Origin of the sequence: Mesorhizobium sp. KACC 23794 (assembly GCF_052180275.1) — a bacterium.
Taxonomy (GTDB): domain Bacteria; phylum Pseudomonadota; class Alphaproteobacteria; order Rhizobiales; family Rhizobiaceae; genus Kumtagia.
Genome location: NZ_CP197465.1, coordinates 1,515,117 through 1,742,847, shown reverse-complemented (window position 1 = coordinate 1,742,847; position 227,731 = coordinate 1,515,117). Strand labels below are relative to the sequence as shown.

Here is a 227,731-nt window from a genome sequence, read left to right as displayed (position 1 = left end):
CGCCGGCGTAATAGATGTAGCGGCCCCATTTGGTGAAGCGCAGGAACAGGAAGATCAGCACCGCCAGCGCTGCGAAAATGAACACCTCGATCGGGATATCGAGGAAGCGCAAGCCGCCGAAACGCGCCAGCCAGTGGTCCGGCGGCACCGGCACGGCGTCCTGCGAAATCAGTTGCGAGCGCACATAGCCGAATACGAAGGAGCCGCTGGCCAGCGTCACGAAGATCGCCGGCACGTCGGCATAGGCGACGAGGAAACCGTTGAGCAGGCCGATGACCAGCACGCCGCCGAGCACAATCGCCAGCGCCGTGCCGTCGGCCGTGCCGTCGTTGAGGAGTTGCAGATACCAGGCGACCGACATCGCCATGATGGCGACGGCGGCGAGGTCGATGCCGCGGCCGATAATGACGATCGCCATGCCGAGCGCCAGGATGCCGAGCACCGAGACCGAGCGCACGATAGAGACCAGATTGTCGGGGTTGAGGAAGCCGGGCAAGAAGATGCCCGCCGCAAGAAAGATCAGCGCCGCCGTGGCCAGGACGATGCCTTCCTGGCTAAGTTGTCTGGACTGGCGCACGCCCCACTCTCCTTCGCCGCCCCCTCTCCCAAGGACACGGCTCAAGACCAACCTCCGGAGGCGAGGTTATTAGCCGAGCGGGCGTCTCGTCAATCGCAACAGCCTGCTGGCCCTAGGGAAGTTTTTGCGCGCCACCACAATCGGGGCGCGGCCGTTCCTGCACCAGACATGTAGCGCGGCAACGACGCCGATCGCCTCGGAAAATACCTGTTGCGGTCCCGGCCGAGTTTCGAGGCCGTGGCGGGATGACCAGGGATCGTTTCAGCCCGCAAACCAGCGGAAGCCAGGCCGTTATCGCCCTGGCAATGGCGTCTGCTCGCCGCGCAGCACGACCAGGTAACCACGTTCGCCCAGATGGCTGTAGGCGACGCGTCGGCTGTTGTCGGGAAAACGCTCGACCTTGGTGATGAGATAGCCCGCCGGATGGGCCTGCAGCCATTGATCCGCGGTGTTTTCCGCAACGATGTCGAACGGCTTTTCGATCCCGGCCAGAAACGTGATCTCGCCTTCGTAGCGGCCGGCATAGGCCCAGTCGGCCGCCTTTCTCCCGGCAACGAAATCCGCCAGGCCCGAAAGGTCGTAGCGGGGAAACAGCGTCGCCGACGCCACGATCTGGCCCGCCGCGAACACCACAAGCATGAAAGCGGCGCTCCAGGGAAACGCGCTGAACCGTATCCCCGCCATGAAAAATCCGAACAGCAGGACCACCGCCGGCAACAGCGGCACCAGATAATGGGGCTGCTTGCCCGCGATCAGGCTGAAGGCGACCAGGACCGACAGCAGCCAAAGCCCGAGAAACCCGAGCACGCGCCGGTCTTGAGGCGCGATGTCGCCATCGTGGCTGAGCCGCCGCCAGGGGCGGGAGCGCCAGAGGTCGAAGGACAATCCCCACGGCAGAAGCGCCACCGGCAAAAGCAACAGGTAGAAATGCAGGGGCCGGGCATGCGCGCGCTGGAGCGAGCCGGAGACACGACCCGCGGCCTGGCGCCAGACGAGGTTGTAGGCGAAATCCAGGCCTGTTTGATGCAATGCCGGACCAAGCCAGGCAACGACGGGAATAAAGGCGGCGAGAACCACCACCGGCACGCCGGCGAAAAACTTGCGGACGGGCAGGCTGGATCGCGGATCGCGCCACAGCGGGTAGAGCAGGATCGGCGCGGCCATGTGGATCAGTACCACCGGTCCCTTGGCAAGCACGCCCAGGCCCACGCACAGCCCTGCCAGCACCGCATACCGCCAGCCCCTGCCCCTCGAAAAGGCGGCGAGCGCCAGGAACGCGGCGAGCACGCAAGCCGTCAGCAGCAGATCGAACAAGACCAGGGTGGAATAGATGAGGAAGATGACGCTTCCTAGCGTCAGCCAGGGCATCCTCTCCGCCATCCCCTCTACATCCGGGAAAAGCGCCACGGCGAGGCGCTGGGTCAGCCAGATGACCGACGATGAGATGACGAAAATGGCGGCCAGCGCCGCCGCCCGGCTCGCGCCGAAGACGCCCCAGGCGAGGTCGATCAGCCAGAACAGCAGCGGCGGCTTCTGGAAATAGGGTTCGAAATTCAGCGTCGGGACAAAAAAACTGTCCCGAAGGCGCATCTCCCAGGCGACGGTCAGGTAGCGCGTCTCGTCGACCGGGAGCAACGGCCGCACTGCCAGGGATACGAGGAAGAACAGCGCGAGCAGGAGATAAGGCAGGACGGAAGCGGCCGGTCTTGAAAGCCGCATCAAGCCGGCTCTGGCAGCTTCGCCTGTGGCCGGCTGAGATAGATGTTACGGGTGTAGATGAGGATGCCGGTCGCCTGGCCGATGATGAAGACGATATCGCGCTGCCGGATCGCATAGGCGAGCAACGTCAGGCCGCCGAGGATGCTGAAATACCAGAACGCCCGCGGCACGACGCTGCGCCGGCTTCGCTCCGATGCGATCCATTGCACGAGGAAACGCATGAAGAACAGGCATTGCCCAAGCAGGCCGATGCCGAGCCAGATCGTCGAGGATGTCATCGATGCTCCGTGGGAATGAGCACTTCTTTCGGCGCGTAGTCGGCCGGCAATGCACGGTGTCGCAGCCATGCGGCGCCGGCAAGGTCCACCGCGCCGACCAGCGCCCGGTTCCAGAAGCCGTATTTGGAGCGGCCTTTGATGCGCGCCCGGTGGGCCACCTGCACATGCCGGAGCGCAACCCCGTTGCGCAGCAACATGGCCGGGAGGAAACGGTGCATGTGATTGAAATAGGGCAACGCCAGGAAATCTTCGCGGCGAATCAGCTTCAGGCTGCATCCGGTATCGTGCGTCCCATCCTTCAGCACGGCGGCTCGCAGGCGATTGGCCAGCCGTGACGAAACCCGGCGCAGCGGGTTGTCCTTGCGCACCGCCCGCTGACCCAGCACCGCGACGCCGGCCTCGCCGTCGCCGGCCTCCTTGTAGCGCTCGAAAAGCAGGGCGACGTCGGCCGGATCGTTCTGAAGGTCGCCGTCCATGAACACCAGTACCTCCTGGCTCGCCGCGCGCGCGCCGGACAGGAAGGCGGCCGACTGGCCGAGCGGTCGCTCGTGACGAACGACGCGCAGCATCGGCACGTCGTGCATCAGTGCGGCCAGCCGAGCCAGCGTTTCGTCGGTGCTGCCATCGTCCACATACACGATTTCGCGGATCGGGCTGCGATTGGCGGCCAGCACGATTTCGCCGATCAACACCTGGAGATTGTCGGCCTCGTTGAGGACCGGCACGACCACGCTGATCGCCTCGTCAAGCCCATGGGTTCCTTCGACACGGCTCAGCATGGTCAGCGACATTCGTTCGACTGGATCGACGCAGGCTGCCCGAATGGCTGAAGCTGCAGGCATACATCGCTTCTCGTCCGGCTCAGACCGAAGACCAGCGGTAGAATTATGATGGCAAGCACGATCGGGCCGAGCAGCAGCGCGGCGTGCAGAAGATTGACGCGACGGTTCATGAAGAGGCTTTCGTTGTGGCTCCGTGGCATGTTTTCCACCCCCTCTGCGGCACCCATCACCCCGCTCCGTCCCGCTTGGCCGTGTCGACGCGCTTCAAAGTCCTCGGATCGAACAGCGCATGCACCTCAACCCCATTCCTGTCCCGGCCATAGGCTTCGTAGCAGCCGTCCTGCGCGCGGATCGAGCGGACCTCCCACCCGTCGGCTTGGAGCCTCGCCCGCAAGATCTCCCGCGGCCGCCACTCGGAAACCGGCACGTCGCAGGCAATACCGGCCAATGCCACCGCTCCGAGCGGAAACGCGTTGAGCGCGAGCGCAGCAACGACGACCTTCAACACGCAACCCCCTGACCATTCGACGGGGCATTCGTGGCATCCGAACCTGACAGCAAGCTGAAAGCGCTGCATCCGCCGTCAGCCTCGTGTAAAAGGCGGAGTAGGGCGACACGGAAAGGTCGTGCATGCGTATCCTGCTGATAGAGGACGACAAGGCGATCGGCGGCGCGGTTCGCGACCATGCATCCGCCGATGCGCATGCAGTGGACTGGGCGACCACCCTTGCCGACGCGCGCGGCTTCGCGGATGTCGCCAGCTATGGCCTCGTTCTGCTCGATCTCCAATTGCCCGACGGCAGCGGCATTTCCTACCTGCGCGACATGCGAGGCCGCGCGGACACGACCCCGGTGATCGTGCTGACCGCACGCGACCAGATCTCGGACCGGATCGAAGGGCTGAATTCCGGCGCCGACGACTATCTGGTGAAACCGTTCGATCTCGGCGAATTGTCGGCCCGAATCCATGCGGTGGCCAGGCGCTATGGGCAGCGCAGCGAGCCGCAGATGACGATCGGCCCGCTCACAATCGTCCCGGCCGAGCGCAGGATAAGCCGCGACGGCGAGCCGATCGAACTCACGGCGCGCGAATGGGCGGTGCTCGACAGCCTGCTCGGCCGGCCCGGATCGATCGTCTCCAAGGCCCGGATCGAGGATGCTCTCTACGCCTTCGGCGCCGAAATCGAGAGCAATGCCGTCGAGGTCTACGTCAGCCGGCTGCGCAAGAAGCTCGGGGCGGACATGATCTCGACGGTCCGCGGCATCGGCTACAGATTGGCGGCTTCATGACCCGCCGGCTCATGCTCTGGCTCACCGGGTCGACGATCCTGTTCTGGATCCTGGCGGCCGGTCTCGGCGCCTTCGTGATGCGCGAGGAATTCGACGAAGCATTCGACAGCAGCCTGCAGGAAACCGCCGAACGCCTCATTCCGCTCGTCGTCGACGATCTCTTTCAACGCGACGATCTGGAAGAGCCGAGGCGCGTCGCCGGCGGTGCTGACGGCGACGAATATCTCACCTACCAGGTCCGCGACGCGAGCGGCGCCGTGCTGCTTCATTCGCACGACGCCCAGCCGGAGCCGTTCGACGCACCCTTGCGGCGTGGTTTCTCCGAAACCGCGACCCAGCGCATCTACACCGCGGACGCGGTCAGCGGCACGATCTTCCTGCAGGTCGCCGACAATCTGGCCGAGCGGCGCGAGGCGATGAACGAGGGACTGCTGTCGCTGTTGCTGCCGATCGTCCTGCTTGCGCCGCTCAGCATGCTCAGCATCTGGTACTTTGTCCGGCGATCGCTAGCCCCTCTGGGCGCCTTGAGGCGGGAGATCGGAGCGCGGGACGGCGCCAATCTCGCGCCCATGGCGGTCGACGGCCTTCCGGTCGAACTGCAGCCGATCAACATCTCCGTGAACCGGCTGCTCGAGCGGCTGCGTACCGCGCTGGAGGGCGAACGGGAATTCGCTTCCAACAGCGCCCACGAACTGCGCACACCGATCGCCGGCGCGCTCGCCCAGACGCAGCGGCTGATCGCCGAACTGCAACCCGGTCCCGAGCAGACCCGGGCCCGCGCCATCGAGACCTCGTTGTCCGAACTTGGCCACCTGACGGAGAAACTCCTTCAACTGGCCCGGGCGGACTCCGGCATCGGCGCATCGAAGATGCCGGTCGATGTCTCCGCCGTCGTCGAACTGGTCGCCGAAGATTTCCGCCGGAGGCCGGACCATGCCGGACGGCTTCGGCTGAACCGCGACGGGATTTCCGGCGACGCACCGCTTGTCCGGCAGGTGGACGCCGACGCGCTCGGCATCATCCTCAGGAACCTCATCGAGAACGCGCTGCTGCACGGCGATCCCGACCGGCCGGTGCATGTGACGATTTCCGCAGACGCAACACTAAGCGTAACGAACGAAGGCCCCGTGGTTCCTGCCGCGCAGCTTGCGCAACTGACCAGGCGCTTCAAGCGCAACACGTCCTCCGTTCAAGGATCCGGACTCGGCCTCGCGATCGTCGACCGGCTGGCGCGCCAGATGGGGGCGACGCTCACCCTGACATCTCCCGCCCGCGGTCGGGAAGATGGTTTCGAAGCCCAACTCCGCCTTCCGTCATAGCGCCACAGCCAAACCAGTGAACTGCTTGCCGACGTTTTCGCACAATCGCCGGGCCGCGCTCCCCACTCATTCGTACTCCAGTTATTTTATGCCTAATTCTCTGGAGAAATATTACGGGTGGGCTGCAAATTTCATGATAATCCTGTTTCCTTGGCTTTGGGCGCTCCGCAATCATGCGCATGCGGGACATGCCTGCCGATCGCAGGCAGCGAGGGCAAGCGGGAGAGAGGCATGACGAAGAGCGACGCCACCGACGATGTCGGCAGCGAAAAACGCCGCGGCCGGCCGACGATGACCGACGTGGCGCGGATCGCGGGGGTTTCGCAGTCGAGCGTTTCGCTGGTGCTGAACCAGATGTCGGGGGCGCGGATATCGCCGGATACGCAGCAGCGGGTGTTCGACGCGGCGCGGCAGGTGGGATACAAGCTGCCGGGCACGAGGCATCAGGCCGCGGCGGGGACGGACCGGCGCACCATCGCCTATCTGGTCGACGAGATCTCGACCAGCCCGCATCCGGTGGTCAGTCTCGACGGCGCCCGCGACTTCGCGTTCGAGCAGGATTTTCTCGTCGCCACCTACGTGACCCGCTCCAATCCCGAACTGGAAGAAGCGACGATCGAGGCGGTGAAGCGCGACAAGTCGGTGGTCGGCGTCATCTATTCGTCGATCTTCACCCGCCGCGTGACCTTGCCCAAGTCGCTGGAAGACATCCCGACAGTGCTGCTGAACTGCTACGCGGAGCCGCGAAAACACATCGCGATCCTGCCTGGCGAGGTTGCCGGCGGCTTCACGGCGACCGCGCATCTGACGGAACTAGGGCATCGCCGGATCGGTTTCATCAATGGCGAGCCATGGATGGATGCCTCGCTCGACCGGCTGAAAGGCTACCGCCAGGCGCTTGCCACCGCCGATATCGGCTTCGATGAACGCCTAGTACGCAGCGGTGACTGGCTGCCTCTGAGCGGATACCAGCACGCGCTCGACCTGCTTTCTACCGACAACCCGCCGACCGCCCTCTTCTGCGGCAATGATTTGATGGCCGTCGGCGCGCTGGAGGCCGCGCAGGAGATGGGTTTCAAGGTTCCCGACGACCTGACCATCATGGGCTACGACGACCAGGAACTTGCCCGCTACACCCACCCTCCCCTGACAACGCTGGTGCTTCCCAACTACGAGATGGGGCAGCGCGCCGCCGAGGCACTGCTCGACATGACCGTCCACGGCAAGAAGATGAAGCCGATGACGATCAAGATCGACGGCCCGCTGGTGTTGCGGGCGACGACCGCGAAGCCTTCGCCGGTGCGTTCGGTGAAAACCGGCCTGCGCCTGCCGCAGTGAACGGGCGCCCGGCATGGCGCCAGCGACGTGAGGGACGTCAAACAATTGTTTTCGCTATATTTTTGTGTCCGCTCTGGCGCAGGGCATGGAGGACGGCGCGCCACCGGAAGATCGCGTGAAGTCCGAAAGATGCCGGGATTTCAGATGGTTATCGTAAAGCTCGGTTGAAACGAGCGTGTTTGGCTTCACGCCAAGCCTGAAAATGCGAGAAGCACGGCATCTACCAGGCGTATCGGGTTGCTGGCCCGGCGTTTCCTGGCCGACAAGCTTGCCGCAATCCGGATGCCCTCGCAAGCGGTGCACGACCCCGCCGGACCTGGAAAAGCAGTTTGAGAAACGCCTGTGTCGGCTCACTCGAGGCGGTTCCTGATTCCGATTGACCGCTCATAAAATTAAAAGATATGATCAACTTATGATGCCGAGTGGCGCCCCCGCCTGGGATGAGGCGCCAGGCTGTTGGGCGAACGGAGGAGGACCAACGGAAGCGATTACCGCCGAGACCTGTCGCGCCACGTGAAGGGCACGAAGATCGAGGCTTGAGCGAAGAACGTCGACACATTCCACGACCCGCCCAACACGGCCGCCGAATTGGCGGACGCATACCGAGCTCTCCCGGGCGGAGCCGGTCGGTGCAGTCTTGCTGGCCGGTTCCGTTTGTTCATGAGGGGCAACTCGCGGCAGCATTGGCCTTTTGAGCCGCTCCTCATCCTCCTGCCGGCGTCCTTCCGACCTCTTCGTGAAAGATGAGGAGAAGGACGCTGGCCTCAGCCTCCCTTCTCCCCATTCCTCACTGCTGTCTGGATTGACGCATCCCAACACCACGATCCGGTCCGGAGGACAGGCGGCGCGACCGGTCGAACTTCAGGGGGCCACTCCTTCAAGCTCGAAAATCTCGATCCCTTCGCTGCGGCCCTTCGCCTTGGCGACGCCGAGGCCGCGGAACGCGAAGGGCGCGGTGCAGCGTTCGCGCACCGTGCCGCTGACCAGGATCGTGGTGCCATACTCCTTGTTCATGCCTTCCAGCCTGGACGCGACGTTCACCGTATCGCCCATTCCCGTATATTGCCGGCGGGCTTGCGCACCGACGCTGCCGACCACCGCCTCGCCCGTATGCACGCCAAAGCGCGTCACCAGTTCCGGACGGCCGGCCTGCCGGTTGGCCGCGTTGAAGGCGTCGATCGCGGCCTTCAGCTCCAGCGCACAGCGGCAGGCGTCGTCGACATGCGTCGGGTCTGCCACCGGCGCGTTCCACATGGCATAGATGGAATCGCCGAGATACTGGACGATCACGCCGTTGTGGCGCTCGACGATGGGGTTCATCAGGTCGAAATAGGTGGAAAGCATGCCGACCACCTCCTCGGGCGAATGCTGTTCAGAGATGGTGGTGAAGTCGCGAATGTCGGTGAACAGCACCGAGACCTCCTGCCGGACCGCCTTTCCGGCGCTCGCCTGGCCCGACGCTACGATGTTGCGCACGAGCTCGCGCGGCACGTAGAGCGCGAAGGTGCGGATCGCCTCGCGGGCGGAGGCCAGCGCCCGGGCCAGCGTGTTGATCTCGGCGATCCACGAGCGCTTCGCCGGCGGCGCCTCGAAGTCCAGGTTGCCGATGTGGCGCGCGTCCTCCGACAGTCCGAGCAGCGCCCGGCTGATCAGCCGGGCCACGAGCAAGGCGGCCATGATGCCGGCGAGGAGCACGATTCCCGTAATCGCCAGGTTCTTGGTCAGCAGGCGCTGGCTCGGCGCGGTGAAATCCGAGAGCGGCGCGGCGATGACGATGGTGTTGCCGCGCAAAAGGTCGGAGAAGCCGACCGAGGAGATGCGGGCGATGTAGGGCTCGCCATCCACCTCGAAACGCGCCGTGCGGTCTGGGTTCTCGCTGATGACGCGGAGTTGCTCGCGGATCGGTTCCAGCGCCGGATCGGCGACAGGCGACCGACCGCCATCCTTCGGCGTCGGCAGGTAGCTGTCGAGGATCTGCTGCATCATCGCCTCGTCCGAGTGGACGATGAGCTTCTTCTCGTAGTCGAAGACGTAGCCGCGCGCATGCTCGGACACCGCTGCGCGGGCGAGGAGCCGGCTGATGGTTTCGAGCAGGAGGTCGACGCCGGCGACCACCTGGCGGTTCTCCGCCATCGGCGCCGCCAGCGTCAGTGCCAGCGATCCGGTCGTCGCGGTCACGTAGGGGCCGACGGAAACCGGCGCGCCGGCTCTCGATGCCGCCCTGTACCACGGACGACGGCGCGGATCGTAGGACACCTTGTCGGTCTGGCGCTCGCCGATCACCGCGCCGCCCCGGTCCAGGAACCGCCAGGTCTGCAGCGGGCCGGACGGAGGCCGGTCGATGGTGCGGACGGCGAAGACCGTGCCGACCGGCGCGTCGAGGGCTTTCGCCCATCCAGGATTGCGCTCCACCGCCACCGCGTGCAGGAAGCCGCCATCGGGATAGCCGACATAGAAGCCGTCCGTGTAGGGCGAGCCTTCGAGGGTCTTGACCAGGAAATCGGTCTTGGCCTTGAGGTCGTCCGACGGCGGCGACAGCAGCGGCTGCAGCACCGACGCAACGGTCACGGTCGAATAACCATCGCCGAAGATGCTGCGGTAGCGGTCGATGGTACGCTGGCTGAGCTGACTCATCTGCTCTTCGGCGGTGGCCAGCGCCATCCGCCGTCCCTGCGCATAGGTGAGCCACATCAGCGGCACGGATATGCCGATCAGAAGCAGGATGATGACGATGCTGAGATGCAGGCGGAGCGGCCTCACCCAACGGGTCTGGGCGGCGTCTTGCCCCGGCGCAGCGGCTGCCGAAGCGTCTCCGGCCACGGCGGAAGGGGTCCCGGCCACGCCTTCCGTCGCGACGGCCGAAGGTTTGGCCGCTATCGACGGCGCCGTTGGACCCTCGCGTTCCATCCTACCACGTCCCGCCGGGTCCGGAGAGCGACCGCGCGAACGGCAATGCGGACGCCCGACCCTTGCGGCCGGGCTGGCACGCCGCCGAAAACGACCCGGCGCACTCTCGCGAGATAAAAAGCTCGATCGGCATGTCGACTTCCCCCAGTCGTAAGCTGGCAGCATATTTCGCGGATTGCCAGACCATTTCTGCCGCAGGGTTTGCGAACCGCGCTCCCTGAAAACCTTTTGCTTTCCGGCTTTGAACCGCGCAGGTCGCGCTCAACGCGCCTGCGTCCGAGTATAACAGCTACGCACCATTTCGTCCCGTCGAGCGAGCTACCTGAAGATCGCGGCTCAACTGGACCGCGCGATACCGGCTACGGTCGACTTCGACCGTTGGTGCGACCCCAACGGGGTCTTGCAGCCGATCGGTATCTGGAGATCCTTGCCGGCGTCGCCGTGGAATAGACGTTCGCGCCTTGCCAATAGACCCCGGGGATCGGCGGCAGAATGCGGATACCGGGAAGGGCGAAGGCGCGATGATTGTATCGCCCCATCGCCGCTTCGGTCACGCCAGCCTCCTCCGGCAGGCTTGCTGCGGCAGTGGCGATGGCGAACAGCGCGGCGCGGGACACCGCATATCGCATCGGCATCGTCGTCCCCGTGTTTTGTCCCTCGCGGCAGACCTTGTCCCGTCATCCTGCCCGGCGAAGGACCTAACACATACCCGCCTGTGTCAGCGATGCATGCGCCTGCCTCCGCCGCCCCCGCCGCCATGGAAGCCGCCGCTGCGGCCGCCGCCGCGCTCGAATCCGCCACGGTCGAAATTGCCGCGGTTGACCTGCGGGTTGAATTCCGAACGGCGGGCGAGCGCGCTCTGGTTGCCGGCCATGCGGCCGGCGCGATCGAGGCCCAGGTGATCCGGCGCCGCCTGCTGGATCTTGCGCTGCTGGGCCGGCCGGTTGACCGCCGGCGCTGCCTGCTGGACGCGTCCGCCCAGGTTCGAGCCGTCGCCGTCCAGCTGCCGCGCGGGCTTCCTCCCATTGTCGGTGTTCGGCTTCTCCACCGGCGACCAGCCGCCGTCGGAGCGCTTCTGCCATTGGCCGTCGTCGCGCCGATAGACGTTGCCGTCGCGGCCGGCATAGATGTCGCCGCCCTGGCCCTGGCCGACAAAGCCATGGTTGCCATTCGATGTGCGCCAGCGGGCACCCTGCCCGCCGGCTGCCGTCGAGCCGCCGCTGGCGCGCGCCCAGTCGGTGCCGTGGCGCACGCTGGCCGAACCCCACGAGCCGTAGACATTGCTGCCGCCGCGCACGATCGCGCCGGTATCGGTGCGCGGATTGTAGGCGGCGATGAAGCCGCGTTCGCCCGCCGGACCAGCCACCGCCCCGCCGCGGATATAGGTGCCGGTGCGGGGGTTGTAGCTCGCGCCCGCCACGATGCCGCGATACGGGCCGTAGGCGTAGCCATAGCGCCCGAACGTGCCGCGCGCCGGATTGTAGAAGGCTGCCACGCCATAGGTGACGGGTCTCGGGTAATATGGCCAGTAGCCGCCGTGCCAGTTGGTGTCCCAATAAACGGGATAGTGCCAGCCGGTGCCGTAGACCAAGGCGTCCCAGGCGAGGTAGGCGCCGAGATAGCCCATCGTGTAGCCGTACCAGACCGCATCCGGCTCCGTCGAATAGATGCGGACATAGGTCGCGTTGTAGACCGGCGACGAGGCGGGGATCGTGTAGATCTGTTCCGGCACGGCGGTCGCCACCGCGAACGGTCCGCTCGGGCTGTCGCCGACGAACCAGATACCCTCCTTCAGCACGTAATATTTCGCGCCGACCTGGATGACCGTCTCGTTGGTGTTGACCGCATATTTGAGCTGCGTGCCTTCGATCGGCTCGAACTTCGGGTCGCCGCTATAGGCCACCTCAACCTTGACCGATCCGTCGGTCGACACCCGCGCCATCTGCGGGATGCTGGCCTTGAGCCGTGCTTCGGCGTTCTCCGAGGTCTTGGGCACCGAAGAGCGGACACTGGCATAGGGCGCGTCGTCGGGGATGTTCTGGAAATCCTCCGGCAGATCGGGTGTCGCGAAGGTCCACGGGCCGTCAAGCGATCTTGACGAGAACCAGCGGCCGGACAGCAGCACATACCAGGTCCGGCTTGCCTTCAGGAAGAACACGTCGCCGTCGCTGTTGGAAGCCCATTCCAGGCCGGTGCCCGCAACCGGTTGGAGCTTGGGCTCGCCGTCGAAATTGATCAGTTCGGCAGGGGTGGCGGAATAGACGACCTTCGGAACCGCGCCCTCGGCGAACGCCTCGGGCGGCATGGCGGCGCGGGCGTCCTTCCAGTTGTCCTCGTCGGGGAGTTTTGACAGCGCATCCGGCAGCGCCATCGCCGGCTGCCAATCGCCGTCCAACGCCTTGGAGGTCAGCCACGATTTCTCGTCGCGCAGGAAATAGGTTTGATCCGCGTCGATCCTGAACAGGTCCCAGTTGGTGTTGACGACGAAGGAAACGCCCGGCGCGCCCTTGACCGGCGCGACGACTTCCTTGCCGTCGGTCTGCAGCAGCACCGCCGGCGACTTCGATATGAAGATGGGCGGCGGATCGGATTTCAGCCCCTTGGCATCGTCCATCCGCTGGTAGTCGGCGAGGCTGGCCGTCAGCCTTTCCTCGGTGATCGTCACGGGGCCGGTGGGCAGGATCTTGCCCATCTCCAGAGCGAAATCGGCAAGCTGCGCGCGGTCGAGGGCGGAGAAATCCAGCTCGGTTATCTTGATATCGGTGATCACCACCTCGCCGGCATCCGGGTCGGCCTGGGTCTTGCCGGTCAGCCCGATGACACCGAAGACCGGCTTTGCGTCCTTGCTGGCCTTGTACTCCGTCGCCACCAGCGCGCTGAGATCGGTGAACTTGTCCCAGCTCGAGACCTGCGGCTGGTAGAGCACGATCTCGGCGCCCTTGTCGGTCGTGTAGGAACGCGGCCAGCCGGGGCGGCCGGTATCCTCCTCGTTCACATACTTCCCGCTGACGAAACCGGTCTTGCCGTCATAGGTCACCGCGCACCAGCCGCCGGCCGCGTCGCATTCCGCGAGGTCCACATTGGCGTCCTCGGGAATCATGCCGAGGCTCTGGTAGCTCGTTCCGGGGCCGGAACGGAGATTGACCTTCGAGGTCACGGTGGCCGGTCCTGCGAAGGCCACCGCGAGCGCGAGGCCTTGCAGCAGGACGGCGAGCAGGAAGGTGCGCATCTGGTCTGAAACCTCCGGGAGCAGGCGCGAACTTGCGGGACAGGACACCCTCGCCGGCCGGCCCAGTGTGAGAGACATCGGACGAGAGCGGTGCCCACAAGCTGGCATGCCTATTTGAAACGCAGCCGGCACGTTTTTCAAGCCGCTTTCCCGTTACGTCACCAGCTTCGTTTGAATTCGCTTACCCTTTATCCTGCGCCAGGGCGGCCAGATGGGCCGGCATGAGGGCTGGAGGCAGCGATGCCATAAAGCCGCTCCCCGCCGTTAACCTTAAGAAAGACTGACGCGGCAATGCCGCGTTAGTCTTGACTGACACCCTCAATCTGCTTGCCAACGAAAATCACTGGCCGTAATTGTTATGTACTTCGCGCGGCCATGGTCATCGCGAACGTCGGAGCGAGCAGGAAATACCGGCAGAGGAGCGACGCGTCATGGGCAACCTGGCACGGCCGATTCGCGATGGGCGCGGGAGATGAACGCCGCCGGCGCTTCCGGGTCGGAGATTGCCGAGGCAGCCTGTCCGCCGGGGATGGCTTTCATTCCGGGCGGCACGTTCCGCATGGGATCGGACAGCCACTATCCCGAGGAGGCGCCGTCGCACAAGGTGCGCGTCGACGGCTTTTTCATCGACACGTCACCGGTCACCAACCGCCAGTTCAAGGAATTCGTGAAGGCGACCGGCCATGTCACCGTGGCCGAGCAGGTGCCTGACCCGAAGGACTATCCGGGCGCCCTGCCGCATATGCTGTTTGCCGGCTCGCTGGTCTTCCGCAAGTCCGCCGGTCCCGTCGACCTGCGGAACTGGAGCAACTGGTGGGAGTTCGCGGCCGGCGCGAACTGGCGCCATCCGCTCGGACCCGGCAGCGGCATCTTCAAGAAGGAGAACCATCCCGTCGTGCATGTCGCCTATGCCGACGTACTGGCTTATGCGCGGTGGGCGGGCAAGGATCTGCCCACCGAGGCGGAGTGGGAATTTGCGGCGCGCGGCGGTCTCGACGAGGCCGAATACGCTTGGGGCAGCGAATTCACCCCCGGCGGCAAGCAGATGGCCAATACCTGGCAAGGCGAGTTTCCGCACCAGAACCTGCTCGCCGACGGTTTTGAACGGACGTCGCCGGTGCGCAGCTATCCGCCGAACGGCTACGGCCTCTACGACATGATCGGCAATACCTGGGAATGGACGTCCGACTGGTGGTCGACCCGCCACCCGGCGGACGAGGCGAAAGCCTGCTGCGTCCCGCTCAATCCGCGCGGCGCACCGGAAGACGGCAGCTACGATCCGCGCCAGCCGGAGATCAGGATACCGCGAAAAGTGCTGAAGGGTGGCTCCCATCTCTGCGCGCCGAACTACTGCCGCCGCTACCGCCCGGCTGCCCGCCACGCCGAGGCGGTTGACACATCGACAAGCCATGTCGGCTTCCGCTGCGTGACCAGGAACTGACGCAGACCCGTTTGGGACTATCGGCTCGAGCATGAGAAGGAGGAGCAGGACATGGACGACACCTCGAAAGGCGACGACGGCCGCGCGCGTGGAAGCGCGCTTGGCCAAACTATCAACGTAAGCCGGCGCAACATCCTTTTTGCCGGAACCGCCCTTGCCGCGACGTCGTCCCTGACATCGTTCGTGACCACCGCACAGACCCAGGAACAGCCTGCCGCGCCCGCTTCCGCAGGCGGCAAGCCCAACATCCTGGTCATCTGGGGCGACGACATCGGCATCGCCAACATCAGCGCATATTCCAACGGCCTGATGGGCTACGAGACGCCGAACATCGACCGGATCGCCCGGGAAGGCCTGAAGTTCCAGCACTATTACGGCGAGCAGTCCTGCACGGCCGGGCGCTCGGCTTTCCTCACCGGCCAGCACATCATCCGCAGCGGACTGAGCAAGGTCGGCTTTCCCGGCGCGCCGATGGGCATGAGCCAGCTCGACCCGTCTGTCGGCGGCCTGTTGAAGAACCTTGGCTACGCAACCGGCCAGTTCGGCAAGAACCACGTCGGCGACCGCAACCCGTCGCTGCCGACGGTGAATGGTTTCGACGAGTTCTTCGGCAATCTGTATCATCTCAACGCCGAGGAAGAACCCGAACTGCCCGATTATCCGAAGGACCCCGCCTATCTCGCCAAGTTCGGCCCGCGCGGCGTCCTGCGGTGCAAGGCGACGGACGTGGACGATCCGACGGAGGATCCGCGCTTCGGCAAGGTCGGCAAGCAGACCATCGAGGACACCGGCGCGCTCACCAAGAAGCGCATGGAGACGATCGACGACGAGACCTCGGCCGCGGCGATCGACTTCATGAAACGGCAGCAGGCCGCCGGCAAGCCGTTCTTCACCTGGTTCAATTCGACCCGCATGCATCTGCGCACGCATGTCCGGGAGGGCCATCGCGGCCGCTATACCCATGGAGACAGCGAATACATCGACGGCATGATGGAGCACGACGATACCGTCGGCACTTTGCTCAAGGCCCTCGACGACATGGGCATCGCCGACAACACGCTCGTCATCTATTCGACCGACAACGGGCCGCACATGAACACCTGGCCGGACGGCGCCATGACCTGGTTCCGATCGGAGAAGAACACCAATTGGGAAGGCGCCTTCCGCGTTCCCTGCCTCGTCCGCTGGCCGGGCAAGATCGCGCCCGGCGCCGTCACCAACGAGGTGATGAGCCACAACGACTGGATCCCGACGCTCTGTTCGATCGCCGGGGAGCCCGACATCGTCGGCAAGCTCAAGGCCGGCTACAAGGCCAACGGCATCGACTACAAGGTGCATCTCGACGGTTACGACCAGTCGGTCTTCCTGACGACCGTGACCGGGAGCGCCGCCAACAACAACGGCGCGAAAAGCGCGCGCGACAAGTTCTTCTACTCCGACGACGACGGCCTGCTCGTCGGCATGCGTCAGGGCGACTACAAATACGTGTTCTCCGAGCAGCGCAAGGAAGGCACGATGGGCGTCTGGGCCGAGCCGTTCACCACGCTTCGCCTGCAGAAGATCTTCAACCTGTTCCAGGATCCGTTCGAGCGCGCCGACATCACGTCCAACACCTTCTGGGACTGGCAGATGAACCATGTCCACATGATGTACGGGGTGATGGACGAGGTCTTCCAGTTCGTGGCGACGTTCAAGGATTTTCCGCCACGTTCCTTCCCGCCGAGCTTCAACCCGGCCAACGTCATGGAAACGACGATGGATGCCATGAAGCGCAATGAGGCTTTCAAGGAGAACCTCGACCTCGACAAGGTTCGCGGCGCGCTGAATCAGATGATCCAGCAGCAGTTGCAGAGCCCGTAGCAGGCATTGCCTGCGCACCGGCCCGCCCGCAAGGCGGGCCGGTGCGCATCTCCTACGAACTCCCAGCGGTATAGAGGGTCGTATGTCTTCCTTTGCCTCCCTGACCAGGCGGACGTTCCTGGTAGCCCTGCTTGCCGTCGGGCTGATCGCCTTGCCGCAATTTCATGCGCTCGCGCAGGCCGATCCGCTGCCCTCATGGAACGACGGCGCGGTCAAGTCGGCGATCACCGAGTTCGTCCAGCGCGTGACCACACAGGGCGGGCCGGACTTCGTGCCGGCCGAAGAGCGCATCGCCACCTTCGACAATGACGGGACGCTGTGGTGCGAGCAGCCCTTCTATTTCCAGATGGCCTTCGCCTTCGACCGCGTCAGGGCGATAGCGCCGCAGCATCCGGAATGGAAGGACGAACAACCCTTCAAGGCGCTGCTGGAGGGCGACGTGAAGACCGCGGCGACGGCCGGCGAGAAGGGCCTGCTGTCCGTGATCGCTGCTACGCACAGCGGCATGACCACCGAGGAATTCTCGAGCGAGGTGCTGGACTGGACGAAGACCGCACGGCATCCGCGCTTCAATCGGCCCTACACCGAACTGGTCTACCAGCCGATGCTGGAGGTGATGCAGTATCTGCGCGCCAACGGCTTCAAGACCTTCATCGTGTCAGGTGGCGGCATCGACTTCATGCGGCCATGGACGGAACGCGTGTACGGCATTCCGCCCGAGCAGGTGATGGGCTCGTCGAGCGTGACGGAATTCAAGCTCACCAGCGACGGCAAGCCGGAGCTGATCAAGACCGCCAAAGTGCAATTCATCGACGACGGCCCCGGCAAGCCGGTCGGCATCCAGCAGCATATCGGCCGCTGGCCGATCATCGCCTTCGGCAATTCCGACGGCGACCTGCAGATGCTGCAATATGTGTCCGGCGGCCCGGGGGCACGGCTGGCGCTCTACGTTCACCACGACGACGCGGAGCGCGAATATGCCTATGACCGGTCCTCCGAGATCGGCAAGCTCGACAAGGGCCTCGACGAGGCCGCGGCCAAGGGCTGGCCGGTGATCAGCATGAAACGCGACTGGAAGGTGATTTTTCCCGCGTCACAGTGACTGGAAGCGCGACGGTGAATCTTGCTCGAAGCGTCGCGGTCGAGATATCGGGGAGGAGACATCGTGATCAAAGCGTTACTCGCAACGCTCGCCTTGATTTGCGTGGCGCCATTGGCACTGGCGCAGGATCTTGCGTCCGAAGCGCCTGAGAAGCGTGCAATCGAGCGCCGCGCGGTGGAAGCCGTTGTCTGGGGAATGCCGGCGGTGAATGCCGACCTGATGCTTCAGGCGATGCTCGCAACGACCACGGCGAAGGCCAACGAGATCGTCTACTGGTCGCGGCCGGTCAACTGGACGAACCAGACGCTGACGCCCAACCCGGATTCCATCTATCTCATGTCCTTCTGGAACGTGAAGGACGGGCCACTGGTGATCGAGATTCCGCCGGCCGACGGCGGTTCGATCGCTGGAAACATCGCCGATGCCTGGCAGATGCCGCTGGAGGACGCCGGCCCGTATGGCGCCGACGAGGGCAAGGGCGGCAAATACCTGATCCTGCCGCCCGGCTACCAGAGCGAAAGGCCGGAAGGTTACATCGTGCTGCGGTCCGACACGTTCAGCGGCTTCGCGCTGCTGCGCTCCAACCTGGCGAGCCACAGCGACGCCGACATCGAGAAGTCGGTGGCCTACGGCAAGCGGGTGAAGATCTACCCGCTGTCGCAAGCTGCGAACCCGCCGGAAACGAGGTTCACGGACGCCTATGGCGTCATGTTCGATTCCACCATTCCGTATGATGCACGCTTCTTCGACAGCCTCGACAGAATCGTACAGAAGGAACCGTGGCTCGAACGCGATCGCGCCATGATCGACCAGCTCAGGACGCTTGGCATCGAGAAGGGCAAGCGGTTCCAGCCGGATCAGGCAATGCGCGATGCGCTCGACATGGCGGCCAAGGAAGCCCATTCGTTGCTCTCGGCCCGCTACGACAACGGTTTTCCCGTCATCAACGAAGGAATTCGCTGGTTCCCCGCCGCCATGCCGGAAATGGTGAAGGCCGCCAGCACCGGATATGCCGATCCGAACGCCTATGCGATCGATGCAAGAGCCGTCACCTATACGCTGGGCTTTACCGGCATCAAGCGGCTCGGCACCGCGCAATTCTATCTGATGGTGAACAAGGACAAGGATGGCGACGCCTTCGACGGCGGCCGCAGCTATCGTCTGACCGTGCCCGCCAATGCGCCGGTCAAGCAGTATTGGTCGGTGACCGTCTATGACAGGGAGACCCACGCGCTCGTCCGGGATATGCCGAAGGCAAGTGTCGCGTCGATCGGTGCCGGCGTGCAAAAGAACCCCGACGGCTCGGTCGACGTGTTCTTCGGCTCCAGGTCGCCGCCCGGCAAGGAGGCGAACTGGGTGCCGACCGATCCGAACCGCACGTTCGAACTGCTGTTCCGTCTCTACGGGCCGGAAAAGCCTTTGTTTGACAAGAGCTGGAAACTGCCGGATGTCGAGAAGGCGACGCAGTGACAAGCTGCCTGCCGGACGATTCGGCTATGTGGAAGAGCAGGGAGAGATGTTTCGATGAGATTGACCGCTTTGGTCGCGGCGTGCGCGGCTGGCCTGATCGCTTTCGCCACCACACCCACGCTGGCGGCCGACATCACGCCCGACGAAGCCCGCGCCATCGCCAAGGAGGCAACGATCTACGGCTTCCCGCTGGTCGACAGCTACCGCATCCAGTATTCGTATTTCGTCGACAAGGCCGATCCGGAGTTCAAGGGATCGTGGAATACGCTCAATAATACCGCGCGCGTCTATACGCCGGACGACAAGGCGATCCAGACGCCCAATTCGGACACGCCCTATTCCTTCGTCGGCGCCGACCTCCGGATCGAACCGCTGGTGATCACGGTGCCGGCCGTCGAGAAGAAGCGTTACTACTCCCTGCAATTCGTCGACATGTACACGTTCAATTTCGCCTATGTCGGCAGCCGCGCCACCGGCAACGAGGCGGGCAGCTATCTGCTTGCCGGCCCTGACTGGCAGGGCGAGAAGCCGCCCGGCATCAAGGAGGTCATCCGGTCGGAGACGCGGCTGGCGTTCGTTCTTTATCGCACGCAATTGTTCAGTCCGGCCGACATCGACAACGTCAAGGCAATCCAGGCGGGTTACAAGGTCGAGCCGCTCTCGGCCTTCCTCCACCACCCGCCGCCCGCGGCGGCCGCATCGATGGACTTCTTCAAGCCGCTCGATCCCCAGGACGAGAGGACATCGCCAGCCTTCTTCACCGAGCTGAACTTTATCCTGCAGTTCTGCCCGACGGACCCTTCCGAAACGGCGCTGATGGAGCGTTTTGCAAAACTCGGCATCGGCGCCGGCAAGAGCTTCGATCCGGAAGCCCTTTCGCCGGAGATCCGCAAGGCGGTGACGGACGGCATGGCCGACGCCTGGAAAGCATTCGCGGACTACAAGGCGACGGAACTCGATACCGGGAAGAAGACCAGTGCCGACGGCTTCGGCACGCGCGCATTCCTGAACAACGACTACATGGCCCGCATGGCGTCGGCGGTGCTCGGCATCTACGGCAACTCGAAAGACGAGGCGATCTATCCCGCCTATTTCACCGACGCGGACCGTCAGCCGACAAGCGGCGCAAACCGTTACGTCATGCGCTTCGCGCCCGGCCAGTTGCCACCGGTCAACGCCTTCTGGTCGCTGACGCTGTACCAACTGCCGTCCAGCCTGCTTTACGCCAACGCGCTTGACCGCTACCTGATCAATTCGCCGATGCTGCCCGGCTTGAAGAAAGACGCTGACGGCGGGACCACTCTGTACCTGCAAAACGAATCGCCCGGCGCCGACAAGGAAAGCAACTGGCTGCCGGTGCCGAAAGGACCGTTCTTCGCGGTGATGCGGCTCTACTGGCCAAAACCCGAGGCGCTCGACGGCAAATGGAAGGCCCCGGCGCTCGAACGTGCGAAATGAACAGGAGGATATCGTCGTGAAAACCAGATCGATCGTTTGCTCATCCGCGATCGCGATCACGCTGGCCGGCTGGATTCCAGTGATGGCTCTGGCGGCGGACTCCGTACCCGTCACCGCCGACAATTTCGTCCGCGCCGAATCGGACCTCTATTTCGCCGGACTGATCAGGGACAACGGTGGCATCGGCAAGATCGGGCACCGGCGCGAGCCTGCGAGCATCGACAATCAGACGGTCATCCGCCTCAACCGCGACACACTCTATTCGTCGGCGCTGTTCGACCTCGACGCCGGGCCGGTGACCATCACGCTGCCCGATGCGGGAGACCGCTTCATGTCGATGCAGGTGATCAACGAGGATCACTACGTGCCGGAGGTACACTACGGCGCAGGCAGCTACACTCTGGACAAGGAGAAGGTGGGCACGCGCTACGTCGTGGCGGGTATTCGTACCCTGGTCGACCCCGCGGATCCCGAGGATGTGAAGAAAGTCCACGCGCTGCAGGATGCGATCAAGGTCGAGCAGCCCGGCGGACCGGGGAAATTCGAGATTCCCGCTTGGGACCAGGCAAGCCAGAACAAGGTGCGCGACGCCCTGCTCGTCCTCAACAGCACCCTTCCCGATTTCAAGAAGGCATTCGGCACGAAGGAGGACGTCGATCCGGTCCGTCATCTGATCGGCAGCGCAGCCGGGTGGGGCGGCAATCCCGACAAGGACGCGGTCTATCTCAACGTCACGCCCGCCGGCAACGACGGCACCACGGTCTACAAGCTCGACGTCAAGGACGTGCCGGTCGACGCGTTCTGGTCGGTCAGCCTCTACGATGCCGAGGGTTATTACGAGAAGAACCCGTACAGCGCCTATTCGATCAACAACATCACCGCGAAGAAGGGCGATGGCGGCGCGGTCGCCATCCAGTTCGGCGGCTGCGACGGCAAGGTAGCGAACTGCCTGCCGATCATGAAGGGCTGGAACTACACCGTGCGGCTCTATCGCCCGCGCGCCGAGATCCTGGACGGCAAGTGGACATTCCCGGAGCCGCAGCCGGCGAAATGAAGGGCTGCTGGAGGGACGCCGACGGCTGGTGACTCCGACGGTCAAAGTCAACAGCCGCTGGCATCATTCAGCCGCCTGCAAGCGGGACATATCGAGGATCGCCTTGATCTCGGACCGGCATGAACCGCAATTCGTGCCTGCCCGCACCATCTTGCCGACTTCCTCGACGCTGCTGCACCCCCTCGTTATCGCGGCGGCGATCTGGTTGATGCCGACGCTGAAGCAAGAGCAGACGATGCGGCCGACCGCCGGCATCGGCACAGGCGCGCGTCCCGACAGCAGCGCACGGCGATCCAGCGGCGACAGCGGTTCTCCCGACGCAAGCAACGAAAGCAGCCAGTCGCGTCCGGGGAGTTGGCCGGGGCGTCCGACCATCAGCGCTTCCATAAGCCCGCCGGCGGCGTCGGTGGCTGCGGCGCGGAAGGACTGGCCGCGCCTGTCGGTATATTCCAGCAACTGGTCGCGGGGGACGATATCGAGCAGCCCGCGGGCGAGCAAGATGCCCTGGTCTGGGGACTCGGTGCCACAAAGCTCGTAGACCCATCCGCCGGCAACGGCGGCGCGGCTCCAATGGACGAAACCTGTCGGGCGCAGGTCGCGGCGGGTCATCAGAACCCCGGCCCACTCGACCGGCTCGCGGGAGATCCGCACCGGCACGTGTTTCAGCTCGGGCTGCCCCGACAGCGGATCGGCGAGCGGCGTCGACAGCGGACCCGCCGCCGCGTTGGCGGCAAACCGGCCGCTCCAGTGCATCGGCAAAAACGCCTCGCCACGGCGCTGACCATCTGTGATGCGCACCTTGGCGCGACCGCCGCCGTAGCGGCTGTCGAGGCGCGCGAGGTCGCCTTCCCGCAGGCCGATCTCGGCGGCGTCGGCCGGATTGATCTCCAGCGCGGGCTCCGGTGCGTTGGCCATCAGCCGGGGCACGAGCCCGGTGCGCGTCATCGTGTGCCATTGGTCGCGCAGGCGGCCGGTGTTGAGCGCGATCGGATGAGCGGCGTCGACCGGCAGCGCAGGCCCTTCCTGCCGGACGGCGATGAACCGCGCGCGCCCATCCGCCGTCGGGAAACGGCCATCCGCCAGCAGCCTATCCGCGGCCTTCGAACCACGCCTCGCCGGCCAATGCCGGGGCGAAAACGCCTCGTAGCCGGCGTCGCCCACATCCGCGAGATCGCCGATGTCGAACAGCCGGGCGCCTTCATTCTCGAACCCCGAGAGCGCGGCGTGTTCGCGAAAGATCGCCGCGGGGCCGGAATAGTCGAAGGCTTCCGAAAACCCCATGCGGCGGGCCACTTCCGTGACGGTCCACCAGTCGGGACGGGCCTCGCCGGGCCGGGATACGAAAGGGCGCTGGCGCGAGATGCGCCGCTCGGAATTGGTGACGGTGCCGTCCTTCTCGCCCCAGCCGGCGGCAGGCAGCAGCACGTCGGCAAAGCGAGTCGTGTCGGTATGGACGACATCCGAGACCACGACAAAATCGCAGCGCTTCAACGCCTCGCGCACCCGCCTCGCATCGGGCATGCTGACGGCCGGGTTGGTGCCCATGACCCAAAGCGCCTTGATGCGCCCGTCGGCAGCCGCCTCGAACATGTCGACGGCCTTCAGCCCGGCGCGTCTTGCGGTGCGCGGGGCGTTCCAGAAGCGGGCGACGCGTTCGACATCTGCCGGGTTGTCAAAGCCCATATGGGCGGCAAGCTGATTGGCGAGGCCGCCGACCTCGCGCCCGCCCATGGCGTTGGGCTGGCCGGTGACGGAGAACGGCCCCATGCCCGGCCTGCCGATGCGGCCGGTGGCGAGATGGCAGTTGACGATGGCGTTGACCTTGTCGGTGCCATGCGCCGACTGGTTGACGCCCTGACTGTAGACGGTGACCGAGCGCCCGGTCGTCGCGAACCAACTGTAAAAGCGCTCAATATCAGCGGGGGCGACATCGCATCCCTCGGCAACCCGCCGCACCGTCGGCGCGTCCGCGCCGGCGAGGGCGACGGCTTCGTCGAAGCCGCCGGTGTGGGCGGCGACATAGGCGGCATCGACCGCGCCGGTGCGCGCCAGATGGGCAAGCAGGCCGTTGAACAACAACACATCCGTGCCCGGTCTGATGGCCAGGTGCAGGTCGCAGTCGGCCACCGTCGCCGTGCGGCGGGGATCGATCACCACGATCCTGGTTCCACGGGCCGCGCGGGCCGCAAGCAGGCGCTGGTAGAGCACCGGATGGCACCAGGCCGCATTCGAGCCAGTGAGCACGACGAGGTCGGCCTGCTCGAAATCCTCGTAAGTACCTGGCACGATATCCTCGCCGAAGGCCCGCCGGTGGCCGGCGACAGAGGAGGCCATGCACAGCCGCGAATTGGTGTCGATGTTGCCCGAGCCGATAAAACCCTTCATCAGCTTGTTGGCGACGTAATAGTCCTCGGTCAGCAACTGGCCGGACACATAGAAGCCGACGGAATCCGGGCCATGCGAGGTAATCGTCTCGGAAAAACGGCGCGCCACGAGGTCGAGCGCCACGTTCCAGTCCGTCCGCTTGCCGCCGATCTCCGGATGCAGCAGCCGGCCGTTGAGGCCAAGCGTCTCGCCGAGTGCCGAACCTTTCGAGCAGAGTTTTCCAAGATTGGCCGGATGATCGGGGTCGCCGCGGACGGCAACGCTGCCGTCCGCGGCGACCCGCGCCAGCACGCCGCAACCCACCCCGCAATAGGGGCAGGTGGTCCTCACCTCGCGTGCTTCGTCGTTTGGAGCGATCACGACTGACGTTCCGCATTCGCAGACGGAGCCCAACATTGCCCCCCTCTGTCCTGCCTGACATCTCCCCCACAAGGGTGGAGATCGGCCCGGCCGCTTTGGTTTCGCCAATCTTCAACGCAGCAGAAGACGCGCCAAGACCGCCGCAGCCAATCTCCCCCTTCGTGGGGGAGATGTCCGGCAGGACAGAGGAGGGCAACGTAGGACGCCGTCATTTCGGTCACATCCGTTAGGGAGATCATTCCGCCGCCAGCAGCAATTCGCCGAGCGCGATCGAGATGCGTCCGCCCTCGACCTTGACCGGAATCGTCTTGACCGATCCTTCGTCGGCGCCCAGCGCCTTGCCGGTTTCCAGCGAGAACACCCAGTTGTGCAGTGGGCAGGTGACCGCCGCGCCATGGACGATGCCCTGGCTCAGCGGCCCGCCTTTGTGCGGACAGTGGTCCTCGATGGCGAAGACCTGGTCTTCCGCCGTGCGGAAGATGCCGATCTTGCCTTGAGGGGTCTCGACACAGCGCGCGCCGCGCTGCGGAATGTCGGCGAGCATGCCGATGGGCGTCCAGGTCATCGCATTTCTCTCTTGTCGCGTGGCGTCGGCCGGTTTGCTGATCTCACGGCCGCGATCACTCCGCGGCCTGCGCGAAACCGACGGCCGCAAGCGGCTGGAATTCGTGCTTGTCCTTGCCGGAGACGCGCTCCGACCAGGGATCGACCTGCGCGAATTTCTGGGAGAACACGAAGCGCTCGTAATAGGCTGTTCGCCTGTCGATATCGTCGAGGACCTGGCGCTTGATCTCCGCGATGCCGATACGCTTCGCCCATTTGTAGATGCGCTCGAGATAACGCGCCTGCTCGCGATACATCTGCGTCAGCGCGACGATGACCTCCAGCGCCTCGTCCTCGGACTTCACCTGGCCAAGCACCTCGGTGCCCTTGATGTCGAGGCCGGCCGCACCGGCAAAGTGGATATCGTAGCCTGAATCCACGCAGATCACGCCGACATCCTTGCAGGTCGCCTCGGCGCAGTTGCGCGGACAGCCGGACACCGCCATCTTGACCTTGGCCGGCGTCCACGAGCCCCACATGAATTTCTCGATGCGGATGCCGAGGCCGGTCGAATCCTGCGTGCCGAACCGGCACCAGTCGGTGCCGACGCAGGTCTTCACCGTGCGCAGGCCCTTGGCGTAGGCTTGGCCCGAGACGAAGCCGGCCTTGCCGAGATCGGCCCAGACCGCCGGCAGGTCCTGCTTGCGGATTCCCAGCATGTCGATGCGCTGTCCGCCGGTAACCTTCACCGCGGGAATCGCGAATTTGTCGACGACATCGGCAATGGCGCGAAGCTCCGTCGACGAAGTCATGCCACCCCACATGCGCGGCACCACCGAATAGGTGCCGTCCTTCTGGATGTTGGCGTGGACACGCTCATTGATGAAGCGCGATTGGTAGTCGTCGGCATATTCGTCCGGCCAGTCGCAGACGAGGTAGTAGTTGAGCGCCGGCCGGCATTTTGCGCAGCCGCAGGAGGTCTTCCATTGAAGCTCCTGCATGATTGCGGGAATGGTCTTCAGCCCCTTGGCCTTGATCAGCCGGCGCACGTCGTCGTGCCCGAGTGTTGTGCAGGCGCACATCGGCTGGACGGCCGCGGGATTGTAGGCGTCGCCGAGCGTCAACTTCAGCAGTTGCTCGACCAGCCCCGTGCACGAACCGCACGAGGCGGAGGCTTTTGTGTGGGCGCGCACATCGTCGAGGCCGGTCAGCCCCTTGCCGGTGATCGCGCCGGTGATCTTGCCCTTGCAGACGCCGTTGCAGCCGCAGATTTCCGCATCATCCGCCAATGCCGCAACGGCCGCCATAGGGTCCAGCGGAGACCCTCCCTGATACGCCTGGCCGAAGATCAGCGTGTCGCGCATCTCCGAAATGTCGGTCTGCTTTTTCTTCAGATCGTTGAACCAGGCGCCGTCGCCCGTCTCGCCGTAGAGCACCGTGCCGATGACGCGGTTGTCCTTCAGCACCAGCCGCTTGTAGATGCCGGAGGCGGCGTCGCGCAGCACGATCTCCTCGCGGTCGTCGCCGTCGGCGAAATCGCCCAACGAATAGAGGTCGATGCCGGTCACCTTGAGTTTGGTCGGCGTGTCCATGTGGACGAATTTTGCCACATCGTCACCGGCGAGCCGCGACGCGGCGACCCGCGCCATCTCGTAGAGCGGCGCGACCAGGCCGTAGACATTGCCGCCAACCTCGGCGCATTCGCCGAGCGCAAAAATATCTGGATCGGAGGTGCGCATGCCGGCATCGACGACGATGCCGCGATTGACCTCCAGCCCGGCATCCTTCGCCAGCGCCGCACTCGGCCGGATGCCGACGGCCATGACGACGAGATCGGCCGGTATGACCGTTCCGTCGGCCAGTTCGACACCCTGGACCTTGCCGTCGCCGACGATCGCCTTGGTATTCGCCTTGGTGATCACCTTGATGCCGCGCGCCTCCACGGCCTTTTGCAGCAGATAGCCGGCGGTCGGATCGAGCTGCCGCTCCATCAGCGTCGGCATGACATGCAGCACGGTCACGTCCATGTCGCGCATGCGCAGGCCAGCCGCGGCTTCGAGCCCGAGCAGGCCGCCGCCGATGACGACGGCCTTCGCCCGCGATTGGGCGGCGAGCAGCATGGCGTTGACGTCGTCGAGGTCGCGATAGGTCAGTACGCCGGGAAGATCCTTGCCCGGCACGGGAATGATGAACGGCACCGAACCCGTGGCGATGACCAGCCTGTCGTAGCCTTCGGTCACCCCGTGGTCGGAGGTCACCGTCTTCGCCTCGCGATCGATGGAGACGATCCTGTGACCCTTGTAGAGGGTGATCCCGTGCTTGATGTACCAGCCGTCGCCATGGATGACGATCTGCTCGAAATCCTTCTCGCCGGAGAGGACGGGCGAGAGCATGATGCGGTCGTAGTTCACACGCGGCTCGGCGTTGAAGATGGTGACCTGGTAGCGGTCGTGCATGGCTTCCAGCAGATGCTCCAGCATCCTGCCCGGCGCCATACCGTTGCCGACGATGACGAGTTTTTCGGTCATGTCGCGATCCCCCGATTCACTCGGCCGCCGCGAGCGATGGCGCGCCCGCCGTCGCGGAGACGCGGTTCATCCGCAGGATTGACGCATGCATCCAGGCGAGGCAGGCCGCGACGACCGCGAACAGCAGCATGAAGCAACTCGACCAGACGCCCGTCAGGTCGTTCAGCGCGCCGAAGGCGATCGGCAGCACGAAGCCGCCGAGGCCGCCGATCATGCCGACGAGGCCACCGACTGCGCCGACACTGTCGGGATAGTAGACAGGGATGTGCTTGTAGACGGCGGCCTTGCCGATCGCCATGAAGAAGCCCAGCACGAAGGCGATGGCAATGAAAGCCAGCCAGCCGATTTCGAAGTGGAAGGCGATCGGGCCGTTGATGCCGCGTACTGTATAGTCGGTCGTCGGCAGCGCCAGCACCGCGCAGCACAAGGCCGACACGGTGAAGGTCCAGTAGAGCACGGTGCGCGCGCCGAGGCGGTCGGACAACACGCCGCCATAGGCGCGGAAGATCGAGGCCGGGATCGAATAGGCCGCGCCGATCATGCCGGCGGTGGCGATGTCGAAACCGTAGACGCCGATCAGATAACGCGGCAGCCACAGCGCCAGCGCCACGAAGCCGCCGAAGACGAAGAAATAGTAGAGGCCGAAGCGCCAGACCTGAAGATTCTTCAGCGGTGCGAATTCCTGCCAGAAGCTCTTCGTGATGCGGGCCGCGCCGGCCCGGCGCGCGCGGATCACCGGATCGTCCTCGGTGCCGAACCAGAAGATCAACGCCATGAAGGCAAGCACGCAGGCCCAGATCACGGCGACGTCCTGCCAGCCCCAGGCCAGCAGTACGAACGGCGCGGCGAATTTGGTGACGGCCGCGCCGACATTGCCGACGCCGAAGATGCCGAGCGCCGTCCCTTGCTTGCCCGCAGGATAGAAGCGCGAGACATAGGCGACGCCGACGGCGAAGGAGCCGCCGGCAAGGCCGACGCCAAGTGCGGCGAGCAGCATCTGCGTGTAGGTATGGGCGAAGGCGAGCAGGAAGGTCGCGGCGGCGGCAGCGAGCATGGTCGCGGTGTAGACGAGGCGCCCGCCAAAACGGTCGGTCCAGACGCCGAGCACGATGCGCACCAGCGAGCCGGTGAGGATCGGCGTGCCGACCAGCAGGCCAAACTGCGTTTCGCTGAGGCCGAGTTCCTGCTTGATGCGCACGCCGATGATCGAAAAGATCGTCCACACGGCGAAGCAGACGGTGAAGGCGATGGTGGACATGGCAAGCGCGCGAGCCGAGGCTTTGTCCTGGCTTGGCGCGGCTGGGAAGGTTTCTGTCATTGTCGGCTCCGTTAAGCGGCGTGAGGCCACGCCGGATTGGATCGCGAAAACAAAAAAGCCGCCGGCCAAGTCTTCGCGTCCGGAAATCCGGGATCGCGTTTCGACTTGAGCGGCAGCTTTGCCTGAGAGGCGCCCGCCATTGGACGCCGATATTTTTGGCCCGAGGGCCTCGCAAATACCCAAGCACGAATCGTGCCAGTTTTGGCGATCAGAAATAATTCTTTTATTTCAATTACTTATCGACAACCGGCAACTGGACGAAATTGGCGCGCAAGCGGTCAAACGATAGTCAATTGCTCGCCACACTGCCCATTTCTTGTGCGACGCACAAAGATGCTCATCCGGCGATCACGCCACATCGAGTCGGCGTTGCACGGCGATATAGGCGTCGAGTTGGTCGGGATCGAACAGGCTGCCGTCGAAGAACCCGTCCGGTCCGAGCGTCAGGCTGGCGCCGGCAGAGCCGACGGGCGTTTCCGCCTTCAGCGCGCCTTCCACCTTGGCGTTGGCGCCGGGCAGCGCCACGCCGAGCGGCCTCAGCGCCTCGCGATAGATGTCCGGCCTGTAGGTCTCGCGGGCAATCGAAGCGTTGGCCACGCTGTGCTCGACCTGCCCCCAGCGCGCCATCTGGCTGTAGAACCACAGCGCGTGGCTCTTCCATGGAAAGGTCGCCGCCTTGGCCAGCGGCACGAAAAAATCCGCCAAATCGACCGTCGAGTCCGGGCCGGTACGGAGTCGGCCCGACAGAGCCGGCAGCATCCATTCCGCCGGTCGGCCGACATAGGCCGGCGACGCCAGCATACCGGCCAGTTCGATATGGTTGGCGGGCTCGGCACACCATTGCGCAGAACGGTAAAGCGCGCGCAGCAGCGCGGCGAGCGCTTCCGGTCTTTCCTCCGCCCAGGATTGCGCGACGCCCAGAACCTTTTCCGGACTGGAGCGCCATATCGCCGCCTTGACCGTGGCGATGTGTCCATGGCCGAGGGCGACGGCAGCCGTGTTCCACGGCTCGCCGACGCAATAGCCGTCGAGCGCGCCGGAACCCAGCGCATCCGCCATCAACGGCGGCGGCACGATGACGATCTCGACGTCGCGGTCCGGATCAATGCCGCAGCCGGCAAGCCAGTAGCGGAGTTCGTAGTTGTGGCCCGAATGCGGGTGCACAACGGCAAAGCGCGGCGGCGGCTGGCCGGAACGCAACCGCTCAGCCAACACGGCCTTCAACGCCTCGCCGGCACCGCGCGGCGCAAGATCGCCCGCCGCGCCATGCGCAGCCATTGCCCGCCAGAGCCCGTTCGACACGGTGACGGCATTGCCGCCGAGGCCGAGCGCAATCGGCGCCACGGTGCGCGCGGCAAGCGGCGTCAGCCCGAGGTTGCAGGCGATCGGCATCGGCGCCAGCATGTGCGCGACCTGAAAATGGCCGACCGCCAGCCGGTCGCGGATATTGGCCCACGACGTCTCGCGCACCAGCGTGAGTTCGACCCCTTCGGCCTCGGCAAAACCCTTCTCCCGCGCGGCGACCAGCAGGGCGCTATCGAGCAGCGGAAGGAAACCGGCGGCAATCTGGTGGGTGGCCGTCATGCGTCGTCTCCCGGCCCTAACAACCCGGCCGCCGTGACCAGGCTGCGCGCAATCTCACCGATCCTGCGGTTCTGGTTCATCGCCGTCTTGCGCAGCAGCGCATAGGCTTCCGCCTCCGGAAGGCCGCGCGATTTCATCAGGATGCCCTTGGCCCTCTCGATGACCTTGCGGTCCTCAAGCTCGCTGCGGGCCTCGTCAAGTTCGCGCGACAGCCGCGCGAAGGCGTTGAAGCGGCTGATGGCCAGGTCGAGGATCGGCTTCACCCGTTCGCGCTTCAGGCCATCGACAATATAGGCCGACACGCCGGCGTCGATCGCCGCCTCGATCGAGGCCCTGTCGGAGCGGTCGACGAACATGGCGATGGGCCGCTTCACCGCGCGCGAAAGCTGGAACATGTTCTCCAGCATGTCGCGGTTGGGGTTTTCCAGGTCGATGACGATGACATCTGGATTAATCTCGGCGATACGCCGGGCAATGCCGGCGACGTCGTGCACCAGCGTCACCCGGTCATGGCCGGCCTCACGCAGCCCCGCCTCGATGATCGCGGCGCGGATACGGTTCTCGTCGATGACCAGTATGGCGAGGGATGCTGCAGCCATGCCGCATTTTGCGCGTCGCCGGCGATTGTGCAATGCGGCATTTGGGATGCGTCAGCCATCGCTGACGAAACCGCCTTTAACGTCGGCAGTCGCCATAATTGACAAGAGAGCCAGGGCTGCGGCAGACTCTGCTTACCAATCGTTCGATAAACAGGCTTGGTATCGCCCCGAGCCGGGAGACCGGCACATTGAGGATCAAAAATGGCGACCTTGCTCAGCATCGAGCGCAGTAGCCGGAAGGCCGGCCGGACCGCATTGGCGATGTCGCGGATCGACGTGCCGTTGAAGCCGCGCTGCGCGAACAGGCGGCACGCCTCCGCGATGATCTGCGCCTGCTTGTCGCCGTTGCCGCTGCGTCCTGGTCGAGCGGTTCCTGCGCCGTCATCGTTCGCCGTCTTTCCCGTCACTGGTCTTGAAGCTCATGCGCGACTTTGCAACCTGCGGGTTGTGGAGATTGAGCGAGGCAAGCTCATACTCCGTTTCCAGGAACGCACGGCAGCCGATCTCCTCCGCGCGGCGAATAGCCCGCAACGTGATCAATGTCGTGTCCCGCGACCTCGTCTTGAAAGCTTCGGCGATCTCGACCGCCGGTCCAGAGCCCTGCCCTCCTCGACGACCTCGCTGACCAGCCCGTAGGCAAGGGCCTCGGACGGCGTGAGCCCGCCCTCGTCGAGCAGGATGACGCTCGCCTGCAAGCGGCCGCCCGCCCGCACCAGATGGAAGGCGATTGCGCCGTCCGGCACAAGGCTGCGGCTGCCGAAAGGCGCCTTGAACGCGGCGTTGGCGCCGGCAATGACAAAATCGCAGGTCAGCGCCTGGCTCCAGCCGACGCCGGCGGCAGGCCCCTCGACGGCCGCCAGCACCGGGACCGACAGGCCGGAAATCCTGGCCAGCACGCCTTGCAGGTAGCGCAGCCGGTAGGCGTCCTTGAACAGGCCGTCACCACGCCCCTGCACATCTTTCATGTCGCCACCGGCCGAGAAGGCAAGCGGGCCGCCGGCAATGACAAAGGCCGTGGTCGCCTCGTCGTCCTCGGCTTGCGCGAGCAGGTCATTGAGTTGCTGCCAGCATTGCAGGTTGAGCGCGTTGCGCGCCTCCTGACGGTCCTCATGGGCTCCGCCACCGGCGCCCTGCTTGGCTTCGTCTTCGGCCAAATGGCCATCCGCCGGCAGGGCATCTATTTCGCCATGATCACGCTGGCGCTTGCGCAGATGGTCTTCATCTGCCTGCGCGCGCCCTTCACCGGCGGCGAGGACGGCCTGCAGGCGGTGCCGCGCGGCGACCTGTTCGGCCTGTTCAGCCTCGCCGACGACATGTCGATGTATTATTTCGTCGCCGTGCCGTTCATCGCCGCCACGCTGCTGATGTAACGCATCAACTATTCGCCCTTCGGCGAGGCGCTGCGCACCATCCGCGGCAACGAGCAGCGCGTCGAATCCCTCGGCTACAAGGTGTTTCGCTACAAGCTGGTGCTCTACGTGCTGGCCATCGCCTTCGCCGGCTTTGCCGGCGCCATCAAGGTGCAGGTGTTCCATCTCGCCACTCTCACCGACGTCTACTGGACGACCTCCGGCGACGCGGTGCTGATGAACCTGCTCGGCGGCATCGGCACCATCTTCGGACCGATCGTCGGCGCACTCGCCATGGTGTCGATGCAGACCTACCTCGCGCATTTCGGCTCGTGGGTGACGGTGCTGCACGGCCTGATCTTCATCGTTTGCGTGATGGTCTTCCGCGAGGGCATCGTCGGGCAGCTGTCGAAACTGACCGGCTGGGCGCTCTGAGAACCATGCACTATACGCCTGATAAGAACGACCACGGCCTGGCCTACAGCCCCTTCAACGCCCTGGTCTCGCCGCGCCCGATCGGCTGGATCTCGACGCTGACGCCCACGGGCCCCGTCAATCTCGCGCCCTACAGTTTCTACAACGCGGTTTCGGGCCACCCGCCTTTCGTCATGTTCGCCAGTTCGACACCGAAGGACTCGCGCCGCAACGCCGAGCAGGCCGGCGAGTTCGTCGTAAACCTCGCCGGTTTTGCCATGCGCGACGCCATGGGCCGCAGTTCCGAAGCGGTCGCCGAGGAGGTCAGCGAGCCCGACCTGCTCGGCATCGACATGGCGCCGTCCATCGCCGTGAAGACGCCGCGTGTTGCCTTGGCGCAAGCCGCACTCGAATGCCGCTACGACAAGACCGTCATCTCCAACAAGCAAATGTTCGTCGACACCGAACCGTTCAATTCCGGCGCGGACGGCATGACCATCGACGCCGAAGGGTTCTTGTGGGTCGCCTTCGTCAATTCCGGCGAGATCGCCCGCTTCGACCCTTTGGGCCGCACCGCGCTCGTCGTCGACATGCCGTGCAGGATGCCGACCAATGTCGGCTTCGGCGGGCCGACCCTCGACGCGCTCTACGTCACCTCGCTCAAGCAGACGCCGAACATAACCGCCGACGGCCCCGGCGCCGGCTGGCTCTATTCGATCACCGGGCTGGGCGTAAAAGGCCTGCCGGAGACCCGCTTCAACGGATAGCGATCACGACCAGCCGTAGAGAGGCAGCCGGCTTGCGCCTGCCTCTCCCTTCCTGCGCGGGCAACAAGCGCCCTATGCGAAAATCTCCGCGAGTTCCTTCACGTCCGTGCCTTCCTTGACGTAGCGCAATTCGACATAGGCGACGGCCATGGCGATCGAAATAAGCACCGCCGCCACAGCCGAAACCAGGGCGGCCAGAAGAGCGCCAATGATGCTGGAAACGCCGGTTACCGCGATCACCAGCAGTCCAAGGGCGATCTGCACGACGATCAAGGCGATGTAGATGATCACCATCAGCCCGAAGATGCGCCAGCGGCTCCCCTTCGTCAGGTCGGCGCTACGCTTCATGCTTTCGAGAATACCGAGCCGCTCGTGTACCAGCACCGGGATCGCCGCCGACCAGCGGACAAGCAGATAGATCCCGGGGATGATGATGAGCATGAAGCCGATCGCGATACCCAGATACATCAGGATCGAAAGCCCGATGATCGGCAGCACCACGGCAAGCCCGCGGCTGAGGCTGTCGCCGAAGGTCGGCTGCTGCCCGTTCAGGTCTTCGATCGTCGTCCGCACCAGAGCCGCCTGAAGGATCGCTGCCAGAACCATGTATACAACGAAGACGATCAATCCGCCGAGGATGGACGTCGCGTCGAACGCGGGCGACGGAGGCGCGCCCGTTTCCGCCGAGACAAGCGCGGCCTCGACCTGTGCGCCGGACCAAAGCTGATACAGGAAGGTCGGTATGCCCGAAAAAATCGCGGCCAGCCCGATGCAAAGGCCGAAATTGCGGCCAAGCACGCTGAATGTGTCGCCGAACACACGGCCGATGCGAAAACGCGCCGGCCGGTCGAAACTTGCCATGGTCATGCTCTTCCCCTTCTCGCTGACGCCTGTCCCCCCGGAACACGTATCGCGTGCAAGGTGCCAATCTTGAAGCCTGCCGTCCAGCCTCGCTTGCATTTTTCGTAAGGCATTGTCAGAGATTGTCGCGGCGCGCGGAGAATGCATGGAAGAGAACGGGGCAGCGCAGGACGGAACGGCCGGACGACTGGCCGAGGCCCACCGTCAATTGCTGGAAGACGGCACCATCCAGTTTGACCTGCCAGCCTATCAGCAGCCCAGGCCGCCGGAGTGGCTGCAGCCGCTGGTCGACCTGATGAACTGGATCGCGCCTTACGTGATCTACATATTCTGGACTTCCGTGATCGCCGGCGCCGCGGTCATCCTGCTGCTCATCGTCATGGAGCTCCGCGGCGTGGCCTGGCGGTTCCCGTGGCAGCGTGAGGCTGTCGAGGCCGAGCCGCAGGAGACTTGGCGTCCCGACGCGGCGGTAGCGCGCACCTTGCTGTCGGAGGCCGACGCGCTGGCGGAAAGCGGGCGTTATGACGAGGCGGTTCACCTGCTGCTGCGCCGCAGCGTCGAGGACATTTCCGCCCGCCTGCCGGATTTCCTGCGGCCGTCGCTGACGGCGCGCGACATCGCCGCCGCGCCGTCGCTGCCGGCCCGCGCGCGCGGCGCGTTCTCGCAGATCGCGCAAATCGTCGAGGCGGCGCTGTTCGCCCAAAGGCCGGTCGGCGCCGAGGGATGGCAGGAAGCGCGCGGCGCCTATGAACGCTTCGCCTTCAAGGATGCCTGGGCGTGAGCGTGGAAGCCGCCGCCGCGGCAACGCCGTTCAACAAACGCACCGTGTTCTGGGGCGTGCTCGCCAGCCTGCTGGCCGCCGCCGGCTTCATCCTGCTCTCCACCTACGCGCCCGACTTTCGCCTGGGACAGCAGGGAGGCGCGTCCGCCCTGTCGAAGAGCGGCATCGGCTTTGCCGGGCTGGCCGAACTGATGCGGCTGAACGGCGACCCGCCGGAGATGGCCTACAGCCTGGACGAGCTTTACTGCGACTCGCTCGCCGTCGTGACGATATCGCCGCAGAGCAGTGCCGAGGCTCTCGACGAGATCGTCAAGACGCTGTCGGGGTGCGAGACGCTGTTCGTCCTGCCCAAATGGCGGACCGTGCCCTACCCCGGGCACGAGGGCTGGGAGATGCGATACGGGCGCCTTTCCGCCGCCGAGGTCGACTCATGGCTGGCGAGCCTGATGGAGATAAAGATCGGAACCGAGAAGGTGACGGTCGACCGCCTCACCGTGACGGGCAACGCCTTCGCGGCTCCGGCCCCGCATGATCTGCAATGGGCCGCGGCAGACGACGCCCTGATCTCGGCCGGCCCGGGCAAGGGTGTCTTGATCAAGGCAAAGGACCAGCCGTTCTATGTGCTGACCGATCCCGGCCTGCTCGACAACGCGGCGCTGAAGGACCCGGCCAGGGCGGCGGCGGCGATCGGCCTGATCGACATGCTGCGGGCCAGCCACGACCCGGTCATCTTCGACCTCACATTGCATGGCGCCAACCGCAAGCACGACCTGCTTAAGCTGATGCTGGAGCCGCCTTTCCTCGCCTTGACGCTGTCGATCCTCGCGGCTGCCGCGCTGGCGGTCCTGCATGGGCTCGGCCGCTTCGGTCCGCCGCAGCCGGAGACCCGCGCCATTCCGTTCGGCAAGAAGGCGCTGGTCGAGACCACTGCCACGCTGATGCGCCGCGCGGGCCGGCTGGACCGGCTCGGCGGCCGATACGCGGCGCAGATGCGCCAGCGCGCGGCAACTCTGCTCGGCGCGCCGCACGGCCTGCAGGGCGACGCGCTCGACCGCTGGCTCGCGGCACGCGACAAGGACGGCGCCGACGGCTATGCACAACGGCTGGCCGCGGCGCGCGACGCCGCCAGCGAGGCGGATCTCGCCACGGCGGCGAGACGGCTCCATCAATGGATAGCGGGGAAGCTCAGTGACCGTCGATGATGTAAAAACTTCCGCCGCCGCCATCAAGGCGGAGGTGGCCAAGGCGATCACCGGCCAGGCCGACACGATCGACCTGATGCTGACCGCGCTGTTCGCCGGCGGCCACATCTTGCTCGAAGGCCCGCCCGGCACCGCCAAGACGATGATCGCCCGCTGCTTCGCCCAGGCGCTCGGCATCACCTACGGCCGCATCCAGTTCACGCCGGACCTGATGCCGGGCGACATCGTCGGTTCCAACATCTACAATTTCCAGACCGGGCAATTCACGCTGACGCGCGGCCCGATCTTCTGCGACCTGCTGCTCGCCGACGAGATCAACCGCACGCCGCCGAAGACGCAGGCAGCACTTCTGGAAGCCATGCAGGAGAACGCCGTCACCTTCGACGGCACCACCCATTCGCTGGGCAGCAACTTCATGGTCGTCGCCACCCAGAACCCGATCGAGCACCAGGGCGTCTATCCGCTGCCCGAGGCGCAGCTCGACCGCTTCCTGTTCAAGCATCGCGTCGCCTATCCCAGCATGGACGAGGAGCGCGCCATCATCGCCCATCACGGCGGCGGCGGCTCGCACAAGGTTGAGAGTTTCGACATCACGCCGCAGCTCGACGGCGCGGCGCTGCAGGCGGCGATCGCCACGGTCGGTTCGGTCACGCTGGTCGACGAGGTGATCGGCTACATCGCAAAACTGGTGCGCGCCACGCGCGACAGTGCCGAGCTGGAAGTCGGCGCCAGCCCGCGCGCCGGCGTGATGCTGGCGCGCGCCGCCCGCGCCCGCGCCGCGCTCGACGGCCGCAACTACGTCATTCCCGACGACGTCAAGACGCTGGCCGTGCCGGCGCTGAGGCACCGTGTCGTGCTGTCGCCCGCCGCCCAGATCGACGGGCGCGAGGTCGAGCAGATTGTCGGCGACCTGGTCGATGTCACGGAGGCGCCGCGTTGATCTACCCGAGTGGCCGGTCTGTGTGGGCGGCCGCCCTCGGCGCGGTGCCGGCCTTTCTCGTAGCGCTGGCGCTGCCGTCCGTCTGGTATCTCGGCCTTTTGTGGATCTGCCTGCTGCTCGGCTTCCTGCTGGTGGACGCGACCGCCGGACCCGGCCGCGCCGCGCTGACGGCCAGCCTGCAATCGACGCCGCAGGTGGGCATCGGCGGCCGTTTCCCGGTCTTCATCGGCGCCCGCTTCGCCGGCGGCGCGCCCGCGAAGATCGAGGCCCGGCTGGCCCACGACACGAGGCTGGAACCCATCGGCGGGGCCGGTGGCACGCTGAAGCCGGTGGACGGGGGCGGCGCGCTGGAACTGCATTTCCATGCGACGCGGCGCGGCATTGCGAGCCTCGACCGCCTGTGGCTGCGCTGGCCGGGACCGTTCGGGCTGGTGTGGAAACAGGTCGTGCTGCCTTTCGACAACAAGGTGGCGGTGCTGCCCAACATCGCCAGCGTGCGCGACGACGCGATCCGGCTGTTGCAGCGCGAGGCGCTCTCCGACGGGCAGGAACAGCGCCGCGCCGGCCAGGGCCGCGAGTTCGAATCGCTGAAGGACTACCAGCCCGGCATGGGCCGGCGCATGATCGACTGGAAGCGCAGTGCCCGCCACGGCAAGCTGGTCGCCCGCGAGTTCCGCGTCGAGCAGAACAACAACATCGTGCTCGCCATCGACAGCGGCCGCCTGATGTGCGAACCGATCGACGGCGTCGCAAAACTCGACCGCGCGGTGACGGCGGCGCTGCTCACCGCCTTCGTCGCGCTGAAGGGCGGCGACATGGTCGGCCTGTTCAGCTTCGACGCGCGGCCCCGCATCTTCGGCAAGGCGGTTCGCGGCTCCGCCGGCTTCTCGCTCGTGCAGAAGCGCGCCGCCGAGATCGACTATTCCAACGAGGAAACCAATTTCACGCTGGCTTTGACCACGCTTTCGGCGCAGCTCGACCGGCGTTCGCTCGTCGTCATCTTCACCGATTTCGTCGACCCGATCAGCGCCGAGCTGATGCTCCGAACGGTAGGCCGCCTCACCGAGCGGCACCTTGTGCTGTTCATGCTGATGAAGGACGAGGAACTGGAGACGCTCTCCGACACGCAGCCGGAAAAGGCCGAGGACGTGGCGCGCTCGGTCATCGCTGGCGGACTTTTGCGCGAACGCGAGGTGGTCATCGCCAAGCTGCGACGCCTTGGCGCCCATGTCGTCGAGGCGGATTACCGGCGGCTCGGCCCGGCACTGGTCCAGCACTATCTCGATTTGAAGCGGGAGGACCTGCTGTGAGTGCCCCGGTCTCCGCCGACGGCGTGCGCCAGTCGCTGGCAAGCTTCCGCTCCGACCGCGAGGCGGACTGGAAGGCGTTCGACGATCTGCTGACACGCGCCGAGAAACGCTCGCCGAAATCGCTGACCGACGAGGAGCTGCTGTCGCTGCCCATACTCTACCGCTCGACGCTGTCGTCGCTCTCGGTGGCGCGCGCCACTTCGCTCGACAACGCGCTGATCGGCTATCTGGAATCGCTTAGCCTGCGCGGCTATTTCTACCTCTACGGCGCGCGGCGCGGACTGATCGAGCGGATCGCCGCCTTCTTCATCCACGACTGGCCGGGCGCGGTGCGCGACCTCTGGCGCGAGACGCTGGTCTCGGTCGGCCTGATGCTGGTCGGCGCGATTGCGGCGTTCCGGCTGGTCGCCTCCGACAAGACCTGGTTCGACGCCATCATCCCGACCGACCTCGCCGGAGGACGCGGCCCCGACGCCACGGCGGAGTGGTTGCGCGCCGGCCTCTATGATGGTGCGGACGGTTATCTCTCGACCTTCGCAGCCTATCTCTTCACCCACAACGTACAGGTCTCGATCCTCGCCTTCGCGCTGGGGTTCGCGCTCGCCGTGCCCACCGTGCTCCTCATCCTGATGAACGGCTGCATCCTCGGCGCGATGTTCCAGGTCTACTGGTCGAAAGGCCTCGGTTTCGAACTCGGCGGCTGGCTGTTCATCCATGGCAGCACCGAGTTGTTTGCCATAGCGCTCGCAGGGGCTGCCGGCATGCGCATCGGCACGCGTATCGCCTTTCCCGGCGAGCTCACCCGCATGAAGGCGGCCGCCAAAGCGGGCCGCGTCGCCGCCAGCGCCATGGTCGGCGTCGCCATCATGCTTCTGGCCGCTGGCCTGCTCGAAGGGTTCGGCCGCCAAACCATCACCAGCGATTTCGCCCGCTATGCGATCGGCGGTGGTTTCCTGGCGCTGTGGCTCGTCTATTTCTACGGCATCCGGGCGGAGCACGATGGCGAGGCTTAGGCGCAGGGAAGCTGTATCGCGCGTCCGCCCGCTGGTCACCCCGGAAGGCGTCGACCTGAAGGTGACGCTGGCCGACGCCGGCACCCGCGCCAGCGCCTTCCTGCTCGACGCCGTGATCATCTTCACCACCGGCATCATCATCACCATCGTCGCCTTCATGGGCCTCGGCGGCCTCAGCGCCGACAGGACGGAGCCGGTCGTGGTCGTCTGGATCGTGCTCATCTTCTTCCTGCGCAACGCCTATTTCCTCGCCTTCGAGGCAAGCCGCGGCGCACGCACGCTTGGCAAGCGCATCATGGGCATCCGCGTCGCCTCCCGCGACGGGTCGGGCCTCGCCATCGACCAGGTGATCGCCCGCAACCTGATGCGCGAGATCGAGGTGTTCCTACCGCTGTCGATGCTGCTGGCGCAGGCGGGCAGCGGACTTGCCGACACGCTGACGACGGTGTTCGGGCTGGGCTGGGCGCTGTGCTTCGCGCTGTTCCCGCTGTTCAACCGCGACCGCCTGCGCATCGGCGACCTGCTGGCCGGAACCTGGGTGGTCGAGGCGCCGAAACGCGCTTTGGTAGACGACCTGACGAAACACACGGATTTCGCCACCGGCACCTACCGCTTCACCCCCGCGCAACTGGACGCCTACGGCATCGCCGAACTGCACAAGCTGGAAGAGATCCTGCGCGGCGACAATGACTCCGCGCTCGATACGGTCGCCAGAGCGATCGGCGACAAGATCGGCATGCCGTATCGTGGCTACCGCGCCCGGCCCTTCCTCACCGCCTACTATACCGAACTGCGGGCGCACTTGGAGCGTAAGTTGCTTCTGGGCAAACGCCGCGCCAGCAAGCATGATGCCTGATACCAACACCCCTGCCGCCAAGCGCACCAGGCGGATGGCGTTCGAATCCTAACAAGTCAGAGTCTGGATGCAGTCCGTTGGTCACGACGTATCGACGCGCTCCGCCCCGCCGCAAGCCATTGCGCGCCGCGCCCTCATTGCGTGATCCTGCCACGCCGTCGCCGGCGCGCGGTGTGCAAGACGCCCGCTCGGCCCGCCGCGAAACGGCGACCGCCCGACAAGAGCCTGCAAACCGCCGAAGACGAAGGCCAGCGCGCGGAAGCAGCGGGCGAGCCGCAAAGCCTCGGCACAGCCATCGGCATCAACCCCGAAGACGGCAGCCGGGGGCAAGGCAAGCGCGCCGCCGGCCTGCTCGATGGCAAACGCCCGCGCAACGGCCTCGGCCGGCCGCAGCAGCGACAGCACCAGAACGCGAATCCAGAGCGGCAGGACGCAAAGGAACTCGGCCAGAACGGCGAGCCTGAGCAGCACCGCTGCGATGCCCTTCAGCGTCTCCTGCTCATTTTCGCGTTCCACACGGTCCATTCCAGCCTCCGTTCGGAAGCTACGATAGCAAAGAGACGGAAAAGATCAAGGAAATTTTTCCTATTCTTCATCCGGCGTCGCGTCATATCGGCGTTGCAGACCTACAATGCCCGCCACCTGCGGAGGGCAGATTTAAATGCATTGCTGGACGCAGTCCGCGCCTACCGTCTATGGCGTCAGCACCAGCGACCCGGTCGTCGTGCGCGCCTCCAGATCGCGATGCGCATCGGCGGCGCGCGCCAGATCGTAACGGGTCGGCGAAGCGAGGGTGACGAGGCCGGAGCGCAGGGCGGAAAAAAAGCGCGTCACATGCGGGGCGAGCCGTTCCGGCGTGTCGGTGTAGTGCCCATAATTGGGCCGCGACACGGTGACCGATTTGGAGGCGAAACGGCCGATGTCCCAGTCGCCGACCGGGCCTGACGCCTGACCGAAACTGACCAGATGGCCACGCACAGCAAGTGCTGCCAGCGAGCCGGCAAACGTGTCTTTGCCGACCGCGTCGTAGACGACATCGGCACCTCGCCCACCAGTGATCCGCATCACCGCTTCCGAAAAATCCTCGCGTGAATAGACGATGACATGGTGCGCCCCCAGTTGCTCGGCGATCCGCGCCTTGGTGTCGCCGGAGACGGTGGCAACCACCGTCGCGCCCAGATGTCTTGCCCATTGCACCAGCAACTGGCCGATACCGCCCGCCGCCGCATGCACCAAGACGACGTGGCCGGGCCGCACGGAGAACACATCGTGCAACAGGAAGCTGGCGGTGACGCCCTTGAGCAGACCTGCCGCCGCCAGATCGTCGGAAATGTCGTCCGATAGCTTGACCAGCATCTCCGCCGGCCGGTTGGTTCGCTCCGAATAGGCGCCGAGCGGCGGGCCGGCATAGGCGACGCGGTCACCAACGGCGAGATCATCGACCTCAGAACCCAGCGCCTCGATGACGCCCGCCGCTTCCATGCCAAGCACGCCCGGCGGCTGCAAAAGGTCGAAAAAGCCGGTGCGGCAATAGACGTCGATGAAATTGACGCCGATCGCCGTGTGGCGGACCCGTACCTCTCCTGGTCCTGGGGGCGGCAGCGCGATGTCCCGTAGTTGCAGCACCTCCGGCCCGCCATGGCGCTCGACGACGATGGCGCGGGTGTGGTCGTGGGTTGCTTGCCCGACCGCCTCCGTTCGATACGCCGGCGAGACAGGGAGCGCTGGCGACGGGCTCCTTGCATCATCGCCGCTCGGTCGCCCCTCATCCCCCTGCCGGGACCTTCTCCCCGCAAGCGGGGAGAAGGAGTCTTGCCGCGACGTTGACGCCTCCCTCTCCCCGTTCTTCACGGGGAGAGGGTAAGGGTGAGGGGCAGCGGATGCGGTCGCAGATTTCGGCTGCCCCTCAAACCGCCTCCTTATCGACTCGAACCCCGCCCGATAGATCCCATCGGTCACCAGCCGCACCAGTTCGTCGCGCCGTTCCGCCGGCGGATGGAACTCCGAAGACCACTCCCAGAACGTGCGGTCGCCGTCCGTCACCGGCTTCAGTGCGATGGTTGCGACATAGCCCATCAGCGGCAGCGGCGCTTCAAGCAGGCAATAGGTGAGCCGCCGGTCACGGTCCGACAGTGACAGAAGCTGCTCGCGCAACGCGCCGCCGTCCTTCAACCGGAACCACCGCACCGCGCCGACCGCATCGACCGGCTCGCTGCCTTCAATCGTTGAGGAAGCGATGGCCGGATGCCAGCTTTCATGGCCGTTGAAATCGCGCAGCACCCGCCAAACGGCATCGACCGGCGCGTCGATGATGGTGCTCTGCCTGACCTTGACCATGCGGCGCTAGCGGAAGCGCTGCTTCAAGGCAGTGAAGGCGGCCTGAAACACCCCCTGCCCAATCTGCTGGATCAGCGCCGCCTCGCGTTCCGGCGGGCAGTCGAACTCCGCCTGCCACGATGCGAAGGTGGCGTTGCCGTCGGTCACCGGCGTCAGCGCGAGCGTCGCGACATAGTCCGACACACCCATCGGGCTTTCGAGGATCGAATAGGTGCAGGAAAGGTCGTAATCCGACAGCGCCAGCAGCCTTTCGCGGATGCGCCCGCCGTCCTTCAGCGTGAAATTGCGGATACAGCCGATCTGGTCGGCCTTCGCACCCTGCTCGATACGGCTTTCGGCGACGAACGGCGTCCAGGACGGCAGGCCGTTAAAATCGCGCACGATGCGCCAGACCTCTGCGGCGGGCGCGGCAATGACGGTGGAGATGTAGACTTTGGGCATCAGGGGCGCCGCCCTCCACCTTCCCTCTTGAGGGGAGGGTCGCGGAGCAATGCGCTCGGAACGAGCGCGATTGTGACGCGGGGTGGGGTCGGTGATGACGTGCTCCTGCGTAAAGCAACGTTGGAGTTTGGCCGCGGCAACCCCACCCGGCCGCTTCGCGGCCACCCTCCCCTCAAGGGGGAGGGAAAGCGCAGCTCAATGATCCCGGTCGTCATCGTCGTCCTTCGCCGTCTTAGGCTTGCCGTTGCCCTTCTTGTCGCGCGTCAGGCTGGCGATGTCCTTGGCGTCGCGCAGCACATCGGTCATGCGGCCGAGCGAACCGCCCTCGATGCCGATCTCCTTCATCAGATTGTCGATCATCGGCGCCTGCACGCGGTAGCGCAGCGCGGAATCGATCACCTCGTCGGTGACGTTGCGGCCCGATCCGCCGGCAGCACCGCCGGTCATGCCGTCGACATGCAAAATCTTGATGCCCTCGATCTTTTCCATCGGCTTGACGCTCTCGCGGATGATGCCTTCGAGTTTGTCGATGATCTTTCCGCGCGTGCGGCTGGCGCGGGCCGGCTCGGACAGCATGTTTTCGGCTTCGTTGAGCTGGCGGTGGCCGGCCGCGTCGACTTCGTAGCGCTGCGCCGCCGCAAGCGCCGCGATCTTCTCCGCCTCGGCATTGGCTTCCGCGGTGATCTTCTGCGCCTCGGCAAGACTCTTCGCCGCCCGCATCTCGGCGTCGGCCGACGCGGTGATGCGCAGCGCTTCGCGTTCCGCCTCGCGGCTTGCGCCGATCAGGTCGGTCAGCTTGCGGCGCTCGGCGATCTCGCGCTCGCGCGCCGTCAGCGCCTGTTCCTCCGCCTGGATCGCCTTGGCGCGCACGGCCTCGGAAGCCGCGATTGCCGACGAACGTTCCTGCGTCTTCTTGGCGATGTCGATCGCCTTCTGGATCTCGGCGATCTCGACATTCTGGTCGCGGGCGATGGCAAGCTGTCGCAACTCGCGCTGGCTGATCAGCTTGGCTTCCTCGATACCGCGCTCGGTGGTGATACGGGCGCGCTCGACCTCCTCGGCAGAGGCGATTTCGGCCTCCTCGAAAGCCTGCCGCTTGGCGATCTGCAGCGCTTCCAGATGCCGCTCGCGGGCGATCCGCACCTCGTCCAGCGCCCGGTCCTGCGCAATCCGCTCGACCTCGGTCGCCTGATTGGCGACGATTTCGGCCCGCCGCTTTCCGGCCTCGGCCTGCGTCACTTCCGTCGCCTTGGCGGCCAGCGCGATCTGCCGCTCCAGTTCGACCAACTCCAGCGCCTTCTTCCGCTCGATCTCAAGCCGGCTCTGCGCCTGCTCGCGCTCGATCCGCGCTGTCTCCAGCGACAGCTCCAGCGCGATCTGCTCGCGTTCGGTCAACTCGCGGGTCTTCAGCTCCGCCTCGTCGAGCGAGCGCCGCCGCGCGATCTCGCGCCGCTGCGTGTCCTCCTCCGAGCGGATGCGCTCCTCGGTGATCGAACGCTCCTGCGCCAGCCGCGACTTCTCCACCGCCTCGCGCGCCGTCAATTGCGCCTGCTCGGCCTCCTGGTCGCGCATCGCCCGCTCGCGGGTCAGTTCCGAGCGCTGCGCGGCGCGGCGTATCTCCACCTCGCGCTCCTGTTCGAGGCGCGCATATTCGCTCTCGCGGTCGATCTCCAGCACCTTGCGCTGGGTGTCTAGGTTCTGGTTGCGGATGTCGACCAGCGTGCGCTGCTCGATCTCGTTGCGCATTCGCCGCCTGGTCTCGATGGATTCGGTGAGTTGCGTCAGGCCCTCGGCGTCGAAGGCGTTGGACGGGTCGAAGAATTCCAGGCTGGTCTGGTCGAGGTCGACGATCGCCACGCTTTCCAGCTCGAGCCCGTTGGCGGCAAGCGATTCGCCGGCCAGGCTGCGGACTTTCTGCGCATAGTCGCCACGCTGCTCGTGCATCTCCTCGAGCGTCATCTGCGCCGCGACGGTGCGCATCGCGCCGGCGAATTTTCCCTCGAGCAGCTCGCGCAACCCCTCAGGTTGAAGTGTACGCCGGCCCAGCGTCTGCGCGGCCGCCGCGACCAGTTCCCGCGAAGCCCCGACCCGCACGAAGAACTCGGCGATCAGGTCGACGCGCATCCGATTCCTTGTGATCAGTGCGCTTCCATCCTCGCGCCGCACCTCGATGCGCAGCACGTTCATATTGACCGGCGTGATCTCGTGCAGGACGGGGATGACGAAGGCGCCGCCATTCACCACCACCTTCTCGCCGAGGAAACCGGTGCGCACGAACGCCGTTTCCTTGGTCGAGCGCCGGTAGAGCCACCGCAAAATGTAGACGGCGATCACCACGACGATCGCGGCGATGATCAGCCACAAGAGAAAAGTGCCGAACGTCTGCGCGGCCATCAGTATGTCCTCCAGGTTCTGGTGCGGTCAGCCTCGTGGCGACCAGCGGGCATTTCAGTTGTATTGAAAATGGGTGTCTTAAGTGAAGCGCTGCCGCGGGCGTCGCACTCCGTCCAACACCCCTCATCCGCCTTCGCTTCGCTCAGGCACCTTCTCCCACAAGGGGAGAAGGAGGAGTTTCGCGCCTTCCTCTCCACCAATCGCCAATGTTGGAGATTTGCTGAGACGAAACGGCCGAACTCCCCCTTCTCCCCTTGTGGGAGAAGGTGTCGAGGCGAAGCCGAGACGGATGAGGGGTGTTGGACGGAGTGCAACGACGAAGGCCGGATCGCCAATAGCCATTGATGGAGAGAGGCGCGAGGAGAAATATCCATCACGCCGTCCTCTGCATTTTCGGCATGATTCCCTCGAACGCCGCCACCGCAGCGTCCACAAAGGCCGGATCGTTGATGTTCGCCTTCACCCTTATCACCTGCCGCATTGGCGACACCCGCACCGTCCGTTCGATCGCCTCGAACAGCGCCGCATCCGCCTCCGGATCGTGGAACGGTTGCCCCGGAGCATCCAGCATCGACACCCCGCCTTCCGGCAGCAGGAACCGCACCGGCCCGTTCATCTGGTTCAGCCGCTCGCCGATCCACTCGCCGAACGCCCGGTTCTCATCCCGCGTCGTGCGCATCAGCGTCACGTTGGGATTGTGGATCACGAATTTCCGACTGCGAAATTTTTCCGGCACCGTGTCACGCGGCCCGAAATTCACCATGTCGAGCGCGCCGACCGAGCCGACATAGGGCAGGCCGGTACGAATCGCCGCGCCCAGCCGGTCCTCGGTCGCCGGGAACACGCCGCCGACGATCATGTCGGCCACTTCCGTCGTGGTCAGGTCGATAAACCCGGACAACAGCCGAGAATCCGCAAGGTTTTCCATCGCCCGCCCGCCGATGCCGGTGGCGTGGAAGACGAGGCAGTCGTAGTCGGCCTCCAGCCGCTTCGTTACCGCCTGCACCGCCGGCGTGGTCACGCCGAACATGGTAATACCCACCGCCGGCCGCGCCAGTTTGCGCTTCGCTTCCCACTGCTCGGCAGTGGGCAATTGCGCCACCATGCCGGCCATGGCGTGCGCGGCGTTGGACAGAACCGCCTCAGTGATCGAGTTCAGCCCCTGCACATCGGCGACGGAGTGGAACATCATGATGTCGGCGCCGCCGACATATTTGCCGACATCGCCCGCCGCCACGGTCGACACCATGATCTTCGGCACGCCCACCGGCAGCACGCGCATGCCGGCAGTCGCCAGCGTCGTGCCGCCCGAGCCGCCGGCCGAAATGATGCCGCCGATCTTCGGCTCCTGCGCGATCCAGCGAGCAAAGGCCTCGGCCATCGCCGCGACCGAGCCGCCGCGGTCGCCCGACATCACGGCGGACGGCCCGCCGCGGTGCATCGCCGCCACTTGGCCCGCCGGCACGTCGGCGCTCGCGGGTTTTCCCATGGTCGACAGGTCGACGGTCTTTACCGGTATCTTCAGCGCCTTCAGCCGGTCGGCTATGAAGCGCAGCTCGCGCCCCTTGGTGTCGAATGTGCCGGCCACCAGCACGGTCCGCCCGATCCGCTCGGCGAAGGGGATGGCGAAGACTTTTCCAAGATCGTCGGTAGCTTGCGTCTTTTCCACCGCCGCCTGCCGCATCGCCGTAACCGGCACGTTCCAGCGGTTGGGCAGGTTTGTCACCGGCCGGTAGACGCCGTTGGCGCCCTGGGCAGGCGCCGCCGCCTCGTCGCCGGTGCGCTCGATCCTGTAGACTTCCGCCAGTTGCGAAGCGGCCTGCGCGGCGGCGGCCGGAGTCACCGGCTCTTCTTCCGAATGCCGGCCGACACCGAGCAGCCGCTGCTGCAATTCGCGGTCGCCGGCCAGCGCCTTGGCATCCATCACCCGGTTGACCCGGCCGTTGACCATGATCGCCACGCGGTCCGAGATCGCCGTCGCCACGCCGATATTCTGCTCGATGACGAGGATTGCCATCTCGCCTTCCTGGCCGAGTTGCACCAGCATTTTCTCGACCTGGTCGACAATGACCGGGGCGAGGCCCTCGGTCGGCTCGTCCATTACCAAGAGTTTCGGGTCGGACAGCAGCGCGCGCGAAATCGCCAGCATCTGCTGCTCGCCGCCGGAAAGCTGCGAGCCGCCATTGGTCCTGCGCTCCGCGAGACGCGGAAAAGTCTGGTAGACACGCTCGACGGTCCAGCTCGCGTCGCGCCGGTTGCCGGCGGCAAGCCTGAGATGTTCGTCCACCGTGAGACTCGGCCAGACACGCCTGCCCTGCGGCACGTAGCCGACGCCCAGCCGGTGGATTTCGTGCGGCTCCAGCGACGACACCTCGCGGCCGTTCACCCGGATCGAGCCGGAGCGCGCGCGCTTCAGCCCGGTGATCGTGTTGCACAGCGTGGTCTTGCCCATGCCGTTGCGGCCGACCACAGATAGCACGCCGCTTTCAAGTGTCAGCGACACGCCCTGCAAGGCGTGGCTCTCGCCGTAATAGACCTGGAGGTCGTCGACCTTCAGCGCCGCGCGGGCGGCAGAACCGGGACGCTCAGCCATGGTGGCGGCCTCCGAGATAGATCTCCTGGACCTGCGGATCGGCCTCGATCTCGCGCGGCGTGCCTTCCTTGAACAGGCGGCCATTGTGCATCATCGACACATATTCGGAGACGCGCAGCGCCACGTCGAGATCGTGCTCGATGATGATGTAGCCGATATGTTTCGGCAGCGCGTTGAGGATAGCGACGAGGTCGCGCCGCTCGGTCGGCGACAGGCCCGCCGCCGGCTCGTCGAACAGAATGAAACGCGGCGCGCCGGCCAGCGCCAGCGCGATCTCGAGCTGCCGCTGCTGGCCGTGGCTGAGGGTCGCCACCAGGGTGTCGCGATCGCCCTCCAGATGCACGGCGTTGAGGATGGATTCGGCCTGCGCCATGTTGACGTCGGTGGCGCCCGGCCGGAGCAGCGAGAAGCGCCGGCGCGACACGCCACGGCAGGCGAGGAAGATCGAATCCAGCACCGACAGGCCCTTGAAGAGCTGCGAGATCTGGTAGGTGCGGCGCAGTCCCCGGCGGATGCGTTCATGCGGCGGCAGGTCGGTGATGTCCTCGCCGAAGAATTTTATGCGCCCCGCCGTTGGCAAAAAGTCGCCGGTGATGGCGTTGAACAGTGTCGTCTTGCCGGCGCCGTTGGAGCCGAGCACGGCGCGCCGCTCGCCGGCGGCGATGCGCATCGATATGCCGGTCAGCGCCACCAGTGCCCCGAAATGACGCGCCACGCCGTCGAGCTCCAGCGCATGCGCGCCGGTCCCCTGCAATCGTGCCGCGACGGTGTTTTCGGCCACAGTAGACGTCTCCATGCGCGCGCCTTCCCTTCTCCCCTTGTGGGAGAAGGTGGCCGAGCGAAGCGAGGTCGGATGAGGGGTTTTGGACGGAGCGCTACCTGGACCGGAAATGCGATTGCATCTTTCCTGTATAGGTCTCGTTCCTTCCAGCACCCCTCATCCGTCTTGGCGCCTGCGGCGCCAATCCACCTTCTCCCACAAGGGGAGAAGGTGGGGCGCTACCCTCACGGGCAGCTCGGATTGTCGCGGCTCACCGCGCCCAGCGCCTTGAACTCGGCCTCGTCGATACCGAGCGTCTGGTTCACCTGCGGGATTACCTTGATCAGCTTGTTGAGCAGGTTGCCGTCCGGCCCTTCGACCACTTCCGTCAGATAGATGTCGGCGATGGCGTTGCGGTTCTTGTCCAGCGAAACCTTTCCGGTCGGCGAATCGAAGGACAGCTTCGACAGCGCCGCGCGCAAATTCGCGCCCCCATCCGAAACGTCACCCTTCGCCTCGTTCAAACCGAGGATCGCCGCCTTCATGTTGAGATAGTAGGCATGCGCGAACAGTGACGGCGACGGGAAGGCGTTGGGCTGCTTCTTGTAGGCTTCGACGAAGGCGAGCCAGGCCGGCGTGTCGTTGGTGTCGGCCACCGGGCCGGCCGACGGGGTGCCGATCAGCACGTCGCGGGTCTTGCCTTGCGAGGTCAGAACCGTCTGGTCGACGGTGATCGAGCCGCCGACCAGCGGCGCGGAGCCGCCCGACTGCTGGTACTGCGACAGGAAGTTGACTGCGTCAGCCCCGCCCAGCGCCACATAGATCGCATCGACGTCGTCCGGAAGTGCTGCGATCACCGAGGAAAAATCCTTGTTGCCGATCGGCACCCAGGATTTTGACGGCACCTTGCCGCCAGCCTTGCAGAACTCGGCCATGAAACCGAACACCTGCGTGTAGGGGAAGGAATAGTCCTCGGCCACCACGGCGACGCTCTTGTAGCCCTTGTCGTTGAAGGCGTAGGTGCCAAGGCCGGCCATCCACTGCGCGCCATCCGTGCCGAAGCGGAAGAAGTTCTCCGCCGGGTCGCGGAAGGTGGTGTCCTGCGCCGCCGAGGCGCCGTTCAGGAAGGTCACGTCCGGCTTGGTCTTGGCATAGTCCTTGACCGCGATGCCCTCGTCGCCGGAGAGCGGCCCGACCAGCACCTTCACGCCGTCCTGCTCGACCAGTTTTCGCGCCGCACGCACCGCGCTGTCGGGCGAAGCGTCGGACGAACCCTTGACGATCTCGATCTTCTTGCCGCCGGCGGTGCCGCCAAGCTCCTCGATCGCCGTCAGGGCGCCGCGCTCGCCGTCCTCGCCGAGCACCGTGAACGGCCCCTCGAAAGTGGCCAGCAGGCCGATCTTGATCGTGTCGTCCTGGGCCAGCGCCAGCGACGGGGCTGTCAGCCCCGTGGCCAGCGCAAGGGCGAGAAGGCTGCGTCTGTGAAGTCTCATCATTTTCCTCCCATGTTGAACCCGAAAACCCCTGTCCGGCACCTACGGCCCCGGGCGCAGGGAATCCTGAGCAAGGTGCGGCTTCAGTCGTTCCCACAGCCCAAGAATGCCGTCCGGCGATACGAAGACGATCACCAGGAAAACCAGTCCGATCAGCGTGTTGAAGCGCTCGGCGCCGACGATGTCGATGGCGAAGGTCTGCATCAGCACCACCACCAGCGCACCCAGAAATGGCCCGATCGGATGCTTCAATCCGCCGATCACCGCGATGATCAGCACGTTGATGGCCGCAGCCACATTGATGGTTCCCGACGAGACGCGGCCGTTGAACCAGATCAGCAGCACGCCCGCGAGACCGGCGATCAGCCCCGCCACGAACCAGGCGAACACCTTGTGCGCCGTGACGTGGTAGCCGATGGCGCGCATGCGCCGGGGGTTGTCACGGATCGCCTGCAGCGTCAGCCCGAAGGTCGAGCGCGAGCAGTAGAGGACAGCGGCATAGGCCAGCGCGGCGCAGCCGAGGCAGAGATAGTAGAACGGCACCGGATCGCGCCAGTTGACGCCCCAGAATTCCGGCGCACGCAGCCCGTTGAAGCCCGGAAATCCGTTGAAGATCGCATAGTTCTGCTGCGTGAAGTAGAAGCACGCCGTGGCGATCGCCAGCGTGATCATGATCGTGTAGATGCCCTCGGTGCGCACCGCGATCCAGCCGATCAGCGCCGAGGCTATGGCCGCCAGCAGCGTGGCGAACGGCGCCACGATCCACCACGGCCAGCCGAACCCGTGCACGTGGGAATTGTTCAGCCCGAAGATCGCCACCGCGTAGCCGGCGATGCCGGCAACCGTGATCTGCGCCAGGCTGACCATGCCGCCATAACCGGCCAGCACCATCAGCGACAGGCCGATCATGCCGAAGATCAGCGAATAGCCGCCGATCTGGGTGAGGAAAAAATCGGTAGCGACCGCCGGATAGAAGATCAGCGCGGCGGCCAGCAAGATGTGCCCCGCGCCGACCTTGCCGAGAAAGGCCGGACGCGCGGTGGTTGGGGTCGTGGCGACAAGGCTCATCGCGCCTTCCCCATGATGCCTTGCGGCCGGACCGCCAGCGTGACCACCATGATGACGAAGGTCAGCACCACGCCGTAGGTCGGGAAATAGACGAGGCCGATCTGCTCGGCGAGCCCGATCAGCAGTGCGCCGATGGCGGCTCCGGTGATGGAGCCCATGCCGCCGACGATGACCACGACCAGCGACGCCAGCAGGTAGCGCACGTCCTCGCCGGGCGCTACCGACAGCGCCGAGCCGCCGACGACACCGGCGAAACCTGCCAGCCCCGCGCCGACCGCGAAGACGATGGCGAACACCGCATGCACGTTGACACCAGAGGCCGACAGCATGGCGCGGTCGTCGACGCCGGCGCGGATCATCATGCCGACGCGCGTGCGGTTGAGCATCAGCCACAGGCCGACGCCTATGACGACCGCCGCTGCCAGCACCACCAGCCGGTAGAACGGATAGGTGAGGAACACAGATGCGCCGTTCGAGCGCACGGCGGTGATCACCGGCAGCGTCACCGCGCCGTCCAGCCATTCCGGCGTCGCAAGCTGATAAGTCTGCCCGCCCCAGACAGCCAGCATCAGGTCGGCGGCAACGATTGAAATGCCGATGGTCACCAGCGTCTGCCGAAGATCATCGCCCTCCAGCCTGCGGAACACCAGCACCTGCATCAGCACGCCGACTACCGCTAGCACGACGAAACCGGCAGCCACGCCGAGCAGCCAGTAGCCGGTCCGGGCGCCGACCTCGTAACCGATATAAGCGCCGAGCAGGTACAGCGAGCCATGCGCGAGGTTGACGTTGCGCATCAGACCGAACACCAGCGTGAAACCGCTGGCCACGAGGAAATAGAGACCTGCCAGCGTCAGCCCGTTCAGCACAGCGCTGACGAAGGCCTTTTTCGAGATCAGCACCGCGTTCAGCCAGGCTGGCCAGACGGCGAAGATCATCCACGCCACCACCGCCGCCAACAGCAGCCAGAACAGCCCCCACGCCTGTTTTCGCGTGAAGCCGCCGGATTCGACGGAAGTGCGTGGTTGGTCGAGGAGGCTCATGCGGGGAACCTCGAGAGGTGCCGCTTGCCGGCGATGCACGCCCCCTCCACCACGCTTCGCGTGGTCCCCCTCCCCCGCTTCGCAGGGGAGGATCCGCAGCGGAGCCGCAGGCACGCCCTGGATCCTCCCCCGTTTACGGGGGAGGGGGACCACGCGTAGCGTGGTGGAGGGGGCGTGGCGGCAAGAGAGGCGCGAAAAATCATCGACCGCCTACGCCGTCAGCCTGCGCCGCGCCTCGTTCATGCGCGGGGCCTTGTGGAATTTTCCGTCCTTCATGATCGCCAGGATGCGGTTCTTGTCCTGCAGGATGCGCACGTCGGCGACCGGATCGCCGTCGACCAGCAGCAGGTCGGCGAGATAGCCTTCCTTGATCATGCCGAGCTCGTCGCCCATGTTCATGATCTGCCCGCCATATTTGGTCGCCGCCAGGATCGCTTCCATCGGCGAGAAACCGAGCATCTCGACAAAGGTCTGGATGTCCTTGGCGTTGGTGCCCTGCGGCGTCCAGGCGAAGCCGTAGTCGCCGCCGATGCAGATGCGGATGCCGCGCCGGTGCATCTTCTTCATCGTCTCGATGCACATTTCGAGCTCGCGTTCATATTCGATCGTGACGCGCGAGCCGGGCTTGATGCCCCACGGCTCGGCATAGCGGGCGGTGTTGATCAACCAGGCGATGCCGGGCGCCACGAAATGCTTGTCCTTGACCGCCTCCAGCATGTCGAGCGCTTCCTCATCGGCGAAGGAAGCGTGGTAGATATTCTGGATGCCGTGGCGGATGCACTGTTTCACGGAGCCCGACGAGCGGGCGTGCGCGGACAAAACCTTGTTGCGGCAGCGCGCCTCGGAAGCGGCCATCGCCACCTCCTCCTCCGACATCGGCGTCTCTTCGGCGCCCATGCCGGTCAATGACTCGCCCGACAGATTGAGCTTGATCGAATCCACGCCGTATTTGATCAGCGTGCGCACCGTGCGGCGGATCTCTTCCGGTCCGGAAACGACGAGGCCGAGGTTCAACCCCTCATGCGGGATGTGGGACGGCGAGGCGTCGCCCAGCCCGCCGACGGTGGTGATCTCCGGCCCGGCGGCAAGGTAGCGCGGCCCCGGAAACCGCCCCTGATTGATGAATTTTTTCGCCACCACGTCGAGCCGCGGCTTTGCCGCCGCGGCACCCCGTCCGGCCGTGAAACCGGCGTCGAGCACCAGCTTGGCCATCTCCATGGTCACCAGCATATGCTCTTCCAGTTCCATCATCTGGATCGGGTCGATGCCGGGCGCATTGTTCCAGGAAAGGTGCAGATGCGCGTCGATCATGCCCGGCATCAGCGTGGCGCCCATGCCGTCGATCATCGTCGTGCCGCCTGCACCGCCATAGCTCGGCGAGGACGAGCCGAAGCGCGACGAGCCCCGCGAAATCTGCTTGATGCGGTTGCCCTGCACCAGCACCTCGCCGGTGTAAGGATACTCACCCGTCGAATCGAGCACGCGTACATTGGTGAAAAGGATGTTGCCGGCCCCGTTTCCGCTCCAGCCATTGTTCCAGTCGTCTGCCATCTCTACCTCCCAATGGCCGGCGCGGGCGAGCGCGCCAAAACTCCCTCACCTGTGCACGCGCGCCAGAAAATCGGCCAGTCGCCGGCTGCTCTCCCCCGGAGCCTCGACCGTGGCCCAGTGGCCGCAGCGGTCGAGCGACGAGAATAAGGCTCCCTTGATCCTGTCGGCAAGCGCCTGCGCAACGCTCGGCGGGTTCACGGTGTCGGCATCGCCGGTGATCAGCAGCGCCGGCGCCTTGATCCGTTTCGCGTCGACGGCCTGCGCCTTGGCGAGAGCCTCGCAGGTGCGGGCGTAGGATTCAAAATCTTGCCGCGTGATCGATTCCCGCACGAAGGCTGCCGCCGCCGGCGAATGCTCGCGCGTATGCGCGGAGATGGCGTTGGCCACGATCTGGTCGGCAATGTCGGACATGCCGCCGGACCGCGCCAGTTTTGCGCGTGCCTGCAAGCCGTTGCGGGTCGCCTCCGCCGGCTCAGCCAGCGCGCCGAACAGCACCAGCGAGGCCACCTGCTCAGGCCGTTCCGCCGCGATCTGCTGTGCAACGATGGTGCCCATCGAATGGCCGACGACATGCGCCTTCTCAACGCCCGTCACCTCCATCACCTTGAGCACGGCCTGCGCCATACCCTCGATCGACAGCACATCGACCGGGCGTGGCGAGCGGCCTGACCCAGGAAGATCAACGCGCACCACGCGAAAACCGCTGAGCGCCTGCATCTGCGGATAAAACATGTTGGACGTGCCGCCCAGCCCGTGGATCATCACGACCGGGAACCCCTCGCCGCTGACTTCCGCGACGGCCTGCCCGACACTGACCGTCGTCATTGGACGCGCTCCGTGATCGGGTTCTCCAGCGCGCCGATGCCGTCGATCTCGACGCGCACGAAGTCGCCGGCCTTCAGATATTTCGGCGGCGAAAAGCCGATGCCGACGCCGGCCGGCGTGCCGGTGGCGATGATGTCGCCCGGCCTCAGCGTGATGCCTTCCGACAGCGTAGCGATGATCGTCGGGATATCGAAGATCAGCAGCGGGATTTTTGAATCCTGCCTGAGCTCGCCGTTGACGAAACAGCGAATGCCGGTGTTTTCCAGGGCGATCTCGTCCTTGGTCACCGCCCAAGGCCCCATCGGACAGAACGTATCCTGCGACTTGCCGATCAGCCACTGGCTGTATTTGCCTTGCAGGTCGCGCGCCGTCACGTCGTTGACGATCGTATATCCCCAGACATGGTCGAAGGCGTTCTCCTTCGAGATACCCCGCCCCGCCTTGCCGATGATCACCGCAAGCTCCGCCTCGTAGTCGATCGCGGTCGAGACCTTGCTGTCGATCACCACATTGGCGCGGTTGGCGATCACCGATTCCGGGACTTTTGAAAAAATGATCGGGTTTTTCGGGATCGCGCCCGCCGCAGCACTCGAATCGAAGCCGCTCTTGGCGAATTCATGCGCGTGTTCGTAATAATTCTTGCCGACGCAGAAGATGTTGCGGCGCGGCTGCGGGATCGGCGCTTCCAGTTCGACCTGGTTGAGCGGGATGGGCGATAGCGTGCACGGCAGGCCGGCGCCGTTGCGGTCGATCAGCGCCAGGATGCCGCTTTCCGCCCGCTCGACGGGCAGGTCGAAGGACGCGATCGTCTCGTTGTCCACATCGACGAGGCCGACCCGGCGCTCGCCGCCGATCGAGAATGTCGCCACCCTCATGCTTCTCTCCCTGAACCTTTTTTGAGCCAATTAAAGCCCATTTCGTTGACGCTAACGCCGATTGGTTCCTGTCGCAAGGGTGACTGTTCGCTTTCAGTCTGATTTTCGCAACCGCGAAGGTTGAAACAGCTGATTTGATATGGACGAGGGGTTAAATCGCCGATAGATTGGTTCACTATCGGTTCACAACGGGAATCGTTTGATGCCAAAACTGGTCGCCGGAGATATCGCCACAGCGTTGAGGAAGCGTATCTCCTCGGGCGAATGGGAAGACCGCATCCCGCCGGAGCGCGACCTCGCTGGTGAATTCGGCGTGGCGCGCAACACCGTGCGGCGCGCCGTCGGGCTGCTGGAGGAGGACGGCACGCTGACCCGCCAGGTCGGGCGCGGCACCTTCCTCACCGCGCCCGACCCCAATTCCATGGCCGCCGTCTTCGCCCGCATGGAAGGCACCAGCCCGGCCGACATGATGGAGATTCGCCTGCTGCTGGAGCCGGCCGCCGCGGGCTTCGCCGCCACCAACGCCAGCGCCGGCGAACTCAACGCCGTGCGCGACGCCTACCAGACGGCCTGCGAGGCGACCGACATGCCGGAGTTCGAGCACTGGGACGCCGAATTTCACCACCGCATCTTCGCCTGCTCGCGCAATGAATTCCTGAAGGAACTGCACAATCTCATGCGCATCCTGCGCAACCAGTCGCCCTGGTTCGAGATGAAAAAGCGCTCCTTTTCCGAAGAACGCCGCCAGACCTATTGTATCGAGCACGAGGCGATCCTTGATCGTCTGCTGCGCCGCGACCCCGAGGGCGCGCGCGCCGCCATGCTGGCGCATCTGCAGACGGTGGCGAGGAATTTGCTCGGGCGGTAAGGGCTCTCGACCCGAACCCCAGGACGGCTGGCGCCCCTACCCCGCCCGGCGGAACGCCGTCGGGCTCATGCCGAACCGCGCGCGGAACGTGCTGTTGAAGGTCGACAGGTCGCCGAACCCGGTCTCGAAGGCGATGGTCGACACAGCGTCCGGCGAGGTTAGCAGCCTGAGCGCGGCGCGGCGCAGACGGATGCTGAGCAGGAACTGGTAGGGCGTCATGCCGACGCCGCGCCGGAAGGTTCGCAGGAAATGGAACTTGCTCATCGCGGCGATGCTTGCCAACTGGTCGAGATCGAGCGCGTGTTCCGAATGGCCCTCGATGTAGCGCAGCGCGCGGCTGAGCCGGCGGGAATCATGCGCCGAAATCCGGGCCGCCACGGCGGCCGCGCCAGACAGCGCGCGCACCACCGCCACCACGAAGCCAACCAGGTCCTCTTCAGTCTTCAAGCTGCCGCCGTTCTTGCCCCCGGCTTCCAGCATGACCGTATGCGCCAGCATTTCGCGTCCTGAAGGTAGCATCGCCGCCGGAAAGCTAAACTTCGACGATCCGGCCGCCGTCGCCGCGATCTCTGCGAAATAATCCGGCGAAAGCTGGACGGAGATGCAGCGGTCGCCGACGCCGTGGTTGTGGCCGCATTCGTAGCAGGCGCCAAAATTGCCGAGCAGCAGCGCGCCGGGATGCAGCAGCGCCTTGCCCTTGTCCGACGCATAGTTGAACGAACCGGCGACGACGGCGGCGATCGAGACGGCGTCGTGGCGTTCCTCGAACGGCCGGTCGCCCGGCCCCGCCTCGCAAACATAGTCGTGGACGGACCAACTGCGCCCACCAGCAAGTTGCCGCGTCGCCGAAACGGCTGCGTGCGCCGTCTGCGTATCGCGTTCGCCAAACACGGTTTCCATCGCGCGTTTATAGCAATTTTCCCCAAGTGCCGGAAAGCGCAGCGATGCAGATTGCCGCCATCTCATGACGGTTCCGTTTGCGGGCCGTCCACTTCATTGGAGAAAACAATGACGATGATCGACCATGTTTCCATCGGCGTCCGCGATGTTGCGCGCGCCAGGAAATTCTACGACGCGGTGCTTGAGCCACTCGGCTATTCCTGCCTGAGCGACGGCGCGACGTCATTTGGCTACGGGCGCGACGCCGTGGCATTCTGGGTCAACCAGAGCAGCCGCCCCGTGCCGGAGGACACCGCCTCCGGCCTGCACTTCTGCTTCGCTGCACCAACCCGCAAATCCGTCGCCGCGTTCCACGAAGCGGCGATGAAGGCGGGCGGCCGCGACAACGGGCCGGCCGGGCTGCGCGCCGACTATGGCGACAACTATTATGCGGCCTTCGCCGTCGATCCCGACGGCTACCGCATCGAAGCCTATTGCGCGGCGGCCGAGTAGCCGTCGCCAGCCGCGCGCTCTCGTCCGGCCACGGGCGAAGCGCGGCGGCCACGCTTGCCGGCTGGACGAATGCCTTTACGCAGCGTCGTCCACGCGGCCGGAAGAAGCCATCGGCTTCGCGACGATCCTGACGGGCCAAAGACATGACGATCGGACCAGGCACGCGCCGGGTCCGCCCCCAATGCGCGCATAGCGGGTCATGACGACGACACCCACTCTCTGGGGCAGCGAAACCATATCTCCAGCCGGGCCGACGATTTCCAGGCACAGGTCGCCGTCGTCTGGTCCGAATTTCTTACCTCCGAGCAGGCTTGCCGACCGTCCCGTCTGAAGAAACGCCCTCTGCGCCAAGTCGAGCATCGCCATGCCTTGACGAACCCGCGGGCCTTCCGATTCATTTTTCTGGACTTTCGCTATATTTTTGTAAATATAACGCGATGCGAATGACGAAGGCGGTGCCTTGAGCCTCTGAGTATAGACCAATGGACGACGGACCGGCCGTCCGTCGCGACTGGAAAGGTAATTCGTACAAGTGCCGGCCATGGTAAGGCACAGGAGCATCCCGGGAGGAGAGCTTTGGCCATGCAGACCAACGGAGCGCAGCGTTTCCATACCGAGCGGGTCCACGCGGCGATCGCGTCCGACGCCGCCGCAAAATCCGCGCTCGTTGCGTCCTGGCGCCGTTCCGCCACGCTGCACCATCTCGATCCAGCCGAACGCAAAGGCCCCTCCCGCCTGACCGAGGCTGAGTTGAACGAGGCGAAGCGTCGGATCGAGCCGCTTCTGCGCGTCGCGCAGGCCAGCCTCGACAGGCTGTATCTGGCTGTCGGTGGCGTCGGCTGCTGCGTGCTTCTGGCCGACCGCGACGGCGTCCCTCTCGATCGCCGCGGCGCCGTCTCCGACGACACCACTTTTCGCGACTGGGGGCTGTGGACCGGCACCGTGTGGAGCGAGCAAGCGGAAGGCACCAACGGCATCGGCACCTGCCTCGTCGAGCAGCGGACGCTGACCATCCACGCCGACCAGCATTTCTACGACCGCAACACGCTGCTGTCCTGCACCACCGCGCCGATCTTCGACCATGAGGGCCATCTGGCGGCCGCGCTCGATGTCTCGTCCTGCCGCGCCGACCTGACGGAAGGGTTCGTGAACCTGATTTCCATGGCGGTGTCGGACGCCGCGCGCCGCATCGAGGCCGATCATTTCCGCATGGCCTTCCCCGATGCGCGCATCCTGCTCGCGCCGACGCAGGACAAGGGATCCGGCGCGCTGCTTGCGGTCGACGGCGACGACATCGTCATCGGCGCGACGAGAGCGGCGCGACTGGCTTTGGGCCTCACCGCCGACAATCTCGCCCGCCCCCTGCCGGCAGCCGATCTCCTTGGCAGACAGGCGATGTATGGCGGCGAGTTGAGAGACGCGGAGCGCGCCGTGCTGCAGCGGGCGCTGGCGCGCACGGACGGCAACACCGCCGCCGCCGCACGCCTGCTCGGCATCAGCCGCGCCACGCTCTATCGCAAGCTCAACAGGCTGGAAATGGGCCGTATGGCGCCATCGGCCGCTGCCTCCCGGCCCCGGCGAGAAGCAAGCGATGGACATTGACGAGTTCGCCCCGTCACGCTCGTCGCGCGCCCTCAAGCGCGAGGCTTTGCCACTGCAGGCCCACGACGATGTCCGCATGGTTTCCAGCACCGACATCTTTCGGTCCGGTGAGCATGAGATCGCCATCTTCCACGGCGACGCCGTCTACAGCCTGAAGATCACGAAACTGGGCAAGCTCGTGCTGAACAAGTGACCCCCTCGGAGGTCCCGGCGCCATCTGCTGCCATCGCCTGTCTCACATTTGCGACACTTCCAGCCCGCGACCTCAGCCACCCCGGCTGACAACCGCCGAAAGCCGCGCCATCGATCCCACCGGACGCGCCGCATGGTGCGGCGTATGTCATCCGGGAGGTACCAGATGAACAAGGTTGAGTTTTCGCGCACGGCGAAAGTTCCGTTTGCCAAGCGCTATGACAATTTCATTGGCGGCAAGTGGGTCGCGCCGAAGTCCGGCAAATATTTCGAGAACATCTCGCCTGTGACCGGCCGTCCGCTCGGCGAAATCGCCCGGTCGAACGCCGACGACATCGAACTGGCGCTCGACGCGGCGCATAAGGCCAAGGATGCCTGGGGCAGGACAAGCGCCGCCGCCCGCGCGCTGATCCTCAACCGCATCGCCGACCGCATGGAGGACAACCTCGACCTGCTGGCGCTGGCCGAGACCTGGGACAACGGCAAGCCGATCCGCGAGACGACCGCCGCCGACCTGCCGCTCGCCATCGACCATTTCCGCTATTTCGCCGGCGCGGTGCGCGCCCAGGAAGGCGGCATCTCCGAGATCGACCACGACACGGTCGCCTACCATTTCCACGAACCGCTGGGCGTCGTCGGCCAGATCATCCCGTGGAACTTCCCGCTGCTGATGGCCGTGTGGAAACTGGCGCCCGCGCTCGCCGCCGGAAACTGCGTGGTGCTGAAGCCGGCCGAGCAGACGCCCGCCACCATCATGCTGTGGGCCGACCTGATCGGCGACCTGCTCCCCGAAGGCGTGCTCAACATCGTCAACGGCTTCGGCCTCGAGGCCGGCAAGCCGCTGGCGTCGTCCAACCGCATCGCCAAGATCGCCTTTACCGGCGAGACGACGACCGGCCGCCTGATCTCGCAATATGCCAGCCAGAACCTGATCCCGGTGACGCTGGAGCTTGGCGGCAAGTCGCCGAACATCTTCTTCCAGGACGTGACCGCCGAGGACGACGATTTCTTCGACAAGGCGATCGAGGGCTTCGTCATGTTCGCGCTCAACCAGGGCGAGGTCTGCACCTGCCCGAGTCGCGCCCTGGTTCATGAGAAGATCTACGACAAGTTCATGGAGAAGGCGCTGAAGCGCGTCGAGGCGATCGTTCAGGGCGACCCGCTCGATCCGGCGACGATGATCGGCGCGCAGGCTTCCGGCGAGCAGTTGGAAAAAATCCTCTCTTACTTCGACATCGGCAGGCAGGAGGGCGCCGAAGTGCTGACCGGCGGCGAGCAAAACCATCTGCCGGGCGACCTGGCCGGCGGCTATTACGTCAAGCCGACCGTCTTCAAGGGCCACAACAAGATGCGTGTCTTCCAGGAGGAGATTTTCGGGCCTGTGGTATCGGTTACGACCTTCAAGGACGACGACGAGGCGCTGTCGATTGCCAACGACACGCTCTACGGTCTCGGCGCCGGCATCTGGAGCCGCGACGCCAACCGGTGCTACCGCTTCGGCCGCGCCATCCAGGCCGGCCGCGTCTGGACCAACTGCTACCACGCCTACCCCGCCCACGCGGCGTTCGGCGGCTACAAGCAGTCCGGCATCGGCCGCGAGAACCACAAGATGATGCTCGACCACTACCAGCAGACCAAGAACATGCTGGTCAGCTACAGCCCTAAGAAGCTCGGCTTCTTCTGAGATTAGCTTGCCTCTCCCCGTTTACGGGGAGAGGCTGCCGGCAGGTGAGGGGCAGCGCACAGCTTGCGGAGCTTGCGCCGCCGCTCATCCGTCACTTCGTGACACCGTCTCCCCATGAACGGGAAGAAGGGAGAACTGGAGCGCCCATGTCCGACCGACAATCCCTCGACAAGGTCTCCGCAACCCCGAAAGCCGAACGGTTTCTCGCCGAGATCATTGCCGATCACGGACCGGTGTTGTTCCACCAGTCCGGCGGCTGCTGCGACGGCTCGTCGCCGATGTGTTATCCGCGCGGCGACTTCATCGTCGGCGACCGCGACGTGCTGCTCGGCGCCATCGGCGACACTCCGGTCTATATTAGCGAATCGCAATATGAGGTGTGGAAACACACCGACCTCGTCCTCGACGTGGTCGCTGGCCGCGGTGGCATGTTCTCGCTCGACAATGGCCGTGAGCGACGCTTCCTGACGCGCTCGACCATCTGCGCCGTGCCCCAGCAGGCTTGAGATCCCCGTATCGGGATTCATCATCAGCGGCACGGCCCGCGCCCCGCCGCCCGGCGCGACAGGCGACAGACGGCACCCGGCAACGCAACGACGGCAACCAGTCGCCTGTTCCAGGCGACGCCGGTTGATGGCGCTTACGCGCGTCGGTCGAAAAACGCCGAAGCCGCCACGACCAGCCAGCCGCCGATCAGCAGCAGGCCGCCTGCCGGCGCGGAATAGGGAAACAGTCGCCCACCCAGGAAATCGCGCGCCAAGAGGTCGCCGCAGAACAGCACCAGGCCGGCCGCCAGAACAAGGCCGCCCACCTTCGCGGTCCGCCCGGCCAGCAGCGCCATGCCGAGCAGCGCCGGCGCATGCACCAGCAGGAACGTCGCGGCCGTCTGAAGATTCTGCCCGCCGGCATGCGCGGCCGCCGCCGACAACGCGACGCCAGCCGCGCCTGCCAGCCCGGCGATCAGGATCAGCACGCGGTCGGCTTTCATGGACTTGTCCTTGTTGCGGCATCAGCCGGTCGCGCGAAACGCCCGCCTCGTCAAGCGACCGCCGCCGCGTTATCACTTGCCGAGACGAAATCACGCGGGGCCGATTCCGGCGCTGCAAACAATCGGGGATCACGCAAATGGCCAAATCCACCCGTCGCCCCGGCGACCCTTTCAAGGCGGCCGAGGCCGTCTTCAAGCGCACTGCCAAGCCCGCTCCGGAACCGTCCCGCGCCCCGGTGGCCGCCGCCGCCCGCGAGACCGTGACGCTGAAGATCGACCACGACGTGCTCGACCACTATCAGGCCGACGGTCCAGGCTGGCAGGAGCGCATCAACGCTGCACTGCGGCACGCGGCAGGTCTGGGCGGTACGAAGGATGTGGGCAAGCGGCCCGAAGAACTCGACGCTTCCAACGACGATTGACGCGTCAGGTCCGCCGCGAAGCTGATCATGCCGGCGAGCGCGGGAACGGGGCGGGCGGCAAGCCCGCAGGGATCCGCGCAGCCCAGAGCCGCGCAATCATGGTGCAATCCACCCCAAGCCTTTGATTTTACGGTATAGTACGGGCTTGCTACGAAGCGTGCACCGACGCGCGTCGCGGGCGCTATCCGTATGTTTTTCCAAGAAAAAAGCCCGTCGGCGGGGCCGACGGGCTTTAGGGGAACCGGCATTCGGGGAGGGGGAGAATGCCGGCTTTGTCGCCGCGGAGGGAGGAGCCGCGGCGAAAACTTAGAACTGGCGGCCCTTGGCGGCCACGACAGCGATGTCGGCGCGGGTGATGCCGAGGTCGGTGAGCTCACGGTTCGAAAGCCGGCTCAACTCGTTGACGGTATCGCGATAACGGCGCCAATTGCGGTAGTTGCGGATCAGGTTCATGGTCTTCACTCTACTTTTCTTTGCTCTTGCACATACGATCTTCTGTGTACGACGCTCAGATAGGGGTTCTCCCTTCATATTTGAATTGACGCCTTTGCATGGTTGCAATGCACAAATGCAAGGCTGAATGCCGCCTTCGAAAGCAGGCAAACCGGCAGAGTTGCCGCTTTTTTAACCTTTTTGCACCGCAACACCGTCGCAGAACGCCTCGACGATGAAGGTAATCTGCGTCGCGACCTCGTCCGGGGACTCGGTCAGGAAGCGCCTTTGCAGGCCCAGGCTGACGATGCCGTGCACCGCCGCGAACAGCGCCCGCGCCACCAGCTCCAGCCGCTCCTCGCCAGCCTCCGGTAGCAACAGCCGAAGCGGCCGGACGATATGGCCGATCAGCCTCGCATTCTCCGTCTCCCGCCGCCCCGCAAACGCCTGGCCCATGCGCGACGCATGCTCGAAGATCGCCGACCACAGCAGCGGGTTGTCGACAACGAAGGAAAGATAGGTGCGGCCCAGCAGCACGAGCTGGCGTTTCGGCGTACTGGCCGCGGCATTTCCGGCAAACGCCTCAGCCACCGCCTGTTCCAGCCGGACGCCTGTGCGGGAATTGACGTCCGCCACCAGCGCGTCCATGTCCTTGAATATATTGTAGATAGCCCCGACCGCGCAGCCAGCATCCGCCGCGAGGTCACGCGCCGTCAGCGCCCGGTAGCCGGTCTCGGCGATCCTGCGTTCGGCGATCTCAAGCAAGTCCTCGCGCAGCTTCTCACGCCTGACCTGGGTCTTTCCGGCCAATTCCCGGCTCCTCGGTGTTTTATGAACGTCGTTCAAGATACAGCTTGAACGACGTTCAAATCCATGCCACAAATAGCGTGAACAGCATTCAAGTCAAGCCGCAGGCGAGGAGAACGACAGGAAATGCCGACGCTTTACGATCTCAAGCCGGCTTTCCAGGGCATGCTGCGCCCGCTTGCCAACCGCCTTGCCGGCGCCGGTGCGACCGCCAACCAGGTCACGGTTGCGGCGGCGCTCATGTCGGTCGCGGCGGCGGCGCTGGTTGCGTTGTTTCCAGGCAATCCGATGCTCTGGCTGCTCATACCCATCGTGCTTTTCCTGCGCATGGCGCTGAACGCGATCGACGGCATGCTGGCGCGCGAGCACGGGCAGGCCTCGACCTTCGGCATGTATCTGAACGAGCTTTGCGATGTCGTCTCAGACCTCGCGCTGATCCTCGCCTTCGCCGCCGTTCCGCTGTTTCCAGGCTGGGGCGTCGTCGCCTTCGCGATCACTGCGATCGTCGCCGAATTTGCCGGGGTTTTGGGCATTCCTGCCGGAATCGGCCGCAACTATGCCGGCCCGTTCGGCAAGAGTGACCGCGCCTTCGCGCTCGGCCTCGTCGCCGTATTGCTTGCCGTCAACCTGCCGATCGAAGCCATCGCGCCGTACATATTCCCGGCACTGGCGCTGCTTTCCCTTCTCACCGTCGCCAACCGCGTCCGCGCCGGCCTGCGGCCCGCTGCCTGAACCCTTGGCCCGCAAGGCCAACCGAGGATCATCATGCTTCCCGAAAAATCCCTTTCCCCCACCGAAGCTGCCCCACGAGCGGCCTCGCCCGTCGAGCGCAGCTTCGCCACCCATGACGGCGCCGAACTGTTCTACCGCTGCTGGCCGGCCGCCACGCCGGAGGCGAAAGGCGCGGTGGTGCTGTTCCACCGCGGCCACGAGCATGGCGGCCGCATGGCGCATCTCGTCGACGAACTCAACCTGCCCGACCACGCCTTTTACGCCTGGGACGCACGCGGCCACGGCCGTTCGCCGGGCGAACGCGGCTATTCGCCATCCTTCGCCGCATCGGTGCGCGACATCGACAGTTTCATGCAGGAGATCAAGGAGAAGGACGGTTTTGACGCGAACGACATAGCCGTCGTCGCGCAATCCGTCGGCGCCGTGCTTGCCGCCACCTGGGTGCATGACTATGCGCCAAAGATCCGCACCCTGGTACTGGCCTCGCCGGCCTTCTCGGTAAAACTCTACGTACCATTCGCGAGGCAAGGCATCGCGCTTTGGCAAAAACTGAAAGGGCGGTTCTTCGTCAACTCCTACGTCAAGGCGCGTTTCCTGACGCATGATTTGGAACGGATAAAGTCCTTCGAGGCCGACCCGCTGATCACCCGCCCCATCGCCTCCAACATATTGCTCGACCTCTACGACCATGCCGAGCGCATCGTGGCCGACGGCGGCGCCATCACGGTGCCGACGCAGGTGCTGATCTCCGGCAGCGACTGGGTGGTGCGCCATGGCCCGCAGCACGCGTTTTTCGTCAATCTCGCCAGCCCGGCCAAGGAACGCCACATCTTGCCCGGTTTCTTTCACGACACGCTGGGCGAACGCGACCGGGCGAAGGCGGTGGCGCTTGCCCGCGATTTCATCGTCCGCCAGTTCGAGACGCCGGAGCCAAGAGTGGATCTGACGCAGGCAGACCGTACCGGTTTTACGCGGGATGAGGCCGACCGGCTCGCCACCCCGCTGGACCTGGTGTCGCCAAAGGGCCTGTATTGGGCGCTCAGCCGCGCCTTCATCCGCATGGGCGGCTGGTTTTCCAACGGCATCTCGACCGGGGTCAGGACCGGATTCGATTCGGGCTCGACACTCGACTATGTCTATGAGAACGAGGCCCGCGGGCTCGGCCCGGTCGGACGCATGGCCGACCGCACCTTCCTCGACGCCATCGGCTGGCGCGGCATCCGCCAGCGAAAAATCCATCTGGAGAACCTGATCGGCAAGGCGGCGCGCGACCTGCGCATCGCCGGCCGCCCCCTCCACATCCTCGACATAGCCGCCGGCCACGGCCGCTACGTGCTCGACGCCATCGCCAATCTCGAGGAGCCCCCGGCCTCCGTGCGCCTGCGGGACTATTCGGATATCAACGTCGAAAAGGGCAAGGCGCAGATCGCCGAGCGCGAACTGCCCAAAAGCGTCACCTTCGAAAGGGCAGACGCCTTCGACGGCGTGGCGCTTGCCGCGACCGAGCCCGCACCGGATCTCGCCATCGTCTCCGGACTGTACGAGCTTTTCCCCGACAATGCGCTGATCCGCCGTTCGCTCGGCGGCCTGGCGCAAGCCATGCAGCCGGGCGCGCTGCTGATCTACACGAACCAGCCCTGGCACCCGCAACTTGAGATGATCGCCCGCAGCCTCACCTCGCATCGCGGCGGCGCGGCGTGGGTGATGCGCCGCCGCACCCAGGCCGAGATGGACCAGTTGGTCGAGGCCGCCGGCTTCGAGAAGATCGACCAGCGCATCGACGAATGGGGGATTTTTACGGTATCGCTGGCGCGGCGTGTTTCTCAGGAATGACCGTGCTTCCCGTCGCCTCGCTACCGCCGTCCGACTCCTTCGGTCAGATCTTCCGACGCGCGCTGCTCTGGCTGCTGTTCCTCGCCCCGTTCTTCTACCTCACCTATGGCTACGCCAACTGGCTGGCGGCGCAACGCGAGCATGTCGGCAGCATCGTCTTTTCCTGGGAACACGCCGTCCCCTTCGTCGCCTGGACGATCGTGCCCTACTGGTCGATCAACCTGTTCTACGGCCTGTCGCTGCTGATCAACACGACGCGCAACGGCGTCGACCGCCTTGCCGGCCGCTACCTCACCGCGCAGACCGTCGCCATCGCCTGCTTCATCGCCTTCCCGCTCACCGCCACCTTCACAAGACCCGCCACGGACGGCCTGCCGGGTTTTATGTTCGCCGTGCTCGGCGGCTTCGACAAGCCGTTCAACCAGGCACCATCGCTGCACATCGCGCTGCTGGTGATCATCTGGGATCATATCCGGCACCGCCTCGACGGTTGGTGGCGAATGCTCTGGCATGCGTGGTGCCTACTGATCGGCATCTCGGTGATGACCACGTGGCAGCATCATTTCATCGACATCCCGACCGGCGCGCTGCTCGGCCTGTTCGCACTCTGGCTGTTTCCGCGCGAGGGCGCCCTGCCCTTTGCCGGCATGCGCCTGGCGGCGGACAGGAGGGGTCGCCGGCTCGCTTTCTGTTACGGGCTCGGCACGGCGATGCTGCTGGCCGGCGCGGTTGCCGGCGCATTCCACTCGGCGCTGTGGCTGGCGCTGCTTTGGCCTTCGCTGTCGCTCGCCATCGTAGCCTTCGGTTATGCGACGCGAAATCCCGGCGTGTTCCAGAAGGCCGAAAATGGCCGGGTGACATTGGCAAGCCGAATCCTGCTTTGGCCGTATCGGCTGGCAGCGCGCCTCAACGTCTGGGCCTGGACACGCGCCCTGCCGCCTCAGGTCGAAATCCGGGACGGCGTTTTCCTGGGGCAGTTCCCGAGCGCGGCCGAAGCCGACCGGTTTGCCGTGGTGATTGACCTCGCCGCCGAGTTCGAAAAGCCGCCGGAAGCCGCCTGCGAGTGGAAAAGCGTCCCGATGCTCGATCTTCTGCCGCCCTCCCCCACCGAGCGCGCCGAGGCGGCCGCGGCACTGGAAGCGGCCGGCGGCGCCGGCCCGGTTCTGGTCTGCTGTGCACTCGGCTTTCAGCGCAGCGCCGGCGTCGCCGCCGGATGGCTGGTCTCGAGCGGCAGGGCACGTGACTTCGCCGATGCCCGTTCCCTGCTCGCCAAGGCAGGCCGACCGGTGCACCTGCCCACCGGCGAGATGCCGGGTTGATCGAATGACCGGAAAACCCTGGCCCGAAGAGGCCGCCGCGCAGGCGAAATGGTCGCTGGCGCAGGCGCTATGGCCGCCGGCGCTGATGATTGCGGCCTGCGGCGCGCACTTCCTGTTTGCCCAGCCGCGCGACCATGGCCTTCTGGATCTGGCCGTTCGGCTTCTGGCGACCGCCAGCGGCATCGCCATGTTTGCTTTCTCAACGATCCTGGTTTTCGACGCGCTTCTGTTTCGCCTGATGGCAAGCTATGAAGACGAATGGAAAGGCGGCGCCGCCGTCGACGACATTCTTGCCAGGATGAGCCTGAAGCCCACCCCGCCAAACACACGCTCCCTTGCCGAACGCGCCGCCGGCACGCGCCGCGTGGTGACGCGGCAGCGCGTTGCGTTTGCGGTGCTGGTCCTGGCGCTGGCCTTGCCGCTGTTCTCCACGCCGGCCTGAGGCAAAACCAGGCATGAGCGGAATTCGGGACTTTTCCTTCCATCTGCTGCGCTCGGCCGTTTCCGTCGGCCTGTCGGCGCTGGCCTGGGCGATCACCGGGGTGAGGCCGATCTGGATGGGCAGCGAGCCGTCGGAGCGCCAGCGCATCTATTTCGCCAACCACGCCAGCCATGGCGATTTCATCCTGCTTTCGGCCTGCCTGCCCGAGCAGCTACGCCAGCGCACCCGCGCCGTCGCCGCCGCCGACTACTGGGGCAAGACGCGGCTGCGCCGTTTCATCGCCGAGGACATGCTGTCCTCCGTGCTGATCCATCGCACATGGACGGACCCCGCCGACAACCCGATCAATGCCATGCTCGCCGTACTCGATCGTGGGGATTCCCTGATCCTGTTTCCCGAAGGCACGCGCAATATGACGGATGAACCGCTGACGCGCTTCCGCTCCGGCCTTTACAATCTCGCCGTCATGCGGCCCGAGGTGGAGTTGATCCCGTGCTGGATCGAGAACATGTCGCGCGTGCTGCCGAAAGGGCATTTCCTGCCGGTGCCACTGCTTTGCCGCGTCGTCTTCGGCCCGCCGGTCAGGGTGGAAAGCGGCGAGGACCGCCATGATTTTCTCAGGCGCGCGCATGCCGCGCTGCTAGCTTTGCAGCCGCGCCCACGGGGGAACCGGAGATGATGCGCGAAACCACCCTGCTGATCGTCGGACTCTGCGCCGTGCTGGTGACGGCGAGCCTCGTCGCCGCGATCCTCACCTGGCGCGCGCCGGACCGCAAGAAACCCGGCCTGGTCAATCTCAACCAGCGCATCTTTGCCTGGTGGATCATGGTGGCGCTGATTGCCGTCGCCTTCATCTTCGGCAAGGACGGGATGACGGTGCTGTTCGCGCTGATCTCGTTTGCCGCGCTGCGCGAATTCGTGACGCTGACCCATACGCGGCGCAGCGACCACTGGGTGCTGCTGGCTATGTTCGCGGTCATCATCCCGGTCCAGTACTGGCTGGTGTGGACGGCCTGGTATGGCCTCTTCACCATCTTCATCCCGGTCTATTGCTTCCTGCTGATGCCGGCGGTGACCGCCTTGCAGGGCGACACGGAGCGATTCCTGGAGCGCGTCGCCGCACAGCAATGGGCGGTCATGCTGTCGGTCTACTGCATCAGCCACGTGCCTGCCCTGCTGACGCTTCAGGTGCCGGGCTTCGAAGGACGCAATTTGCTGCTCGTCGCCTTCCTGATCATCGTCGTCCAGGGCAGCGACGTGCTGCAATATATTTTTGGAAAACTGTTCGGCCGCCACAAGGTGGCGCCTTCCGTTTCACCGTCTAAGACCTGGGAGGGACTGGTCGGCGGCGTGGCGACGGCAAGCCTGCTTGGAGCCGCGCTTTCCTTCCTGACGCCGTTCAGCCCGCTTCACGCCGCGATCGTGGCGTTCCTCATCTGCCTGATGGGTTTCCTCGGCGGACTGGTCGCGTCAGCCATCAAGCGCGACCAGGGCGTCAAGGACTGGGGCCATCTGATCGAAGGCCATGGCGGCATGCTCGATCGCGCCGACAGCCTGGTCTTCGCCGCGCCGGTGTTCTTTCACATCGTGCGGTATTTTTGGACCGTTTAGGGCAGTAGGGCAGTAGGGCAGTAGGGCAGTAGGGCAGTAGGAAGGAACCCCGGCTATGCGGGGTGGTCAATGCGCAGAAGCAACTTGCATGGCGTCAACGGCAGATGCCCGGAAGCTACTGCCCTACCTCACTGCGAGATCACGATGCTCGTATTGGTCTGGCCAAAAGTCTCGACCAGCCGATAGAAATCGGCGGCATCGTTGGGGTGCAGCCGCACGCAGCCGTGTGAGGCCGGCTGGCCGAGCCGCTTGATGGCGTTGGTGGCGTGCACGGCGTAGCCGCCGTTGAAGAACACCGAATGCGGCATCGGCGCGTTGTCGTATTTCTTCGAATACCACATCTCGTGCATGCGGTACGGCTTGAACGAGCCGGTGGGCGTGACATAGCCCTTGCCGGCGGTCGAAACCTTCCACGCGAAGGCAGGGCGTCCGTCGATCGAGACATGCATCGTCTGCGTGGAGATCGACACCTCGGCCACGACTTTGGCGTTGGAGGCGTGCGCGCTTCCCGCGCCGGCGTCGAGGAACAAGGCCATGCCGGCCATCGCGGCGGCGGCGACGTTGATGAGCTTGGCGGAGAGAATGGCGTCCATGTGATGTCCCCTGTTTTAGGGCCGTTGGCCGGCCGTCTTCGGTGGCGGGGTTATCGCTACGTCATGTTTCGGGATAACTTCACATGAACGCTATTTTGTTTCGTAATTGTTTCTTATTTTGACCGTTTATGCGATTTCGAAAATTCATTATGGACATTTCCGGGCAATTGTGGTCAATAGCAGGAATGCCTCATCCTCGGAACCAAAGGCACATTCGATGCCTGGGACACCTTGGAAACGGCGGGTTCGGATGCACCGAAACGCGATCGTAACAATGCGGTTTCGAAGCGGCATCGTTCGGAAACATCCGGGGGTGATTGTGCCCGGCATCGAAAGCAGGAACGAAAGTTCGAAAATGAGCGGAACAGGCGCCAATTGGCTGAAAAGGGTCGCCATCGCTACGGCGATCCTGTCGGCGATCGGGCTGTTCGCCGACACCGCGCCGGCGATGGCGGCCGAGGGCAGTGCCAACGCCGAATCGGCGGTTCATGCGCTCGGGCTGTTTGTGTTCGCCTGGCTGCTGTCGAGCCTGCGGGCGAAGCGGAAAGACGGTCGCTGGCGGTTCGGCCTAGAACTTTCGCCGATCTCGCGCGTTAGGGCCGCATCGACAGTCCACGGCGCCAATGCGCGGCGTGCGGAAAAGAATTCGGGACAGGCCGGCGCGCTTCGCCAGCTTTGACCCACAAGAGATCGAGGACAGGGACAATGAAGACCAATATCGCTTCGGGCGTTCTGACCGCCCTCATCTACGCCCAGATCGCGCTTTGCTTCGCGGGCGCCGCCACCGTCCTGCTTCGCGCCGACGTGCAGCCGCAGCACGTGGCCAGCGAAACGGAGACGCCGTCGGCATCCGCTGGCGTGCGTCTGTAAAGGTGCCCTCTGGCCTGGCTTATTCCGGCCAGCCGGATGGCGGGTCGAAACGATATCCTGAACCGCGGATAGTGACGATCGATTCTGTGTCGAGCTTGCGGCGTAGCCGCACGATCCGCGAATCGATCGACCGGTCGAAAGCGTCACTGCTTTCGGCCGGCGCCGCCGCGATTATGTCGTCGCGCGTCAGGACCTTGCGCGGATGGGCAAGGAACAGCTTGAGCAGCGCGACCTGCCCGGGCGACAATTGTTCCTCGCCCCCTGCCCGGTACATGACCAGCGCCGACCTTATGTCGACTGTGGCGTTCTCCAGGCTGACCAGTTCAGGCGCGGCCTTGCCGCGACGGCTGAGCAACCCGGCGATGCGTGCCGCGACCTCGCGCAGATCGGCCGGCATGTCGACGACGTCCGCCGCGCCGAGTTCGAGCGCCAGCACCGTCTCGACCAGATCGGCCTTGGGCCTGAGCAGCATGACGGCAGGGTCGGTTTCCTTCTGCAGGCGCCGCAGCAGCCCGAGTGTGGCAGGTGGTGGCAGGTTGTCCCCGACGACGAGGACGTCGAGACGCGGCGAGCCGAGCAGCGAGCGGAGTTCCCACTCCTCGCTCGCTTGCACGACCTCATAACCACGCCGGTCGAGATAATCCGCGAAGCTTTCCGCGAACTCTTCGCCGAGGCAGGCTAGTGCAACGACCGGTCTTCTCGCCATCAGCGCTCCGATACTTCTTCTGAAATCATAACTCGGCTGGACATTATGTTCTTATGTAATCTACTTTCCGCCGGGGTTGGAGGCCAGACCGTCCTGCGCGCCAGAATTGCCATTGTCGAAGACGAGCCCGACCTGCGGGACGCAGTCGCCGAGTACCTCGGCGCGAACGGCTATGACGTGACGGCGCTGGAGAGCGCCCAAGCCATGCGCGATGCGGTTGAGACCGAGTTTTTCCACCTAGCCATCCTCGATATCGCCATGCCGGGCGAGGACGGCCTGTCGCTTGGCCGCTGGCTGCGCTCACGCATGCCGATGGGCATCATCTACGCCACAGCCGCCGGTACGGCAATCGACCGCATTGTCGGGCTGGAACTCGGCGCCGACGATTACATGGTCAAGCCGTACGAATTGCGCGAGATGCTAGCGCGGGTTCGCAGTGTGCTGCGCCGCGTTCCGGCCTATGAGGAAGCGCCCGCGCTGAAGCAGGCCGGCGAGGAACATGTGCGGCGCGCCGTCTCCTTCGGCGATTTCAGCGCCGATCTCGACAGCCGCATGCTCACCGGCCCAGCGGGACATACGATCGACATGGCCAAAAGCGAGTTCGATGTGCTCGAGGTCTTCCTGACCCGGCCGAATCGGCTGCTGACGCGCGCCGCGCTGTCGGAGGCCATCGGCCTGACCGAGGAGCCGGAAACCTCCCGGGCCGTCGATATCCGGGTCATGCGCCTGCGCAAGAAGATCGAGACCGATCCGGCCAATCCGCGCTATCTGCGGACCGTGCGTGGCGAAGGCTACATTTTCGCATTGCCCGACGACGCCAACTGACCCACGGGGGAACGATGACTGACGGGAATATCGGAGCGGCGGCGACGCCCGCGACCGGCGCTGGCCTGACGGTAGCGGCCTCGCGGTTGACGCGCCTGCTGCGGCAGGCGCCCGACTGGCAGCAGATCCTTCCCGAGGCACTGGAGACCCTTGGCCGCACGCTGGACTGCCACCGCGCCATCCTTTTCCGCCTGCGCGAAATGCCCGGCAAGGGTTTTGCCCAGTCCGTGGCCGCCTTTTGGAGCGATCCGGCGATCGAAGGCATAGGCGGCGATCCGACCATGATCGGCCAGGAGACAATCGATTCCGATCCGCTTCTGGAACGCCTCTCAACGGAGGTTCGGCAGGGCAAGATATTCGCTGGCCTCACCCGCGAAATCGAAGGGTTCCTGCGCACGGAATTCGAGACGCGACGCATCAAGTCCTTCCTGTCGGTGCCAGTCTTCGCCCACGGCCATCTCTGGGGCACGCTGGCCGTCAACGACTGCGTCCGCGAACGCATCTGGTCGGATGACGAGAAGGCCACGATGGAGATCGTGGCGCTTGCGGTCGGCGACGCCATCGAGCGCTCCTTCTCGGAGGCGCATGTCAGCGAGATCATCCGCCGCACAATGATCCAGGCTTCGCTGGACGCGATCATCGTCATCGACGAGACCGGCGGCGTTGTCGAGTTCAATCCGGCGGCCGAGAAGATGTTCGGCTACAAGCGCAGCGAGGTGCTCGGCCGCGATCTGCTCGACATGGTCGTTCCCGACCACTACCGACAAGGCTACGCCAACGGCGCCGAATACATGGCCGGGCGCGGCGCGCCGATGATCGGCCAGCGCATGGAGACGGTGACGCAGAACGCCGTCGGCGAGATCTTTCCGGTCGAGTTGACCGCCACCGAGATCAAGGTGGCGGACCGCCGCCTGGTCTTCGGCTCGATCCGCGACCTGCGCGACAAGCACCGTGCGGAAGAGGAGATCAACCGCCAGCGCGACCGCCTGCACCAGAACGAGAAGATGGCGGCAATGGGCTCGCTGCTCGCCGGCGTCTCGCACGAGTTGAACAACCCGCTGGCCGTCGTGGTGGCGCAGTCGACGCTGCTGCATGAATTCGCGCCCGACCCGCAGACCAAGCTGCGCGCCGAGAAAGTCCGCGCCGCCGCCGAGCGCTGCGGCCGCATCGTCAAGAGTTTCCTCGGCATGGTGCGCCTGCATCCGCCCAGCCAGGGCGAGATGGATTTGAACAACGCGGTGCGCGCCGCCCTGGAGGTGACCGCTTACGGCGCCCGCTCCAGCGGCATCATGATCGAGACGGACTTCGTGCGCGGCGTGCTTTCGATCATGGCCGATCCCGACCACATCACCCAGGTCGTCGCCAACCTGCTGGTCAACAGCCAGCATGCGCTGGCCGCCAACAATGGCGACAAGCGCATCAAGGTCCGCACCTTCCGCCGCGACAACGGCAAATGCGGCTTCCTGGTCGAGGACAACGGCCCGGGCGTTCCCATGAACATCCGCCACCGCATCTTCGAATCCTATTTCACGACCAAGCCGGTCGGCGTCGGCACCGGCATCGGCCTTTCGATCTCGAAGTCGATCGTCGAGCGCCACAAGGGGCGCATATCCTACGAGGCAGCCTTCCCGAGCGGCGCGCGGTTCGTGGTCGAACTGCCGGCGACCAAGGGTGGCGCCGACAGCTTTGCGGTCGGACCCGCGCCAGCGACGGGCATCAGCGACGCGCTGATCATCGACGACGAGCCCGATGTCGCCGGTTCGCTGGCCGACCTGCTGCTGCTCATGGGCATCAAGTCCCGCACGGTCCTCGCCTGGACGAGCAGCGAGGAAGTGCTGGGCGGCGAGGAGGTCGATATCGTTTTCAGCGATCTTCGCATGCCGGGCGCCAACGGCATCACGATCTTCCGCGAGCTAGTCGAAAAGCGGCCCGACCTGGCCGATCGTTTCGTGCTCGTCACCGGCGACATGATCGGCGCCCGCGCCGAAGTCGACACGCTGCCAGCCGAGCACCGGCCTCAGATCCTCGAGAAGCCGTTCAGCACGCTGGACGTGCGCGGCATCCTCGCCGTGGTCAACGAGCAGGTTTCGTCGAGGCGATAGCCAGCGAACGCTATCTCCGCCGTCTGGGCGGCACGAGCGCAACGAACGCCAGCGTGACCAGCAATGTCGTGACGCCTACCGTCACGATGCCCGCAGGCGTGATCCTGGCGCTGCCCTGCAAGGAAATGCTCTTGCCGACGCGCAGGTCGAAGTTCGTCTTCATTTCCTCCGGATGGGTAGGAATATTGTTGCCGATCGGTGGATTGGGATCCGTCATCCAGCAATCTCCATACTGTCGCGCCGGCCGGGACCGGGTTCCACCCAAGGCCTATTGATACAGGGACACGTGCGCGGTGAACACCGCCGACCGGGCGGATCCGAGACAAAAGCATTACAGGAGGCTGATCCGCAGCCGATCTTCGGCGTCCTGCTGTTGGCTTTCCAATCGCTGAGGCCGGAGCCGTCCATTGCCGCCGGCCCCACGCGGCACGATGCTCTTCTTAGGCCGGCCACCGGCCGGCGACATCCATTCCCGACAATAGTTCAAATGCGGAAAAGGCCCCTGCCGATGGGGAAATCGGCAAGGGCCTTCGCGGTACGCCTGAGACGGCGTGGGAGGAACTTTTAGAAAACAGTGGTCGTGGCCGCCGGCGAACCCGCGAGCGCCAACTTGCGTACGCGAACGGCGTCCGTCTTGCCGGACTCGATGGCGATCTGGACGAGGCAATCATAGCTCTCCTCGCCCCACGACTGGCCCTGGCAGGGATTGCTGCTCTCGCGCACCGGCAGGCGCGAAGTCTTGGCGGTGGTCTTCACTTCACCACCGGCTACGGCCGGACGGTCGAAGGAAGCGAAGGCAGTCCCGGACGACGGCGTCACCGCCATCGAGATGAAGGCCGCACCGGCGGCAACGGCGAACATCGCCATCGGATGGTCGCTCGACCGGCGGCGCAACGCCAGGCTTGGGAGGATGCGATTGCGCTCGTGCGGCACGAGGCGGCGGTCGGAATCGGCAAATGTCATCGAAGCGGTCATCGTCGTCTGCCTGTCGGCTTTTTGTCGTTTCTTTTCCCTGATGAAGAAAGAATTAAGGCGCCATTGTTTCCGCCCGATGCTGCCCGTATTTGCCTGCGTAACATGTTTGAAACACCACAATCGGGCAGCCTTCCGACGCGACGCGCGCTGACGGAAAACTCCGGCCTGCGAGAGCTGTTCCCGCGGCAAACCTTGATCGGCATGGCCGCGATCCATAGGCCGGAAGCCGGAAAATCCTTCTCCTTGCGCGTTGCGGCTGTTCTCAGCGAATCCCTTGGTAAGTCGTGGAGAACACGGGTTTTTTGCCGCTCGCAGCGTCTGCCGAATGCAGCAGCGCTGCCCCCTCGCCGCGGCATCCAGAGTCATGAAAAGTCATAAGGCATTGCTTGGAAAGCAGAAATGTGCTTTTATTGAATGATCATTCAATAAAAATCAGAGCATAATCATGAACCTCCACAGCCGTGACGTGACCGTTCCCAATGACTGGGACCGCCGCGGCCTGCCCGGCTGGAGCTATCACAGCCAGGCCCTTCTCGAGCTTGAGAAAGAGCATGTGTTCCGCAATCACTGGCAGATCGTCGGCCATGTCTCCGACATGCCGAATGCCGGTGACTACCTTGCCATCGACATCGTCGGCGAGCGCGCCTTGGCCGTTCGCGGCAAGGATGGCGTGGTGCGCGGCTTCCACAATCTCTGCCGCCATCGCGGCTCGCGTGTCGTCGCCGACAACAAGGGCAACTGCAAGAACGCGCTGGTCTGCCCGTTCCACGGCTGGGTCTACAATCTGGACGGCACCCTGCGCGGCGCGGCGCGGCCAGGCTCCTTCCCGGACCTCGACAAGACCGAATTCGGCCTGTCGCCGCTCGATCTCGAAATCTGGATGGGTCTCATCTTCGTGCGCTTCCGCACGGGGCCGCAGCCGTCGGTCGCCGAACTCATGCAGCCGATCGAGAGCGAGATTTCGCATTACCGTATCGGCGAGATGCTGCCCGCCTACGGCGTCTGGTCGCAGAAGACGCCGGTGAACTGGAAATCGGTGCGCGACGTCGACAATGAAGGCTACCACGTCGCAATGGCGCATCCGGCGCTCCAGGATCTCTATGGCTCGACCTATTTCGACGAGCCCTTCAAGAACGGCGTGTCGCGTTCCTTCGCGACCTACAATCCCCATGCCGGCCGCCGCTGGAGTGTCAGGAACTATGTGCGCATCTCACCGGAGGCAACGCACCTGCCCGAGCATCTGCGCAAGGCCTGGATCTATTACGGCATCTTCCCGAACATGGTGATCGCGCTGACGCCGGAGACCGCCCAGTTCTACCAGGAATTCCCGCTGTCGACCGGCGAGACGCTGCTGCGCGGCGCGATCTATCGTTATCCGGAGGAAAGCCGGCGGCAGGCGGCGGCGCGATACCTTGCGCTGCGCATCGACCGCGAGACGACGGCCGAGGACGTGCAGCTCAGCGTCTGGTCGAACGAATCCATGCTGTCCGACGCGTTCGAAGGCTTCTACCTCTCGGACCTCGAATATGGCGTGCGCACCCATCACGACCATCTGCGCCGCATGCTTCCGGTCCTCCAGCTCGAAAGCGCGCCGGAAGAGAAGGACATGTGGGGGCTCAACGAGGCGCTTCAGTCCCGGTCCTGAGCCGGCAGGCAGCCATCTCGCCCGGCTCCGGCGCCGAGGACCGGCGGACCGTTCTGTCGCTTCGGGCGGCTGGATATCGGCTGAAATCGCGCCTTTCCGAAATACAATACTATGCGCAGGCGGGCCAGAACGGGATTATCTTCCCTTCTTTGCGCCGAGCGAAGTGGCGTTTCCCTGCGGCATTAAGGGTTCGCCCGTTTATGCCCGCATGTGCCCCACATGCCCCGAGATGACATGAATTGCCATCAGCAAAACGATACGTGCGCAGCTACAGTGCAAATGCGGTCGATGTTTCGGCGGTCGCAAAAGTTCAGTGGCGGTTGGGTGGGGGGCCCGTCGTCCGATGCTGGTGCCCAAGCCCCAAGGGTGCCTGTCGCCGCGCCTCCTTCACCCGTTTCTCATCGCGAGATTCGAAGGGGGCGCGGCGAAGTTCGTTGAACGATCGGATGCGCCACGCCTGCGGGGACCGGCGTCATCCCCGCCAGACGCCTTCCCGACGCAGATCGTCCATCGTCCGCGAGATGCCCTCGTGCAGGATCGCCACCATGTCGTCGATCTGGCTGCGGGTGATGATCAGCGGCGGCGACATCACGCACATGTGGATCAGCGGCCGCACCAGCAGGCCGAGCGCATGGGAATGCGCGTCGATGCGTTTGCCCACCTCGTAGTCGAGCTTCAGCGCGTCCTTGCTCCCGCGGTCGGCGACGCATTCCACGCAGCCCATCAGCCCGACGCCCCGCACCTCGCCGACCAACGGCAGATCCTCCAGCGTGCGCAACCTCTCCTGGAAATACGGGGCGACCGAACGCGCGTGGTCGAGAATCCCGCCTTCCAAGAGGTCGAGATTGGCCAGCGCCACGGCGCAGCCGACCGGGTGGCTGGTGTAGGTCAGGCCGTGCGCATACATCGCGTCAGGATGGTTCGACTTGCGCAGATCCTGCAGCAGCCGTTCCGAGACGATCATGCCGCCAAGCGGGAAATAGCCGGAGGTCACGCCCTTGGCGAAGGTGATGATGTCCGGCTCGATGTCGAACACCTCCTCCGAGGCGAACACCTCGCCCAGCCGCCCGAACGCCGTCACCACCTCGTCCGAAACATAGAGGATGTCGTTCTCCCGACAGATATCGCGGATGCGCCTGAGATAGTTCGGCGGCGGCACGATCACACCACCCGAAGCCTGCACCGGTTCGCCGACGAAGGCGCCGATCTTGTCCGCGCCGATGCTTTTCACGGTCTGTCGGAACTCCTCGACCAGGAAGTCGGAAAAAGCTTCGATCGTCATGCCCGCCGGGCGGCGAAACGGGTCCGGCGACGACAGCTTCACCACCAGCCCGTCGGCGACATCCATCCAGTCGCGGTCGCGTGGACGGCCGTTGAGCGAGGCGGACAGGTAAGTTGAGCCGTGATAGGCGCCGCCGCGCGACAGCAGCAGCTTCTTTTCCGGCCGGCCACGGACATTGTTGTAGAACTGCATGAAACGCAGCGCGCTTTCGACAGCCGACGACCCGCCCGTCGTGAAGAACGTGTGGTTGAGATCGCCCGGCGCATAAGCGGCGATCCGCTCTGCTAGCACCGCCGACGGCTCGTTCATCGTGTACCACGGCGTGTTGTAGGACAGCGCCATCGCCTGGTCGTACATGACCCGCGCAAGCTCTTCGCGGCGGTGCCCGACATTGACGCACCACATGCCGGCCGGCCCGTCGATCAGCCGCTTGCCGTCGCCGTCGGTGATGTAGATGCCCTCGCCGCTGCCGATCAGGCTGCGCGCCTCGCTGCCGATCGAGCCGGCATAGGGCCAGGGCTGGACGAGGTGCCGCTTGGCAAGCTCGACCGCCACCGCCGCCGAATTTCCGCCGCCGTCGCCGATGTCGATATCCCTGACCGCAGCCATGCCGGCCTCCTTCGCATGAAAATTTCGTGATCTGAAGCGTCTGCGCCGACAAACCATCGGAAAAACGGCTCTATTCGTCTCTTATTGAATGTCCGTTCAATCAATATCCCAGAAATGCCGCTTGATTTCAATCCGCTGTTGGGCCCATGATGAAGGAAAGCCGGGAAACAAGGGGAAACCCGGCGCAGAAGACGGGATGGGAGCAGCCATGGAGAGCCAGCCCACGCGATCCGCGACAGGCGAGCCCTTGCAATGACGGCCGCCGCGGAAGGGACCGTCGCGTACCGCAAGGCACGCACCAGCGCAAAACCCCTTCTGCAATCCGAGGCCGCCCAGGGCTGGGCGCTGATCAGCCCCACTTTCCTCTATGCGCTTATCCTGCTGGTTGTTCCGATCCTGGTGGTCGTCGCCCACAGTTTCTGGACACAGAACTATCTCACCATCGACCGCACCTTCACGCTGGAGCAGTACCGCATCGCGCTGACGGAGCCGATCTATCGCGACCTGCTGGTCCGTTCGCTGTTCATTTCGCTGTCGGTGAGTTTTTTCTCGGTCTTGCTCGCCTATCCGATCGCCTACTACATCTCCTTCCACGGCGGCCGGCACAAGAACCTCTGGCTGTTCCTGATAACCATTCCTTTCTGGACCAGCTACCTGCTGCGCGTCATGTCGTGGAAGGTCATCCTCGGCTACAATGGCGTGCTGAATTCCGGCCTGCTGGCGCTGGGCATCATCGACGAGCCGTCGACAGCCCTGCTCTACAATACGAGCGCCGTGATCATCACGCTGACCCACGCCTGGGCCGCCTTCGCCATCCTGCCGATCTTCGTCTCTCTGGAAAAGGTCGACCGCACGCTGATCGAAGCGGCCACCGATCTCGGCGATGGACCGGTCCGGCGCTTCCTGCGCATCACGCTGCCGCTTTCCGCATCCGGCATCATATCGGCGCTGCTGATCGTCATGATCCCGACCGTCGGCGACTACGTCACGCCGCGCCTCGTCGGCGGCAAGGACGGCGTGATGATCTCCAACGCGATCCAATCCTTGTTTCTCAAGGGCGCGAACTGGCCGCTGGGAGCAGCGCTCTCGGTGACGACCATGGTGGCGGTCACGGCGATCGCCGCCGCTTCGGTGCTGCTGATACGCTCCGCCGCGAGGCTCGCGCGATGAGAAGGTTCCTCGACCGCTGGCTGCCGGCCTATGCCGTGCTCTACATCGTCTTCCTCTATCTGCCGATCGTCTTCCTGCCGATCTTTTCCGTGAACACGGCGGCGACGCCGCAATTCCCCCTCTCCGGCTTCACCCTCAAATGGTACGAGGAGTTGCCGCACACCAAGGCGCTGCTGGATTCGGCCTGGAACAGCCTGATGGTCGGCGTCTCGGCCTCCGTGCTGTCGACGGTGCTGGGCATCTGCGCTGCCCGCGCCATCACCCGCTACCACTTTCCGGGCAGGGGCGCCGTCAACGGCCTGATCATGGCGCCGCTGGTCCTGCCCGAGATCATCATCGCCGTGTCGATGCTGCTGGTCATGCTGCAACTCGGGCTCAATCTCTCGCTGGTCACGGTGGTGCTGGGGCACGTGCTGATCTGCATTCCCTATTCGGTGACCGTGCTCACCTCGGGTTTCGAAGGTTTCGACCGCAGCCTGGAAGAGGCCTCCGCCGATCTCGGCGAGACCGCGTTCGGCACCTTCCGCCGCGTGACGCTGCCCATGGTGGCGCCGGCCATCATCTCCTCGCTGCTGGTTTCCTTCACCATCTCGCTGGACGAGTTCGTCATGGCCTATTTCCTCGCCGGCACGGAGACGACGCTGCCGGTCTACATCTGGGGCCAGTTGCGCTTCGCCGCGAAACTGCCCAGCGTTCTGGCGCTCGGAACCCTGCTGCTCGTCGGCTCCTTCGTCATGCTCACCATCGCCGAAATGCTGCGCCGCCGCGCCGCGCGCCGCACCCAGAATTTGGGGGTTGCCCTTGCCTGACCGTCCGATGATCGAAATCCGCGGCGTCACCCGCAGCTACGGACCATTCAAGGCGCTGGACGACGCCAACCTGACCATCAACGAGGGCGAGTTCTTCTCGCTGCTCGGCCCGTCCGGCTGCGGCAAGACCACGCTGCTGCGCATGATTGCCGGTTTCGACACGCCGACCTCAGGCTTGATCCTGATCGACAGGCAGCCGATGGTCGGCATCCCGGCCAACCGCCGCCCGACCAATATGGTCTTCCAGAGCTATGCGATCTTCCCGCATCTGAATGTCGAGCAGAACGTCGCCTATGGGCTGAAACGCATGAGGCTGGAGGCTTCGGAGGAAAAGCGCCGCGTCGAGGAGGCGCTGGCCATGGTGTCGCTCGCCGGCCTCGGCAAGCGCGGCGCGACCGAACTCTCCGGCGGCCAGCGCCAGCGTGTTGCGCTGGCCCGCGCCCTGGTCATGCGCCCGAAAGTACTGCTGCTCGACGAACCGCTTTCGGCGCTGGACAAGAAGCTGCGCGAGCAGATGCAGGTCGAGCTTCGCCGCCTGCAGCAGGCGGTCGGCATCACCTTCATCCTGGTCACCCACGACCAGTACGAGGCGCTCGCCATGTCCGACCGCATCGCCGTGATGTTCGGTGGCAGGATCGCGCAGGTGGCGGCGCCGAAGGAAATCTACCAGCGGCCCGTCAACCGCCAGGTCGCCGACTTCCTCGGTGGCATGAACTTCATCAAGGCCGAGATCGTCGACGACGCCGGCACGTCCATCGTCGTCGACACGCTGGGTTTTGGCCGTGTAAAGACCGAGAAGCCCTCGGCATATGTCAAGAACGGTTCGGCCGCGACGGTCGGCATCCGGCCTGAGCGGTTGCGGGTACTGTGGGACGACGCGACGGCCAAGCATGAAGTCGCGGGAAAGGTCGTGGAGCGCCATTACTTCGGCGAGATCACCCATCTGATCGTCGAGGTGCCGGGCATGGACAAGCCGCTGTCGGTCACGGAGACCAACGATTTCGGCGCCGACGACCTGCCGCTCGGCGCCACGATCCGGCTCGGCTACGACCCGGACGCGCTGGTCGCCATGGCGGATTGAGCCTGCCCGATGACCCGGCTCGCCGCCGCCCGCCCCGCCACGATCGCGCCTTCGATATAGCCGGGATAGCTTGGCGACAATTCGGAAGAGGCGAAGGTGACCGACGGCAGGCCCCGCCGCATGATCGCCTCCGCATCCTTTGCCGAAAAATCCATGATCGTGTCCGAATAGCCGCCGCCGCTCCATTGGTCGTCCGACCAGTCGCGGATCGTGATGTCGAGCGGCGTCTTGGCCGCAGGCCCCAGCGTGGAGCGCAGCTTTTCCAGGATGGCCAGTTTGGCGGCTTCGTTTCCCAGCCGTCGCCAGCGCTCCGCCAGGCTGCCCCCGGCGAAGACGACGATCGCCGCATGACCGTCGTCACGGCTGGCGTCGCAAGCATAGAGCCCGAGCGGATCGAGGAAGAACACGCTGCCGCTGAGCCCCTTGTCGCGCCAGAACGGTTTCTCGTAGCGCACCAGCGCCTTGATCACCTTGCCGCTGCGCCACGCCGACGCCGCCTGGCAGAGTTCCACCGGGAGCGGCGGTTCATAGGTCATGCGGTGCGCCATCCGCGGCGGCAAGGTGACGATGGCATGTCCGGCCTGATAGACACCCGCATCGGTGCGGATGCTGACCGCATTGGCGCCATGCTTCACCCCGCGTACCGGCTCGCGCAGCCGCAGCCGCGGGCCGAGTTCCCTGCCGATATCCTCGGCCAACGAATGCATCGTCTCCTTCAGGAAATACTGGAGTTCGGGCACCTCGTTGGTGATCCGCCTGTCGTTGGACACGAGATACCAGAACGGCAGAAGATCGGTCGGCTGGCACCACAGGCCCTCGATCGAGCCGAGGAAGGCCCATTGCGCGTCATAGGCGTCTGGCTGCATCTCGGCCCACGCCCGCACCGAAAGTTTTGCGATGGCCGGATCGTCCGGGTCGATCTCATTGGCACGGTCGCGGATCGCCACGAAACGCCGGTAGAGATCGTCGATCGTACCGACGATCGTCTCCGGCTCCACCAGCGAAAGGCCGGAAAACAAACCATCGACCCGCGTCTTGCCGTACGCCTCCGACAGCGCCGAAATCTCCGGCATGTCCTCGCAGAAATACTGGCCGCCCGTATCGATGCGCTCGCCGAGGCCGTTTTGTTTGGACTCCACACGCCCGCCGACCCGGTCGCGCGCCTCCAGGACGACAAAATCCACCCCCGCCTGCCGCAAGGCCAGCGCCGACGAAAGGCCGGTGAATCCGGCCCCTATGATGACGACATCCGTACGGAAAACCGTAGCAGTCATAAGCATGCCTCTACATGGCCGAAACGGGCGGTGCGCCGCCTCTGCACATGCGCGGACGCACTACCCGTTTCGTTTCATTGTCGGGTAGCCTATGGTTAATGTCTACTCTTTGCGCACCTTTGTACGGTGCTTTTCCCTTTAACGGCCTACGGCTAGAGCGTTGCCGCGCCCTTTTTCGGTTCCTTGGCGCCCAGGCTGTCGAGCGCCTTGCGGACCTGCCGCAAATCTCCGTCCCATCCGTCGTTCGGGTTCATCGGGCTTTCGCTCGCCGCCCGCTGAAGCCCGCGCACCTCCGACTCGATGCCCCTCAGTTCCTCGATCTTCTGCTCCGTGCTGAGCGACCCGTCCTCGACAATTTCCTGCACCTTCATTTCCCTGAACGTGACCATCATCGATTCTCCGATTGGGTTTCGGAAATCGAGCCGGAACGCTTGATCTCCGCATTTCTCCTTTTCCTTCAATGGACGCGGTGACGGATCGTTCCCCATAAGCTGCCGCCAGCCCGGCGGAAACCCACCGCGCCGATGCCCGGCGACGCCGAAGGCTTCAGCGAAGCAGCTTCGCGGCAATCATCCGGCCGATCGGGATGGCGGATGTCGCGGCGGGGGACGGCGCATTGCAGACATGCAGCGTCTTTCCGGTCTCGGCGAACAGGAAATCGTGGATCGCCTCGCCTCGCGGCGTCACCGCCTGGGCGCGGATGCCGGCCGGGTAGGGCTGCAGGTCGTCGAGGGTCAGGCTGGGGCAGTATTTGCGGCATTCTTCGAGATAGCCGCTTCTCCACAGCGAGTTCCTGAGTTCGGCAAAGGCGTGCCGGCGGTTCTTCGCAACCAGCTTCCAGAAACCCGGGAAGGTCATCAGGTCGAGCGAATCGCGAAGATCGAAGGAAAGCCTAGTATAGCCCTCCCGGGAAAACCCTAGCACGGCGTTCGGACCGACCGTGACGCTGCCGTCGATCATGCGCGTCAGATGGATGCCGAGAAAGGGCAGGTCGGGATCGGGCGCCGGATAGATCAAGTGCTTGACGATCTGGTTTCTGGCCAGCGGCAGGACAAAGTATTCGCCGCGGAACGGCACGATGCGGAAATCCACCTTCGCTCCGGCCATGCGCGCCAGCCGGTCGGACTGGAGCCCGCCGCAGCAGACCAGTTTTCGCGCCGACCACGCCTCGCCGCCAGCTTCGATCCGCACGGCATCCGCTTCCTCCTTGATCCCGGTGACGGCCTTGCCAAGCCGGATGTCCGCGCCGGCTTCCCGCAACAGCTCCGCCATTTTCTCGCAGATCTGCCGGTAGCTGACGATCGCCGTCTCCGGGCTGAGCAGCGCGCCGATGCCCGTGATATTGGGTTCGATTTCGCGCAACTCGCCGGAACTGACGCGCGAAAGTGTCAGGCCATTCGCGGTCGCGCGCTCGTAAAGCGCTTCGGTTCGGCGCAACTCGACGTCGTTGGTGGCGACGATGAGCTTGCCGCAGGTGTCGTAGGCGATGCCGTGCTCGTAGCAAAATTCCTTGGTGGCGTGCAGGCCCTCGAAGCTCAGCTTCGCCTTCAGGCTGCCCGGCGCATAATAGATGCCGGCATGGATGACGCCGCTATTGTGGCCGGTCTGGTGCTGGCCGACGCGCACCTCCTTCTCGATCAGCAGCAGGCTGGCGCCGGCCCTGCGGCGGAGCAGTTCAAGTGCAGTCGCCAGCCCGACAATGCCGCCGCCGACCACGCAGAAATCATAAATCATCAAGGGGTTTCCGAGCTCATAGCGCCGCACCGGCACCGCGGCCGAGCCGCCGGCGCAGCACCTCGCCGGCCACGCCGATAGACACCACGACCACGACGATGACCAGCCCGGGCAGCGTTGCGATCCACCAGGCGTTGGCAAGGTAGTTGCGGCCCGAAGCGATGATGCGGCCCCAGGACGGCACGTCGATCGGCGTGCCTAGTCCGAGGAAGCCGAGCGACGCTTCCGCCAGGATGATGAGACTGAGTTCCGCCGACATCAGGATGAGCAGCGGGATCCAGAGATTCGGCAGGATGCAGTCGCGCACGATCCGCAAGGTGCTTTCGCCCGAGATGATCGCCGCCTCGACATAGCTCTTCGTCAGCGCGCGAGCCGTAATGGCGCGGGCGACGCGCGCGACGACCGCCCAGCGCGTCACGGCGAGGATGGCGATCACCGACAGCAGGCTGGGCTGGATGAAGGCGGCCAGGAAGACCGCGATCAGGATGGACGGGAAGGCAAGCTGGATGTCGACGATGCGCATCAGCACCTGTTCGGTCCGCCGACCTGCCCAGCCCGCCCATACGCCGATGACGATGCCGAAAGCGGCGGCCAGCGCGGCCGAGGTGAAGCCGACCAGCAGCGAGACCCGCGCGCCATAGATCACCTGCCTGGCGACATCGCGCCCGACCGCGTCGGTGCCAAACCAGGCGATGGCGCCGTTGGCGAGCGTGGTCATCGGCGGCTTCAGCCGCATCGCCGTGTCGGTAGCGGCGGGGTTGAAGTCGACCAGATAAGGACCGACGAGCCCGACGACGAAGAACAGGGCGACAAAACCCAGCGCCAGCATTTCGGAAAAAGCCAGCCGCATGCCGGGCACCCGCGAGGAGAACGCGGTTACAGCCATGGTCACGCCCGCCTCAGGCGCGGGTCGATCAGCCTGTAGCCGAAATCGACGGCGAAATTCACGGCCACGACCAGGAAGGTCATGATGAAGATGCAGGCCTGCACCACCGCATAGTCGCGGTATCCGATGGCGCCGATCAGTTCCTTGCCCAGGCCCGGCCAGCCGAACACCGTCTCGACGATCACCGCGCCGCCGAGCAGATGCCCGAACTGCACGCCGCCAACGGTCAGCACCGGCAGCAGCGCGTTGCGCAGCACGTGGTGGCTGACGATGCGTGACGTCGGCATGCCCTTGGCCCGCAGGATCTTGACCATGTTCGAGTTCAGCACACCGATCGCCTCGTTGCGCATCAGGCGCATGTTCACCGCGATCAGCGGCAATGCAAGGGTGACGGCCGGCAGCACGATCGAACTTGGCGACGACCAGCCGGAGCTCGGCAGGATCTGCATCCAGCGGGCAAATACCAGGATGAACACCAGCCCGAGCCAGAAATCGGGGATGCCCAGCACCACCAGCGAAGTGTTGGAGGTCGCCTTGTCGAACCAGCGGTCTCGATAAAGCGCGGCAAGCAGCCCGAGCGGCAACGCCGCCGCGATGACCAGCGCAAAGGTGAAAGCGCCGAGCGTCAGCGTCGCCAGCATGCGCTGCGCGACGATATCGACGGCCGGCCGGCCCTGGATGATCGAATTGCCGAAATCCAGCGTGAACGCCTTGCCGAGATAGATCAGCAACTGCTCGTAGATCGGCCGGTCGATGCCGTATTCGATCCGGGCGGCCGCAATCTGGTCGGGCGTCGCCAGATCGCCGAGCAGGACCAGGACAGGGTCGCCGGGCGCGATGCGTATCATGATGAAGGTGGCGATCACGGCCGCGACCAAGGTGGCGGCGGCGTTGAACAGGCGGGAGCCGACATAGCCGATCATGGCGTGCTCTCTACCGAGGAAGCCTGCGGCACGAGGCGGCGGCGGGCGTTATCCAGTAGAACGCCGCGATGTTTCAGGCGGGGCGACGCAGCGATCAACGCGGCCGTGTAGGCCTCCCTGGGTTCGGCGATCAGCCGGCGTGCCGGGCCGATTTCGACGACGCGGCCCCGGAACATCACGGCGATCGTATCGGCGACATGGCCGAGCACGCCGAGATTGTGGGTAACGAAGACGAAGGCGCGCCCCTCATTCTTCAACCGGGCAAACAGGTCGAGGATCTGCGCCTGGATGGAGACGTCGAGCGCCGAGGTCGGTTCGTCGCAGAGAAAGACGGTCGGGTCGCAGGCCAGCGCCCTGGCGATGGCGAGACGCTGCAACTGGCCGCCGGAGAATTCGGAAGGCCGCCGGTCGAGCGCCGAGGCGTTCATGCCGACCTGGTCGAGCAGCGCGCCGAGGCGGTCACGTTCCGACGCTGTGGACGGAGCGCGGGCGAGTGCCGCCGTCAGTGTCTGGCGGATCGTCCTGAACGGATTGAGGCTGCCGCCCGGATCCTGGAAGATCATCTGCACGCCGGCACGGAACGGCGCCAGCCGCGCATTGCCGGCCGCGTGGTCGACCGCCTGGCCTTGGTAGCGGATCGTGCCGGAATATCCCCGGTTCAGGCCGACGATGGTTCGCAGCAGCGTGCTCTTGCCGCTGCCCGATTCGCCAACGATGCCCAGTACCTTCCCAGGTTCGACCGACAGGCTCACATCGTCGAGAGCCTTGAGCGCGGCCGCGCCGGACGACATCAAGCCACTGGAGGGATAGGCGAAGGTCAGGCGCTCGATTTCCAGCGCGGCGGTCATGGCCGTGCCCCCGCAACGACGCGCGGCCATTCGAAGCAGCGCACAATGTCGCCACCGTCAAGCTGCTCCATACCCGGAGCTTCCGTGAGACAGCGGTCAACCTTCCAGGCACAGCGCGGATGAAAAGCGCAACTGTCGATCCAACTCGACTCCGGGCGGGGCGGTTGGCCGGGAATGGCTACCACCGACCGGTCGAGATCGTCCAAGTCGGGGATCGAGGCGATCAGCCCGCGCGTATAGGGATGCCGTCCGTTCTCGGTGATCTGCAGCGTCTCGCCGCCTTCGACCAGCTTGCCGGCATACATCACCATCACCCGGTCGGCGCACTGATAGACGACGCCGAAATCGTGGGTGATGATCAGCACGGCCATGTCGAGCTGGACGCGCAGATCGTCGATCAGCGCAAGGATTTCGGCCTGCACGGTCACGTCCAGCGCCGTCGTCGGCTCGTCGGCGATCAGCAGGCGCGGCGACAGCGCCACGGCCATGGCGATCAGCACGCGCTGCTTCATGCCGCCGGAGAACTGGTGCGGATAATCGCCGATGCGGCTCGCCGCGCTGGGAATGCGCACGAAGTCGAGCATCCGTGCCGCTTCCTTCAGGGCCGAGCGCATGTCCATGCCGCGATGCACGACGAACATCTCTGCGATTTGCCGGCCCACCGTCATGGTCGGGTCGAGCGCCGACGAGGGATCCTGCATGACATAGCCGGTGAGTTGACCGCGAAACCCCTTGGGCAGGCGGTTTCCTTCGAAGCCGAGCCGGCCGCCCTGGAACCGCAGATCAGCGCCCGCCACCGTGTAGATCTCACGGTCCAGCAGTCCGAGGATCGCCTGTGCCGTCAAGCTCTTGCCGCTGCCGGATTCGCCGACCAGCGCCGTCATGGTGCCGGGCTGGAGATCGAAGCTCACGCCACGCACGAGCTCGAGGCTTCCGGCGCGGATGGACAGGTCGCGGACCGAAAGCAGCGGCGTCGCAGCCGCGGGATCGACTGTGCGATTCAGGTTTGTCCCCGTCAACGGCTGATTGCCTCCCTGCATCGCCATCGGCCTTCGACCTATGCTGGCCTGCGCCGACATTGCCAATCAACCTTTGCGGCGCGCCGCGAGTTCGGCTTCATATTCCGCCAGCCCCTCGCCCTCCAGCGGATAGGTGCCGTAGATCGTCGCGCCGTCACGGATGCGGCGCAGGATGAATTCCTCCTGTTCCTCATAATCCAGCGCCTGCCGCGACACCTCGTCGGCGATCTCCTGCGGCACGACCATCACGCCATCCGGATCGCCGGCGATGAAGTCGCCGGGATAGACAGCCACGCCGCCGCAGCTCACAGGCACGTTGAGTTCGATGAAGCGATGGGCGAGCGTGCTGTTGGGCGGGCAGACGGCCTTGGCATAGACGGGAAAGCCGGTCTCGGCGATCTCCCAGGCGTCGCGGACGCCACCGTCCGAGACGACGCCGGCGCAGCCGCGCAGCCGCATCCGCTCGAACAGCATCATGCCGCCGCTGGCGCCGTTGGCGTCGCCGCGGCAGTCGATCACCAGCACCTCGCCGACGCCGCATTCCTCAGTGGCGCGGCGCTGCATGTTGAGCCGCGGGTTCATCGCCTTGTCGTCCGCCAGCTTGTCCTCGCGCATGGCGACGGAGCGCATGGTGAAGGCGCGCCCGACCATGCGCGGCTTGGAGCCGGGCAGCGGGGTCACGCCGGTCATGAAAACGTGGTTCAGCCCGCGCTTGGTCAGGATCGTCGACAGCGTCGCGGTGCCGCAACGCTTGAGACGGTCGATGATTTCCGTGTCGGCTTCGGTCGGCATGGGCAATATCCGGATGTCGTATGGGTCAATAAATCTTGGGTTCCGGCGTCTCGCCTGCCGGCTCGAGAAAGTCGAAGTCGCAGCCCTGATCCGCCGATGTCACATGCTTGGCGAACATCGCACCGTAGCCGCGCGAATAATAGGGCGGCGGCTCCCGCCAGGCGGCGCGCCGACGCGCCATTTCCTCCTCGGTCACCATCAGGTCGAGGCGTCGCTCGGCCACATCGATCTCGATGATGTCGCCATCCTGCACCAGAGCAAGCGGCCCGCCCCGCGCCGCTTCCGGCGAGACGTGAAGCACGCACGCGCCAAAACTCGTGCCGCTCATGCGCGCATCGGAAATGCGCAGCATGTCGCGCACGCCCTTGACCAGCAACTTCTTCGGAACGGGCAGCGCGCCCCATTCCGGCATTCCCGGCGCGCCGACCGGGCCAGCGCCCTTGAGCACGATCACGTCGTCCTCGTTGATGTCCAGGTCCGGATCGTCGATGCGCTTCGCCAGATCGTCACGGTCGGAGAAGGTGACGGCCCGGCCGCGATGCTTCATCAGCGCCGGCGTCGCCGCCGCCGGCTTGATCACCGCGCCATTGGGCGCCAGTGTGCCCTTGAGCACAACCAGCCCGCCCTCGGCGAGGATCGGCTTGTCGAGCGGGCGGATCACATCGGCATCGAAGCAGTCGGCGTCGGCGACATTGTCGGCCAGCGTGCGGCCGTTGGCCGTCATGCTGTCGGCGTGCAGCAGGCTGACCATGTTGCGGATCAACGCCCGCAGGCCGCCGGCGTAGTAAAAATCCTCCATCAGGAATTTTCCGGACGGCCGCAGATTGGCAAGCACCGGCGTCCGCCGCGAGAGGCGGTCGAAGGTTTCGAGGTCGAGCGGTATCGACAGCCGGCGCGCCATGGCGATGAGGTGGATCACCGCGTTGGTCGAGCCCCCGAGCGCCATGACGACGCTGACCGCGTTCTCAAACGACCGCATGTCGATGAAACTCTTCGGGCGCATGTCCTCCCACACCATCTCCACGATGCGGCGGCCCGAGTCCGACGCCATACGCGAATGATTGGAATCCGGCGCCGGGATCGACGCCGCACCTGGCAACGTCATGCCGAGCGCCTCGGCGGCACTGGTCATCGTTGATGCGGTGCCCATGGTCATGCAATGACCTGGCGAACGCGCGATCGATTCCTCCATGCTCTGCCACTGCGCGTCGGTGATGTTGCCGGCGCGCTTCTCGTCCCAGAACTTCCAGTTGTCGCTGCCGCTGCCCAGCGTATGGCCGCGCCAGCGGGCATTGAGCATCGGGCCCGCAGGCACGAAGATGCAGGGCAGGTTCATGCTGAAGGCGCCCATCAGCAGACCTGGTGTGGTCTTGTCGCAGCCGCCCATCAGCACCGCGCCGTCCACCGGATGGGCGCGCAGCACCTCTTCGGTCTCCATCGCCAGCAGGTTGCGATAGAGCATGGTGCTCGGCTTCATCACCGGCTCGCTGAGCGAGATGGCGGGTATCTCGACGGGAAAGCCGCCCGCCTGCCAGACACCGCGCTTAACCTCCTCCACCCGCTGCTTGAAATGCGAATGACACTGGTTGAGGTCGCTCCAGGTGTTGACGATGGCGATGACGGGCTTGTTCTCGAAGTCGGCTTTCGAATAACCGATCTGGAAGATGCGCGAACGGTGATTGAAAGTGCGCATCGCCGGCGAATTGTACCAGCGCTGGCTGCGCAGGTCCGAAACCGAAATCTTCCTCATCGAGACCTTCGCATGTTGCAGGCACGTGACAAATCCGGCCGCAACTTACGCATGACCAGCCAGTTGTCAAGCTATTTGTAATGAATTTGTAATGACACTTGCCAAATTTGCGTTCGATATGCTAGATACAGCCTCATGGATTCGACCCCTGACGCACTGACTGCGGATAGCTTGTCCCCCAATCTGTCAATGCGGGAGGGCAACCGGAGCGACGCCGTCTACCGATCCTTGCTGAACTGGATCGAAGAGGGCCGCATTCCCTACGAAGGCAAGCTCCCTACCGAGAACGAACTCAGTCAGCATTTCCAGGTCTCGCGCCCGGTCGTGCGCTCCGCGATCGCCAGGCTGCGCAGCAAGGGATTGGTGCGTTCCGTCCAGGGCTCCGGAACGGTCGTCATCCGGGAGCCCGACAGCGATGTGGCGAAGCGAAGCGAGGTCTTCCAGGGCAGCAGCGTCCGGGACCTGCAGCGGTGCTTCGAGTTCCGTCTGCTGATCGAGAGCGAGGCGGCCTATCTGGCCGCTCTGCGGCATGGCCCGGCATCACTGAAGCGCATCAGCGAATGTGTCTACCCGCCGACCCATACCTTCCCGACCTTCAGCCAGGAGCCGCTCGAAGCATTCGATTTTCACAAATCCGTCGTGGCGGCGGCCGACAATACCTTTCTCGAAAAATCCATGCAGATGATCAGGTCGCAACCGGGCTTCCAAGTCTATCTCCGGCTGTGCAGCGCCACCAAGGCGCCCGACCCGGTCGAGCACCGCACCAGGATCAACGGCGAACACCGCGAAATCTTGCGGCTGATCGAGCGCCGCCAGGCCGACGACGCGCGGGAATACATGCGCTATCATATCCAGAGCGCCTACGAATACATGATCAACCGCATTCCGGTGACCGACGATCTCTGACATCGGGGATTGCGCGTGCCGGCCGTTGAGGCCGATCCTTCCCCCAGAGGCGCTTCAATCCAACTCAAGAGAACTCGCCAGCGCATCGACCATGGCTTGGGCCATTCGTTCGCGCGTTTCGACCGTGGCGCTGCCGATATGCGGCAGCACGGTGACACGCCGACTGGCGAGCAGCGCGGGATGTGGCTTCGGTTCGTCCTCGAACACGTCGAGCCCCGCGCCGGCGATCGTGCCGGCCTCAATGGCTTGCGCCAGCGCCGCTTCGTCGACGACGGAACCGCGCGCGACATTGATCAGAATGCCGTCCGTCCCGAGCGCCGACAGGATGTTTTCGTTGATCAACCTGTAGGTCTCGCGGCCGCCCGGACAGCACACCACCAGGAATCGCGACCAGCGGGCGAGTTCGGCCAAATCGGCGAAATAGGCCCAGGGCGCGCCTTCGTCCTGCCGCCGCGCGGTGTAGGCGACCTGCATGTCGAAGGCCGATGCGCGCCGCGCCACCGCCTTGCCGATATTGCCCAGGCCGACGACGCCCAGCTTCGCCCCGCCCAGCGAACGCCCAAGCGGATAGCGCCCCTGCGCCCAGCCCCCTTCCCGCACGAAGCGGTCGGCGCCGACAAAATCGCGCGCGGTGGCGATGACGAGGCCCATGGCGACATCGGCGACGTCACTCGCCAGCACGCGCGACGTGGTGGCAATCTCGACGCCTCGCGCCTGCGCGGCGGAAACGTCGATGCCGTCGAACCCCGCGCCGAGGCAGGAGATGACCCGAAGATCCGGCAGCGCACGGATCAGTTCCGCTCCGATCGTCGCCTTGCCTGAAGTGGCGATACCGCGCACGCCACCCAGGCTGCTTGCAGCCGCCAGCACCTCCGTCTCGCCGGCGAATGCGGTAAGCTCGAAGCTGGCCGCCAGCAGCGCCTCCGCGGTCGGCGGCATCGCGCCGACCTGGAGAATGGGGATTTTGCCGCTGACTGTCATATCAAATTTGTAATATGTTTGTTCGAGAAGCCGCTATCCGCGTTTCGTGCGAGCAGGAACGCTCCTCGAAAGGCGCGACAGCAGCGCGTTCGCCTGGGCCTCATACGGCAGCTATCGCCCAAAATTACAAATTACAACCAAATTCTGCCGCATACCTTGACATGTCTGTGACAAATACGATTAGGTGCCGACCGCGCCACTGGCGACCGTATTCTTTGGGAGGAAGAGATGAGGAAAATTCTGATCGCCTTGGCGGCGGCGCTGGTTTCGACCGCTGCCTCGGCCCAGGTGGTGAAGGTGTCGCCGCCGCGAACCATCATCGACATCGATCCGCATGGGCCGAATGCGCTGCTGCGCGAATCCGTGCTGGTGGCGCGCCAGATCTTCGAGACGCTGGTGAAGTTCGACGGCGACCAGCCGGTGCCGGTGCTGGCCGAAAGCTGGAAGCAGATCGACGACAAGACCTGGGAATTCAAGCTGCGCTCCGGCGTCAAATTCCACGACGGCACCGATTTCGATTCCGCCGACGTGAAGGCCTCGGCGGAGCGCCTGTCGAAGGCCAAGGGCGGCCTCGCCAGCCAGTGGAAAGTGCTGGAAAGCGTCGATATGCCCGACGCGCACACAGTCGTCATCCATCTGAAGAACCCGGTCGGCCCGTTCCTGCGCATCACCTCGTTCCTGTCGATAGCTCCCTCGGAAGTCGTCACCGCCAAGGGACCGGAAGAATACGGCGCGGGCGTCGTGCTGCCGGGCACCGGCCCGTTCAAGATCGAGGATTTTTCGCCGGGCGACACACTCACCCTCCAGACGAACTCCGATTACTGGGGCGAGAAGCCGAAGATCGAGGGACTGCAATTCGTCAACATCCCCGAGCAGACGGCGCGCGTCACCGCGATCCTCAACGGCGAGGTCGACATCGCCTGGGCCTTTTCCGACGACGAACTCGCCCAGCTTCGCGGCGAAAGCGCGGTCAAGGTCGACGTGGTGCCGAGCGCCACTTACGGCTATGCATGGTTCAACGCCGCCCGCAAACCGTTCGACGATGCGCGGGTGCGCCGCGCCATGTGGCATGCGATCGACACCACGAAAGTGCTGCGCGACCTGAAGCCCGAGACCGGCACACCGGCGCGCAACGTCATTCCTGAAACGGTGTTCGGCTTCACGCCGCTCGACCCCTATGCCTACGATCCGGAGAAGGCGAAAGCGCTGCTGGCGGAAGCCGGTCTGCCGGAGGGTTTTGAAACCAGCCTCCTGTTCGGCCAGAATTTTTTCCCCGGCATTTCCGACTTCGCCCAGACCTTCATCTCCTATTGGGACGCTGTCGGCGTGAAGGTGAGGCCGCTGGAGCAGGAGCGCGCTATCTTCACCCAGAATTTCCGCGAGATGAACTGGGACATGGTGCTGTCGTCCAATCCGGCCCTGACGCTGGACGCCGACTACACGGTCGGTCGGCTTTATTATTCCGAGAACAAGGAGATGAACTACGCCAATCCCGACCTCGACAAGCTGCTGCTGGCAGCCAAGGCCGAGAGCGACCAGGAAAAGCGCAAGCGGATCTATGCCGAGGCAACCAAGATCATCTGGGGTGATGCGGTCGGCATCTTCTGGGGTGATTTGAAGATCGTCTACGTGGCGCGTTCCAACGTCTCCGGCCTGCAGTTCTCGCCGATCGAGGCACCCTATCTCGCCTCGATCACCGTCAACTGAGCCGACAATCGATACGACGGCTGCCCGCTTGCTCGTGGGCAGCCGTTTTCTTTGGCAACACCTTCAATTCCACGGAGCTTTTGCATGGCCGCAGAGCCAGTCCTCGTCGACGACGGCAGATTGCACGATTATGTCGCCGACATTTTTCGCGCCGCCTCGTCGTCCGACCGCGAGGCGCGGCTGATTGCCCGGCACCTCGTCGATTCCAACCTGCGCGGCCACGATTCGCACGGCGTCGGCTCGATCCCGGTCTATGTGCGCAATCTAAGCTCCGGCGACCTGCTGCCCAACCAGTCGCTGACGACAGTCACCGAAACCGACAGTTTTCTGATCTGCGACGGCAATGGCGGCTACGGTCAGGTGATGGCGCATGACGCGATGGAAATCGGCATCTCCAAGGCGCGTGCCAACGGCGTGGCGCTGGTCGGCCTACGCAACAGCCACCATGTCGGCCGCATTGGCCACTGGGCAGAGCAGTGCGCCGCCGCGGGCCTCGTCTCCATCCACTTCGTCAATGTCGTCAGCGACCCGTCCGTCGCGCCGTTCGGCGGCGTCGCCGCGCGCGTCGGCACCAATCCCTTCTCGGTCGGCATCCCGCGCGACGGCAAGCGGCCGATCGTGCTCGATTTCGCCACCAGCAAGCTCGCGGTCGGAAAGGTCCGCGTCGCCATGAACCAGGGCAAGCCGCTACCGCCCGGCGCGCTGCTCACCGCCGACGGGCAGCCAACGACCGATCCGTCCATCCTGTTCGGGCAGCCGAAAGGCATCCTTCTGCCGTTCGGCGACCACAAGGGCTGGGGGCTGTCCTTCGTCTGCGAACTGCTCGGCGCTGCGCTGACCGGCGGCAAGACGCAGTCGGGCCCGAAGAAGCGCAACGCCACCATCAACTGCATGCTGTCGATCATCATTTCACCGGAACACCTCGGCACGGCGGACGTGCTCTCGCCGGAGATCGACACATTCGTTGGCTGGGTGCGCTCCGGCGGCAATGCCGGCGTGCTGCTTCCTGGAGACCTCGAAGCCGCGACCACGGACGAGCGCAAGGCAGGCGGCGTGCCGATCGACGCGAAAAGCTGGTCCGACATCGTCGACGCCGGCCGGCAGGTCGGCGCCGAGCCGCCCGCCGACATTTTTCGCGGCAACACGACCCTGCGGACCGGCTGATGAAGATCGCCGACGTCACCGTTACCCATTTCGAGCAGTGCGGCATTCGCGAACTCGCCTTCGGTCCGCACAACGCGCCGACGACAGGCACGTCCGTGCTCGGTCTGGTGACGCTGCGCACCGATGAAGGGCTGGAAGGTCACGCCTTCCTGGGGTCGATCACCAAATCGGCCGAACTCGACTCGTCTTCGCTCATCCAGACGCTGAAACCGATCCTCGTCGGTCGCGACCCGCTCGATCGCGAGCGCATTCATCTGGACATCTGCAAGCGCTTCCGCTCGACGACCTGGCGCTGCATCGGTGCGGTCGACGTCGCGCTTTGGGATTTGGCCGGCAAGATCGCCGGCCTGCCGATCCATCGGCTGGTCGGCGGCTACAGGACCAGCGTTCCGGCCTATGCGAGTTCCCCCGGCCATGCCGACGTTGGCGAATATGTCGAGGAAGCGCTGGAGACCAAAGCGCGCGGCTACCATGCCTACAAGATCCACCCGCCGCGAAAAGGCTGGCAGGGCGATATCGAGGTCTGCAAGGCGGTGCGCAAAGCGGTGGGAGACGACTACCGCCTGATGCTCGATTCCACCTGGATGTACACCTACACCGAGGCGCTGCGCGTCGGCCGGGCGATCGAGGAGCTGGGTTTCTACTGGTTCGAGGACCCGCTCGCCGAGGAGGACATCTACAACTGCGCAAAACTCCGGCAAAAACTCGACATCCCGATCCTCGCCACAGAATTCGCGCCTGGCGGTTTCCATGCCTACGCACCGTGGATCACGGCTCAGGCGACCGACTATCTGCGCGGCGACGTGGCCGTGAAAGGCGGCATCACCGCCTGCGTGAAGACGGCGCATCTCGCCGAGGCGTTCCGCATGACCTACGAGATCCACCACGGCGGGAATTCGCTCAACAACGTCGCCAACCTGCACGTCATGTGCGGCATTCCGAATTCGGAATTCTTCGAGGTCATCCTGCCGGACGACGTGCAGAAATACGGGCTGGTCGACGATCTGGTCGTGGACGGCAAGGGCATGGTGCGCGTCCCGGATGGACCGGGGCTGGGCGTGCAGATCGATTTCGATCTCATTCGCTCGACCGCGACGGCCGTTCTGCGCTGAGGCCGACCGGAACATCGAAGGAACAGTTTAAATGGTTTATTTGCGCGGCGTGATCGCCATGCCGTTCACTGCAGCCAGCGAGCCCGATATCGAGCGCTTGGTCAGGAAATAGCCGGACACCGGCGCGGCGTTTTCGATCGATGCTTCGCTGCACAAGCCTTAATCGTGCCCGGCGCAGCGGCCCGAAAACACCGCCGGTTCCGTCCCTTAGAACGTCACCGTCTTGTGGCCGTTGATCATGACGCGGCCCTCAAGATGCTGCTTGACCGCGCGCGCAAGCACCCGGCTTTCGATGTCGCGGCCGACCGCGACGAAATCCTCCGCCGACATCGCATGGGTAACCCGCTCGGTCTCCTGGTCGATGATCGGGCCTTCGTCGAGATCGGAGGTTACATAGTGCGCGGTGGCGCCGATCAGTTTCACGCCCCGGTCGAAGGCCTGGTGATAGGGTTTTGCCCCCTTGAAGCTCGGCAGGAAGGAATGGTGGATGTTGATGGCGCGGCCGTAGAGCCTATCCGAAAGCGCCTCGGAGAACACCTGCATGTAGCGGGCGAGGATGACCAGTTCGGCGCCGCTGTCGGCGACGAGCGCTTCCAGCCGCTCTTCCTGCGCCGCCTTGCTGTCGCGGCTGACCGGCCAGTGGTGAAAAGGAATGCCCTCCAGTTCGGCGATGCGCCGGGCGTCCTCATGGTTGGAGACGACGGCCGCGACTTCGGCATTCAGCCAGCCGACCCGGATCTGGTAGAGGAGATGCAACATGGCATGGTCGAATTTCGAGACCATGATGACGATCTTCGGCCGGCGCGCCTGGTCGAAGAGCGAGGTCGTCATGCCGAAACGGTCGATCGTCGGCTGGAGCACCCGGCCCAGCGTGGCGACCGTCGCGTCCGGCGGGCCGGCGAAGGCGATGCGCATGAAGAAGCGGTTGGTCTGACGGTCCCAGAACTGGCTGCTCTCGGCGATGTTGGCGCCGATCGCCGCCAGATCGGCGCTGACCGCCGCGACGATGCCCGGCCTGTCCTCGCAGGACAGGGTGAGGACATGCACCGGCTGGGCCAGCGTTGCCGCCGGACCGCCGCTGGCGAGGGTTTGTGCGTTCATGCGTCAATCCGTTCCATGAAGCGGGCAAGCTCGGCCGGCGCCATGTGCACCACGTGCTTGTCCTCGGGATAGGCCTTGCCGTTCACGTCGGCGACGAATTCCGAGAATGCCGCGACGCGCTCGGCTTGCAATCGATCGTATTCGGCAGCGAAATTGCGGTAAACCTTGGAATGGCGCGGCATATGGCCCCGGTTCTGGCCCAGAACGTCCTCGGCGAACAGGTACTGCGCGTCGCAGCCCATGCCGGCGCCCATGGAAAGCAGGAACAGCGAGGTGCGCCGCGAGATCGCCTCGGCCACTTCCACCGGCACGACCTCGATCTCGGCGCCGAACGCGCCGGCGGCCTCGTATTTCTTGATGGCGTCGAAGATTTCCATCGCGGTATCGGCGGTCTTGCCGACCGCCTTGAAGCCGCCGGTCCAGGTGGCGCGCGACGGGATCAGACCGACATGGCCGATGACCGGGATGGCCTCGTCGGCCATGCATTTCACCGTGGCGTAGCTGGCGCTGCAATAGACCGCGTCGGCGCCGGCCTTGTAAAGCCGGAATGCCCAGCGCACGAAATCGTCAGCGGTGCCGATCTCGTAGAAATTCTCGCCCGGCATCGAAAACAGGCTGGGCGCGGCGTCACGATATTGCGGATCGAGCAGCAGCGACGGCGGGATCGAGACGATGTCCACCCCTGCCCGCTCGGCGGCTTCAGCCTCGTCGAGCGTCATCACGCGCAGCATGGTGAGCTGGCGCTTTCCCTTCATGGCGCGAAGATCGGCAATCGTCGGTCTTTTCCGGGTCATCGGTTTTCGTCCCCCCTTGAAATCTGCCTATGCGGCCAGCAGCGCCTTGAGTTTTGCGTCGGCCGCGGCGAGTTTTTCGCGTGGCGGATACGCACGTTTGGCGATCAGCATCTCGGCCAACCTGATGTCGCGTGCTACCGAATTGCCCTGTCCGATGCCGCTGGCGGCAACGAGACGGCCGTCGGCGGCGAGATGGAACAGGATCAGCGCACCCTCCCCCATCTCGCGGCGCACTGTCTCGACGCCTTCGTCCGGCAGGCCGGCGATCTGCAGGCCGAGATCGTACTGATCCGACCAGAACCAGGGGACGGCATTGTGGGACTCGCCTGCCCCGAGCATGTTTTTGGCGGCCAGCGCGCCCTGTTCCTGGGCATTGCGCCACGCTTCCAGCCGCACCCGCCGCCCGCCATAAAGCGCCAGCGGGAACGAGCAGCAATCGCCGGCGGCGAAGATGTTTTGATCGGAGGTACGCAGATGCGCGTCGACGGCGACGCCATTGTCGATCACCAGGCCGGCCGCCTCGGCCAGCGCAACATTGGGCACGGCGCCGATGCCGATCACACAGAGATCACCTTCGACCACATGGCCGTCGGCCAACTGGATACGGACGCCGGCCACCACATCCTCGATTGCCGTGATACCCTTGCCGCAGAAGAAATGGACGCCCGCAGCCGCATGCGCGGCATGAAGGATTGCGGCGATCTCGGCCGGAACGCCGCGCATCAGGATGCGTGGCTGCGCCTCGACCACGGTGACCGGGCAGCCGCTTTTCCGGGCGGAAGCGGCGAGTTCCAGCCCGATGAAGCCGCCGCCGACGACCAGCACGCGGATACCGGCGCGCAGATGCGTGCGGATCGCCAGCGCGTCGTCGAAGGTGCGAAGATAGACGCAGCGCCGGCTGGATTCGGCCAGCGGCAGCCGGCGCGGTGACGAGCCGGTAGTAAGCAGCAGCTTGTCGTAATCGAGCGACGTGCCACCGAGATGCACGCGCTTTGCCTGCCGGTCGATGGCGCGGACTTCGGTCGAGCCGAGATGGGTGATGCCGGCCTCGGACAGGCGCTCCAGGCTTGCCACGTGCCTGGGCATGGGCTCGGCGTCGTCGGCCATCGTGTCCTTGGACAGCGGCGGGCGCTCGTAGGGGAGATGCGGCTCGGCGCCGATCAGCGTTACCGGGCCGGCAAAACCCTCCTCGCGCAATGCCAGCGCGGCGCGTGCTCCGCATTCGCCGGCGCCGACGATCACCATTCCGGCTGTGCCTTGCGAAACCACGGACGTCCCCTCCCCCGCCGCTTTTCAGCCGATCTGCACCAAAACCCTGCCCGCCTCGATCTTGACCGGATAGGTCTTGAGGTCGACACAGACCGGCGCGCGTTTCGCCTGGCCGGTCTTGTAGTTGAAGCGGCCATTGTGCTTCGGGCATTCGATGGTATCGCCCATCACCAGCCCGTCGGCCAGATGCACCTTCTCATGCGTACACAGGCCGTCGGTGGCGAAATAATCGTCGTCCGGCGAGCGGTAGATCGCGAAGGTGCGCCCCGCGTGATCGAAACGGATCACATCCTCCTCGTCGACGTCGTCCGCAGCGCAGGCTTCTATCCATTCGGCCATGTTTCGTCCCTGATCTTCTTGCTCTCGTGTGGCTCGCCGCGACTGCCTTCAAGGTCAAACGCCAAGCTGGAACACCCCTCATCCGAGCTCGCTTCGCTCGGCCACCTTCTCCCACGGGGGGAGAAGGGGGAGTTTCGCGCCGACGCCTCCGCTAACCGCCAACGTTGGAGATTAGCGGTGGCGCTAATGCACGCTCCCCCTTCTCCCCCTGTGGGAGAAGGTGGCCGAGCGAAGCGACGTCGGATGAGGGGTGTTCCAGCCTGCCGACAGACCTGAGTCTGTGAATGGCTGACGCAATGATTTTCCAGCCCATCGACCCTACTCAGCCGCTGCCGAAATGGTCAGGTCGTGAAACTCCTCCCGATACGGACGCGCCGTGGGGGGCAGCTCCCGCTTGAGGTAGAAATCCTCGTATCGAAGCTGTTTCAGCAGCACCGGCCAGACCTCCTTGTAGGCATGCCACATGGACGGGCTGGGTGCCGGCAGGTCGTGCTTGATGATCTCGTGCAGCCTCGGCAGCGCGTGGTAGGGCACCATAGGGAACATGTGGTGCTCCACATGGTAGTTCATGTTCCAGTAGATGAAGCGGCTGATGGGGTTCATGTAGACGGTGCGCGTGTTCAGCCGGTGATCGACGACGTTGTCGGCCAGGCCGATGTGCTGGAGCAGGCCGGTCAGCACCATGTGCCAGGTACCGAACAGCCGCGGCAAGCCGATCAGCATCAACGGCAGCCATGATCCCATGTGGAGCGCGGCCGCGGTGGCCGCGACATAGACCGCCATATGCCAGCGCGCCGCGGCGACCGCTTTCGGCCATTCCGATTCAGGAATGTAGCTTTTCTCGTCCGGCGACAGGTTGCCGAACGCGTTCCGCACCAGCGTCGGCAGCGAATAGCGGAAGTCGAGCAGGCCGGTGAAGGCGAGCGCCGCCTTGAGCAGGTTCGGCGGACGCATCACTGCGATCTCGGCGTCGCGCCCGACGATGATGGTATCCGTGTGGTGGCGGGCATGGCTCCAGCGCCAGGTCACCGGATTGCGCATCTGCATGAAGCTGGCGATCTGGTAGACGATGTCGTTCATCCACTGCGTCTTGAACGCGGTGCCATGCCCGCATTCGTGCCAGCGCGAGTCGCTCGACGAGGCATAGAGCACGCCGTAGACGAGGAAGAACGGCACGCACCACCAGGTGCCCCAGAACCAGATGCCCCCCGCCGCCGAGCCGAGGATTGCCGCGATCCAGATGATCGTGTCGCGGATCGCCGGCCCGTCGGAGCGCTGCATCAGTTCCTTCATCACCTTGCGGGGAACATCGGAGTGGTACCAGTCCGCCGAGGCGAGGCCGGTCTCGATCGCCCGCCTCGTGCTCTCGCCAACGAGACTGTAGTCGCGCTTCCCAACGGTTTCGGCTGCAGCCACTGCCATGACCTCCCGATGCTTGAGCGCTTCCAGGCCCGACAAAGGGCGGCGTCAACACATCCTAACACCCAGTATAGAGAGGGCGACGAAAACCCTCAATCGGCATGCTATATTTTCTATCATTTCTATCATTGTCCGCCGCGACCGCTGGGGATATGGTGCCTGACGAACCGGAGACCCAACCGCATGGCAAGACGGCCGACGATCGAGCAGCTCGCGCGCGAATCCGGCGTCAGCGTCGCCACCGTCGACCGTGTCCTCAACCGGCGGCTGCCGGTCCGCGCCGAGACGGCGCAGCGTGTCTACGAAGCCGCCCTGCGCATAGGTTTTCATGCCGCCGGCCTGATCGGCCAGCGGCTGCACGAGGAGCAGCCGGAATTGCGGCTCGGCTTCCTGTTGCTGAAGACGGATCAGCAATTCTACGGCCCCTTTGCGCAGGACATCGCCAGCGCCGTCGCCGCGTCGCAGGAATTCCGCGCATCCTGCAAGATCGATTTCATTTCCTCTCAGGACCCCGCGGAAGCCGTCTCCCGGCTGGAAGCCATGGCCGCCCATTGCGACGCGGTCGCCATGGTCGCGCCCGAGCACCCAGCGCTGACGGCCGCCGTGGAGCGGCAGAAGGAGCGCGGGGTGCCGGTCTTCGCGCTCCTGTCGGATTTCGCGCCGGCGGTGCGGCAGGCCTATGTCGGGGTGCATAACGGCAAGGTCGGGCGAACGGCGGCCTGGATGATCGCGCGCAGCGCGCGGCCGGGCAAGGTCGCGCTGTTCGTCGGTAGCCACCGGTTTCACGGGCATGAATTGCGCGAGATCGGCTTCCGCGCCTTCTTCCGCGAGGAGGCGCCCGACTTCACCGTGCTCGACACCATCGTCAATCTGGAAACGCACGAGTTGACGCACGAGGCCATGCTCGACCTCTATCGCCGGCATGCCGATCTGGCCGGCGTCTATGTCGCGGGCGGCGGATCGGGCGGCCTTGTGACGGCCCTGCGCGAGATGGACCCCGCCCGGCGCCCGGTCGCCGTCTGCAACGAGCTGACCGCCGACCGTCGCGCCGCCCTGGCCGAGAAGCTGCTCACCATGGTGATCGCCACGCCACGCGACATGATCTGCCGCGAGCTCGTGCCCCTGATGGCGGAGGCGCTGAAACCGGGCGGCAGCGCCCCGGCGCAAATCTTCCTGCCGTTCGACATCTATCTGCCCGAGAGCATCTGAACCTCTGCGGCACAGCCGGCGGTACTGAAATGCGCGTACCCATCGGAGGGGTGCCTCAACAGAACGAAGCTGCCTCTGCCCGTCCCGTTGCCTGCAGCGGAACCCGCGCCGCTCTTGCTGGTTAAGGAGGGACCCGGGCATTGCCCCGGACCGGCGAGGGTTCGATGGAAAAGCATTTCACCAAAATCGCCAACAACGTCGCCTACGCGGCCGGCAAGCCGATCACCTTCGTTGCCTGCTGCGCGATCATCGTGCTTTGGGCCGTCACCGGTCCGCTGATGGGTTTTTCCGACACCTGGCAGTTGATCATCAACACCAGCACCACCATCGTCACCTTCCTGATGGTTTTCCTCATCCAGAACACCCAGAACCGCGACGGCGCCGCCCTCCAGGCCAAGCTCGACGAATTGATCCGCAGTTCGAAGGCGAAGAACCACTTCATCGGCATCGAGCACCTGACCGAAACGGAACTGGAAGAGATTCGCAAGAAATGCGAGGAGGCGGCGAGCCGCGCGGATGCCGCTGCCGAAGAGGCCGAGGAAGCCGCCGCCTGATCCATCCGCTCAAACAAAAGCCGGCCGCGACGATGCACGGCCGGCGTGTTTCTCCGGAACTCGGAAGCCCTCAGGCACCTCCCGCCGGCTCAGTATCCCGCCTTGATCTTCTCGAACTCGGCGATCATCTTCTGCTTCAGTTCGGCCGGCACCGGCGACTGGAACAGGGTCTTGTCGACGAATTTCTCGACATTGTCGTAGCCCTTTTCAGCCAGGATCTTCGGATCGATCGCCTCCATCGCCTTGCTGTTCGCATGGCCGTAGCCCCAGTCCGACAACAGGAACTGCGCGACCGGCGGCGTGTTGATCGCGTTGAGGAAATCATAGGTCTTGTCGACGCTGCCCGGCGCCCCCTTCAGCCGGACATAACCGCAGACCCAGGTCGACAGGCCCTCTTCCGTATCCTTCTTGGCCTTGATCGGCGCGCCGGCCAGCGCCGACTGCACGCTGGCGTCGTTCCACGCCCAGGCGAGGTCGACCTCGCCGCCGCTCAGCGCCTGCACGATGTCGGTGTTGTCGGTCCAGTACAGCCTGACGTTCTTGTGCACCTCGCGCAGGAAGTCGGATGCCTGCTTGAACTGCTCGTCGGTCATGCCAGTCCAGTCCTTGAGGCCGATCGCCAGCGAGGCCAGCGCATAGGCGTCGTCGACATTGTCGCCGATCGACACGCGATCCTTGAATTTCGGATCGGCGAATGCCTTCAGCGACTGGATGTCCTTCTCGTCGACCTTCTCGGAATTGTAGGTCACCAGCGTGTTGCCCCAGTCCCAGGGCATGAACCAGGCGGTGCCGTCGGCCGTTGTGGCGAGATCCTTCATCGCCATGATGCCGGGATTTAAGTCCTTCCAGGCGGCGATCTTCGAGGTGTCCAGCGGCTCCAGCAGCCCGGCGTCGCGCCATTTCACCACGCTCTGCGAACAGGGATGCGCGAGGTCGGTCTTGAAGCCGGAGCGGATCTTCTCAAACGCCTCGTCCTCGTCGCCAAAGAAGGTGAAGGTCGGCGAATCGCCGTATTTCGTCACGTAATCCGGGTGGAATGCCTGGGCCTCGTAGCCGGACCAGTCGAAGATGATCAGTTCGGAATCCTCGGCGGCGACGATCGCCGGAAGCGAGACCGACATGGTGGCAGCGAGCGCGATGCCGAGCGTGATGCGTCTGATGCAGGCAGTCATTGTTCCATCCTCTGTAGGCTTCTTGTCATGCGATCTTGCGGGCGCGCGGCGTCTCGCGCGAAAAATGCTTCGGGAAGACCGAAGCGAGGAACTCGGCGGCTGCCTGCTGCGCGCTTTCGCGGCTCGCATTTTCCGTGCCCATCATGAGGCGCAGCCACAGGCCCTCCAGCATCGCGCTGAGACCCAGCGCCGTGGAGAAGGCGTCGAAGTCGTAGCCGCCGTCGTCCTTCAGGCGCTGGCAGAGACCGATGAAGACCTGCTGGTAGGCCTCGTCATTGGCCCCGCACAGCATCTGGTAGGTCGGTCGCGATTTCGCCTCGCCCCAGAACGCGCACCACGCAGCCAGCTTGCGCTTGTTGCAGATGGCGCGGTCGAAATCCGCCGCGACCAGCGCCGAGAGCTGCCGCGCCGGGTCGTCGCCGGCCTTCAGCAGCGCGGCCCGCCAATGCGCCGAATATTCGTCGGCCATGTATTGCAGCGTGGCGACGAGCAGCTTTTCCTTGCTCTCGAAATGGAAATTGACGATGCCGCGCGACAGGCCGGCGCCATCCGCGACATCAGCCATCGTCGTCTCGGAATAACCGCGCTTGGCAAGCGAGTCGATCGTCGCCTCGATCAACTGCTGCCGGCGCGTTTCCTTGGAGGCTTTCCGTCCGCGCTTCTCGCCATCCGCCGGCGCTTCCTTTTCGAGAGTCTTCATCGCGGACGTCGTGCTCCACATCGGCGGTCAGCCGCCAGCCGGCTTTCGGCCGCGCAAATGAGTGGGCCGGTGCTCGCCGCTGTCAAGCACCTTCTGCATGGCCTCCCAGGTGCGGATGTTCTTCTTCACATAGTCCTCGCCGACAGCCGCGACAGCGCGCGCATGCAGTGGCCCTTTGAGCCTCGCCAGTTCCAAGCGTGCCACCTCGCGATACCAGGGGTTACGGTCGGCGGTCGTCACATCGACGAATCCGGCGCGCTGCATCGCCCGCCGATAGCGTTCGGGAGAGGCCATGGCGAAGCTCAGTCCTTCGGCCGCCACATAGGCGTTCATGTCGGCGGACGGTTGACCATCATGGGAGATCAGCCAGTCGCTCGCGGCGAAAACGCCGCCCGGCTTGAGAACGCGAAAGATGTCGGCGAACAGCGCGTCCTTGTCCGGCACATGCAGAAGCGCGTCCTTGGAAAAGACCATGTCGAAGGAAGCGTCGACGAACGGCAGTTTCCCCGGCGGGGCCTGCACGAAGGTCGCGCGGTCCGACAGTCCGCGCGCTGCGGCGCGTATCCTCGCCGCACGGATCACCGGCTCTTCGATGTCGAAGCCGGTCACATGGCCAGCGTCGTGATGTTCGACCAGATGCAGCGCGATGCCGCCCGCTCCGCAGCCGATATCCAGCACCGACTTCCCCGCCAGCGGCAGCCCTTCCAGCACCCGGTCGACCTCTTCAGGGCCGCCGGGCGACAGATAACCCTCGCCCCACAACGCCTCCAGGAAACGGATGGCGATGTCGTCATATTCCGGTTCGGCGGTGTGGCCGTGGGTCATCGCGGAAAGTTAATCTCGAATGCAGATCGATAGCCGACTTTCGGCGAAAGCCTATAACAATGCTGACGAAACGCAAGCGTATTTGTTGAACATTCATTCAATATGGCTGGACAAAAAGCGACCTGCCGTGGCAGACATGTCCTCATCGAGGGACAAGAACGGACATGAAGAACTGGGACGCGATCGTTGTCGGCGCGGGCCATAACGGCCTCGTCAACGCCTGCTACCTGCAGCGCGCCGGGCTCGACGTGCTGGTCGTGGAGAAGAACGACTGGGTCGGCGGCGCGGCGGTCAGCCGCTCGCTGACGCCGGGCTTCATCTACTCCAACTGCTCCTATGTCTGCTCCCTGTTCCGCCCCGAAATCATGCGCGACCTGGAGCTTCCGAAGTTCGGCCTGCAGGTGGTCGCCTATGAAGGCGGCGCGGTGTTCACGCAGGACGGCGACTATCTCGCTAACTACCGCGACCACCACGCCCATCGCCGCGAATTTGCGCGCTTCTCCCGGAAAGACGCCGAGGCCTACGACCGCTACGCGCGCGACGTGACGCGGCAGTGCCGCTTCATCCAGCCGCTGCTGATGCGCACCGCGCCGGACCCGACCAGCTTCCGCCCGCGCGACATCGGCGAACTGCTCTATCTCGGCAAGAAATTCACGGGGCTCGGCGCACGCGAGATGGCCGACACGCTGCGCTTCTGGACCATGTCGATCTCCGATTTCCTCGACGAATATTTCGAGACCGACGTCATCAAGGCCAATTTTTCGATTTCCGGCATCATCGGCACCGCGCTCGGGCCGATGTCGCCAGGCACCGCCTATGTCCTGCTCCATCATTACATGGGCGAGGTCGACGGCTCGGTGGGCGCCTGGGGCTATGCGCGCGGCGGCATGGGCGCGATCACCAAGGCGCTCTCGGAGTCCTTCCTCGCCTCGGGCGGCACGATCCGCACCGGCGCGGAGGTCAGTCAGGTGTTGGTCCAGGGCGGCAGGGCCAAGGGCGTCGTCCTGGAAAACGGCGACGAGATCCGCGGCAATCTCGTGGTCTCCAACGCGGACGTGAAACGCACTTTCCTGAAACTGGTGGAAGAGAAGGAACTGCCGGACATCTTCCTGCGCCGCGTGAAAAATTTCCGCATGCGCGGCTCGTCCGGCAAGGTCAACATCGCACTGGATTCGCTGCCAGAATTCCCGGCCCTGCCGAAGGACGCGCCTTCCATCCGCGGAGACCTGCATTTTACCGATTCCGTCGAGCGCATGGAGCGCGCCTATGACGACTGGAAGGCAGGGCGCTGGTCGGCCGATCCGTTCCTCGACGTCATGATCCCGACCTTGCTCGATCCGACCATGACCGCGCCGGGGAAACATTTCATGAGCTGCTTCGTGCAATATTGCCCGCCCAAGGTGGAAGGCCGCGAATGGACCGATGCCGACCGCGACGCTTTCGGCGAGACGGTCATCTCCCAGCTCGCCGACTATTCCCCCGGTTTCCGTGACCGCATCGTCCACATGGAGGTGCGCACGCCGCGCGAACTGGAAGCCGAGGTCGGCCTGACCGAGGGCAACATCTTCCAGGGCGAGCTCACCTTCGACCAGTTGCTGTTCAACCGCCCGGTGCCCGGCTACGCGCAATACCGCTCGCCGATCGCCGGCCTCTATATCTGTGGATCCTCTACGCACCCCGGCGGCGGTGTCATGGGCGCGCCCGGCCGCAACGCGGCAAGCGAAATCCTGCGCGACCTGTCGCGCGGCGCCAAGCATATGAGCCCGGCCCATGACGTCATTTGACTGCATCGTCATCGGCGGCGGCCACAATGGCCTCGTCGCAGCCGCCTTCCTTGCCAGGGGAGGCCGCAAGGTGGTCGTGCTTGAGGCCGAGCCGGAGACAGGCGGCGCCGGCCGCAGCCACGAATTCGCCCCCGGCTTCCGCGTTTCCATGGCGCATCTGCTGAATCGCCTGCACCCCGAGGTGGTCAAAAGCCTCGATCTCGAAAGCCATGGTCTCAACTTTTCGCCCGCGCGCCAGATACCGAGCGTCGCCCTGTCGGCGGAAGCCGATCCGCTGGTCTTGACCGGCGCCTATGGCGAGCGCTTGGAGGGCGTCTCTCCGTCCGGCGCGAAGGAATGGGCCGATGTGCGCGCGCAATTGTTCCGCTATGCCGGCATCATGAAGCCCCTGCTTGCCCGCCGTCCGCCGGCGCTGGGCGGCATGGCGCTCGCCGAAACCGCGGCCTTCGCCATGACCGGCCTTTCCCTGAAACGCCTCGGCAAGGAGGACATGCGCGATTTCCTGCGCGTGCTGCTGATGAACGTCGCCGACTTCGTCGACGAAGGCCTTTCCGACGACCGCCTGAAGGGTCTGCTGGCCTTCGATGCCGTGCTCGGCAGCCATCTCGGGCCCCGCTCGCCGACCTCGCTGCTCGGCCTCTACAATCGTCTCACCGGCGAGACCGGCGGCGTGCCCGGCGGCCAGCTTGCACCGGCGGGCGGCATGGGCGCGGTCATGGCGGCGATCCGCGCCGCCGCCGAAAAAGCCGGCGTGACCGTCCGCACCGGCGCGGCCGTCAGGGCGATCACCGTCGACAACGGCCGTGCCGCCGGCGTCGTCCTGGACGACGGCGAGGCGATCAAGGCCGCCACAATCGTTTCGGCGATGAACCCGCGCACGACCTTCATCGACCTTGTCGGCCCGCGCCATCTCGACACCGGTTTCGTCAGGCGGGTGCAGAACATCCGCATGAAGGGCGACGCGGCAAAACTGCACCTCGCGCTCGACCGCACCCCCGAATTCACCGGCCTGCCGCTGGAGTACCGGCGCGGCCGGCTGGTCATCGCGCCGTCGACCAACTACGTCGAAAATGCCTTCAATCCGGCGAAATACGGAGAATTCTCGCCGGAACCGGCGATGGAGATCACGCTTCCCTCGCTCGACGATCCGTCGCTCGCGCCCGCCGGCGCCTGCGTGCTGTCGGCAACCGTCCAATACGCGCCCTATGCGCTGAAGGAAGGCTGGGACAGCGGCAAGCCGAAATTCCTGGAAGCGACCCTCTCCGTGCTGGAACGCCATGCGCCCGGCATCCGCAAGACGGTCCTGCACGCCGAACTTCTCACACCCGCCGACATCGAGAAGAAATACCGCATGCCCGGCGGCCATTGGCACCATGGCGAATTGCAGGCCGACCAGATGCTGATGTCACGCCCCGTCTTCGGCGCCGAGGGCTACGACACGCCGCTTCCCGGCCTGTTCCTCGCCGGCTCTGGCTCGCACCCCGGCGGCGGCATTTCCGGCGTGCCCGGCACGAACGCGGCAAGGCGTGTGCTGGGGATGAAGGGATGACGACAATGGCCCCTTCCGCTGTTTCCGCACAGTCCCGCCTCGCCCTCCATCCGCATTTCCGCAAGCTGAAGCTGGAAACGCCGTTCCAGCCGCGCCTCGATGCGCTCAACCTGCAGCAATCCTGGTACGACTGGGCCGGCTACAAGGCTCCATCGGCCCTCTGGGACGAGGAACTCGAATATTTCGCCATCCGCAGCCAGGCGGCGGTGTTCGACATCTCGCCGATGGTGAAGTACCGCATCGAAGGGGCCGGCGCGGAGGCTTTCCTCGACCGCCTCACCCTGCGCGACGTGACAAAGTTGAAACCCGGCCGCGTCCACTACACCGCCTGGTGCGACGACGACGGTTTTGTGCTCGACGACGGCACGCTGTTCCGGCTGTCGCAGACACGTTTCCGCCTCTGCTGCCAGGAACGGCATCTGCCCTGGCTATTGGACAGTGCGCTCGGCTACGACGTCTCCATCGAGGAGGAGACGGAGGCCGTCGCGGGTCTCGCTTTGCAAGGCCCGACCTCATGGTCCGTCCTCAATGCAGCCGGTTTTGCCGGCGCGGAACTGCTAAAACCCTTCGACATCGCCACCTTCCCGCACGAGGACGGCGCGGTGATGATCTCCCGCACCGGCTTCACCGGCGACCTCGGCTACGAGCTTTTCGTCGATGCCGGAAAGGCCCTGTCCCTCTGGGACCGGCTGTTCGAAGACGGAAAATTATTCGGAATCCGTGCAATCGGCTATCATGCTCTCAACACCGCCCGCATCGAGGCGGGGCTGATCGTCGCCGGCGCCGACTTCACGCCCGCCGAACACGCCATACGCGCCGACCGTGTCCGCATGCCCGACGAGATCGGCCTGGGTTTCATGATCGACCTGAAGAAGGGCCATTTCAACGGCCGCCGCGCTATCGAGAAGGCGCGGGCCGTCGGCGGTCCGGCCCATGTGCTCGTCGGGCTGGAGATCGAAGGCAACGTGCCGGCCGAGCATGCCATCGTCTATCACCGAAAAACCCGCGAGGTCGGCCTGGTCTCGGCGGCGATCTGGTCGCCGCTGGCCAAGCGCAACATCGCCATCGGCAGCCTGCAACGCGCCTATGGCAACGAAGGCGCGAGCGACCTCTGGGTGGAGATCTACGCAATGCGCGAGTTGCAATACGTCAAGCTGATGAAGCGGGCGAAGATCGTGCCGCGGCCGTTCGTCAAGCTGGAACGGCGCACCGCGACGCCGCCAGGACGATTTTGAGATGCCTGCTTCCGACGACAAACCGAGCCGGCCGCCGAGCGCCGACGAAACCTCAAGGACGGGTGCTCCTCCAAAGGATATAAAGCCGGGCAGCCTTGTCGAAGCCGAACAGCCTTGCACGTCGATCGAAGCCGAGATCGCCGAGCAGTGGGAACTGGTCAACACCCCGCTGGGCGAACCGTGGTCCGGCCGCACCCGCTATGCCGCCGCCATGTCCTTCCACCAGCGCGGCGACATGAACGCCGACACGCTGGAGGTCTATCGCCTCTGCTCGCGGCTGGATGGCGAGGACCCGCTATCGATCATCCGCCAGCGCGGCGTGGGGAAGGCTTGGTTGGAACGCATAAAGAGGAAGGGATGAGGATCGCCCGGGCGGCTTCTAGAGGAATCCAGGAAAGTATAAGCATGTATACTGGCTTCTTGATATACAAGCATAAATCCGATACAAACCTTCAATGGATCCTGTACGCAACCCCTTCGCACCGGGCGCCGGTTCGCAACCTCCCGAGCTTGCCGGGCGTGACCAAATCATTGCGGATGCGACCATTGCGCTTCAACGCGCCATTCGGGGTAGGCATAGCCGCTCACAAATTCTCCTCGGACTACGGGGGGTCGGCAAGACAGTGCTTCTCAACAGGATCGAGGAACTGGCGGAAGCGAACAATCATCTCACGTCGCTGATCGAGGCCCCGGAAGGCCAGAAGCTCTACGATTTGCTCTATCCCAGATTGGTGCAGGTTCTTCGAAAGCTGTCGGTTCTGGAAAAATCCAAGGCGACGGCGCACAACGCGCTAAGGGTGCTTCGCAGCTTCGCCTCGGCGTTTAAAATTCAAATAGGGGACGTTTCGATAGCTGTCGATCCGGAACAAGGCGTGGCCGACAGCGGTAATCTAGAATACGATCTGCCGGAACTGTTCGTCAGTATCGGCGAAGCTGCAAAATCCGCGGGCCGGGGTTGGACCTTGTTGATCGACGAGGTTCAATATCTGCGAGAGGCTGACCTGTCGGCGTTGATCGTGGCTATTCATCACTGCAATCAGAAGAATCTGCCCGTGCTTTTTTTTGGCGCGGGTCTGCCTCAAGTGGCCTCACTGACCGGAGACGCGAAATCCTACGCCGAGCGACTTTTCAGCTATCCTTCCGTAGGGGCGCTGGACGCACCTGCTGCAGCAGCCGCGATCAGGAATCCGATAGAAGAAGAAGGAGAGGCCATAGCCGATGATGCCCTCGCGCAGATCATCGCCGAGACGCACGGATATCCCTACTTTCTCCAAGAATGGGGATATCAATCTTGGGAGGTTGCGGACAAATCACCCATCAATGTCACCGACGTCAACGTCGCTTCAGTCAAGGCCATCAAACGGCTTGACGATGGATTTTTCAAAGTCCGCTTTGACCGCCTGACAAGAAAAGAGCGAGACTACGTTATCGCAATGGCCCGTCTCGGCGATGGTCCGTATCGATCTTCGGATGTCGCGGAAGTGATGGGTGAGAAGGTGCAGAGCCTCGGTCCCGTGCGGGCAAGCATCATTCGCAAAGGAATGATCTATAGTCCATCCCACGGGGACATCGCCTTCACGGTCCCGCTTTTCGAAGATTATCTCAACCGTGTCTTTAATAATCGGTTGATGAAAGAGTTTGACGACCCGCTCCCACCGCTCGATGACGCTGAGTGAATTCGGGACGCCACGCAGGTGCGGCCCTCTGTGGAAGGACGCACCTCAGGCTGGCGGCTCGCTGTTCCCGCCGGCGTCACATCGCCGGCTGGGCCTCGATCGTCCGCAACGCCTGCGCCTGCCGCTTGGCGGCCGCCTTCACCGCGTCCTGCACCTTCTCGAAGGCGCGCACCTCGATCTGGCGCACGCGCTCGCGCGAAATGCCGAACTCTGAGGACAGGTCCTCCAGCGTCAGCGGCTCCTCCTCGAGGCGGCGCGCCTCGAAGATGCGGCGCTCGCGCTCGTTGAGCACCGACATGGCGCCGGCCAGCATGCCGCGCCGGTTTTCCAGCTCGTCCTGCTCGATCAGCACCGCTTCCTGGCTGTCGTGGTCGTCCACCAGCCAATCCTGCCACTCGCCGCTTTCGCCTTCGGTGGCGCGGATCGGCGCGTTGAGCGAGGCGTCGCCGGAAAGCCGGCGGTTCATCGAAACCACCTCTTCCTGCGAGACGTTGAGCCGTGTCGCGATCTCGGCGATCTGGTCGGGCTTCAAGTCGCCCTCTTCCAGCGCCTGGATCTTGCCCTTCACCTTGCGCAGGTTGAAGAACAGCCGCTTCTGGTTGGCGGTCGTGCCCATCTTCACCAGGCTCCACGAACGCAGGATATATTCCTGGATCGACGCCTTGATCCACCACATCGCATAGGTGGCCAGCCGGAAGCCGCGCTCGGGCTCGAACTTCTTGACGGCCTGCATCAGGCCGACATTGCCCTCCGAGATCACCTCGCCGATCGGCAGGCCGTAGCCGCGATAGCCCATGGCGATCTTGGCGACGAGCCGAAGGTGGCTGGTGACGAGCTTGTGGGCCGCGCCGGTATCCTCATGCTCCTGATACCGCTTGGCGAGCATGTACTCTTCCTGCGGCTGAAGCATCGGGAAACGGCGGATTTCTTCCAGGTAGCGGGAAAGCCCGCCCTCTCCGGAAACGATACTGGGTAGTGTCTGGGCCATGATAGCGCCCTCCTCTCTTCGAATTGCCCCCTGATCAAGGCGGGCATGTGGCGCCGCTGCATTTCCGCCGGGCGGCGCCAAACAGATTTATATAGGAACAAAACGCGAAAATACAGCTTTTGTTCAACCCGAAACAGTGTGTCACGCTTAAGTGAACAACGGTGAGCAGGTATCCGTTAGATACCGCGAAACACTTCAAGAAGTCTAGCGAAATCGGCAGGCGCCGGCTTTTCAAAACGCATGACCTCGCCGGTCACGGGATGGCGGAAGGCGAGCAGCCAGGCGTGCAGCGCCTGGCGCGGAAAGGAGTTCACCACTGACCGCGCCGGCTCCGGCAAGCGGTTCGCCTTGGTGCGGAAGCCGATGCCATAGTCGCGGTCGCCGACCAGCGGGTGGCCGATATGCGCCATGTGGACCCGTATCTGATGCGTCCGCCCGGTCTCCAGCCGGCATTCGAGCAGCGCCGCCTGCACACCGCCGCCAACCTCGCCGAAGCGCTCCAGCACGGAAAAATGCGTCACGGCGTGACGGGCATCGTCACGCCCTTCCGGCACGACGGCCCGGCGCACCCGGTCCGATGCACGGCCGAGCGGCGCATCGACGGTGCCGCTCATGCGCGACGGGATGTTCCAGACCAGCGCCAGATAGGCGCGCTCCAGGTCGCCGTCGCGGCCATGGTCGGCAAAGGCCTCCGACAGCGCCTTGTGGGCGCGGTCGGTCTTGGCCGCCACCATCACGCCGGACGTATCCTTGTCGAGCCTGTGCACGATGCCCGGCCGCCGCACCCCGCCAATGCCGGAAAGGCTGTCGCCACAGTGATAAATCAACGCGTTGACCAGCGTGCCGGTCCAGTTTCCGGCGCCGGGATGCACGACCAGCCCGGCCGGCTTGTTGACGACGATCAGCTCGTCGTCCTCGTAGAGAATGTCGAGCGGGATGTTTTCGCCCTGCGGCTCGGCCCGCTCGGGCTCGGGCAGAACGACCTCGACCGTTTCGCCCGCCGCCATTTTCCGCTTCGGCTCGGTCACAGCCAAGCCGCCGACCGTGACGGCGCCCTGCTTTATGAGCGCCTGCAGGCGGCTGCGCGAAAAATCGCCGCCGAGGGCCGCCGCCAGCCACTGGTCGAGCCGCTGCCCCACCGCATCCTCGCCGGCGGTAAGCCCTTTCCTAAAGCCACCGGCTTCGTTATCAGGATCGCCCATCGCCAGCCCGGAATGTTGCATGATACGGCCCAAATTCGACGACGAGGAGGAAAAGCCGCTCGACCCCGCGGTCGAGAACGTGCGGAAAAAGCTCGTCCGCTTCGTCGCGATCAATCTCGGGCTTCTGTTCGTCGCCCTTATGGCGGTCGTGGCGGCTATTGTCTACAAGACCCGCAGCGAGGCTCCGGCAGTCGTCGAAGCGCCGGCTTCCGACATTCCCGCACCGGCCGGCGCCGTTCCCGTGCCCGCCGGCACCGTGCTGGAAGGCGAGATCGCATTGCCCGCCGGCGCAAGGATCGTCTCGCAGTCGCTGTCCGGCAGCCGCCTGTCGCTCGGCCTCGAACTGCCGGGCGGCTCACACGCCATCTACCTCTACGACCTTGCCGAACGCCGCATCGTCGGCCGCTTTACCGTCACCTCGAAATGACCGAACCCACGCCTTTGTCCCCGCAAAGGAAAATAACCACGGTCACGCTGGTCGTCGCCGGCTATGACGAGGCCATCGCCTGGTACTTGCAGAAACTCGGTTTCACGCTGTTCGAGGATGTCGATCTCGGCGGCGGCAAGCGCTGGGTCACAATCGGCTCGGAAAATGGCGGCGTACGCCTGCTGCTGGCCGAGACGACCGACGACGACCAGCGCGCCCGCATCGGCGACCAGACCGGCGGCCGCGTCTTCCTGTTCCTGGAGACCGACGATTTTTCCCGCGACCACGCCGCGATGCGCGCCGCCGGCGTCACGTTCCGCGAAGCCCCGCGCCACGAAGCCTATGGCACGGTCGCGGTCTTCGCCGACCTCTACGGCAACCTGTGGGACCTGATCGAGCCGAAGCGCTGACGCCTGTTTCCAACCAGCCGGCCGCGGCGAAAAAGCAATGGCGGCAGGTTGCGAAGGACGGCCACACCGGCACTTCGAACGATCCCGGCCGATCCGCTCGAAACCCGGTTGCTTTTTCCAGAAGCCCGGAATAGATACGGGCTTCTGGTCACGCGCCCATCGTCTAGCGGTTAGGACGGCGCCCTCTCACGGCGCAAACAGGGGTTCGATTCCCCTTGGGCGTACCAGTAAAATCAAAGCATTTGGCCATATAGCTGACCCTAGTCGAACGAGCGCCGTGATTGGCCGCAGGGATGCCGCCACATAGGACTGGCCACATGCTGCGGCCATTCGCGATCAGCGGGGTTTATTGAAACGCATTTTCTCCGTGCCGGCCACCGCCGCTTCCAGACAACACTGAAACAAATCCGGCCGGTTTCGAAATCGGCGTGAAACGCCCTCGCCGCAATCTCGCTCCAACACACCGTTCTCGGCCTGTCCAACGGCGGCTTCGTCGTCGCCTACAACAACCACGACACCGCCGACGGCTATATGATGGTGGACTTCTACGATTCCGGCTTCAACCGGATCGGCACCTACCAGGACCGGGTCCCCTTCGTCGGCGACACGACGGCGATCGGCCAGCCGGCGCTGACGGAAACCTCCAGCGGCAACGTGGTGTTGATGTGGGAGGAGGGCGACCAGGGCGGGATCAAGGGCCGCACCTTCAGTTCCACCGGCACAATCCTCAGCCCGGAATTCACCTATGGCGGCGGAGCCTCCTACCAGGACCCGCAACTGGCGACGCTGGAGAACGGCAACTACATCTTCACCTTCGCCACGCTCGCCAACCAGGCTGACCTGACCCCGCCGATTTCGCGGCGATCTGACACCGGTATGGCTTCGAAAACATCGCCGGGACCGGCCCGCCCCCGCCAAAGCCGGTCCCGGCGGGCCAACCGCTACAACAGGAAGTCGTCGGCGGTGAGCGTCGGCGCCCCCGTCAGCGTGATCTGGAAATCGACTGACTTGTTGCCGTCGAGGTCACCGTAGAGGATGCCGCCGCTGTACCGCAGCTCGCCGGCAACGCCGTGGAACGCGGTCGCGCCGATATAGGTGAAAGCCTGGTCGCCGGCTGCGTTGACGTTGGCGTCGACCGCGGCGAGGTTGATCGTGTCGTCGCCATGCACGAAGTCGGTGATCTTGTCGTTCTCCGTGCCGGCCACGCTGTCGGTCGCGCTGGTGAACAGGAACACGTCGTTGCCGAGGCCCCCGGCCAGCGCGTCGCGCCCCGCTCCGCCGATCAGCGTGTCGTTGCCGTCGCGGCCGAGAAGCGCGTCGTTGCCGTCGTTGCCGGCCAGCGTGTCGCTGCCGTTGCCGCTGTAGATCGTGTCGTTGCCGCCCTGTCCGGTGACGTACTGGCCCGTCGCGACATTCGTCAAATTGATGGTGTCGGCGCCGCTGGTTCCGCGGATCTCGTCGATGAAGGTGATGGCGGCGTTGCTCAGGTTGGTCGTCCCGGCCGTGGAAATGAACAGCCGCTCGACGTTGCCGCCGCCGGTGATCGTCTCGAAGGCGTCGAGCTGCGCCGATGTCAGCGTCACGTCGTTGGCGTTGAGCGACAGCTGCTCGACGCCTGTGATCTTGGCCGCGGTGATGTCCACGGCGCCCACTGCCCCGAGGGTCGCGAAATCCAGCCGGTCGAGGTCGTTGCCGCCGTTGAGCGTCTCCGCAAGCCCGCCGATGTCGGAGATCTGGTCGATCTGGAAGACGTCATAGCCGACGCCGCCGCCCAGCACGTCGGCGCCCTGGCCGCCGAGGATGATATCGTCACCGTCGCCGCCATTGATCGTATCGGTGCCGATGTCGCCCCACAGCCTGTCGGCGCCGTATCCGCCGGTGATCGTGTCATTGCCGGCCCGCCCGTCGATGAACAGCGGTGAGGTGACGCCGGCGATGGTGACGACGTCATTGCCGGAAGAGCCGCGCAATTCGTCGATGCCGAAGAAGCTTGCGCCCGTCAGGTCGGCCGTTCCCGCGGCGGAAATGATCAGCCGGTCGACATTGCCGCCGCCGGTCAGCGTCGAGAAGGCGCCGAGCTGCGCGGCGGTCAGCGTCACGTCGTTGGCTTCGAGGGCGATCGCCTCGATGCTGCTGATCGTCGCCTTGGTCAGATCCACGGCACCCGATGCGCCAAGCGTGGCGAAATCGAGCTTGTCGGTGTCGGCGCCGCCGCTGATCGTCTCGGCCAGGCCGGAAACGTCGGCCACGAACGACACGCGAAAAATGTCGTTGCCGGCTTGGCCGCCCAATATGTCGGTGCCCGAGCCGCCATTGATGATGTCGTTGCCATCCTCGCCGTAGATTTTGTCGTTGCCGGTCTCGCCGGTGATCGAATCGTTGCCGGTGCCGCCCTTCACCACGTCGGCATCCGCGCCGCTGTTGATGACGTCGTTGCCTTCGCTGCCGGTCACCGTGTCGGTGCCGGCCAGCGTGTTGATGGTCTGGCCGTTGGCGACGCCGCTGAGCACGAAGGTGTCGATGCCGGAGGTGCCGCGGAATTCGTCGATGCCGAAGATAAACGCATTGCTCAGGTCGACGCTGCCGGCCGCCGACAGGATGAACCGGTCGGGATTGCCGCCGCCGGTAAGCGTGTCGAAGGCGCCGAGTTGCGCCGCCGTCAAGGTGACGTCGTTGGATTCGAGCGTGATGCGCTCGACATTGGTGATGATCGCCTTGGACAGATTGACGGCGCCGATGGCGCCGCGCGTCGCGAAATTGATCGTGTCGATGTCGTTGCCGCCATCGATCGTCTCGGCCAGCCCGCTGATCTCGGAGACGCCTTCGAAGTAGAAGATGTCGTTGCCGACGCCGCCGGCCAGCTTGTCGGCCCCCTGCCCGCCGAGGATGATGTCGTCGCCGTCGCCGCCATCGATCGTGTCGCTCCCGGCATTGCCCTCGACATAATCGGCGCCGGTCCCGGCGATGATCACGTCGTCGCCGCCGCGACCGTAGACGGCATCGTTGCCGGCGCCGGCGTCGACCGTGTCCGCGCTGTCGGTCACGGTGTTGAACTCCGTGCCGCCGACTCGGACGCCGTCGCCGGCCTTGTGGATGGTGTCGTTGAACTGCGTTCCGGTGATGTTGGCCATGTCGATCGCTCCACACCCTGGTTGGTACGCCGGCCCAGCCCGGCATCACGAATGCCCGGGGCGCCCGATCGTAGCTGTCAGCGACAATGGCAGGTGCAGATGGAACGCGCCCCCCGCAAACGGGGGTAGCGGCAAGGATTCGTTAACCAGGGTTGCAGGAGGTCACCGGACCGCTTCGAGCAGGCCGGAGGCAGTTCACGGCGCGTCCGGGACGAGGCCCGCGGCTACTCGGCGGCTTCCGCGCCGGTCTTGCCCGACGCTACGTTGGCGGCCCGGTTCGCCTCGATCCGCTCATGCGCCATCTTGTCGACGGCGGCACGCAGTTCCGGGTGGCGCGCCATGAACTGCGTGAAGTCCCGCCGCTCCAGGAACTGGAAGTCGCAGAAGTCGATGGCGATGACGTCGGCGGTTCTCCGGGAGCCGCTGAGCAGTGCCATCTCGCCGAAGAACGAACCGGCGTCCAGGCGGATTGCCCGCCCGTCGACCCGCACCTCCACCGCGCCGGAGGAAACGAAATACATGCCGTCTGCCCGGTCGCCGGTGCGGATCACGCGCTCGCCGGGCGAGGCGTAGGTCGGCCGGAACAGCAGCAGCAATTCCTCCTGGTCGTCGGGCGGCACCAGCGACAGCAGCGGAAAGGTCGCCACCAGTTCCTGGATCCTCACATGCCGCGCTTCGTCGCGCGCCTCCTGGACCGCCCGGATGCGCGCGAGTTCCTGCACCAGCACGTCGTGATTGGCGCGTCCATAGCCGGCGGCCACGCTGGGCCAGCGAACGCGGACCCATTTCTGCAATTCGCCAGTGACGTAGAAGACAAGAGGATTCAGCGTGATCGACAGCAGCGCACCCGCAAGCACAAGGTCCCGGCCTTCGGTCGGGATCAGGCCGAGGCCGAGGCCGAGCGCGACAAGAATGAAGGAGAATTCGCCGATCTGGGCCAGGCTTCCGGCAACCATCAGCCCCATGCTGACCGGATAGCGCAGCAGGATGACGATCAGGAAGCCGATCACAGACTTGCCGACCATGATCAGCGCCAGCACACCGAGCACGTCGAGCGGATCCTCGACGATGACGGACGGATCGAACAGCATGCCGACCGAGACGAAGAACAGCACCGAGAAAGCGTCCTGCAGCGGCAGGGATTCGGCGGCAGCCTTATGGCTGAGATGCGATTCGCCGAGCACCAGGCCGGCGAAGAACGCACCCAGCGCGAAGGAGACGCCGAACACCTGGGCCGAGCCGTAGGCGATGCCGACTGCCAGTGCCAGCACCGACAGCGTGAACAGTTCGCGCGAACCCGTGCGCGCCACCTTGGTCAGCACCCACGGCACCACCTTCGGACCGAGGAAGATCGCCAAGGCGGCAAACACCCCGACCTTGGCCAGGGTAATCGCCAGCGTCAGCAGCAACGATGAATCGCCGGTCTCCGCGCCATGCGCGCCGGCGGTGTCGGCGCCCAGCAGTTCCGCCAACGCCGGCAGCAGCACCAGCGCCAGCACCATGGCGAGGTCCTCCACGATGAGCCAGCCGACCGCCACCCGCCCGCTCGGCGTGTTGAGAAGGTTGCGCTCCTCCAGCGCCTTGAGCAGCACCACCGTACTCGCCACCGAGAGGCTGAGCCCCAGCACGATGCCGGCGCCCAGGCTCCAGCCCCAGATCGAGGCGAGCCCGACGCCGAGCAAGGTAGCGAACACGATCTGGCCGATCGCGCCCGGGATCGCGACGCCGCGAACCGCCAGCAGGTCGGAAGCCGAGAAATGCAACCCGACACCGAACATCAGCAGGATGATGCCCATTTCCGCAAGCTGGGAGGCGAGGCCGGCATCAGCCACGAAGCCGGGCGTGAACGGGCCGATCATCACTCCGGCGACGAGATAGCCGACCAAGGGCGGCAGCCGCAGGCGATCCGCCAGATAGCCGCAGATCGAGGCAAGCACAAAGCACACGGCTATCGTGGCGATCAGCGTGAAATCTTGATGCAAACCGTGTCCCCTGTTCCGGTCCTTGCGCGGCTTACCCGTCAAATGCCGGGAAAGTGCCGGGATCGCAAGCCCGCGATCGGTTTTCGAAGCCGCCAAATTCACCAGCGAAAGATATTTGCCGCATTCCCCCGACGCACCGCCGTTGCGGCGGCATCAAGGCGACGCCTTGACTTTCCCGCGCCCACGCCCGACTTCCTGTAGCCGAAGGGAGACCACCGCCATGTCAGAACCCCGACGATCGACGATCGACGCGGGAGAAGTCGAACGCTTCTCCGCGCTTTCCGCCGAATGGTGGAACCCGAACGGAAAATTCCGGCCGCTGCACAAGTTCAATCCGGTACGTCTCTCCTACATCCGCGACCAGGTCGCCGCGCGTTTCGGCCGCGACATCCATGCCGCGCGGCCGTTCGAAGGCCTGCGCTTCCTCGACATCGGCTGCGGCGGCGGCCTGCTGTGCGAGCCGATGGCGCGGCTTGGCGCAACGATGGTCGGCGCCGATGCCTCGGCCACCAACATCGAGGTGGCGAAGCTGCATGCCGCCGAATCGGGGGTGACCATCGACTATCGCGCCGCTGCCGCCGAGGACCTCGCCGATGCGGGGGAAAAGTTCGACGTCATCCTCAACATGGAAGTGGTCGAGCACGTCTCGGATGTCGGCCTCTATCTGGCGCGCTGCTCCGAAATGGTGCGGCCGGGAGGCATCATGTTCGTCGCCACCATCAACCGCACGCTGAAGGCGCTGGGGCTGGCGATCATCGGCGCCGAATACGTGCTGCGCTGGCTGCCGCGCGGCACCCACCAGTATGGCCGGCTGGTGCGTCCCGACGAGTTGGAGAAGGCGCTCTCCGAGGCAGGCATGACGATCGTCGACCGCACCGGCGTCATCTATCATCCGCTCGCCGACCGCTGGCAGCGGTCGAAGGACATGGACGTCAACTACATGGTGATGGCGGAAAAACCCTCGGTGGCCTGATCGCCCACCATCCGAATCGACCGCCTACATCGCCTCGATGACCACCCGCCGGTTGAGCGCGCGCCCTTCCGGCGTTTTGTTGTCGGCGACCGGGTGATCCTCGCCATCACCGCCCGGCCTGAGCAGCGAGTTGTCGAACAGTTTTTCCCTGACGAAAAAATCCGCGACCGCCTGCGCGCGCTGGCGTGAAAGGCGCTTGTTGTAGCCGCCGCCGCCGACATTGTCGGTGTGGCCGGTGATGTAGATCTTGTGGTCGGGCTGCAGCCTCTGCTTGATGTAGGCGGCCGCTTCCCGCAGCCTCTGCTCCGCGCCCGGCTTGAGCCGGAAACTGTCGAAGGCGAACAGTTCTTCGTTGGGGACGCGAAAGCCGATCGTGGAGGTTGCCGTGCTGGGGCCGATCCGCTCCGGCGATCCCTCGACGCGAAGATGCTTCGGCGCCTTGGCGGAGATGCCGTTGGCCAAAGCCATCCGGGCCTGTTCGGAATGGTAGCCCGGATGTTCGTCGAGCCGCCTGACCAGCGGCACGATATCGTCGTAGGAGATGCGGAGCCCCGAGCCCGGAGCGCTGTCCAGCCCGAATTGTTTCACGAGCCCGATCGCCTTCTTGACGACGCCCCAGCCGGCGGGAATCGTCGGGTTCGGATCGTTCAGCAGAAGATAGAGGGCCTGCGCCAGATAGGCGGCCGACTCGTTGGCCTTGGCCGTCATCTGCACATACTCCATGTCCTTGATGGCGTGGGTGCATTCGTGAACCAGGATCGATCTGTTGAAGAGATCCGGGGGCGAATCGGCCTTCTGCGTCGTGATCGTATCGGTGTCCGAGCGGTAGGTCGCGAGCCCCTCGGTATCGCCCGTCACGACGAGGATCTGATCGTCGCGGATGAGTTCGAAAATCTTGCGGTAGGCCTCGCCACGAACATGCAAGCCGTCGACGGAGAAATCCATCTTGTTGAGGACCGAATCCCCGACTGCCATCATGACGTCTATCTGACCGAGTGGCATGGCAATCCTTTCCTTGCCGCGGCCCTTGCCCACTCGGCGGTACAGGCCGGGACACAAGCGCAGGATTATGGCAATAACCACAGAAATCTGTGGAAAGATGCAAATCTACACGCTCGACAATCGGAAGGAAATTGAGGGGTATTGATCCAGTTGCAATATGCGAATTGGGCCAGTTACGCTAAACCAGAATTCAACTTTGCAACTGGCAGATGCACCATAGGAAATTGAGATTTCACGATAAGTATAAATGACAAAAACATAGATTTAGGAAGATCAAGCCTATCGCCAATTTTGTCACGCCACGGGGCATTTCAGGCCCGCTGGCAAGCACTGGACTCGGCAGCACCGGTTACAAAGGTTTTCACTGCGACACAGGCGCCTCGCCATCCTCGGCGGCGAATGAACCTCGGCGGCCGAAAAAGCGGCGCAATGGTTTCGCGGCAGGTTGCAAATGTTCAAGACGAGGGCGACCGATAGCGGCACGATGACGCCCGACATGAAGCCAGCCGCGCACCGGACAGAACAATGACCGTCGACGACTTTCGCCGGATCGCCCTCGCCCTGCCCGAAGCGGAGGAGAAATCGCATTTCGGCAAGCCGGATTTTCGCGTGCGCAATCGTATCTTCGCCAGCCTGCCGCCCGGCAGCCATGCGGTGCTGAAGCTGACGCCGGGAGAGCAGGCGATGCTTGCAAGCGCAGAGCCGAACATCTTCCGGCCGGTCAAGGGCGGCTGGGGACGGCAGGGCTGGACGGAGGTGACTTTGTCGGCCGCGGACGAGACCACCCTGCGCAGCGCCTGCCTGATGGCCTGGCGCAACGCCGCGCCCCCGGCGCTGAGGAAACGCGAGGCGCAGGCGCGTGCATGAAATCGCGGCTTGCCGGCAGGTTCCGGCCGGAGCTTATCCGGTCTAGTTCCGGTCGTCCGGAAACACCGGGATCGGCATAAACTCGACACCATCGTCGACGAGGCCCTTGGCCTCCTCCGGCGTCGCCTCGCCATAGATGCCGCGCGCCTCGGTCTCGCCGAAATGGATTTTTCGCGCTTCGTCGGCAAACTTGTCGCCGACATAGTCGGCGCTCTCGCGCATCTTCTCGGACAGCGCCTTCAACTGCGCCATTGCCTGCTTCTGGGCCTCGCCCATGGCCAGCGCGATCTTTTCCTTTTTGCGGCCCGTGGAGACCGACGGCGCCATCAGCGCTTTCTCGACCTTCTTCGAGCCGCATGATGGGCATTCGACGAAGCCGCGCTTTTTCTGCGTATCGAAATCGTCATTGTTGCGGAACCACGCCTCGAATTCGTGCTCGTGGTCGCAATGCAGGGAAAAACGGATCAAGATGCGGCTCCCCGCAGCGAGGGTTCCGGCCGCGCCACATGGTTGACGGCGAATTCGCGTGCGTTCTTCAGATTGGGGATTTTTTTGCGCGCCTGCGCCGAAAGTGCGGTATCGATCTCGGCAATCACGATGCCCGGCTCGTCATGAGCGGCCTCCGCGATCACCTTGCCCCACGGATCAACGATCAGCGAATGGCCATAAGTCTCGCGGCCGTCCTCATGCTTGCCGCCTTGCGCGGCGGCGATGACGAAGGCGCCGTTCTCGATGGCGCGGGCGCGCAGCAAGATGTGCCAATGCGCCTCGCCGGTCTGGCGCGTGAAGGCGGCTGGAACCGTCAGCACATCGGCGCCGGCAAGCGCCTCGGCGCGGAACAGTTGCGGAAAGCGCAGGTCGTAGCAGACGGCAAAACCCAACCGTGCGATGGCGAGATCGGCCACCGTCGCGCCCGCGCCCGCCTCGTAGGCGGCGGATTCGCGCCAACTCTCGCCATTGTCGAGGTCGACATCGAACATGTGGATCTTGTCGTAGGAGGCGAGCAACGAACCGTCCGGGCCGAACAGCAGCGCGCGGTTGGCGAGTTTGCCGTCGGTGCGCAGGATCGCCGTCGAGCCGATATGCAGATGGATGCCGAGTTCGCCGGCAAGCCGCGCCGCCGTAGCGACCACCACATCCTTCTCCTCGGTGGTGAAGGCGTTTGCCCGCGCATCCTTGTCGCGCACCAGCGCGCCGGTCATCTCGGGCGTCTGCACGTAGGTCGCACCCTGCGCCGCGGCGTCGCGCACCATCGCTTCCATGTCGGCGGCGTTGCGGCGGGGCTCGGTGCCCGACCGCATCTGGATCGCGGCGGCCTTGAAGATGCTCATCAAAAATCTCCTCAGTTCAACGTGCCGGTCGCAAGCAGGCCGTCGAGCCGGCCTTGCGCGTCCAGCGCATAAAGATCGTCGCAGCCGCCGACATGCACGTCGCCGACGAAGATCTGCGGAAAGGTCGAGCCGCCCTTCGAGCGAGCGATCATCTCGGAACGCAGTTCCGGCGAGAAGCTGGCGTCGTGTTCGGTATAGGCGACGCCCTTGCGCTCGAGCAGGCTCTTCGCCGCGGCGCAATATCCGCACATCAAGCGTGTATAGATGGTGACGTCGGCCATGCCGTCATGCCTCTGTGATCAAGTTTATATAGTCGCTCACTCTTCCGGCAGGAAGTCCCCTGGCAGAACCCGCGCGAAGGTCAGCACGTCGACCGCCGAGGCGCCGCCCTTGATCAGCGCTCGCGTCACCGCCGCGACGGTGGCCCCGGTCGTATAGACGTCGTCGACGAGCAGCACGCGCCTGCCGCGCAGCCGCGCCTTGGCCCCGGCCGGCACAGCGAAGGCGGCGCGCACATTCTCCTCGCGCTCCTTGTGGCCGAGGCCCACCTGCTGCTTTGTCACCTTGACGCGCAGCACCACCAGCGGATCGAACGGCACGCCGGTCAGGCGGCTGACAGTGCGCGCCAACTCGGCCGACTGGTTGAACCGCCGCCGAAAGAACCGCCAGCGGTGCAGCGGCACCGGCACGATCAGGTCGGCATCGGGGAAAAGCTCGAAGCCCGCCCGCACCATCCACTCAGCCATCCACGGTGCGAGGTCTGTGCGGTCGTTGTATTTCAGCCGCTGGACCATCTGCCGCGCCACGCCGGTGTAAGCAACGGCGGCGCGCGCCCGCGCGAAGGGTGGCGGGTTGGCGATCGCCTCCGAGGAAAGGAAATTTTCACCCATGTCGTGGGTGAACGGCGTGCCCATCACCGGGCACCAGGGGCGGTCGAGCAGGCGCAGCTTCGGCCAGCAGGCGCCGCACAGGGAACCCGGCTGGCTGACCTGCCGCCCGCAGCCGGCACAGACCGGCGGAAACAGCAAACGCGCCGGCAACTTCAGCGCCGTCGCTGCGAATTCCTTGATATCAGCGCCCCAATCCGCCATGTGAGTGGCTCCCAAAGCGGGAAAATAGCAGAAGCGCGGCAAGCCGTCGCGCCTGGCGCAGACGAGACCATGCAGCCGATATTCGACACAGACCTATCGATGCAGCATAAGCGCCGCGCGCTGGCCACTCCGGTCGCCGGCGCGGATTTCTTGATGCGCCGCGTTGCCGAAGACCTTGCCGACCGTCTTGCCACGGTCGAGCGCCGCTTCCCGGATGCCGCCGCGCTTTTCTGCGTCACCCCCGATGCCCGCGAAGTCATCACGGCCAGCGGCAAGGCCGATACGATAACCAGGATCGAGGCCGACAACGCCTTCCTCGATGGCGGCGACGGCAGGCTGGCACCGGCCGAGACGGTCCCGCTTCCGCCCGAAAGCCTCAACCTCGCCGTCTCGCTGCTGTCGCTGCAGGAGGCCAACGACATACCCGGCGTGCTGATCCAGATTTGCCGCGCTTTGCGGCCCGACGGCCTGTTCCTCGGCGCGATGGCCGGCGGCGGCACGCTCGCCGAACTGCGTGAAAGCCTTCTTGCCGCCGAGAGCGAGATTTATGGCGGCGCCGGCCCGCGCGTCTTCCCCTTCGCCGATGTCCGCGATGTCGGCGCGCTGCTGCAGCGGGCCGGCTTCGCGCTTCCCGTCGCCGACGTCGAGACCGTCACAGTGCGCTATGCCGACATGTTCGCCCTGATGCGCGATCTCCGGGCGATGGGCGCCACCAACACGCTCGCCGCACGCTCGCGCCGTCCGGCGACGCGCGCGTTATTCCTGCGCGCTGCCGAAATCTATGCGGAGCGGTTCTCCGATCCGGATAGCAGGATCAGGGCGACCTTCTCGATCGTCTGGATGTCAGGCTGGGCGCCCGCGCCGACGCAGCAGAAGCCGTTGAAGCCGGGTTCGGCGAAGGTTTCGTTGGCGGACGCGCTACGCGGCGGCTGACGACCCGTCTCGAAAATCTTCGTGGAAATTCGGCGGCACTCAGTGAAAGTTCAATCCCTTGTTGATCTCACTGTTGTTGTCACCCCAGAGGAATTCAAGCTGATCGGCAAGGCCACCAACGCCCGCGACAATGGCAAGGGAGATGAGCGCGATAATCAGGCCGTATTCGATGGCGGTGGCGCCATTTTCATCCTTCAGAAATCGACGGATCATCTTGTTCATCGGCCCTTCCCCTCTGCCTTTTACCCTAGAGGCAAGAGATTAAGGAAGGTTAACGCCGCAGCATTAACGCCCGATGAAAAGCAAACGCGAATTTGCACCGATCGCCGCCGGTGCGTCGACGCCGTCCGGAAATGACCGGGCGGTCTCTCAGCAATCGCCGCTGCGGCTTCCGTTGTCCCGCAGGATGCAGACCGAGTTCGGCGTGGGTTGCAGCACGCTTTTGCGGATCGTGTAGGTGCCGGTGTAGCCGATCGACCCGGTCGAGGTGAAGTCGATGCCGAGTGGAGCATCGTCCAGCGCTAGGTGGCCGCCGAAGCGGTTGTCGAGGATTTGCGTGACGATCAGCGCGATGGCGACGGCCACGGAGCCGAAGAGCAGCGCGATCCGCAACGCGCTGCCGCCGGCCGCCTCCAGCCGCGATCGGGTTCGATGGATCTCGTCAAAGTCCCGATCGTCGAAAGCCATGCCTCGCCCTTGCCGCCTGTCGAATCGGCCAGCCCAAGCCGATTGCGAGCCTCATTCGCTCACATTCGAATAAACTTTTCCTTAATGGGCAGCCGCCGCGCGTGGGCTCAAAGCAGGTCGATGAGGAAAGGAATCAGCGGGTAGTCGGCCGGCGGCATTGGGTAGTCGCGCATGTTCTTCGGCCGCACCCATTTCAGCACCTGCCCTTCCCGCGGCGTCGGGATGCCCGAAAACCGCCGGCAGACGAACAGCGGCATCAGCAGGTGGAAGGTCTCGTAGGTGTGGCTGGCGAAGGTCAGCGGCGCGAGGCAGGCGGTCTGCGTCGCCACGCCGATCTCCTCCTGCAATTCGCGGATCAGCGTTTCCTCGGGCGTCTCGCCGGGCTCCACCTTGCCGCCCGGGAATTCCCACAGCCCGGCAAGCGACTTGCCCTCCGGCCGCTGCGACAGCAGCACGCGCCCGTCCGCGTCGACCAGCGCGCAGGCCGACACCAGCAGGATGGGTTTTCCCGGTTTCGCTTCCACGGCGCTCAAGCTTGGATGTCCGCCGGCTGCCGGTAGTGGTAGCGGTAGAGTTCGCTGAACCCGATGCCGTCATAAAGCTTTCGCGCCGGCGCGTTGCCGGCTTCCACCTGCAGCCAGGCCGTATGCGCGCCGCGCAGCCGCGCCCATTTCAGTGCCGACAGCACGATCCGTCTTCCATGGCCCTTGCCACGCTCCGCCGCCGCCGTGGCGATCTCGAACAGCCCGGCGAGGTCTCCGTCGTGAACGCAGACCGCAGTGGCCAGCGGCTTGCCGTCCTGCTCCAGCACGAACAGCCCGGCCTCGGGCTCGACCGCCTCGATGACACCAGCCAACCCCAGCCCCAACGCAGCGTCCTGGCCGCGCACGGCAATCGCCGCGCCGACGAAACGGCCGACATCCTTCATCGGTATCTGGTCCATCGCCTCGTCCACCGCAGCCTCGCTCAGCGGCAGCCGCATCACCATCGATTCGTCGAAACGCGACCAGCCGAGGCCGTCGAGATGCTCGGAGATTGTCTTGGCCGCCAGCGGCGACAGCCGCATCGTCAACGGGCGCCCCACCGCGCCGAACCGCCACGCGGCGCGCTCCAGCCGCGCCTCGATGTCCGACTTGTCGCCGGGGTCGAGCGGATTGACCGAGTTCAGCCGCTTCGCCGGATGGCCGTTGGTCAGCCTTATCGCCCAGGCGCCGTCATAATGCACGGAGCCGGCCGGCCAGGCGCGAAACCCCGCCGCCTCGAAGCGGCGCACTGTCGTCAGTTCCGGCATGGGGACAATGCCCATCCCCCCGGTCTCAGCTTCTGTAGTCGCCATTGATCGCGACATATTCCTTGGTGAGGTCGCAGGTCCAGACGGTCGCCTTGCCGCGCCCGAGCCCGATGTCGACGCGGATCACGATGTCGTCGCGTTTCATGTAGGCGGAGGTCGCGGCTTCCGAATAATGCGGGTCGCGCTCGCCCTCGAAGGCCAGGCGGTTGTCGCCGAACCAGATCGCCAGCCGGTCGCGATCGGCCGGTTCGCCGGCCTTGCCGACGGCCATGACGACGCGGCCCCAATTGGCGTCCTCGCCGGCCACCGCCGTCTTCACCAGCGGCGAATTGGCGATGGAGAGCGCGATGCGTTTGGCCGAGCGGGCGGATTTCGCTCCAATCACCGTCACTTCCACCTGCTTGCGCGCGCCCTCTCCGTCGCGCACCACCTGCAGCGCAAGCTGCTTCAGCAGGCGGTTCAACGCCCGCTTGAACTGGCCGAGGCGGGCATCGCCTGCGTCCGTGATACGCGGCGCGCCGCGTTTTGCCGCCGCACCGGTGGCAAACAGCATCAGCGTGTCGCTGGTCGAAGTATCGCTGTCGACGGTCACCGCGTTGAAGGTCGAGCCGACGCCCTTGGACAGCAGCGCCTGCAGCACGGGCGCATCGATCGCCGCGTCGGTGGCTACGAAAGACAGCATCGTCGCCATGTCCGGCGCGATCATGCCGGCGCCCTTGGCAATGCCGTTGATGACGACATCGGCGTCGCCGATCTTCACCGTCGCGGTGGCGACCTTCGGATAGGTGTCGGTGGTCATGATCGCCTTCGCCGCTTCCGTCCAGCGGTCGGGCTTGGCTTCCTGCGCCATGCCGGCGAGCAGATGCGAGAAACGGTTGGCATCCAGCGGCTCGCCGATCACGCCGGTCGAGGCGAGGAACACCTCGCCGGCCGAGGCATCCACCGCCTTGGCGGCGGCTTTGCCGGTCATCTCGGTCGTCTCGCGGCCCTTCTTGCCGGTGAAGGCGTTGGCGTTGCCGGAATTGACCACCAGCACCCGCGCCCTGCCGCCGGCAAGGTTCTTCCGGCAAAAGTCGACCGGCGCGGAAGGGCATTTCGAGCGCGTGAACACGCCCGCCGCAGTCGTCCCCTCGTCGAACACCATCGCCAGCAGGTCGGTGCGGCCCTTGTATTTGATGCCGGCCTCGGCGGTGGCGATGCGCACGCCCTCCACCGCTGGCATCTTCGGATATTTTTTCGGGGCGAGCGGGGAAACGGTGGCGGACATCAAAGCCTCGATGCGGAGCGCTTGAAAGATGGCGCTTCGTTTGCCTCACCCCGTGCCTTTGCGCAAGGGCGCTGGCCACCGTACAGGCATCATGAATCGGCGAACGAAATCATTCGGCGTCGAGCCGTCTTCGCGGACATCGGTGAAATCAGGCGCGAGCGCGCCATTGCGGAACAATCTTCCCGGCGATACAATTTTTTCGTGCGCCGCAACGCGGGGGCGGCCGGCAAAATGGGGATGCCGGACAAGCGACGCATCTTTTGGGGGACGTGCGCATGCCGGTTGCCAGTGGCCTGGAATTCGTCCTCCTGCCTGCCTTGCAGCCGACCGATCCCGACAGTCCCGGCCTGCCGAATCTGTTCAATCGAAGCTTCGATGTCGCGGCTACCACCAATGGTGGCCTGGTCGTCACCTGGGACACCGACGAGGGCAAGAACGTCGGCCAACGCATTTTTGTGCAGACCTTTGTCGATGGAGCCGCATCAAACCCGCCGCTGCTGCTGACGCCCCAGACATCCCAGTATCTCCCGAACAATGACTCGCCGGATGTGGCATCGCTTTCCGGATCGTACATCGTTACATGGACCAACATAAACGAATTCGGATTCACGTCGGTCCTTGCCCATTCCAAAGGCAGCACAGCCCCGCTCATCACTCAACCGTTGCCTGCCCATCCCGTTTCAACCGTGAGCACGCTGACGCAGGATCGCGCCGTCGTGACATGGCTCGACAGCAGCGGCCTCTACGGCCGCACCAGGGGCGATCTGGACAGCGGTTCATTCAAGATAAACACCACATCGGGCGCCGACATGCCGGGGACGGCCTCGCAAGCCGCCTTCGGCCGCTTCATGGTGACCTGGCACTCGACAGACCCAGGGGACCTGAACGCCAACTGCATTCGCGCCCGCGTATTGAACACAGACGGCACCTCCGTCGGCGACGACTTCGTCGTCAATTCCACGGCCCTGACCGGCTGGACCGCTCCATCCGTGTCCGCGCTGGCCGACGGCCGTTTCCTCGTCGTGTGGAGCGGCGACGACAATGGCGACGGGTCCGGGAGTTGCATACGCGGCCGCTACTTCGGCACGACCGGCACGCCGGTCGGCAACGACTTCATCGTCAACACGACGGCTACAGGCAACCAGGGTGATGTCTCGATCGCGACGCTGGCCGACGGACGGATCGCCGTCGCCTGGGCCTCGGACGAGGTGGCAGGCCTTGGCGGCACGTCGATCCGGGTGCGGCTCTTCAATGTCGACGGCACGCCGGCGGGAAGCGATTTCCTGGTCAATCCCAACACAGGGGATGACGAGTTCGACCCGGTCGTGACGGCACTGTCCGACGGCCGCTTCGCGGTTTCCTGGCAGAGCTACCAAGTCTTCGACAACGTGATGGACCAGGCCTATGCCCACTATTTCGATCCCCGGATATACACCGGCACCGCCGGCAACGATGTCTGGACCGGCGGCAATTTGGTCGACACGATCAACGGCGACAACGGCAACGACACATTGTCCGGTCTGCTCGGAAACGACGTCATCAGCGGCGGCCTGGGCAACGACACGCTGAACGGCGGCGACGGAGACGACGTTCTCGACGGCGGCGACGACAACGACACTCTGAACGGTGGTAAGGGCGACGACACGCTCCTTGCCGGCTTCGACGACGGGAACGGAGACGCCAACAATGGCGGCGACGGCATCGATACCGTTCTGATCCACGGGACGCCGGTCGACGGTTTCGCTTTCGCCATCGACCTGCGGACCGGCACCGACAACTACAAGAACACCTATTCCAGCATCGAGGTGGTCGTCGGCGGCAAGATGGCCGACACGTTGATCGGCAACGTCGCAACGCTTAGGTTCGAGGGCAAGGGTGGCGACGATACGTTCCGCGTCTTCTCCGCCGCCACCGAGGTTCGCGAAGCGGCCGGCGAAGGCTCCGCCGACCGCTTGATCGCGGCTGTTAGCTACACGCTGGCGGCGGGTTCCGAAGTCGAACTCCTCACCACCAACGGCTCGACCGGCACCGCCGCGATCAACCTCACCGGCAATGCGCTCGTCCAGGAGATTGTCGGCAACTATGGCGACAACGTGCTCCACGATGGCGGGATTGGCGGCGCCGACACGCTGCGGGGGCTCAACGGCAACGATACCCATCGCATCTTCAACGCGGGAGACGTGATCGTCGAAGGCGCTTCGCAAGGCGCAGCCGACCGGGTGATGGCCGCCGTCGACTATTCGCTGGGAGCCGGCGTCTTCATTGAGCGGATGACGACAAACGGCTCAACGGGAACGTCCGGCATCGACCTGACCGGCAACGAGATCGCACAGTCGATCGCGGGCAACGCGGGGGCCAACATCCTTGACGGCAAAGGCGGCAGCGACACGCTGGCCGGGCTCGGCGGCAAGGACTTCTTCGTTTTCTCCACCGCGCTCGGCGCTGAAAACGTCGATACCATTACCGATATCAACGCAGTGGACGACACGATCCGCCTGGAGAACGCCATCTTTGCCGCCCTGGCGACGACCGGCGCCCTTGCCGCATCAGCCTTCAAGGATCTTGCCGACGGTCCCAAGGACGCCAGCGACCGCATCATCTACAACTCCGCGACCGGCAACCTCTATTACGACGCCGATGGTTCCGGCAGCGTGTTCGGCAACGTCAAATTCGCCAGCATCGCCAATCTCGCCGACCTGACGGCGGCGGACTTCGGCCCGGACGGTCAAGGCAAATGACCTTTGGCAAGGCTGCCTGGCGATCGGCCTGAGCGGCGAAAAGAAAACGCCGCGCATCAAAGGTGCGCGGCGCGGGTTGCCGAAACGATGGATCTGGGCGCGGCGCCTTGCAGCCGCGCCTTGCCGGATCAGTTGATCGCGGCCGGTTCCTGGATCACGACATGGTCGGCCACGCGGCTGATTTCGACCATGATCGGCGGCATCCCTACTTCCCGGGGTGTGGACAATTTGACGGTCTGTCCGGACACGAGGACAGCTTCGAAACGAACCGGGGCGCTGGAGTCGTTGTTGCCGATCAAGGTGGCGACAACGTGATAGCCTTCCGACTCGACGGTGTAGTAGGCGCTCCCGGCCATCGTGCCGAGATCGATGCTGCGGGAATGCATCGGCTTCAACTCGCCGGCGGCCGCGTCGCCGCCGAAACTAAGGGCGGCCAAAGCCGCAATCGCGATAAGCTTGGTCATTGCTCTCTCCAGGGGCTCAGGCCGGACGGGACCGCGGCGAGGCCCTAACCTCGCTGGCATCCCGACTGGCGTTCTGCTGAGCAGGAGAAATCCGGTGGCGTCTCATGTCGCCCCGCTCCCCCGCCGATACGAGAGAACTACAAGCATCATGTTTCAGGAAAATGCCTCTGTCGTGTGGTTTTGTTTCTGACGTAACGCCGAAAATCGGCTGCTTCACACAAAAACACACGAAAAACCGCAAAAAATGCAGTCCAGTCCAAGAGCGGCAGCCGGGACGCCGCCGCTCTGTAACAGCGTCGGGTCTATTTCTCCGACTTCTCGATCGCCTCGACGCCGGTCTTCAGCGCCGGATCGGTCACATCGACCTTGCCGGCGGCGCGCAGTTGCTTGACCAGCGCGAAATATTTCTCGCGCAGCAGCAGCGAGCGGAACTGCTCCTTCACCTGATCGAAGGCCGGCGGCTGCTTGGCGCGCTTGTCCTCGACCTTGATGATGTGCCAGCCGAACTGCGACTGCACCGGCTCCTTGGTGTAGGAGCCCGGCTCCAGCGCGAACGCCGCCGTCTCGAATTCCGGCACCATCTGGCCCGGGCCGAACCAGCCGAGGTCGCCACCCTGCGCGCCCGAGCCCGGGTCGCTGGACTTCTCCTTGGCGATGTCCTCGAATTTGGCGCCGCCGTCGAGCTGCTTGACGATCGCGTCCGCCTCTTCCTTGGTCTTCACCAGGATGTGACGGGCATGCACTTCGTTGACCGGCGGCGTGTTGGCCATCTCGGTGTCGTAGCGCTTGCGGATGTCCTCGTCGGTGATCGTCGCGGCCACTTCCTTCTCGATCACTTCGCCGTGCAGCGCGCGCTGCTGCAGGAACGCCATGCGGCGCAGATATTCCGGCGACTTGTCGAAGCCCTTCGCCACCGCTTCGTTCGCCAGCAACCGGATCTCGATGACCGCGGAAAGGGCCGCGGCGCGCTTCTGTTCCTCGGGAAGCCGTGCGAACTGCTGGTCGAGGTCCTGGATTGCCTGCTGCAGGTCGGCCTCGGTGACCGGCTGGCCATCGACGGTGGCGATCACCGTGTTCGGATCGACGGCGGCCGCCTTGGCGGGATCGGCGGCGGTCTCCTGTGCCTGCGCCGCGAAAGGCGCTGCGGCGAGCAGGATTGCCGCGAGCCCAAGGCTCGCAAGCTTGGCGCGGCGGGAACGGAACATCATGACTTACTCTCCGGGTGGGAAGGCTTTCGCGGCGGTTGAGGAGGAATGTGGCCGGATTTGCCGGCACTTCAAGCATTGCCGCGGCGTTGACATCGAAAGTGGCCCCTCTTATCTGTCCATCGACTTGGCGTCCAGAACGATTTCCGGGCGCCTGCTTCCGTTGCGATACGCTCAGGCCCCAACAGCGGTCGGCCGGCGAAGGCGCCGGAATACCGTGTTTTGAAAGGGCCATTGATGGTCAGTCTCGGCGGACTCGCCCGTAAGATCTTCGGTTCCTCCAACGATCGCCGCGTCAAGGCGACGCGGCCGCGGGTCGAATCCATAAACGGACTCGAAAACGAGATGCGGGCGCTTTCCGACGAAGCGCTGCGCGCCCGCACGGAACAGTTCAAGGCCGATCTCGCCAACGGCGCCACTCTCGACGATATCCTTGTCCCCGCCTTCGCCACCGCGCGCGAGGCTTCGCGCCGCGTGCTGGGCATGCGTCCGTTCGACGTGCAGCTCGTCGGCGGCATGGTCCTGAACAATGGCGGTATCGCCGAGATGCGTACCGGCGAGGGCAAGACGCTGGTCGCCACCCTCCCCGTCTACCTGAACGCGCTTACCGGCAAGGGCGTCCACGTCGTCACCGTCAACGACTACCTCGCCAAGCGCGACTCCGAATGGATGGGCCGTGTCTACGGCTTCCTCGGGCTGACCACCGGCGTCATCGTCCACGGCCTCTCCGACGAGCAGCGCCGCGCCGCCTACGCCTGCGACGTCACCTACGCCACCAACAACGAGCTCGGCTTCGACTATCTCCGCGACAACATGAAATACGAGCGCGCCCAGATGGTGCAGCGCGGCCACAACTACGCCATCGTCGACGAGGTCGACTCGATCCTGATCGACGAGGCGCGCACGCCGCTGATCATCTCCGGCCCGCTCGAGGACCGCTCGGAGATGTACAACATCGTCGACGCCCTGATCCTCCAGCTTCTGCCCGCCGACTACGAGATCGACGAGAAGCAGCGCACCGCGATCTTCACCGAGGACGGCACCGAAAAGCTGGAAAACATGCTGCGCGCCGCCGGCCACCTCAAGGGCGAGTCGCTCTACGACGTCGAGAACGTCGCCATCGTCCACCACGTCAACAACGCGCTCAAGGCGCACCGCCTGTTCAGCAAGGACAAGGACTACATCGTCCGCAACGGCGAGATCGTCATCATCGACGAGTTCACCGGCCGCATGATGCCCGGCCGCCGCTATTCGGAAGGGCTGCACCAGGCGCTTGAAGCCAAGGAGCACGTGCAGATCCAGCCGGAGAACCAGACGCTGGCCTCCGTCACCTTCCAGAACTATTTCCGCATGTACAAGAAGCTGGCCGGCATGACCGGCACGGCGGCGACGGAAGCCGAGGAATTCGGCAACATCTACGGCCTCGAAGTCACCGAGGTGCCGACCAACAAGCCGGTCCAGCGCATCGACGAGGACGACGAGGTCTACCGCAGCGTCGAGGAGAAATACAAGGCGATCATCCGCGACATCCGCGAGGCCGCCGACAAGGGCCAGCCGATCCTGGTCGGCACCACCTCGATCGAAAAATCCGAGCATTTGGCCGAGCGCCTTCGCAAGGAAGGCATGAAGAATTTCCAGGTGCTGAACGCCCGCTACCACGAGCAGGAGGCCGGCATCGTCGCCCAGGCCGGCCGTCCGGGCGCCATCACCATCGCCACCAACATGGCCGGCCGCGGCACCGACATCCAGCTCGGCGGCAATGCCGAGATGCGCATCGCCGAAGAACTTGGAAGCATGGAGGCGGGTCCGGAGCGCGAGGCGCGCGAGGCGCTGATCCGCGCCGACATCGAGCGGCTGAAGGAAAAGGCCATCGCCGCCGGCGGCCTTTACGTGCTCGCCACGGAACGCCACGAATCGCGCCGCATCGACAACCAGCTTCGCGGCCGCTCCGGCCGCCAAGGCGACCCCGGCCGCTCGAAATTCTACTTGTCGCTCCAGGACGATTTGATGCGCATCTTCGGCTCCGACCGCATGGATGGAATGCTGCAGAAGCTCGGCCTCAAGGAGGACGAGGCGATCATCCATCCGTGGATCAACAAGGCGCTGGAGAAGGCGCAGAAGAAGGTCGAGGCCCGCAACTTCGACATCCGCAAGAACCTGCTGAAATACGACGACGTGCAGAACGACCAGCGCAAGGTGGTGTTCGAGCAGCGCATCGCGCTGATGGACGGCGAGAACCTGTCCGAGACCGTCGCCGAAATGCGCCAGGACGTGATCGACGAACTCGTCGCCAAGTGCATCCCCGAAAACGCCTATGCCGAGCAGTGGGACGCCACCGGCCTCAAGGCGGGCCTGCAGCAGCATGTGAATCTCGACCTGCCCATCGAGGAATGGGTGAAGGAAGAAGGCATCGACGAGGAGGTCATCCGCGAGCGGATCACCAAGATCGCCAACGATGCCGCCGCCGAGCGCGCCGAGCGCTTCGGCCCCGAGGTCATGACCTATGTCGAGCGTTCCTTCCTCCTCCAGACCCTCGACCATCTGTGGCGCGAGCACCTGGTCAACCTCGACCACCTCCGCTCGGTCGTCGGCTTCCGCGGCTATGCCCAGCGCGACCCGCTGAACGAATATAAATCCGAGAGTTTCGAGCTGTTCCAGGCCCTTCTCGGCAATCTGCGCCAGTCGGTGACTGCGCAGTTGATGCGCGTCGAACTGGTGCGCGAGGCCGCCGACGCCCCGCCGCCGGAAGCCCCGGAGGTTTTCGGCCAGCACATCGACGCCACCACCGGCGAGGACGACTTCAACGAGGGCGGTTTCGGCGACGCCGAGGTGATGACCCGCATCGCCGTCGAGAGCGTCGTCGCGCCGGAAGACCGCGACCCGTCAAAACCCTCGACCTGGGGCAAGGTCGGCCGCAACGAGGCCTGCCCGTGCGGCTCGGGCAAGAAGTTCAAGCACTGCCACGGCGCGTTCGCGTGACCTGATAAAATAGGCCATCTCCCTCGGTGAAGAGAGATGGCCAGCGGGACAAAGGGCCAGCGTCCCACGAACTCTGCATCGGCCGCCTGTCGGGCGCGCCGGATGCCTGCCGTCAGATGACGGCGAAATCCCCGCTCGTCAGCGCCATGCCCGCGGCAAGCGTCGCGAAATGCACGCCGTCCACGCTGCCCGCCTTGTCGCCATCCGCGTCATAGAAAAGCTTGCCGGTGTCGGTCTCGTAGACGATGCGGTCGGTCGCATCGTCGGCAAGCCCGGTGGTGTTGGCCTGGAACGCGGCCGCCGCCAATGCGCCCGTCGCCGTCAGCGCCGTGAAGATAGCGTTCTCCAGCCGGATCGTGTCGTCTGCCACGTTGAAGTCGGTGATCATGTCGACATTGCCTGCGCCGAGCGCCGAGGAGAAGACGAAGAAATCCTTGCCGGCGAGGCCGCTCAGCGTGTCGCTGCCGCCCTTGCCGTCGATGATGTTGGAACCGGCGTTGCCGGTGATCGCCTGGACGAACTCGTTGCCGGTGAGGTCGATGCCCGACGTCCCGGTCGAGCCGTTCGTGGTCATCGTCTCGACATGAACGCCGGCGCCAAGCACGTAGTCCACGGCCGCCATGATCCGGTCGGCCGTGCCGCCGGTGGCGCTTTCGGCGATGGTCGTGGCCGAACTGTATATCTGGTAGACATCGTTGCCGCCCAGCCCGCTCAGCACGTCGCCCACGCCGCCGCCGTCGCGCAGGATGTTGCTGCCGGCATTGCCGGTGATCTGCTGCTTCAGCGCGTTGCCGGTCAGGTCGACACCGGACGTGCCGGCCGCAGACGTCGTCGTCATGATTTCGACATACACACCGGCGCCGAGCACGAAATCCACCGCCGATGCGATGCGGTCGGCGGTCCCCCCGCTGGAGCCTTCGACGATGGTCGTGGCCGAACTGTAGACCAGATAGATATCGTTGCCGCCCAGGCCTTTCAGCACGTCGCCGGCGCCGCCGCCGTCCCTCAGGACATTGGCGCCGGCATTGCCGGTGATCTCCTGGCTCAGCGCGTTGCCTGTGAGGCTGATCGGGGCCGTGCCCGTCGATGACGTCGTGGTCAAAAGCTCGATATCGGCGCCCGCCGCCAGCACATAGTCGACCGCGGCCATCACCCGGTCGGCCGTTCCTTGGCCCGCATTTTCGACGATCGCCGTTGCCGAACTGTAGAGCAGATAGACGTCATCGCCGCCGAGGCCCTTCAGCACATCCCCGGCGCCGCCACCGTCCTTCAGAATGTTGGCGCCGGCATTGCCGGTGATCGCCTGGGCGAAGGCATTGCCGGTCAGGTTTATGGCCGTTGTTCCGGCCGCCTTGGTGGTCTGCAGCCGTTCCACATGGGCGCCCGCGCCGAGCGCATAGCTTACGCTCGCCGACACGGAGTCCGCCGTGCCTTCGTCCAGGCCCTCGATGACGATGTCGCTGGCATTGTCGACGGCATAGGTGTCGTTGCCGACGCCTCCCGCCATTTTGTCGATGCCGCCGCCGCCATAGAGCCTGTCGGCTCCGGCACCTCCGAACAATATGTCCGCGCCGCCAAATCCCTCGATCAGATCGTCGCGCCCGCCCCCATGCACCTCGTCGACGCCGTCTATGCCGATGAAGCGGCTGATCACCGTGCGCCCGTCGTCGACACCGCCGGCGAGAAAATCGGGAAGGTAGAAGACCTCGAACCCGTCGATGGCGACGGTGACGGTACGGCTGTTCAGCGCATCGATGTAGCGCGAGAACAGTCCGGATTGCCGGTCGACGGTGACGTCCTCCGTCGCGAAGGCGGGAAAGGACGCTGGCACCGGAACGAACCCCGACAGGTCCAGCACGTCGCGGCCTTGTCCCGCCTTGAGCACGATCGGCTGGTCGGCGTCCGGACGGAAATCGAGGAAGGCAACCGTGTCGTCCCCATCGCCCAGGTTTACCTGCGCGTCGACGTAGCCGCTGCCGGTCAGCGTGATCCTGGTCGCGGCGAGCGGATCGCCATCGAAGCGCAGCGTTCCGCCAAGCTCCAGCACATAGTTCTCGAAACCCGAGATATCGGCGGCAAAACCGTAGCTGCCTTCGAATGTCTGGAAATAACCGGTCAAGCTTCCCTTGACGGCATCGATCTCGACGATCTTGTCGGCGGCCGAGCGATAGTACAGGAAATCCTGCTGCCACTCGATCTCGTCGAGCCGCGAAACATCGAGCGTATCGGCACCGATGCCGCCATCGTATTCGTGCTTGCCCAGCGACATGGCGCCGGCGACGTAGAGGTCGTCGCCGCCGCCGAGCGTGACGATCCTGTCCAGCGTCGAGGTCATGTCGTGGTCGGACAGCCGCGCGATGTCGCCGTCCACGATGTCGTTGCCGTCGCCGGTATCGACCACGGTGAAATTGCTGTCGAAATTGATCGCCACCTCGTCGCCGAGCGCCGAGGTGGCGATCGCGTTCGACGTCAGGACAGGCGCGCCCCACGAAGCGATGGTCGCCCGCGCCCCGGCGAAGCTCACATGTTCGAAATTCGAGATGGACAAGTGGTCTTCCAGGCCCGGTATGGAAGTTGTGCCTGTGGAAAGGTCGGTAACCGAGATATCGACCACAAATTTGCCGATGAAGGTGTCTTCGCCGTCGCCACCGTCGAACACATCCAGTCCGACGCCCCAGCCGCTGCCGTCGAGAGAAGCGGTGACATTGTCGACGCCGTCTCCGAGCGTGATCATGTCGCCTTTTCCGGTTTTCGTGGCGCCGACGACCAGGCGCACCACGTCGGATCCGTCACCGCCCGTGTAGGTATCGAACCCTGCGCGAAGATTGGCATCGACTTTCACGATGCCGAACACAGACACGGTGTCGTCCGCGTTCCAAAGGTCGAGGCTCGTCACGCTACCTTGCAATCCTTGGCCGATGGTGACTTCCGAACTGCCGGAGGTGTCAACGACTGTGTCTCCTCCGAAGATCATGTACTGATCGCTGCCGCCTCCACCGAATAGCTTGTCCTGATAGTTATCCGCGCCAGCGAATAGCTTGTCGTTGCCGCTGCCGCCGGTGAGCGTATCAGCGCCATCGCCGCCCTCGAGGGTGGTATTCACGCCATCACGCGCGATGAAGGTGTCCTTGCCGTAGCCGCCGATCACCCGTTCGATCTGGAAAGTCGCTGGGATGAACAAATTGCCCTTGAAGCCGAGGATGTCGTTGAATGTCCCGATGTCCTCGACAAGCAGGCGATCGTGCAACGGGCCTGCGCCGGGGTTCGGGTCGCGCAGGTCGACGCGTTGCGCGCTGAAGGTGTCGGAAAGGTCGATCGTATCGTAGCCACCCGCATCCCATAGAGCGCCGGCGAAATTGGCGCCGTAAGTTTCGAACGACAACGGTGACGAGGCCGCGAGTGTACTGTTGTAGAAATAGGTATCGTCGCCTGTGCGCGTTGCCAGGTTAGCGCCGTACACGAACTGGGCGACGAGCAGGTCAAGTGCCTGAGGCGTGGAGGGATCCGCTCCAAAGTCGAAGTCGATATCGGTCCAGGGCTGGGTTGCCGGCCCGTCAGGCGCCCAGTAGGACATGACGGTGTAGCCCGACGTGTCCTCATAATAGACCGCGTCGTTGGTGCTGGCCGACGCCCCATTATACGGCCCGGCGTGGCCAAAGCCGAGAATGTGACCCAGTTCATGGATTGTGGTTTCGAAGGCGCTGGTGGTTCGCCCCACATGACCCACTCCGGCAAGCTTGAGATAGCCGTCATAGGCCTGCTGGTTCAGGACGAGAGTGGTCGCCACCGGACCTAGACCGTTCGTACGGCCCGCCACGAATCCTGTCGGATCGAAAGGGATCGTCGGATCGAAGGCGATCCTGACATGACCGCCGGCCTGTTCGACGAACTGGATGTTTGCAATCTCCTGCCATGTGTCCATCGCAGCGCGAATGAACGCCCGTTCCTGGGCATCGAGATTGGCGTCAAAAGTATATGTAATCGTCGAGCCGGGCGCCCACAATGCGGAGCGATTGTCAGTCAGCACCCAGGTCGCCGAACCCTCCACGTTCCTGTAGGGCACCATATGCTTGGTTGGCATGCGTTCTGTTCCACCCGCCCCGATCGGTCCAGAGAATTTGAGATGCGTCGTGTGCGCGCATCTTTCTCAAGACAAACGAGTGCCTCGGATGAATGCCCGAACGGACGGAGGCCAACGCGATATGGTTGGTCGAGCCTCCCCCAAAAGGCCACCCCAGACGCCACAATGACCAACCGCGGCGAATCGGTCATGACCCAGATGGGCTAAGCCGGGTGGTTTCGCCCGCTGTGCAAATGCCTTGCCGGCAGTTGCCTCACACCGATCGCGCGACTTGTTTCACCGGAAAGGCTCCCGCCGCCTCGCAATACCAGCGGACGTCGACTTTGACCGTCGGCGCAGTGCTGTCACGCATTTGCTGGAATCAACTGCGCCAGCAATCTGGCGAGGTCGAGCTGGCGGGAGCAGCCGGTCTTGCGCAACACGCTCTTGATCTGGTTGCGCACGGTGTCGACGCTCTTGCCGTCGCTCAAGGCGATATGCTCGGCCGTCCGCCCTGCCGCGATGCGCGCCGCCACGTCCGCCTCGGTGGCCGACAGGTCGAACAGCACCTGGAGCAGCGAGGTCGCCTGTGTGGGCGATGACGACGCCTTGGTCAGCACCAGGATGGCCGCCGACCGGCTGAACAAATCATGCGCGGCGCGCCGGATCGGCACGACATGCAGCACCGCAGGCGCGGCGCCGGAGGTCGCCACCAGCGGCAGCGAGCGCACTCCCTGGCCGGTGGCGATGGCGCCAAGCGCATCGTATAGCTGCCGGTCGGCGCGCCGGTCGTAAAGGGCGATCCGCTCGGCGCCGCGCGTTGTCCAGAACGCCGATTCGGTGTCGAAATCGCGGTTGGCGACCACCACGACCCCGCTTTGGCTGATGGCGCAGGCGGCAAGGCCGATGCCGGACAGCGTCTCGACCGCGGTGCGCGCCCGTTCGAACGCAAGCCGCGCCGAGATCAGCGCCGAGCGCGCCAGATGCGGGCGCAGGTCGTCGAGGCGCTGCACCACGTCGGCGCCATAGACCCCGTCGCGAAAATCGCCCTCGCCGTGGAATATGATCGTGTCGCCAGTCGGCACCTGGATCGCCGTGGCGATGCCCCGGCCGAAGCCGGCCGGGATAAGATATTCGGCAAACAGCGGCTCGCTCAGGATTTCGGCTTCCGAGAACACGTCTCGGTCGGTCATGAAGCCCGCGCGCTGCGCCGCCAGCAGCCTCCCGGACCGCTTGCGCGCGCCTTCATAGCGGTAATGCTCCTCGGCAAGCTTTTCGGCGAAGGCCGACGAGCCGATCCATTTGAAGCTGTCGCCATTGGCCGCGACCATCACCGCTTCCAGGCTGTCGGCAATCTGCGCGAAATCGCGAAGCACCCCCGGCCAGAACTCCGGAAGCACGGAAGCCTCATAGATGCGATCCGCAAGCCCATCCTGCGAAGCGCCACCAAAAACGCCGGTCGCCACGTCTCCCCCTGACCCCTCGGGGCCAGAATAACACAAAGCGGCGGAAGTCAAAGAGCGGCGATGACCGCGCCGCTTCCTACGATTTAGGGCAGCTTGCTCCGTCCGCCGCCCAGCGCCGGATCAGTTCGCCGAACACTTCCTGCGTGCCGGGCACCGGCTCGCGTCCGGCGCCGGGAGTCCAGCCCCAGCCGACGAGGTCATCATGCGCCATGTGCTCGACGAGTTCATCCATCGTCTTGCCGCCGTTGCGCTCGGGATCCTTGATCTGCTCGCAGATCTGGCCGAGCGTCTTGCCTTGCCAGGCCATCTCGATCGGCGCGACGTGCCATGCCGGATTGCCCGGAATGCTTTTGATGGTGTCGGCCTGGCCGATCACGTCGACATTCGCCGGCCCGTGGCAGGTGCCGCACATCATGCCGGGCATGCCGATGTCGCTGTCGCCGCGCGACACCGGCGGCTGGTGCGGATGCATGGTCATGCCTTGCAGCGGATGGTCGCCGGCCGGGTGGCAGTTCACGCAGCGGGGATGCTGGATGACTTTTCCAGCCTCCTCGAACAGCGCCACGGCGCGCGCCGACTTGTCGGTGATGGAATCGAACTCGCTGGCAGGTTTGAGCCTGGCCGCCGGCTTGTCCTGCGCCATGGAGATATCCGCCGCCAGTCCGATCGCGGCGAAGGCCGCGGCGATGCCGGCGATGATTGTCAGTCTGGATGCACGCATAGCGATCACGACACTCCGCCTGGGAGGATGGGCAGTCGCCGGACCGGCGCTCCGGTCAGGCGCCGCCAGGCGTTGGCGACGGCCGGGCCGACCGGCGGAACGCCGGGCTCGCCGACCCCGGTCGGCTTTTCCGTGGACGCTATCACCTCCACCTCGACATGCGGCATCTCGTTGATGCGGATCGAGCGGTAATCGTGGAAGTTGGACTGCATGATCTTGCCGCCCTTGCCCAGCGTCACCTCGTCGAACAGTACCGCGCCGAGACCGTAGCCGACGCCGCCCTCCATCTGCGCCCTGATGACGTTCGGATTGATCGGCTGGCCGCAATCGACGGCGCACCACACCTTGTGCACGCGCGGCAACTCGCCGTCGCCGCGCGATACCTCGACGATCTGCGCCACATAGGTGCCGAAGCTTTGGACCACGGCGACGCCGCGCTCGCGGCCTTCGGGAACCGCAGACCCCCAGTCCGCCATCTCGGCGACTTTTCGCAGCACGCCGGTATGGCGCGGCTGTTCCGCCAGCATGGCGAGCCGTCCCTCGACCGGGTCCTTGCCGACCTTCTGCATCAGTTCGTCAAGGAAGGTTTCCACGGCAAACCCGGTATGGGTGTGGCCCACCGAACGCCACCACAGCGGCGGGATGTTCAGCGCCACATTGTGCGCGATGACCCTGAGATTGCCGATGGCATAGGGAAGCGTCGAGGCGCCTTCCACCGACGTCTCGTCGATGTCGGTCGAGGCCTTGCCCATGATCGACTGGCCGACGATCGTCTGGTCCCAGGCGACGATCTTGCCCTCGGCGTCGACCGCGCCCTTCATGCGGTGAAGATACATGGGTCGGTAGTAGCCGCCGCGAATATCGTCTTCGCGTGTCCACATGTGCTTCAGCGGGCGCGTGCCGCCGCTAGCTTTGTAAACCTCGGCCGCCTCCTGCATGTAGGGCGAGCCGAACTGCGCGCGGCGACCGAAACTGCCACCGGCAAGCTGGGTGTTGAGCCGCACCTTCGACGGGTCGAGGCCCATCACCGTGGCGACCGTCGACTGGTCCATCGCCGGGAACTGCGCGCCGTTGTAGATCTCGAGCACGCCGTCGTCGCCCATGACGAAGGCGGCGTCGAGCGGCTCCATCGGCGCATGGGCGAGAAACGGGAAGACGATCTCGGCTTCCAGCGTCTGCACGCCCGCCTCGGAGAATGCCTTGCCGACATCGCCCTTGTTGGCCGCCTCCAGCCCCTTTTCATCGAACTTTTTCGCAAAGTCGGCTGCAAGTTCGCTGCTGGAGCGGGTTTCCGCCTTCGAAAGATCCCATTCGACAGTCAGCGCGGCACGGCCCTTGAGCGCCGCAAAGGTGTTGTCGGCATAAACGGCGACGCCTTGCGACACCTGCTTAACGTCAACCACGCCGGGCACCTTTCGCGCCTCGGCATCGTCGAAGGATTTTACCGTCGCACCGAAATGATCGGCATGCGCGACCACCGCGACCAGCATGTCGTCGGCAAGCACGTCGAGCGTGTAGATCGCCTTGCCGGTCGATTTCTCCACCGTGTCGAGCTTCGGCAAATCGTGGCCGATCAGCAGAAAATCCTTGGGGTCCTTGAGCTTCGGCTCCGTGGGTGGCGTCTGCTGCGCCGCCTTGTCGGCCAGCGCGCCAAAACCACTCTCCTTGGCCGTCGCGGCGTGCTTGATGCGTCCCTTCGAGACGGTGATCTCGGCGGCGGGCACGCCCCATTCCTCGGCGGCGGCCGCCACCAGCATGGCGCGAGCCGTGGCGCCGGCGGTCCGGTACTGTTCGTAGGAATTGGCGATGGCCGAGGAGCCGCCGGTGCCCTGCAGGCCGAAGAGAAGGTTGGCGTAAATCTTATCGTCGGCGGGAGAATGCACGGCGCGCATCTGGCTCCAGTCGGCGTCGAGTTCCTCGGCGATCAGCGTCGCGAGGCCGGTGAACGGCCCCTGGCCGAACTCGATGTGCTTGGAAAGAATCGTCACCGTGTCGTCGGTGCCGACCTTCACGAAGGCGTTCATCTGCGGCAGCGCGGAGCCGCCGCCGGCGGGCACGCCTTGCAGGACGCTCGCCGCGAAGGCCTTCGGCGCGACAGCGATGCCGATGACGAGGCCGGCGCCTTGCAGGAAGGCGCGGCGGGTGGTGGAAATTGCCTGGAAGGTCATGGCTCAGCCCTCCATCGTGTCGGCGGCGTCTTTGATCGCCTGCCGGATGCGCTGGTAGGTGGCGCAGCGGCAGATATTGCCGGCCATCGCCCCGTCTATGTCCTCGTCCGTCGGCTTCGGCGTCAATTGCAGCAGCGCCACCGCCGACATGATCTGTCCCGACTGGCAATAGCCGCATTGCGGCACGTCGAGCGCCAGCCAGGCCTTGTGCACGGCCTCAGCCTCGGTGCCGGAGACGCCCTCGATGGTGATCACCTCGGAGCCGTCCACCGTCGAGATCGGCGTGATGCAGGAGCGCCGCGTCGAGCCGTCGAGATGCACGGTACACGCGCCGCATTGCGCGACGCCGCAGCCATATTTGGTTCCGGTGAGTTTCTCGAAGTCGCGGATGACCCACAGCAGCGGCGTGTCGGGGTCGCCGTCGAAAGTCTTCTTGCTGCCATTGAGGGTGAAATTGATCATCGGTTGAGCCTCCGTAGTCTGCGTACCGCTCGGTGCGACATTAAATGTCCCGCCAGCCGCGCGGGTCAATGCACGATCCTCTCAATTTCTTGTCCGATTGAACGAGCGCCGTGCCGGCAGTCGCCGCCCGCCACACCGGAATGGGCGGGCGGCGGCCGGTCCTGAGGACGGCCGTCACATTCCCGGAATGTGACACATCCCTGTTATGCAGACCTCATAAGGACGGAGCGGACTGTAGAACGGCCGTAGAGAACGGCTGACTTTTGGAGAGAGGCGTATTTATGAAAAAGCTCGCCCGAGCAACCATCGCAGGCGTATCGATGCTGGCCATTGCCGCACCCGCCTTCGCTCAATCGGCTGTCAAGCAGGTGCAGGACAGCGACTTCGTCGCCGCCCAGGCCGATCTGGCGAAGATCATCGCACTGCAGCCGAACACCGGCAAGGCCAAGAACGTGATCCTATTCGTCGGCGACGGCATGTCGATCCCGACCATCACCGCCGCCCGCATCTTCGAGGGCCAGCAGAAGGGCGTTGACGGCGAAAGCAACAAGCTGTCGTTCGAAGCGCTGCTGCCCTATGTGGCGCTCTCCAAGACCTACACCCATGACTCGCAGGTCGCCGACTCGGCTCCGACCGCGACCGCCATGGTCACCGGCGTCAAGTCGGTCAACGGCACGATCGGCGTCACCCAGGCGGTCAAGTACAAGGACTGCGCCAGCGTGAAGGGCGCCGAAGCCACCACCATCTTCGAGCAGGCCGAGGCCGTCGGCCTGTCGACCGGCGTCGTCTCGACCGCCCGTATCACCCATGCGACTCCGGCCGCGACCTATGCCAAGATCGCCAATCGCGACATCGAGAACGACTCGCAGCTCACCGACGCCGACAAGGCCGGCGGCTGCAAGGACATCGCCGCGCAGCTCGTCGACTGGCCGGCCGGCAACGGTTTTGAGGTCATCCTCGGCGGCGGCCGCTCGAACTTCATGCTGAAGGAGCAGGCCGACCCGGAAGCCGCCGACAAGACCGGCGCCCGCACCGACGGCCGCGACCTCGTCAAGGAATGGCAGGCCAAGTACAATGACGGCGCCTATGTCTGGAACAAGGCCGAGTTCGACGCCATCGACCCGGCCAAGACCGGCCACCTCTTCGGCCTGTTCGAGCGCAGCCACATGCAGTACGAAACGGACCGCGAGAAGGACAAGGCCGGCGAGCCGTCGCTGGCCGAAATGACCTCGAAGGCGATCGACGTTCTGTCGACCAACCCCGAAGGCTACGTGCTGATGGTCGAGGCCGGCCGCATCGACCACGCCCACCATGCCGGCAACGCCTATCGCGCCCTTCAGGACACCGTTGCCCTGTCGGACGCCGTGAAGGCCGCCTACGACAAGGTGAACCCGGAAGAGACGCTGATCATCGTCACCGCCGACCACAGCCACGTCTTCTCGATCGCCGGCTATCCGAAGCGCAACAATCCGATCCTCGGCATCGCCGGCACCGCCGACGACAAGAAGCCCTACACGACGCTGGGCTACATGAATGGCCCCGGCGCCAAGGTGGACGAGCCGCGCGCCGACCTGACCAACGTCGATACCCAGGACCCCGACTTCCTGCAGCAGGCGCTGGTGCCGCTCGGCGAGAGCGAGACCCATGCCGGCGACGACGTGGCCATCCTGGCGCAGGGCCCATGGGCTCACCTGTTCCAGGGCATCGTCGAGCAGAACCTGATCTATCACGTCATCGCGAAGGCGACCGACATCGCCGCCAAGCCGGCGAAGTAAACCTTCGAACGAGTGGCGAAGCCCGCTCTCGAACGTTAAACTCGGCGCCGGATCCTTCCGGCGCCGACTGCCTTTCTGCCGCAAGGCGCCTGTTGTGGAAGGAGATACGAGGATGAACCGACGCGACCTGCTTTCCGCCATGGCCCTGGCCGCCGCCTGGCCGGTTGCGACCGGCGCGCGCGCGGCGACCGCCGTCCCGACCCTGAAATTCCGCGAACTCTACGTGCGCGGCAACGACCTCACCGACAAGGCCAGGGGCCTGCAAGGCGCCGAAGTCGAGATGATCGGCTACATGGCGCCGCCGCTGAAGCCGGAGATCGACTTCTTCGTGCTCACCAAGCTTCCCATGTCCACCTGCCCCTTCTGCGAGACCGAGGCGCAGTGGCCGGACGACATCGTGCTCGCCCGTGCGCAGGGCTCGATCGCCGTCGTGCGCTACACCGACCTGATCCGCGTCCGGGGACGGTTCGAGACCGGCTTCCAGACCGATGCCGAGACCGGTTTCGTCAGCTACGTGCGCCTGATGGACGTGCGCTACGAAAAGCTCTGAGCTTCCGATGACCGGACTTCCCGGCGAGGCCCACGGCCTGCGTTTTGACGTGCGCGCCGGCCGCCGCGAGCGCCAGACCATCGTCGACCTGCCGCATCTGCGGCTGGAGCCCGGCGAACTGGTCGCCCTGGCAGGCCCTTCCGGCTCCGGCAAGTCGACGCTGCTCTACCTGCTCTCCGGCCTGCTCGTGCCGGCCGCAGGCACCGTCGCCTGGGCCGGCGCCGACCTTGCGGCCATGAGTGAGACCGGGCGCGACCGCTGGCGCCGCGACAATGCGGGTTTCATCTTCCAGAATTTCCACCTGATCGACGAATTGAGCCCGGCGGACAATGTGCTGACCCCCGGCTGGTTCTCAAGCCTTTCCGTCAAGAGCCTGCGCCACCGCGCCGAATCCCTGCTGGAGCGCTTCGGCGTGCCCCGCGACCGCAGCCATGTTTCGCTTCTGTCGCGCGGCGAGCAGCAGCGCGTGGCCATCGCCCGCGCCCTGCTGTTCGACCCGAAGGTGATCTTCGCCGACGAGCCCACCGCCAGCCTCGACGGCGCTTCCGGCGCGCTGGTCGTCGCAGCGCTCCGCGATCTCGCCGCCGTCGAGCGACGGACCGTCGTCGTCGCCTCGCACGACCCGGCGCTGCTCGCCGTATCGACACGCACCGTCGCGCTCGACCATGGCCGCATTGTCCAGCCCAAGGCTCTGGAACCGGCCCGATGAACCCGCTCCCCATCGTCCGCGCGGCGCTGTCGCGCAACCGCTTCACCGCCCTGCTGTTCGTCGGCCTGATCGCTTTCGCTGTCGCGCTCGGCGTCGCCATCAGCGCGCAGGAGCGCGCCCTGCGGCTGGGCAGCGCGCGCGCCGCCGATCGCTTCGACCTGATCGTCGCCGCCCCCGGCAGCCAGACCGACGTGCTGCTTTCCGTCGTCTATCTCGATCCGACCGCCGTCGAGCTTCTGTCGCCCGAGATGACCGCCACCGTGCTTTCAGGCGAGCGCGCCGATTTCGCCGCCCCCATCGGCTTCGGCGACAGCCAGGGCGGCGACCCGGTCGTCGGCACCACGGCGGGCTTCGTCACCCATCTCTCCGGCGGCCTCGCCGAGGGCCGGCCGTTCGAGCGCATGAACGAGGCCGTCGTCGGCGCCCTGTCGCCGCATGCGGTGGGCGAGGAATTTTCGATCAGTCACGGCAACGCCGACGGTGCCGGCGGCAATGCCGACGATGCGGCGGAGGCGCACGACCATTCGGAAGCACACGGGCAGGACGAAGCCGGGCACGACCACGAAGCGGAAGAAACCCATCGGAAGGATGGCGCGGAAGAGGTCCATGACGGTGAACCCGCCCGCGAAGCGGATCACGAAGAACACGACGGCGAGGCCGGCCACCATCACCAGGCGGTCACCGTCGTCGGCCGCATGAAGCCCACCGGCACGCCGTGGGACCGCGCCATCGTCGTGCCGATCGAATACAACTGGGCCGTGCATGGGCTTCCGATCGGCCATGCCGACGGCGACACCCGCATCGGCCCGCCCTTCGACACGGCAAAACTGCCCGGCGTGCCGGCGATCGTGATCAAGCCGGAAAACCTCGCCGCCGCCTACGGCCTGCGCGACCGCTACCGCACCATCGCTTCGACCGCTTTCTTCCCCGCCGAGGTTCTGGTCGACCTCTACGTGGTGATGGGCAACGTCGCCCGCGTCATGGCCGCGCTGACGCTGGCCGCGCAGGTGCTGGTGGTCGCCGCGATCCTTGCCGGCATCCTTGCCCTGCTCGACCTGCAGCGCCAGCGTTTTGCCGTGCTCAGGGCGCTCGGCGCGCCACGCGCCTTCATCTTCGCCACCGTCTGGCTCTATGTCGCCGGCCTCATCGCCGCCGGCGCACTGATCGGCCTGCCGCTCGGCTGGGCGTTCGCCGGCTTCGTCTCGCGCCTCGTATCGGCCGAGACCGGCATGGCCATGCACGCCACGCTCGGCCTGACCGAACTGGCGCTGGTCGGTGCCTTGCTCGGGCTCGGGCTGCTGCTGGCGCTCATCCCCGCCGCGCTGATCTACCGGCGTCCCGTAGTCGAGGCGCTACGCGGCTGAGGGTCACGTCACCGGGGTTTGCCGACGGATATCGAGGGTTATTTGCCTTGCACGCGGACGGGCGAGGTCAAAAGCCGCTGGTATGAGATCTTATGTCTGGACCAAGGTCGCTCTCGCGGTCGGCGAGTTCGATCAGATTTGCCAGTGCAGCAATGCCGAGGCGATTCATGTGCCGACGCTCGAGCGCCACGTCGATGCGCATCGCAACCAGATTCGGATCGGCGCCCTTCAGATCGGCCAGCCGCTCGATACCGATCCTCTCCAGGTAGGCGATCATCCTTGGACCGATCGAATAGGCCTTAAGCATCTTCGCACGTTCGCCGGGATCGATCACGCTCTTGTGTTTCCTCAGGGTTGCACAACACCCCACCCAACCGTTTCTTAACGTGTAATCGCTAGACCGTACGGACTACCGGCGGAACTCGGAGACAGTATCGCGTGCGCTTTTCCGCGGCAACGACGGCCGAAAGGCTTCTGCCCGAGCGCCTCGCGCTGCGGCTGCGCCCCGTCGTCGAACGCATCGACGCGGTGGTCTTCGCGCCCGGCGAGCGCGGCGAGGCCGGCCGCATGTCGCTCATCGCCTTCGGCATCCGCATCGTCAGCGCGGCGATCGCCTTCGTCAGCCAGGTGCTGCTCGCCCGCTGGATGGGCAGCTTCGAATACGGCATCTTCGTGCTGGTGTGGACGACGATGATCATCGCCGGCAGCATCTCCGGCTTCGGCTTCCACACCACAGTCATCCGCTTCATCCCCGAATTCCGCGAAAAGAACATGATGGCCGAGCTGCGCGGCGTGCTTCTGGCCAGCCGCCTGTTCGTGCTCCTCGTCTCCACCACCATCATGTTCGCCGCCATGCTGGCGCTGTGGCTGCTGTCCGACCATGTCGAGCCCTATTACGTCATCCCCTTCATGCTCGGCATGTTCTGCCTGCCGATGGTCGCCCTGTCCGACCTGCTGCAAGGCATGGCGCGCGCCCATTCCTGGGCGATAGCCGCCCTTGCCCCGACCTACCTGACGCGGCCCATCCTGATCCTCGTCTTCATGGTGCTGGCGATTGCGCTGGGCTACCCGGCCAACGCAAAGGTGGCGATCTGCGCCACGATCCTCGCCACCTATGCGACGACCCTGGCGCAGCTCGTCAGCATCACCGCGCATGTCGACCGCAAACTGCCGCCCGGACCGCGCAACATCCACCTGAAGGCGTGGCTGGCCGTGTCGCTGCCGATCTTCCTGGTCGAGAGCTTCTTCTACCTGCTCACCAATGCCGACGTGCTGATGGTCGGCATGTACATGCAGCCGGAGGACGTCGCGGTGTATTTCGCCACGGTGAAGACACTGGCGCTGGTGCATTTCGTCTATTTCGCCGTCAAGGCGGGCGTCGCCCAGCGCTACGCCCAGTTCACCCATGGCGACCGAGAGAAGCTGGCCGACTTCGCCCGCGAAACCGTGGCGTGGACCTTCTGGCCCTCCCTGCTCATGGCGATCGTCGTCCTGGCGCTCGGCGAGCCGATGCTCGCTCTGTTCGGCCCGGGCTTCCAGGACGGCTATCCGCTGCTCTTCCTGCTGGTCATCGGCGTCGTGGCGCGGGCCGCCGTCGGCCCGTGCGAAAGCCTGCTGACGATGTCCGGCCACCAGAATGCCTGCGCCGTCGTCATCGCCCTGACGCTGGCGCTCAACATCGGCCTTAGCGTGCTGCTGATACCGCGGTTCGGCCTGTGGGGCGCCGCCGCCGCCACCGCCACCTCGATGGCCTTCGAGGCGACGGCGCTGTCCTTCACCGCCTGGCGCAAGCTTGGCATCCGCATGGCGATCTTCATGCCGCCGCTCGCCTCAAGGAGGGCACGCTGATGGCCGCGCAACCGCTCGTCGAGGAAGTCAGCGGCGGCACGGCCGGCGCCATGATCTCGGGCCTCGCCGGTCTCGACATCGCCTTGCCCCACCCCGCGCATGAGGAATCGATCGAGAACCGCCGCCCGGTGCGGCGCCTCAGCATCTACGCCGCGTCCGCCGGCTTCGACCTGGTCGAGGAACTCGACTATTTGTGCAAGCGCACGCTGGAGCCCAACGTCTTCTTCAACCCGCGTTTTCTGGCGCCCGCCATGCCGCGCCTGGAGGATCGCGAGGTGCGCCTCGCCGTCATCCGCGACGGCGACGAGGACAAGTCGCGCCTGCGCCTGCTGGTGCCCTTCTCCATCGAGAAGCCGCCGATGCCGCTCGGCATATCGATCATGCGCACCTGGTCGAGCCCGTTCGGCCCGCTCGGCACGCCGCTGCTCGACCGCGACGATCCGGAAGGCGTCGTCGGCGACTTTTTCGACATGCTGTCGCGGCCCCACCTCAAGCTGCCGAAAGTCCTGGTCCTGCCGGAAATGCGCCTCGACGGCCCGGTCGCCACCATGCTCACCTCGGTCGCCGATGCGCGCGGCCTGCCGATCCAGACGACGTCGCCGCAGCTAAGACCCTTCCTCGAAAGCGATCTCGACGGCGAGGCCTATCTGAAAACCGCCCTGCGCGCGCATCACTACCGCGAGTTCCGGCGCATGAAGCGGCGGCTCGGCGAGCAGGGCACGCTGGAGCACATCGTCGCCCGCAGCGAGGACGACGTGCGCAACGGCCTCGAAGCCTTCCTGACCCTCGAAGCTTCAGGCTGGAAAGGCCGCCAGCGCACCGCCATGGCGATCGACCGCTTTCGCGCCGCCTTCGCCCGCGAGGCCGTCCATCGCCTCGCCGAGCAGGACATGTGCCGCGTGCATCTGCTTACCTTGAACGGCGAGCCGATCGCCGCGTTGATCGTCTTCGTCGAAGCCGGCGTGGCCTACACCTGGAAGACCGCCTACGACGAGGCTTTCGCCGCCCTGTCGCCCGGCACGCTGCTGATGATCGAGGTAACGAAGCAGCATCTCGACGACCCCAACATCGACGCCACCGATTCCTGCGCCGTGCCGGACCATCCGGTTATGAGCCGCCTGTGGACCGAGCGCCGCCAGATGGGCACGGTGGTCATCGGCATGACCCCCAATTCCGACCGCCCCGTCCGCCAGGCCGCCTCGCAGCTCCACCTCTACCGCGAGACACGCAACATGGCCCGCATCATCCGCAACCGGGTGAAGAGCCTGCTCGGGCGCGAGTGAAGGATCCCGCTCCGGGAACGAGGCCGCCAACCTCCACCGATATGCCGTTGACCGCTGTTGGTAGGCGCTGACCTTCGAGCCCTCTCGGCCGGCGGTCGCGAAAACGGGTTCGGGCGGCCACGCTATCGCGTGGCCGCCCTTCCTTGACTTGGTCCTTGGCGTGGCTGCCGAAAGCAGCGGCCGCCTCAGATGATGAAGAAATCCTGGTAGGTCAGGATCGGAACGTCGCCGGAGAAATTGTCGGCGATCGCGAACAGCTTGGCCGACTGGCCGCCGGCGCCGTCCGCGTCGTAGTAGAGGGCGCCGGTGTTCTGGTTGTAGAGGATGTGGTCGTCGGCATCGACGGTCTGGCCGTTGCCGATCACCTTGAACTCATTCTGCTTCAGCGCGCCGAGCGTCTGGCCCGCCCATGAGAAGACGGAATCGTCGAGACGGATCGAATCGTCCTGGGGCCGGAAGTCGCCGAAATGATCGACATTGCTGGCCGACACCGCGGTGTCGAACACGTAGATGTCCTTGCCGTCGTCGCCATAGAGCGTGTCGCGGCCGAGCCCGCCCTTGATCAGGTCGTTGCCGTCGCCGCCATGGACGATGTCATTGCCCTTGCCGCCGTTCAGCCAGTCGCCGAAATCGGAGCCGATCATCTCGTTCTTGCCGTCGTTGCCGGTGATCACGACGCGCGACGTCGCCATCTCGGCTTCGATGTTCAGTTGCTGCGGTTCGGTGAAGCTTTTCGAGAAGTCCAGCGTTCCACCGGCGCCCTGCAGGAAGAAGTAGAAGCTGTCTCCTTCGTTGTTCACGCCGAAATGGGTGACGTCCTTAAGCTGCGCGACGGTGGCCATGAGGTTGGTGGAGTCGACGATCAGCTCTTCGACGCCGGTGATGTTGAGCCCGGCGTCGAGCACATTGTAGCCGGCTCCGTTCAGGTGGACCCGGTCATATCCGGTGCCGCCGTCGATCAGGCCGGTCTGGCCGTTCTGGATGTCGAAAAAATCGTTTCCGCCATTGCCGCGCAGGCTGTCGTTGCCGCCGCCCAGGCCCTGGAAGAAGTCGGTGCCGTTGCCGGCACTGATCGTATTCTGGTTTTCGTCGATGGTGTAGGTTGTCATGGTGGTGTCCTGATATTGCTTGTGTTGAAGGTTGCAGATAGAAACCGGCATTCACCCTCAGGTTTTCGTACCGGCCAACTGCGAGGGTCGAAGCTGCTCGAGCGTGCGTGGTGCCGTCCGATTGCGGGGCATGATCTCGCGACGAAGCTATTCGACTCCTCTTGCAGGCCGCGCGTGGGAGGCGCGCGGCTTCTCCAGATGGTATGGTGCCGCCTTCGCGTTTCGAGGCGGGTTGCGGGTTTGGCGCAAACGCGCGCCGTTCCTTGGGTTTATGCCTTAAAGGCGGGCCGTGGGAGAGAGCGTGGGAGAGAGCGTGGGAAAGCCCATGGAATCGACCGGACGAAGCCTCGCCGAGGCAGAATCGTCGCTTGAGATTCGTCTTTTCGGGCAACTGTCGGTCCGCCGCGAGGGTGCCGCGCTGCCGCTGCCGTCCTCCCGCAAGGCGCGCGCGCTTCTTGCCTATCTGGCGCTCTCCCCCCACCCTTCCACGCGCAGCCAGCTCTGCGATCTTTTGTGGGACCTTCCAAATGACCCGCGCGGCGAGCTGCGCTGGTGCCTGAGCAAGATCAGGAGCCTCGTCGACGAGCCCGGCCGGCGCAGGGTCCAGGCGCAAGGCGATACGCTCACGCTCGATGTCAGCGATTGTTTCGTGGACGCGGTTGCCGTCGCCCAGGCAGCGCAGCAGGATTTCGACACGTTAACCCCGGAGCGTCTGAAGGCGCTGGCCGGCCTCATCGCCGGCGATTTCCTGGCCGGCCTGGAGATCGACCGCAACCCGGTCTTCGAAAGCTGGCTCGTCACCCAGCGCCGCCGTTTTCGCGATCTTCATGCCGGCCTGCTGAAGCACCTGACCGGGCGCCTGCCCGACGACGAGGCCCGCATCTATCTCGACCGGTGGCTTCATCTCGCTCCGTTCGACCTCCTTCCCCACGAGGCCGTGCTGAAGGCGCTGGCCGCGGAGAACCGCATCCGGGAAGCCGAAGAACACCTGACGGCGACCGCAAGACTGTTCGAGGCCGAAAACCTCGATTTCGCGCCGCTGCGCACGGCATGGCGGGCTGCCCGGTCGCGGGCGGCCGCCGCGCCGGCATCGCGGGCGATCGGGGTGAGAGATCCGTCAGCGCCGGCAATCTCCCTGTCGCTGCCGGTCAAGCCGTCGATTGCCGTCCTGCCTTTCACCAGTATGAGCAACGACCCGGAAGACGAATCCTTCGCCGACGGTCTGACCGAGGACCTGATCACCGACCTCTCCCGCAATGCCGGGCTGTTCGTCATCGCCCGCAACTCCGTCTTCGTCTACAAGGGCAAGTCCGTGGACGTGCGCCAGGTCGCGCAGGAGCTTGGCGTCCGCTACGTGCTGGAAGGCAGTGCGCGCCGCGCTGCCGGGCGGATGCGCATCAATGCCCAGTTGATCGACGCGGTGGCCGGCGAACATGTTTGGGCAGAGCGCTTCGACCGCACCCTGGAGGACATTTTTGCCGTTCAGGATGAGGTGAACGGCAGGATCGTCGAGGCCCTCGCCGGGCGGCTGACCGCGCCGGCGCCGCGCAACCGGCCCAATAGCCTCGAGGCGCATGACCTTTGCGTGCACGCCCGGGCGCTGACCGAAGAGTCACCGCAAACGGCGCGCGAAGCCTATCTTCTGCTCAAGCGGGCGATCGAGCTCGAACCCTCCTATGCCGAGGCGCACGGCTTGCTTGCCTACAACCGCTGGCTCGCCTGGACGCATTTCGGCGAGCCGGAGGATCCGAACCGCACAGAGGCGGTGGCGCTTGCCGAAAAGGCCGTGGCGCTCGACCCCAACGACGCCGGCTGCCACTATTTCTTCGGCACCATCCTGGCCTATGACCGGCGCTGGCCGGAATCCGACGCCGCATTCGCCAGGGCGCTGGAGATCGATCCGAACCACGCCGACACCTGGGCGGCCTTGTCGGACATGTCCGTCCTCGGCGGCCGGATCGACGACAGTCTCGAGCAGATCGACAAGGCGCTGCGGCTGAACCCCTATCCCGCCTGCTGGTATTTCTGCCACCTCGGCCAGGCCCAATACGCCGCCGGTGACTACGAACGGGCGGTCGAGACGCTGCGCCGCCAAGAGACCTACCGCACGAATTCGCGAAAATTCCTGGCGGCAAGCCTGGCGCAGCTCGGCCGGCGGGACGAGGCCGCATGGGAGGCCGAGATGTTCCTGGTGGCCCATCCGCATTTCACGATCGGCCACTGGACCAATTCGCAGCCCCTGCGCGACGCCGCCGTGCGCGCGCACTTCGTCGACGGCTTCCGCAAGGCGGGCCTGCCGGAGTGAGCGGCCGGTGTCATTGCATGAATAGATTTATGCCGCAGGTCGTTTGCCTTGATCGTCGGCGCTCAAAATCAACGGCCGCTGGTACAAGGGGCAGCGATCATGACCACTCAAATCACCACGAAATCGGCGGCCGTAAGAGCCAGCCCCGGCGCCAGCGATGCGAACTTCACCGCGGTGAAGGCCGTGCCCGTGCCGTCCGCATCGTAAAACAACGAGCCGGTATTCGAGTTGTAGATGATGCGGTCATCCGCGTCTCTCGGCGCGATCGCATTGTCCTTGAACTGCGATGCCGGAAGGACGCCCGTCGTCAGCGCCGTGAAGATCGCGTCGTCGAGCCGGATCGTGTCGTCGGCAACCTTGAAATCGGTTATGGCGTCGACGTTGCCCGCGCCGAGTTGCGTTGAGAAGACGAAGAAATCCTTGCCCCCGAAGCCGGTCAGAATGTCTTTTCCACCCTTTCCGTCGAGAATGTTCGACCCGGCATTGCCCATGATCTGCTGGGCGATCTCGTTGCCGGCAAGATCGATGGCGGAGGTGCCCGTCGAGCCGTTGGTGGTCATCACCTCGACATGCACCCCGGCGCCGAGCGCATAGTCGACCGCCGACGCGACCCTGTCGGCGGAGCCTGCTGCGGCGCCCGACGCCTCGATGATGATGTCGCCGGAATTGTAGACGCGATAGACGTCGCTCCCGCCCAGGCCCCTCATCGTGTCGGCTTCGCCGGCGCCGCCGTCGCTCAATATGTTCCTGCCGGCATTGCCGACGATCAATTGCGCCAGTTCATTGCCGGTCAGGTTGATCGCCGATGTGCCGGCGGCGCTGCTGGTGGTCAGGATTTCGAAGTGGCCTTCCATGCCCGCGCGGGGCAGCACGTAGCTGACGCGGGCCATGACACGGTCGGCATCGCCCTCATCGATTATCTCACCGACGATGTCCGACGCAGAGGAGACTATATAGGTGTCGTTGCCGTCGCCGCCGTAAAGGCCGTCGAAATCGTAGGTGCCGCCGCCATTGCTGCCGCCGCCGTCGATCCGGTTGTCGCTGGAATCGCCATAGATGAACTGGCCGTAGGCGTTGCCGGTGAGATAGATTGGCTCCACGCTCGATCGGCCGCGGGCGACCAGCGTCTCGATATCGGCGGAAGAGCCGAGGGCGAAGGAACTCGTCGTGAAGACGGCGTCCTCGCCTTCGCCGATCCGCTCCGACACGATGTCGGACACGCTGTCGACGAAATACCAATCGTTGCCCTTGCCGCCCGCCAGCAAGTCGGCGCCGGCGCCGCCATCGAGCTGGTCCATGTCGTCGCCGCCGTGGAGCCTGTCGTTCCCCGAGCCGCCATAGAGGAAACCGGGGCCTCCTTCACCATAAACCGTCGCGCCGAACTTGCTGTTTCTGCCGTCGTAATAATCGAGGCCATATCCAAGTTTGATCGAACCGACGATTTCGCCGTCATTGACGATCTGGTCATCCCCGGAACCCAGTTGAATGGCGACGCTGCCAACGATGCGGCCGGTGCTGGTATTCGTGACGTAGGAGTCGCCGTCGCCGAGACGAATCGCCGTATCGCTAAGGTCGCCAGACATCGTCTCGATAAGTCCGGAATTGCGGACGGAGTGGGATGTCCCGACAAGGCCGATACCGTAGGTATTGCTTCCGACGACCGAGATCGTCCCCGAATTGTTGATGTCGGCCGACACGGCAAAGCCGACGATGCCGCCGCGCGGCGCTCCCAGGCCTTCGATCGTGTCGAGCGAATTTCCGCCGGCGCTGCTCAGGACTCCGGTGTTCGAGATCACGCCCCCGAACCAATGCAGCAGCACCGAGGTGACAAGGCTGTCGATCCTGCCGGTGTTGCTGATGGTCCCACCAAACCCGTCCGCGTCGATGCCGGTGGCGCCGCCGATCGCGCCGGCGTTCAGGATCGTGGACCCGTAGCCTCTTGCCAGAATGCCGACCGTGGCCTGTATCGATCCGCCGGAGGCAACCAGCACACTGTCGCCGCCGACGGGCTCGTTCCCTGCCTGCGGTTCGGACAGAACCAAACCCTTGTCTCCGGCGACGAAGCCATGGATGCTTATCGTGTTGTTTCCGTAGCCGAGCACCGCAATGTCGCTGGTAATGCTTCCCCGGCTCGTGACGACAATCTGGTCCCCCGCGTCGACAAGTTCAGTAGCGGAGAGATCTTCGGTAATGAAACGGGTCATCGAGGAGCCTTTGAACAGTGCGTCGACACAAGGATCTTGATGCTCATCCCTATGCGGCCCCAGATGTTGCGAATGGCTGAAGAAAACCCGGCAAGTTTAGCGCGGCTGGTTTTTGTGCCAATTGCTATTGTTTTGACGTCGGTGCCGCTCTTCACTGTCCTGCCCAGCGTCCTCCGAGGTGTTGATTCGCAAATATCAACACCACAATCCGGGGCAGCTTGGTATCGGCGATTCGCACATCCTGTTGGGATTCCGATATGATCTGTCGTGGCATGAAGCCGGTCAGTATCGGCTGCGCCCGTATGGCGGCCACCAACGCCACCGCGCGGATATTCATGCGCAGAGAGCCGTTCGCGGACGAAAGCCTCTATTCCGCGGCCGGAAGCGACTGCCTGAACCGCGCTGCCGGCAAAGCATGGCCCTGTGCCCGCGCCACGTCGAACCACGCAGCCATGGCTATGTTCAACTCCGAGATCGCCTCCTCCGGAGTAGCGCCATGGGCCGAACAGGACTTCAGGTCCGGCGCGTCGGCGATCCACGCATGGTCGGCGTCCGACCAGAAAACGACGATGGCGTAGTCCTCGATCATTCGGGGCCCAGCAAGTTGAATTCCTCGATCATATCGCGGAGCTGCCGAAGTTGGTAGCGCTTCGCTTCCTTTCCATCCGGCTGGATCGAGATCGGGCGGTTGGCATCGGGATGGACATTGATGTGATGGCTTCCCGCGACACGTTCAAGCGAAAACCCCAAACCGGTCAACACCTGCTCCAATTCCCGAAAAGACAATGGCGCGCCGCGCATCAACTTTTCGATGAGCTTCTTCAGTTTCGCCATGTCCGGTCTTCATCACCGCTAAGACAGGACCACCCGGCGACCAAGCAAGTCACGCTGGTTACTCCCCTCAATCCTCGATCTCGTGCCGCGCCCGATCCCGGAAAATCCGCCGGATCACCTTTCCCGTCGTCGTCAGCGGCATCGAGTCCACGAACGCCACCTCGCGCGGATATTCATGCGCCGAAAGCCGTTCGCGCACGAAACTTTTGATCTCGGCGGCCAGTTCGTCGCTCGGCGAAAACCCGTCGCGCAGCACCACATAGGCTTTCACGATCTCGGTGCGCAGCGGGTCGGGTTTTCCGACCGCCGCGGCCAGCGCGATCGCCGGGTGGCCCGTCAAACAATCCTCGATCTCGCCGGGGCCGATGCGGAAGCCGGCCGAAGTGATGACGTCGTCGTCGCGCCCGAAGAAGGAGACGTAGCCGTCCTGGTCGGCAATGCCCTGGTCGCCTGTGGTCATCCAGTCGCCGATGAATTTCTGGCGCGTCGCAACATCGTTCTGCCAGTAGCCCAAAAACATCACCGGGTCGGGCCGGCGCACCGCGATCTGGCCGATCTCGCCCGCCGGCATCTTGCGACCCTCGGCATCAATGATCGCCACCGCGTGGCCGGGCGACGGTTTGCCGATCGCCCCGCCCCGGCTGACGCCCAGCGCCGCGCAGGAGGACAGCACGATGTTGCATTCGGTCTGGCCGTAGAACTCGTTGACGGTCAGGCCGAGTTCTTCCTTCGCCCATTCATACGTCTCGCGGCCCAGCGCCTCGCCGGCCGAGCCCACCGTGCGCAGCTTCAGGTCGAAACGCCGGCGGATACCGGTCACCGACTTCATCATCCTCAGCGCCGTCGGCGGAATGAAGGCGTTGCGCACGCCCATCTTCTCCACCAGCCCGAGGGCGGCCTCCGGATCGAACTTTTCGAATTTCCCGAACGCCACCGGCACGCCGAAATAGAGCGAGGGGAGCAACAGGTTGAGCAGCCCGCCGGCCCAGGCCCAGTCGGCCGGCGTCCACGCGAGATCGCCCGGCTGCGGAAAGAACTCGTGGTGGAACTGCACGCCGGGCAGATGGCCGATCAGCACCCGGTGGCCATGCAAGGCGCCCTTCGGCGGCCCGGTCGTGCCGGATGTGAAAATCATCATCGACGGGTCGTCGGGCGTCGTCTCCACCGCTTCGAAGACCACCGCATGATCGGCCACCGCCTGATGGAAGCCGAGCGTGTCGCTATCCGCGCCATCCGTGGAAACCACCAGTTCCAGCCCCGGCAGCCGCGCGCGAACCCCCTTCAGCTTGGAAACGCCCCTGGCGTTGGTGACGACCGCCTTCACGCCCGCCGTCTGCAGCCGGTATTCCAGCGCCTCGACGCCGAACAGCAGCGCCAGCGGCACGGCGATGGCGCCAAGCTTGTAGATCGCGACATGGGCGATCGCCGTCTCGAAACTCTGCGGCATCAAGAGCGCCACCCGGTCGCCGCGTCCGATGCCTTGCCCGCGAAGCGCATTGGCCAGCGCATTGGACTGCCGGGACAGTTCGCCATAACTCATACGGACCGGCTCGCCCTCCGCCCTGTATTCCAGCAGCGCCGTCCGCTCCGGCTCGCTCGCCGCCCAGCGGTCCGAGACGGCGACGCCGATGTTGAACCGGTCGGGAACCGCCCAGCGGAAATTTCTGTAGAGCGCCTCGTAGCTGTCAGCCCGTTCCAGCATGCTCGTCCGGCCGCCACCTTGTTTTGCGCCGCAACAATCGGCGATGCGTGGATTACAGGACCGGGCGCGCGACGGTCAACTCGGCGCAATCCCGCGCCCGGCCTCCGGCCGTCGCCGGCGGACAATCCAGTCGGCGCGAAGACGCTACCCTCGCTGCGAAATCCGCGCGAAGCGAAATGTCCTAGCCTCAACCCCAAACGACCTGAAATGCAGCGCAAAACCGTGTTTTTGGCCCTTCCGTGAAGCCCAAACCGCAATTTTCGACCGGGCATCCGGCTATGCCTTTGAAATCCATCGATATTCCGGACTTCACGGGATTTTCCGCATGCCACCCTGGTCGGCCCGCTTGTGAAATCCTCGAACGCGATAGCCGTGAACGGGGAGAGGTGCCGCAATCTTCTCGCCAATCTCCAACGGTCCTGGTTTGCGAAAACGGTGAAGTCTGGCCCTCTCGCCCCGTTCTTACGGGGAGAGATGTCCGGCAGGCAGATGAGGGGCGGCGCCGACGGTCGAGCCAAAGCTCCCATGGCAAGACGCTGGAATTGCGCCGAAAATCTCGCCCGCCTGATCTCTCAAGCGTCGTCCTTGTCAGCATCCGTCAGGACTATTTCCCCGAGAAATTCCCCCACCCCTTCCAACCTGCGCGATAATTGCCGCGCCTGTGCTGGAAGGAGGCGGCGATGGACTGGACTGCGGCAGTCGACAAGAACCGGGAGGCGCTGAAGCGGGTGCTGGCCATGCTCGTCGCCATGGCCGGGTTTTGCGCCGGGGGACAGTTTGCTTTCTTTCGGCAGGAAGGCCGAAGCAGTTCAGAAGTCGCGCGGGCCGAAAAAAGCAGACTGTCCCCGGCGCTTACCCTTCCCCGAAACCTGCATCGCGCCATCGCAAAACTGCTGCGACCGGCCGAGGCGGCGGTGCGGCGGCTGATCATCGTGGCGGCGCGTGGGCTGGTGATAACCTTGCCGCCAGCGCGTCCGCGAAAACCCAAGCCGAAACCCATCGAGCCGCTTCTGCGCGGTTTTGGCATCGCCGTCACCCTGTCGCGGGACGAATTGCGGTGGGTAGCGGATGCCAGGCGCGCCGCCGAACGCCGCGCCGCCCGCCCGAAAAAGCTCAGCCTGCCGCTGTTCGATCCACTGCGGCCCTGGAGCGTCCGCCCGTGGCCAGTGGCAGCCGATGGCGCATCGTCAGGTACCGGCATGCCGTTCCGCCGCCTGCCTGCCGACGATCCGGTCGACGCGACGCGGATTTCCCTGCGCCTGCAAGCGCTGGCCGCCGCCCTCGACGACCTGCCGGGGCAGGCAAAACGGTTTGCCCGCTGGCGGGCGCGCAACGCGGCGGCGGCCGCGAAGGAAAAGCTGCGCCAGGAGGCGGGGATCGCGCCGTTCAGGCGAACCGGCACACCCGCGCGGTTCCAGCGCATATGGCCGCTGAAACCCGGCCGACCGCCCGGCTGGCGGCCAAAATCCACCCATGAGGTGCAGGACGTTCTGGAGGTCGTCCACGGGCTGGCGCAGTGGGCGATGGAGAAACCGAACACGTCCTGACGGCGGCCTGGACGTCACAGCGAAGCATCGATAGTCGTCCCCGGTAGCGGGCGCGCTCCGATAGGATCGGAGCCGCACGCCCGCCCTTTGCTCGATCAGTCCACGGTTTTCATCAGCCCGTGGCTGACCAGCTTCGAGGCGAACTCGAAAATGTCCCAGGCCGGCGCGCCGATCAGGTCGGCGATCTCCAGAAGGTCGCGCGTTCCGTCGGCATAGGCGATGAAATTCATCATCGAGCGCACGCCGGCGGCGCTGCCCTTGGTCGACATGGTCGGATAGAGGCCGCGCGGGCCGAGTTGCGGCTCGCCGAGCACGCCGATCTGGTAGCGGCGGTTGCCCTCGACACATTCGACGCAGCGCCTCAGCGCGTCGAGCCCGCCTTGCAAGCCGGTCGGCGTGACCAGCGTCAGATCATCGAGCGACGTGTGGTATTCAGGATAGCGGCCATATTTCGAGCGCATGACCGAGGCGACCGGCAAGTCGACGCCGGGCGAGCAATACTGGCGCTCGTCGCTGCCCCGGTCGAGATAACGGTAGCGGATGTAGTTCGGATCGATATGGCCGAGCACATGCTTCGCGGCCCGGTCCGCCAGCGTGTCGCCGTGCCTCGACGGCAGGTAGGAATAAACCCGCTCGTCGCCGATGCAGGTGACGTTGAAGCCGGCGATGATGCGCCGCTTCATCTCGGCGAGGTTGCGGCTGATATAGGCGATCGAGCCGATGGTTTCCGGCACGAAGACGATGCGGTAGCTGTAGCGCCGCGGCGCCGAGGCGATCCAGCGCGCCAGCCAGGTCGTGACCATCGGCCCCGACAGCTCGTTGTTGGCCATCGACGGGTGGCAGATATAGGTGGAGACGAAAATCTCCTCCTCGCTCTCGCCGGCGATTTTCGCCTCGCCGTAGATCAGCTCGCCGGGCGCCAGCGTGCTGTCGATCACCGCGCGGTACGAGCCCGGCTGCAGATTGGCGCGCTTGCTGTGCGGAATGCAGAACCCCCAGTAGCGGCGATAATAGGAGGTGACATAGGGGATCGCATCGGGTTGGTCGGGTATGGAATGCAGGTGCGGCTGCAAGTCCTCCAGCGACAGCACCGTGTCGACGGGCTCGGAATAGCCGACCACATGCAGATTGTTGTCGGCGAAATCGGCGATGACCTCGCCGGACGGCCCGATCAGTTTTGCCGAGCGGATGTTCCATTCGTCCGGGATTTTCCAGTCGAGCGCCGGCTCCCCCGACTTGATGGAGAAGGTCTCCAGGTTCGGGCAATAGCGCTTCAAGATGTCGAAGGTCTGCCGAACGCCGTCGCCGGTGATGCTCCGGCAGATCGGGAAAAGCTCGGTGGCGAGCGCATGCATCGCCAGTCCTTCCGCCGGGCCGATCGTCGCCGCTGCCATGTCGTTCATGTCCGCACCTGCCGCTTCTGCCTCAGCAATTCGATGAGTTGTTCCATCCGGTGCGTCGCCTCGATCTCGCCGGAGGTGAAGCGCACGCCGTATTCGCTCTCGATCGCCAAGAGAAGCTCGATGTGGCGCAGCGAATCCCAGCCTGGGGTGACGCCGAGCCCGCCGCCGCCGAGATCGTGGCTGGCCGGCAGCTTCAGCGCCCGCAGCACCGACTGCTTGAGCTGGGCATCCAGGCCGTCGCCGCCCGATGCAGTCGCAGCAGCCGCGCCATTGCCTTGCTGGACGGCAGCGGCCGGAGCGGCGGACTGGACCCGCGCCCCCGCCGGCACGAAGCCAAAGCGGCCGCGCGCCAGCCTGCCGGTTTCAACGATCATGTCACGCTCCACGGACTTGCGGTCGTCCAGCAGGTCGAGCAGGTGCGCCGCGAGTTCCGCCGGCAGAAGGGCCGGCGTATCCGGCCCGCGGAAGGCTTCCGAGAAAGCCGTGGCCACATATCCCGGAGCGATCGTGTGCCCGGTGACGCCATAGGCGCGGTTGGCGGCGTCGAGCGAGCGAAGGCTCTGCGTCGCCATCATCTTGGCGCCCGAATAGGTCTCCCATCCCGGCGGGAACGTCTCCACCGCGCTGGTGCCGATCAGTACGACGGCCCCGCTCTGCCGCGCCAGCATCGCCGGCAGCGCGGCGCGGACGACGGCGTCGAGCGCCGAGAAGGCGATGCCGACATGCGTCTCGACGGGCGATTCGACGGGGGCCGATGCGGTGTGCACCACGAGGCCGAGATCATCGCAGGCAGCAGCCGCATCGGTCAGCGCCGACCGGCCTTCCGCCGAAGCGAGATCGGCCGAAACAAAGCTGAATTTTGCCTTTTCCAGTTCCAGTATCGCGGTCAGCGCGTCGCGGCGCGCGGAGGGACCGCGATCCTGCAGCAGCAGCTTGTAGCCGCGCCGCGCTAGGGCGATGGCGATCGCCTGGCCGATCTCGCCGGACCCGCCGGTGACCAGCGCCGTCGCGTCGCTTTCGCGGCGGATCGGATAGAGCGGCTTGAACTCCCAGTCGGCGTAGCGCGCCTGGACACGCATCGAGGCGTCGAGCACCACGCTCGCGCCGTTCAGCGCCAGCACCCGCAGGGTCAGCACGCGGTGGCTCTGGTTGACGCTTTCGACCCGCGCCGAATAGCGGATCGGCTCGCCATAGTGCACCGGCTTCGCCGCCCGGATCTCATGGCCGAGATAGAGCGACGGCTCGCCCGGGAAAACCATGCCGGCAATCGTCGACAGCGGCGCCAGCGTCATGTGCAGCGGCACGATGGTCCGCTGGCCGTCGCCCTGGCTGGCCGCATAGGCGGCATCGTGATGGAACGGATTGCGGTCGCCGCTCAGGCGGGAGAATGCGTCGAATTCAGACTCGTCGAAGGTCTTGTCGAAAACGATATGGTCGCCGGTCTGGAACCGATCGAAGGCAACGGTCGATGTCACATGTACCTCTGGAAATGGTTGCTACGGAGGTTTCCCTGGAAACGCATTGCGCCCGGAAGTCTGGATACCATCGCCCGGCCGCGCCGCGCGAAGCTTTGCCCCTATGCCGGCGGCGCGGTCAATAGCCGCCCGGCGGCCGGACGCGCATCAGCGGCCGGATGTCATATGGTCGGCGATGGTGAGATAGGACGGCAGCGCGACGTCCGGGCCGCACTTGGCCACCCATTCGTCGGCCGATTCCTCGTAAACAAAGCCGGTGTCGCGGTACACGCCCCGCACCGGCGTGTTGCGTTCCGTCTCGATGATCGGCCCACGGAGTTCGCGCCAGCCGCGATGCGTTCCCCGCGTCATCGCCCAGCGGGTGATCGCGGTCTCCAGGCCGCGGCCGAGCACCCGGCAGGACATCAGGTAAAGGTCGATCAGGCCCGTGGCTTCCCTGTCGGGATGGTCCTTCACCACGATCAGGCCGATGTTCTCCTCGCCCGCATATTTGTCCTCGAGCGCGATGACGGCGACGTCGCCGCCCGCCGCGGCGATCGCGGTCAGGTCGGACGCCTCGTAGCGCCGCGTCGTGGTGTTGAACTGGTTGGTCTTCTTGCAGAGCTGCGCCGCGCGCGCGATGTTGGTGGCGTCGACCGGCCGCATGTGCAGGGTCATTCCAAGGCTCTGGTAGAAATCCTCGAGGCTGACGGCCGACTTCCGGCTCAGTTCGATCTTGGCGCGATTCTTGTAGCTTTCGACGCGCTTCAAATCCTCGGCCGTCACCGAAATCACGCCCAGCCATGGCGAGGACAGCAGCGCTTCGGCGTATTCGGCGGGGTCGGCGGGCAGGTCGAGAACCTTGACGCCCGGCACGTTGCGCTTGACGGCCTCCCGCTCGACCGGATTGTCGTCGATGAACAGCGCCGATTCCAGTCCGAGGCTCAGTTCCTCGCAGATCTCGCGAATGTTCTGGAATTTCGGGCTCCAGTTGATCCGGTGCGCGACGATGTCGGCACTGCGTATCTCCATGCCCGGATGCTCGTCGATCATCTTCAGCGCTAGGTCGGTGTCGTTCTTGCTGGCGATCGCCAGCGCGATGCCGCGGCGCGCCAGCGTGCGCAACGCGCGCTGGAAGGCGAGGAAGGCGTTGCCGGGATAGTCGCCGGCGATCTTGACGCCGTCGATGCCGTCCTCGCCGAGCACGCCGCCCCACATCGTGTTGTCGAGGTCGATCACCAGCACCCGCGCTGTCTTACCCATGGCGGCAAGCACGAGGCCCGTCACATGTTTCGCAAGCTGCTGCGAGAACGGCTCGGTGAACGGAAAGCGACCGAGATGCCAGAGGCGGTCGTCGGTGACCCTGCCGTTCGACAAGGCCGCCTGCTGCGCCATGTCGATCCAGGCGACCTGCTCGGCGCCCTGCAGAGCGCCTTCCAGCGCCTCGTTCATCGCCGCGAACAGCCGCGCCTGCGTGGTCGCACTCTCGCCGGTGGCGCGCAACGCCGCGAAGCGGGCGACGAAGATCCAGCCCCTCGCCTGCTGCCGGTAGCGCAGGATCGCGTCGGCATAATCAAGCACGCGGTCGCGAAGCATCGCCGCGTCGATCCCGTCGAGGGAGGTCGCTGCCGCCACGTCCTCCAGCCTGTCGGCGAAAAGCGTGTACTCGGCGCCGAAGCCGAACAGGCCGATGGAAGGATCGATGAGGGCCGGCTGCAACTGGCCATAGGGAACACTGAACGTCTCGATGCTGCGGTCAGCGACATGCGCGGCCAGTTCCGCCTCCAGCGCGGCGCGCAGGATCTCGACATTGGAGCTGCCCAGCACGGCGACCTTCAGCGGCGCCTGCTTCTCGCGGGCGCGGCGCGCCGAGAAGCGTTGGGCGACGGCAGGCCCGTTACCGACATGCGCATAGCCGTCGGCCTTGAGCTGCTCGTTGCAGACTGCCGCCATGTCCGTGATGTAGACCGCCTCGACAATGCCGCGCCACAGCGGCGCGGTCCGGATAGCGCCCCGGCGCCGCAGTTCCTTGACGGCGGGCGTGAAATCGTTGCGCGGGTCGGCTTCGAGATCCCGCACGTAGAACGGCGCGGAAACCTGCCCCGCTCCATCGCCGAAATCGGCCTGGCCGGTGAAGGTCTTCATGTAGCGGTACGGGACCTTGGCCAGTTCCTCGTAGCGATGGAAAGGCGTGCAATATTTCCAGTCGCATCCGAGCATGACGACGGTGGCCTGGCTCATCTCGAAGAACTCGAAGGTCGACCCGGGCCCGAACGTGGTTTCACCGGAGCAGGCCAGTATCTCCGCAGCACGGCGGCCGAAGACGACGAAGGAATAGATGGGATGCCGGGTGCGCTGTGCGCCGGGAATGCCGTCCAGCGCCCAGTCGGCAAGGATGCCGACCTCGGAGGCACTGTTGCGATGGTGGAATTCCTTGCCGCGGCAGAAGCTGAAGGTGAAGGCCGGGAACGCCAGCGTCCATCCTTCGCGCGCCAGCCGATCGAAAGCATACAACGCATCGAATCGGCTGAAACTGCCGCCGGCAAGCAGCGAAGACAGAGAATTGTGAACAACAGCGATGGAAGCTTCGCCCGGAAGCACCGATTTCAGGGCATGATACAGAGCGATTCGAGGGGCGGAACTCCCGATATCGGAAGCTTCGGAAGTTGCGATATTGCTGGAATCTACGGCTTCGAGTTGCATTGCAGACTTCATCCACTGGCTGACGGGCGCGAATATCATGCGATACGATAGGGCGCAACTTTGACGGGATTGCAAAAGACGCCTACAGAGTGCCCGGATTTCGAAAGCGCGACCGAAGGCCGGACTGTCGGCATGTAGGCGTCGGCGGACAAAATTCGAGCATATTTTGGCTCGTTAACATCCTCCTGTGGCGGGTCGGGCGACATGGGGGTACATATGCGGGACTGCAAGATCGATGGTTTGACGACGGCGGCGATGCAAGCGACATTGACGTCTGGGCCATGTCCTGTCGTGCTTGAAGAAGATCGGCATGGTCAAGCACACCGCTATTGAATCTGACAGCGGAGTTCGCCAATAGGAGAGCCTTGCAGGGCTCGCCGGCCGGGTGACGCAATTCTGGTCGATATCCCACGGCGGCCCCTCGGGACTTGACGGATACAACGGTACATCATGACACAGAGTTCGTTGGACAGGCCGAAGAAACCCAAGCGCACATGGCGACGCCGGCTGAGTCTTGGCCTCGACAATTCGCTCAGGGCCGTCGGGCTCTACGGGCCGGCCCTTACGGTTTATCGCGGCATTCGATCCTTGAATGAACAGGCCATCGATCGGCTGGCCGATCGCAGTTACAATCGTCCCAAGGTCGAAGGCGCGCTCCGCGCCTCGCTGGGCGTCCTCCCCTTTCCCAAGCTGCGGGAGCGCTACAATTCGGGCGTCGTCGGCCGGCACCTTCAGAACGCCATGGAATCGGACGACCTGCCAAGCATATTGGAGGCCATGGCCGCGCATGAAACATTGCGCCGCGCGGTGCCGGCGCGCATCGGCAAGAGGGTCTGCGATCTGCTTTCGTCCGACGAAGGGGTCATCGAGCTCATGGAGGCGTCGGGGAAGTCGCTAAAGCGATATCCGGACAGCCCCTTCCTGATCTATCTGCATACGCTGGCGCTGGCGAAGGCGGGCGACTTCCAGCTCGCTCACGACATTGTGACGGCTGCGATCACGCGTTGCCAGCAGGCCGCCGCCTCGGACGGTCTCGACAATGAGCTGTCAAGGCGCCACCAGCGGCTCACCAGCGTCTGGCGGGTCGTCGACTCGATTTCCCGCGACAACATGACCTGGGCCGACGGCTCCGGATATGACGACGGCGAAGGCGGCGAAGGAGAAAGTGCGGCGCTGCCGGACGGGGCGGAGGATGCCGCCGGCGGATCGCAGTCCGAGGATGTGGATTCGGATGCGGCCGTCTCGGAGGCTGCTGTCTCGGAGGCGTCGGTTTCCGAATCGCCTGCGGCCGCTTCGGCTGCGTCGAACGGCGACGACCATGTGCTGGTGTTTTCAGAACGGCTGATTCAAGGACGTCAGCACGACCGCTATCTCGACGTATGCAAGCGAAACTACGACGCGGCGGAAAACCTCGACGGCAAGTTCAAGGCGATCAAGGCCATGCTCCGGCAAGGCATTCGCCGCATTCCCAACTACCAGGCGGCATACGACCAGGCGCGGCGCTGTTTCGAGGATGCGCGCGTCGAATGGGCCGCGGTTGCCGACCGCAAGAATATAGGAAGCCAGATCGATCGTAACGGCGTGAAGACGCTGGCCATGGTGCGGCTTCTCGTCAGCGCCTTGCAGATCGCCCGGCAGCTCGACCTGGCCAAGGACATTGTGCTGCTGGAGAAGGCGCTGGTCTTCATAGCCGGCAAGCCCAAGGCCGTGCCGGCCCTGTGGACGATATGCGCGGCGCTGGTCGAAGGCGACGCGGCTGGATTCGAGCAGGTCACGACCAAGTTTATTCAGGAAGCCGCCCGCGACCCGGATCGCGACCACGAACTGCGCGACTATTTCCGCTGGGCCCTCGAAGCCCAGCGCTATGACCTCGCCCACAAGCTTTTCAGCCGGCTGCCGGACAAGAGCAAGCGCTTGAAGGCGATGCTGCAATATGTCCGCATCCTGCAGCGCGACGGCCAGTTCACACGCGCCGCCACCCTTGCGCGGCGCGTCCATGAAAGCATCCTGGCCCGGCCGCACACGGTCGACGCGATCGCCAGCTGGAACCTTCTGCGCAGGACCGGAGAGCTGACCTTCGCGGCCGAGACCGCAACCTGGTATTCGCGCATTCCCCAGCCGAAACATCCGGTCGGCGTGCTTTTCGTCGCGCCTCGCTCCATCGAGCAGATGCGCCGCTATCCGCTCGTCGTGCTGATGGAGATGAAGCGGAACGGCTGGGCGGTGATCCCGCTGGTCAGCGGCTCCCTGCCGCTGGAAAAGACCGGCATCGCCAGGATCGACAAGTTCCTGGGCTGCATAACCCAGGAAGGCCGCTTCGACCGGTCGGTCGAAGGCAAGCTGGCGCCGATCTCGGGATTCTGGTCCGACGTCTCGACCGGCCGGCTGCGGTGGAACAACATCAACCTGGACGACAACGTCAGGGAAGAAGGCGCCATCCATCGCCGGCGTCATACGATCGACTTCAGCTGCCCGTCCCTCGAGAAATTCCTTTCCCGGCTCGTCAGCTGGACGCAGCTGACGGCGACGGTGCTGGAAAACATCAATCGCGATGTCGTTTCCGGCGGCGTGCGCGTCGGCTTCATGGTGCTTCAGCAATCCAGACTGCCGGATGTCGTGGCCAGGTTCTATCTGGAAGAGTTCGGCGATCCGGAACGCTTTTTCTGCCTGCATTCCGCTAATGGCTACCAGAACTACTTCGTCAACTTCTCCTCGCCGGTCTCCACCCGTACCACGATCCGCAACATGACGCGCAGCCCGCAATTGCGGTCGGCGAGTTTTCCGGTTCCGAGCGACTTCGAGGAATTCTATAAGGCCAACAAGCATCGCGGCGTCGAGATGCTGCATTCGGTCCAGGATGTCGCCAGAACCCGTCGCTCGACCGGCGGCCAGGAGCGTCCGCCCGAGGCCACCGCCTGCATCGAAAGGATCAAGGCATGGCGCGACGGCGGCGGCAAGGTCGCCTGCGTCTTCGGCAAGGTGGTCTGCGATCTGGGCGCGCCGTTCGATGGCGGGCCGGCGCATGCCGACCTGCAGGATTTCCTCAACCATGCGATCGAGTCGGTCCGCGACAGCAACACGCTCCTGCTGATCAAGCCGCATCCGCACGAGACGCGCCACGAAGTCGGGGTGTTCCTGACCGAATACTTCGAAGACCTCATCAATGTCGAAATCCCGCCCAACGTCGTGATTCTCGGGCACCGCTGGTTCGACCTCTACGAGCTCGAGGGCCTGATCGACCTCGGCGTCATCTACAACGGCACCACGGCGGCGGAGCTCGGCCTGCTCGGCATCCCCAGCGTCGTCTGCAGCCATTTCGCCCCCGTCGACTATCCGGTCGGCCACGTTGCCGTGAAAAGCCGGACGCATTTCCGGCGCCTCCTGCGCTTCAGCCAGAAGGCGGCGGTCGCCAAGGATATGAAGGAACGCTCGGCCGCGTGGATCTACTACATGAGCGGCGACGGCATATCGGTCGACTACCGCTACCACTCAAGGCAGATCACCAACCGGGTCGTCTATCCGCCATGGTGGTTCCAGCAGGACATCGAGCGCTACTTCGCCGAGGGCGATCCGAACGTCGTCAAGCTCGCGGAAAGAATAATCGGCACGGATCGCGCTGCGTAAGGCTGCGCAGCGCGGCGCCGCCGGGGTTTTCGGGACCTGCGTTTCCCGCAAGCCTCATGGCGACCTTCAAGACCTTCGCCTGACCTCCCCAACAACACGCTCCGTTGCGTCGGTCGCAATTGATTGCTAGGTCTTCCTCGCAGTCTCGGGAGGACATCATGCTTGTCAGCGAATTTGTTTCAGGTGTCTCTGCGGAATTTACTTTGACCCGCAGCGGCAACCAGGTGACCGCCACGCTCTATTACGGACTTACGGGCTATTACGACGAGGATCTCGGATATTATCTGTGGGACGGTCAAATCTACGGCAACATCGGAATTTACGAGAACTATTTTTATCAGGGCAACGACAGGCCGATGGATCTGAGCTTCGTCGCGACGCTCGTCGACGCGACGCCGACGACCGGCACCTATTCGCTTAACGACTATATTGGCGGCGCCAGCGTCGACAGCGAATTCACGGTGACGATCTTCTCCACCGCCGGCAATTTCGTCGGCACCGAAAGGCCTGACTATGTCTTCGGTTCGGCCGCTGCAGATACGTTCCGTTCGATGGGCGGTGGCGACATCTTCGAGGGCGGAGCCGGCAACGACCTTTACCGCGTCTACAGCAGCGACGTGAAGATTTTCGAGGCCGCCGGCGAAGGCGACGACAGCGTCGCCAGCGGCGTATCCTACGTTCTCGCCGCCGGCGTCGAGGTGGAACACCTCACCACCAACGGCTCGATGGGCACCGCGGCGATCAACCTCACCGGCAACGAATTCGCCCAGGAACTGAGAGGCAATGCCGGCAAGAACGTGCTCGACGGCAAGGGCGGCAGCGATACGCTGAACGGCGGCAGCGGCATGGACTATTTCGTGTTCTCGTCGGCGCTCGGGCCGGACAATGTCGACACGATCGTCAACTATAGCGTGGCGGCGGACACGATCCGCCTGGAGAACGCGATCTTCACCGCGCTCACCACGACCGGCGTTCTGGCAGCGGCAGCCTTCAGGGACACCGCCACCGGACCGAAGGACGCCGACGACCGCATCGTCTACAATTCGACGACGGGTTATCTCTATTACGATGCCGACGGTTCGGGCAGCGCCTTCGGAAATGTCAAATTCGCCTTATTGGCGGGAGCCCCGACGCTCACCGCCGCGGAATTTGTCGTGATCTGACGAGCGGAGCCGCCTTACGCCTTCGCGGCCGCTCCGCGGAAAGCCAGGATCGCCAGCACGAAGCTGGCGATCGCGTTCCAGCCGGCCAGGGACAGGCCGAGGATGCGCAGCGCCGCCTTGTCACAGGACGGCGGCACGACCGAGTTCAGCGAATCGAGCACGCCATTGCCGCCGGTATCGGATGGAGCAACCACCATGCCGCAATCCGTCGGGCCGGGCCAGAAGCCCCATTCGACGCCAGAGTGGTAGACGCCGAGATAGAGCCCGTAGACCATCAGCAAGGCACCCGCCAGCAGCAGCCCTCGCGTGAAGACGGCAGGCAGCCGCAGGACCGCGGCGAGGAACGCGACCAGCATCAGCGGCGCGCCAACATAATAGGGAATGCGCTGCTCGTAGCAGAGCTTGCAGGGGATATACCCGCCGAGATGCTGGAAGCCGAGCGCCCCGCCGACCGTCGCCGCCATCGCGGCGGCAAGGAAAAGCGCGGTGATCGCGTGGATGCGCGTAGGCGAGGCAGGCTGGCTGGGCATGGCGGGAAAGTCCGTTCGGATGGTCAGAACACGTACCTGACCAGTATATAGAGCAGAATTAGGACAGCCGCAGCCGCTCCCGCGAGCAGCCCCAGGCGCTTCTCGACGAAGTGGCGGATCGATTCGCCATAGCGCCTGAGCAGCCAGGCGAGGATCAGGAAACGCGCGCCGCGCGCCACGATGGCCGAGACGATGAACCAGCCAAGCGGAAAACTGATGACGCCGGCCAGGATGGTGACGACCTTGATCGGCGGCAGATGCGCCAAGCCGGACGTGACCAGCATCAGCAGGATGAAACCCGTGCCGGTGGAAACGCGCAGCGCCTCGAACTCGTCGTACTTGCCGTAGAATTCCAGCACCGGCCGCGCTACGGCCTCGAACGCATAGTGGCCAAGGAACCAACCGGCGATACCACCGAGCACCGACGCCGCGGTCGCTACCAGCGCGTAACGATACGCCCGATCCGGCCGCGACAGCGCCATCGGCAGATAGAGCACGTCGGCCGGCACCAGGAACACCGAACTCTCGACGAAGGCGATGACCGCCAGCCACCATTCCGCCGACTTGCGGGCAGCAAGCGACATGGTCCAGTCGTAGAGCTTTCGAAGCATCAGCCGTTCCGTCGTTGGTCCGATCCGATGCGTATCCGCTCTTTTGGAGCTATGCCGGCCGGAAAATCGCACCACCCATAGCCTGCAATTCCTCTAAAAAGAATTGCGCGCGCCCGGCTGCGCCCGAAAGCCGCTGCACCTGGCCCGGCCGAGCAGAGCCGCGAACGACGATCCCTCGGGCCAAGGCAGCCTGCAATCGGCGCGCCCGCGCCCGCAGCGCACGATTTTCCCTTCGACCTCCCCTGCGATCGCTTCGCTTTACGCAACGTCGATTGCCAACTCGCCGCCGCGCAAGCTGTTGACGAGACCATGCTTCACCGTATAGTCCGCTCCCATCCACGCCCGCTCGCGGGCCGGAGCCCCTGTGGTGGAACTGGTAGACGCGCCGGACTCAAAATCCGGTTCCGAAAGGAGTGTCGGTTCGATCCCGACCGGGGGCACCACCAATCTCCACGATCATTTGTCCGGGACGTTCGTTTCAGGCGCCGCTTGCGAGACCACGCTGGCCGCGCGTCAATCGCCGGACCGGTCGATCAGACCACGATGAAACCGGCTGCCGTCAGCCCTGGCGAACCGGTGACGGAGCTCTTGCGCGGCCGATGTGAAATTGAGGAACAGCCAGCGCGTTCGGCAGACGGGATCACGCACCTTCCGTCCTCCTCGCGACCGCATGGCCGGATTGGCCCCTATGCTTTCTGAAAACCATTTGACCAAATAATTTTCCGGTGCGAAGCTTCTTGTGCTGGAGGGCATGGGGACGTGGCACTCAGGGGCACAAACCAGGAATTCGGGCGGCCGTATAACCGGCGCATCGTGCTGGAATCGATCCGCCTGCATGCGCCGACCACACGCGGCGAGATCGCCAAGCGCGTCGGTCTCACCGTCCAGACCGTTTCCACCATCGTCCGCGAACTGGAGGAGCAGAGCTACGTCCTCTCCGCCCGCGAGGAACCGAAAGGGCGCGGCGTGCCGCCCTCCACCCTGCGCATCAACCCTGACGGCGGCTACGCGGTCGGCATCCACCTGACGCCGCTCGGCGTCAGCGCAGCCCTCATCAACCTCAGCGGCGACGTGGTCGAGAATCTGCATCGCGACGCGCCGGCTCCGGCGCCGGACCAGGCCTTCGATCTGATCGGCACCTTGGTGCGCGACCTGACCCGGCTGCGGCCCGGCGGCCGCATGCTCGGCGTCGGCATGGCGCTGCCCGGTCCGTTCGGTGTCGAATCGATGAGTTTCGTCGGCCCGACAACGATGGCCGGCTGGAAGGATGTGGCGCTGAGGGAGCGGCTGGCGGAGGCGACCGGCCTGCCGGCATTCCTGGAAACCGACATGGCGGCGGCCGCCCTCGGCGAGCAACTCTACGGGCTGGGCACCGAGTTCTCGGAATATTATTATCTCTATTTCGGCGTTGGCCTCGGCGGCGTCATGATCCATGACGGCGCGGTGCTGCGCGGCGCCTGGGGCAATGCCGGCGAGATCGGTCATATCCCCGTCGTGGCGGACGGCGAGCCCTGCCCATGCGGCAATCGGGGTTGCCTAGAGCGTTATCTGTCGCTGGAGGCGCTTGGCCGCCACAGTGGCGGCGAGGCGGCCTGGGCAGGCGAGATCGCACCGATCTTCCGCAACGCGGTGACCACCATCGAAAACCTGTTCGATCCACAGACCGTTGTGATCGGCGGGCTGGCGCCGGCCTCGCTGCTGGCAAGACTGGCGGCGGCCGCCAAAACCCTGCCCGATTCGGTGTCGGCGCGCCGCGACCGGCGCGCCCCGCGCGTCACCGTGGCGCGTGGCGGCGAGCAATCGGTGCTGCGCGGTGCGGCGGCGCTCGCCGTATCCGGCGTGCTGTCGCCGCGCTTCGGCCAGATGTTCGCGGCACGCGAAGACGGGCGGGAAGCGGCGGACGGCAAGGAGTTGGCGGCATGACCGAACCGCTGCTGGTACTTGAGGACATCCGCAAGAATTACGGCGCGATCGAAGCGCTGAAGGGTATCTCCTTCTCGATCGGCAAGGGCGAGGTCGTCGCACTGCTGGGCGACAACGGCGCCGGCAAATCGACGCTGGTGAAAATCATCGCCGGCGGGCTGGAGCCGAGTTCCGGCCGCATGCTGTTCGAAGGCAAGGAGTTCCTGGCAAAGTCTCCCGCCGAGGCCAAGGATGCCGGCATCGAGACCGTCTACCAGGACCTGTCGCTTTGTACCAATGTCGACGTCGTCGCCAACTTCTTCATGGGCCGCGAGATGACGCGTAAGGTGCTCGGCGTACCGGTGCTCGATGAAGGCGCGATGGAGCGCGAGGTGGCGAAAGCGCTTTCCAATGCCGGCACCCGCATTCCGTCGCTCAGGACCAAGGTCGAGCACCTTTCGGGCGGCCAGCGCCAAGCCATCGAACTCAACCGTTTTGTCCATTGGGGCGGCAAGCTGGTGCTGCTCGACGAGCCCTTCGCAGCACTTGGCGTCGAGCAGACGCGGCGCGGCCTCGACATGATCCGCCAGGTGGCGCGGCAAGGTATCGGCGTCGTCATCATCACCCACATCATGCAGCAGGCCTTCCAGGTCGCCGACCGGATCGTGGTGATCCGCCAGGGCGTCGTGGCCGGCGATGTCGCACGCAGCAAAACCAGCCCCGATGCGGTGATCAATATGATCACCGGAGAAGCGCTTGCCGGTGCCGGACCGGCAGGCTGACGGGGCAACAAGAGGGGTCCGGCTCAAAAAAGGAGCGAGAGAAATGAAGCGAATATTACTTGCCGCATTCGGCGTCGTGGCATTGGCGATCGCCATGCTGACGCCGGCCTTCGCGCAGTCGAAGGGCACGGTCTACTACCTCGTGCCGACGCTGCTCGACGAATTCCAGACCGGCTCGGTGAGCGCGCTGGAAATGTTCCTGAAGCAGACCGGCTATGAGATGAAGACGCTCAACGCCGACAACAAGACCGACGCGCAGCAGAGCCAGATGAACGACGTCATCGCGCTGAAGCCTGCGGCGATCATCCTTGCGGCCGTCGACTTCAACGCGCTGAAACCCTCGATCGAGGCGGCGATGGCGGCGGGCATACCGGTGGTCGAGTTCGACCGCCAGATCACCTCGACGCCGTCGGCCTTCACCTCGGTGGCCGGAACGGTCGAGATCGGCTACGTCGCCGCCGACAGCGCGGAAAAGCTGCTGACGGCCAAGAACGGCTCGGTCAAAGGCAAGATCCTGCAGGTGCTGGGCGACCCCGGCGATCCCTACACGCTCGACATCCAGAAAGGCTTTGAAGAGAAGATGAAGGCGTTTCCGGACGTCACCATCGTCTCGCTGCCCGCCATGCAGTGGGAGGCAAGCAATGCCGGCACCATCGTCGCCGATCAGCTCGTCGCCAATCCCGACATCGACCTGATCTTCAGCCACGCCGCGCATCTTTCGGTGGCCGCCGTCGCCTCGCTGGAATCGGCCGGCAAGAAACCCGGCGACATCATGATGATGAGTTCGAACGGCGCGCCGGTCGGCCTGGACCTGATCCGAAAGGGCTGGCTCAATGTCGAGGTCGAGCAGCCGCTCTACGCGCAGGCGGCGGCGGTCGCCATGTTCATGGACAAGATCGTCAACAAGCAGGAGATCAAGCCCGGCGAATATGACGTGCTGCATCTCAAGTCGACGGTGACCAACGAAGCCTGGGGGCCGAATATCAAGATCCCGGGTGCGGCGATCGACAAGTCGAACGTCGACAACCCTGCCTTCTGGGGCAACATGAAGCCGCCGACGGATACAGTGATGTCGGTCGAATAGACGTCAGACTTTGATCGATACCTTCGCTAGCCCCCTCCACCGCCTACGGCGGTCCCCCTCCCCCGCTTCGCAGGGGAGGATCCAACGGTGCGGCTGTCGCCGCCGCGGATCCTCCCCCGTTTACGGGGGAGGGGGACCACGCGAAGCGTGGTGGAGGGGGCGTCTGCCTCGGTTGGCATAACCTTTGGCCCATCTATGAACCCACGCACCCGCAAAATCCTCGAGATCGTCCTCGACAATCTCGTCTGGTTCATGCTGCTTTTCGTGCTGATCGTCTTTTCGATCTTCATCCCGAACTATTTCCAGCTCGGCATCTTCGCCAACATCATCGAGGCATCGAGCGTACTCGGCGTCATGTCGATCGGCCTGGCGCTGGTGATCATCGCTGGCCACATGGACCTGTCCGTCGAATCGGTGGCCGCGCTCGGCGCCATGGCGGTCGGTATCCTGTTCTGCTCGGCCGGCATCGGCCTCGGTATAAAGCTCTATCCCGAATGGCTGATGGTTCCGGTCTCGCTGCTGGTCGCCATTGCCGTTGGCGGCCTGATCGGCGCATTCAACGGCTTCCTCGTCGTGAAGTTGAAGATGAGCGCCTTCATCATCACGCTTGCCTCCTACATCTGGGTGCGCGGGCTGGTGCTGGCCGTGTCAGGCGGCCGCTCGGCGCAGGATCTCGCGCCCGCCATCCGCTGGTTCGGCATCCAGCGCCTGCTCGGCCTCCCGCTGACGGCATGGATCGCCATCGCCTGTTTCGTCGTCTTCTCGCTGATCATGGCCAAGACGCCGTTCGGGCGGCATCTGGTGATGATCGGCGGCAACGAGACGGCGACCTACCGCGCCGGCATTCGCGTCACCCGCAACCTCGTCATCGCCTTCGTGCTGGCCGGCGCCATCGCCGGGCTGGCCGGCTGGCTGCTCGCCATCCGCACCTCCGGCGCCACCGCCAATCTCGGCGTCGGCCTGCTGTTCAATGCCTTCGCAGCGGTGGTCATCGGCGGCGTCAGCCTGAAGGGCGGCGTCGGCTCGCTGCCCGGCGTCTATGCCGGCGTCCTGCTCCTGTCCTCCATCAACACGGCGATCAACCTCATGGGCCTTCCCGCCAATTTCACCCAGGTCGTGCACGGGCTGCTGGTGCTCGCAGCCGTGCTGCTGGACACCTTCAAGCAGAATCTGCGCCAGAGGCTGGCATGATCGGCCGGCTTTCAGGCAAGGTGGCACTGATCATCGGCGCCGCGCGCGGCATCGGCAAAGGCATCGCAAAACGCTTCGCCGAGGAGGGCGCCAAGCTGGTGCTGGCCGACAGCGAGGCCGAAATCGGCAAGGCAACGGCGGACGAACTAGGCGCCGCCTTCATCGCCATCGACATCTCGAAAATGGCCGACGCCGAGGCCGCCGTCGCGCTGGCGCTGGACCGGCACGGCCGCCTCGACATCGTCGTCCAGAACGCCGGCATCTATCCCTGGCAACTGATCGAAAACACCAGCCCCGACGACTGGGACCGCGTCATGGCGGTCAATCTTCGCGGCACCTTCAACGCGGCGCGCGCCGCGCTCGTGCCGATGAAGGCGCAGCGTTATGGCCGCATGCTGTTCACCTCCTCGATCACCGGCCCGCATGTCACCAGCCCCGGCCACGGCCATTACTCCGCGACAAAATCCGGCATCAACGGCTTCATCCGCTCGGCGGCGCTCGAATTCTCCGGCTACGGCATCACCGTCAACGGCGTCGAGCCCGGCAACATTTTGACGGAGGCGATCCAGGAACAGCGCGGCGCGGCCTTCATCAAGAACATGGAGGACGCGATCCCGCTCGGTCGCCTCGGCACGCCGCGCGACGTCGCCAACGCCTTCCTGTTCCTCGCCTCCGACGACGCCAGCTACATCACCGGCACGACCATCGTCGTCGACGGCGGCCAATTGCTGCCGGAAGGCGCGGATTTCCGCATCCTGCCGCCGTGACAGCGCCGGCATGATCCTCGACTTCGGCAACGGCTTTTTCCTGCGCCAGGCCACCGACGCCGACCATCCGGCGCTGCGTATGGTGTGCTTGAAAACAGGCGATGCCGGCGAGGACGCAACGGCCCGCGAGGACGATCCCAACCTGATCGGCCAGATCTACGCCGTGCCCTATCAGGTGTTCGAGCCGGATTTTGCGTTTGTCATCGACAACCCCTCGGGCGTGGCCGGCTACCTGCTCGGCGCGTTCAACACCGCTGCTTTCTATGATCGGCTCGCCACGAACTGGTATCCGGCTCTCCAGCGGGGCGTAGCCGATCCCGGCCCCGATGCTTCGGGCTGGCAGGGCAGCGACTGGGCACGGCACCGTATCCACCATCCAGCTCTCGCCATCCCGCCCGCACTCTCGGCCTATCCATCGCACGGCCACATCGACCTGCTGCCGCAAGCCCGCGGCAAGGGCATTGGTCGGCAGTGCATAACTTTGCTCGAAAGCCGCCTTGCCGACGCCGGCTCCACCGGCCTCTGGCTGGAAGTCCATCCGCGCAACCACAAGGCGCTACGCTTCTATGCGAACCTCGGATACCGGCCGTCGCCGGCTCTGGAGCCATCCGAAAACGCCATCTACGTCGTGAAGCGATTTGCCGGTGCGGGATAGCTGAAGACGCACCCATGCACCGCAAGCCAAAGCATCGGATGCAAAAACATCCGACGCCCCAACTCACGGCTCCAGTTCGACATCCCAGTACAGATAGTCCATCCAGCTTTCATGCAGGTAGTTCGGCGGGAACAGCCTGCCGTTGTTGTGCAGGTCGTGGACCGTCGGCTGGAACGGTTTCTGCATCGGCCACATCTTCGCTTGCGCCGGCAGGTGTCCGCCCTTGCGGAGATTGCAGGGCGAGCAGGCGGCGACCACGTTCTCCCAGGTCGTCGCGCCGCCGCAATGGCGAGGGATGACGTGGTCGAAGGTCAGATCCTCCGGCGTGCCGCAATACTGGCACTGGAAGCGGTCGCGCAGGAACACGTTGAAGCGCGTGAACGCCGGGTGGCGCGACGGCTTGACGTAGCTTTTCAGGCTGACGACGCTCGGCACCCGCATCGAGAACGACACGGACGACACCGAATGCTCGTATTCGGCGACGATGTTGACGCGGTCGAGGAACACGGCCTTGATCGCGTCCTGCCAGGACCAGAGCGACAGCGGGTAATAGCTGAGCGGCCGGTAATCCGCATTCAGCACCAGCGCGGGAAGCCCATCCGGAGATACGGCGACCGTCACTTCAAAAACCTCCATGGCAGGTCAACGCCTGACGCCAATAGTCTAAGCCCGACATGACAGGGATGTGAAGCGCCTTCGAGGCCACAATACGGCGCAAAATCGCGCGTGTTTTCAGGTTTTTTCCGGACGCTGCAGGATCGGTGCCGCGTCCCTGCCCTTCGTCTCACGATAATAGGCCCAGAAAAGCCGCGACGCGATGCCGCGCCACGGCGACCATGATTCGGCGATTCGCGTGAGTTGCTTGTCGCCCGGCCGCGTTTCCATGCCGAGAGCGTGGCCAACCGCCGTCTGCAGCGCCACGTCGCGGGCCGGGAAAATATCGGGATGGCCAGCGGCAAACAGCAGGTAGACCTCAGCCGTCCATGGGCCGATTCCGGGCACCGCTGTGAGCCGGCCGATGGCGTCTTCGGCATCCAGCCCGCATAGGTTGATGAGGTCGAGCCCCTCGGCCACCGCGCTCGCAGCCGCCAGCATCGCCCGTTGTTTTGGCCGCGAGAATCCGGCCTCGCGAAACACCGCTTCTCCTGCATCAAGCACGCCTTCCGGCGTCAGCGGATCGACCAATTTGACGAACCGCCCGAAGATCGCGTCAGCGCTTGCGCGCGACACCTGCTGCGACACGATGATGGAAGCGAGGCTGGCAAACCCCGGCTCGGTCAGCCGCAGCGGCACCTCACCGGCCATGCGCCGTACCGACGCCAATCTCGGATCGGCGGCGCAGAGCGCGTCGAGCCCGACCGCAATGTCGTCCATTCCAACAATTCGCCGCATGCTGCCCTTGTCCGCCAAAGCCCGGCAAAGTAGCAATCGGTCAAATTTTCGCGCAACCCGTTTTCGGCGCCGATGAATCCGCCCGTCTTCCGCTTCGCCCCAAGCCCGAATGGCCGGCTGCATCTCGGCCACGCCTATTCGGCATTGCTGAACCAACGGCTCGCCGATGCTGCCGGCGGACGCCTTCTGTTACGGCTGGAAGACATCGACACCACCCGCTGCTCGCCGGAATTCGAGGCCGGCATTTTTGACGTCCTGCACTGGCTGGGGATGCTCTGGGAACAGCCGGTGCGCCGTCAATCCGAACATTTTTCCCACTATGAGCAAAGCCTGCGCAAGCTGGCGGACGAAAACCTCGTCTATCCGGCCTTCATGAGCCGCGGCGAGATACGCGCCCACATCGTCGAGCAGGAGGCGGCTGGAAAAAACTGGCCGCGCGACCCGGACGGCGTGCCGCTCTATCCCGGCCTCGACAAGGCGCTGTCCGAGAAAAAACGCGTCGCGCTGATCGACGCGGGAAAACCCTTCGCCTGGCGGCTGGACATGGAGGCAGTCCTCGCGCGGATCGGTCGGCCGCTGGCATGGAGCGAGTTTACGGCCAACGATCCCTCAGTCCTGAGCAGGGTCGAAGCGGGCCCGCAAGACTGGGGCGACGTCATCCTCGCCCGCCGCGACACGCCAACCAGCTATCATCTGTCCGTCGTGGTGGACGACGCGCTTCAAGGTATAACCCATGTCGTGCGTGGCCAGGACCTGTTCGCCGCCACCGCCGTGCACCGCGTGCTGCAGGAACTGCTCGGCCTGCCGGCGCCTGCCTATCACCACCATCGGTTGATCCTCGGACCGGACGGCCGAAAACTCTCGAAAAGCTTGCGCGATACCGGCATTGCCGCCCTGCGCGGAAATGGCGCAGCACCGGACGACATCAGGCGCATGATCGGTCTCGATCCCCTTTGATCCCGGTGGTTTTGGGCCGATCCGGCAGACCGCCTTTCTGCCGGTCGGATCCCCTCCACTACCTGCGGTAGGTTGGCATCCTCGTCCGCCCCTCTTAAACATGGTGCCCGTGCGGGCGGGCTTCGATGCTGAATCGAGGTGCCTTTGTTCATATCCGCTCCCGCTATCCGCCTGGCGCTGCTGCCCTTTCTGCTCATTTTCTTCGTAACCGGATGCACGTCTCCGGTCATGCAGGAAGGCGGGCTTGCCAATCCGCCGCTCTCCGAAAAAGGCGTCGTTTACCTGTTCGCCGGCCTGACGCCGACGGGCGACGACATGGCACGCAGCGGCATGTTCAGCCTGACGCAATACATCCGCGCCGCAGGTGTCCGCGCCGATGTCTACAATCCGGTCAACTGGCGGGAGGCTGCGGACAATTTCCTGGCGCAACCGAACCGAACCGAAACGCCCGTCGCCGTGGCCGGCTACTCTCTGGGCGGCAATGCCGCCACGCAATTCGCCGACCGTTTGCAGACGGCCGGCGTGCCGGTGCAGACGCTTCTCGTCTTCGAGGGCTACAAGCCGACGCCTGTGCCCTGCAACGTGCGCCGGGCGATCGACATGTATGGCTCGGACGGGCTGTTCAGCCTGTCTTCGCGCCTGCGGCCGCAAAAATCCTTCACCGGAAGGCTGGAAACCGTGAACTGGTCAAAACTGCACAAGAATGGGCGCCACGACCATCTCGGCGTGTCGAAGGAGCCCGCCGCGCTTGAATATGTTCGGCACGCGCTCATCGGCGACAATCAAGTTCGCGAGATAGCGTCGGCTCCGGGCGAAGCCAGCTGTTTTGCGCGCTCATGAGCTGCGGTGCCGCTTCCACAAACCGAGCGATTGCGTGCGCGTGCCGCGCCCGATCGGCGCGACACGCTCTATGCTTTGAACAGCCGGACCGGACTGCCCTTGGCGCGGGCCACGACGCCCTTGGCTTCGAGGTCGAGCTGCACGGCCTTCGCCCACCATCCCGCCTTGGCGCCGCCGGGAAACAGGTCTTCCGGCAAGAACGGAGTCAGGCGGGTACGGATTTCGACCGGCGTCAGCCCGGGCTCTTCCGCTGGAAGCACGGCCAGGTAGGCCTTCTTCATCGCCTCGTATTTCGTCTCGTCGACCGCATAGGTCGAGCCCGGCCTGATGACATTCTCGATGCGAATCTTGCCCATATATTTTCCTCCGTTCGTGCCAAGGACGTCGCAGTGGCGGCAATGCCGACATCTTGTATGAAAATCTCCAACTTTGTCGAAGTGACTGCCCGCTGGGCTTGCGCCCTTCGTTTCATCTCTCCTGAACCAATGATTCAGGATTTCGCCTTTGCGTGCCCATGCTTCCGGCAATAGAGCGGGCGCACCTGAAACAGGCCGCTCCCATGCAGACCAGGAAAATCATCCCGACGGCCTTCGTGCTGCTCTGGGCCACCGGCTTCATCGGCGCGCGCTACGCTATGCCCTGGGCCGAGCCGTTCACCTTCCTCGGCGGGCGTTTCGGTCTGGCCTTCCTGATCCTGGCGGCCATCGCCCTTGCCATGGGCACGTGGCGCATGGCGCGCCGCGACATTCTCTACGCGCTGGCCGCCGGCGCGCTGATGCACGGCGTCTATCTCGGCGGCGTGTTCTGGGCGGTTCGAGAGGGGCTGACGGCCGGACTGTCGGCGCTTATCGTCGGGCTGCAGCCACTGATCACCGCCGTTCTGGCCGGCATTTTTCTCGGCGAGGAAATTTTTCCCCGCCACTGGGCAGGCCTCGCCGCAGGCTTTGCCGGCGTGGTGATCGTCATCCTGCCCAAGCTCGGCTCGGGGCTGGATGCCGTCACCTTGCCGATGCTCGCCGCAGCCATTCTCGCGGTCGCCGGCATGAGCGCCGGCACGGTGCTGCAGAAAAAATTCGGCGCCTCCCGCAATCTCGTGATGGGGACCGCCTGGCAATATGTCGGCGCGACCGTGCTGATGGCTGCCGGTTCGATTGCGCTGGAGACGCATACGATCATCCTCACCGGCGAACTCGTCTTCGCCATGGTCTGGCTGGTGGTCGTGCTGTCGATCGGCGCCATCTTCCTGCTGATGATCATGATCCGCGAGGGCGAGATGGCGAAGGTGTCGTCGCTGTTTTATCTTGTGCCGGCGGTTACCGCAGTCATGGCCTGGCTCCTGTTCGGCGAGAGCCTGAGTTGGGTCCAGATCGCCGGCATGGCGCTCGCTACCTTCGGCGTCGGCCTGGCGACATCTCAGCCGCGCCGGAAATCCGGGGACAGTTTACTCAATTCCACAACGGACGCCGACCGCTCTGCAACCAACCGGCCTGGAATTGAGTAAACTGTCCCCGGATTTCTTCACCCACCGACCCGTGCCCTTGCGTCGAGATAGCGCCTAATCGACGCGTTGAGCTCCCCGCCAAGGATGAAAACTGCCGAGACAATGTAGAGAAACACCACCGCGATCATGATCGAGGCCAGCCCCGCATAGGTGGTCACGTAGGACGAGAAGCGGTCGAGATAGGCCGCGAACACTGTCGAGCCAACCAGCCAGCCGATCAGCGTGAAGATGATGCCCGGCACCATATGGGTGAAGCGGCGCTTGCCGGCAGGCAGCCAGACATGCACGGCGATCAGCCCCAGCACGATGACGACCGAAGCGATCACGAACCGCCACAGCGTGATCGTGCCGAGATAGGGTTCGATCCATGCGGCCTTCGCCAGCGCCACCCGCACAATCAGCGGCGCGAACACCAAGAGCACGCTGATGACCAGGAAACCCACCGTGGCGATCAGCACGAAGGCGAGGCTCTGGATGCGTCGGTAGAAGAACGGCCGCGTCTCGGTGACCCGGTAGGCGCGATTGAGCGAGGTGCGCAGCGCCTCGATGCCGTTGGAGGCGAAGAACGCGCCGAGCAACGCGCCGTAGGTCAGGAGGTCGCTGCGCTGCACGGTAAGCACATTGATCACCTCGCGCGAGATGGGTGCCGCGATCTGCTCCGGCCATGTGTCGAAGACCAGATGCACCGCGGTTTCCGAAAAAGCCTGCGCGCCGAGAAAACTCGCCAGCGTGGTGGCGAAGATCAGGAACGGAAACAGCGCCATCAGCGCGGTGATCGCCAGATGGCTGGCCATCGACCATCCGTCGTCGTCGTTGAAGTGGCCGAGCATATCGGTCAGCACACGCCGGACGGCGACGATCTTCCGCATGGGCTCTTCGTTCTCCGTCGATTGTTTCGCGCCCGCGAATATGGGAAGGGTTTGCCGCAGATGGCAAGCCGCAACCCCACCGAGAATCCTGCAGCCGGGCAAGCCCGCACGATCATCGTCACCGGTGCGTCATCGGGCATCGGCGCCTACTGCGCGCGGGCGCTGAAAAGCGAGGGCTGGCGCGTCTTCGCCACGGCTCGCAAGCCGGAGGACATCCGGGCTTTGAAGGACGAAGGCATCGAGGCCTTCTACCTCGACTATCGCGAGCCGGCATCGATCGAAGCGCTCGTCTCCGCCGTCCTGGAGCGCACCGGCGGAAAACTCGACGCCCTCTACAACAACGGCGCCCACGCCCAGCCGGGGGCTGTCGAGGACCTGCCGGTCGAAGCGCTGCGGGAACAGTTCGAGGCGAATTTCTTCGGCTGGCATGATCTCACCCGCCGCATCGTCCCGGTCATGCGGGCGCAGGGCCATGGCCGCATCGTCCATTGTTCCTCGATCCTCGGCCTGACGCCGGTGAAATACCGCGGGGCTTACTGTGCTTCCAAGCACGCGCTGGAAGGATTGATGCTGTGCCTGCGCGCCGAACTCGCGGTTTCCGGAATCCACGTCTCGCTGATCGAGCCGGGACCGATCGCCTCGAAGATCGCGCCGAACGGACTGACGTGGTTTCTCAAGAACATCGATCATGAAACCTCGGTCCACCGCGAAGCCTATCAGGCGCAGCTTGCCCGCATGCGTGGCGGCGGCTCGAAATCGCGGCTGAAGCTTGGGCCGGAAGCGGTGCATACGGTTCTGCGTCACGCCCTCCTGTCGCAAAACCCGCGACCGCACTATGCTGTGACCTTGCCGGCAAAGATCGGCGTCTTCCTGAAGCGTGTCTTGCCGGCGTCGCTTCTCTATCGCGTTCTCGCCTCGCAAGCCTGAACCACTTTCATCGGAACAGAAAATGGCAACGGTTTTCAACGTTTTAGCTATCGTCGTCATGGCTGCGGTGGTCATCGTGCTGATCCGCGGCCTCGTCAACATGATGCGCGGCGGCTCTAGCAACACGTCCAACAAGCTGATGCAGGCCCGCGTCTTCCTGCAGTTCATCGCGCTCGTCCTGATCCTGCTGGCGGTGTGGTTCAACCGGCAGAGCGGCGGATGAAGGCAGGCGCTGGGCGGCGATAGCAAGCCGACGGGAGGGTATGTGGTCAAGCTCAACAAGATTTATACCCGCACCGGCGACGACGGCACCACCGGCCTCGGCACCGGCGAGCGCCGCTTGAAATCGGACCTGCGGGTCGAAGCCTACGGCACGGTCGACGAGGCCAATTCCTGCATCGGCCTGGCGCGGCTGCACACGGGGGCCGAGCACCCGGCGCTGGACGCCATTCTTGGCCGTATCCAGAACGATCTTTTCGACCTCGGCGCCGATCTCGCCACGCCGGATGACGGCAAGCCACTGGGCTATGAACCGCTGCGCATCGTCGCCTCGCAGACCAGGCGCCTGGAAACCGATATCGACGGTTTGAACGCCAACCTCCAGCCACTGCGCTCCTTCGTGCTGCCGGGCGGATCGCCTGCTTCCGCCGCGCTGCACCTCGCCCGCACGGTTGCGCGTCGTGCCGAGCGCCTGATGGTGGCACTGGCGCAGATCGAGGGCGAGCACGTCAACCCGGAAGGCGTCCGCTACATCAACCGGGCCTCGGACCTGCTGTTCGTGGCGGCCCGCGTCGTCAATGACAACGGAAAATCCGATGTGCTATGGGTGCCCGGACAGAACCGCTGACCGCACCCTGCGTCTGCTCGACGCCTTGCTCCAAAAGAGTCCCGCGCCTTGTTCATCCCGCTCCATGACGCCAACGGCCTTGAGCATATCAAGTTTCAGTACGTCACCTTCGGCCTGATCGCGGTCAACATTATTGTCTTCCTGTTCACCGGTCTCGGCTCCGAGCAATTCGCCACCGCGACCACCTATGGCTTTGGCTACATCCCTTCCGTCGCCTTCGACCTGGTGAGCCTGCCGCCCGAATGGTATTTCGTTCCGGAGGACTTCACCTACCTGACCTACGCCTTCCTGCACGCCGACATCTTCCATCTCGGCGGCAACATGCTGTTTCTGTGGGTGTTCGGCGACAACATCGAGGATGCGCTCGGCCATCTTCGTTTCCTGCTCTTCTACCTGCTCTGCGCCATCGGCGGTGCATTGTTCCACGGACTGCTCGACCCGGGTTCCCGCATCCCGCTGATCGGCGCCTCTGGCGCAATAGCCGGCGTCGTCGTGGCCTATCTGATCCTTCACCCGCGCGTGAAGATATGGGTGCTGGCCTTTGCCCGCATTCCGCTGCGCATTCCGGCCTGGATCGCGCTGACGCTATGGATCGGTTTCCAGTTCGTGATGTTCGCCATGGCCGGCGAGGAACAGGTCTCGTGGGCCTGCCACATCGGCGGCATCATCACCGGCGCCATTTTGGTATTCTTCCTCAAGCGGCGGGCCGTGCCGCTCTTTTACCGCGAGGTCGTCACGCCCCGCGCCGTCGAGGTGCAGCAGCAGAGCGCCGTGCGGCCGGTGGAAGCCAAACCGGTGCCGCGGTGGGGCCGCCGGTAGATTTCAAACGATTCTATGCAGGCTGCCGCTATTGACGGGCCAATGCACCGAAACTAGGGTCCGCCGCGCTTCCGCAAGCCTGCCGCCACCGGAAGCGTTCCATTTGTACCGTTTTTCGCGGTTTATGTCGTCATTCGGCAAACCGACAGGCGTCGACCCCGATACGGAACGCCGCGGAATTTCAGAAGAAGGGTGAAGCGCGCATGAAGGTTCTCGTCCCCGTCAAGCGGGTGGTCGACTACAATGTAAAGATCCGGGTGAAGAGCGACGGATCGGGGGTCGAGCTTGCGAACGTCAAAATGTCGATGAACCCGTTCGACGAGATCGCGGTGGAAGAGGCGATCCGGTTGAGGGAAGCCGGCAAGGTCGAGGAGATCATCGTCGTGTCGATCGGCCCGCAGCAGGCGCAGGAGACGCTGCGTACCGCACTCGCCATGGGTGCCGACCGCGCCATCCTGGTCAAGGTCGACGCCCAGGTCGAGCCGCTCGGCGTCGCCAAGGTGCTGAAGGGCGTAGTCGAGGCCGAGAAGCCGGGGCTGGTGATCCTGGGCAAGCAGGCGATCGACGACGACGCCAACCAGACCGGCCAGATGCTGGCGGCCCTTCTCGGCTGGGGCCAGGCGACCTTCGCCTCCAAGGTCGCGATCGACGGCGACAAGGCCAGCGTCACCCGCGAGGTCGACGGCGGCCTGCAGACGATCGAACTGAAGCTGCCGGCGATCGTGACGACCGACCTGCGCTTGAACCAGCCGCGTTATGCGTCGCTGCCCAACATCATGAAGGCCAAGAAGAAGCCGCTCGACGAGAAGAGCCCGGCCGATTTCGGCGTCGACGTGACGCCGCGGCTGAAGGTTCTGAAGACCGAGGAGCCGGGCGGCCGCAAGGCGGGCGTCAAGGTCAAGTCGGTGGCCGAGCTGATCGACAAGCTGAAGAACGAAGCCGGCGTGCTTTAAGGCGATCGGGAAAGGAACAAGAAAATGGCAATTCTCCTCATCGCCGAACACGACAACGCGACGCTTTCCGACCAGACGGCCAAGACGCTGTCGGCGGCCCTGAAGATCGGCTCCGACGTGCATGTGCTGGTCGCCGGCAAGGGCGCGAAGCCTGCCGCCGATGCGGCGGCAAAACTCCAGGGCGTCTCCAAGGTACTGCTCGCCGAGGCCGACGAACTCGAACAGCGCCTGGCCGAACCGCTGGCGGCGACAATCGTCTCGCTCGCCGGCCAATACGACACGATCATCGCGCCGGCCACCACCAGCGGCAAGAACGTCATGCCGCGTGTCGCCGCCCTGCTCGACGTGGCGCAGGTGTCGGAGATCATCGAGGTCGTGTCGCCCGACACCTTCAAGCGCCCGATCTATGCCGGCAACGCCATCCAGACGGTGCAATCCAGCGACGGCAAGAAAGTGATCACGGTACGCACCGCCTCGTTCCAGTCGGCGCCTGAGGGCGGCTCGGCTGCCGTCGAGACGGTGACGGCGGCGGCCAATCCCGGCCTGTCGAGCTTCGTCGAGAACCGCCTGTCGGACAGCGACCGTCCGGAACTGACCTCGGCAAAAATCATCATCTCGGGCGGCCGCGCGCTGGGGTCCGCGGAAAAATTCCAGGAGGTCATCCTGCCCGTTGCCGACAAGCTGGGTGCGGCCGTCGGCGCGTCGCGCGCGGCGGTCGATGCCGGCTATGCGCCGAACGACTGGCAGGTCGGCCAGACCGGCAAGGTGGTGGCGCCGCAGCTCTACATCGCCGTCGGCATCTCCGGCGCCATCCAGCACCTCGCCGGCATGAAGGACTCCAAGGTCATCGTCGCCATCAACAAGGACGAGGAGGCGCCGATCTTCCAGGTTGCCGACTACGGCCTCGTCGGTGACCTGTTCGTCATCCTGCCCGAACTCGAAAAGGCGCTGTAGCCTTCCCTTCGACAAATGAATCTGGAGGCCGGGACGGAAATGCCGTCCCGGCCTTTTTCGTATCCCCGTTTACCCAGATGCCGCTCCCGCTTTGACTTTGCATACAAGCGCTGCACAAAGTTTGCGCAGTGCACTGGACGAAAGTGGCTTCGTACCATTAGTGTGCACTGCAAAAAGAAGCATGCGATTTGAGAACGAGGCATGGTCGCCGCTGGCGTGCCAACATCCCTCAGTCCCAGGGCACCAGGCGAAAAGCCTGAAACAGGATCGGCATAATGAGCGAGATTGAAACGGTCGGCATCGTCGGCGCGGGACAGATGGGCAGCGGCATCGCCCATGTCTCGGCGCTGGCCGGCTACAAGGTGCTGCTTTACGATGTCGCGCCGGAGCGCATCGAAAAGGGCATCGCTACCGTCAACGGCAACATGGCGCGCCAGGTCGCCGGCGGCAAGCTGGCCGAGGCCGAGCGCCAGGCGGCGATCTCTCTGATCTCCCCGGCGCCGGACCTGAAGGACCTTGCCGGCGCCGACCTGGTCATCGAAGCAGCAACCGAGGACGAGAGCATCAAGCGCAAGATCTATGCGCAGCTCTGCCCTGTGCTGAACCCGGAAGCCATTCTCGCCACCAACACCTCGTCGATCTCGATCACGCGGCTCGCCTCCGCCACCGACCGCGCCGAGCGTTTCATCGGCATACATTTCATGAACCCGGTGCCGATCATGAAGCTGGTCGAACTGGTGCGCGGCATCGCCACCGAGAACGATACGTTCGTGACCGCCAAGGAATATGTGCGCCGGCTCGACAAGACCAGTACGGTTTCAGAGGACTTTCCGGCCTTCATCGTCAACCGCATCCTTCTACCAATGATCAACGAGGCGATCTACACGCTGTACGAGGGCGTCGGCTCGGTGGAGGCCATCGACACGGCGATGAAGCTCGGCGCCAACCATCCGATGGGGCCGCTGCAGCTCGCCGACTTCATCGGCCTCGATACCTGCCTGTCGATCATGCAGGTGCTGCATGACGGCCTGTCGGACACCAAATACCGCCCCTGCCCGCTGCTGGTGAAATATGTCGAGGCCGGCTGGCTCGGCCGCAAGAGCGGCCGCGGCTTCTACGACTATCGCGGCGAGCATCCGGTGCCGACGCGCTAGATCAGGTCCTCGGAAGCATCGTCGGACAGGCATCAGCCGGCTGCGTCGCGAGCCGGTAGACGCGGAGCGTGGCGTCGGCCGGCAGCGGGCATTCCGCCAGCCAGGCCGGCGGCTTCCCCTGGATGAGACCGGCCGCTAAAGGGAATTCCTGCTCCGCCTTTCGCAGGGGCTTGCCGCGCCAGGCGCAGGTGGCGACGAGGGTCGCCTCGGCAGACGCCGCCACCGCGCTCGGGTCGGCGGTGGCGGGGTCGAAGAAGCGCAGCGAGCGCTCAATGCCGGTCGTGCCGGTGTGGAACGGGATAGCGACCACCGTGGCGCCTGGATTGGATATCAGGCGAATTCCGATCAGCGGCGGCGCAAGGATGCGGCCGCCTGCAGGCCAGGCATAGGGCTCGAGATCCTCGAGCATGCAATTGTCGGCGACGTCGACACCTTCAAGCGTGATTTCCTGCGGCGTCGTCGCGAGATGATAGCCGAGCAGGCCTAATGGCAACAAAAGCCCCGGCAGCAGCGGAAGCACCCGCATCTTGGGAACGTCGACACGCCCGGCGAATCCGCGCGCCAGATTCGCTGGCAGCACCGAATGGAGCACATAGGCAAGCCCAGGACCTGCGAAGAGCGGCATGAAGCGCAGATAGCGGAAATAGAGCACCGTGTGCGCCACCGCCACCGCCGAAAACAGGGCGAGCACGAGCCAGGCGCGGTCGCGTCCCCGTGCGACCACCGCCGCGACCACGGCGCCGAGGGCGCCGACGAGTTGGATGGTGAAATAGAAAAGTTGCTCAGACACGACAAAGTCGCGGTGATCGAAGAGACTGCCTTCCTGGTAGATGCGGTCCAGCCAGTGAATCCTGAGATAGTCGGAGAGCCCGGCATAAGGACCTGCCAGACAACCCGGGAACAGCAATGCGAGCACCGCGGCGGACGCGAGGCCGCAGGCCGCAAAGGAGAGAAGGCGCGGCACCACGCCCGCCTTTCGGATGAGCGTCGGCAGAATGGCGAAACTCGCTCCGGCCATGACGAGGGCCGCCGCGAGCGGCGAAGAGTAACGGTCGCATAGCGGACGAGCATAGTTGTCCGGCGCCGTTATCGCGAAGAACAGGATGACCGCCGTACCTGCGAGCGACAGGCCGAACGCCTGGGTTTGGACCTTCGCGTCATCGTTGCCCAGCACAAAGTCGAAGGCGCGGATGGCCAGGACCAGCACCAGGAACAAGGCAAGCTCCACGCCGGCGGCCAAGGCGAGTGCCGTCAGCACGCCACTGGCAAAGGCTGCGCGACGGCCCGACTGGATGGTCAGGAAGAGGATCGCGACCAGCAGGAGCATCTGCAGATTATGATAGTCGATGCGGCCGGGCTCGAACTCGCCCAGCGCCCTGAGCGCCACGATCGTCGAGACGACCAGCACGAGCGTCGGGCTGGCGAAGTCGAAGGTGGCGATCACCTTGCGCATGAAGAACAGGATTCCCGCAAGCAGCATCAGCGGAACGCAGAAGAACGCAGCCGACAATGCCGCGTCCAGGCCAACCACCGGACGCAGGATGAATGCGACCGCCGCGTAGGGCAGATCGACGATCCATGGCCAGTGGGAGACGAACACTTCTGGCTGCAATATGCCCGGCAAGGTGCGGTCGAAGATGTTGCCGCTCTCCAGCAGGAAGCGCACCTCATGCGCTTTCAGGAGATCGTCGACGTCGCCGTTTGCGTAGTGGCCCATGCTCCACAGGAAGGACAGCAGCACCGACACCGCCAGCCATACGAGATAGGGCGCCGTTCGGTCGGTCGGAGCCGGGCGAAGGATCGCCGGCGAAACGGTGGCATGTGACATTTGCTGCGCCCTCTGGCCGGTCCTATAGCCGAGGAACGCTTTCGATCCGGTAAAGCGGAAGCCAGGCGAACCTAGTTGCGCGCCGCCGCGATCAGCGCCTTCGCATCCGGCCCGGACCACTCGGCCGGCCCGTTCATATGGGCGAGCAGGCAGCCTTCCCCATCGATCAGCAGCGTGACCGGCAGGCCGAGCGCCAGCCCGCGTTTCTTCAGATCGTTGAACAGGTCGAGCGTGTTGTCGCGATAATAGCCGAGCGCCGCGACGCCGGTCTCCGCCAGGAATTTCTTCGGTTTCGTGTCATCGCCGGTGTCGACATTGACAGCGATGACCTCGAAGCCACCATCCCCGGCTTCCTTCTGCAACGCATCCAGCGCCGGCATCTCGGCCCGGCAGGGCGCACACCATGTTGCCCACAAATTGAGCAGTACCGTCTTGCCGGCGCGGTCTGCCAGCGTCATCGGCTTGCCGTCCGGCGCGTTGAAGGCGAGTTTTGCAAGCGACTGCGGCGGATCGGCTGGCAGCATCGCGGCAACCTGCCCCGTCGCGGCGGCGGCCACGGCCTTCGCCTTGTCGGCCTTGGCGGCACAGAGATCGGCTTCGGGCTGCGCCGCTGGAGCCGCGGCGGCAACCTCGGCCGGCGGCTGTTGCGAGACGTCTCCCGGCATGTTGCCAGAGAAGCCTCCCGTGACATATACCGCCACCGCGCCGGCCAGCGCGCCGGCCACCATGGCCGTCAGGATGGCCCGCCAGGCCGGGATCAGTTTTCTTTGCTTGCCGTCCGACATTCTAAAAAGATTCTCCGGAGCCCGGGTAGCACGATGAGCGACAAAAAGGCCAGCAATGCGATGTGGGGCGGACGTTTTGCCTCGGGTCCGGCGGCCGTCATGGAGGCCATCAACGCCTCGATCAGCTTCGACAAAAAGCTCTACGCCCAGGACATTCGCGGCTCGCTGGCGCATTCGGAAATGCTGGCGGCAACGGGCATCATTTCGGCCGCCGATCAAGAAAAAATCGCTCACGGCCTGAACACGATTCTGAAAGAGATCGAGAGCGGTGCCTTCACCTTCTCGACGGCGCTGGAAGACATCCACATGAATGTCGAGGCGCGGCTGGCCGAACTGATCGGCCCCGCCGCCGGCCGCCTGCACACGGCCCGCTCGCGCAACGACCAGGTTGCCGTCGATTTCCGGCTGTGGGTGAAGGACGAATTCTTTCGCGTCGCCGAGGCGCTGAAGGGCCTGATCGCCGTCTTCCTCACCCGCGCCGAAGAGCACGCGGCGACGGTGATGCCGGGCTTCACGCACATGCAGTCGGCGCAGCCGGTCACCTTGGGCCACCACTGCATGGCCTATGTCGAGATGTTTGCGCGCGATCTTTCCCGTGTCCGCGACGCGATAGAGCGGATGGACGAATCGCCGCTGGGCGCGGCCGCACTTGCCGGCACCGGATTTCCGATCGACCGTCAGATGACGGCAAAAGCGCTCGGCTTCCGCGAGCCGACGCGCAACTCGCTGGACAGCGTGTCGGACCGCGACTTCGCGCTGGAGTTCCTGTCGGTCGCCGCGATCACCGCCACCCATCTGTCGCGGCTGGCGGAAGAGATCGTCATCTGGTCGACGCCGCAATTCGGTTTCGTCAAACTGTCGGACTCCTTCTCGACCGGCTCGTCGATCATGCCGCAGAAGAAGAACCCGGATGCCGCCGAACTGGTGCGCGCCAAGACCGGACGGATCAACGGCCATCTGATCGGCCTGCTGACGGTGATGAAGGGCCTGCCGCTGACCTATTCCAAGGACATGCAGGAGGACAAGGAAACGGTGTTCGATGCCGCCGAGACGCTCGACCTGATGCTGGCGGCCATGACCGGCATGGTCGGCGACATGAGGATCGACACCGACGCCATGAAGCGCGCAGCCGGCTCGGGGCACTCGACCGCCACCGACCTCGCCGACTGGCTGGTCCGCACGCTCGGGCTGCCCTTCCGCGAGGCCCATCATGTCACCGGCCGCGCGGTAGCGCTGGCCGAGACGATGAAGACGACGCTGGCCAAATTGTCGCTGGACGAATTGAAGGCGATCCATCCGGGCATCACCGGCGACATCTTCTCGGTGCTTTCGGTGCAGAACTCGGTGAAGAGCCGCAAATCCTTCGGCGGCACCGCGCCGGGCGAAGTCCGCCGCCAGGTGCGCGCCTGGAAGAAGCGGCTTGCCCGCGCCTGAATTGCCGTGGTGCAATCGGCATGGAAACTCGCTACAAGCGTCTCGCTCTGCCCTATGGGAAAACAAGCCGGGATCGAATGCCGATGAATGCGGCCAGGCTGCTGACGACGATCATGCTTCTCGCCGCTCTCGGCGCGACCGCGGCGTGCGGGCGGAGGGCAGGGCTCGACACGCCTTACGACGCCGCCGTCCAGGCTCGCAAGGACGCTGAGAAGGCCGGCCAGCCGCTGCCGCCCGAGCCGCAGAAACCGGTTAAGGACAAGCCTTTCTTCCTCGACAAGCTCATCCAGTAGTTTTTCTTCCCAGACGATCGCGGCAATCCTTCCTCGCGGAACCTGACGATGAACCATTTCGAATTCCGCGACGGCGTGCTGCATGCCGAGGACGTGCCGGTGCCGGAGATCGCGCGCACCGTCGGTACGCCGTTCTATTGCTATTCGACTGCCACTCTGGAGCGCCATTACAACGTCTTCGCGAAGTCATTGTCCGGCCTCGACGCGCTCGTCTGCTATGCGATGAAGGCGAATTCTAACCAGGCCGTCATCGCCACGCTGGCCCGCCTCGGCGCCGGCGCCGATGTCGTTTCCGAAGGAGAGATGCGCCGCGCGCTCGCGGCAGGCGTGCCGGCGGAAAAAATCCTGTTCTCGGGCGTCGGCAAGACGGCGCGCGAAATGGATTTCGCGCTCAAGGCCGGCATCCTCTGCTTCAACGTCGAATCCGAGCCGGAACTCGAACTCCTGTCGCGGCGCGCGGTCGCTGCCGGCAAGGTCGCGCCGGTGTCGATACGCATCAATCCGGACGTCGATGCGAAGACCCATAAGAAGATCTCCACCGGCAATGCCGAGAACAAGTTCGGCGTGCCGCGCCAGCGCGCCCGCGAAGTCTATGCCCGCGCCGCCGAACTGCCGGGAATAAAGGTGACCGGCATCGACATGCATATCGGCAGCCAGATCACCGACCTGCAGCCCTTCGACGACGCTTTTTCGATCCTTGCCGATCTGGTTGCCACCTTGCGCGCCGACGGCCATGCAATCCACCACATCGATTTCGGCGGCGGGCTCGGCGTTCCCTACCGCGTCGACAACGATCCGCCGCCGCATCCCGACGCCTATGCCGACATCATCCGTCGCCGCGCCGGTCATCTCGGCGTCAGGATGATGTTCGAGCCGGGCCGGCTGATCGTCGCCAATGCCGGCATTCTCGTCTCGGAAGTCGTCTACGTGAAGGAAGGCGAAGCCCGCAACTTCCTGATCGTCGACGCCGCGATGAACGACCTGATTCGCCCCACGCTCTACGACGCCTTCCACGAGATTTTCCCGGTGGTGCGCCACGCTGTCGACGCCCCACGCATGGTGGTCGATGTCGTCGGACCCGTCTGCGAGACCGGCGACTATCTCGGCCTGTCGCGCGATCTGCCGAGGTTGGAATCCGGCGACCTGATCGCTGTTGGAACCGCCGGCGCCTATGGCGCCGTGCAGGCGGGAACCTACAATTCGCGCCTGCTGGTGCCGGAAGTGCTGGTCAAGGGCGACACTTTTCACGTCGTGCGCCCGCGCACCAGTTTTGACGATTTGATCGGACTGGATTCGCTGCCCGAGTGGCTGTGAGCCTGCATCGGGGTATCACGATTCCGTCAAACGCCTCGCCTTTGCCGCGTTTGTCGTTATTCTACCGACTCTACAGGCTTGGCTCAGTGCCCGGTCGCAGTCGGAAAGGCCGATGAAGGAACCGCTCGCGAACCCGGAAAAGGCGATTTTTTCCAGACGCTTGAAGCAGACCAGGCTGGTGACGCGCGCGGTGGTCATGCTGGAGCGCTTCTGGCCGCTGATCCTTCCGCTGATCGTGGCGCTCAGCCTTTTCGCCACTTTGTCCTGGTTCGGCATCTTCCGCATGCTGCCGGATATGGCGCGTTTTGGGCTTCTGGCGCTGGTCGCCCTCGCCGCGCTCGCCTCGCTCTATCCGTTGCGTTTCTACCGCAATCCGCGCCCTGAAGAGATCGACCGCCGCATCGAGGCGGCGAATGCGCTGGCCCACACGCCCCTGCAGGCGCAGTCCGACCGGCCAGCCGGCCATGAGACAAGTTTCGCCCAGGCGCTGTGGCGTGAACACCAGAAGCGCATGGCGGAAAAACTCGCAGGCGCCGGCAGCGACCTGCCCCGCACCCGCGTGCCGGAGCGTGATCCGTGGGGCCTGCGCGCCGTGGCTGCGCTGCTTTTCGTCACCGCCTTCGCTTATTCCTTCGGCCCGCGCGGCGGCTCGCTGGAAGACGGCTTCCGCGCCGTGGCGCTTACCGAGACGCTGCCGCCACGCATCGACGCCTGGGTCACGCCTCCGCCCTATACCGGCAAGGCGCCGATCTTCCTCACCGCTGAGAACAATGCCGACACGCCGCTCTTCACCGTTCCGGAAGGCAGCGACGTCGCCTTGCGCGTGACCGGCGGCGCCGGCGACGAGCAGTTGGTCTTTGCCGGCAAGGACGGCACGACCCGGGACATCGCGCTGTCCGATACCGCCACCCCGGCGCCTGCCTCGGACACGCCTTCGGCGCTCAACATTCCGGCCGCTCCCCGGCAGTTCGAGGGCAAGCTGACCGCCGACGGCGTCCTGGCATTGCGCTCCGGCGAAGGTGGGGAAAACCAGGTCGACAGCTGGACTTTCGCCGTCGTGCCCGACGAGCCGCCTGTGATCCGTTTCGCCGAAGAGCCGAAGCGCGCGGTCAATGGCGCCTTCGAGTTGCGATACGAAATCCAGGACGATTACGGCGCGGCCTCCGCCAAGGCCGATTTCGCGCTGGAAGAGCCGCCTCCCGCCAATGCGCGTCCGCTCTACGGGCCGCCGGAAATGCCGCTTTCGGTGCCACGCCGTGGCGCCCGCGACACCGCCATGAAGGCGACGCGCGATCTGACCGAGCATGTGTGGGCCGGCAGCCGCATCAAGCTGACGCTGTCGGCGGTGGATGATGCCGGCCAGGAAGCCAGGACCGAGACGAAGACGATCGTCCTGCCAGAGCGCCCCTTCACCAACCCGCTCGCCCGCGCCGTGGTCGAGTTGCGCAAGATCCTGTCGATCGACGCCAACCAGAAACAGCGCGTCGTCGACCTGATCGACGCCATCACGCTGCGCCCGGAGGACACATTCGACAATCCGTCGCATTATCTCGGCCTGATGGCCGGCCGCAGCCGACTCAAGCTGGCCTCGACCGACGATGCCCTGCGCGACGTTTCGGACTATCTCTGGAACATGGCCCTGCAGATCGAGGACGGCGACCTGTCGACCGCCGAGAAAAATCTGCGCCAGGCCCAGGAAGCCCTCAAGCAGGCGCTGCGCGACGGCGCCAGCGACGAGGAAATCGACAGGCTGATGAAGGAACTGCGGCAGGCGATGAACGAATTCCTGCGCGAATTCGCCGAACGCGCCGCCCGCGATCCGAATCTGGCCCAGCAGCAGCCGGGCCAGGAACTGCGCCAGAGCGACCTCGAACGCATGATGGACCAGATCGAGAATCTGGCGAAGTCAGGCAACCGCCAGCAGGCAGAGCAACTCCTGTCCGAATTACAGGAAATGATGAACAATCTGCAGGCTCGCCGCCAGCAGCAGCCAGGCGAGAACGGCCAGCAGAGCGAGATGCGCGAGCAGATGAACAAGCTCGGCGAGATCATGCGGCGCCAGCAGGAGATGATGAACGAGACGTTCCGCATGGACCAGATGCAGCGCGGACAGCAGCAACGCGGACAGAACCGCCAGCAGCAGCGGGGACAGCAAGGTCAACAGGGCCAGCAGGGCGGAGGCCAGCCCGGCGAAGGCGAGCAGGGACAAGGCATGACGCCGGAGGAATTCGCCGAGGCGCTCAAGCAACTCCAGCAGGGGCAGGGCCAGTTGCAGGACGACCTCGAAGCCCTGCAGAAGGGCCTGCAAGGCCTGGGCATCCAGCCCGGCGAGGGTTTTGGCGAGGCTGGCGAGGCCATGGACCAGGCCGAAGGCGCGCTCGGCGAGGGCGATGGCAACCGCGCCACTGGCGAGCAGGGCCGCGCGCTGGAGGCACTGCGGCGCGGCGCCCAGGACATGATGCAGCAGATGCAGCAGGCCATGGAAGGCGACCAGGGCGGCAGTCAGGAAGGCGGCCGCCAGCAGAACGCCGGCCGCGATCCGCTCGGCCGTCCACGCGCCACCAATGGCGCCGACGACGGCAGCTCCGTCAAGGTGCCTGACGAGATCGACATGCAGCGCGCCCGCCAGATTCTCGAAGCCATCCGCAAGCGGCTTGGCAACGCCTTGAGCCCCGAACTCGAGCGCAGCTATCTGGAGCGCCTGCTCAAGCTGGAGTAGTGCTTTTCCGCCCGAGCCGTCCCGCCGGGACTTTTTCTAAACCTCCGACCGATTGCGGAACGCTTCGCTGATCGCTTCCGCCATGCCGACCACCGCCGCGCCTGTCGCTGCAGGGTTGCGGCGCAGCACGACCCGCGCCGCGTCGATCGCGCCGAACCCTTCGGCCGATGTCAGCTCGCGGCAACCGGCCGGGATGTTGCTGCGTGAGATCGGCGCGACCGCGAGCCCGGAAGTTGCGGCCAGCCGCAGACCGCCGCTGGTGTCGCTCATATAGGCGACCCGGTAATCGATGCCTCGCTGCACCAGCGACTTCAGCGCGAAGTCGCGGCACCATCCGGAATTCGGATAGATGGCGACCGGCAGCGGCCGTTCCTCGTGGCGCATGTGCCGCGCCGAGGTCGCCCAGACCGTGGGATCGCCCATCAGCATTTCGCCGTCCGAGAAATTCTCCCATTCGAACACCACGGCAAGATCCAGTTCACCGGCATTCAGCGCCGCGACCTGGGAGGTGGTCTTCGCGAAGCGCACGGTGATCTCGACGCGCGGGTGCTGTTTGGAGAACTCGGAAAGCGCCTGCGCCAGGATCGTCACGCCATACTCCTCCGGTATGCCGATGCGCACCGGGCCGTCGAGCGGCGCCGACTTCATAGAGGCTGCCGTCTCGTCGAGCAGCGTGATGATGCGGCGTGCATTGCCGATCAGGCCCTCGCCCTTTCGCGTCAGCGAGACCCCACGCGAGCCGCGCCGGAACAGCGGATCGCCGACGATGTCCTCCAGCTTGCGGATCTGCATGGAGACGGCGGACTGGGTGCGACCCATCCGGTCGGCGGCGCGCGTGACGTTGCCCGCATCCGCCACGGCCACGAAGGCCCGCAGCAACTCGCTGTCGAGATTCATCGGATCCTTGCCTGTCATCAGCACGGCTGATGACAGGCATAATCCCTATTCGTTTGCTGCATGTCAATTTCGACTGGTACGCTGATTGCGCAAACTTCCGGGACAGGAGTCGGCTGTCCGGCACAGTCCTCACTCAGCCCGCTGCCCTTGGCGGCGGGTTTTTTTTGCTCCCCTACCGTCTTCTTCTTGTCGCTCCGAATCCCTACCTGCACGGGCATGGAAACCATCGGTACGGCGGCGGAAGAGATGCGGGGCGGCCCGGCGCGAAACAGGGCGTTGCTCATCGTCAATCCACGCGCACGGCGCGGAACCGGCTCGATCGCCGCGGCGGTGACGCGGCTCGAAACCGCCGGGGTGGCCGTTCACGAGGTCAAGGTCGGCGACGAGGACACGATCGACGATGTGATCCGCCAGCAGGCGTCGACCTGCGACCTGGTGATCGTCGGTGGCGGCGATGGAACACTGAATGCCGCGGTCCCCGCGCTGGTTGAGACCGGTTTGCCGCTCGGTGTGCTGCCGCTCGGCACCGCCAACGATTTCGCCCGCACCGTTTCGATCCCTCCGGATTTGCAGAAGGCTGCCGAGATCATCGCCGCCGGGCATCTGCGCGACATCGACCTCGGCGACGTTAACGGCCATCTCTTCTTCAACGTCGCCAGCGTCGGCTTCAGTGCCGAACTCGCCGCCGAACTGACACAGCACGCCAAGAAACGCTGGGGGGTCTTCGGCTACGCGATTGTCGCGGCCCGCATCCTGCTGCGCTCGCGGCTGTTCACTGCCCATATCGACCATGACGGAACGACCGAGCACATCCGCACCATGCAGGTGTCGGTCGGCAACGGCCGCTACTATGGCGGCGGCATGACGGTCGAGGAGACCGCGACGGCCGAGGACGGCAAGCTTGATCTCTACAGCCTGGAAGTCGACCATTGGTGGAGGCTGCTGGCGCTGCTGCCCGCGCTACGCAAGGGCACGCAGGGGCAGTGGGACGACGTCCGCGCCTTCCAGACCACCGAGGTGACGATCCGAACCAGAAAGCCGCGCCCGGTCAACACGGATGGCGAGCTTTCGACCTACACGCCGGCGCGTTTCCGCATAAGACCGAAGGCGATCCGCGTATTTGCGCCGCCGGCGACCAATCCACCCATCATGGGGGAGAATTAAGTCGCGTCGCCCTTGACCACGCCGACGAACGGCAACTCGCGAAACGCGTGCGCCACGTCCATGCCGTAGCCCACCACGAAATAATCCGGGCAGTCGAAGCCGACATAGTCGGCATTGAGCGTCGTCTGCCGACGCATGCGCTTGTCGAGCAGCACGGCGATCGAGCAGCTTTTTGCGCCACGCGAGAGCATGAGATCGTGGGTGTAGCGCAGCGTCTTGCCGGATTCGAGGATGTCGTCGATCAAGAGCACGTCGCGGCCCTTCACCTCATTGTCGATGTCTCTGAGCACCCGCACCTCGCCGCTGGTCGTCCCGCTGCCGTAGCTGGAGATGAAGATGAACTCGACTTCCGGCGACAGGCCGACATCGTGCATGGCGCGGATCAGGTCGGCGGCGAAGACGAACGACCCTTTCAGGATCGAGATGACCAGCAGGTCGTGATAGTCGCGCCCCGCGATCTCCTTGGCGAGTTCCAGATTGCGCCTGGCGATCGCCGAAGCGCTGAACAGCACCTCGATCTCCTTGTCGCGGACGACCGGCATTGGATAGGTTCCTACTCGGCGAAGGTGACGGATACGGACTTCACCCCGTTTCTAGGCACGTCGAGCCGGCTCGAAAAGGCGAAACTTTCCCCCGGGTCGAGCCTTCGCGAGGATGTCCCCAGCTTGTAGCGCGTAACCGTGCCGTCGAGGCTGGCCACGCGGATCTCCAGGCCGGGCATCGCCGCTCCCGCCGCGCCGTCATTGCCGGCATGGCCGTCCACGAACAGCACCGGGCGCGGCCCCGAGTCGTCGACGCGGGACGATATGTCCGACAGCGTGAATGCCGGTCCGGCATCGCCTGACGAAAGCCCGCCCTGCGGCAGCACCAGCGCATAGCCTCCCGACACCCAGAAGGACACGCAGACCATCGCCAGGCCGCCGGCCCAGAAAAACGCGCCGCCGCGCCGGGCGAACAGGCCGGGCGGCGTGGCAACCGCTGCGGAACCGGCAAGGAACGCCATTCCCGCATCGCGCCGTGGCTGGAACATCTCCGGCGGCACCAACGGCTCCCGGTCGCCGACGATCTCGAATTCCGCCTCGACGATGTCCGATGCCACGCCTCTTCCGACACCCGCCCCGCCGCGCCGGAGCGGCCCGGTCATGATTTCGCCGGAAACCGGGCGTGCGGTGCTGGTCGCGGCCATGATGGTCGATATCTCCTTCGCGTCCCCCGATTCCGGCGAACGCATTTGGTCGACGCTATTTCACCGTCCTATCCTTAACCGGCGGTTAACCATGCGGGCAGATGGTCGATTCGTCTAAATCGGCTCGCGACGGAGCCTAGGGAACCAGAGTCCAGCCGTGATCCGCTTCGAGAATGTCGGCCTCCGTTACGGAATGGGCCCGGAGATTCTCCGGGACATCTCGTTTCAGATCCCGCCGAGTTCCTTCCAGTTCCTGAGCGGCCCTTCGGGTGCCGGCAAGACGACGCTGCTGCGCCTGCTGTTCATGTCGCTGAAGCCGACGCGCGGCCTGATCAACGTGTTCGGCAAGGACCGCGCGCACATATCCCGGCAGGAACTGCCGATGATGCGCCGCCGCATCGGCGTGGTGTTCCAGGATTTCCGGCTGCTCGACCACATGACCACCTACGAGAACGTCGCCTTGCCGTTGCGCGTGCGCGGCCGCGAGGAGACCAGTTATCGCGCCGACGTTTCCGAACTGCTGAAATGGGTCGGGCTGGGCGAGCGCATGCATGTACTGCCGCCGGTGCTTTCGGGCGGCGAGAAGCAGCGCGCGGCGATCGCCCGCGCCCTCATCGAACAGCCCGAGATCCTGCTTGCCGACGAGCCCACCGGCAATGTCGACCCGCCGCTGGCGCGCCGGCTGCTGCGCCTGTTCATCGAGCTCAACCGGCTGGGAACCGCCGTGGTCATCGCCACCCACGATCTCGGCCTGATGGAGCAGGTCGACGCGCGCCGCATGATCCTGTCCAACGGAAGGCTCGACATCTATGATTGAGATGCCTGCCGAGGTCTCCACGCATGCCCCGGCGGTGGCCGAGGCGCAACGCGAACGTGCGCAGCGCCGCACCGCGCCCATCGTGCCCGCCCGCAACGTCGCCGGCAACGCGCTGATCCTGGTCATCGCCATCATGACCTTCCTGTCCTGCCTGACGCTGGGCGCCGTCTCGCTGGTGCGCGACACCGCCGCCGTCTGGCAGAACCAGATCGCCCGCGAGGCGACGATCCAGATCAAACCGTCCGACGACCTCGACATGGAGGCAGCACTCGCCGACGCCGCGGCGATTGCCGGAAAATTCCCTGGTGTGAAGGGAGCGCGCATCGTCGACCGCGCGGCCACCGCCCGCCTGCTGGAACCATGGCTGGGCTCCGGGCTGAACATCGACGAGTTGCCGGTGCCGCGACTGGTCGTCATCACGATCGACCAGAACAGCCCGCCGGACTTCACCGCCTTGCGCACCGCGCTGGCGGACAAGGTCCCCGGCCTGTCGCTGGACGACCACCGCACCTGGGTCGACCGTCTGGTCACCATGGCGCGCACCACGGTGACTCTCGGTGTCGCCGTGCTGGTGTTGATGCTGTCGGCCACCGTACTTACTGTCGTTTTCGCCACGCGCGGCGCCATGGCCGGCAACGGCCACATCATCGAGGTGCTGCATTTCGTCGGCGCCGAGGCAAAATTCATCGCCAGCGAGTTCCGGCGCCACTTCCTGCTGACCGGCATGAAGGGCGCGGCCGCGGGCGGGGTGGCGGCCATCTTCGTCTTCGTCGCCTTCTCCTTCTGGTCGTCGCGCAATCTCGCCACGCCCCAGGCCGACCAGGCGACGGCGCTGTTCGGCAACTTCGCCATCGGCGCAACCGGCTATGGCGGCGTCGCGTTGATCGTACTCGTCATCGGCGCGTTGACCGCGGCCACGTCGCACTTCACGGTCATCGCCTATCTCAACGACCTGGAGTTCCGTCCGCCGGACGGTTGAGGAAACCGACTGCGGACGCTGCGGCAGGTGCTACCAAACGGAGCAATTCGGAGTTATCGATTGTCGATGCTGGAAACGAATTCACGCGATTCGAGAGGGACCGGCCACGGAAGGAGGCCCCGCCTGTTCGCGATCCTGCGCGTCTCGACGCTCGCCGTGGTCGCGGCCGCCGGGCTGTTCGCCGGCGGTTTCGGCCTTTTCGGCACCTACGTCAGCAAGCTGACGACCCCAGCCGATGTCGAACCCGCCGATGCCATCATCGTCCTGACGGGCGGCCAGGCCCGACTGGACGCGGCGATCGACCTCTTGAAGACCGGCAAGGGCAGGCGCCTGCTGATCAGCGGCGTCAATCCGGTCGCCAGCCGCGAATCGCTGCGCGCCGCCACAGGCAGCGACAAGGCGCTGTTCTCCTGCTGCGTCGACATCGATACAGCCGCGCTCGACACCATCGGCAATGCCGAAGAGAGCGCCAAATGGGTGCAGAGCCACGACTACGGCAGCGTCATCCTCGTCACCAACAATTATCACATGCCGCGCAGCCTGCTGGAGATGAACAGGCTGGTCGAGAACACCGCGCTGCAGCCCTATCCCGTGGTCAACACGCGGCTGGACGACGGCAGCTGGCTGACCAAGCCAGACGCGCTGCGAGTGATCTTCACCGAATACACGAAATACGTCGCGGCGCTGGCTCGCTCGGTCGTATCGCCCGCCGAAGTCATGGCTGACGACGCTCCGCGTTACACGGCTACGATCCACAAGCCGGACCCGGCAACGCCCTGACGAGCCGCACGGCAACATGACCGGCCATTCCTGGCCGTCACGACGTTGTGCATTGCCCCACCGCTGATGTACGAACGGCGAGACCCGCCCGACAAGGACACTCGCCCGCAATGCTCGTTTTCCGATCGCTGGTGTTCAACGCCGTCTTCTACCTGAACCTGATCGTCCAGATGATCCTTTGGGCGCCGCTGTTCTTTCTGATGCCACGCAAGAAGGCCTGGTTCGTCCCAAAATTCTGGGCACGTTCGTCGCTCTGGCTGCACGACAAGCTGGCCGGCACGAAGAACGATATTACCGGAGTGGAGAACCTGCCGTCCGGCTCCTTCATCCTGGCGCCGAAACATCAATCGTTCTGGGACGCGATCGCCTTTTTCCCGCATCTGCGCGACCCGCTCTACATCCTGAAGCGGGAGCTGACGTGGATTCCGTTCTTCGGCTGGTACATCCTGAAAATGCGGCTGATCCCCGTCGATCGCGGCAGCCGCGCCAAGGCGCTGAAGCAGGTTGTGGCGAACGCGAAACGCGAAATGGCGGATGACCGCCAGCTGATCATCTACCCCGAAGGCACGCGCCGCGCACCGGGCGACGAGCCAATGTACAAATACGGCATCGTCGAGCTTTATACGCAGCTCGGCCTGCCCGTGGTACCGGTGGCGCATGTCGCCGGGCTCTACTGGCCGCGGCGGAAATTCATGCGTTATCCCGGCGCGATCAAGGCACGCTTCCTGCCGCCCATCCCGGCCGGACTGGGCCGTGAACAGTTCATGCAGCGGCTGATCGGCGACACCGAGGCCGGCTGCGACGCGCTGCTGGTCGAAGCCGCGAACACGCCCGGCCACCCGCCTTTGCCGCCGACGGCGGTGAAGCGGCTGGCGGAACTCAAGGCCGCCGCGGCGACGCGCTGACCGCAACGCGCCGGCAGGCGCGGGCTTTCAATGAGGCACTGGACGGGCGAGCACACCCGTCCCTTCGATAGTGACCGACGATCAGGCGCTCGCCTTGTCGAGTTCGACGATATCATCGGGCGAAAGCGCAAGCGACGCCGCCCTGGCAAGGCTCTCCACCTGCTCGACGCTGGTGGCGCTGGCGATGGGCGCCGTCACCCCCTGCCGCGCGATGACCCAAGCCAGGGCGATTTCAGCCTGTGTCGCCGAATGCCGCGCCGACACCGCGTCGAGAGCCGCCAGGATGCGCATGCCGCGCGCGTCGAGATAGGATTTTATCCCGCCGCCGCGCGGGCTTTTGCCGAGATCGGCTTCGCTGCGATACTTTCCGCTCAGAAAACCCTTGGCGAGGCTGAAATAGGTGATCACCCCAAGCCCTTCGTTCATGCAAACGTCGCGCAGTTCACCATCGTAGGAGGAGCGGTCATAGAGGTTGTATTCCGGCTGGAGCACTTCGTAGGGCGGCAACCCTTTTTCCTTGGCGACCTTGAGCGCGTCTCCAAGCTGTGCGGCATCGAGGTTGGACGCGCCGATGTGGCGAACCTTGCCCTGCCTCAGCAGCTTCTCATAAGCGCCGAGCGTCTCCTCGTAGGGAACCGTCGGATCGTGCCAATGCGAGAAATAGAGGTCGACCACGTCGGTCTGCAGCCGCTTCAGCGACGCTTCGATCGCCCGTTCGATATAGGCGGCGGAAAGGTCCTTCTTGCCCTGCCCCATGTCGGAGCCCACCTTGGTGATCAGCACCACCTTGTCGCGGTTGCCGCGGCTCTTCATCCATTTGCCGATGATCGTCTCGGATTCGCCGCCGGAGTTGCCGGGAACCCAGGTCGAGTAGGAATCGGCGGTGTCGATGGCGTTCAGCCCGGCGCCCACGAACCGGTCGAGGATATCGAAGGATGTCTTCTCGTCGGCGGTCCAGCCGAACACGTTGCCGCCCAGCACAAGCGGTGCGATGTCGAGGTCGGTGCGGCCGAGCCTGCGTTTCTGCATGGTCATTCTCCGTGAAGGGGGTTGGGATGAAAGGCTCCCGATGCGTCGCAAGGTAAGCCTGGCCGGGTCGCGGTCAAAGGGCTGGCTTTCTTTTCCGAACCGCTGGCCCAACGGCCGTCAGCTCTTGCGGGCAGCGCCTGCCAGTTCCTGTTTCATTCGGCTGGTGTCACCCCAGGTCGACAGCCAGATCATTGTCGACGTAAGCGCGCCGATGACAAGCACCCCGGTGGAATGCAGCACACCGCCGGGCTTTTGCCGTTGCTGCGCCGTCCTGAGATGATCGAGTTCTTCCTCCTGGATCGACCCGATCAGCCGGTGAAGCTCTGGATCGCGGAATTGGAGGAACGCCAGTTGGTCGAGCAGGTGATGGTGCACGGTGCTCTCGACTGCCTCCGTGCAGATCCACACCATGCGCTCACCCATCAGCGCCGTAGACGCTCCCAGCACGTATCCGCCGAGGCTCCACAGCGACATCACCCGGCAGGGCCGCGCGCCCCGCGCCGGCATCGCGTCCCTGAACAAACCGCAATGATTGACCTCGTCGAGCCGCATCTTCTCAAGTTCCGGCACCACATGCGGGAACAGCCTTCGGGCGATGGCGATCTGGGCCGCGTAGATCTTGATCGCGCCGGTCTCGCCGGCATGGTTGACCTTCACGATCCGCTGGATCGTCGTGCGGTCGCGACCGATGGTCTTCGACACGGCGCGCCTCTCCACGCTCTTTCAGGCTGGCAAACATCACGGATTACGAATGCGCCTCACGACATCCTCCATCCAGTGGTCGCGGATGCCAAGTGCGGCAAGGTGCTCCACCGTGCTGAACACATAATCCTCGTTGCGCCCGGATTGTCCGACCGCGCCGCGCACGATCGCCGCAGCTTCTGCCTCCTCGAGGCTGCCCGCATATTGCGCATGCGCCCGGTCGACGATGTAGCAGACCGCCTGCACCACGGTGCCGCCGTCCAGCCGCACGGGCAGCGTCCGCTCGAGATAGACGTTGGTGACCAGTTCGCGCTCGCGCAGATAGGTCATGACCTCGTCGCGCAACTCCTCCGGCACACGGAACGCTAGGCCGACGCAGGAGCCGCCGCGATCGAGCCCGAGCACCAGTCCCGGCCGCTGCGGCGTGCCGCGGTGCACATGCGAATGCACGCAAAGCGAACGCCGGTAGCCGTACAGCCGAGCCCTTTCCGTTTCCGTATGGGCAAAACCCGGCCGCCATATCAACGAGCCGTAGCCGAAAACCCAAAAATCGCCCATATCGCCAAGCCAAGTCTGTGCAATGAGGAGTCGCCCGTCGCCGCAGTCCTAGACGAGTCCGTTCGTCCGGGGAAACTGCAAAGCGCCGGGGCGGCTGCAAAACCCGACCGGAAGGCATGATGCACGAACCATCCCGCGCGAATGGGCGCTATGGACGCCGGATCATCTGGCTGGCCGTCTTCATCGTCATCCTGATTGGCGCCTACACCGCCGGCTGGTTCTGGCTGGCCGGCCGGATCGAGGGCGAGACCCGCGCGGCAATGGCAAGACTGGAGAAGCGCGGGCTTACGGCCGAATGCGTCAACCTCGCCGTGCGCGGTTACCCGTTCCGCATCGGCGTCTATTGCGACCGGGTCGCCGTCGCCCAGCCGGCGCAGGCGCTGAGCTTGGCCGCCGGCGCGTTCCGCTCGGCCGGGCAGATCTACGATCCGATGCGCCTCGTCGCCGAACTCGACAGTCCCGCGACCATCTCGGCGCCTAGCGGTCGGATCGCGCTGGACTGGCGCGCCTTGCGCGCCAGCACGCGGCTGACCACGGCCCTGCCAGAGCGCATTTCGCTGGAAGGTGCCGACCTCCGCGTCGGCATCGACGGCAAGCCGCAACTGGTCTCGGCCGATTCCTTCGAGGCGCATATGCGGCCGAACGAGGCCGACCTCGACATCGCCGGCAGTTTCGGCCGCCTGGCCCTCGCCCCCTCGCTGGCCGGCGGCCGCACGATACCGCCGCTGACCGGCGAAGCCGACCTCTCGCTCAAGGACGGGCTGAAATGGCTTGCCGAGAACAGCGCACGCGACCTGCGCGGCCAGTCCGGCATCATCCGCACACTGACCCTGCAGCTTGGCGAGAAAGGCGCGCTGATCCTTTCCGGCCCGTTCTCGATCGACCAGGACGGGTTGATCGACGCCGACCTGAAAGTGTCGATCAGCGATCCGAAGGCGCTGTCGTCGTCGCTGGCGGAGGTTTTCCCGGAAGAGGAAAGCAAGATCAAGCAGGGTTTCGCCGGCCTCGCCTTCCTCGGCAGCAAGCCGTCGCTGCCGCTGAAGATCACCAAGGGCGCCGCCACCCTGGGCTTCATCCCGCTGGGCAGGATCAAGCCGGTCGACTAGGCAGCCGCTACCCCTTGCCGGCCGAAGGATGCTCGACCGCCTGGCGCCCGAAATCGGGAGTGTCGATGTCCTGCCCGGCATCGATGATGGAGCGGCGGATGGCGCGGGTGCGGGTGAACATGTCGAACAGCTTTTCGCCGTCGCCCCAGCGGATGGCCCGCTGCAGGGAGGCCAGATCCTCCGAGAAGCGCGCCAGCATTTCGAGGATCGCGTCCTTGTTGTGCAGGCAGACGTCGCGCCACATGGTCGGGTCCGATGCCGCAAGCCGGGTGAAGTCGCGAAAGCCCGAGGCCGAATACTTGATGACCTCCGACTTCGTCACGGCTTCGAGGTCGTCGGCCGTGCCGACGATGTTGTAGGCGATGATGTGCGGCAGGTGCGAGACGATCGCCAGCACCATGTCGTGATGGTTTGCGTCCATCGTGTCGATGTTGGAGCCGCAGCGCCGCCAGAATTCCGAGAGCTTTTCCAGCGCTTCCGGATCTGTGCCGGGCAGCGGCGTAAAAATGCACCAGCGGTTCTCGAACAGGTCGGCGAAGCCGGCGTCCGGGCCGGACTTCTCCGTGCCGGCCAGCGGGTGGCCGGGGATGAAATGCACGCCCGCCGGGATATGCGGCTGCATCTGGGCGATCACCGAGCGTTTGGTCGAGCCGACATCGGTGACGATCGCGCCGGGTTTCAGACTGGGCGCGATCTCCTCTGCGACGGCCCCCGAGGAGCCGACCGGCACCGAGACGATGACCAGGTCGGCATCCTTGACCGCTTCGCCGAGGTCGGTCGAATAGCTGTCGCCGAGCCCCAGTTCCTCCGCGCGTTTCAGCGTCCCGGCGCTTCGGGTCGAGATGGCGATGTGGCCGGCAAGCTTCTCGCGGCGAATGACGCGCGCCAGCGACGAGCCGATGAGGCCGATGCCCACCAGGGCGATTTTGTCGAAGAGCGGCATTTTCCCGGTCAATTCTTCAGAAATTCCGCCAGCGCGGCGACCACGCCGCGATTGGCTTCCTCGGTGCCGACGGTCATGCGCAGCGCATTGGGAAACCCGTAGCCGGCGACGCGCCGCAGGATGAAGCCGCGCGCCGAGAGATAGTCGTCGGCCGACGCCGCCGAATGCTTTGCGTCATCAGGGAAATGGATGAGCACGAAATTTCCGACGCTGGGCGTCACGCGCAGGCCGAGCTTCGTCAACTCGACCACCAGCCAGTCCAGCCAGTGTGCATTGTGCGCCACCGTGCGCTCGACATGCTTGCGGTCGCCCATCGCCGCCACGCCGGCCTCGATCGCCGCCGCGTTGACGTTGAACGGCCCGCGCACGCGGTTCAGCGCGTCGGCGATATGGGCCGGGCAATAGGCCCAGCCGATGCGCGCGCCGCCCAGCCCATGGATCTTCGAGAAGGTGCGGGTCATCACCACGTTCTCGAAGGCCGAGACCAGTTCAATGCCGGATTCGTAGTCGTTGCGGCGCACATATTCGGCATAGGCGGCGTCGACCACCAGCAGCACGTTTTTCGGCAGGCCGGCATGCAGCCTTTTGACCTCGTCGAAGGGAATGTAGGTGCCGGTAGGGTTGTTCGGATTAGCGAGAAAGACGATCTTGGTGCGAGGCGTCACCAAGGCGAGGATGGCGTCGACATTCGCGGTCTCGGCGGTCTCCTTGGCCACGACCGGCACGGCGCCCGCCGCCTGAATGTAAATCTTGTAGACCAGAAAACCGTGCTCGGTGAAAATCCCCTCGTCGCCGGGCGACAGATACGTCTGCGCCAGCAGGCCGATGACCTCGTCGGAGCCGTTGGAGCAGACGATGTTGGCCGGGTTCAACCCGTGCGCCGCGCCTATCGCCTCGCGCAGTCTTGCCGCCGAGCCGTCCGGATAATATTCGAGCTTGTCCGCAACCTTCCTGACCGCCTCGATCGCCGCCGGCGAGGCGCCGAGCGGGTTCTCGTTGGACGACAGCTTGAACACCTTGGCGACGCCGGCTGGCGCGGCCCTCTTGCCCGGCACATAGGCTTCGATGTCGAGGATGCCGGGCTTCGGCTGCGGGCGGTTCTGGTCTGCGGTCATGTCTGGTTTTCCGGCTCACGGCCTGCGGCGAGGCCGCAGGCGGAATACAGGCGGCGGGCGGAGTTGTCGAGTGGTGGCATTGCGTCCTTCGAAGCCCCCCATTGACGCCCTCGGCCGCCGGCAGTATGTCAGCCGTCGAACTTCCGTGGTGATTTGGCCGGTCGGCTTGCAGCCACGTTAAACAAGTCGCTAAAGGGCCGTCGGCAGGACAAGCCGTTTGGACCGGGCGCGACTTTCGCGGCCGGTTTTTTGTTTTGGAGGCGGCGCCATGCCGATCAGGATCCCCAACCAGCTTCCCGCCCGCGACGTGCTGGTGCGCGAGGGCGTCTCGGTGATGGACGAGCGGACGGCCATGCGCCAGGACATCCGCCCGATGCAGATCGGCCTGCTCAACCTGATGCCCAACAAGATCCGCACGGAGACGCAGTTCGCCCGCCTGCTGGGCGCCACGCCGCTGCAGGTCGAACTGACGCTGGTGCGCGTCGGCAACCACAAGGCCAAGAACACGCCAGAGGACCATCTGATCTCCTTCTACCAGACCTGGGAGGAGGTGGCGGACCGCAAGTTCGACGGCTTCATCATCACCGGCGCGCCGATCGAGCTTCTGGAGTTCGAGCAGGTCGACTATTGGGACGAGCTGACGCGCATCCTCGACTGGACGACGACCAACGCCCATTCCTCCTTCTTCATCTGCTGGGGCGCGATGGCGGCGGCCTGGCATTTCCACGGCGTTCCGAAACATACGCTGGACAAGAAGGCTTTCGGTGTCTTCCGCCACGGCAACAACGCGCCGGCCTCGCCCTATCTCGCCGGTTTCTCCGACGATTTCGCCATTCCGGTCTCGCGCTGGACCGAGGTGCGCACCACGGACATTCCGACCGGCTCGGGCCTCGAACTCTTGATGGAATCGGATGAGACCGGGCCATGCCTGCTCGCGGAGAAGACCGCCAACCGGCTCTATGTGTTCAACCATATCGAGTATGATTCCACCTCGCTCAAGGAGGAATACGATCGCGACGTGGCCGCCGGCGTTCCGATCGAGGTGCCGCACGAATATTACCCCGACGACGACCCGGCCCGCCCGCCGCTGAACCGCTGGCGCTCGCACGCGCATCTGTTGTTCGGCAACTGGATCAACCAGGTCTACCAGACGACGCCCTACGATCTGCAGGAGATCGGCCAGACACGGTAACGCAGCCTCCTGGCGCGTCCCCGCGACCGCCGGGACTGTATTTGTCGGCCGGTAATGCTTCCGATCGAACGGTCGCCGCCGCCGTGTGTTTCGTTCGCCGAATACTTGCGATTCCCCGATAATCGGCTACTTTGACGGGAATTGTCGAGGGGGCTGATTTTGAAGCGAATACTGATGATGGCGGCGACCGGGGTGCTCGGCCTGACGGCCTGTACGACAAAGCCGATGACGCCTGACGAGTACATGAAGTTCTGTACCAATCGGGTGAAATATTGGGATATGACGTTCAAGAACGAGCTGCAGAATTACATGGGAACCACCCGGGAGAAGATGCCGGAGGTTTTCTGCCGGCGGGTGATGGGCGGCTTGCAAAGTGGCCGCATCACCATGAAGGACCTGATAGAGATGCACGACAAGTCTTCATCGGTCTGGCCGGTGATCAAGGGCAAATAGCATCGGGCTGAAGCGGCGAGGCTGAAGCCACCCCTTCCGCGCCGCCAAAAAATGCACGACACTCCGCTGGCCGCAACCCTGGGCGCGGCCAGCGGAGGCGTTTCATGAACTTCGTCTTCTTCTCCCCGCATTTTCCCACGATGGGGGCGGAGTTCTGCGACCGGTTGAAAAAGGCCGGGGCCACGGTGCTGGGCATCGGCGACGCGCCCTATGAAGATCTGGACCCGAAGCTGCGGGCGGCGCTGTCGGAATATTACCGCGTCGCCGACATGGAGAACTACGATCTGGTTCTGCGCGCCATGGGCCATTTCACCCACAAATGGGGCCGCATCGATCGTTTCGAGTCCCTCAACGAGCACTGGCTGGAGCTGGAAGCCGGCATCCGTACAGACTTCAACGTCTACGGCACAAAGCTCGATTTCGTGAAGAATTTGAAAAAGAAGTCGCGCATGCGGGCGTTCTTTAGAAAGAGCGGCGTCGACACCATCCCGCAGCGCAAATGCTCGGACCGCGCCGGCGCGCTGACCTTCATCCGCCGCGTCGGCTATCCGGTGGTGATCAAGCCGGATTCGGGATCGGGCGCCAGCAACACTTTCAAGATCTCGAATGCGAAAGAGCTCGACGCCTTCTTCCGCGACAGGCCGGAAGACGTCACCTTCGTCATGGAGCAGTTCATCGACGGGCTGGTGGTCACCTATGACGGGCTGGCCAACCGCGATGGGGAAGTGGTGCTGGCAGCCAGCACCCGCTACGACCAGAGCGTCATGGACGTGGTCAACAAGGACCGGCACCTGAGTTATGTCTGCTTTCCGCAGATCGATCCGGCGGTGGAAGTGGCCGGCCGAAAGATCCTGAAGGCCTTCGACGTTCGCGAGCGCTTCTTCCACCTCGAACTGTTCCAGACGAGGGACGGCCGCGCCATCGCGCTGGAGGTCAACATGCGGCCGCCGGGCGCCTGGATGACCGACGCCATCAATTTCACCTACGACATCGACGTCTATGCCGAATGGGCGGAAATGGTGGTCAACGACCGCAACCACGGGCCGTTCTCGGGCAAATATTTCACCGCCTATGCCAGCCGCAAGAAACACATCTGCTATCGCCACGGCCACGAGGCCGTGCTAGCCGCGCATGGCGGCAAGATCGTCCGCCACAACGCCATCGAGGACGTGTTCAGCCGCGCCATGGGGAACTACGCCTACCAGTTGCGCTCGAAGGACCTCGCCGAGGTTCGCGAGGCGATCGATTTCATCCATGCGGAAGAGGCTTGAGCGATGCGCATTTCCTATCACAGCATCGACAGCCGCTTTCTCGACCGGCCGATGGAGCACAAGCGCTACGGCCATGCCGGCCGGCCGATCGTCGTGTTCCCGACCTCGAAGGGGCGCTTCTTCCAGTTCGAGGATTCCGGCGCGGTGGCCGCCCTGGCGGAGTTCATCGAAACCGGCCGCATCCAGCTTTGGACGCTGGACGGCATCGACTGGGAGACGTTTTTCTCCACCGAGCCCGATCTCCAGGCCCGCATCGGCCGCCACGACGAATATTTCCACTACGTCCGCGAAGAGGCGTTCCCACAGATCACAGAGGAGGCAAGAACCTCGAATGCCGGAAAGCAGCTCAGGCCGATCATGGCCGGCTGTTCGATGGGCGCCTTCCATGCCGCCAACTTCGCGTTCCACTATCCAGAGCTGGTCTCAGGCGTGATCGCACTCTCCGGCGTCTATTCCACCCGCGACTTCTTCGGAACCGCGCTCGACGGCGGCATCTATTTCAATTCGCCGCTCGACTACCTGCCGGGGCTCGGCGACCCTGCGGTGCTGGCGAGGCTGCGGGCGATCAGGCTGATCTTCTGCTGCGGCCAGGGCGCCTGGGAAGAGCGCATGCTGGCCGAGACCCGCGAGCTCGAACAGGTGCTGCGGGAAAAGGACATCCCGGCGTGGGTCGACTATTGGGGAACCGACGTCAGTCACGACTGGCCGTGGTGGCATCGTCAGTTGCAATACTTCGTCGGCCACTGGCTCGACGCCGATGCAAGCGCCCCGCGCGGATAGCGCTGCCGCATGCTTTGCGCAGCAAGCCGGGGCGACAGGGCGCCGATCGGCGCGAAGGGCGATACGCGCCTCGCCCGCATTCACCAATCGTTAGTATAACGGCAAGGAAGCAACCTTATACAACCAGTTGTTAAAGGCGGTGCAAATGCTCTTGGTTAGGGTAGTATCCCGCGGATAACAGAATGGCGCGATGCGGGAACCCTCGAAACCGAAACCGACGACACCTCGCCGGACCCGCAGGGCACCAAGCCTGCTCGGCCTCGTCTGGCCTTTCATCGTCGTGGTTCTCGTCCAGGCCGCCATCGCCGGCTTCAGCATCTACACGCTTTCGGCTGTCCGCGCCTATGTCGGCGGCGAAAGCCAATGGTCGAAGGGCCAGAAGAACGCCATCCATTTCCTCAGCCTCTACGCCGACACCCGCAACGACAGCTACTTCCGGGCGTATCGCAAGGCGCTTGCCATCCCGCTGGCCGACCTCGATGCACGGCTTGAGCTGGAGTCGCCCGAGCCCGACTTCGACGCCGTCAAGCGCAGCCTCGTCGCCGGCGGCAACCATCCGGATGATGTCGGCGGCATGGTCTGGCTGCTGCAGAATTTCGGCGAGGTCAGCTATCTCAAGGAGGCGGTGCGCCATTGGCAGTCCGGCGATGCGACCATCCTCGAACTCCAGAGACTGGGAAACGAAATCTACGCGGCCGTCGCGCGCGGCGGCGCCACGCCCGTGGCGATCGCCGAGTGGAAGACCGAGATATTCCGTATCAACCAGCAACTGAATCCGTTGACCGAGGCTTTTTCGGCGAGCCTGGGCGAAGGCTCGCGCTTCATCAAGAATCTGCTGATCGCCGCCAATGTGGTGACGGCAGCGCTGCTCATCCTGCTTGCGTTCTGGCGCACCGACAAGCTCGTCTCGCAACGGCAGACCGTGGAACGGGCGTTGAACGCCGAGCGCGAACGCGCCCATGTGACGCTGGCCTCGATCGGCCAGGCGGTGGTCTGCACCGACAATGGCGGCCTGGTCGACTATATGAACGAAGCCGCCGAACGACTGATCGGCCAGCGCCTGGCGGATGTCGCCGGCGTGCCGCTCTCCCTGCTGTTCGGCATGGTCAACGAGGGAACCGGTAAGGATGCGATGCCGCTGATCGGCAGCATCGTCTCCGGCAAGGCGGCCGAGACCGACAGCGCTCCTTGCCGGATGCTGCGCCTCGACGGCAGCTCGGTCACCGTCTCCTTTTCCGGCCGCCCGCTGCAGCTCGGAGGAAGTTCCGCCGGCGCGGTCATCGTCTTCCACGACATGACCCGAGAACGCGATTTCATCGACCGGCTTTCCTGGCAGGCTTCCCACGATTCCCTCACCGACCTCGCCAACCGCCGCGATTTCGAGGACAAGCTTGAGACCGCGCTTCGCCGCCTTGCGCCGGACGGTTACGGGCACTCGCTGATCTATCTCGATCTCGACCAGTTCAAGGTGGTCAACGACACCTGTGGCCACGCGGCGGGCGACGAACTTTTGCGCGAGGTTTCCGACTGCCTGAAGCGTCACATCCGCGGCAGCGACATCCTCGCCAGGCTGGGCGGCGACGAGTTCGGCATCTTGCTTGCCGATTGCGGTCCGGACGAGGCGCATGCGATCGCCGAGCGGCTGCGCAAGGGCGTCGAGGATCTCGATTTCCTCTGGAACGGACGGCGCTTCGCGATCAGCGCCAGCATCGGCCTCGTGAACGTCGCCAGTCCCGAGACGTCTCTGGAGGAGACGCTGCGCTCCGCCGACATCGCCTGCTACATGGCCAAGGAAAAGGGCCGCAACCGCGTCCAGGTGCATCGGCCGAGCGACCTGGAGGTGCAGGCGCGGTTCGGCGAGATGGACTGGGTCCGCCGCTTGCGGGCCGCGCTGGAGGAAGACCGCTTCTGCCTGTTCGCGCAGGAGATCGCCGCGGTCGGCCCGTACGGGCGGGATGGCGCGCATATCGAGGTGCTGCTGCGCCTACGCGACGAAGAGGGGCATCTCGTGCCGCCCAACGACTTTATCCCTTCTGCCGAACGCTACGGGCTGATGCCGCAGATCGACCGCTGGGTGGTGCGCAGGGCCTTCGCCACGCTGGCCGCGCGTGCCGATCGCGTCGACGCCATGCCGATCGTCGCCTGCGCCATAAACCTGTCCGGCGCCACCTTCAACGACGAGGCTTTCATCGGCTTCGTGCGCGACGAATTCGCCAGCCATGGGGTCGCGCCGGAAACGATCTGCTTCGAGATCACGGAGACGGCTGCGATTGCCGACATGCCGAGCGCCATCGGCTTCATGAATGCGCTGCGCAGCATCGGCTGCCGTTTCGCGCTGGACGATTTCGGCGCCGGAATGTCGTCCTTCGCCTACCTCAAGCATCTTCCCGTCGACTACCTCAAGATCGACGGCGGCTTCGTCAAGGACATGCTGGACGACCCGATCGACCGGGCCATGGTCGAAATGATCGCCCATATCGGCAAGGTGATGGGCAAACGCACCATCGCCGAATTTGTCGAGACCGACGCGATCGTCGATGCGCTGCGCGACATCGGCGTCGATTTCGTCCAGGGCTACGCCATCGCCCGTCCCATCGCCTTCGACGCCGGAACCGTGCTCAAGGGCGGCCGCGGCATATCCCGGCGGCTCCGCGTGGCGTGAGCGGCTTGGACAGCCAGGGGACCGGCGGCTCAGCTTTGCCAGACTCTCAGCGGTCCAGTTCCGGAAAATACGGATCCGAATAGAACCTGCGGTCGCGCTCGCCCTTCAGGCAATCGACCGGCTCGGCGGCAACAGGGACGAGGCCTGCCGGCGGCGATGCTCCGCTCACTTCGAGGATGAGCTTGCGGCGGATCGCCGTGGCGAACTCGCCCGCCGAGCGAATCGGCAGCATGAACGAGCCGGGTCCGCCGATGACGCATTCCGCGTAATAGCGGTCGAGGTCGCGGAACGTCGGCGACGGGCGGATGATGATCGGCAGGCCGTTGACGACGATGCCGTCGGAAACCGCGCGGTCTCGGGCACCCGTTACCGGCAGGCCGATATTGTTTGGCCCGTCGCCCGACACATCGATGACGCGGCGAACCCCGCTGGCGGGATTGCCGTCGAACAGCCCGTTTCCAAAATCGAGCGCACCGGAGATCGAGGTGCCCGTGAAGCCGCCGAACGGCCGCGCGGCGAGCCTGGCAGCGAAGGCCCGGGCGCTTTCCGGCCCGTCGATCACCTGCCACGGCACCAGAGATTCCCCGCGCACGGTTCCCGCCCATTCGAAATAGGTCATGGCGATGCGGCCTTGCAGACCGGAGCGCACCGCAGCGATGAAATCCGGATGCCGGATCGCCTCTACGTAGCCGGCCCGCTGCAGGGCGAACTCCTCGGCATCCATCGAGCGCGACACATCGACCGCCAGCACAAGCTCGACATCGACCGGCATGGCCGCCGCCACCGGCCGCGCATCGCAGCCGAGGCAGAGCAGAAGACCGAGCAAGGACAGCATGGAACGGACCCCGCGAAGATGGCCCACACCAAATCATAAAGGTGGCGAAATCGCGGGGTGAGGTCGACGTGGCCGGCCCTCCGCTTTCGCTCCGGGCGTTCGTTGCCCGAAAAGCCAGATCGTTGGCTTTTCGTCCGCTACGCGGACCGCTCCTCACCCCTCGCAGCCCGCGCGCCCTGCGGGTTGAGCACCGGCACGAACACCCGGCGCGAGGCGCGCTGCGAGACCGGGATGCCCTGGTAGAGCCGCTTCTGCGCCTCCACGACGATCACGCCGGAAAAGATCGGCCAGAAACGCCGCCCGGCGCGTTCCAGCATCGGCTGCAGCCGCATCATGAAATTTCGCCGCGACGGCGGGAAGAACAGCGCGTCTGACGAGGCGGACGGCGTAAAGTTGGCATCGCGCAGAAGTTCGTTGAGCTGGCTGCGCGAGAACGGCCGACCGGTGCCGAACGGCGTGTGCTCGAAGCGCGCCCATACCCCGCGCCGGTTGGGCACGACGATGACGACGCGCCCGGCCGGCGACAGCACCCGCCAGATCTCCTTCAGCGTCTCGCGCGGGTTTTCCGCGTGTTCGAGCGAGTGCACCAACACCATGCGGTCGACCGAGGCGTCGACCAGCGGCAGCTCCTCGTCGAACACCAGCACCGTCGAGGACGGCCCGTCATTCGGCCAGCGCACCGCGCCCTGCGTGCCGGGCATGAAGGCGAAGACGCGCTCCGCGTCGGCGCCGAAGCGTTCCAGCCAGGGCAGCGTATAGCCCAGCCCCACCAGCCGCTCGTTGGGCAGGTTCGTCCACAGCGCCGACAGCGCGAAGGTGATCGAGCGCTCCGCCGCATGGCCGAGCGGCGATGCGTAGAAGGAACGCAGGTCGACGATGTCCGAGTTCATGGGCGGCGACGGTAGCGGCGTCGCATGACGAGTTCAACATGGACCATCCTGCGGGATGACACCGCCGGCCCGACGCTCTATCTATCCAGCCGAAAAGGAGAGTTTTGATGACGATCGACATCGACCAGTTCATGTGCCGCACCGACAATTTCGGCGTGCTCGTCCGCGACCGCGAGACCGGCGAAACGGCGCTGATCGACGCGCCCGAGGAGAAGCCGATCCTCGACGCCATCGCGCGCACGGGCTGGACGCCGACGCTGATCCTGACCACGCACCACCACCCCGACCATGTCGAGGCCAATTTGGCGCTGAAGCAGCGTTTTGGGCTGAAGATCGTCGGCCCGGCCAGGGAGAAGGAAAAGATCCCCGGCATCGACGAGACCGTCGACGGCGGCTCGACTTTTCGCTTCGGCGGCGAGGAGGTGCGGGTGATCTTCACGCCCGGCCACACGCTCGGCCATGTCTCCTTTCATTTTCCGGATTCGAAGGTGCTGTTTGCCGCCGACACACTGTTTGCGCTGGGCTGTGGCCGGCTGCTCGAAGGCACGCCGGCGCAGATGTGGCAGTCGCTGAAAACGCTGTCGGCGCTGCCGCCGGAGACAGCCGTCTATTGCGGTCATGAATACACGCAATCCAACGCCCGCTTCGCGGTGACGGTAGACCCGGACAACACGGCGCTGAAAAAGCGCGCCGCCGAGATCGACCGGTTGCGCGCCGACGGCAAGCCGACCCTGCCGACGACGATCGGCCGCGAGCTTGAGACCAATCCGTTCCTGCGCCCGCACGATCCGAAAATCCGCCGCACGCTCGGCATGGAAAACGCCTCGGATGAGGCGGTGTTCGCCGAGATTCGCAAGCGCAAGGACAATTTCTGACCATGCCGCCGGAGGCAAGGCCGTCCTCGACGGCCGCCGCCCAGATTGTCGACCGGCTCGGCATGCGGCGCCATCCGGAGGGCGGGTGGTATGCCGAGACGTTTCGCGACACGCCGGCCGAAGGCGGGCGCGCCAATTCCACGGCGATCTATTTCCTGCTGGAACAGGGCGACGTCTCGGCCTGGCACCGGGTGCGCGACGCGGTGGAGGTCTGGCACTTTTATGCCGGTGCACCGCTGGAACTGGCGATCTTCGATCAGGCTGCCGGCCGCCATTCCCATCGCCTCGGGCCGGACCTCGCCGCCGGCGAGCGGCCGCAAGCGGTCGTTCCCGCCAATGCCTGGCAGACGGCAAAAAGCCTCGGCGACTGGACGCTGGTCGGGTGCACGGTCGCGCCTGGGTTCGAGTTTTCGTCCTTCGAACTGGCCCCGGAGGGGTGGGACCCGTTTTCCTGAGCCGGCTTCGCCGCCCTGAGGCCTGGCCGGCTCCGCCGGCGCACGGTATATTCTGACAGCACGGATCGCCGCCAGGCCGCGAAAACTTCGCGCTGGCCGTCGATGCTTCGCTTGTGACGTCCGGCAGGAGGCCGTCAGGACGTGTCCGGCTTCTCCATCGCCCACTGCGCCAGCCCATGGACGACTTCCAGAACGTCCTGCACCTCATGGGTGGATTTTGGCCGCCAGCCGGGCGGCCGGCCGGGCTTCAGCGGCCAGACCCGCTGGAACCGCGCGGGCGTGCCGGTTCGCCTGAACGGCGCGATCCCCGCCTCCTGGCGCAGCTTTTCCTTCGCGGCCGCCGCCTCGTTGCGCGCCCGCCAGCGGGCAAACCGTCTTGCCTGGCCTGGAAGGTCGTCAAGGGCGGCGGCCAGCGCTTGCAGGCGCAGGGAAATCCGCGTCGCGTCGACCGGATCGTTGGCGGACCGGCGGCGGAACGGCATGCCGGACGGCGCGCCATCGGCTGCCACTGGCCACGGGCGGACGCTCCAGGGCCGCAGCGGATCGAACAGCGGCAGGCTGCGTTTTTTCGGGCGGGCGGCGCGGATTTCGGCGGCCCGCCGGGTCGCAGCGATGCGCCTCAGTTCGTCCCGCGACACTGTGACGGCGATGCCGAAGCCGCGCAGCAGCGGCTCGATGGGTTTCGGCGTCGATTTTCGCGGACGCGCTGGCGGCAGTACGACCACCACCCCACGCGCCGCCACGATGATCAGCCGCCGCACTGCCGCTTCGGCCGGTCGCAGCAGTTTTGCGATAGCGCGATGCAGGTTTCGGGGAAGGGTAAGCGCCGGGGACAGTTTACTTTTTTCCGCCAGCGCCAACCCTGAAGCGGCAGCACCCTTCTGCGGAAAGAAAGGAAACTGTCCCCCAGCGCCAAGCCCTGCACCCATCCCGGCCATGGCGACGAGCATGGCCAGCACACGCTTCAGCGCTTCCCGGTTCTTGTCGACTGCCGCAGTCCAGTCCATCGCCGCTTCCTTCCGAGTAAAGGCGGGGAGGATTATCGCTCCGGTCGGAGGGGTGGGGAAAAGACGCGGGAAAATAATCCTGACGGATGCTGACAACGACGGTGGCTGACTATCTGCTTGAAGAAGCTTTCCCGTGCAATTCCAGTGTCTTGCCATGGGCGCTTTGGCTCGACTGTGGGCGCCGCCCCTCACTGTCCTGCCGGACATCTCTCCCCGTAAGAACGGGGCGAGAGGGCCAGGCTTCACCGCTTTCGCCAACCTTGACCGTTGGAGATTTGCGAAGAGAGCGCGGCAGGCCGTCCTCGCCCCGTTCTTCACGGGGAGAGGGTCCGAAGGACGCAGGCAGGTGAGGGGCGGCACCGACGGCAAAAGAAAGCCGCGTACACAGGCTTCGCGACTTTCCGGCGGACGACATCGAAGCGCGCCGACAAAACCCGCCCAGCCTAGAAGCTGATCAGCCCCAGCGTGATCGCCAACTGGCCGAGGTAATAGGTGGCCCACACGGCGTAGCGCATCCAGTCGCGCTGCCGCGAGATCGCCGGCAGCAGGAATTTTTCCGTGGCGAGCAGCGTGTCCGACGCCATGAACAGCAGCGCGCCTAAAATCACCAGCGGCGCGTCGAGCGTCAGCGCCGAGACGCCCATGCCGAGGATGGCGACGATGTAGACCGCGACGGGAATGCGCAGTTCCGGCCCGATCCGCCGCCACAGCAGCACCAGCATGATCAACCCGTATACGACCAGCACGGCAGCGAGAGCGCCACGCCATGGCGCATCGAGGAGCACGGCCACGCCGCCGCCGATGGTCGCGAACAGCGCGATATACGCGACATGGGCCGCCAGGAAACTCGCCAGTCCGGCAAGAAACGCTTTTTCGCCCGGCCTCGACAGGAAAAGATCGCCGGCCGCGCTAAGCGCCAGTGCGAGCACCAGAAGCCAGTGTCCGTGTTGCATGCCGGCCAGCACGGCCAGCAGCGCCACGGCCAGGGTCTTGACCACCGAGGCGACGAAGCGGGGCGGCGCGGCCGCCATGGTGCCGTAGAGCAGCGCCGCGCCGCAGGAGAAGATGAAGGTGGCGTTGCCGGGGCTTTCGACCCCGCCCTCGAACGGCATCATGCGCCGGCCCCGCCTTTCGCCGCCCGGCCCGCCGAGAACAATCTTGGCCGCGCCGCCAGAACCGCCCCCGCCGTGATCAGCAGGCAGGCGCCGATGACGTTCCAGGTCGGCTCGGCGAAGCCGGTGGCGATCAGCACCAGCGTCGACAGCAGCGGCGCGGCGTAGCTCGCCGCGCCCAGCACCTGGATGTTGCCGCGCTTGACCCCGAAATCCCAGGCGTAGAAGGCGGCGCCCACCGGCATCAGGCCGAGCCCCAGCACCGCCAGCCATTGGCCCGCATTCGCCGGCAGCACGGTCTCTTCCAGCGCCAGATAGCAGGCGAGTGACAGGATCGAGGTGGCCGCGCAGAACCACGTGACGATGCTGGTCGGCACTTCGGCAAAGCGCCGCGACAGCAGCGAATAGCTCGACCACAGCAGCGCACACACCGCCGCCATGGCGTAGCCGAAGGCGTAGCGGCTCTCGAAGGACAGGCCGCCGCCCTTGGCGACGATCAGCACCGTGCCGCCCAGCCCCAGCACCGCGCCGGCGACATGGTTCCAGCGAAGCCGCTCGCCGGGCATCAGCGCCGAGCCGACGACGATGAGCAGAGGCCACAGATAGGCGATCAGGCTGGCCTCCACCGCCGGCGCGTTGCGCAGGGCGGTGAAGTAGAAGAAGTGGTAACCGAACAGCCCGCCAATGCCGATCAGCCAGACCACGGGCGGAATTCTTGCCGGCGCGGCGGGTTTGGCCATGACAAAACGAGCGCAAAGCCCGACCGCCGTGCCGATGGCAAAAGTGATCGCCGACAGCAGGAAGGGCGGCACCTGCCCCGACGCGTCGGTGAGCAGCGCCAGCAGCGCCCACATCGCCACCGCGGAAAAACCGATCAGCGTTGCCCGTGCCATAAAACCCTCCGGCGCGGGCGCGTCCCGCTACTTGTTCGCGTCGAGGCCTTTTGCCCTCACGGTCACGGTCCCGATCTGCGTGCCGACGGTGGCGTGGACGGGCGCATATACGCCGGTCGAGCCCAGCGGCGCAAATGCGATCATGATCCTGCTCTGCTTCTCCAGATAGTCGAGCGATTTCCGCCCCTTGCGGTAGCCCGACACCGGCTTGACCGTCACCCGGCAGGTCACCACCCCGTCGCCATAGGCTTTCGCGGCTTCGGAGTTCGGCGCGGCATGCAGCGTCGCATCCATGCGGAACTCGCCGTCGAAGAGTTTTATGGTGCGGCCGCACACCTGGTCCGGGGCGGAGGCTTTTATCATGCCGGCCGACAGAGGATCGGCGACGCCGTCGAGGTCGCCGGGCTTCAGCGGCACCCAATGCTTGCGCTTCTTCAGCGGCGGCACGTTTTCAGTGCTGACCACGTCACCGCCCCTGAATTTCAGCGCCGTCATCTGCTTTCGCTTTCCTTCGGTATAGTCCATGCGGAAGGCGTCGGGCTGCGTACGGTCGCCGGCAAAGCCGCCGGAGGCCGAGCTCCTGCCCTTGGTGCGGTCGAAGATTTCCGCGATGCCGGCGCTGGCGACCGTCCCCTCGACCGAGAATTTGCCGTTCTCGAAGCGGCTCTCGAAGGTCGAGCGGGCAATGGTGAGGCCGAGATAGGAGACGATGTATTCGCCCTTGAAGGTCTCGACCTCGGCACGGGCCGGCGCGGCAGCCGGCATTGCCAGCGACAGCACGAGCGCAATCGGCGCTCCCCGCCGCGAAATACGCTTCGGGTCTGCAATCATATCGGGAACCTTGCCAGCCATGCCGTTCAGGAAGGCG

General features: G+C 64.9%; 211 protein-coding genes, 2 tRNA genes and 1 riboswitch (1 of these 214 running past the window's edge). Of the genes, 103 read left to right on the top strand and 110 right to left on the bottom strand.

What is annotated here, in order from left to right:
* The 6 genes from ACSBOB_RS08635 to ACSBOB_RS08610 form a co-directional block, all read right to left on the bottom strand.
* Positions 1–577 carry the 5' portion of an ABC transporter permease gene (locus ACSBOB_RS08635; RefSeq protein WP_442582023.1) on the bottom strand. It extends 395 nt beyond the left edge of the window, so 577 of the gene's 972 nt are visible here — the first part of the coding sequence; it begins with the start codon at positions 575–577; its stop codon lies off the left edge, out of view.
* A 291-nt stretch (positions 578–868) separates the two neighbouring features.
* Positions 869–2,296, bottom strand: coding sequence for an ArnT family glycosyltransferase (locus ACSBOB_RS08630; RefSeq protein ID WP_442582022.1), 1,428 nt, complete (start codon positions 2,294–2,296; stop codon positions 869–871).
* Entirely contained in the window at positions 2,296–2,574 is a 279-nt protein-coding gene (locus tag ACSBOB_RS08625; protein WP_442582021.1) for a lipid-A-disaccharide synthase N-terminal domain-containing protein, read from the bottom strand. The genes ACSBOB_RS08630 and ACSBOB_RS08625 overlap by 1 nt, the downstream gene beginning before the upstream one ends.
* Complete coding sequence (locus ACSBOB_RS08620; RefSeq protein ID WP_442582020.1) at positions 2,571–3,365, bottom strand: glycosyltransferase family 2 protein; 795 nt, start codon at positions 3,363–3,365, stop codon at positions 2,571–2,573. Before ACSBOB_RS08620 ends, ACSBOB_RS08625 begins: the two co-directional genes overlap by 4 nt.
* On the bottom strand, positions 3,356–3,583 hold the full coding sequence (locus ACSBOB_RS08615) for a hypothetical protein (RefSeq protein ID WP_442582019.1): 228 nt from the start codon (positions 3,581–3,583) through the stop codon (positions 3,356–3,358). The genes ACSBOB_RS08620 and ACSBOB_RS08615 overlap by 10 nt, the downstream gene beginning before the upstream one ends.
* On the bottom strand, positions 3,583–3,861 hold the full coding sequence (locus tag ACSBOB_RS08610) for a PepSY domain-containing protein (RefSeq protein WP_442582018.1): 279 nt from the start codon (positions 3,859–3,861) through the stop codon (positions 3,583–3,585). Before ACSBOB_RS08610 ends, ACSBOB_RS08615 begins: the two co-directional genes overlap by 1 nt.
* A gap of 125 nt (positions 3,862–3,986) precedes the next feature.
* Between ACSBOB_RS08610 and ACSBOB_RS08605 the strand changes: the two genes are divergently transcribed.
* From ACSBOB_RS08605 to ACSBOB_RS08595, 3 genes are all read left to right on the top strand, one after another.
* Positions 3,987–4,646, top strand: a complete 660-nt coding sequence (locus tag ACSBOB_RS08605) for a response regulator (RefSeq protein ID WP_442582017.1) — start codon at positions 3,987–3,989, stop codon at positions 4,644–4,646.
* Entirely contained in the window at positions 4,643–5,965 is a 1,323-nt protein-coding gene (locus ACSBOB_RS08600) for an ATP-binding protein (protein ID WP_442582016.1), read from the top strand. Before ACSBOB_RS08605 ends, ACSBOB_RS08600 begins: the two co-directional genes overlap by 4 nt.
* Positions 5,966–6,196: 231 nt before the next feature.
* Positions 6,197–7,303 (top strand): LacI family DNA-binding transcriptional regulator, encoded by a 1,107-nt coding sequence (locus tag ACSBOB_RS08595; protein WP_442582015.1) that lies wholly within the window; start codon positions 6,197–6,199, stop codon positions 7,301–7,303.
* 861 nt (positions 7,304–8,164) lie between these two features.
* Here ACSBOB_RS08595 and ACSBOB_RS08590 read toward each other — a convergent pair.
* The 3 genes from ACSBOB_RS08590 to ACSBOB_RS08580 form a co-directional block, all read right to left on the bottom strand.
* Positions 8,165–10,144 carry an adenylate/guanylate cyclase domain-containing protein gene (locus ACSBOB_RS08590; protein ID WP_442582014.1) on the bottom strand — a complete coding sequence of 660 codons (1,980 nt, stop codon included), beginning with the start codon at positions 10,142–10,144 and terminating at the stop codon, positions 8,165–8,167.
* Between the two features lie 425 nt (positions 10,145–10,569).
* Positions 10,570–10,845 (bottom strand): hypothetical protein, encoded by a 276-nt coding sequence (locus ACSBOB_RS08585; RefSeq protein WP_442582013.1) that lies wholly within the window; start codon positions 10,843–10,845, stop codon positions 10,570–10,572.
* Positions 10,846–10,928: 83 nt separating this feature from the next.
* On the bottom strand, positions 10,929–13,439 hold the full coding sequence (locus tag ACSBOB_RS08580) for an SH3 domain-containing protein (protein WP_442582012.1): 2,511 nt from the start codon (positions 13,437–13,439) through the stop codon (positions 10,929–10,931).
* Between the two features lie 472 nt (positions 13,440–13,911).
* Between ACSBOB_RS08580 and ACSBOB_RS08575 the strand changes: the two genes are divergently transcribed.
* The 6 genes from ACSBOB_RS08575 (at position 13,912) to ACSBOB_RS08550 (ending at position 21,824) form a co-directional block, all read left to right on the top strand.
* Positions 13,912–14,880 carry a formylglycine-generating enzyme family protein gene (locus ACSBOB_RS08575; RefSeq protein WP_442582011.1) on the top strand — a complete coding sequence of 323 codons (969 nt, stop codon included), beginning with the start codon at positions 13,912–13,914 and terminating at the stop codon, positions 14,878–14,880.
* A 51-nt stretch (positions 14,881–14,931) separates the two neighbouring features.
* Positions 14,932–16,740 (top strand): arylsulfatase, encoded by a 1,809-nt coding sequence (locus ACSBOB_RS08570; RefSeq protein WP_442582010.1) that lies wholly within the window; start codon positions 14,932–14,934, stop codon positions 16,738–16,740.
* Between the two features lie 82 nt (positions 16,741–16,822).
* Positions 16,823–17,842 carry an HAD family hydrolase gene (locus ACSBOB_RS08565; protein WP_442582009.1) on the top strand — a complete coding sequence of 340 codons (1,020 nt, stop codon included), beginning with the start codon at positions 16,823–16,825 and terminating at the stop codon, positions 17,840–17,842.
* 63 nt (positions 17,843–17,905) lie between these two features.
* Positions 17,906–19,312, top strand: a complete 1,407-nt coding sequence (locus ACSBOB_RS08560) for a DUF1254 domain-containing protein (RefSeq protein ID WP_442582008.1) — start codon at positions 17,906–17,908, stop codon at positions 19,310–19,312.
* Between the two features lie 54 nt (positions 19,313–19,366).
* Positions 19,367–20,770, top strand: coding sequence for a DUF1254 domain-containing protein (locus ACSBOB_RS08555; RefSeq protein WP_442582007.1), 1,404 nt, complete (start codon positions 19,367–19,369; stop codon positions 20,768–20,770).
* Positions 20,771–20,852: 82 nt separating this feature from the next.
* Positions 20,853–21,824, top strand: coding sequence for a DUF1254 domain-containing protein (locus ACSBOB_RS08550; RefSeq protein WP_442583686.1), 972 nt, complete (start codon positions 20,853–20,855; stop codon positions 21,822–21,824).
* Positions 21,825–21,887: 63 nt separating this feature from the next.
* On the opposite strand, the gene ACSBOB_RS08545 is transcribed toward ACSBOB_RS08550, so the two are convergent.
* From ACSBOB_RS08545 to ACSBOB_RS08505, 9 genes are all read right to left on the bottom strand, one after another.
* Complete coding sequence (locus tag ACSBOB_RS08545; RefSeq protein WP_442582006.1) at positions 21,888–24,569, bottom strand: nitrate reductase; 2,682 nt, start codon at positions 24,567–24,569, stop codon at positions 21,888–21,890.
* Between the two features lie 235 nt (positions 24,570–24,804).
* Positions 24,805–25,134, bottom strand: coding sequence for a nitrite reductase small subunit NirD (nirD, locus tag ACSBOB_RS08540; protein ID WP_442582005.1), 330 nt, complete (start codon positions 25,132–25,134; stop codon positions 24,805–24,807).
* Between the two features lie 55 nt (positions 25,135–25,189).
* Positions 25,190–27,640, bottom strand: coding sequence for a nitrite reductase large subunit NirB (gene nirB / locus ACSBOB_RS08535; RefSeq protein ID WP_442582004.1), 2,451 nt, complete (start codon positions 27,638–27,640; stop codon positions 25,190–25,192).
* A 16-nt stretch (positions 27,641–27,656) separates the two neighbouring features.
* Complete coding sequence (locus tag ACSBOB_RS08530) at positions 27,657–28,958, bottom strand: MFS transporter (RefSeq protein ID WP_442582003.1); 1,302 nt, start codon at positions 28,956–28,958, stop codon at positions 27,657–27,659.
* A 348-nt stretch (positions 28,959–29,306) separates the two neighbouring features.
* The gene (locus tag ACSBOB_RS08525) at positions 29,307–30,542 is read right to left on the bottom strand and encodes a CmpA/NrtA family ABC transporter substrate-binding protein (RefSeq protein WP_442582002.1); all 1,236 of its coding nucleotides are present in this window, start codon (positions 30,540–30,542) and stop codon (positions 29,307–29,309) included.
* Entirely contained in the window at positions 30,539–31,141 is a 603-nt protein-coding gene (locus tag ACSBOB_RS08520) for an ANTAR domain-containing response regulator (RefSeq protein WP_442582001.1), read from the bottom strand. The genes ACSBOB_RS08525 and ACSBOB_RS08520 overlap by 4 nt, the downstream gene beginning before the upstream one ends.
* Positions 31,042–31,548 (bottom strand): TetR family transcriptional regulator, encoded by a 507-nt coding sequence (locus ACSBOB_RS08515; RefSeq protein ID WP_442582000.1) that lies wholly within the window; start codon positions 31,546–31,548, stop codon positions 31,042–31,044. The genes ACSBOB_RS08520 and ACSBOB_RS08515 overlap by 100 nt, the downstream gene beginning before the upstream one ends.
* A complete protein-coding gene (locus ACSBOB_RS08510) occupies positions 31,523–31,681 on the bottom strand; it encodes a hypothetical protein (protein WP_442581999.1) in 159 nt (52 codons plus the stop codon). The genes ACSBOB_RS08515 and ACSBOB_RS08510 overlap by 26 nt, the downstream gene beginning before the upstream one ends.
* Positions 31,678–32,295 carry an enoyl-CoA hydratase/isomerase family protein gene (locus tag ACSBOB_RS08505; protein WP_442581998.1) on the bottom strand — a complete coding sequence of 206 codons (618 nt, stop codon included), beginning with the start codon at positions 32,293–32,295 and terminating at the stop codon, positions 31,678–31,680. The genes ACSBOB_RS08510 and ACSBOB_RS08505 overlap by 4 nt, the downstream gene beginning before the upstream one ends.
* Here ACSBOB_RS08505 and ACSBOB_RS08500 point away from each other — a divergent pair, their 5' ends adjacent.
* Genes ACSBOB_RS08500 through ACSBOB_RS08490 form a run of 3 tightly spaced genes read left to right on the top strand, consistent with a single transcriptional unit; the run spans position 32,296 to position 33,671 of the window.
* Positions 32,296–32,511, top strand: coding sequence for a hypothetical protein (locus tag ACSBOB_RS08500; RefSeq protein ID WP_442581997.1), 216 nt, complete (start codon positions 32,296–32,298; stop codon positions 32,509–32,511).
* A gap of 3 nt (positions 32,512–32,514) precedes the next feature.
* The gene (locus ACSBOB_RS08495; RefSeq protein WP_442583685.1) at positions 32,515–32,925 is read left to right on the top strand and encodes a branched-chain amino acid ABC transporter permease; all 411 of its coding nucleotides are present in this window, start codon (positions 32,515–32,517) and stop codon (positions 32,923–32,925) included.
* 5 nt (positions 32,926–32,930) lie between these two features.
* Positions 32,931–33,671 carry an SMP-30/gluconolactonase/LRE family protein gene (locus ACSBOB_RS08490; protein WP_442581996.1) on the top strand — a complete coding sequence of 247 codons (741 nt, stop codon included), beginning with the start codon at positions 32,931–32,933 and terminating at the stop codon, positions 33,669–33,671.
* Between the two features lie 72 nt (positions 33,672–33,743).
* On the opposite strand, the gene ACSBOB_RS08485 is transcribed toward ACSBOB_RS08490, so the two are convergent.
* Complete coding sequence (locus ACSBOB_RS08485; protein ID WP_442581995.1) at positions 33,744–34,538, bottom strand: glycerophosphoryl diester phosphodiesterase membrane domain-containing protein; 795 nt, start codon at positions 34,536–34,538, stop codon at positions 33,744–33,746.
* Between the two features lie 139 nt (positions 34,539–34,677).
* Between ACSBOB_RS08485 and ACSBOB_RS08480 the strand changes: the two genes are divergently transcribed.
* Genes ACSBOB_RS08480 through ACSBOB_RS08455 form a run of 6 tightly spaced genes read left to right on the top strand, consistent with a single transcriptional unit; the run spans position 34,678 to position 40,634 of the window.
* The gene (locus tag ACSBOB_RS08480) at positions 34,678–35,313 is read left to right on the top strand and encodes a DUF4129 domain-containing protein (RefSeq protein ID WP_442581994.1); all 636 of its coding nucleotides are present in this window, start codon (positions 34,678–34,680) and stop codon (positions 35,311–35,313) included.
* Positions 35,310–36,515 (top strand): DUF4350 domain-containing protein, encoded by a 1,206-nt coding sequence (locus tag ACSBOB_RS08475; RefSeq protein WP_442581993.1) that lies wholly within the window; start codon positions 35,310–35,312, stop codon positions 36,513–36,515. The genes ACSBOB_RS08480 and ACSBOB_RS08475 overlap by 4 nt, the downstream gene beginning before the upstream one ends.
* Positions 36,502–37,455, top strand: a complete 954-nt coding sequence (locus ACSBOB_RS08470; RefSeq protein WP_442581992.1) for an AAA family ATPase — start codon at positions 36,502–36,504, stop codon at positions 37,453–37,455. Before ACSBOB_RS08475 ends, ACSBOB_RS08470 begins: the two co-directional genes overlap by 14 nt.
* Entirely contained in the window at positions 37,452–38,765 is a 1,314-nt protein-coding gene (locus ACSBOB_RS08465) for a DUF58 domain-containing protein (RefSeq protein ID WP_442581991.1), read from the top strand. Before ACSBOB_RS08470 ends, ACSBOB_RS08465 begins: the two co-directional genes overlap by 4 nt.
* Positions 38,762–39,778 (top strand): stage II sporulation protein M, encoded by a 1,017-nt coding sequence (locus ACSBOB_RS08460; RefSeq protein WP_442581990.1) that lies wholly within the window; start codon positions 38,762–38,764, stop codon positions 39,776–39,778. Before ACSBOB_RS08465 ends, ACSBOB_RS08460 begins: the two co-directional genes overlap by 4 nt.
* Positions 39,765–40,634 carry an RDD family protein gene (locus ACSBOB_RS08455; RefSeq protein WP_442581989.1) on the top strand — a complete coding sequence of 290 codons (870 nt, stop codon included), beginning with the start codon at positions 39,765–39,767 and terminating at the stop codon, positions 40,632–40,634. The genes ACSBOB_RS08460 and ACSBOB_RS08455 overlap by 14 nt, the downstream gene beginning before the upstream one ends.
* An 81-nt stretch (positions 40,635–40,715) precedes the next feature.
* Here ACSBOB_RS08455 and ACSBOB_RS08450 read toward each other — a convergent pair whose 3' ends face one another.
* The 12 genes from ACSBOB_RS08450 to ACSBOB_RS08395 all read right to left on the bottom strand — a co-directional run bounded on the left by ACSBOB_RS08450 (position 40,716) and on the right by ACSBOB_RS08395 (position 56,014).
* Positions 40,716–41,159 (bottom strand): hypothetical protein, encoded by a 444-nt coding sequence (locus ACSBOB_RS08450; protein WP_442581988.1) that lies wholly within the window; start codon positions 41,157–41,159, stop codon positions 40,716–40,718.
* 168 nt (positions 41,160–41,327) lie between these two features.
* Positions 41,328–42,971 (bottom strand): zinc-binding dehydrogenase, encoded by a 1,644-nt coding sequence (locus ACSBOB_RS08445; RefSeq protein WP_442581987.1) that lies wholly within the window; start codon positions 42,969–42,971, stop codon positions 41,328–41,330.
* 6 nt (positions 42,972–42,977) lie between these two features.
* A complete protein-coding gene (locus ACSBOB_RS08440; protein WP_442581986.1) occupies positions 42,978–43,412 on the bottom strand; it encodes an SRPBCC family protein in 435 nt (144 codons plus the stop codon).
* A gap of 195 nt (positions 43,413–43,607) precedes the next feature.
* Positions 43,608–45,806, bottom strand: a complete 2,199-nt coding sequence (locus tag ACSBOB_RS08435) for a flotillin domain-containing protein (protein ID WP_442581985.1) — start codon at positions 45,804–45,806, stop codon at positions 43,608–43,610.
* Positions 45,807–46,179: 373 nt separating this feature from the next.
* Positions 46,180–48,399, bottom strand: coding sequence for an ABC transporter permease (locus tag ACSBOB_RS08430; protein ID WP_442581984.1), 2,220 nt, complete (start codon positions 48,397–48,399; stop codon positions 46,180–46,182).
* Positions 48,392–49,195, bottom strand: a complete 804-nt coding sequence (locus ACSBOB_RS08425; protein ID WP_442581983.1) for an ABC transporter ATP-binding protein — start codon at positions 49,193–49,195, stop codon at positions 48,392–48,394. Before ACSBOB_RS08425 ends, ACSBOB_RS08430 begins: the two co-directional genes overlap by 8 nt.
* A gap of 209 nt (positions 49,196–49,404) precedes the next feature.
* Complete coding sequence (locus tag ACSBOB_RS08420; RefSeq protein ID WP_442581982.1) at positions 49,405–50,652, bottom strand: ABC transporter substrate-binding protein; 1,248 nt, start codon at positions 50,650–50,652, stop codon at positions 49,405–49,407.
* A gap of 42 nt (positions 50,653–50,694) precedes the next feature.
* The gene (locus ACSBOB_RS08415) at positions 50,695–51,720 is read right to left on the bottom strand and encodes a branched-chain amino acid ABC transporter permease (protein ID WP_442581981.1); all 1,026 of its coding nucleotides are present in this window, start codon (positions 51,718–51,720) and stop codon (positions 50,695–50,697) included.
* Entirely contained in the window at positions 51,717–52,763 is a 1,047-nt protein-coding gene (locus ACSBOB_RS08410) for a branched-chain amino acid ABC transporter permease (RefSeq protein ID WP_442581980.1), read from the bottom strand. The genes ACSBOB_RS08415 and ACSBOB_RS08410 overlap by 4 nt, the downstream gene beginning before the upstream one ends.
* A gap of 210 nt (positions 52,764–52,973) precedes the next feature.
* Positions 52,974–54,314, bottom strand: a complete 1,341-nt coding sequence (locus tag ACSBOB_RS08405) for an amidohydrolase family protein (RefSeq protein ID WP_442581979.1) — start codon at positions 54,312–54,314, stop codon at positions 52,974–52,976.
* A gap of 45 nt (positions 54,315–54,359) precedes the next feature.
* Positions 54,360–55,139, bottom strand: a complete 780-nt coding sequence (locus ACSBOB_RS08400) for an alpha/beta fold hydrolase (protein WP_442581978.1) — start codon at positions 55,137–55,139, stop codon at positions 54,360–54,362.
* Complete coding sequence (locus tag ACSBOB_RS08395) at positions 55,136–56,014, bottom strand: fumarylacetoacetate hydrolase family protein (RefSeq protein ID WP_442581977.1); 879 nt, start codon at positions 56,012–56,014, stop codon at positions 55,136–55,138. Before ACSBOB_RS08395 ends, ACSBOB_RS08400 begins: the two co-directional genes overlap by 4 nt.
* Before the next feature lie 202 nt (positions 56,015–56,216).
* Here ACSBOB_RS08395 and ACSBOB_RS08390 point away from each other — a divergent pair, with 202 nt between their 5' ends.
* Positions 56,217–56,882 carry a FadR/GntR family transcriptional regulator gene (locus ACSBOB_RS08390; RefSeq protein ID WP_442581976.1) on the top strand — a complete coding sequence of 222 codons (666 nt, stop codon included), beginning with the start codon at positions 56,217–56,219 and terminating at the stop codon, positions 56,880–56,882.
* Positions 56,883–56,918: 36 nt separating this feature from the next.
* Here ACSBOB_RS08390 and ACSBOB_RS08385 read toward each other — a convergent pair whose 3' ends face one another.
* Positions 56,919–57,782 carry a helix-turn-helix domain-containing protein gene (locus ACSBOB_RS08385; protein WP_442581975.1) on the bottom strand — a complete coding sequence of 288 codons (864 nt, stop codon included), beginning with the start codon at positions 57,780–57,782 and terminating at the stop codon, positions 56,919–56,921.
* 114 nt (positions 57,783–57,896) lie between these two features.
* Between ACSBOB_RS08385 and ACSBOB_RS08380 the strand changes: the two genes are divergently transcribed.
* The 5 genes from ACSBOB_RS08380 to ACSBOB_RS08360 all read left to right on the top strand — a co-directional run bounded on the left by ACSBOB_RS08380 (position 57,897) and on the right by ACSBOB_RS08360 (position 62,258).
* Complete coding sequence (locus ACSBOB_RS08380; protein WP_442583684.1) at positions 57,897–58,274, top strand: VOC family protein; 378 nt, start codon at positions 57,897–57,899, stop codon at positions 58,272–58,274.
* Between the two features lie 582 nt (positions 58,275–58,856).
* Positions 58,857–59,876: a helix-turn-helix domain-containing protein gene (locus tag ACSBOB_RS08375; protein WP_442581974.1), complete on the top strand. Its 1,020-nt coding sequence runs from the start codon at positions 58,857–58,859 to the stop codon at positions 59,874–59,876.
* Complete coding sequence (gene hemP, locus ACSBOB_RS08370) at positions 59,866–60,069, top strand: hemin uptake protein HemP (protein WP_442581973.1); 204 nt, start codon at positions 59,866–59,868, stop codon at positions 60,067–60,069. Before ACSBOB_RS08375 ends, hemP begins: the two co-directional genes overlap by 11 nt.
* Positions 60,070–60,234: 165 nt before the next feature.
* Positions 60,235–61,752 (top strand): aldehyde dehydrogenase, encoded by a 1,518-nt coding sequence (adh, locus tag ACSBOB_RS08365; protein WP_442581972.1) that lies wholly within the window; start codon positions 60,235–60,237, stop codon positions 61,750–61,752.
* A gap of 146 nt (positions 61,753–61,898) precedes the next feature.
* Positions 61,899–62,258, top strand: coding sequence for a DUF779 domain-containing protein (locus ACSBOB_RS08360; RefSeq protein WP_442581971.1), 360 nt, complete (start codon positions 61,899–61,901; stop codon positions 62,256–62,258).
* A 134-nt stretch (positions 62,259–62,392) separates the two neighbouring features.
* Here the strand turns inward: ACSBOB_RS08360 and ACSBOB_RS08355 are convergent, their stop codons facing one another.
* On the bottom strand, positions 62,393–62,740 hold the full coding sequence (locus ACSBOB_RS08355) for a DUF423 domain-containing protein (RefSeq protein WP_442581970.1): 348 nt from the start codon (positions 62,738–62,740) through the stop codon (positions 62,393–62,395).
* Positions 62,741–62,877: 137 nt separating this feature from the next.
* Here ACSBOB_RS08355 and ACSBOB_RS08350 point away from each other — a divergent pair, with 137 nt between their 5' ends.
* Positions 62,878–63,162: a BrnA antitoxin family protein gene (locus ACSBOB_RS08350; protein ID WP_442581969.1), complete on the top strand. Its 285-nt coding sequence runs from the start codon at positions 62,878–62,880 to the stop codon at positions 63,160–63,162.
* Positions 63,163–63,468: 306 nt separating this feature from the next.
* Here the strand turns inward: ACSBOB_RS08350 and ACSBOB_RS08345 are convergent, their stop codons facing one another.
* Positions 63,469–63,615 carry a DUF1127 domain-containing protein gene (locus tag ACSBOB_RS08345; protein WP_442583683.1) on the bottom strand — a complete coding sequence of 49 codons (147 nt, stop codon included), beginning with the start codon at positions 63,613–63,615 and terminating at the stop codon, positions 63,469–63,471.
* Between the two features lie 171 nt (positions 63,616–63,786).
* Positions 63,787–64,404: a TetR/AcrR family transcriptional regulator gene (locus ACSBOB_RS08340; protein ID WP_442581968.1), complete on the bottom strand. Its 618-nt coding sequence runs from the start codon at positions 64,402–64,404 to the stop codon at positions 63,787–63,789.
* A gap of 123 nt (positions 64,405–64,527) precedes the next feature.
* Here ACSBOB_RS08340 and ACSBOB_RS08335 point away from each other — a divergent pair, with 123 nt between their 5' ends.
* The 6 genes from ACSBOB_RS08335 to ACSBOB_RS08310 are packed head-to-tail and all read left to right on the top strand — an operon-like array spanning position 64,528 to position 70,338.
* Positions 64,528–65,133 (top strand): CDP-alcohol phosphatidyltransferase family protein, encoded by a 606-nt coding sequence (locus ACSBOB_RS08335; protein ID WP_442581967.1) that lies wholly within the window; start codon positions 64,528–64,530, stop codon positions 65,131–65,133.
* 33 nt (positions 65,134–65,166) lie between these two features.
* On the top strand, positions 65,167–66,966 hold the full coding sequence (locus ACSBOB_RS08330) for a bifunctional alpha/beta hydrolase/class I SAM-dependent methyltransferase (protein WP_442581966.1): 1,800 nt from the start codon (positions 65,167–65,169) through the stop codon (positions 66,964–66,966).
* Complete coding sequence (locus ACSBOB_RS08325) at positions 66,963–68,285, top strand: phosphatase PAP2/dual specificity phosphatase family protein (RefSeq protein ID WP_442581965.1); 1,323 nt, start codon at positions 66,963–66,965, stop codon at positions 68,283–68,285. Before ACSBOB_RS08330 ends, ACSBOB_RS08325 begins: the two co-directional genes overlap by 4 nt.
* Positions 68,286–68,289: 4 nt before the next feature.
* A complete protein-coding gene (locus ACSBOB_RS08320; protein ID WP_442581964.1) occupies positions 68,290–68,727 on the top strand; it encodes a hypothetical protein in 438 nt (145 codons plus the stop codon).
* Between the two features lie 13 nt (positions 68,728–68,740).
* Entirely contained in the window at positions 68,741–69,406 is a 666-nt protein-coding gene (locus ACSBOB_RS08315) for a lysophospholipid acyltransferase family protein (protein WP_442581963.1), read from the top strand.
* Positions 69,406–70,338, top strand: a complete 933-nt coding sequence (locus ACSBOB_RS08310; protein ID WP_442583682.1) for a phosphatidate cytidylyltransferase — start codon at positions 69,406–69,408, stop codon at positions 70,336–70,338. The genes ACSBOB_RS08315 and ACSBOB_RS08310 overlap by 1 nt, the downstream gene beginning before the upstream one ends.
* 128 nt (positions 70,339–70,466) lie before the next feature.
* Here ACSBOB_RS08310 and ACSBOB_RS08305 read toward each other — a convergent pair whose 3' ends face one another.
* Positions 70,467–70,931, bottom strand: a complete 465-nt coding sequence (locus ACSBOB_RS08305; protein ID WP_442581962.1) for a L,D-transpeptidase — start codon at positions 70,929–70,931, stop codon at positions 70,467–70,469.
* Positions 70,932–71,286: 355 nt separating this feature from the next.
* Here ACSBOB_RS08305 and ACSBOB_RS08300 point away from each other — a divergent pair, with 355 nt between their 5' ends.
* Entirely contained in the window at positions 71,287–71,610 is a 324-nt protein-coding gene (locus tag ACSBOB_RS08300; protein ID WP_442581961.1) for a hypothetical protein, read from the top strand.
* A 26-nt stretch (positions 71,611–71,636) separates the two neighbouring features.
* Entirely contained in the window at positions 71,637–71,801 is a 165-nt protein-coding gene (locus ACSBOB_RS08295) for a hypothetical protein (RefSeq protein ID WP_442581960.1), read from the top strand.
* Between the two features lie 19 nt (positions 71,802–71,820).
* Here ACSBOB_RS08295 and ACSBOB_RS08290 read toward each other — a convergent pair whose 3' ends face one another.
* Positions 71,821–72,507, bottom strand: a complete 687-nt coding sequence (locus tag ACSBOB_RS08290; RefSeq protein WP_442581959.1) for a winged helix-turn-helix domain-containing protein — start codon at positions 72,505–72,507, stop codon at positions 71,821–71,823.
* A gap of 45 nt (positions 72,508–72,552) precedes the next feature.
* Here ACSBOB_RS08290 and ACSBOB_RS08285 point away from each other — a divergent pair, with 45 nt between their 5' ends.
* Positions 72,553–73,332 carry a response regulator gene (locus ACSBOB_RS08285; RefSeq protein WP_442581958.1) on the top strand — a complete coding sequence of 260 codons (780 nt, stop codon included), beginning with the start codon at positions 72,553–72,555 and terminating at the stop codon, positions 73,330–73,332.
* A 14-nt stretch (positions 73,333–73,346) separates the two neighbouring features.
* Positions 73,347–75,434, top strand: a complete 2,088-nt coding sequence (locus ACSBOB_RS08280) for a PAS domain S-box protein (RefSeq protein WP_442581957.1) — start codon at positions 73,347–73,349, stop codon at positions 75,432–75,434.
* Positions 75,435–75,444: 10 nt separating this feature from the next.
* On the opposite strand, the gene ACSBOB_RS08275 is transcribed toward ACSBOB_RS08280, so the two are convergent.
* Positions 75,445–75,651, bottom strand: a complete 207-nt coding sequence (locus tag ACSBOB_RS08275) for a hypothetical protein (RefSeq protein WP_442581956.1) — start codon at positions 75,649–75,651, stop codon at positions 75,445–75,447.
* Between the two features lie 347 nt (positions 75,652–75,998).
* Positions 75,999–76,625 carry a hypothetical protein gene (locus ACSBOB_RS08270; RefSeq protein WP_442581955.1) on the bottom strand — a complete coding sequence of 209 codons (627 nt, stop codon included), beginning with the start codon at positions 76,623–76,625 and terminating at the stop codon, positions 75,999–76,001.
* A gap of 229 nt (positions 76,626–76,854) precedes the next feature.
* Here ACSBOB_RS08270 and ACSBOB_RS08265 point away from each other — a divergent pair, with 229 nt between their 5' ends.
* Entirely contained in the window at positions 76,855–78,054 is a 1,200-nt protein-coding gene (locus ACSBOB_RS08265; RefSeq protein WP_442581954.1) for an aromatic ring-hydroxylating oxygenase subunit alpha, read from the top strand.
* Positions 78,055–78,526: 472 nt separating this feature from the next.
* Here ACSBOB_RS08265 and ACSBOB_RS08260 read toward each other — a convergent pair whose 3' ends face one another.
* Positions 78,527–79,945, bottom strand: a complete 1,419-nt coding sequence (locus ACSBOB_RS08260) for an aminotransferase (RefSeq protein ID WP_442581953.1) — start codon at positions 79,943–79,945, stop codon at positions 78,527–78,529.
* Positions 79,946–80,197: 252 nt separating this feature from the next.
* Here ACSBOB_RS08260 and ACSBOB_RS08255 point away from each other — a divergent pair, with 252 nt between their 5' ends.
* Genes ACSBOB_RS08255 through ACSBOB_RS08245 form a run of 3 tightly spaced genes read left to right on the top strand, consistent with a single transcriptional unit; the run spans position 80,198 to position 83,005 of the window.
* Positions 80,198–81,115: an ABC transporter permease gene (locus ACSBOB_RS08255; RefSeq protein ID WP_442581952.1), complete on the top strand. Its 918-nt coding sequence runs from the start codon at positions 80,198–80,200 to the stop codon at positions 81,113–81,115.
* Positions 81,112–81,924, top strand: a complete 813-nt coding sequence (locus ACSBOB_RS08250) for an ABC transporter permease (protein ID WP_442581951.1) — start codon at positions 81,112–81,114, stop codon at positions 81,922–81,924. The genes ACSBOB_RS08255 and ACSBOB_RS08250 overlap by 4 nt, the downstream gene beginning before the upstream one ends.
* Positions 81,925–81,931: 7 nt before the next feature.
* Positions 81,932–83,005: an ABC transporter ATP-binding protein gene (locus ACSBOB_RS08245; RefSeq protein ID WP_442583681.1), complete on the top strand. Its 1,074-nt coding sequence runs from the start codon at positions 81,932–81,934 to the stop codon at positions 83,003–83,005.
* On the opposite strand, the gene ACSBOB_RS08240 is transcribed toward ACSBOB_RS08245, so the two are convergent.
* The 9 genes from ACSBOB_RS08240 to araD form a co-directional block, all read right to left on the bottom strand.
* On the bottom strand, positions 82,969–84,279 hold the full coding sequence (locus ACSBOB_RS08240) for a flavin monoamine oxidase family protein (protein ID WP_442581950.1): 1,311 nt from the start codon (positions 84,277–84,279) through the stop codon (positions 82,969–82,971). The two genes, ACSBOB_RS08245 and ACSBOB_RS08240, sit on opposite strands and share 37 nt — an antisense overlap.
* Before the next feature lie 152 nt (positions 84,280–84,431).
* Positions 84,432–84,668: a hypothetical protein gene (locus ACSBOB_RS08235; RefSeq protein ID WP_442583680.1), complete on the bottom strand. Its 237-nt coding sequence runs from the start codon at positions 84,666–84,668 to the stop codon at positions 84,432–84,434.
* A gap of 157 nt (positions 84,669–84,825) precedes the next feature.
* Positions 84,826–86,010: an L-2-hydroxyglutarate oxidase gene (gene lhgO / locus ACSBOB_RS08230; protein WP_442583679.1), complete on the bottom strand. Its 1,185-nt coding sequence runs from the start codon at positions 86,008–86,010 to the stop codon at positions 84,826–84,828.
* Positions 86,011–86,029: 19 nt separating this feature from the next.
* Positions 86,030–86,899 (bottom strand): ABC transporter permease, encoded by an 870-nt coding sequence (locus tag ACSBOB_RS08225; RefSeq protein ID WP_442583678.1) that lies wholly within the window; start codon positions 86,897–86,899, stop codon positions 86,030–86,032.
* A gap of 2 nt (positions 86,900–86,901) precedes the next feature.
* Complete coding sequence (locus ACSBOB_RS08220; RefSeq protein WP_442581949.1) at positions 86,902–87,822, bottom strand: ABC transporter permease; 921 nt, start codon at positions 87,820–87,822, stop codon at positions 86,902–86,904.
* The gene (locus ACSBOB_RS08215) at positions 87,819–88,670 is read right to left on the bottom strand and encodes an ATP-binding cassette domain-containing protein (RefSeq protein ID WP_442581948.1); all 852 of its coding nucleotides are present in this window, start codon (positions 88,668–88,670) and stop codon (positions 87,819–87,821) included. The genes ACSBOB_RS08220 and ACSBOB_RS08215 overlap by 4 nt, the downstream gene beginning before the upstream one ends.
* Positions 88,667–89,689 (bottom strand): ABC transporter ATP-binding protein, encoded by a 1,023-nt coding sequence (locus ACSBOB_RS08210; protein ID WP_442581947.1) that lies wholly within the window; start codon positions 89,687–89,689, stop codon positions 88,667–88,669. Before ACSBOB_RS08210 ends, ACSBOB_RS08215 begins: the two co-directional genes overlap by 4 nt.
* A 66-nt stretch (positions 89,690–89,755) precedes the next feature.
* Positions 89,756–90,481, bottom strand: coding sequence for a ribonuclease activity regulator RraA (locus ACSBOB_RS08205; protein WP_442581946.1), 726 nt, complete (start codon positions 90,479–90,481; stop codon positions 89,756–89,758).
* 25 nt (positions 90,482–90,506) lie between these two features.
* The gene (gene araD, locus ACSBOB_RS08200) at positions 90,507–92,231 is read right to left on the bottom strand and encodes an L-arabinonate dehydratase (RefSeq protein WP_442581945.1); all 1,725 of its coding nucleotides are present in this window, start codon (positions 92,229–92,231) and stop codon (positions 90,507–90,509) included.
* A 135-nt stretch (positions 92,232–92,366) separates the two neighbouring features.
* Between araD and ACSBOB_RS08195 the strand changes: the two genes are divergently transcribed.
* Positions 92,367–93,137, top strand: coding sequence for a FadR/GntR family transcriptional regulator (locus ACSBOB_RS08195; protein WP_442581944.1), 771 nt, complete (start codon positions 92,367–92,369; stop codon positions 93,135–93,137).
* Positions 93,138–93,191: 54 nt separating this feature from the next.
* Here the strand turns inward: ACSBOB_RS08195 and ACSBOB_RS08190 are convergent, their stop codons facing one another.
* Positions 93,192–94,118, bottom strand: a complete 927-nt coding sequence (locus tag ACSBOB_RS08190; RefSeq protein WP_442581943.1) for a 2-hydroxyacid dehydrogenase — start codon at positions 94,116–94,118, stop codon at positions 93,192–93,194.
* 228 nt (positions 94,119–94,346) lie between these two features.
* Between ACSBOB_RS08190 and ACSBOB_RS08185 the strand changes: the two genes are divergently transcribed.
* From ACSBOB_RS08185 to ACSBOB_RS08175, 3 genes are all read left to right on the top strand, one after another.
* Entirely contained in the window at positions 94,347–95,825 is a 1,479-nt protein-coding gene (locus ACSBOB_RS08185) for an ABC transporter substrate-binding protein (protein ID WP_442581942.1), read from the top strand.
* Between the two features lie 84 nt (positions 95,826–95,909).
* Entirely contained in the window at positions 95,910–96,989 is a 1,080-nt protein-coding gene (locus ACSBOB_RS08180) for a malate/lactate/ureidoglycolate dehydrogenase (protein WP_442581941.1), read from the top strand.
* Complete coding sequence (locus ACSBOB_RS08175) at positions 96,989–98,101, top strand: enolase C-terminal domain-like protein (RefSeq protein ID WP_442581940.1); 1,113 nt, start codon at positions 96,989–96,991, stop codon at positions 98,099–98,101. Before ACSBOB_RS08180 ends, ACSBOB_RS08175 begins: the two co-directional genes overlap by 1 nt.
* Positions 98,102–98,308: 207 nt before the next feature.
* Here the strand turns inward: ACSBOB_RS08175 and purU are convergent, their stop codons facing one another.
* The 5 genes from purU to ACSBOB_RS08150 all read right to left on the bottom strand — a co-directional run bounded on the left by purU (position 98,309) and on the right by ACSBOB_RS08150 (position 103,026).
* On the bottom strand, positions 98,309–99,202 hold the full coding sequence (gene purU, locus ACSBOB_RS08170) for a formyltetrahydrofolate deformylase (RefSeq protein ID WP_442581939.1): 894 nt from the start codon (positions 99,200–99,202) through the stop codon (positions 98,309–98,311).
* A complete protein-coding gene (locus tag ACSBOB_RS08165; protein WP_442581938.1) occupies positions 99,199–99,996 on the bottom strand; it encodes a 3-methyl-2-oxobutanoate hydroxymethyltransferase in 798 nt (265 codons plus the stop codon). Before ACSBOB_RS08165 ends, purU begins: the two co-directional genes overlap by 4 nt.
* 27 nt (positions 99,997–100,023) lie before the next feature.
* A complete protein-coding gene (locus ACSBOB_RS08160) occupies positions 100,024–101,241 on the bottom strand; it encodes an NAD(P)/FAD-dependent oxidoreductase (protein WP_442583677.1) in 1,218 nt (405 codons plus the stop codon).
* A gap of 48 nt (positions 101,242–101,289) precedes the next feature.
* A complete protein-coding gene (locus ACSBOB_RS08155) occupies positions 101,290–101,604 on the bottom strand; it encodes a MocE family 2Fe-2S type ferredoxin (RefSeq protein WP_442581937.1) in 315 nt (104 codons plus the stop codon).
* A gap of 318 nt (positions 101,605–101,922) precedes the next feature.
* The gene (locus tag ACSBOB_RS08150) at positions 101,923–103,026 is read right to left on the bottom strand and encodes a fatty acid desaturase family protein (RefSeq protein ID WP_442581936.1); all 1,104 of its coding nucleotides are present in this window, start codon (positions 103,024–103,026) and stop codon (positions 101,923–101,925) included.
* 180 nt (positions 103,027–103,206) lie between these two features.
* Between ACSBOB_RS08150 and ACSBOB_RS08145 the strand changes: the two genes are divergently transcribed.
* The gene (locus ACSBOB_RS08145) at positions 103,207–104,232 is read left to right on the top strand and encodes a LacI family DNA-binding transcriptional regulator (RefSeq protein ID WP_442581935.1); all 1,026 of its coding nucleotides are present in this window, start codon (positions 103,207–103,209) and stop codon (positions 104,230–104,232) included.
* Positions 104,233–104,396: 164 nt separating this feature from the next.
* Positions 104,397–104,786, top strand: coding sequence for a low affinity iron permease family protein (locus tag ACSBOB_RS08140; RefSeq protein WP_442581934.1), 390 nt, complete (start codon positions 104,397–104,399; stop codon positions 104,784–104,786).
* Positions 104,787–104,875: 89 nt separating this feature from the next.
* Here ACSBOB_RS08140 and ACSBOB_RS08135 read toward each other — a convergent pair whose 3' ends face one another.
* Genes ACSBOB_RS08135 through ACSBOB_RS08125 form a run of 3 tightly spaced genes read right to left on the bottom strand, consistent with a single transcriptional unit; the run spans position 104,876 to position 107,483 of the window.
* Complete coding sequence (locus ACSBOB_RS08135; protein WP_442581933.1) at positions 104,876–105,958, bottom strand: extracellular solute-binding protein; 1,083 nt, start codon at positions 105,956–105,958, stop codon at positions 104,876–104,878.
* 25 nt (positions 105,959–105,983) lie between these two features.
* Positions 105,984–106,679, bottom strand: a complete 696-nt coding sequence (gene betI / locus ACSBOB_RS08130; protein ID WP_442581932.1) for a transcriptional regulator BetI — start codon at positions 106,677–106,679, stop codon at positions 105,984–105,986.
* Between the two features lie 6 nt (positions 106,680–106,685).
* The gene (locus ACSBOB_RS08125) at positions 106,686–107,483 is read right to left on the bottom strand and encodes a methyltransferase domain-containing protein (protein WP_442581931.1); all 798 of its coding nucleotides are present in this window, start codon (positions 107,481–107,483) and stop codon (positions 106,686–106,688) included.
* A 164-nt stretch (positions 107,484–107,647) separates the two neighbouring features.
* On the opposite strand from ACSBOB_RS08125, the gene ACSBOB_RS08120 reads away from it, so the two are divergent.
* The 5 genes from ACSBOB_RS08120 to ACSBOB_RS08100 all read left to right on the top strand — a co-directional run bounded on the left by ACSBOB_RS08120 (position 107,648) and on the right by ACSBOB_RS08100 (position 113,727).
* On the top strand, positions 107,648–109,267 hold the full coding sequence (locus ACSBOB_RS08120) for a phytoene desaturase family protein (protein ID WP_442581930.1): 1,620 nt from the start codon (positions 107,648–107,650) through the stop codon (positions 109,265–109,267).
* A complete protein-coding gene (locus ACSBOB_RS08115; protein ID WP_442581929.1) occupies positions 109,254–110,816 on the top strand; it encodes a phytoene desaturase family protein in 1,563 nt (520 codons plus the stop codon). Before ACSBOB_RS08120 ends, ACSBOB_RS08115 begins: the two co-directional genes overlap by 14 nt.
* A gap of 5 nt (positions 110,817–110,821) precedes the next feature.
* On the top strand, positions 110,822–112,051 hold the full coding sequence (locus ACSBOB_RS08110; protein WP_442581928.1) for an aminomethyltransferase family protein: 1,230 nt from the start codon (positions 110,822–110,824) through the stop codon (positions 112,049–112,051).
* 124 nt (positions 112,052–112,175) lie between these two features.
* The gene (locus ACSBOB_RS08105; RefSeq protein WP_442583676.1) at positions 112,176–112,412 is read left to right on the top strand and encodes a hypothetical protein; all 237 of its coding nucleotides are present in this window, start codon (positions 112,176–112,178) and stop codon (positions 112,410–112,412) included.
* A 94-nt stretch (positions 112,413–112,506) separates the two neighbouring features.
* Complete coding sequence (locus ACSBOB_RS08100) at positions 112,507–113,727, top strand: AAA family ATPase (protein WP_442581927.1); 1,221 nt, start codon at positions 112,507–112,509, stop codon at positions 113,725–113,727.
* 76 nt (positions 113,728–113,803) lie between these two features.
* Here ACSBOB_RS08100 and rpoH read toward each other — a convergent pair whose 3' ends face one another.
* Together rpoH and ACSBOB_RS08090 are read right to left on the bottom strand one after the other, a co-directional pair.
* On the bottom strand, positions 113,804–114,715 hold the full coding sequence (rpoH, locus tag ACSBOB_RS08095) for an RNA polymerase sigma factor RpoH (RefSeq protein WP_442581926.1): 912 nt from the start codon (positions 114,713–114,715) through the stop codon (positions 113,804–113,806).
* 176 nt (positions 114,716–114,891) lie between these two features.
* Positions 114,892–115,917 (bottom strand): RluA family pseudouridine synthase, encoded by a 1,026-nt coding sequence (locus ACSBOB_RS08090; protein ID WP_442583675.1) that lies wholly within the window; start codon positions 115,915–115,917, stop codon positions 114,892–114,894.
* A 19-nt stretch (positions 115,918–115,936) separates the two neighbouring features.
* Between ACSBOB_RS08090 and ACSBOB_RS08085 the strand changes: the two genes are divergently transcribed.
* From ACSBOB_RS08085 to ACSBOB_RS08070, 4 genes are all read left to right on the top strand, one after another.
* The gene (locus ACSBOB_RS08085) at positions 115,937–116,344 is read left to right on the top strand and encodes a fimbrial protein (protein ID WP_442581925.1); all 408 of its coding nucleotides are present in this window, start codon (positions 115,937–115,939) and stop codon (positions 116,342–116,344) included.
* Complete coding sequence (locus ACSBOB_RS08080; protein WP_442581924.1) at positions 116,341–116,754, top strand: VOC family protein; 414 nt, start codon at positions 116,341–116,343, stop codon at positions 116,752–116,754. The genes ACSBOB_RS08085 and ACSBOB_RS08080 overlap by 4 nt, the downstream gene beginning before the upstream one ends.
* A 152-nt stretch (positions 116,755–116,906) precedes the next feature.
* A tRNA-Glu gene (locus ACSBOB_RS08075) sits at positions 116,907–116,981 on the top strand.
* Between the two features lie 304 nt (positions 116,982–117,285).
* Positions 117,286–117,786 carry a hypothetical protein gene (locus tag ACSBOB_RS08070; protein ID WP_442581923.1) on the top strand — a complete coding sequence of 167 codons (501 nt, stop codon included), beginning with the start codon at positions 117,286–117,288 and terminating at the stop codon, positions 117,784–117,786.
* On the opposite strand, the gene ACSBOB_RS08065 is transcribed toward ACSBOB_RS08070, so the two are convergent.
* Complete coding sequence (locus ACSBOB_RS08065) at positions 117,696–119,885, bottom strand: beta strand repeat-containing protein (protein ID WP_442581922.1); 2,190 nt, start codon at positions 119,883–119,885, stop codon at positions 117,696–117,698. The genes ACSBOB_RS08070 and ACSBOB_RS08065 overlap by 91 nt on opposite strands.
* Before the next feature lie 224 nt (positions 119,886–120,109).
* Complete coding sequence (locus ACSBOB_RS08060; protein ID WP_442581921.1) at positions 120,110–121,867, bottom strand: cation:proton antiporter domain-containing protein; 1,758 nt, start codon at positions 121,865–121,867, stop codon at positions 120,110–120,112.
* A 220-nt stretch (positions 121,868–122,087) separates the two neighbouring features.
* Here ACSBOB_RS08060 and ubiG point away from each other — a divergent pair, with 220 nt between their 5' ends.
* Positions 122,088–122,840, top strand: coding sequence for a bifunctional 2-polyprenyl-6-hydroxyphenol methylase/3-demethylubiquinol 3-O-methyltransferase UbiG (gene ubiG, locus ACSBOB_RS08055; RefSeq protein ID WP_442581920.1), 753 nt, complete (start codon positions 122,088–122,090; stop codon positions 122,838–122,840).
* Positions 122,841–122,864: 24 nt separating this feature from the next.
* Here ubiG and ACSBOB_RS08050 read toward each other — a convergent pair whose 3' ends face one another.
* Positions 122,865–123,842 carry an OmpA family protein gene (locus tag ACSBOB_RS08050; RefSeq protein WP_442581919.1) on the bottom strand — a complete coding sequence of 326 codons (978 nt, stop codon included), beginning with the start codon at positions 123,840–123,842 and terminating at the stop codon, positions 122,865–122,867.
* A 525-nt stretch (positions 123,843–124,367) separates the two neighbouring features.
* Here ACSBOB_RS08050 and ACSBOB_RS08045 point away from each other — a divergent pair.
* Positions 124,368–124,709, top strand: a complete 342-nt coding sequence (locus tag ACSBOB_RS08045) for an MmcQ/YjbR family DNA-binding protein (protein WP_442581918.1) — start codon at positions 124,368–124,370, stop codon at positions 124,707–124,709.
* Between the two features lie 42 nt (positions 124,710–124,751).
* Here the strand turns inward: ACSBOB_RS08045 and ACSBOB_RS08040 are convergent, their stop codons facing one another.
* The 4 genes from ACSBOB_RS08040 to ACSBOB_RS08025 are packed head-to-tail and all read right to left on the bottom strand — an operon-like array spanning position 124,752 to position 127,131.
* Positions 124,752–125,177 (bottom strand): DUF1178 family protein, encoded by a 426-nt coding sequence (locus ACSBOB_RS08040; protein ID WP_442581917.1) that lies wholly within the window; start codon positions 125,175–125,177, stop codon positions 124,752–124,754.
* A complete protein-coding gene (locus ACSBOB_RS08035) occupies positions 125,174–126,040 on the bottom strand; it encodes a carbon-nitrogen hydrolase family protein (RefSeq protein ID WP_442581916.1) in 867 nt (288 codons plus the stop codon). Before ACSBOB_RS08035 ends, ACSBOB_RS08040 begins: the two co-directional genes overlap by 4 nt.
* An 11-nt stretch (positions 126,041–126,051) precedes the next feature.
* Positions 126,052–126,321 carry a glutaredoxin 3 gene (gene grxC, locus ACSBOB_RS08030; protein WP_442581915.1) on the bottom strand — a complete coding sequence of 90 codons (270 nt, stop codon included), beginning with the start codon at positions 126,319–126,321 and terminating at the stop codon, positions 126,052–126,054.
* Between the two features lie 36 nt (positions 126,322–126,357).
* On the bottom strand, positions 126,358–127,131 hold the full coding sequence (locus ACSBOB_RS08025; protein WP_442581914.1) for a ComF family protein: 774 nt from the start codon (positions 127,129–127,131) through the stop codon (positions 126,358–126,360).
* A 69-nt stretch (positions 127,132–127,200) separates the two neighbouring features.
* Here ACSBOB_RS08025 and ACSBOB_RS08020 point away from each other — a divergent pair, with 69 nt between their 5' ends.
* A complete protein-coding gene (locus tag ACSBOB_RS08020) occupies positions 127,201–128,064 on the top strand; it encodes a methyltransferase domain-containing protein (RefSeq protein ID WP_442581913.1) in 864 nt (287 codons plus the stop codon).
* Between the two features lie 39 nt (positions 128,065–128,103).
* On the opposite strand, the gene ACSBOB_RS08015 is transcribed toward ACSBOB_RS08020, so the two are convergent.
* The 5 genes from ACSBOB_RS08015 to argJ all read right to left on the bottom strand — a co-directional run bounded on the left by ACSBOB_RS08015 (position 128,104) and on the right by argJ (position 131,309).
* Positions 128,104–128,286 (bottom strand): Flp family type IVb pilin, encoded by a 183-nt coding sequence (locus ACSBOB_RS08015; RefSeq protein WP_442581912.1) that lies wholly within the window; start codon positions 128,284–128,286, stop codon positions 128,104–128,106.
* 147 nt (positions 128,287–128,433) lie between these two features.
* On the bottom strand, positions 128,434–128,751 hold the full coding sequence (locus ACSBOB_RS08010; RefSeq protein ID WP_442581911.1) for a hypothetical protein: 318 nt from the start codon (positions 128,749–128,751) through the stop codon (positions 128,434–128,436).
* A gap of 107 nt (positions 128,752–128,858) precedes the next feature.
* Positions 128,859–129,275, bottom strand: coding sequence for a (deoxy)nucleoside triphosphate pyrophosphohydrolase (locus tag ACSBOB_RS08005; RefSeq protein WP_442583674.1), 417 nt, complete (start codon positions 129,273–129,275; stop codon positions 128,859–128,861).
* A gap of 5 nt (positions 129,276–129,280) precedes the next feature.
* Positions 129,281–130,057, bottom strand: a complete 777-nt coding sequence (locus tag ACSBOB_RS08000) for a GNAT family N-acetyltransferase (RefSeq protein WP_442581910.1) — start codon at positions 130,055–130,057, stop codon at positions 129,281–129,283.
* 10 nt (positions 130,058–130,067) lie between these two features.
* The gene (gene argJ, locus ACSBOB_RS07995) at positions 130,068–131,309 is read right to left on the bottom strand and encodes a bifunctional glutamate N-acetyltransferase/amino-acid acetyltransferase ArgJ (RefSeq protein WP_442581909.1); all 1,242 of its coding nucleotides are present in this window, start codon (positions 131,307–131,309) and stop codon (positions 130,068–130,070) included.
* Between the two features lie 275 nt (positions 131,310–131,584).
* Between argJ and ACSBOB_RS07990 the strand changes: the two genes are divergently transcribed.
* Positions 131,585–134,047 (top strand): calcium-binding protein, encoded by a 2,463-nt coding sequence (locus tag ACSBOB_RS07990; protein ID WP_442581908.1) that lies wholly within the window; start codon positions 131,585–131,587, stop codon positions 134,045–134,047.
* A gap of 128 nt (positions 134,048–134,175) precedes the next feature.
* Here ACSBOB_RS07990 and ACSBOB_RS07985 read toward each other — a convergent pair whose 3' ends face one another.
* Both ACSBOB_RS07985 and ACSBOB_RS07980 read right to left on the bottom strand, forming a co-directional pair.
* On the bottom strand, positions 134,176–134,511 hold the full coding sequence (locus tag ACSBOB_RS07985; RefSeq protein WP_442581907.1) for a hypothetical protein: 336 nt from the start codon (positions 134,509–134,511) through the stop codon (positions 134,176–134,178).
* Between the two features lie 302 nt (positions 134,512–134,813).
* Complete coding sequence (locus ACSBOB_RS07980) at positions 134,814–135,719, bottom strand: peptidylprolyl isomerase (RefSeq protein WP_442581906.1); 906 nt, start codon at positions 135,717–135,719, stop codon at positions 134,814–134,816.
* A 234-nt stretch (positions 135,720–135,953) separates the two neighbouring features.
* Here ACSBOB_RS07980 and secA point away from each other — a divergent pair, with 234 nt between their 5' ends.
* Positions 135,954–138,695 (top strand): preprotein translocase subunit SecA, encoded by a 2,742-nt coding sequence (gene secA / locus ACSBOB_RS07975; protein WP_442581905.1) that lies wholly within the window; start codon positions 135,954–135,956, stop codon positions 138,693–138,695.
* Between the two features lie 112 nt (positions 138,696–138,807).
* Here the strand turns inward: secA and ACSBOB_RS07970 are convergent, their stop codons facing one another.
* The 5 genes from ACSBOB_RS07970 to ACSBOB_RS07950 form a co-directional block, all read right to left on the bottom strand.
* Positions 138,808–142,776, bottom strand: coding sequence for a M10 family metallopeptidase C-terminal domain-containing protein (locus ACSBOB_RS07970; RefSeq protein WP_442581904.1), 3,969 nt, complete (start codon positions 142,774–142,776; stop codon positions 138,808–138,810).
* A gap of 344 nt (positions 142,777–143,120) precedes the next feature.
* Complete coding sequence (locus tag ACSBOB_RS07965; protein ID WP_442581903.1) at positions 143,121–144,221, bottom strand: helix-turn-helix transcriptional regulator; 1,101 nt, start codon at positions 144,219–144,221, stop codon at positions 143,121–143,123.
* Positions 144,222–144,297: 76 nt separating this feature from the next.
* Positions 144,298–144,942: an Isoquinoline 1-oxidoreductase subunit gene (locus tag ACSBOB_RS07960; RefSeq protein ID WP_442581902.1), complete on the bottom strand. Its 645-nt coding sequence runs from the start codon at positions 144,940–144,942 to the stop codon at positions 144,298–144,300.
* A gap of 5 nt (positions 144,943–144,947) precedes the next feature.
* Complete coding sequence (locus ACSBOB_RS07955; RefSeq protein WP_442581901.1) at positions 144,948–147,110, bottom strand: molybdopterin cofactor-binding domain-containing protein; 2,163 nt, start codon at positions 147,108–147,110, stop codon at positions 144,948–144,950.
* 3 nt (positions 147,111–147,113) lie between these two features.
* A complete protein-coding gene (locus ACSBOB_RS07950; RefSeq protein ID WP_442581900.1) occupies positions 147,114–147,572 on the bottom strand; it encodes a (2Fe-2S)-binding protein in 459 nt (152 codons plus the stop codon).
* Positions 147,573–147,853: 281 nt separating this feature from the next.
* On the opposite strand from ACSBOB_RS07950, the gene ACSBOB_RS07945 reads away from it, so the two are divergent.
* The 4 genes from ACSBOB_RS07945 to ACSBOB_RS07930 all read left to right on the top strand — a co-directional run bounded on the left by ACSBOB_RS07945 (position 147,854) and on the right by ACSBOB_RS07930 (position 151,970).
* Positions 147,854–149,347 (top strand): alkaline phosphatase, encoded by a 1,494-nt coding sequence (locus tag ACSBOB_RS07945; protein ID WP_442581899.1) that lies wholly within the window; start codon positions 147,854–147,856, stop codon positions 149,345–149,347.
* Between the two features lie 112 nt (positions 149,348–149,459).
* On the top strand, positions 149,460–149,897 hold the full coding sequence (locus tag ACSBOB_RS07940; RefSeq protein WP_442581898.1) for a hypothetical protein: 438 nt from the start codon (positions 149,460–149,462) through the stop codon (positions 149,895–149,897).
* Positions 149,898–149,904: 7 nt separating this feature from the next.
* On the top strand, positions 149,905–150,606 hold the full coding sequence (locus ACSBOB_RS07935; protein WP_442581897.1) for an ABC transporter ATP-binding protein: 702 nt from the start codon (positions 149,905–149,907) through the stop codon (positions 150,604–150,606).
* Positions 150,603–151,970, top strand: a complete 1,368-nt coding sequence (locus ACSBOB_RS07930; RefSeq protein ID WP_442581896.1) for an FtsX-like permease family protein — start codon at positions 150,603–150,605, stop codon at positions 151,968–151,970. Before ACSBOB_RS07935 ends, ACSBOB_RS07930 begins: the two co-directional genes overlap by 4 nt.
* Before the next feature lie 67 nt (positions 151,971–152,037).
* Here ACSBOB_RS07930 and ACSBOB_RS07925 read toward each other — a convergent pair whose 3' ends face one another.
* On the bottom strand, positions 152,038–152,304 hold the full coding sequence (locus ACSBOB_RS07925; RefSeq protein WP_442581895.1) for a hypothetical protein: 267 nt from the start codon (positions 152,302–152,304) through the stop codon (positions 152,038–152,040).
* Positions 152,305–152,408: 104 nt separating this feature from the next.
* Between ACSBOB_RS07925 and ACSBOB_RS07920 the strand changes: the two genes are divergently transcribed.
* Both ACSBOB_RS07920 and ACSBOB_RS07915 read left to right on the top strand, forming a co-directional pair.
* Positions 152,409–153,818: a lipopolysaccharide biosynthesis protein gene (locus ACSBOB_RS07920; protein WP_442581894.1), complete on the top strand. Its 1,410-nt coding sequence runs from the start codon at positions 152,409–152,411 to the stop codon at positions 153,816–153,818.
* Entirely contained in the window at positions 153,818–155,101 is a 1,284-nt protein-coding gene (locus ACSBOB_RS07915) for a GNAT family N-acetyltransferase (protein ID WP_442581893.1), read from the top strand. The genes ACSBOB_RS07920 and ACSBOB_RS07915 overlap by 1 nt, the downstream gene beginning before the upstream one ends.
* A 185-nt stretch (positions 155,102–155,286) precedes the next feature.
* Here ACSBOB_RS07915 and ACSBOB_RS07910 read toward each other — a convergent pair whose 3' ends face one another.
* Positions 155,287–156,210: a hypothetical protein gene (locus ACSBOB_RS07910; RefSeq protein WP_442581892.1), complete on the bottom strand. Its 924-nt coding sequence runs from the start codon at positions 156,208–156,210 to the stop codon at positions 155,287–155,289.
* Positions 156,211–156,535: 325 nt separating this feature from the next.
* Between ACSBOB_RS07910 and ACSBOB_RS07905 the strand changes: the two genes are divergently transcribed.
* On the top strand, positions 156,536–158,515 hold the full coding sequence (locus ACSBOB_RS07905; protein WP_442581891.1) for a hypothetical protein: 1,980 nt from the start codon (positions 156,536–156,538) through the stop codon (positions 158,513–158,515).
* A 107-nt stretch (positions 158,516–158,622) separates the two neighbouring features.
* On the opposite strand, the gene ACSBOB_RS07900 is transcribed toward ACSBOB_RS07905, so the two are convergent.
* The 4 genes from ACSBOB_RS07900 to ACSBOB_RS07885 form a co-directional block, all read right to left on the bottom strand.
* On the bottom strand, positions 158,623–160,719 hold the full coding sequence (locus tag ACSBOB_RS07900; protein ID WP_442581890.1) for a calcium-binding protein: 2,097 nt from the start codon (positions 160,717–160,719) through the stop codon (positions 158,623–158,625).
* A gap of 367 nt (positions 160,720–161,086) precedes the next feature.
* Positions 161,087–161,308 carry a type II toxin-antitoxin system HicB family antitoxin gene (locus ACSBOB_RS07895; RefSeq protein ID WP_442581889.1) on the bottom strand — a complete coding sequence of 74 codons (222 nt, stop codon included), beginning with the start codon at positions 161,306–161,308 and terminating at the stop codon, positions 161,087–161,089.
* Positions 161,305–161,553 carry a type II toxin-antitoxin system HicA family toxin gene (locus ACSBOB_RS07890; protein WP_442581888.1) on the bottom strand — a complete coding sequence of 83 codons (249 nt, stop codon included), beginning with the start codon at positions 161,551–161,553 and terminating at the stop codon, positions 161,305–161,307. The genes ACSBOB_RS07895 and ACSBOB_RS07890 overlap by 4 nt, the downstream gene beginning before the upstream one ends.
* A gap of 67 nt (positions 161,554–161,620) precedes the next feature.
* Positions 161,621–163,255: an AMP-binding protein gene (locus ACSBOB_RS07885; RefSeq protein WP_442581887.1), complete on the bottom strand. Its 1,635-nt coding sequence runs from the start codon at positions 163,253–163,255 to the stop codon at positions 161,621–161,623.
* Between the two features lie 680 nt (positions 163,256–163,935).
* Between ACSBOB_RS07885 and ACSBOB_RS07880 the strand changes: the two genes are divergently transcribed.
* Positions 163,936–164,802, top strand: a complete 867-nt coding sequence (locus ACSBOB_RS07880) for a hypothetical protein (RefSeq protein ID WP_442581886.1) — start codon at positions 163,936–163,938, stop codon at positions 164,800–164,802.
* Positions 164,803–164,897: 95 nt separating this feature from the next.
* On the opposite strand, the gene ACSBOB_RS07875 is transcribed toward ACSBOB_RS07880, so the two are convergent.
* The 3 genes from ACSBOB_RS07875 to ACSBOB_RS07865 form a co-directional block, all read right to left on the bottom strand.
* Complete coding sequence (locus tag ACSBOB_RS07875) at positions 164,898–166,205, bottom strand: DUF4910 domain-containing protein (RefSeq protein WP_442581885.1); 1,308 nt, start codon at positions 166,203–166,205, stop codon at positions 164,898–164,900.
* Entirely contained in the window at positions 166,202–167,680 is a 1,479-nt protein-coding gene (locus ACSBOB_RS07870) for an SDR family NAD(P)-dependent oxidoreductase (RefSeq protein ID WP_442581884.1), read from the bottom strand. Before ACSBOB_RS07870 ends, ACSBOB_RS07875 begins: the two co-directional genes overlap by 4 nt.
* 147 nt (positions 167,681–167,827) lie before the next feature.
* Positions 167,828–170,173 carry an HAD-IIIC family phosphatase gene (locus tag ACSBOB_RS07865; protein WP_442581883.1) on the bottom strand — a complete coding sequence of 782 codons (2,346 nt, stop codon included), beginning with the start codon at positions 170,171–170,173 and terminating at the stop codon, positions 167,828–167,830.
* A gap of 639 nt (positions 170,174–170,812) precedes the next feature.
* Here ACSBOB_RS07865 and ACSBOB_RS07860 point away from each other — a divergent pair.
* Both ACSBOB_RS07860 and ACSBOB_RS07855 read left to right on the top strand, forming a co-directional pair.
* Entirely contained in the window at positions 170,813–173,986 is a 3,174-nt protein-coding gene (locus ACSBOB_RS07860; RefSeq protein ID WP_442581882.1) for a hypothetical protein, read from the top strand.
* 158 nt (positions 173,987–174,144) lie between these two features.
* Entirely contained in the window at positions 174,145–175,149 is a 1,005-nt protein-coding gene (locus ACSBOB_RS07855; RefSeq protein WP_442581881.1) for a hypothetical protein, read from the top strand.
* A 14-nt stretch (positions 175,150–175,163) separates the two neighbouring features.
* Here the strand turns inward: ACSBOB_RS07855 and ACSBOB_RS07850 are convergent, their stop codons facing one another.
* Positions 175,164–175,679, bottom strand: a complete 516-nt coding sequence (locus ACSBOB_RS07850; protein ID WP_442581880.1) for a disulfide bond formation protein B — start codon at positions 175,677–175,679, stop codon at positions 175,164–175,166.
* Positions 175,680–175,702: 23 nt separating this feature from the next.
* The gene (locus tag ACSBOB_RS07845) at positions 175,703–176,290 is read right to left on the bottom strand and encodes a YqaA family protein (RefSeq protein WP_442581879.1); all 588 of its coding nucleotides are present in this window, start codon (positions 176,288–176,290) and stop codon (positions 175,703–175,705) included.
* 358 nt (positions 176,291–176,648) lie between these two features.
* On the opposite strand from ACSBOB_RS07845, the gene ACSBOB_RS07840 reads away from it, so the two are divergent.
* The 7 genes from ACSBOB_RS07840 (at position 176,649) to ACSBOB_RS07810 (ending at position 182,671) form a co-directional block, all read left to right on the top strand.
* Positions 176,649–176,733, top strand: a tRNA-Leu gene (locus ACSBOB_RS07840).
* A gap of 316 nt (positions 176,734–177,049) precedes the next feature.
* Positions 177,050–178,213 (top strand): ROK family transcriptional regulator, encoded by a 1,164-nt coding sequence (locus ACSBOB_RS07835; RefSeq protein WP_442581878.1) that lies wholly within the window; start codon positions 177,050–177,052, stop codon positions 178,211–178,213.
* Positions 178,210–178,974, top strand: a complete 765-nt coding sequence (locus tag ACSBOB_RS07830; RefSeq protein ID WP_442581877.1) for an ATP-binding cassette domain-containing protein — start codon at positions 178,210–178,212, stop codon at positions 178,972–178,974. Before ACSBOB_RS07835 ends, ACSBOB_RS07830 begins: the two co-directional genes overlap by 4 nt.
* A 43-nt stretch (positions 178,975–179,017) precedes the next feature.
* A complete protein-coding gene (locus tag ACSBOB_RS07825; RefSeq protein WP_442581876.1) occupies positions 179,018–180,058 on the top strand; it encodes a sugar ABC transporter substrate-binding protein in 1,041 nt (346 codons plus the stop codon).
* A gap of 195 nt (positions 180,059–180,253) precedes the next feature.
* A complete protein-coding gene (locus tag ACSBOB_RS07820; protein ID WP_442581875.1) occupies positions 180,254–181,249 on the top strand; it encodes an ABC transporter permease in 996 nt (331 codons plus the stop codon).
* Positions 181,246–182,016, top strand: coding sequence for an SDR family oxidoreductase (locus tag ACSBOB_RS07815; RefSeq protein WP_442581874.1), 771 nt, complete (start codon positions 181,246–181,248; stop codon positions 182,014–182,016). Before ACSBOB_RS07820 ends, ACSBOB_RS07815 begins: the two co-directional genes overlap by 4 nt.
* Positions 182,017–182,026: 10 nt before the next feature.
* The gene (locus ACSBOB_RS07810) at positions 182,027–182,671 is read left to right on the top strand and encodes a GNAT family N-acetyltransferase (RefSeq protein ID WP_442581873.1); all 645 of its coding nucleotides are present in this window, start codon (positions 182,027–182,029) and stop codon (positions 182,669–182,671) included.
* 63 nt (positions 182,672–182,734) lie between these two features.
* On the opposite strand, the gene ACSBOB_RS07805 is transcribed toward ACSBOB_RS07810, so the two are convergent.
* Complete coding sequence (locus tag ACSBOB_RS07805) at positions 182,735–183,292, bottom strand: HNH endonuclease (protein ID WP_349007281.1); 558 nt, start codon at positions 183,290–183,292, stop codon at positions 182,735–182,737.
* A 111-nt stretch (positions 183,293–183,403) separates the two neighbouring features.
* Entirely contained in the window at positions 183,404–184,063 is a 660-nt protein-coding gene (locus ACSBOB_RS07800; RefSeq protein WP_442581872.1) for a DNA-3-methyladenine glycosylase family protein, read from the bottom strand.
* Between the two features lie 72 nt (positions 184,064–184,135).
* Here ACSBOB_RS07800 and gluQRS point away from each other — a divergent pair, with 72 nt between their 5' ends.
* Positions 184,136–185,020 (top strand): tRNA glutamyl-Q(34) synthetase GluQRS, encoded by an 885-nt coding sequence (gene gluQRS / locus ACSBOB_RS07795; RefSeq protein ID WP_442581871.1) that lies wholly within the window; start codon positions 184,136–184,138, stop codon positions 185,018–185,020.
* 144 nt (positions 185,021–185,164) lie between these two features.
* Complete coding sequence (locus tag ACSBOB_RS07790) at positions 185,165–185,860, top strand: thioesterase domain-containing protein (protein WP_442581870.1); 696 nt, start codon at positions 185,165–185,167, stop codon at positions 185,858–185,860.
* Positions 185,861–185,928: 68 nt separating this feature from the next.
* Here the strand turns inward: ACSBOB_RS07790 and ACSBOB_RS07785 are convergent, their stop codons facing one another.
* Positions 185,929–186,216, bottom strand: a complete 288-nt coding sequence (locus tag ACSBOB_RS07785; RefSeq protein ID WP_442581869.1) for a DUF6958 family protein — start codon at positions 186,214–186,216, stop codon at positions 185,929–185,931.
* A gap of 203 nt (positions 186,217–186,419) precedes the next feature.
* On the opposite strand from ACSBOB_RS07785, the gene ACSBOB_RS07780 reads away from it, so the two are divergent.
* A complete protein-coding gene (locus ACSBOB_RS07780) occupies positions 186,420–187,361 on the top strand; it encodes a DMT family transporter (RefSeq protein WP_442581868.1) in 942 nt (313 codons plus the stop codon).
* A gap of 17 nt (positions 187,362–187,378) precedes the next feature.
* On the opposite strand, the gene ACSBOB_RS07775 is transcribed toward ACSBOB_RS07780, so the two are convergent.
* Positions 187,379–188,230, bottom strand: a complete 852-nt coding sequence (locus ACSBOB_RS07775; protein ID WP_442581867.1) for a YihY/virulence factor BrkB family protein — start codon at positions 188,228–188,230, stop codon at positions 187,379–187,381.
* 60 nt (positions 188,231–188,290) lie between these two features.
* Between ACSBOB_RS07775 and ACSBOB_RS07770 the strand changes: the two genes are divergently transcribed.
* The 7 genes from ACSBOB_RS07770 (at position 188,291) to ACSBOB_RS07740 (ending at position 193,884) form a co-directional block, all read left to right on the top strand.
* Complete coding sequence (locus ACSBOB_RS07770; RefSeq protein ID WP_442581866.1) at positions 188,291–189,157, top strand: SDR family oxidoreductase; 867 nt, start codon at positions 188,291–188,293, stop codon at positions 189,155–189,157.
* Positions 189,158–189,179: 22 nt separating this feature from the next.
* The gene (locus ACSBOB_RS07765; RefSeq protein ID WP_442581865.1) at positions 189,180–189,380 is read left to right on the top strand and encodes a twin transmembrane helix small protein; all 201 of its coding nucleotides are present in this window, start codon (positions 189,180–189,182) and stop codon (positions 189,378–189,380) included.
* Positions 189,381–189,422: 42 nt separating this feature from the next.
* Entirely contained in the window at positions 189,423–190,004 is a 582-nt protein-coding gene (locus ACSBOB_RS07760) for a cob(I)yrinic acid a,c-diamide adenosyltransferase (RefSeq protein WP_442581864.1), read from the top strand.
* Positions 190,005–190,052: 48 nt separating this feature from the next.
* Entirely contained in the window at positions 190,053–190,823 is a 771-nt protein-coding gene (locus ACSBOB_RS07755; RefSeq protein ID WP_442581863.1) for a rhomboid family intramembrane serine protease, read from the top strand.
* 203 nt (positions 190,824–191,026) lie between these two features.
* On the top strand, positions 191,027–191,776 hold the full coding sequence (locus tag ACSBOB_RS07750; RefSeq protein WP_442581862.1) for an electron transfer flavoprotein subunit beta/FixA family protein: 750 nt from the start codon (positions 191,027–191,029) through the stop codon (positions 191,774–191,776).
* Between the two features lie 24 nt (positions 191,777–191,800).
* The gene (locus ACSBOB_RS07745) at positions 191,801–192,730 is read left to right on the top strand and encodes an electron transfer flavoprotein subunit alpha/FixB family protein (protein ID WP_442581861.1); all 930 of its coding nucleotides are present in this window, start codon (positions 191,801–191,803) and stop codon (positions 192,728–192,730) included.
* Positions 192,731–193,005: 275 nt separating this feature from the next.
* Positions 193,006–193,884 (top strand): 3-hydroxybutyryl-CoA dehydrogenase, encoded by an 879-nt coding sequence (locus tag ACSBOB_RS07740; protein ID WP_442581860.1) that lies wholly within the window; start codon positions 193,006–193,008, stop codon positions 193,882–193,884.
* 1 nt (position 193,885) lies between these two features.
* Here the strand turns inward: ACSBOB_RS07740 and ACSBOB_RS07735 are convergent, their stop codons facing one another.
* Positions 193,886–195,712 (bottom strand): hypothetical protein, encoded by a 1,827-nt coding sequence (locus ACSBOB_RS07735; protein ID WP_442581859.1) that lies wholly within the window; start codon positions 195,710–195,712, stop codon positions 193,886–193,888.
* Positions 195,713–195,783: 71 nt separating this feature from the next.
* Positions 195,784–196,497: a thiol:disulfide interchange protein TlpA gene (gene tlpA / locus ACSBOB_RS07730; protein WP_442581858.1), complete on the bottom strand. Its 714-nt coding sequence runs from the start codon at positions 196,495–196,497 to the stop codon at positions 195,784–195,786.
* Between the two features lie 33 nt (positions 196,498–196,530).
* On the opposite strand from tlpA, the gene argH reads away from it, so the two are divergent.
* From argH to ACSBOB_RS07710, 4 genes are all read left to right on the top strand, one after another.
* On the top strand, positions 196,531–197,931 hold the full coding sequence (gene argH / locus ACSBOB_RS07725; protein WP_442581857.1) for an argininosuccinate lyase: 1,401 nt from the start codon (positions 196,531–196,533) through the stop codon (positions 197,929–197,931).
* Positions 197,932–198,014: 83 nt separating this feature from the next.
* Positions 198,015–198,224: a hypothetical protein gene (locus ACSBOB_RS07720; RefSeq protein ID WP_442581856.1), complete on the top strand. Its 210-nt coding sequence runs from the start codon at positions 198,015–198,017 to the stop codon at positions 198,222–198,224.
* A 48-nt stretch (positions 198,225–198,272) separates the two neighbouring features.
* On the top strand, positions 198,273–199,538 hold the full coding sequence (gene lysA, locus ACSBOB_RS07715) for a diaminopimelate decarboxylase (RefSeq protein WP_442581855.1): 1,266 nt from the start codon (positions 198,273–198,275) through the stop codon (positions 199,536–199,538).
* Between the two features lie 112 nt (positions 199,539–199,650).
* Positions 199,651–202,257: a TIGR02302 family protein gene (locus ACSBOB_RS07710; protein WP_442581854.1), complete on the top strand. Its 2,607-nt coding sequence runs from the start codon at positions 199,651–199,653 to the stop codon at positions 202,255–202,257.
* Between the two features lie 36 nt (positions 202,258–202,293).
* Here the strand turns inward: ACSBOB_RS07710 and ACSBOB_RS07705 are convergent, their stop codons facing one another.
* The gene (locus ACSBOB_RS07705) at positions 202,294–203,154 is read right to left on the bottom strand and encodes a LysR family transcriptional regulator (RefSeq protein WP_442581853.1); all 861 of its coding nucleotides are present in this window, start codon (positions 203,152–203,154) and stop codon (positions 202,294–202,296) included.
* A gap of 216 nt (positions 203,155–203,370) precedes the next feature.
* Here ACSBOB_RS07705 and ACSBOB_RS07700 point away from each other — a divergent pair, with 216 nt between their 5' ends.
* Positions 203,371–204,318: a lipid kinase gene (locus ACSBOB_RS07700; protein WP_442581852.1), complete on the top strand. Its 948-nt coding sequence runs from the start codon at positions 203,371–203,373 to the stop codon at positions 204,316–204,318.
* Here the strand turns inward: ACSBOB_RS07700 and hpt are convergent.
* A complete protein-coding gene (gene hpt / locus ACSBOB_RS07695; RefSeq protein ID WP_442581851.1) occupies positions 204,315–204,860 on the bottom strand; it encodes a hypoxanthine phosphoribosyltransferase in 546 nt (181 codons plus the stop codon). The two genes, ACSBOB_RS07700 and hpt, sit on opposite strands and share 4 nt — an antisense overlap.
* An 11-nt stretch (positions 204,861–204,871) precedes the next feature.
* Positions 204,872–205,504, bottom strand: a complete 633-nt coding sequence (locus ACSBOB_RS07690) for a hypothetical protein (RefSeq protein WP_442581850.1) — start codon at positions 205,502–205,504, stop codon at positions 204,872–204,874.
* Between the two features lie 157 nt (positions 205,505–205,661).
* Here ACSBOB_RS07690 and ftsE point away from each other — a divergent pair, with 157 nt between their 5' ends.
* The 4 genes from ftsE (at position 205,662) to ACSBOB_RS07670 (ending at position 208,985) form a co-directional block, all read left to right on the top strand.
* Positions 205,662–206,321, top strand: a complete 660-nt coding sequence (gene ftsE / locus ACSBOB_RS07685) for a cell division ATP-binding protein FtsE (protein ID WP_442581849.1) — start codon at positions 205,662–205,664, stop codon at positions 206,319–206,321.
* Complete coding sequence (locus ACSBOB_RS07680; RefSeq protein ID WP_442581848.1) at positions 206,314–207,300, top strand: cell division protein FtsX; 987 nt, start codon at positions 206,314–206,316, stop codon at positions 207,298–207,300. The genes ftsE and ACSBOB_RS07680 overlap by 8 nt, the downstream gene beginning before the upstream one ends.
* 69 nt (positions 207,301–207,369) lie before the next feature.
* The gene (locus ACSBOB_RS07675; RefSeq protein WP_442583673.1) at positions 207,370–208,080 is read left to right on the top strand and encodes a YdcF family protein; all 711 of its coding nucleotides are present in this window, start codon (positions 207,370–207,372) and stop codon (positions 208,078–208,080) included.
* Positions 208,081–208,190: 110 nt separating this feature from the next.
* Complete coding sequence (locus tag ACSBOB_RS07670; protein WP_442581847.1) at positions 208,191–208,985, top strand: lysophospholipid acyltransferase family protein; 795 nt, start codon at positions 208,191–208,193, stop codon at positions 208,983–208,985.
* 81 nt (positions 208,986–209,066) lie between these two features.
* Here the strand turns inward: ACSBOB_RS07670 and ACSBOB_RS07665 are convergent, their stop codons facing one another.
* From ACSBOB_RS07665 to ACSBOB_RS07655, 3 genes are all read right to left on the bottom strand, one after another.
* The gene (locus ACSBOB_RS07665; protein ID WP_442581846.1) at positions 209,067–210,014 is read right to left on the bottom strand and encodes an aldo/keto reductase; all 948 of its coding nucleotides are present in this window, start codon (positions 210,012–210,014) and stop codon (positions 209,067–209,069) included.
* 117 nt (positions 210,015–210,131) lie between these two features.
* Positions 210,132–210,716: a demethoxyubiquinone hydroxylase family protein gene (locus ACSBOB_RS07660; RefSeq protein WP_442581845.1), complete on the bottom strand. Its 585-nt coding sequence runs from the start codon at positions 210,714–210,716 to the stop codon at positions 210,132–210,134.
* 36 nt (positions 210,717–210,752) lie between these two features.
* A complete protein-coding gene (locus ACSBOB_RS07655; protein WP_442581844.1) occupies positions 210,753–211,274 on the bottom strand; it encodes a gamma-glutamylcyclotransferase in 522 nt (173 codons plus the stop codon).
* A 119-nt stretch (positions 211,275–211,393) separates the two neighbouring features.
* On the opposite strand from ACSBOB_RS07655, the gene ACSBOB_RS07650 reads away from it, so the two are divergent.
* A complete protein-coding gene (locus tag ACSBOB_RS07650) occupies positions 211,394–212,380 on the top strand; it encodes a DUF2125 domain-containing protein (RefSeq protein WP_442581843.1) in 987 nt (328 codons plus the stop codon).
* A gap of 7 nt (positions 212,381–212,387) precedes the next feature.
* Here the strand turns inward: ACSBOB_RS07650 and ACSBOB_RS07645 are convergent, their stop codons facing one another.
* Together ACSBOB_RS07645 and hisC are read right to left on the bottom strand one after the other, a co-directional pair.
* Positions 212,388–213,323: a prephenate/arogenate dehydrogenase family protein gene (locus ACSBOB_RS07645; RefSeq protein ID WP_442581842.1), complete on the bottom strand. Its 936-nt coding sequence runs from the start codon at positions 213,321–213,323 to the stop codon at positions 212,388–212,390.
* 8 nt (positions 213,324–213,331) lie between these two features.
* On the bottom strand, positions 213,332–214,438 hold the full coding sequence (hisC, locus tag ACSBOB_RS07640) for a histidinol-phosphate transaminase (protein ID WP_442581841.1): 1,107 nt from the start codon (positions 214,436–214,438) through the stop codon (positions 213,332–213,334).
* A gap of 135 nt (positions 214,439–214,573) precedes the next feature.
* A riboswitch (SAM riboswitch) is annotated at positions 214,574–214,651 on the top strand.
* A gap of 55 nt (positions 214,652–214,706) precedes the next feature.
* Here hisC and metA point away from each other — a divergent pair.
* The 5 genes from metA (at position 214,707) to ACSBOB_RS07615 (ending at position 220,796) form a co-directional block, all read left to right on the top strand.
* Complete coding sequence (gene metA, locus ACSBOB_RS07635; RefSeq protein WP_442581840.1) at positions 214,707–215,630, top strand: homoserine O-acetyltransferase MetA; 924 nt, start codon at positions 214,707–214,709, stop codon at positions 215,628–215,630.
* Between the two features lie 174 nt (positions 215,631–215,804).
* On the top strand, positions 215,805–216,083 hold the full coding sequence (locus ACSBOB_RS07630; RefSeq protein WP_442581839.1) for a hypothetical protein: 279 nt from the start codon (positions 215,805–215,807) through the stop codon (positions 216,081–216,083).
* Positions 216,084–216,187: 104 nt separating this feature from the next.
* On the top strand, positions 216,188–217,354 hold the full coding sequence (locus tag ACSBOB_RS07625; protein ID WP_442581838.1) for an ATP-grasp domain-containing protein: 1,167 nt from the start codon (positions 216,188–216,190) through the stop codon (positions 217,352–217,354).
* Positions 217,355–217,357: 3 nt separating this feature from the next.
* Positions 217,358–218,134, top strand: coding sequence for an esterase family protein (locus ACSBOB_RS07620; RefSeq protein WP_442581837.1), 777 nt, complete (start codon positions 217,358–217,360; stop codon positions 218,132–218,134).
* Positions 218,135–218,324: 190 nt separating this feature from the next.
* Positions 218,325–220,796 (top strand): EAL domain-containing protein, encoded by a 2,472-nt coding sequence (locus tag ACSBOB_RS07615; RefSeq protein WP_442581836.1) that lies wholly within the window; start codon positions 218,325–218,327, stop codon positions 220,794–220,796.
* 46 nt (positions 220,797–220,842) lie between these two features.
* Here ACSBOB_RS07615 and ACSBOB_RS07610 read toward each other — a convergent pair whose 3' ends face one another.
* Positions 220,843–221,631 (bottom strand): DUF1194 domain-containing protein, encoded by a 789-nt coding sequence (locus tag ACSBOB_RS07610; RefSeq protein WP_442581835.1) that lies wholly within the window; start codon positions 221,629–221,631, stop codon positions 220,843–220,845.
* 137 nt (positions 221,632–221,768) lie between these two features.
* Positions 221,769–222,521 (bottom strand): class I SAM-dependent methyltransferase, encoded by a 753-nt coding sequence (locus ACSBOB_RS07605; protein WP_442581834.1) that lies wholly within the window; start codon positions 222,519–222,521, stop codon positions 221,769–221,771.
* Positions 222,522–222,628: 107 nt separating this feature from the next.
* On the opposite strand from ACSBOB_RS07605, the gene gloB reads away from it, so the two are divergent.
* A complete protein-coding gene (gene gloB / locus ACSBOB_RS07600; protein ID WP_442581833.1) occupies positions 222,629–223,396 on the top strand; it encodes a hydroxyacylglutathione hydrolase in 768 nt (255 codons plus the stop codon).
* Between the two features lie 2 nt (positions 223,397–223,398).
* The gene (locus ACSBOB_RS07595; RefSeq protein WP_442581832.1) at positions 223,399–223,851 is read left to right on the top strand and encodes a cupin domain-containing protein; all 453 of its coding nucleotides are present in this window, start codon (positions 223,399–223,401) and stop codon (positions 223,849–223,851) included.
* Between the two features lie 134 nt (positions 223,852–223,985).
* On the opposite strand, the gene ACSBOB_RS07590 is transcribed toward ACSBOB_RS07595, so the two are convergent.
* The 4 genes from ACSBOB_RS07590 to ACSBOB_RS07575 all read right to left on the bottom strand — a co-directional run bounded on the left by ACSBOB_RS07590 (position 223,986) and on the right by ACSBOB_RS07575 (position 227,694).
* Positions 223,986–224,858, bottom strand: coding sequence for a hypothetical protein (locus ACSBOB_RS07590; protein WP_442581831.1), 873 nt, complete (start codon positions 224,856–224,858; stop codon positions 223,986–223,988).
* A 443-nt stretch (positions 224,859–225,301) separates the two neighbouring features.
* Entirely contained in the window at positions 225,302–225,973 is a 672-nt protein-coding gene (locus tag ACSBOB_RS07585; protein ID WP_442581830.1) for a lysoplasmalogenase, read from the bottom strand.
* Entirely contained in the window at positions 225,970–226,863 is an 894-nt protein-coding gene (gene yddG / locus ACSBOB_RS07580) for an aromatic amino acid exporter YddG (RefSeq protein WP_442581829.1), read from the bottom strand. Before yddG ends, ACSBOB_RS07585 begins: the two co-directional genes overlap by 4 nt.
* A gap of 27 nt (positions 226,864–226,890) precedes the next feature.
* Positions 226,891–227,694 (bottom strand): DUF3108 domain-containing protein, encoded by an 804-nt coding sequence (locus tag ACSBOB_RS07575; protein WP_442581828.1) that lies wholly within the window; start codon positions 227,692–227,694, stop codon positions 226,891–226,893.
* Positions 227,695–227,731 lie beyond the last annotated feature (37 nt).

Bases quoted from the DNA above. Each gene is read 5' to 3' on its own strand.
- ACSBOB_RS08630 (WP_442582022.1), bottom strand. From the start codon at position 2,296: ATGCGGCTTTCAAGACCGGCCGCTTCCGTCCTGCCTTATCTCCTGCTC.
- ACSBOB_RS08625 (WP_442582021.1), bottom strand. From the start codon at position 2,574: ATGACATCCTCGACGATCTGGCTCGGCATCGGCCTGCTTGGGCAATGC.
- ACSBOB_RS08620 (WP_442582020.1), bottom strand. From the start codon at position 3,365: ATGTCGCTGACCATGCTGAGCCGTGTCGAAGGAACCCATGGGCTTGAC.
- ACSBOB_RS08615 (WP_442582019.1), bottom strand. From the start codon at position 3,583: ATGGGTGCCGCAGAGGGGGTGGAAAACATGCCACGGAGCCACAACGAA.
- ACSBOB_RS08605 (WP_442582017.1), top strand. From the start codon at position 3,987: ATGCGTATCCTGCTGATAGAGGACGACAAGGCGATCGGCGGCGCGGTT.
- ACSBOB_RS08600 (WP_442582016.1), top strand. From the start codon at position 4,643: ATGACCCGCCGGCTCATGCTCTGGCTCACCGGGTCGACGATCCTGTTC.
- ACSBOB_RS08595 (WP_442582015.1), top strand. From the start codon at position 6,197: ATGACGAAGAGCGACGCCACCGACGATGTCGGCAGCGAAAAACGCCGC.
- ACSBOB_RS08585 (WP_442582013.1), bottom strand. From the start codon at position 10,845: ATGCCGATGCGATATGCGGTGTCCCGCGCCGCGCTGTTCGCCATCGCC.
- ACSBOB_RS08580 (WP_442582012.1), bottom strand. From the start codon at position 13,439: ATGCGCACCTTCCTGCTCGCCGTCCTGCTGCAAGGCCTCGCGCTCGCG.
- ACSBOB_RS08575 (WP_442582011.1), top strand. From the start codon at position 13,912: ATGAACGCCGCCGGCGCTTCCGGGTCGGAGATTGCCGAGGCAGCCTGT.
- ACSBOB_RS08570 (WP_442582010.1), top strand. From the start codon at position 14,932: ATGGACGACACCTCGAAAGGCGACGACGGCCGCGCGCGTGGAAGCGCG.
- ACSBOB_RS08565 (WP_442582009.1), top strand. From the start codon at position 16,823: ATGTCTTCCTTTGCCTCCCTGACCAGGCGGACGTTCCTGGTAGCCCTG.
- ACSBOB_RS08555 (WP_442582007.1), top strand. From the start codon at position 19,367: ATGAGATTGACCGCTTTGGTCGCGGCGTGCGCGGCTGGCCTGATCGCT.
- ACSBOB_RS08550 (WP_442583686.1), top strand. From the start codon at position 20,853: ATGGCTCTGGCGGCGGACTCCGTACCCGTCACCGCCGACAATTTCGTC.
- nirD (WP_442582005.1), bottom strand. From the start codon at position 25,134: ATGACCTGGACGCCCATCGGCATGCTCGCCGACATTCCGCAGCGCGGC.
- nirB (WP_442582004.1), bottom strand. From the start codon at position 27,640: ATGACCGAAAAACTCGTCATCGTCGGCAACGGTATGGCGCCGGGCAGG.
- ACSBOB_RS08530 (WP_442582003.1), bottom strand. From the start codon at position 28,958: ATGACAGAAACCTTCCCAGCCGCGCCAAGCCAGGACAAAGCCTCGGCT.
- ACSBOB_RS08525 (WP_442582002.1), bottom strand. From the start codon at position 30,542: ATGACGGCCACCCACCAGATTGCCGCCGGTTTCCTTCCGCTGCTCGAT.
- ACSBOB_RS08520 (WP_442582001.1), bottom strand. From the start codon at position 31,141: ATGGCTGCAGCATCCCTCGCCATACTGGTCATCGACGAGAACCGTATC.
- ACSBOB_RS08500 (WP_442581997.1), top strand. From the start codon at position 32,296: ATGGCCATCCGCCGGCAGGGCATCTATTTCGCCATGATCACGCTGGCG.
- ACSBOB_RS08490 (WP_442581996.1), top strand. From the start codon at position 32,931: ATGCACTATACGCCTGATAAGAACGACCACGGCCTGGCCTACAGCCCC.
- ACSBOB_RS08485 (WP_442581995.1), bottom strand. From the start codon at position 34,538: ATGACCATGGCAAGTTTCGACCGGCCGGCGCGTTTTCGCATCGGCCGT.
- ACSBOB_RS08480 (WP_442581994.1), top strand. From the start codon at position 34,678: ATGGAAGAGAACGGGGCAGCGCAGGACGGAACGGCCGGACGACTGGCC.
- ACSBOB_RS08455 (WP_442581989.1), top strand. From the start codon at position 39,765: ATGGCGAGGCTTAGGCGCAGGGAAGCTGTATCGCGCGTCCGCCCGCTG.
- ACSBOB_RS08450 (WP_442581988.1), bottom strand. From the start codon at position 41,159: ATGGACCGTGTGGAACGCGAAAATGAGCAGGAGACGCTGAAGGGCATC.
- ACSBOB_RS08445 (WP_442581987.1), bottom strand. From the start codon at position 42,971: ATGGTCAAGGTCAGGCAGAGCACCATCATCGACGCGCCGGTCGATGCC.
- ACSBOB_RS08440 (WP_442581986.1), bottom strand. From the start codon at position 43,412: ATGCCCAAAGTCTACATCTCCACCGTCATTGCCGCGCCCGCCGCAGAG.
- ACSBOB_RS08435 (WP_442581985.1), bottom strand. From the start codon at position 45,806: ATGGCCGCGCAGACGTTCGGCACTTTTCTCTTGTGGCTGATCATCGCC.
- ACSBOB_RS08430 (WP_442581984.1), bottom strand. From the start codon at position 48,399: ATGGCTGAGCGTCCCGGTTCTGCCGCCCGCGCGGCGCTGAAGGTCGAC.
- ACSBOB_RS08425 (WP_442581983.1), bottom strand. From the start codon at position 49,195: ATGGAGACGTCTACTGTGGCCGAAAACACCGTCGCGGCACGATTGCAG.
- ACSBOB_RS08420 (WP_442581982.1), bottom strand. From the start codon at position 50,652: ATGAGACTTCACAGACGCAGCCTTCTCGCCCTTGCGCTGGCCACGGGG.
- ACSBOB_RS08415 (WP_442581981.1), bottom strand. From the start codon at position 51,720: ATGAGCCTTGTCGCCACGACCCCAACCACCGCGCGTCCGGCCTTTCTC.
- ACSBOB_RS08410 (WP_442581980.1), bottom strand. From the start codon at position 52,763: ATGAGCCTCCTCGACCAACCACGCACTTCCGTCGAATCCGGCGGCTTC.
- ACSBOB_RS08405 (WP_442581979.1), bottom strand. From the start codon at position 54,314: ATGGCAGACGACTGGAACAATGGCTGGAGCGGAAACGGGGCCGGCAAC.
- ACSBOB_RS08400 (WP_442581978.1), bottom strand. From the start codon at position 55,139: ATGACGACGGTCAGTGTCGGGCAGGCCGTCGCGGAAGTCAGCGGCGAG.
- ACSBOB_RS08395 (WP_442581977.1), bottom strand. From the start codon at position 56,014: ATGAGGGTGGCGACATTCTCGATCGGCGGCGAGCGCCGGGTCGGCCTC.
- ACSBOB_RS08390 (WP_442581976.1), top strand. From the start codon at position 56,217: ATGCCAAAACTGGTCGCCGGAGATATCGCCACAGCGTTGAGGAAGCGT.
- ACSBOB_RS08385 (WP_442581975.1), bottom strand. From the start codon at position 57,782: ATGGAAACCGTGTTTGGCGAACGCGATACGCAGACGGCGCACGCAGCC.
- ACSBOB_RS08380 (WP_442583684.1), top strand. From the start codon at position 57,897: ATGATCGACCATGTTTCCATCGGCGTCCGCGATGTTGCGCGCGCCAGG.
- ACSBOB_RS08375 (WP_442581974.1), top strand. From the start codon at position 58,857: ATGCAGACCAACGGAGCGCAGCGTTTCCATACCGAGCGGGTCCACGCG.
- hemP (WP_442581973.1), top strand. From the start codon at position 59,866: ATGGACATTGACGAGTTCGCCCCGTCACGCTCGTCGCGCGCCCTCAAG.
- adh (WP_442581972.1), top strand. From the start codon at position 60,235: ATGAACAAGGTTGAGTTTTCGCGCACGGCGAAAGTTCCGTTTGCCAAG.
- ACSBOB_RS08360 (WP_442581971.1), top strand. From the start codon at position 61,899: ATGTCCGACCGACAATCCCTCGACAAGGTCTCCGCAACCCCGAAAGCC.
- ACSBOB_RS08355 (WP_442581970.1), bottom strand. From the start codon at position 62,740: ATGAAAGCCGACCGCGTGCTGATCCTGATCGCCGGGCTGGCAGGCGCG.
- ACSBOB_RS08350 (WP_442581969.1), top strand. From the start codon at position 62,878: ATGGCCAAATCCACCCGTCGCCCCGGCGACCCTTTCAAGGCGGCCGAG.
- ACSBOB_RS08345 (WP_442583683.1), bottom strand. From the start codon at position 63,615: ATGAACCTGATCCGCAACTACCGCAATTGGCGCCGTTATCGCGATACC.
- ACSBOB_RS08335 (WP_442581967.1), top strand. From the start codon at position 64,528: ATGCCGACGCTTTACGATCTCAAGCCGGCTTTCCAGGGCATGCTGCGC.
- ACSBOB_RS08330 (WP_442581966.1), top strand. From the start codon at position 65,167: ATGCTTCCCGAAAAATCCCTTTCCCCCACCGAAGCTGCCCCACGAGCG.
- ACSBOB_RS08325 (WP_442581965.1), top strand. From the start codon at position 66,963: ATGACCGTGCTTCCCGTCGCCTCGCTACCGCCGTCCGACTCCTTCGGT.
- ACSBOB_RS08320 (WP_442581964.1), top strand. From the start codon at position 68,290: ATGACCGGAAAACCCTGGCCCGAAGAGGCCGCCGCGCAGGCGAAATGG.
- ACSBOB_RS08315 (WP_442581963.1), top strand. From the start codon at position 68,741: ATGAGCGGAATTCGGGACTTTTCCTTCCATCTGCTGCGCTCGGCCGTT.
- ACSBOB_RS08310 (WP_442583682.1), top strand. From the start codon at position 69,406: ATGCGCGAAACCACCCTGCTGATCGTCGGACTCTGCGCCGTGCTGGTG.
- ACSBOB_RS08305 (WP_442581962.1), bottom strand. From the start codon at position 70,931: ATGGACGCCATTCTCTCCGCCAAGCTCATCAACGTCGCCGCCGCCGCG.
- ACSBOB_RS08300 (WP_442581961.1), top strand. From the start codon at position 71,287: ATGAGCGGAACAGGCGCCAATTGGCTGAAAAGGGTCGCCATCGCTACG.
- ACSBOB_RS08295 (WP_442581960.1), top strand. From the start codon at position 71,637: ATGAAGACCAATATCGCTTCGGGCGTTCTGACCGCCCTCATCTACGCC.
- ACSBOB_RS08290 (WP_442581959.1), bottom strand. From the start codon at position 72,507: ATGGCGAGAAGACCGGTCGTTGCACTAGCCTGCCTCGGCGAAGAGTTC.
- ACSBOB_RS08285 (WP_442581958.1), top strand. From the start codon at position 72,553: ATGTTCTTATGTAATCTACTTTCCGCCGGGGTTGGAGGCCAGACCGTC.
- ACSBOB_RS08280 (WP_442581957.1), top strand. From the start codon at position 73,347: ATGACTGACGGGAATATCGGAGCGGCGGCGACGCCCGCGACCGGCGCT.
- ACSBOB_RS08275 (WP_442581956.1), bottom strand. From the start codon at position 75,651: ATGACGGATCCCAATCCACCGATCGGCAACAATATTCCTACCCATCCG.
- ACSBOB_RS08270 (WP_442581955.1), bottom strand. From the start codon at position 76,625: ATGGATCGCGGCCATGCCGATCAAGGTTTGCCGCGGGAACAGCTCTCG.
- ACSBOB_RS08265 (WP_442581954.1), top strand. From the start codon at position 76,855: ATGAACCTCCACAGCCGTGACGTGACCGTTCCCAATGACTGGGACCGC.
- ACSBOB_RS08260 (WP_442581953.1), bottom strand. From the start codon at position 79,945: ATGGCTGCGGTCAGGGATATCGACATCGGCGACGGCGGCGGAAATTCG.
- ACSBOB_RS08255 (WP_442581952.1), top strand. From the start codon at position 80,198: ATGACGGCCGCCGCGGAAGGGACCGTCGCGTACCGCAAGGCACGCACC.
- ACSBOB_RS08250 (WP_442581951.1), top strand. From the start codon at position 81,112: ATGAGAAGGTTCCTCGACCGCTGGCTGCCGGCCTATGCCGTGCTCTAC.
- ACSBOB_RS08245 (WP_442583681.1), top strand. From the start codon at position 81,932: ATGATCGAAATCCGCGGCGTCACCCGCAGCTACGGACCATTCAAGGCG.
- ACSBOB_RS08240 (WP_442581950.1), bottom strand. From the start codon at position 84,279: ATGACTGCTACGGTTTTCCGTACGGATGTCGTCATCATAGGGGCCGGA.
- ACSBOB_RS08235 (WP_442583680.1), bottom strand. From the start codon at position 84,668: ATGGTCACGTTCAGGGAAATGAAGGTGCAGGAAATTGTCGAGGACGGG.
- ACSBOB_RS08225 (WP_442583678.1), bottom strand. From the start codon at position 86,899: ATGGCTGTAACCGCGTTCTCCTCGCGGGTGCCCGGCATGCGGCTGGCT.
- ACSBOB_RS08220 (WP_442581949.1), bottom strand. From the start codon at position 87,822: ATGATCGGCTATGTCGGCTCCCGCCTGTTCAACGCCGCCGCCACCTTG.
- ACSBOB_RS08215 (WP_442581948.1), bottom strand. From the start codon at position 88,670: ATGACCGCCGCGCTGGAAATCGAGCGCCTGACCTTCGCCTATCCCTCC.
- ACSBOB_RS08205 (WP_442581946.1), bottom strand. From the start codon at position 90,481: ATGCCGACCGAAGCCGACACGGAAATCATCGACCGTCTCAAGCGTTGC.
- araD (WP_442581945.1), bottom strand. From the start codon at position 92,231: ATGAGGAAGATTTCGGTTTCGGACCTGCGCAGCCAGCGCTGGTACAAT.
- ACSBOB_RS08195 (WP_442581944.1), top strand. From the start codon at position 92,367: ATGGATTCGACCCCTGACGCACTGACTGCGGATAGCTTGTCCCCCAAT.
- ACSBOB_RS08190 (WP_442581943.1), bottom strand. From the start codon at position 94,118: ATGACAGTCAGCGGCAAAATCCCCATTCTCCAGGTCGGCGCGATGCCG.
- ACSBOB_RS08185 (WP_442581942.1), top strand. From the start codon at position 94,347: ATGAGGAAAATTCTGATCGCCTTGGCGGCGGCGCTGGTTTCGACCGCT.
- ACSBOB_RS08180 (WP_442581941.1), top strand. From the start codon at position 95,910: ATGGCCGCAGAGCCAGTCCTCGTCGACGACGGCAGATTGCACGATTAT.
- ACSBOB_RS08175 (WP_442581940.1), top strand. From the start codon at position 96,989: ATGAAGATCGCCGACGTCACCGTTACCCATTTCGAGCAGTGCGGCATT.
- purU (WP_442581939.1), bottom strand. From the start codon at position 99,202: ATGAACGCACAAACCCTCGCCAGCGGCGGTCCGGCGGCAACGCTGGCC.
- ACSBOB_RS08165 (WP_442581938.1), bottom strand. From the start codon at position 99,996: ATGACCCGGAAAAGACCGACGATTGCCGATCTTCGCGCCATGAAGGGA.
- ACSBOB_RS08160 (WP_442583677.1), bottom strand. From the start codon at position 101,241: ATGGTGATCGTCGGCGCCGGCGAATGCGGAGCACGCGCCGCGCTGGCA.
- ACSBOB_RS08155 (WP_442581937.1), bottom strand. From the start codon at position 101,604: ATGGCCGAATGGATAGAAGCCTGCGCTGCGGACGACGTCGACGAGGAG.
- ACSBOB_RS08150 (WP_442581936.1), bottom strand. From the start codon at position 103,026: ATGGCAGTGGCTGCAGCCGAAACCGTTGGGAAGCGCGACTACAGTCTC.
- ACSBOB_RS08145 (WP_442581935.1), top strand. From the start codon at position 103,207: ATGGCAAGACGGCCGACGATCGAGCAGCTCGCGCGCGAATCCGGCGTC.
- ACSBOB_RS08140 (WP_442581934.1), top strand. From the start codon at position 104,397: ATGGAAAAGCATTTCACCAAAATCGCCAACAACGTCGCCTACGCGGCC.
- ACSBOB_RS08135 (WP_442581933.1), bottom strand. From the start codon at position 105,958: ATGACTGCCTGCATCAGACGCATCACGCTCGGCATCGCGCTCGCTGCC.
- betI (WP_442581932.1), bottom strand. From the start codon at position 106,679: ATGTGGAGCACGACGTCCGCGATGAAGACTCTCGAAAAGGAAGCGCCG.
- ACSBOB_RS08125 (WP_442581931.1), bottom strand. From the start codon at position 107,483: ATGACCCACGGCCACACCGCCGAACCGGAATATGACGACATCGCCATC.
- ACSBOB_RS08120 (WP_442581930.1), top strand. From the start codon at position 107,648: ATGAAGAACTGGGACGCGATCGTTGTCGGCGCGGGCCATAACGGCCTC.
- ACSBOB_RS08115 (WP_442581929.1), top strand. From the start codon at position 109,254: ATGACGTCATTTGACTGCATCGTCATCGGCGGCGGCCACAATGGCCTC.
- ACSBOB_RS08110 (WP_442581928.1), top strand. From the start codon at position 110,822: ATGGCCCCTTCCGCTGTTTCCGCACAGTCCCGCCTCGCCCTCCATCCG.
- ACSBOB_RS08100 (WP_442581927.1), top strand. From the start codon at position 112,507: ATGGATCCTGTACGCAACCCCTTCGCACCGGGCGCCGGTTCGCAACCT.
- rpoH (WP_442581926.1), bottom strand. From the start codon at position 114,715: ATGGCCCAGACACTACCCAGTATCGTTTCCGGAGAGGGCGGGCTTTCC.
- ACSBOB_RS08090 (WP_442583675.1), bottom strand. From the start codon at position 115,917: ATGGGCGATCCTGATAACGAAGCCGGTGGCTTTAGGAAAGGGCTTACC.
- ACSBOB_RS08085 (WP_442581925.1), top strand. From the start codon at position 115,937: ATGATACGGCCCAAATTCGACGACGAGGAGGAAAAGCCGCTCGACCCC.
- ACSBOB_RS08080 (WP_442581924.1), top strand. From the start codon at position 116,341: ATGACCGAACCCACGCCTTTGTCCCCGCAAAGGAAAATAACCACGGTC.
- ACSBOB_RS08070 (WP_442581923.1), top strand. From the start codon at position 117,286: ATGATGGTGGACTTCTACGATTCCGGCTTCAACCGGATCGGCACCTAC.
- ACSBOB_RS08065 (WP_442581922.1), bottom strand. From the start codon at position 119,885: ATGGCCAACATCACCGGAACGCAGTTCAACGACACCATCCACAAGGCC.
- ubiG (WP_442581920.1), top strand. From the start codon at position 122,088: ATGTCAGAACCCCGACGATCGACGATCGACGCGGGAGAAGTCGAACGC.
- ACSBOB_RS08050 (WP_442581919.1), bottom strand. From the start codon at position 123,842: ATGCCACTCGGTCAGATAGACGTCATGATGGCAGTCGGGGATTCGGTC.
- ACSBOB_RS08045 (WP_442581918.1), top strand. From the start codon at position 124,368: ATGACCGTCGACGACTTTCGCCGGATCGCCCTCGCCCTGCCCGAAGCG.
- ACSBOB_RS08035 (WP_442581916.1), bottom strand. From the start codon at position 126,040: ATGAGCATCTTCAAGGCCGCCGCGATCCAGATGCGGTCGGGCACCGAG.
- grxC (WP_442581915.1), bottom strand. From the start codon at position 126,321: ATGGCCGACGTCACCATCTATACACGCTTGATGTGCGGATATTGCGCC.
- ACSBOB_RS08025 (WP_442581914.1), bottom strand. From the start codon at position 127,131: ATGGCGGATTGGGGCGCTGATATCAAGGAATTCGCAGCGACGGCGCTG.
- ACSBOB_RS08020 (WP_442581913.1), top strand. From the start codon at position 127,201: ATGCAGCCGATATTCGACACAGACCTATCGATGCAGCATAAGCGCCGC.
- ACSBOB_RS08015 (WP_442581912.1), bottom strand. From the start codon at position 128,286: ATGAACAAGATGATCCGTCGATTTCTGAAGGATGAAAATGGCGCCACC.
- ACSBOB_RS08010 (WP_442581911.1), bottom strand. From the start codon at position 128,751: ATGGCTTTCGACGATCGGGACTTTGACGAGATCCATCGAACCCGATCG.
- ACSBOB_RS08000 (WP_442581910.1), bottom strand. From the start codon at position 130,057: ATGGGCATTGTCCCCATGCCGGAACTGACGACAGTGCGCCGCTTCGAG.
- argJ (WP_442581909.1), bottom strand. From the start codon at position 131,309: ATGTCCGCCACCGTTTCCCCGCTCGCCCCGAAAAAATATCCGAAGATG.
- ACSBOB_RS07990 (WP_442581908.1), top strand. From the start codon at position 131,585: ATGCCGGTTGCCAGTGGCCTGGAATTCGTCCTCCTGCCTGCCTTGCAG.
- ACSBOB_RS07985 (WP_442581907.1), bottom strand. From the start codon at position 134,511: ATGACCAAGCTTATCGCGATTGCGGCTTTGGCCGCCCTTAGTTTCGGC.
- ACSBOB_RS07980 (WP_442581906.1), bottom strand. From the start codon at position 135,719: ATGATGTTCCGTTCCCGCCGCGCCAAGCTTGCGAGCCTTGGGCTCGCG.
- secA (WP_442581905.1), top strand. From the start codon at position 135,954: ATGGTCAGTCTCGGCGGACTCGCCCGTAAGATCTTCGGTTCCTCCAAC.
- ACSBOB_RS07970 (WP_442581904.1), bottom strand. From the start codon at position 142,776: ATGCCAACCAAGCATATGGTGCCCTACAGGAACGTGGAGGGTTCGGCG.
- ACSBOB_RS07960 (WP_442581902.1), bottom strand. From the start codon at position 144,942: ATGCGTGCATCCAGACTGACAATCATCGCCGGCATCGCCGCGGCCTTC.
- ACSBOB_RS07955 (WP_442581901.1), bottom strand. From the start codon at position 147,110: ATGACCTTCCAGGCAATTTCCACCACCCGCCGCGCCTTCCTGCAAGGC.
- ACSBOB_RS07950 (WP_442581900.1), bottom strand. From the start codon at position 147,572: ATGATCAATTTCACCCTCAATGGCAGCAAGAAGACTTTCGACGGCGAC.
- ACSBOB_RS07945 (WP_442581899.1), top strand. From the start codon at position 147,854: ATGAAAAAGCTCGCCCGAGCAACCATCGCAGGCGTATCGATGCTGGCC.
- ACSBOB_RS07940 (WP_442581898.1), top strand. From the start codon at position 149,460: ATGAACCGACGCGACCTGCTTTCCGCCATGGCCCTGGCCGCCGCCTGG.
- ACSBOB_RS07935 (WP_442581897.1), top strand. From the start codon at position 149,905: ATGACCGGACTTCCCGGCGAGGCCCACGGCCTGCGTTTTGACGTGCGC.
- ACSBOB_RS07930 (WP_442581896.1), top strand. From the start codon at position 150,603: ATGAACCCGCTCCCCATCGTCCGCGCGGCGCTGTCGCGCAACCGCTTC.
- ACSBOB_RS07915 (WP_442581893.1), top strand. From the start codon at position 153,818: ATGGCCGCGCAACCGCTCGTCGAGGAAGTCAGCGGCGGCACGGCCGGC.
- ACSBOB_RS07910 (WP_442581892.1), bottom strand. From the start codon at position 156,210: ATGACAACCTACACCATCGACGAAAACCAGAATACGATCAGTGCCGGC.
- ACSBOB_RS07905 (WP_442581891.1), top strand. From the start codon at position 156,536: ATGGAATCGACCGGACGAAGCCTCGCCGAGGCAGAATCGTCGCTTGAG.
- ACSBOB_RS07900 (WP_442581890.1), bottom strand. From the start codon at position 160,719: ATGACCCGTTTCATTACCGAAGATCTCTCCGCTACTGAACTTGTCGAC.
- ACSBOB_RS07895 (WP_442581889.1), bottom strand. From the start codon at position 161,308: ATGATCGAGGACTACGCCATCGTCGTTTTCTGGTCGGACGCCGACCAT.
- ACSBOB_RS07890 (WP_442581888.1), bottom strand. From the start codon at position 161,553: ATGGCGAAACTGAAGAAGCTCATCGAAAAGTTGATGCGCGGCGCGCCA.
- ACSBOB_RS07885 (WP_442581887.1), bottom strand. From the start codon at position 163,255: ATGCTGGAACGGGCTGACAGCTACGAGGCGCTCTACAGAAATTTCCGC.
- ACSBOB_RS07880 (WP_442581886.1), top strand. From the start codon at position 163,936: ATGGACTGGACTGCGGCAGTCGACAAGAACCGGGAGGCGCTGAAGCGG.
- ACSBOB_RS07875 (WP_442581885.1), bottom strand. From the start codon at position 166,205: ATGAACGACATGGCAGCGGCGACGATCGGCCCGGCGGAAGGACTGGCG.
- ACSBOB_RS07860 (WP_442581882.1), top strand. From the start codon at position 170,813: ATGACACAGAGTTCGTTGGACAGGCCGAAGAAACCCAAGCGCACATGG.
- ACSBOB_RS07855 (WP_442581881.1), top strand. From the start codon at position 174,145: ATGCTTGTCAGCGAATTTGTTTCAGGTGTCTCTGCGGAATTTACTTTG.
- ACSBOB_RS07850 (WP_442581880.1), bottom strand. From the start codon at position 175,679: ATGCCCAGCCAGCCTGCCTCGCCTACGCGCATCCACGCGATCACCGCG.
- ACSBOB_RS07845 (WP_442581879.1), bottom strand. From the start codon at position 176,290: ATGCTTCGAAAGCTCTACGACTGGACCATGTCGCTTGCTGCCCGCAAG.
- ACSBOB_RS07830 (WP_442581877.1), top strand. From the start codon at position 178,210: ATGACCGAACCGCTGCTGGTACTTGAGGACATCCGCAAGAATTACGGC.
- ACSBOB_RS07825 (WP_442581876.1), top strand. From the start codon at position 179,018: ATGAAGCGAATATTACTTGCCGCATTCGGCGTCGTGGCATTGGCGATC.
- ACSBOB_RS07820 (WP_442581875.1), top strand. From the start codon at position 180,254: ATGAACCCACGCACCCGCAAAATCCTCGAGATCGTCCTCGACAATCTC.
- ACSBOB_RS07815 (WP_442581874.1), top strand. From the start codon at position 181,246: ATGATCGGCCGGCTTTCAGGCAAGGTGGCACTGATCATCGGCGCCGCG.
- ACSBOB_RS07810 (WP_442581873.1), top strand. From the start codon at position 182,027: ATGATCCTCGACTTCGGCAACGGCTTTTTCCTGCGCCAGGCCACCGAC.
- ACSBOB_RS07800 (WP_442581872.1), bottom strand. From the start codon at position 184,063: ATGCGGCGAATTGTTGGAATGGACGACATTGCGGTCGGGCTCGACGCG.
- gluQRS (WP_442581871.1), top strand. From the start codon at position 184,136: ATGAATCCGCCCGTCTTCCGCTTCGCCCCAAGCCCGAATGGCCGGCTG.
- ACSBOB_RS07785 (WP_442581869.1), bottom strand. From the start codon at position 186,216: ATGGGCAAGATTCGCATCGAGAATGTCATCAGGCCGGGCTCGACCTAT.
- ACSBOB_RS07780 (WP_442581868.1), top strand. From the start codon at position 186,420: ATGCAGACCAGGAAAATCATCCCGACGGCCTTCGTGCTGCTCTGGGCC.
- ACSBOB_RS07775 (WP_442581867.1), bottom strand. From the start codon at position 188,230: ATGCGGAAGATCGTCGCCGTCCGGCGTGTGCTGACCGATATGCTCGGC.
- ACSBOB_RS07770 (WP_442581866.1), top strand. From the start codon at position 188,291: ATGGCAAGCCGCAACCCCACCGAGAATCCTGCAGCCGGGCAAGCCCGC.
- ACSBOB_RS07765 (WP_442581865.1), top strand. From the start codon at position 189,180: ATGGCAACGGTTTTCAACGTTTTAGCTATCGTCGTCATGGCTGCGGTG.
- ACSBOB_RS07750 (WP_442581862.1), top strand. From the start codon at position 191,027: ATGAAGGTTCTCGTCCCCGTCAAGCGGGTGGTCGACTACAATGTAAAG.
- ACSBOB_RS07745 (WP_442581861.1), top strand. From the start codon at position 191,801: ATGGCAATTCTCCTCATCGCCGAACACGACAACGCGACGCTTTCCGAC.
- ACSBOB_RS07740 (WP_442581860.1), top strand. From the start codon at position 193,006: ATGAGCGAGATTGAAACGGTCGGCATCGTCGGCGCGGGACAGATGGGC.
- ACSBOB_RS07735 (WP_442581859.1), bottom strand. From the start codon at position 195,712: ATGTCACATGCCACCGTTTCGCCGGCGATCCTTCGCCCGGCTCCGACC.
- tlpA (WP_442581858.1), bottom strand. From the start codon at position 196,497: ATGTCGGACGGCAAGCAAAGAAAACTGATCCCGGCCTGGCGGGCCATC.
- argH (WP_442581857.1), top strand. From the start codon at position 196,531: ATGAGCGACAAAAAGGCCAGCAATGCGATGTGGGGCGGACGTTTTGCC.
- ACSBOB_RS07720 (WP_442581856.1), top strand. From the start codon at position 198,015: ATGAATGCGGCCAGGCTGCTGACGACGATCATGCTTCTCGCCGCTCTC.
- lysA (WP_442581855.1), top strand. From the start codon at position 198,273: ATGAACCATTTCGAATTCCGCGACGGCGTGCTGCATGCCGAGGACGTG.
- ACSBOB_RS07710 (WP_442581854.1), top strand. From the start codon at position 199,651: ATGAAGGAACCGCTCGCGAACCCGGAAAAGGCGATTTTTTCCAGACGC.
- ACSBOB_RS07705 (WP_442581853.1), bottom strand. From the start codon at position 203,154: ATGAATCTCGACAGCGAGTTGCTGCGGGCCTTCGTGGCCGTGGCGGAT.
- ACSBOB_RS07700 (WP_442581852.1), top strand. From the start codon at position 203,371: ATGGAAACCATCGGTACGGCGGCGGAAGAGATGCGGGGCGGCCCGGCG.
- hpt (WP_442581851.1), bottom strand. From the start codon at position 204,860: ATGCCGGTCGTCCGCGACAAGGAGATCGAGGTGCTGTTCAGCGCTTCG.
- ACSBOB_RS07690 (WP_442581850.1), bottom strand. From the start codon at position 205,504: ATGGCCGCGACCAGCACCGCACGCCCGGTTTCCGGCGAAATCATGACC.
- ACSBOB_RS07680 (WP_442581848.1), top strand. From the start codon at position 206,314: ATGATTGAGATGCCTGCCGAGGTCTCCACGCATGCCCCGGCGGTGGCC.
- ACSBOB_RS07670 (WP_442581847.1), top strand. From the start codon at position 208,191: ATGCTCGTTTTCCGATCGCTGGTGTTCAACGCCGTCTTCTACCTGAAC.
- ACSBOB_RS07665 (WP_442581846.1), bottom strand. From the start codon at position 210,014: ATGCAGAAACGCAGGCTCGGCCGCACCGACCTCGACATCGCACCGCTT.
- ACSBOB_RS07655 (WP_442581844.1), bottom strand. From the start codon at position 211,274: ATGGGCGATTTTTGGGTTTTCGGCTACGGCTCGTTGATATGGCGGCCG.
- ACSBOB_RS07650 (WP_442581843.1), top strand. From the start codon at position 211,394: ATGCACGAACCATCCCGCGCGAATGGGCGCTATGGACGCCGGATCATC.
- ACSBOB_RS07645 (WP_442581842.1), bottom strand. From the start codon at position 213,323: ATGCCGCTCTTCGACAAAATCGCCCTGGTGGGCATCGGCCTCATCGGC.
- hisC (WP_442581841.1), bottom strand. From the start codon at position 214,438: ATGACCGCAGACCAGAACCGCCCGCAGCCGAAGCCCGGCATCCTCGAC.
- metA (WP_442581840.1), top strand. From the start codon at position 214,707: ATGCCGATCAGGATCCCCAACCAGCTTCCCGCCCGCGACGTGCTGGTG.
- ACSBOB_RS07630 (WP_442581839.1), top strand. From the start codon at position 215,805: ATGATGGCGGCGACCGGGGTGCTCGGCCTGACGGCCTGTACGACAAAG.
- ACSBOB_RS07625 (WP_442581838.1), top strand. From the start codon at position 216,188: ATGAACTTCGTCTTCTTCTCCCCGCATTTTCCCACGATGGGGGCGGAG.
- ACSBOB_RS07620 (WP_442581837.1), top strand. From the start codon at position 217,358: ATGCGCATTTCCTATCACAGCATCGACAGCCGCTTTCTCGACCGGCCG.
- ACSBOB_RS07615 (WP_442581836.1), top strand. From the start codon at position 218,325: ATGCGGGAACCCTCGAAACCGAAACCGACGACACCTCGCCGGACCCGC.
- ACSBOB_RS07610 (WP_442581835.1), bottom strand. From the start codon at position 221,631: ATGCTGTCCTTGCTCGGTCTTCTGCTCTGCCTCGGCTGCGATGCGCGG.
- ACSBOB_RS07605 (WP_442581834.1), bottom strand. From the start codon at position 222,521: ATGAACTCGGACATCGTCGACCTGCGTTCCTTCTACGCATCGCCGCTC.
- gloB (WP_442581833.1), top strand. From the start codon at position 222,629: ATGACGATCGACATCGACCAGTTCATGTGCCGCACCGACAATTTCGGC.
- ACSBOB_RS07595 (WP_442581832.1), top strand. From the start codon at position 223,399: ATGCCGCCGGAGGCAAGGCCGTCCTCGACGGCCGCCGCCCAGATTGTC.
- ACSBOB_RS07590 (WP_442581831.1), bottom strand. From the start codon at position 224,858: ATGGACTGGACTGCGGCAGTCGACAAGAACCGGGAAGCGCTGAAGCGT.
- ACSBOB_RS07585 (WP_442581830.1), bottom strand. From the start codon at position 225,973: ATGATGCCGTTCGAGGGCGGGGTCGAAAGCCCCGGCAACGCCACCTTC.
- yddG (WP_442581829.1), bottom strand. From the start codon at position 226,863: ATGGCACGGGCAACGCTGATCGGTTTTTCCGCGGTGGCGATGTGGGCG.
- ACSBOB_RS07575 (WP_442581828.1), bottom strand. From the start codon at position 227,694: ATGATTGCAGACCCGAAGCGTATTTCGCGGCGGGGAGCGCCGATTGCG.